Annotated in this window: 197 protein-coding genes, 3 tRNA genes, 8 pseudogenes and 1 riboswitch (1 of these 209 cut by a window edge); of the genes and pseudogenes, 137 read left to right on the plus strand and 71 right to left on the minus strand. The window is 70.1% G+C overall.

Going from position 1 to position 230,686, the window contains the following annotated elements; all coding sequences use genetic code 11:
• Positions 1-419 precede the first annotated feature (419 nt).
• The 10 genes from KVT44_RS16395 (at position 420) to KVT44_RS16440 (ending at position 9,174) form a co-directional block, all read left to right on the plus strand.
• Positions 420-2,468 (plus strand): ATP-binding protein, encoded by a 2,049-nt coding sequence (locus tag KVT44_RS16395; RefSeq protein WP_217567592.1) that lies wholly within the window; start codon positions 420-422, stop codon positions 2,466-2,468.
• 92 nt (positions 2,469-2,560) lie between these two features.
• Positions 2,561-3,001 carry a roadblock/LC7 domain-containing protein gene (locus KVT44_RS16400; protein WP_060894670.1) on the plus strand — a complete coding sequence of 147 codons (441 nt, stop codon included), beginning with the start codon at positions 2,561-2,563 and terminating at the stop codon, positions 2,999-3,001.
• A gap of 2 nt (positions 3,002-3,003) precedes the next feature.
• Entirely contained in the window at positions 3,004-3,375 is a 372-nt protein-coding gene (locus KVT44_RS16405) for a DUF742 domain-containing protein (protein ID WP_054232708.1), read from the plus strand.
• Complete coding sequence (locus KVT44_RS16410) at positions 3,353-3,940, plus strand: ATP/GTP-binding protein (protein WP_067361216.1); 588 nt, start codon at positions 3,353-3,355, stop codon at positions 3,938-3,940. The genes KVT44_RS16405 and KVT44_RS16410 overlap by 23 nt, the downstream gene beginning before the upstream one ends.
• A 105-nt stretch (positions 3,941-4,045) precedes the next feature.
• The gene (locus KVT44_RS16415; protein WP_190168324.1) at positions 4,046-4,636 is read left to right on the plus strand and encodes a GAF domain-containing protein; all 591 of its coding nucleotides are present in this window, start codon (positions 4,046-4,048) and stop codon (positions 4,634-4,636) included.
• A 165-nt stretch (positions 4,637-4,801) separates the two neighbouring features.
• Entirely contained in the window at positions 4,802-5,830 is a 1,029-nt protein-coding gene (gene tdh / locus KVT44_RS16420; RefSeq protein ID WP_099919480.1) for an L-threonine 3-dehydrogenase, read from the plus strand.
• A 49-nt stretch (positions 5,831-5,879) separates the two neighbouring features.
• Positions 5,880-7,073 (plus strand): glycine C-acetyltransferase, encoded by a 1,194-nt coding sequence (locus KVT44_RS16425; protein WP_217567593.1) that lies wholly within the window; start codon positions 5,880-5,882, stop codon positions 7,071-7,073.
• Between the two features lie 31 nt (positions 7,074-7,104).
• On the plus strand, positions 7,105-8,010 hold the full coding sequence (locus tag KVT44_RS16430; RefSeq protein WP_217567594.1) for a LysR family transcriptional regulator: 906 nt from the start codon (positions 7,105-7,107) through the stop codon (positions 8,008-8,010).
• A gap of 55 nt (positions 8,011-8,065) precedes the next feature.
• Complete coding sequence (locus tag KVT44_RS16435; RefSeq protein WP_217567595.1) at positions 8,066-8,641, plus strand: helix-turn-helix domain-containing protein; 576 nt, start codon at positions 8,066-8,068, stop codon at positions 8,639-8,641.
• A complete protein-coding gene (locus tag KVT44_RS16440) occupies positions 8,638-9,174 on the plus strand; it encodes a GNAT family N-acetyltransferase (protein ID WP_217567596.1) in 537 nt (178 codons plus the stop codon). The genes KVT44_RS16435 and KVT44_RS16440 overlap by 4 nt, the downstream gene beginning before the upstream one ends.
• A gap of 23 nt (positions 9,175-9,197) precedes the next feature.
• Here the strand turns inward: KVT44_RS16440 and KVT44_RS16445 are convergent, their stop codons facing one another.
• Genes KVT44_RS16445 through KVT44_RS16455 form a run of 3 tightly spaced genes read right to left on the minus strand, consistent with a single transcriptional unit; the run spans position 9,198 to position 10,650 of the window.
• Positions 9,198-9,869 (minus strand): hypothetical protein, encoded by a 672-nt coding sequence (locus KVT44_RS16445; RefSeq protein WP_217567597.1) that lies wholly within the window; start codon positions 9,867-9,869, stop codon positions 9,198-9,200.
• Positions 9,869-10,474, minus strand: coding sequence for an RNA polymerase sigma factor (locus KVT44_RS16450; RefSeq protein WP_054232699.1), 606 nt, complete (start codon positions 10,472-10,474; stop codon positions 9,869-9,871). The genes KVT44_RS16445 and KVT44_RS16450 overlap by 1 nt, the downstream gene beginning before the upstream one ends.
• Positions 10,471-10,650 (minus strand): hypothetical protein, encoded by a 180-nt coding sequence (locus KVT44_RS16455; RefSeq protein WP_217567598.1) that lies wholly within the window; start codon positions 10,648-10,650, stop codon positions 10,471-10,473. The genes KVT44_RS16450 and KVT44_RS16455 overlap by 4 nt, the downstream gene beginning before the upstream one ends.
• Before the next feature lie 249 nt (positions 10,651-10,899).
• Here KVT44_RS16455 and KVT44_RS16460 point away from each other — a divergent pair, with 249 nt between their 5' ends.
• Entirely contained in the window at positions 10,900-11,259 is a 360-nt protein-coding gene (locus KVT44_RS16460) for an MmcQ/YjbR family DNA-binding protein (protein WP_099919474.1), read from the plus strand.
• Between the two features lie 44 nt (positions 11,260-11,303).
• On the opposite strand, the gene KVT44_RS16465 is transcribed toward KVT44_RS16460, so the two are convergent.
• On the minus strand, positions 11,304-12,221 hold the full coding sequence (locus KVT44_RS16465) for a transketolase family protein (protein ID WP_217567599.1): 918 nt from the start codon (positions 12,219-12,221) through the stop codon (positions 11,304-11,306).
• Positions 12,222-12,339: 118 nt separating this feature from the next.
• The gene (locus KVT44_RS16470) at positions 12,340-13,044 is read right to left on the minus strand and encodes a transketolase (protein WP_217567600.1); all 705 of its coding nucleotides are present in this window, start codon (positions 13,042-13,044) and stop codon (positions 12,340-12,342) included.
• 183 nt (positions 13,045-13,227) lie between these two features.
• Between KVT44_RS16470 and KVT44_RS16475 the strand changes: the two genes are divergently transcribed.
• A tRNA-Pro gene (locus KVT44_RS16475) sits at positions 13,228-13,304 on the plus strand.
• A gap of 82 nt (positions 13,305-13,386) precedes the next feature.
• On the opposite strand, the pseudogene KVT44_RS16480 reads toward KVT44_RS16475, so the two are convergent.
• Both KVT44_RS16480 and KVT44_RS16485 read right to left on the minus strand, forming a co-directional pair.
• Positions 13,387-14,627 (minus strand): annotated as a pseudogene (locus tag KVT44_RS16480) (cytochrome P450).
• A 6-nt stretch (positions 14,628-14,633) separates the two neighbouring features.
• Complete coding sequence (locus tag KVT44_RS16485; protein ID WP_254649495.1) at positions 14,634-15,041, minus strand: hypothetical protein; 408 nt, start codon at positions 15,039-15,041, stop codon at positions 14,634-14,636.
• 480 nt (positions 15,042-15,521) lie between these two features.
• Between KVT44_RS16485 and KVT44_RS16490 the strand changes: the two genes are divergently transcribed.
• The 7 genes from KVT44_RS16490 to KVT44_RS16520 all read left to right on the plus strand — a co-directional run bounded on the left by KVT44_RS16490 (position 15,522) and on the right by KVT44_RS16520 (position 24,474).
• The gene (locus tag KVT44_RS16490) at positions 15,522-17,336 is read left to right on the plus strand and encodes an ABC transporter ATP-binding protein (protein ID WP_217567601.1); all 1,815 of its coding nucleotides are present in this window, start codon (positions 15,522-15,524) and stop codon (positions 17,334-17,336) included.
• Positions 17,337-17,697: 361 nt separating this feature from the next.
• Positions 17,698-18,885 carry a sensor histidine kinase KdpD gene (locus KVT44_RS16495; RefSeq protein ID WP_075030323.1) on the plus strand — a complete coding sequence of 396 codons (1,188 nt, stop codon included), beginning with the start codon at positions 17,698-17,700 and terminating at the stop codon, positions 18,883-18,885.
• Positions 18,882-19,283, plus strand: coding sequence for a roadblock/LC7 domain-containing protein (locus KVT44_RS16500; protein WP_054232692.1), 402 nt, complete (start codon positions 18,882-18,884; stop codon positions 19,281-19,283). Before KVT44_RS16495 ends, KVT44_RS16500 begins: the two co-directional genes overlap by 4 nt.
• A complete protein-coding gene (locus tag KVT44_RS16505) occupies positions 19,280-19,657 on the plus strand; it encodes a DUF742 domain-containing protein (RefSeq protein ID WP_054232691.1) in 378 nt (125 codons plus the stop codon). The genes KVT44_RS16500 and KVT44_RS16505 overlap by 4 nt, the downstream gene beginning before the upstream one ends.
• The gene (locus KVT44_RS16510; protein ID WP_054232690.1) at positions 19,632-20,225 is read left to right on the plus strand and encodes an ATP/GTP-binding protein; all 594 of its coding nucleotides are present in this window, start codon (positions 19,632-19,634) and stop codon (positions 20,223-20,225) included. Before KVT44_RS16505 ends, KVT44_RS16510 begins: the two co-directional genes overlap by 26 nt.
• An 8-nt stretch (positions 20,226-20,233) precedes the next feature.
• Positions 20,234-21,580, plus strand: coding sequence for a cytochrome P450 (locus KVT44_RS16515; protein ID WP_217567602.1), 1,347 nt, complete (start codon positions 20,234-20,236; stop codon positions 21,578-21,580).
• Positions 21,581-21,972: 392 nt separating this feature from the next.
• Positions 21,973-24,474 carry a tryptophanase gene (locus KVT44_RS16520; RefSeq protein ID WP_217567603.1) on the plus strand — a complete coding sequence of 834 codons (2,502 nt, stop codon included), beginning with the start codon at positions 21,973-21,975 and terminating at the stop codon, positions 24,472-24,474.
• An 89-nt stretch (positions 24,475-24,563) separates the two neighbouring features.
• Here KVT44_RS16520 and KVT44_RS16525 read toward each other — a convergent pair whose 3' ends face one another.
• Entirely contained in the window at positions 24,564-26,111 is a 1,548-nt protein-coding gene (locus KVT44_RS16525; RefSeq protein ID WP_254649496.1) for a serine/threonine-protein kinase, read from the minus strand.
• Between the two features lie 84 nt (positions 26,112-26,195).
• Positions 26,196-26,723: an NUDIX hydrolase family protein gene (locus tag KVT44_RS16530; RefSeq protein ID WP_060899080.1), complete on the minus strand. Its 528-nt coding sequence runs from the start codon at positions 26,721-26,723 to the stop codon at positions 26,196-26,198.
• Positions 26,724-27,557: 834 nt separating this feature from the next.
• On the opposite strand from KVT44_RS16530, the gene KVT44_RS16535 reads away from it, so the two are divergent.
• Positions 27,558-29,954 (plus strand): M4 family metallopeptidase, encoded by a 2,397-nt coding sequence (locus KVT44_RS16535; RefSeq protein WP_217567604.1) that lies wholly within the window; start codon positions 27,558-27,560, stop codon positions 29,952-29,954.
• Between the two features lie 122 nt (positions 29,955-30,076).
• Here the strand turns inward: KVT44_RS16535 and KVT44_RS16540 are convergent, their stop codons facing one another.
• Positions 30,077-30,343: a metal-sensitive transcriptional regulator gene (locus KVT44_RS16540; protein ID WP_095857593.1), complete on the minus strand. Its 267-nt coding sequence runs from the start codon at positions 30,341-30,343 to the stop codon at positions 30,077-30,079.
• A gap of 735 nt (positions 30,344-31,078) precedes the next feature.
• Here KVT44_RS16540 and KVT44_RS16545 point away from each other — a divergent pair.
• The 9 genes from KVT44_RS16545 (at position 31,079) to KVT44_RS16585 (ending at position 39,195) form a co-directional block, all read left to right on the plus strand.
• The gene (locus KVT44_RS16545) at positions 31,079-31,555 is read left to right on the plus strand and encodes a sigma-70 family RNA polymerase sigma factor (protein ID WP_308314035.1); all 477 of its coding nucleotides are present in this window, start codon (positions 31,079-31,081) and stop codon (positions 31,553-31,555) included.
• Between the two features lie 101 nt (positions 31,556-31,656).
• Entirely contained in the window at positions 31,657-32,271 is a 615-nt protein-coding gene (locus KVT44_RS16550; RefSeq protein WP_254649498.1) for a hypothetical protein, read from the plus strand.
• Positions 32,272-32,404: 133 nt separating this feature from the next.
• The gene (locus KVT44_RS16555; RefSeq protein ID WP_217567607.1) at positions 32,405-33,976 is read left to right on the plus strand and encodes an AarF/ABC1/UbiB kinase family protein; all 1,572 of its coding nucleotides are present in this window, start codon (positions 32,405-32,407) and stop codon (positions 33,974-33,976) included.
• A gap of 78 nt (positions 33,977-34,054) precedes the next feature.
• Complete coding sequence (locus KVT44_RS16560) at positions 34,055-34,969, plus strand: SAM-dependent methyltransferase (RefSeq protein WP_254649499.1); 915 nt, start codon at positions 34,055-34,057, stop codon at positions 34,967-34,969.
• Positions 34,970-34,971: 2 nt separating this feature from the next.
• Positions 34,972-35,439, plus strand: a complete 468-nt coding sequence (locus KVT44_RS16565; protein ID WP_217567608.1) for a hypothetical protein — start codon at positions 34,972-34,974, stop codon at positions 35,437-35,439.
• Positions 35,436-36,452, plus strand: coding sequence for a DUF2156 domain-containing protein (locus KVT44_RS16570; protein ID WP_308314027.1), 1,017 nt, complete (start codon positions 35,436-35,438; stop codon positions 36,450-36,452). The genes KVT44_RS16565 and KVT44_RS16570 overlap by 4 nt, the downstream gene beginning before the upstream one ends.
• A gap of 45 nt (positions 36,453-36,497) precedes the next feature.
• Entirely contained in the window at positions 36,498-37,457 is a 960-nt protein-coding gene (locus KVT44_RS16575) for a VlmB-like protein (RefSeq protein WP_190168338.1), read from the plus strand.
• Between the two features lie 63 nt (positions 37,458-37,520).
• Complete coding sequence (locus KVT44_RS16580; RefSeq protein ID WP_099919466.1) at positions 37,521-38,573, plus strand: acyl-CoA desaturase; 1,053 nt, start codon at positions 37,521-37,523, stop codon at positions 38,571-38,573.
• A gap of 19 nt (positions 38,574-38,592) precedes the next feature.
• Positions 38,593-39,195, plus strand: coding sequence for a hypothetical protein (locus KVT44_RS16585; protein WP_099919465.1), 603 nt, complete (start codon positions 38,593-38,595; stop codon positions 39,193-39,195).
• A 104-nt stretch (positions 39,196-39,299) separates the two neighbouring features.
• Here KVT44_RS16585 and KVT44_RS16590 read toward each other — a convergent pair whose 3' ends face one another.
• From KVT44_RS16590 to KVT44_RS16625, 8 genes are all read right to left on the minus strand, one after another.
• Positions 39,300-40,169 (minus strand): triacylglycerol lipase, encoded by an 870-nt coding sequence (locus KVT44_RS16590; protein ID WP_099919464.1) that lies wholly within the window; start codon positions 40,167-40,169, stop codon positions 39,300-39,302.
• A gap of 104 nt (positions 40,170-40,273) precedes the next feature.
• Positions 40,274-40,846 (minus strand): flavin reductase family protein, encoded by a 573-nt coding sequence (locus KVT44_RS16595; RefSeq protein ID WP_190168341.1) that lies wholly within the window; start codon positions 40,844-40,846, stop codon positions 40,274-40,276.
• The gene (locus KVT44_RS16600) at positions 40,839-41,321 is read right to left on the minus strand and encodes a type II toxin-antitoxin system RatA family toxin (protein ID WP_099919462.1); all 483 of its coding nucleotides are present in this window, start codon (positions 41,319-41,321) and stop codon (positions 40,839-40,841) included. Before KVT44_RS16600 ends, KVT44_RS16595 begins: the two co-directional genes overlap by 8 nt.
• 50 nt (positions 41,322-41,371) lie before the next feature.
• A complete protein-coding gene (locus KVT44_RS16605; RefSeq protein WP_217567609.1) occupies positions 41,372-42,739 on the minus strand; it encodes an aspartate aminotransferase family protein in 1,368 nt (455 codons plus the stop codon).
• Complete coding sequence (locus tag KVT44_RS16610) at positions 42,736-43,890, minus strand: SDR family oxidoreductase (RefSeq protein ID WP_217567610.1); 1,155 nt, start codon at positions 43,888-43,890, stop codon at positions 42,736-42,738. Before KVT44_RS16610 ends, KVT44_RS16605 begins: the two co-directional genes overlap by 4 nt.
• A 206-nt stretch (positions 43,891-44,096) precedes the next feature.
• Complete coding sequence (locus KVT44_RS16615) at positions 44,097-45,230, minus strand: acyl-CoA dehydrogenase family protein (RefSeq protein ID WP_217567611.1); 1,134 nt, start codon at positions 45,228-45,230, stop codon at positions 44,097-44,099.
• Positions 45,231-45,338: 108 nt separating this feature from the next.
• Positions 45,339-46,070 (minus strand): hypothetical protein, encoded by a 732-nt coding sequence (locus KVT44_RS16620; RefSeq protein ID WP_218968874.1) that lies wholly within the window; start codon positions 46,068-46,070, stop codon positions 45,339-45,341.
• 206 nt (positions 46,071-46,276) lie between these two features.
• Positions 46,277-47,098, minus strand: coding sequence for an SAM-dependent methyltransferase (locus KVT44_RS16625; RefSeq protein ID WP_217567612.1), 822 nt, complete (start codon positions 47,096-47,098; stop codon positions 46,277-46,279).
• Between the two features lie 173 nt (positions 47,099-47,271).
• Between KVT44_RS16625 and KVT44_RS16630 the strand changes: the two genes are divergently transcribed.
• Both KVT44_RS16630 and KVT44_RS16635 read left to right on the plus strand, forming a co-directional pair.
• Positions 47,272-48,045 carry a sulfite exporter TauE/SafE family protein gene (locus KVT44_RS16630; RefSeq protein ID WP_099919456.1) on the plus strand — a complete coding sequence of 258 codons (774 nt, stop codon included), beginning with the start codon at positions 47,272-47,274 and terminating at the stop codon, positions 48,043-48,045.
• A gap of 21 nt (positions 48,046-48,066) precedes the next feature.
• Positions 48,067-48,813, plus strand: coding sequence for a cobalt-precorrin-6A reductase (locus KVT44_RS16635; RefSeq protein ID WP_217567613.1), 747 nt, complete (start codon positions 48,067-48,069; stop codon positions 48,811-48,813).
• Positions 48,814-48,892: 79 nt separating this feature from the next.
• Here the strand turns inward: KVT44_RS16635 and cobF are convergent, their stop codons facing one another.
• Both cobF and KVT44_RS16645 read right to left on the minus strand, forming a co-directional pair.
• Complete coding sequence (gene cobF, locus KVT44_RS16640; RefSeq protein ID WP_190168347.1) at positions 48,893-49,663, minus strand: precorrin-6A synthase (deacetylating); 771 nt, start codon at positions 49,661-49,663, stop codon at positions 48,893-48,895.
• Between the two features lie 139 nt (positions 49,664-49,802).
• Positions 49,803-50,330 (minus strand): DUF309 domain-containing protein, encoded by a 528-nt coding sequence (locus KVT44_RS16645; RefSeq protein WP_217567614.1) that lies wholly within the window; start codon positions 50,328-50,330, stop codon positions 49,803-49,805.
• A 100-nt stretch (positions 50,331-50,430) separates the two neighbouring features.
• Here KVT44_RS16645 and KVT44_RS16650 point away from each other — a divergent pair.
• The 3 genes from KVT44_RS16650 (at position 50,431) to KVT44_RS58080 (ending at position 52,731) form a co-directional block, all read left to right on the plus strand.
• Positions 50,431-50,504 (plus strand) — tRNA-Pro (locus KVT44_RS16650).
• 351 nt (positions 50,505-50,855) lie between these two features.
• Positions 50,856-51,554, plus strand: coding sequence for a hypothetical protein (locus KVT44_RS58075; RefSeq protein ID WP_254649500.1), 699 nt, complete (start codon positions 50,856-50,858; stop codon positions 51,552-51,554).
• 874 nt (positions 51,555-52,428) lie between these two features.
• Positions 52,429-52,731, plus strand: coding sequence for a hypothetical protein (locus KVT44_RS58080; RefSeq protein ID WP_302832063.1), 303 nt, complete (start codon positions 52,429-52,431; stop codon positions 52,729-52,731).
• A gap of 299 nt (positions 52,732-53,030) precedes the next feature.
• Here KVT44_RS58080 and KVT44_RS16665 read toward each other — a convergent pair whose 3' ends face one another.
• Positions 53,031-54,080, minus strand: a complete 1,050-nt coding sequence (locus tag KVT44_RS16665) for a nuclear transport factor 2 family protein (RefSeq protein ID WP_217567615.1) — start codon at positions 54,078-54,080, stop codon at positions 53,031-53,033.
• A gap of 157 nt (positions 54,081-54,237) precedes the next feature.
• On the minus strand, positions 54,238-55,038 hold the full coding sequence (locus KVT44_RS16670) for an alpha/beta fold hydrolase (RefSeq protein WP_217567616.1): 801 nt from the start codon (positions 55,036-55,038) through the stop codon (positions 54,238-54,240).
• Positions 55,039-55,325: 287 nt separating this feature from the next.
• Between KVT44_RS16670 and KVT44_RS16675 the strand changes: the two genes are divergently transcribed.
• On the plus strand, positions 55,326-56,273 hold the full coding sequence (locus KVT44_RS16675; protein ID WP_217567617.1) for a GlxA family transcriptional regulator: 948 nt from the start codon (positions 55,326-55,328) through the stop codon (positions 56,271-56,273).
• Positions 56,274-56,432: 159 nt separating this feature from the next.
• Positions 56,433-56,673, plus strand: a pseudogene (locus KVT44_RS58085) (IS110 family transposase); the annotation flags it as partial.
• A 22-nt stretch (positions 56,674-56,695) separates the two neighbouring features.
• On the opposite strand, the gene KVT44_RS16680 reads toward KVT44_RS58085, so the two are convergent.
• Complete coding sequence (locus tag KVT44_RS16680) at positions 56,696-57,661, minus strand: GlxA family transcriptional regulator (protein ID WP_217567618.1); 966 nt, start codon at positions 57,659-57,661, stop codon at positions 56,696-56,698.
• Positions 57,662-57,739: 78 nt separating this feature from the next.
• Between KVT44_RS16680 and KVT44_RS16685 the strand changes: the two genes are divergently transcribed.
• From KVT44_RS16685 to KVT44_RS16730, 10 genes are all read left to right on the plus strand, one after another.
• Entirely contained in the window at positions 57,740-58,087 is a 348-nt protein-coding gene (locus KVT44_RS16685) for a DUF6616 family protein (protein WP_217567619.1), read from the plus strand.
• Complete coding sequence (locus tag KVT44_RS16690; RefSeq protein WP_217567620.1) at positions 58,084-58,746, plus strand: HD domain-containing protein; 663 nt, start codon at positions 58,084-58,086, stop codon at positions 58,744-58,746. The genes KVT44_RS16685 and KVT44_RS16690 overlap by 4 nt, the downstream gene beginning before the upstream one ends.
• A gap of 577 nt (positions 58,747-59,323) precedes the next feature.
• Entirely contained in the window at positions 59,324-59,821 is a 498-nt protein-coding gene (locus KVT44_RS16695; protein ID WP_217567621.1) for a hypothetical protein, read from the plus strand.
• Positions 59,822-59,823: 2 nt separating this feature from the next.
• Positions 59,824-60,627, plus strand: a complete 804-nt coding sequence (locus tag KVT44_RS16700; RefSeq protein ID WP_217567622.1) for an MIP/aquaporin family protein — start codon at positions 59,824-59,826, stop codon at positions 60,625-60,627.
• Positions 60,628-61,510: 883 nt separating this feature from the next.
• A complete protein-coding gene (locus tag KVT44_RS16705; protein ID WP_308314028.1) occupies positions 61,511-62,437 on the plus strand; it encodes an AraC family transcriptional regulator in 927 nt (308 codons plus the stop codon).
• 247 nt (positions 62,438-62,684) lie between these two features.
• Positions 62,685-63,467 (plus strand): alpha/beta fold hydrolase, encoded by a 783-nt coding sequence (locus KVT44_RS16710; protein WP_217567623.1) that lies wholly within the window; start codon positions 62,685-62,687, stop codon positions 63,465-63,467.
• 146 nt (positions 63,468-63,613) lie between these two features.
• Entirely contained in the window at positions 63,614-63,994 is a 381-nt protein-coding gene (locus tag KVT44_RS16715) for a nuclear transport factor 2 family protein (protein ID WP_217567624.1), read from the plus strand.
• A 174-nt stretch (positions 63,995-64,168) separates the two neighbouring features.
• Positions 64,169-64,483: a response regulator transcription factor gene (locus tag KVT44_RS16720; RefSeq protein WP_217567625.1), complete on the plus strand. Its 315-nt coding sequence runs from the start codon at positions 64,169-64,171 to the stop codon at positions 64,481-64,483.
• Between the two features lie 218 nt (positions 64,484-64,701).
• The gene (locus KVT44_RS16725) at positions 64,702-65,379 is read left to right on the plus strand and encodes a response regulator transcription factor (protein ID WP_217567745.1); all 678 of its coding nucleotides are present in this window, start codon (positions 64,702-64,704) and stop codon (positions 65,377-65,379) included.
• Positions 65,380-65,419: 40 nt separating this feature from the next.
• Positions 65,420-66,709: a cell wall metabolism sensor histidine kinase WalK gene (locus tag KVT44_RS16730; protein WP_217567626.1), complete on the plus strand. Its 1,290-nt coding sequence runs from the start codon at positions 65,420-65,422 to the stop codon at positions 66,707-66,709.
• Positions 66,710-67,074: 365 nt separating this feature from the next.
• Here the strand turns inward: KVT44_RS16730 and KVT44_RS16735 are convergent, their stop codons facing one another.
• Positions 67,075-67,497 carry a helix-turn-helix domain-containing protein gene (locus tag KVT44_RS16735; protein WP_217567627.1) on the minus strand — a complete coding sequence of 141 codons (423 nt, stop codon included), beginning with the start codon at positions 67,495-67,497 and terminating at the stop codon, positions 67,075-67,077.
• 172 nt (positions 67,498-67,669) lie between these two features.
• Here KVT44_RS16735 and KVT44_RS16740 point away from each other — a divergent pair, with 172 nt between their 5' ends.
• From KVT44_RS16740 to KVT44_RS16750, 3 genes and pseudogenes are all read left to right on the plus strand, one after another.
• Positions 67,670-68,287, plus strand: a complete 618-nt coding sequence (locus KVT44_RS16740) for a nuclear transport factor 2 family protein (protein WP_217567628.1) — start codon at positions 67,670-67,672, stop codon at positions 68,285-68,287.
• 74 nt (positions 68,288-68,361) lie between these two features.
• The gene (locus tag KVT44_RS16745) at positions 68,362-69,228 is read left to right on the plus strand and encodes an MBL fold metallo-hydrolase (protein ID WP_217567746.1); all 867 of its coding nucleotides are present in this window, start codon (positions 68,362-68,364) and stop codon (positions 69,226-69,228) included.
• Positions 69,229-69,294: 66 nt separating this feature from the next.
• Positions 69,295-69,474: pseudogene (locus KVT44_RS16750) on the plus strand (ATP-binding protein); the annotation flags it as partial.
• 15 nt (positions 69,475-69,489) lie between these two features.
• Here the strand turns inward: KVT44_RS16750 and KVT44_RS16755 are convergent.
• The gene (locus KVT44_RS16755) at positions 69,490-69,807 is read right to left on the minus strand and encodes a hypothetical protein (protein ID WP_217567630.1); all 318 of its coding nucleotides are present in this window, start codon (positions 69,805-69,807) and stop codon (positions 69,490-69,492) included.
• Positions 69,808-70,160: 353 nt separating this feature from the next.
• Between KVT44_RS16755 and KVT44_RS16760 the strand changes: the two genes are divergently transcribed.
• The 3 genes from KVT44_RS16760 to KVT44_RS16770 all read left to right on the plus strand — a co-directional run bounded on the left by KVT44_RS16760 (position 70,161) and on the right by KVT44_RS16770 (position 72,301).
• Complete coding sequence (locus KVT44_RS16760) at positions 70,161-70,523, plus strand: hypothetical protein (RefSeq protein WP_217567631.1); 363 nt, start codon at positions 70,161-70,163, stop codon at positions 70,521-70,523.
• Between the two features lie 280 nt (positions 70,524-70,803).
• Positions 70,804-71,454, plus strand: coding sequence for a DsbA family protein (locus KVT44_RS16765; RefSeq protein ID WP_254649502.1), 651 nt, complete (start codon positions 70,804-70,806; stop codon positions 71,452-71,454).
• Positions 71,455-71,491: 37 nt separating this feature from the next.
• Positions 71,492-72,301, plus strand: a complete 810-nt coding sequence (locus KVT44_RS16770; protein WP_217567632.1) for an MBL fold metallo-hydrolase — start codon at positions 71,492-71,494, stop codon at positions 72,299-72,301.
• 571 nt (positions 72,302-72,872) lie between these two features.
• Here KVT44_RS16770 and KVT44_RS16775 read toward each other — a convergent pair.
• Positions 72,873-73,826, minus strand: coding sequence for an AraC family transcriptional regulator (locus KVT44_RS16775; protein WP_217567633.1), 954 nt, complete (start codon positions 73,824-73,826; stop codon positions 72,873-72,875).
• Between the two features lie 171 nt (positions 73,827-73,997).
• On the opposite strand from KVT44_RS16775, the gene KVT44_RS16780 reads away from it, so the two are divergent.
• Positions 73,998-74,588: a flavodoxin family protein gene (locus KVT44_RS16780; protein ID WP_217567634.1), complete on the plus strand. Its 591-nt coding sequence runs from the start codon at positions 73,998-74,000 to the stop codon at positions 74,586-74,588.
• 569 nt (positions 74,589-75,157) lie between these two features.
• Here the strand turns inward: KVT44_RS16780 and KVT44_RS16785 are convergent.
• On the minus strand, positions 75,158-75,850 hold the full coding sequence (locus KVT44_RS16785) for a trans-aconitate 2-methyltransferase (protein ID WP_217567635.1): 693 nt from the start codon (positions 75,848-75,850) through the stop codon (positions 75,158-75,160).
• Positions 75,851-76,090: 240 nt separating this feature from the next.
• On the opposite strand from KVT44_RS16785, the gene KVT44_RS16790 reads away from it, so the two are divergent.
• The 6 genes from KVT44_RS16790 (at position 76,091) to thiD (ending at position 82,501) form a co-directional block, all read left to right on the plus strand.
• Positions 76,091-76,438 (plus strand): SH3 domain-containing protein, encoded by a 348-nt coding sequence (locus KVT44_RS16790; RefSeq protein ID WP_225900601.1) that lies wholly within the window; start codon positions 76,091-76,093, stop codon positions 76,436-76,438.
• A gap of 394 nt (positions 76,439-76,832) precedes the next feature.
• Positions 76,833-78,065: an alanine racemase gene (locus KVT44_RS16795; RefSeq protein ID WP_217567636.1), complete on the plus strand. Its 1,233-nt coding sequence runs from the start codon at positions 76,833-76,835 to the stop codon at positions 78,063-78,065.
• Positions 78,066-78,120: 55 nt separating this feature from the next.
• Entirely contained in the window at positions 78,121-78,993 is an 873-nt protein-coding gene (locus KVT44_RS16800) for an intradiol ring-cleavage dioxygenase (RefSeq protein WP_217567748.1), read from the plus strand.
• 5 nt (positions 78,994-78,998) lie between these two features.
• On the plus strand, positions 78,999-80,090 hold the full coding sequence (locus tag KVT44_RS16805; protein WP_217567637.1) for a maleylacetate reductase: 1,092 nt from the start codon (positions 78,999-79,001) through the stop codon (positions 80,088-80,090).
• Between the two features lie 73 nt (positions 80,091-80,163).
• Positions 80,164-80,258, plus strand: a riboswitch (TPP riboswitch).
• Positions 80,248-81,651 carry a cytosine permease gene (locus tag KVT44_RS16810; RefSeq protein WP_217567638.1) on the plus strand — a complete coding sequence of 468 codons (1,404 nt, stop codon included), beginning with the start codon at positions 80,248-80,250 and terminating at the stop codon, positions 81,649-81,651. (Overlaps the previous riboswitch by 11 nt.)
• Positions 81,652-81,694: 43 nt before the next feature.
• Positions 81,695-82,501, plus strand: a complete 807-nt coding sequence (gene thiD / locus KVT44_RS16815) for a bifunctional hydroxymethylpyrimidine kinase/phosphomethylpyrimidine kinase (RefSeq protein ID WP_067361108.1) — start codon at positions 81,695-81,697, stop codon at positions 82,499-82,501.
• A 99-nt stretch (positions 82,502-82,600) separates the two neighbouring features.
• Here thiD and KVT44_RS16820 read toward each other — a convergent pair whose 3' ends face one another.
• Complete coding sequence (locus KVT44_RS16820) at positions 82,601-83,464, minus strand: NAD(P)H-binding protein (RefSeq protein WP_217567639.1); 864 nt, start codon at positions 83,462-83,464, stop codon at positions 82,601-82,603.
• An 89-nt stretch (positions 83,465-83,553) separates the two neighbouring features.
• Here KVT44_RS16820 and KVT44_RS16825 point away from each other — a divergent pair, with 89 nt between their 5' ends.
• From KVT44_RS16825 to KVT44_RS16865, 9 genes are all read left to right on the plus strand, one after another.
• Complete coding sequence (locus tag KVT44_RS16825; RefSeq protein WP_217567640.1) at positions 83,554-84,261, plus strand: TetR/AcrR family transcriptional regulator; 708 nt, start codon at positions 83,554-83,556, stop codon at positions 84,259-84,261.
• 214 nt (positions 84,262-84,475) lie between these two features.
• The gene (locus KVT44_RS16830; protein WP_254649503.1) at positions 84,476-84,808 is read left to right on the plus strand and encodes an SCO0607 family lipoprotein; all 333 of its coding nucleotides are present in this window, start codon (positions 84,476-84,478) and stop codon (positions 84,806-84,808) included.
• 197 nt (positions 84,809-85,005) lie between these two features.
• On the plus strand, positions 85,006-85,230 hold the full coding sequence (locus KVT44_RS16835) for a hypothetical protein (protein WP_054232660.1): 225 nt from the start codon (positions 85,006-85,008) through the stop codon (positions 85,228-85,230).
• A 141-nt stretch (positions 85,231-85,371) separates the two neighbouring features.
• Positions 85,372-85,641, plus strand: coding sequence for a hypothetical protein (locus KVT44_RS16840; RefSeq protein ID WP_217567641.1), 270 nt, complete (start codon positions 85,372-85,374; stop codon positions 85,639-85,641).
• Positions 85,642-86,064: 423 nt separating this feature from the next.
• Complete coding sequence (locus KVT44_RS16845; RefSeq protein ID WP_217567642.1) at positions 86,065-86,832, plus strand: NPP1 family protein; 768 nt, start codon at positions 86,065-86,067, stop codon at positions 86,830-86,832.
• A 195-nt stretch (positions 86,833-87,027) separates the two neighbouring features.
• On the plus strand, positions 87,028-88,488 hold the full coding sequence (locus tag KVT44_RS16850) for a hypothetical protein (protein ID WP_308314036.1): 1,461 nt from the start codon (positions 87,028-87,030) through the stop codon (positions 88,486-88,488).
• A 136-nt stretch (positions 88,489-88,624) separates the two neighbouring features.
• A tRNA-Pro gene (locus KVT44_RS16855) sits at positions 88,625-88,698 on the plus strand.
• A 240-nt stretch (positions 88,699-88,938) separates the two neighbouring features.
• Positions 88,939-90,294: an NAD(P)/FAD-dependent oxidoreductase gene (locus tag KVT44_RS16860; protein ID WP_217567644.1), complete on the plus strand. Its 1,356-nt coding sequence runs from the start codon at positions 88,939-88,941 to the stop codon at positions 90,292-90,294.
• 178 nt (positions 90,295-90,472) lie between these two features.
• On the plus strand, positions 90,473-90,817 hold the full coding sequence (locus KVT44_RS16865; RefSeq protein WP_217567645.1) for a hypothetical protein: 345 nt from the start codon (positions 90,473-90,475) through the stop codon (positions 90,815-90,817).
• 83 nt (positions 90,818-90,900) lie between these two features.
• On the opposite strand, the gene KVT44_RS16870 is transcribed toward KVT44_RS16865, so the two are convergent.
• Complete coding sequence (locus KVT44_RS16870) at positions 90,901-91,524, minus strand: hypothetical protein (RefSeq protein ID WP_308314029.1); 624 nt, start codon at positions 91,522-91,524, stop codon at positions 90,901-90,903.
• A 191-nt stretch (positions 91,525-91,715) separates the two neighbouring features.
• Between KVT44_RS16870 and KVT44_RS16875 the strand changes: the two genes are divergently transcribed.
• The gene (locus tag KVT44_RS16875) at positions 91,716-92,651 is read left to right on the plus strand and encodes an RNA polymerase sigma-70 factor (RefSeq protein WP_217567646.1); all 936 of its coding nucleotides are present in this window, start codon (positions 91,716-91,718) and stop codon (positions 92,649-92,651) included.
• 18 nt (positions 92,652-92,669) lie between these two features.
• Here the strand turns inward: KVT44_RS16875 and KVT44_RS16880 are convergent, their stop codons facing one another.
• Positions 92,670-93,422 (minus strand): RNA polymerase subunit sigma, encoded by a 753-nt coding sequence (locus tag KVT44_RS16880; RefSeq protein ID WP_217567647.1) that lies wholly within the window; start codon positions 93,420-93,422, stop codon positions 92,670-92,672.
• A 389-nt stretch (positions 93,423-93,811) separates the two neighbouring features.
• Here KVT44_RS16880 and KVT44_RS16885 point away from each other — a divergent pair, with 389 nt between their 5' ends.
• The 3 genes and pseudogenes from KVT44_RS16885 to KVT44_RS58090 form a co-directional block, all read left to right on the plus strand.
• Positions 93,812-95,296, plus strand: a complete 1,485-nt coding sequence (locus KVT44_RS16885) for a cytochrome b N-terminal domain-containing protein (protein ID WP_308314030.1) — start codon at positions 93,812-93,814, stop codon at positions 95,294-95,296.
• An 87-nt stretch (positions 95,297-95,383) separates the two neighbouring features.
• Complete coding sequence (locus KVT44_RS16890) at positions 95,384-96,334, plus strand: alpha/beta hydrolase (protein WP_217567648.1); 951 nt, start codon at positions 95,384-95,386, stop codon at positions 96,332-96,334.
• Positions 96,335-96,435: 101 nt separating this feature from the next.
• Positions 96,436-96,608: pseudogene (locus tag KVT44_RS58090) on the plus strand (alpha/beta hydrolase); the annotation flags it as partial.
• 605 nt (positions 96,609-97,213) lie between these two features.
• Here KVT44_RS58090 and KVT44_RS16895 read toward each other — a convergent pair.
• The 5 genes from KVT44_RS16895 to KVT44_RS16915 form a co-directional block, all read right to left on the minus strand.
• Positions 97,214-97,792, minus strand: a complete 579-nt coding sequence (locus KVT44_RS16895) for a YceI family protein (RefSeq protein WP_308314037.1) — start codon at positions 97,790-97,792, stop codon at positions 97,214-97,216.
• Positions 97,793-97,977: 185 nt separating this feature from the next.
• Complete coding sequence (locus tag KVT44_RS16900; protein ID WP_217567650.1) at positions 97,978-98,724, minus strand: SDR family oxidoreductase; 747 nt, start codon at positions 98,722-98,724, stop codon at positions 97,978-97,980.
• Positions 98,725-98,821: 97 nt separating this feature from the next.
• Positions 98,822-100,522, minus strand: a complete 1,701-nt coding sequence (locus tag KVT44_RS16905) for an FAD-binding protein (protein WP_217567752.1) — start codon at positions 100,520-100,522, stop codon at positions 98,822-98,824.
• A 207-nt stretch (positions 100,523-100,729) separates the two neighbouring features.
• Positions 100,730-101,227, minus strand: coding sequence for an Ohr family peroxiredoxin (locus tag KVT44_RS16910; RefSeq protein WP_217567651.1), 498 nt, complete (start codon positions 101,225-101,227; stop codon positions 100,730-100,732).
• A 202-nt stretch (positions 101,228-101,429) separates the two neighbouring features.
• Positions 101,430-102,326: an RNA polymerase sigma-70 factor gene (locus tag KVT44_RS16915; RefSeq protein ID WP_217567652.1), complete on the minus strand. Its 897-nt coding sequence runs from the start codon at positions 102,324-102,326 to the stop codon at positions 101,430-101,432.
• Between the two features lie 76 nt (positions 102,327-102,402).
• Here KVT44_RS16915 and KVT44_RS16920 point away from each other — a divergent pair, with 76 nt between their 5' ends.
• Together KVT44_RS16920 and KVT44_RS16925 are read left to right on the plus strand one after the other, a co-directional pair.
• Entirely contained in the window at positions 102,403-102,681 is a 279-nt protein-coding gene (locus tag KVT44_RS16920; protein WP_217567653.1) for a hypothetical protein, read from the plus strand.
• A gap of 453 nt (positions 102,682-103,134) precedes the next feature.
• Positions 103,135-103,506, plus strand: coding sequence for a cupin domain-containing protein (locus KVT44_RS16925; protein ID WP_079064811.1), 372 nt, complete (start codon positions 103,135-103,137; stop codon positions 103,504-103,506).
• A gap of 432 nt (positions 103,507-103,938) precedes the next feature.
• On the opposite strand, the gene KVT44_RS16930 is transcribed toward KVT44_RS16925, so the two are convergent.
• From KVT44_RS16930 to KVT44_RS16955, 6 genes and pseudogenes are all read right to left on the minus strand, one after another.
• Positions 103,939-104,682 carry a PIG-L deacetylase family protein gene (locus KVT44_RS16930; RefSeq protein WP_217567654.1) on the minus strand — a complete coding sequence of 248 codons (744 nt, stop codon included), beginning with the start codon at positions 104,680-104,682 and terminating at the stop codon, positions 103,939-103,941.
• Between the two features lie 156 nt (positions 104,683-104,838).
• Positions 104,839-105,603: an SDR family NAD(P)-dependent oxidoreductase gene (locus KVT44_RS16935; protein ID WP_217567655.1), complete on the minus strand. Its 765-nt coding sequence runs from the start codon at positions 105,601-105,603 to the stop codon at positions 104,839-104,841.
• Positions 105,604-105,778: 175 nt separating this feature from the next.
• Positions 105,779-106,252, minus strand: a complete 474-nt coding sequence (locus tag KVT44_RS16940) for a carboxymuconolactone decarboxylase family protein (protein ID WP_075030278.1) — start codon at positions 106,250-106,252, stop codon at positions 105,779-105,781.
• 136 nt (positions 106,253-106,388) lie between these two features.
• A pseudogene (locus tag KVT44_RS16945) lies at positions 106,389-107,230 on the minus strand (helix-turn-helix transcriptional regulator).
• A gap of 188 nt (positions 107,231-107,418) precedes the next feature.
• A complete protein-coding gene (locus KVT44_RS16950) occupies positions 107,419-108,009 on the minus strand; it encodes an SDR family oxidoreductase (protein ID WP_308314031.1) in 591 nt (196 codons plus the stop codon).
• 770 nt (positions 108,010-108,779) lie between these two features.
• Complete coding sequence (locus tag KVT44_RS16955; RefSeq protein ID WP_190168368.1) at positions 108,780-110,429, minus strand: FAD-dependent monooxygenase; 1,650 nt, start codon at positions 110,427-110,429, stop codon at positions 108,780-108,782.
• Between the two features lie 254 nt (positions 110,430-110,683).
• Here KVT44_RS16955 and KVT44_RS16960 point away from each other — a divergent pair, with 254 nt between their 5' ends.
• The 7 genes from KVT44_RS16960 (at position 110,684) to KVT44_RS16990 (ending at position 116,000) form a co-directional block, all read left to right on the plus strand.
• Positions 110,684-111,805 carry a SchA/CurD-like domain-containing protein gene (locus KVT44_RS16960; RefSeq protein WP_099919424.1) on the plus strand — a complete coding sequence of 374 codons (1,122 nt, stop codon included), beginning with the start codon at positions 110,684-110,686 and terminating at the stop codon, positions 111,803-111,805.
• 69 nt (positions 111,806-111,874) lie between these two features.
• Positions 111,875-112,357, plus strand: a complete 483-nt coding sequence (locus KVT44_RS16965) for a cupin domain-containing protein (protein WP_075030275.1) — start codon at positions 111,875-111,877, stop codon at positions 112,355-112,357.
• Positions 112,354-113,622 (plus strand): beta-ketoacyl synthase, encoded by a 1,269-nt coding sequence (locus KVT44_RS16970; RefSeq protein ID WP_075030274.1) that lies wholly within the window; start codon positions 112,354-112,356, stop codon positions 113,620-113,622. The genes KVT44_RS16965 and KVT44_RS16970 overlap by 4 nt, the downstream gene beginning before the upstream one ends.
• The gene (locus tag KVT44_RS16975; RefSeq protein ID WP_190168369.1) at positions 113,619-114,875 is read left to right on the plus strand and encodes a ketosynthase chain-length factor; all 1,257 of its coding nucleotides are present in this window, start codon (positions 113,619-113,621) and stop codon (positions 114,873-114,875) included. The genes KVT44_RS16970 and KVT44_RS16975 overlap by 4 nt, the downstream gene beginning before the upstream one ends.
• Positions 114,876-114,901: 26 nt before the next feature.
• Positions 114,902-115,162: a phosphopantetheine-binding protein gene (locus tag KVT44_RS16980; protein ID WP_054232640.1), complete on the plus strand. Its 261-nt coding sequence runs from the start codon at positions 114,902-114,904 to the stop codon at positions 115,160-115,162.
• 2 nt (positions 115,163-115,164) lie between these two features.
• Positions 115,165-115,641 carry an SRPBCC family protein gene (locus KVT44_RS16985; protein ID WP_054232639.1) on the plus strand — a complete coding sequence of 159 codons (477 nt, stop codon included), beginning with the start codon at positions 115,165-115,167 and terminating at the stop codon, positions 115,639-115,641.
• Positions 115,642-115,667: 26 nt separating this feature from the next.
• Positions 115,668-116,000, plus strand: a complete 333-nt coding sequence (locus KVT44_RS16990; protein ID WP_054232638.1) for a TcmI family type II polyketide cyclase — start codon at positions 115,668-115,670, stop codon at positions 115,998-116,000.
• An 85-nt stretch (positions 116,001-116,085) separates the two neighbouring features.
• Here KVT44_RS16990 and KVT44_RS16995 read toward each other — a convergent pair whose 3' ends face one another.
• From KVT44_RS16995 to KVT44_RS17020, 6 genes are all read right to left on the minus strand, one after another.
• Positions 116,086-117,141 carry a methyltransferase gene (locus KVT44_RS16995; protein ID WP_217567657.1) on the minus strand — a complete coding sequence of 352 codons (1,056 nt, stop codon included), beginning with the start codon at positions 117,139-117,141 and terminating at the stop codon, positions 116,086-116,088.
• Positions 117,142-117,189: 48 nt separating this feature from the next.
• On the minus strand, positions 117,190-118,254 hold the full coding sequence (locus KVT44_RS17000) for a nitrous oxide reductase family maturation protein NosD (protein ID WP_190168370.1): 1,065 nt from the start codon (positions 118,252-118,254) through the stop codon (positions 117,190-117,192).
• A gap of 187 nt (positions 118,255-118,441) precedes the next feature.
• Positions 118,442-120,661: an NADP-dependent isocitrate dehydrogenase gene (locus KVT44_RS17005; RefSeq protein ID WP_190168371.1), complete on the minus strand. Its 2,220-nt coding sequence runs from the start codon at positions 120,659-120,661 to the stop codon at positions 118,442-118,444.
• Positions 120,662-121,093: 432 nt separating this feature from the next.
• Positions 121,094-122,179 (minus strand): mechanosensitive ion channel family protein, encoded by a 1,086-nt coding sequence (locus tag KVT44_RS17010; protein WP_097287365.1) that lies wholly within the window; start codon positions 122,177-122,179, stop codon positions 121,094-121,096.
• 320 nt (positions 122,180-122,499) lie between these two features.
• Positions 122,500-123,264 carry a crotonase/enoyl-CoA hydratase family protein gene (locus tag KVT44_RS17015; RefSeq protein ID WP_075030268.1) on the minus strand — a complete coding sequence of 255 codons (765 nt, stop codon included), beginning with the start codon at positions 123,262-123,264 and terminating at the stop codon, positions 122,500-122,502.
• Positions 123,265-123,358: 94 nt separating this feature from the next.
• Entirely contained in the window at positions 123,359-124,258 is a 900-nt protein-coding gene (locus KVT44_RS17020) for a lysylphosphatidylglycerol synthase transmembrane domain-containing protein (RefSeq protein WP_054232633.1), read from the minus strand.
• A 360-nt stretch (positions 124,259-124,618) separates the two neighbouring features.
• Here KVT44_RS17020 and KVT44_RS17025 point away from each other — a divergent pair, with 360 nt between their 5' ends.
• The gene (locus tag KVT44_RS17025) at positions 124,619-126,556 is read left to right on the plus strand and encodes an ABC transporter ATP-binding protein (protein WP_217567753.1); all 1,938 of its coding nucleotides are present in this window, start codon (positions 124,619-124,621) and stop codon (positions 126,554-126,556) included.
• Positions 126,557-126,636: 80 nt separating this feature from the next.
• Here KVT44_RS17025 and KVT44_RS17030 read toward each other — a convergent pair whose 3' ends face one another.
• On the minus strand, positions 126,637-129,036 hold the full coding sequence (locus tag KVT44_RS17030) for an MMPL family transporter (protein WP_217567659.1): 2,400 nt from the start codon (positions 129,034-129,036) through the stop codon (positions 126,637-126,639).
• A 101-nt stretch (positions 129,037-129,137) separates the two neighbouring features.
• Between KVT44_RS17030 and KVT44_RS17035 the strand changes: the two genes are divergently transcribed.
• Positions 129,138-129,773, plus strand: a complete 636-nt coding sequence (locus KVT44_RS17035; protein WP_217567660.1) for a TetR/AcrR family transcriptional regulator — start codon at positions 129,138-129,140, stop codon at positions 129,771-129,773.
• A gap of 85 nt (positions 129,774-129,858) precedes the next feature.
• On the opposite strand, the gene KVT44_RS17040 is transcribed toward KVT44_RS17035, so the two are convergent.
• Together KVT44_RS17040 and KVT44_RS58095 are read right to left on the minus strand one after the other, a co-directional pair.
• Positions 129,859-130,077, minus strand: a complete 219-nt coding sequence (locus tag KVT44_RS17040) for a M12 family metallo-peptidase (RefSeq protein ID WP_217567661.1) — start codon at positions 130,075-130,077, stop codon at positions 129,859-129,861.
• A gap of 1,075 nt (positions 130,078-131,152) precedes the next feature.
• Positions 131,153-131,374, minus strand: a pseudogene (locus KVT44_RS58095) (integrase); the annotation flags it as partial.
• A gap of 244 nt (positions 131,375-131,618) precedes the next feature.
• Here KVT44_RS58095 and KVT44_RS17045 point away from each other — a divergent pair.
• The 4 genes and pseudogenes from KVT44_RS17045 to KVT44_RS17060 all read left to right on the plus strand — a co-directional run.
• Positions 131,619-134,801, plus strand: coding sequence for a carbohydrate-binding protein (locus tag KVT44_RS17045; protein ID WP_217567662.1), 3,183 nt, complete (start codon positions 131,619-131,621; stop codon positions 134,799-134,801).
• Positions 134,802-135,103: 302 nt separating this feature from the next.
• Entirely contained in the window at positions 135,104-138,664 is a 3,561-nt protein-coding gene (locus tag KVT44_RS17050; protein ID WP_217567663.1) for a choice-of-anchor D domain-containing protein, read from the plus strand.
• 85 nt (positions 138,665-138,749) lie between these two features.
• Positions 138,750-140,723 carry a discoidin domain-containing protein gene (locus KVT44_RS17055; protein WP_217567664.1) on the plus strand — a complete coding sequence of 658 codons (1,974 nt, stop codon included), beginning with the start codon at positions 138,750-138,752 and terminating at the stop codon, positions 140,721-140,723.
• Between the two features lie 262 nt (positions 140,724-140,985).
• Positions 140,986-141,334 (plus strand): annotated as a pseudogene (locus KVT44_RS17060) (transposase); the annotation flags it as partial.
• 135 nt (positions 141,335-141,469) lie between these two features.
• On the opposite strand, the gene KVT44_RS17065 reads toward KVT44_RS17060, so the two are convergent.
• The gene (locus KVT44_RS17065) at positions 141,470-142,144 is read right to left on the minus strand and encodes a DUF6585 family protein (RefSeq protein ID WP_217567758.1); all 675 of its coding nucleotides are present in this window, start codon (positions 142,142-142,144) and stop codon (positions 141,470-141,472) included.
• A 384-nt stretch (positions 142,145-142,528) separates the two neighbouring features.
• On the opposite strand from KVT44_RS17065, the gene KVT44_RS17070 reads away from it, so the two are divergent.
• Positions 142,529-144,517 carry a WD40 repeat domain-containing protein gene (locus KVT44_RS17070; protein ID WP_217567665.1) on the plus strand — a complete coding sequence of 663 codons (1,989 nt, stop codon included), beginning with the start codon at positions 142,529-142,531 and terminating at the stop codon, positions 144,515-144,517.
• Between the two features lie 989 nt (positions 144,518-145,506).
• Here KVT44_RS17070 and KVT44_RS17075 read toward each other — a convergent pair.
• A complete protein-coding gene (locus KVT44_RS17075; protein ID WP_217567666.1) occupies positions 145,507-146,463 on the minus strand; it encodes a LysR family transcriptional regulator in 957 nt (318 codons plus the stop codon).
• A 116-nt stretch (positions 146,464-146,579) separates the two neighbouring features.
• Between KVT44_RS17075 and KVT44_RS17080 the strand changes: the two genes are divergently transcribed.
• The 9 genes from KVT44_RS17080 (at position 146,580) to KVT44_RS17120 (ending at position 155,045) form a co-directional block, all read left to right on the plus strand.
• On the plus strand, positions 146,580-147,452 hold the full coding sequence (locus tag KVT44_RS17080; protein WP_060897855.1) for a xanthine dehydrogenase family protein subunit M: 873 nt from the start codon (positions 146,580-146,582) through the stop codon (positions 147,450-147,452).
• Position 147,453: 1 nt separating this feature from the next.
• Positions 147,454-147,981 (plus strand): (2Fe-2S)-binding protein, encoded by a 528-nt coding sequence (locus KVT44_RS17085; protein ID WP_217567667.1) that lies wholly within the window; start codon positions 147,454-147,456, stop codon positions 147,979-147,981.
• On the plus strand, positions 147,978-150,350 hold the full coding sequence (locus KVT44_RS17090; RefSeq protein WP_217567668.1) for an aerobic carbon-monoxide dehydrogenase large subunit: 2,373 nt from the start codon (positions 147,978-147,980) through the stop codon (positions 150,348-150,350). The genes KVT44_RS17085 and KVT44_RS17090 overlap by 4 nt, the downstream gene beginning before the upstream one ends.
• Positions 150,351-150,360: 10 nt before the next feature.
• The gene (locus tag KVT44_RS17095) at positions 150,361-151,287 is read left to right on the plus strand and encodes an XdhC family protein (RefSeq protein ID WP_217567669.1); all 927 of its coding nucleotides are present in this window, start codon (positions 150,361-150,363) and stop codon (positions 151,285-151,287) included.
• Entirely contained in the window at positions 151,280-152,188 is a 909-nt protein-coding gene (locus tag KVT44_RS17100) for a MoxR family ATPase (RefSeq protein WP_217567670.1), read from the plus strand. The genes KVT44_RS17095 and KVT44_RS17100 overlap by 8 nt, the downstream gene beginning before the upstream one ends.
• Positions 152,181-153,329, plus strand: coding sequence for a VWA domain-containing protein (locus tag KVT44_RS17105; protein WP_217567671.1), 1,149 nt, complete (start codon positions 152,181-152,183; stop codon positions 153,327-153,329). The genes KVT44_RS17100 and KVT44_RS17105 overlap by 8 nt, the downstream gene beginning before the upstream one ends.
• 244 nt (positions 153,330-153,573) lie before the next feature.
• Positions 153,574-153,993 carry an aspartate 1-decarboxylase gene (gene panD / locus KVT44_RS17110; RefSeq protein ID WP_067360967.1) on the plus strand — a complete coding sequence of 140 codons (420 nt, stop codon included), beginning with the start codon at positions 153,574-153,576 and terminating at the stop codon, positions 153,991-153,993.
• Positions 153,994-154,053: 60 nt separating this feature from the next.
• Positions 154,054-154,398 (plus strand): GNAT family N-acetyltransferase, encoded by a 345-nt coding sequence (locus KVT44_RS17115; protein ID WP_190168386.1) that lies wholly within the window; start codon positions 154,054-154,056, stop codon positions 154,396-154,398.
• Positions 154,398-155,045, plus strand: a complete 648-nt coding sequence (locus tag KVT44_RS17120) for an aspartate/glutamate racemase family protein (protein ID WP_217567672.1) — start codon at positions 154,398-154,400, stop codon at positions 155,043-155,045. The genes KVT44_RS17115 and KVT44_RS17120 overlap by 1 nt, the downstream gene beginning before the upstream one ends.
• A gap of 605 nt (positions 155,046-155,650) precedes the next feature.
• Here the strand turns inward: KVT44_RS17120 and gndA are convergent.
• Positions 155,651-157,090, minus strand: coding sequence for an NADP-dependent phosphogluconate dehydrogenase (gene gndA / locus KVT44_RS17125; RefSeq protein ID WP_217567673.1), 1,440 nt, complete (start codon positions 157,088-157,090; stop codon positions 155,651-155,653).
• Positions 157,091-157,362: 272 nt separating this feature from the next.
• Between gndA and KVT44_RS17130 the strand changes: the two genes are divergently transcribed.
• A complete protein-coding gene (locus KVT44_RS17130; protein ID WP_217567674.1) occupies positions 157,363-158,619 on the plus strand; it encodes a transglycosylase family protein in 1,257 nt (418 codons plus the stop codon).
• On the opposite strand, the gene KVT44_RS17135 is transcribed toward KVT44_RS17130, so the two are convergent.
• Entirely contained in the window at positions 158,609-160,099 is a 1,491-nt protein-coding gene (locus KVT44_RS17135; RefSeq protein WP_217567675.1) for a DMT family transporter, read from the minus strand. The genes KVT44_RS17130 and KVT44_RS17135 overlap by 11 nt on opposite strands.
• 210 nt (positions 160,100-160,309) lie before the next feature.
• On the opposite strand from KVT44_RS17135, the gene KVT44_RS17140 reads away from it, so the two are divergent.
• The 6 genes from KVT44_RS17140 to KVT44_RS17165 all read left to right on the plus strand — a co-directional run bounded on the left by KVT44_RS17140 (position 160,310) and on the right by KVT44_RS17165 (position 169,634).
• On the plus strand, positions 160,310-161,071 hold the full coding sequence (locus KVT44_RS17140; RefSeq protein ID WP_217567676.1) for a (2Fe-2S)-binding protein: 762 nt from the start codon (positions 160,310-160,312) through the stop codon (positions 161,069-161,071).
• Positions 161,072-161,152: 81 nt separating this feature from the next.
• Positions 161,153-162,304 (plus strand): glycogen synthase, encoded by a 1,152-nt coding sequence (gene glgA, locus KVT44_RS17145; protein WP_217567677.1) that lies wholly within the window; start codon positions 161,153-161,155, stop codon positions 162,302-162,304.
• An 81-nt stretch (positions 162,305-162,385) separates the two neighbouring features.
• Positions 162,386-163,606, plus strand: a complete 1,221-nt coding sequence (glgC, locus tag KVT44_RS17150; protein ID WP_075030245.1) for a glucose-1-phosphate adenylyltransferase — start codon at positions 162,386-162,388, stop codon at positions 163,604-163,606.
• Positions 163,607-163,785: 179 nt separating this feature from the next.
• Positions 163,786-166,392, plus strand: a complete 2,607-nt coding sequence (locus KVT44_RS17155; RefSeq protein WP_217567678.1) for a PA14 domain-containing protein — start codon at positions 163,786-163,788, stop codon at positions 166,390-166,392.
• A gap of 262 nt (positions 166,393-166,654) precedes the next feature.
• Entirely contained in the window at positions 166,655-167,986 is a 1,332-nt protein-coding gene (locus KVT44_RS17160) for a wax ester/triacylglycerol synthase family O-acyltransferase (RefSeq protein ID WP_217567679.1), read from the plus strand.
• A 124-nt stretch (positions 167,987-168,110) separates the two neighbouring features.
• Entirely contained in the window at positions 168,111-169,634 is a 1,524-nt protein-coding gene (locus KVT44_RS17165; protein ID WP_254649508.1) for an SDR family NAD(P)-dependent oxidoreductase, read from the plus strand.
• 32 nt (positions 169,635-169,666) lie between these two features.
• Here KVT44_RS17165 and KVT44_RS17170 read toward each other — a convergent pair whose 3' ends face one another.
• The 4 genes from KVT44_RS17170 to KVT44_RS17185 form a co-directional block, all read right to left on the minus strand.
• Complete coding sequence (locus KVT44_RS17170) at positions 169,667-171,283, minus strand: serine hydrolase (protein ID WP_217567680.1); 1,617 nt, start codon at positions 171,281-171,283, stop codon at positions 169,667-169,669.
• Between the two features lie 109 nt (positions 171,284-171,392).
• Complete coding sequence (locus KVT44_RS17175) at positions 171,393-172,193, minus strand: SDR family oxidoreductase (protein WP_217567681.1); 801 nt, start codon at positions 172,191-172,193, stop codon at positions 171,393-171,395.
• Between the two features lie 25 nt (positions 172,194-172,218).
• Positions 172,219-172,674, minus strand: coding sequence for a hypothetical protein (locus tag KVT44_RS17180; RefSeq protein ID WP_099919366.1), 456 nt, complete (start codon positions 172,672-172,674; stop codon positions 172,219-172,221).
• A gap of 106 nt (positions 172,675-172,780) precedes the next feature.
• A complete protein-coding gene (locus KVT44_RS17185) occupies positions 172,781-174,025 on the minus strand; it encodes a permease (RefSeq protein ID WP_217567682.1) in 1,245 nt (414 codons plus the stop codon).
• Between the two features lie 570 nt (positions 174,026-174,595).
• On the opposite strand from KVT44_RS17185, the gene KVT44_RS17190 reads away from it, so the two are divergent.
• Positions 174,596-174,769, plus strand: a complete 174-nt coding sequence (locus tag KVT44_RS17190) for a hypothetical protein (protein WP_180292769.1) — start codon at positions 174,596-174,598, stop codon at positions 174,767-174,769.
• A 60-nt stretch (positions 174,770-174,829) separates the two neighbouring features.
• Entirely contained in the window at positions 174,830-175,312 is a 483-nt protein-coding gene (locus KVT44_RS17195) for a GNAT family N-acetyltransferase (protein ID WP_190168397.1), read from the plus strand.
• A 35-nt stretch (positions 175,313-175,347) separates the two neighbouring features.
• On the opposite strand, the gene KVT44_RS17200 is transcribed toward KVT44_RS17195, so the two are convergent.
• Positions 175,348-176,691, minus strand: coding sequence for an amidase (locus KVT44_RS17200; protein ID WP_217567683.1), 1,344 nt, complete (start codon positions 176,689-176,691; stop codon positions 175,348-175,350).
• A gap of 252 nt (positions 176,692-176,943) precedes the next feature.
• Between KVT44_RS17200 and KVT44_RS17205 the strand changes: the two genes are divergently transcribed.
• The 3 genes from KVT44_RS17205 to KVT44_RS17215 are packed head-to-tail and all read left to right on the plus strand — an operon-like array spanning position 176,944 to position 182,724.
• Positions 176,944-179,283, plus strand: coding sequence for an alpha-L-fucosidase (locus KVT44_RS17205; protein WP_217567684.1), 2,340 nt, complete (start codon positions 176,944-176,946; stop codon positions 179,281-179,283).
• Positions 179,276-181,135: a family 20 glycosylhydrolase gene (locus KVT44_RS17210; RefSeq protein WP_217567685.1), complete on the plus strand. Its 1,860-nt coding sequence runs from the start codon at positions 179,276-179,278 to the stop codon at positions 181,133-181,135. Before KVT44_RS17205 ends, KVT44_RS17210 begins: the two co-directional genes overlap by 8 nt.
• A 56-nt stretch (positions 181,136-181,191) precedes the next feature.
• Positions 181,192-182,724 (plus strand): alpha-L-fucosidase, encoded by a 1,533-nt coding sequence (locus tag KVT44_RS17215; protein WP_217567686.1) that lies wholly within the window; start codon positions 181,192-181,194, stop codon positions 182,722-182,724.
• Positions 182,725-182,799: 75 nt separating this feature from the next.
• Here the strand turns inward: KVT44_RS17215 and KVT44_RS17220 are convergent, their stop codons facing one another.
• A complete protein-coding gene (locus tag KVT44_RS17220) occupies positions 182,800-183,843 on the minus strand; it encodes a LacI family DNA-binding transcriptional regulator (protein WP_217567687.1) in 1,044 nt (347 codons plus the stop codon).
• 220 nt (positions 183,844-184,063) lie between these two features.
• Between KVT44_RS17220 and KVT44_RS17225 the strand changes: the two genes are divergently transcribed.
• From KVT44_RS17225 to KVT44_RS17250, 6 genes are read left to right on the plus strand one after another with little or no spacing between them, the layout of a single operon-like run.
• A complete protein-coding gene (locus KVT44_RS17225; RefSeq protein WP_217567688.1) occupies positions 184,064-185,356 on the plus strand; it encodes a sugar ABC transporter substrate-binding protein in 1,293 nt (430 codons plus the stop codon).
• An 8-nt stretch (positions 185,357-185,364) separates the two neighbouring features.
• Positions 185,365-186,261, plus strand: a complete 897-nt coding sequence (locus tag KVT44_RS17230) for a carbohydrate ABC transporter permease (protein WP_099919357.1) — start codon at positions 185,365-185,367, stop codon at positions 186,259-186,261.
• Positions 186,262-186,314: 53 nt separating this feature from the next.
• On the plus strand, positions 186,315-187,223 hold the full coding sequence (locus KVT44_RS17235; protein WP_217567754.1) for a carbohydrate ABC transporter permease: 909 nt from the start codon (positions 186,315-186,317) through the stop codon (positions 187,221-187,223).
• A gap of 37 nt (positions 187,224-187,260) precedes the next feature.
• The gene (locus KVT44_RS17240; RefSeq protein WP_217567689.1) at positions 187,261-188,520 is read left to right on the plus strand and encodes a glycosyl hydrolase; all 1,260 of its coding nucleotides are present in this window, start codon (positions 187,261-187,263) and stop codon (positions 188,518-188,520) included.
• Complete coding sequence (locus KVT44_RS17245; RefSeq protein ID WP_217567690.1) at positions 188,517-190,529, plus strand: endo-beta-N-acetylglucosaminidase; 2,013 nt, start codon at positions 188,517-188,519, stop codon at positions 190,527-190,529. The genes KVT44_RS17240 and KVT44_RS17245 overlap by 4 nt, the downstream gene beginning before the upstream one ends.
• A 43-nt stretch (positions 190,530-190,572) precedes the next feature.
• Entirely contained in the window at positions 190,573-193,590 is a 3,018-nt protein-coding gene (locus KVT44_RS17250) for a glycoside hydrolase family 38 C-terminal domain-containing protein (protein WP_217567691.1), read from the plus strand.
• A 40-nt stretch (positions 193,591-193,630) separates the two neighbouring features.
• Here the strand turns inward: KVT44_RS17250 and KVT44_RS17255 are convergent, their stop codons facing one another.
• A complete protein-coding gene (locus tag KVT44_RS17255) occupies positions 193,631-194,332 on the minus strand; it encodes a FadR/GntR family transcriptional regulator (RefSeq protein ID WP_054234945.1) in 702 nt (233 codons plus the stop codon).
• A 199-nt stretch (positions 194,333-194,531) separates the two neighbouring features.
• Here KVT44_RS17255 and KVT44_RS17260 point away from each other — a divergent pair, with 199 nt between their 5' ends.
• The 8 genes from KVT44_RS17260 to KVT44_RS17295 all read left to right on the plus strand — a co-directional run bounded on the left by KVT44_RS17260 (position 194,532) and on the right by KVT44_RS17295 (position 202,485).
• A complete protein-coding gene (locus KVT44_RS17260; RefSeq protein ID WP_217567692.1) occupies positions 194,532-195,599 on the plus strand; it encodes a sugar ABC transporter substrate-binding protein in 1,068 nt (355 codons plus the stop codon).
• On the plus strand, positions 195,596-197,089 hold the full coding sequence (locus tag KVT44_RS17265) for a sugar ABC transporter ATP-binding protein (RefSeq protein ID WP_217567693.1): 1,494 nt from the start codon (positions 195,596-195,598) through the stop codon (positions 197,087-197,089). The genes KVT44_RS17260 and KVT44_RS17265 overlap by 4 nt, the downstream gene beginning before the upstream one ends.
• Positions 197,082-198,116, plus strand: coding sequence for an ABC transporter permease (locus tag KVT44_RS17270; RefSeq protein ID WP_060899761.1), 1,035 nt, complete (start codon positions 197,082-197,084; stop codon positions 198,114-198,116). The genes KVT44_RS17265 and KVT44_RS17270 overlap by 8 nt, the downstream gene beginning before the upstream one ends.
• Before the next feature lie 86 nt (positions 198,117-198,202).
• Positions 198,203-199,573 (plus strand): L-fuconate dehydratase, encoded by a 1,371-nt coding sequence (locus KVT44_RS17275; protein ID WP_099919351.1) that lies wholly within the window; start codon positions 198,203-198,205, stop codon positions 199,571-199,573.
• A complete protein-coding gene (locus KVT44_RS17280) occupies positions 199,570-200,328 on the plus strand; it encodes an SDR family NAD(P)-dependent oxidoreductase (RefSeq protein ID WP_217567694.1) in 759 nt (252 codons plus the stop codon). Before KVT44_RS17275 ends, KVT44_RS17280 begins: the two co-directional genes overlap by 4 nt.
• Complete coding sequence (locus KVT44_RS17285; protein WP_217567695.1) at positions 200,325-201,338, plus strand: aldo/keto reductase; 1,014 nt, start codon at positions 200,325-200,327, stop codon at positions 201,336-201,338. Before KVT44_RS17280 ends, KVT44_RS17285 begins: the two co-directional genes overlap by 4 nt.
• A complete protein-coding gene (locus KVT44_RS17290) occupies positions 201,335-201,649 on the plus strand; it encodes an L-rhamnose mutarotase (protein ID WP_217567696.1) in 315 nt (104 codons plus the stop codon). Before KVT44_RS17285 ends, KVT44_RS17290 begins: the two co-directional genes overlap by 4 nt.
• Positions 201,646-202,485, plus strand: a complete 840-nt coding sequence (locus KVT44_RS17295) for an amidohydrolase (protein ID WP_217567697.1) — start codon at positions 201,646-201,648, stop codon at positions 202,483-202,485. The genes KVT44_RS17290 and KVT44_RS17295 overlap by 4 nt, the downstream gene beginning before the upstream one ends.
• Before the next feature lie 28 nt (positions 202,486-202,513).
• Here KVT44_RS17295 and KVT44_RS17300 read toward each other — a convergent pair whose 3' ends face one another.
• On the minus strand, positions 202,514-203,935 hold the full coding sequence (locus tag KVT44_RS17300) for a lipase maturation factor family protein (protein ID WP_217567698.1): 1,422 nt from the start codon (positions 203,933-203,935) through the stop codon (positions 202,514-202,516).
• Positions 203,936-204,111: 176 nt separating this feature from the next.
• On the opposite strand from KVT44_RS17300, the gene KVT44_RS17305 reads away from it, so the two are divergent.
• The 3 genes from KVT44_RS17305 (at position 204,112) to KVT44_RS17315 (ending at position 208,547) form a co-directional block, all read left to right on the plus strand.
• Positions 204,112-205,422 (plus strand): DUF6777 domain-containing protein, encoded by a 1,311-nt coding sequence (locus KVT44_RS17305; RefSeq protein WP_308314032.1) that lies wholly within the window; start codon positions 204,112-204,114, stop codon positions 205,420-205,422.
• Positions 205,423-205,523: 101 nt separating this feature from the next.
• Positions 205,524-207,599 (plus strand): SpoIIE family protein phosphatase, encoded by a 2,076-nt coding sequence (locus KVT44_RS17310; protein WP_217567699.1) that lies wholly within the window; start codon positions 205,524-205,526, stop codon positions 207,597-207,599.
• 87 nt (positions 207,600-207,686) lie between these two features.
• The gene (locus KVT44_RS17315) at positions 207,687-208,547 is read left to right on the plus strand and encodes an Fpg/Nei family DNA glycosylase (RefSeq protein WP_097223842.1); all 861 of its coding nucleotides are present in this window, start codon (positions 207,687-207,689) and stop codon (positions 208,545-208,547) included.
• A gap of 28 nt (positions 208,548-208,575) precedes the next feature.
• On the opposite strand, the gene KVT44_RS17320 is transcribed toward KVT44_RS17315, so the two are convergent.
• The 3 genes from KVT44_RS17320 to KVT44_RS17330 all read right to left on the minus strand — a co-directional run bounded on the left by KVT44_RS17320 (position 208,576) and on the right by KVT44_RS17330 (position 210,676).
• Entirely contained in the window at positions 208,576-209,232 is a 657-nt protein-coding gene (locus KVT44_RS17320) for an anti-sigma factor (RefSeq protein WP_099919344.1), read from the minus strand.
• A gap of 236 nt (positions 209,233-209,468) precedes the next feature.
• Complete coding sequence (locus tag KVT44_RS17325) at positions 209,469-209,984, minus strand: hypothetical protein (protein ID WP_054234932.1); 516 nt, start codon at positions 209,982-209,984, stop codon at positions 209,469-209,471.
• Positions 209,985-210,136: 152 nt separating this feature from the next.
• Complete coding sequence (locus KVT44_RS17330) at positions 210,137-210,676, minus strand: sigma-70 family RNA polymerase sigma factor (RefSeq protein WP_060899753.1); 540 nt, start codon at positions 210,674-210,676, stop codon at positions 210,137-210,139.
• A gap of 240 nt (positions 210,677-210,916) precedes the next feature.
• On the opposite strand from KVT44_RS17330, the gene KVT44_RS17335 reads away from it, so the two are divergent.
• The gene (locus tag KVT44_RS17335) at positions 210,917-212,071 is read left to right on the plus strand and encodes a CapA family protein (RefSeq protein ID WP_217567700.1); all 1,155 of its coding nucleotides are present in this window, start codon (positions 210,917-210,919) and stop codon (positions 212,069-212,071) included.
• Between the two features lie 84 nt (positions 212,072-212,155).
• Here the strand turns inward: KVT44_RS17335 and KVT44_RS17340 are convergent, their stop codons facing one another.
• Complete coding sequence (locus tag KVT44_RS17340) at positions 212,156-212,620, minus strand: universal stress protein (protein WP_229888736.1); 465 nt, start codon at positions 212,618-212,620, stop codon at positions 212,156-212,158.
• A gap of 188 nt (positions 212,621-212,808) precedes the next feature.
• Between KVT44_RS17340 and lysX the strand changes: the two genes are divergently transcribed.
• A complete protein-coding gene (lysX, locus tag KVT44_RS17345; RefSeq protein ID WP_217567701.1) occupies positions 212,809-216,096 on the plus strand; it encodes a bifunctional lysylphosphatidylglycerol synthetase/lysine--tRNA ligase LysX in 3,288 nt (1,095 codons plus the stop codon).
• Between the two features lie 81 nt (positions 216,097-216,177).
• Positions 216,178-217,014, plus strand: coding sequence for a polysaccharide deacetylase family protein (locus KVT44_RS17350; protein WP_190168416.1), 837 nt, complete (start codon positions 216,178-216,180; stop codon positions 217,012-217,014).
• Between the two features lie 76 nt (positions 217,015-217,090).
• On the opposite strand, the gene KVT44_RS17355 is transcribed toward KVT44_RS17350, so the two are convergent.
• Positions 217,091-217,753, minus strand: a complete 663-nt coding sequence (locus tag KVT44_RS17355; RefSeq protein WP_099919340.1) for a class F sortase — start codon at positions 217,751-217,753, stop codon at positions 217,091-217,093.
• Between the two features lie 828 nt (positions 217,754-218,581).
• Here KVT44_RS17355 and KVT44_RS58100 point away from each other — a divergent pair.
• A pseudogene (locus tag KVT44_RS58100) lies at positions 218,582-219,018 on the plus strand (hypothetical protein).
• Between the two features lie 109 nt (positions 219,019-219,127).
• Here KVT44_RS58100 and KVT44_RS17365 read toward each other — a convergent pair.
• From KVT44_RS17365 to KVT44_RS17375, 3 genes are all read right to left on the minus strand, one after another.
• Positions 219,128-219,712 (minus strand): hypothetical protein, encoded by a 585-nt coding sequence (locus KVT44_RS17365; protein ID WP_217567702.1) that lies wholly within the window; start codon positions 219,710-219,712, stop codon positions 219,128-219,130.
• A 223-nt stretch (positions 219,713-219,935) separates the two neighbouring features.
• Positions 219,936-220,700, minus strand: coding sequence for a DUF4239 domain-containing protein (locus KVT44_RS17370; protein ID WP_190168418.1), 765 nt, complete (start codon positions 220,698-220,700; stop codon positions 219,936-219,938).
• 14 nt (positions 220,701-220,714) lie between these two features.
• Positions 220,715-221,290, minus strand: coding sequence for a hypothetical protein (locus KVT44_RS17375; RefSeq protein WP_217567759.1), 576 nt, complete (start codon positions 221,288-221,290; stop codon positions 220,715-220,717).
• A 282-nt stretch (positions 221,291-221,572) separates the two neighbouring features.
• Between KVT44_RS17375 and KVT44_RS17380 the strand changes: the two genes are divergently transcribed.
• The 4 genes from KVT44_RS17380 to KVT44_RS17395 all read left to right on the plus strand — a co-directional run bounded on the left by KVT44_RS17380 (position 221,573) and on the right by KVT44_RS17395 (position 226,910).
• Positions 221,573-222,520, plus strand: coding sequence for an SCO0930 family lipoprotein (locus KVT44_RS17380; RefSeq protein WP_060897635.1), 948 nt, complete (start codon positions 221,573-221,575; stop codon positions 222,518-222,520).
• 457 nt (positions 222,521-222,977) lie between these two features.
• Entirely contained in the window at positions 222,978-223,790 is an 813-nt protein-coding gene (locus KVT44_RS17385) for an SAM-dependent methyltransferase (protein WP_095851197.1), read from the plus strand.
• Positions 223,787-225,922, plus strand: coding sequence for a bifunctional diguanylate cyclase/phosphodiesterase (locus tag KVT44_RS17390; protein ID WP_190168420.1), 2,136 nt, complete (start codon positions 223,787-223,789; stop codon positions 225,920-225,922). The genes KVT44_RS17385 and KVT44_RS17390 overlap by 4 nt, the downstream gene beginning before the upstream one ends.
• A gap of 208 nt (positions 225,923-226,130) precedes the next feature.
• Complete coding sequence (locus KVT44_RS17395; protein WP_217567703.1) at positions 226,131-226,910, plus strand: SDR family NAD(P)-dependent oxidoreductase; 780 nt, start codon at positions 226,131-226,133, stop codon at positions 226,908-226,910.
• 34 nt (positions 226,911-226,944) lie between these two features.
• On the opposite strand, the gene KVT44_RS17400 is transcribed toward KVT44_RS17395, so the two are convergent.
• Positions 226,945-227,826 (minus strand): LysR family transcriptional regulator, encoded by an 882-nt coding sequence (locus tag KVT44_RS17400; RefSeq protein WP_075027892.1) that lies wholly within the window; start codon positions 227,824-227,826, stop codon positions 226,945-226,947.
• A gap of 119 nt (positions 227,827-227,945) precedes the next feature.
• Here KVT44_RS17400 and KVT44_RS17405 point away from each other — a divergent pair, with 119 nt between their 5' ends.
• The 3 genes in view from KVT44_RS17405 to KVT44_RS17415 are tightly spaced (at most 1 nt apart) and all read left to right on the plus strand, a layout consistent with a single transcriptional unit that may run on beyond the window.
• The gene (locus tag KVT44_RS17405; protein WP_099919335.1) at positions 227,946-228,617 is read left to right on the plus strand and encodes a succinate dehydrogenase; all 672 of its coding nucleotides are present in this window, start codon (positions 227,946-227,948) and stop codon (positions 228,615-228,617) included.
• 1 nt (position 228,618) lies between these two features.
• Positions 228,619-230,577: a fumarate reductase/succinate dehydrogenase flavoprotein subunit gene (locus KVT44_RS17410; protein WP_217567704.1), complete on the plus strand. Its 1,959-nt coding sequence runs from the start codon at positions 228,619-228,621 to the stop codon at positions 230,575-230,577.
• A protein-coding gene (locus KVT44_RS17415; RefSeq protein ID WP_217567705.1) for a succinate dehydrogenase/fumarate reductase iron-sulfur subunit crosses the window boundary here: on the plus strand, positions 230,574-230,686 show its beginning. It continues 637 nt past the right edge of the window; the window shows 113 of its 750 coding nt (coding positions 1-113); the start codon lies at positions 230,574-230,576; its stop codon lies beyond the right edge, outside the window. The genes KVT44_RS17410 and KVT44_RS17415 overlap by 4 nt, the downstream gene beginning before the upstream one ends.

Here is a 230,686-nt window from a genome sequence, read left to right on the forward strand (position 1 = left end):
GTGTGGCGGGGGGCCAACCTCCGGAGGGCCCGGGAGGCCGGGGGCGGGTCCCGGCGGGCTGATTACCCTGATTGCCCGACCGCGGGGGGGGGCGGGGGAGCGACCTGCCCCCCCCCCCTCGCCGTTTGTTCGCGACCGGTTCTGACCAGCTCCGATCGGATCGGTGACGCAAGGGAACGTGTGTCCGAAGGGGATATCGGTCTGCCGTGCGAGGCCTCATACCAGAGCGGGACGCCTTCCGGGGGAGTTTGTCAACTGCCCACCGCACATGATGGCTTGGCGACTACTGTCAGTTGCCGCCGGGCGACGCGGGGCCGAATTCTTCGGCTCTCTCGACCGGCATCGCGATGGCGCACGCCCGAGTCGCGCAGACCCGCGGGAGCCCCCGTGGCCCCCGACGCACCAGTACGAGGACGCAGATGTCTCACCTCCGCGCACCGGCCGCACGCGCAGACCGCCGTGAGGGCGGGCGGCACGGGCGGCCGGTTGCCCGCACGGTCCACCCGCAGCCCGAGACCCGCCTACGGCCCCAGTTGCTGCGCCTGGCGCTCCTGCCGCCGATCGCGGTGGCGCTCAGCGGCTGTGCGGCCGTGCTGTTCACCGTCCGCTCCACCGGCGCACGCCCCGGCGTCGTCCTGTGGGCGGTGCTCGCCGGCGCCGGGAGCGTGGCCCTCGCGGGCATCCTGATCGCCGCCGTGGGCGCCGACCGGGCCGCCACGTCCGTGCGGGAACGCATCGGCGCCCTGCGCCGCGGCAGCGCCCGTACCGAGGCCGACCTGCGCGCCGTCGTCGAGGGCCTGCGCCGGGGCGAGAGCCCTCCCACGCCCAAGCCGCGCCAACGGCCCAAGCCCGACGCCGACGAGTTCGAGCTGCTCGCCGCCGACCTCTCCCGCGCGCACGACGGCGCCGTCACCGCCGTCGTGCAGGCGGCCCAACTCTCCAGCCAGGCGGGCAGCGAGCAGAAGGTCGAGGTCTTCGTCAATCTCGCGCGGCGGCTTCAGTCCCTCGTGCACCGCGAGATCTCGATCCTCGACGAGCTGGAGAACGAGATCGAGGACCCGGACCTGCTCAAGGGCCTCTTCCACGTCGACCACCTCGCCACCCGCATCCGCCGGCACGCCGAGAACCTCGCTGTGCTCGGAGGCGCCGTCTCGCGCCGCCAGTGGAGCAACCCCGTCTCCATGACCGAGGTGCTGCGGTCCGCGATCGCCGAGGTCGAGCAGTACTCGCGGGTCAAGCTGGTGCCCCCGATCGACGGCACCCTGCGCGGGCACGCCGTCGCCGACGTCATCCACCTGCTGGCCGAACTCGTCGAGAACGCCACGGTGTTCTCCGCCCCGCACACCCAAGTCCTGCTGCGCGTCAACCTCGTCACCTCCGGCCTCGCGGTCGAGGTCGAGGACCGGGGCCTGGGCATGCCCCTGGGTGAACAGAACAAGATGAACACGCTGCTCACCGACCCCGATCAGGTGAATGTCGCCAGCCTCCTCCAGGACGGCCGGATCGGTCTGTTCGTGGTGTCCCAGCTCGCCCGGCGGCACGGCATCCACGTACGGCTCCAGACCAACATCTACGGCGGTGTCCAGGCCGTACTCGTCGTACCGCAGGCGCTGTTGGGCGTGGCGCCGGGCGCCCCCGGCGACGTATCGCAGGCACAGTCCCAGCAGTCCCAGCAGACGCAGCAGCTCAAGGCCGGCGGCCCGCGTCCGCCCGCCGGACCACAGGCAGGGCCGACCGCGCCCGTGTCGTCCGCCGGCGCGACGGTGGCCTCCGTGCCGCGGCAGGCGCAGCGGGACCAGCTGCCGCGCGCCGCGCCCGGCACGGGCGGCAGCGGCCCGGCGCCGCTCCCCGTGCGCGGCGCCCGCGCGCAGCGGCCCAACCCGGCCGAGGCCCTGCCCGGCATCCGGCCCGACGACCGGCCCGTGGTCGCGGAGAACGCGGCCATGCCGCCCACCCCTCGCAACGGCGCGGTGCGCGGCACCATGGGCAAGCCCCAGCTGCCCAAGCGGCGCGCCCAGGAGCACATCGCACCCCAACTGCGCGACGGGCCCGTGCCCCGCCAGGACCCGGAGCAGGTCGTCGGCCACGACCCCGGTCTGATGGCGGCGTTCCAGCGGGGGATCGGGCTCGCGGAGGCCCAGCACGCCGAGGAACGGCGCACGGAGGCAGCGCACAGCGGAGCAGCGCACTTGGAGCGGCCGCACCCCGATCTGCCGCACTCCGACCCGCTGCGTCCGGACCTGCTGCACCGGGACCCGCCGCACCCGGATCTGCGCCACCTGGACCCGTTGCCGCCGCTGGATGTGATCCGTGTCGACCAGACGTCCACGGGCGGCGCGCCCCGCATAGCCGACACCCACACGGCGCACGCGCCCGCCCCGCGCGAGGCGCACGGGACCCGCGACAACGCACCCACGCCCGGACACGACCACACGGCCCGGCACGACGGGAGCACAACGGCCGGATGACCACCCCCCTGACGACCCCCACCCGCACGCCCTCCCACACCCCCACACCCTCCGCTCCGGCAGACCTTCGTACTTCAAGGAGTCGATCCACCATGGCGAGCGACGCGCCGACCGCCCACGCCCATGTATCCGATCTCGACTGGCTGATGAGCGGCCTCGTACAGCGCGTACCGCACACGACGAGCGCGGTACTCCTCTCCTGCGACGGACTCGTGAAGTCGGTCCACGGACTCGACCCGGACAGCGCCGACCACATGGCGGCGCTCGCCTCCGGCCTCTACTCGCTCGGCCGCAGCGCGGGCGTGCGCTTCGGCGACGGCGGTGACGTACGCCAGGTCGTCGTCGAACTCGACTCGACCCTGCTGTTCGTCTCCACCGCGGGCTCCGGCACCTGTCTCGCCGTGCTCGCCGGCCGCGAGGCCGACGCGGCGGTGCTCGGCTACGAGATGGCGATGCTGGTCAAGAGCGTCCGTCCGTATCTGATGACCGCGCCCCGGCAGGCCGCCGTGGAACCGCCGGCGATGAGGCCTTGAGCGTGGCCGCGGCCGGCGACGGGCCCTGGCTCGACGACGCGGCCGGACGGCTGGTGCGCCCCTACACGGTCAGCAACGGCCGGACCCGGCCGACCACCGCCCTCGACCTGCTGTCGCAGGTGATGGCCACCGGGGCAACACCTCTGGGCTACCTGGGCCCCGAGCACACCCAGGCACTCGAACTGTGCCGGGCGCCCGTCTCGGTCGCGGAGATCGCCGCACACCTGAAGCTGCCCGCGGCGGTCACCAAGGTGCTGCTGTCCGACCTCGTCGACTGCGGGGCACTGACCACCAAGCCGCCCGAGTTCCACCACAACCCCACTGACCGGTCTCTTCTGGAGGCAGTGCTCGATGGACTACGACGACAGCTCTGATCCCTTCCCCACCGCGTTGAAGATCCTGGTGGCCGGAGGGTTCGGGGTCGGCAAGACGACCTTCGTGGGCGCGGTGAGCGAGATCGCGCCGCTCAGCACGGAGGAGCTGCTCACCACGGTCAGCGCCGCGACCGACAATCTCGACGGCATCGAGAACAAGGTCGAGACCACCGTGGCGATGGACTTCGGCCGCATCACCCTCGATCCGGAACACGTCCTGTACCTGTTCGGCACACCCGGGCAGCAGCGGTTCTGGTTCATGTGGGACGAGCTGTCCGAGGGCGCGCTCGGCGCGGTGATCCTCGCCGACACCCGTCGCCTGGAGGACTGTTTCGCGGCCGTCGACTTCTTCGAGCAGCGCGGTCTCGGCTTCATCGTCGCCGTCAACGAGTTCGACGGTGCCTACCGCTACGACCCCGAGGAGGTGCGCGCGGCCATCGACCTCGACCCCGAGATCCCCATCGTGCGCTGTGACGCCCGGATCTCCAGTTCGGGCGTGCAGACCCTGCTCACCCTGGTCCGCCACCTGCTCGCCCACGCACCGACGCACGCACCCATCCGCTGAGCCCGCACCCGGCGTACGCCTTCGACCGCTGAGCCCGCACCCGACCCACGTCCCCCGCCACGGAGCCCACACCATGACGCCCGCCCCACACCAGGGAGCCCGTAGATGAGTTACGACCCGCCGCGCCCGGCCGGTCGTCTGCTGCTGACCCCGGAGGACAAGGACGCCCCCGCCCGGGTCAGCCGGCTGCGCCGACTGGGCCTGGGAGAGCACACGGAACCCGCCTTCGACGCCTTCGCGGACCGGCTCGCCGAGGTCGCCGCGGTGCCGTACTCGATGGTCAACTTCATCGACGAGAACCGGCAGTTCTTCGCGGGCCTGCACACCCCGGACGGAAACGTCTCGGTCACCCGGCCGCTCCCGGCCGCCCCGGACGGCACCGTGAAGGCCGTCGGGCGCTACATGACCCGCGACTACGGGTTCTGCCCCCATGTGGTGGTCCGCCGCAGGGCGCTGGTCCTGGAAGACGTCTGCGACTACCCGCGTTTCGCCGGCAACCCGGTCGTCGACGAGATCGGCGTCCGTTCCTACCTGGGGGCCCCGCTCATCGACCACACCGGCATCGCCCTCGGCACGATCTGCGTCGTCGACCTCGAACCGCGCCCGTGGGGGAAGGCGGGCCTGGAGACCATCAAGTCGATGGCGGCGGAACTGGTCGAGCAGATCGAGCGCAGGGCGGACACCGGGGGGATCTGACGCGCGCGGCCGAAGGCGTGAAGGAAAGCTGCGGCCGCGCTTAAGAAATCCTCGATGGACCAACGGCGCACCCGTGCGGCAGATTTCTCCGGGAAATCACCCCTCTCCCCGGTACGGGCCGCTTCGGCGTGCCCTGCTCCGGGACCTCACCACGGGAGCCGCAGCTTGAAGGCGCTGGTCAAGGAGAAGGCGGAGCCTGGGCTCTGGCTGACGGACGTCCCGGAACCGGAGATCGGCCCCGGCGACGTACTGATCAAGGTCCTCAGGACCGGGATCTGCGGCACCGACCTGCACATCCGCAACTGGGACGGCTGGGCGCAGCAGGCCATCCGCACGCCGCTCGTCCTCGGCCACGAGTTCGTCGGAGAGGTCGTCGAGACCGGCCGCCACGTCGCCGACATCAAGGCGGGCGACCGCGTGAGCGGCGAGGGACACCTCGTGTGCGGCAAGTGTCGCAACTGCCTGGCCGGGCGCCGTCACCTGTGCCGCGCCACGGTCGGCCTGGGCGTCGGCCGCGACGGCGCGTTCGCCGAGTACGTGGCCCTGCCCGCCGCCAACGTGTGGGTGCACCGCGTCCCGGTCGACCTCGACGTCGCCGCGATCTTCGACCCGTTCGGCAACGCCGTGCACACGGCGCTGTCCTTCCCCCTGGTCGGCGAGGACGTCCTCATCACGGGCGCGGGCCCGATCGGTCTGATGGCCGCGGCCGTGGCCCGGCACGCGGGTGCCCGCAACGTCGTCATCACCGACGTCAGCGAGGAGCGCCTCGACCTCGCCCGCAAGATCGGCGTCAGCCTCGCGCTGAACGTCGCGGAGTCGACCATCGCCGACGGGCAGCGCGTCCTCGGCCTGCGCGAGGGCTTCGACATCGGCCTGGAGATGTCCGGCCGCCCCGAGGCGATGCGCGACATGATCGCCAACATGACGCACGGCGGCCGGATCGCGATGCTCGGCCTGCCCGCCGAGGAGTTCCCGGTCGACTGGTCCCGGATCGTCACCTCCATGATCACGATCAAGGGCATCTACGGCCGTGAGATGTTCGAGACCTGGTACGCGATGTCCGTCCTCCTCGAAGGCGGCCTCGACCTCGCGCCGGTCATCACCGGCCGCTACGGCTACCGCGACTACGAGGCGGCCTTCGCGGACGCCGCGAGCGGCCGCGGTGGCAAGGTCATCCTCGACTGGAGCGCGTGAGCGTCCGCAAGAGCCACTCCGAACCGCGTAACCCCCTAGGAGCCCCTCCATGTTCGACTCCGTGCGCGACGACCTCCGCACCACCCTCGACGAGATCCGCGCCGCCGGTCTGCACAAGCCCGAGCGCGTCATCGGCACCCCGCAGTCCGCGACCGTGAGCGTCACCGCGGGCGGCCGCCCCGGCGAGGTCCTCAACTTCTGCGCGAACAACTACCTCGGCCTCGCCGACCACCCCGAGGTCGTCGCCGCCGCCCACGCGGCCCTCGACCGCTGGGGCTACGGCATGGCGTCCGTCCGCTTCATCTGCGGTACACAGGAGGTGCACAAGGAGCTGGAAGCGCGCCTGTCCGCGTTCCTCGGCCAGGAGGACACGATCCTCTACTCCTCCTGCTTCGACGCCAACGGCGGCGTCTTCGAGACCCTCCTCGGCGCCGAGGACGCGGTCATCTCCCACGCCCTCAACCACGCCTCGATCATCGACGGCATCCGCCTCTCCAAGGCGCGCCGCTTCCGATACGCCAACCGTGACATGGCCGACCTGGAGGCCCAGCTCAAGGAGGCGTCCGACGCGCGCCGCCGGCTGATCGTCACCGACGGCGTCTTCTCGATGGACGGCTATGTCGCGCCCCTCAAGGAGATCTGCGACCTCGCCGACCGCTACGACGCCATGGTCATGGTCGACGACTCGCACGCCGTCGGCTTCGTCGGCCCCGGCGGCCGTGGCACCCCCGAGCTGCACGGTGTCATGGACCGCGTCGACATCATCACCGGCACCCTCGGCAAGGCGCTCGGCGGCGCCTCCGGCGGCTATGTCGCCGCCCGCGCCGAGATCGTCGCGCTGCTGCGCCAGCGCTCGCGCCCGTACCTCTTCTCGAACACGCTCGCCCCGGTGATCGCGGCGGCCTCCCTGAAGGTGCTCGACCTGCTGGAGTCGGCCGACGACCTGCGCATCCGCCTCGCCGAGAACACCGCGCTGTTCCGTTCCCGGATGACCGCGGAGGGCTTCGACATCCTCCCCGGTGACCACGCGATCGCCCCCGTCATGATCGGCGACGCGTCCGTCGCCGGACGCATGGCCGAACTCCTCCTGGAGCGCGGCGTCTACGTGATCGGCTTCTCCTACCCGGTCGTCCCGCAGGGCCAGGCCCGGATCCGGGTCCAGCTCTCGGCCGCGCACTCGACGCAGGACGTGAACCGGGCGGTCGACGCGTTCGTGTCCGCCCGCGCGGAGCTCGAGGGCTGAAAGACGCCCGTGACCTGAGAGAATCGGTCACATGATCGAAGCGCGGCGGCTCCACATCCTCCGTGCGGTGGCCGACCACCGCACGGTCACGGCGGCGGCCGCCGCGCTCTATCTCACCCCGTCGGCCGTCTCCCAGCAGCTGACCGCGCTGGAGCAGGAGACCGGCCACCGGCTCGTCGAGCGCGGCGCCAAGGGCGTACGGCTGACTCCGGCCGGCGAGATCCTGCTCAGCCACACCAATGAGGTGCTGGCCCAACTGGAGCGCGCCGAGGCGGAGTTGGCCGCGTACAGCGCGGGCTCGGCGGGCACGGTCACCGTCGCCTCCTTCGCGACCGGCATCGGCCTGGTAGTGGCCCCCGCGCTGGCCCGGCTCGCCTGCACGGCACCCGGCATTCACGTCCGCGTCCAGGACGCCGAGGGCGACGCCAGTCTGCCGATGGTGCTCGACCGGCAGGTCGACATCGCGGTCGCCGTCGAGTACCGGGGCGCCCCGGACGCGGACGACCCGCGCCTGACCCCCGTAGCCCTGTACGCCGAGCCCTTCGACGCGGTCGTCCCGCTCGGCCACCGGCTCGCCGACGCCACCGAGGTCCCGCTCGCCGAGCTGGCCAAGGACCCGTGGATCGGCCCGTACCCCGGCAACCCCTGCCATGACGTGGTCGTCCTGGCCTGCGAGAACGCCGGATTCCAACCCCGTCTCGAACACTCCTCCGACGACTTCCGGGCCGTCGTCGCCCTCGCCTCGGCCGACGCGGGTGTGGCCCTGGTGCCCCGCTCCGCCCTGCGCGGCATGGACCTCACGGGCGTGCAGGTCCGACCGGTCGACGGCGTCGCGCCCACGCGCCGGGTCTTCGCGGCCGTACGCCGGGGCGCGGAGGAGCATCCGCTGATCCGCCCGGTGCTGGATGCGCTGGCGGAGGCCGCGACGGTGGACTGAGGGGAGTGGTCGGCGGGGCGCCCTGCTGTTTCATATCTGGGATAGCATCCCGAATATGGGAAATGGTGGGGAGCTCGATGTCGTCGATGTCCGGCTCGGGGCCCGGCTGGCCGAGCTGCGTTCCGAACGTGGCTGGTCCCTGGGGGAGTTGGCGGAGCGCAGCGGGGTCAGCCGCTCCACCCTGTCCCGTGCCGAGCGTGCCGAGATCAGCCCCACGGCCTCGCTCCTGAACCGGCTGTGCGCCGTGTACGGACGCACCATGTCGCAGCTGCTCAGCGAGGTCGAGGCGGAGCCCGCTCCGGTGGTGCGGGCGGCCGACCAGACGGTCTGGGCCGACGAAGCCTCCGGATTCGTACGACGATCGGTGTCCCCGCCGCACGCCGGGCTGCGCGGCGAACTGGTCGAGGGGCGGCTCAGGGCCGGCGCCGACCTCGCCTACGACCGGCCTCCCGTGCCCGGCCTGGAGCAGCACATCTGGGTCCTCGACGGAACGCTGGAGGTGACCGCGCAGGACGTCGAACACCGGCTCGACGCCGGGGACTGTCTGCGGCTGCGGGTGTGGGGGCCCACCCGCTTCCGGTGTCCCGGTCCCGAGGACGTACGGTACGCGCTGGTGGTGGTGCTGCCGTGACCACCGTCTCCCGGCTGGACGCCCAGCGCCTCCGCGCCTCGGTGGGCGAGCTGGCCGAGCTGCTGATCGACACCGTGGAGGGCGGGGCCTCGATCGGCTTCCTCGCCCCGTTGGAGCGGGCGACAGCCGTCGCCTGGTGGGAGGAGCGCGTGGCCGCGGTGTCGGCCGGACGCCTCGCCGTGTGGGTGGCGCACACCGCGGACCGGATCCTGGGCACCGTCAGCCTCGTCTTCCCCGACAAACCCAACAGCCGCCACCGCGCCGAGCTGGTGAAGCTGATGGTGCACCGCGACGGCCGCGGACAGGGCCTTGGCCGGGGCCTTTTGACCACCGCCGAGCACGCGGCCGCCACCGCCGGAATCACCCTGCTGCACCTGGACACCGAGACCGACAGCCCCGCCGAGTCCCTCTACCGCTCCGCGGGCTGGACCCGGCTCGGGGCGATACCCGACTACGCGGCGACGCCTTCGGGCGAGCTGCGCCCGACGACGATCTTCTACAAGCGGGTGGGAGCGACGGTCCCCGGCGAGTGAAGAGCCGCCGCTCCCGGCCGCGGCTACAGCAGGGAGGTCAGATGGCGCAGCTCCTTCACGAGAGGCGGCCGGGGGAGCGGGACGATGCCGATCTCCGGGTGGTGCGGGCGGGCGATGTGCGGGTGGACGTGGTCGATGAACGCCGGATTGACCAACGGCGCGGTGACGCGGTCGCCGCACATGTAGGTGGGTTCGAAGTGCTCGCGCACCAGTTGGGTGCGCCAGTGGTCGGCGTCGTGGTACTCACCGCTGTGGGCGTGTTCGAGGAACAGGCAGTACTCGGCGACCTGGTGGCCGACCCCGGCCGCGAAACGCCACCAGAAGCGCGCCCCGCTGCTGTCGCCCGCCACGTGCAGCAGACATGCGAAGACCAGGGCGCCGGTCTTGTCCGCGTACTGGCTGTCGATGAACTCGCTCAGATGACGGTCGGCGTCCGGCCCGAACAGCACCAGCAGGCTCACGGCGTTCAGGTCCCACCAGGCGCGGTCCGCGTCCGGGGTGCGGTCGTCCTCGGGGGTGGTCCACACGGCTCGCACGAGCGCGGCATCGGGGTTGCGCGGGCGGTGCCGGGCCGCCTGACGGCTGCGCAGACGGGCTTCGGCGGCCGCGAGGTCGTAGTCGGCGTAACGATCCTGCGTACGCGCTTTGGCCAACAGGTCGTCGATGGTGCGGCGGTCGGAGGGCAGGGTGCTCATCAGGGGTTCTTCCCGTCGGAGTGCTCCGGGCAGCGGAGTTTGAGCAGGGTGGCGAGGCGCCGCCGGCCGGTACGGAGCTGGGAGCGGACGGTGGCCTCCTCGTTGCCCATGAGTACGGCGGCTTCGGCGGCCGTGAAACCTATGCCGTAGTAGAGGAGGATCGCGTCCCGCTGCCGCTCGCTCAGGGAGCCGACCGCGACGTACAGGGCGATGGCGTCGGTGAGCGTGTCGTACGGATCCTCGGCCGGATCGGCGAGCGCCGCCTCGAAGGCGGCGATCTCCATCAGCTCCGGGCGGCGCCGGCGCTTGCGGTGCATGTCGATGATGCGGCGCTTGAGGATCGTCCAGGCGTAGCCCTCCAGGTTCTCCATCCGCAGCATCCGCGGCCAGCGGTCCATGACCTGGTCGAAGGTCAGGTCCACGGCCTCCTCCGCGTCGGCGTCGGAGCCGAGCTGGAGATAGGCGTAGCGCATGTAGTCCTGGCGGCGCTGATGGTGGAAACCCCAGTACGCCATCTGCACGGTGGGGTCCCACTGGTCGATGGGTACCGCCCGCGGTGCGCCGACGGCCCCGCCGGTCTCCTCCGGCCCGCCGTCGCCGTTCACGGGACGTCCCGGGTCGACTCGGCGGAGCGGGACGGGGCGCGGGTGCCGGTCAGTCCGGTGATGCCGATCCGTACGCCGGCTGTCAGGAGCCGACGGCAGGCACGGACGACGTCCGGGCCGAACACCCTCATACCAAGCGCGATCTCGAACAACCACGCGGCAGCGCTCTGCTGCACGGGGTCCTCCCCTGTACCTGTGCTGATCGAAGGTGCCGTGTCCCCACCCCGGCACCAGAGGCACCATCCGCCTCCACCCATGAAGCGTCCGGGGCGACCCGAACGTGCAGCCGGTGCTCGAAAAATATTACGTTCAGTATCGATCCGATTGCAGCTGGTTCAATCATCGACCATCTCGGGCGGGGAGCCGGGGGTGACCGAACCCGCCGACCCCTGTCGATGTCAGTGCCTTTGGCTACCGTGCCTCCCATGCCGGATGCCGACGACGTACGCCGTACCGCCCTCTCCCTGCCGGACACCACGGAGAAGATCGCCTGGAGCATGCCCACCTTCCGGGTCGCGGGGAAGATGTTCGCCACGCTGCCCGAGGAGGAGACGTCCATCGCGGTGCGGTGCCCGAAGGAGGAGCGCGACGAACTCGTCCTGGCGGAGCCCGGCAAGTTCTGGATCGCCGACCACGAGGCGGGTTTCGCCTGGGTCAGGGTCCGGCTCGCCGCCCTGGAGGACGGCGACGAACTCCGCGACATCCTGGCCGACTCCTGGCGCCAGGCGGCTCCGCCCCGGCTGCTCGACGCCTACCCGGAGCTGGGACTTCCGAAGGCCGACTGACAGCGTGTCCGCGCGGGGCCGCACGGGTCCGCGCGAGGACGGACTCAGGGGCGCGGTCGGTCCGAGGCGCTCAGGAAGCCGCCGATCCGCTCCCGCAGGGATCCCGTGTCGAGGCCGTGCGCGGTCAGGTGCTCGTCGACGGTTCCGTACCGGCGCAGCTCACGTCGGCGGACGCCGAGGCCGAGGACACGGTGGGGTACGTCGGCGAGCGCGTCGCCCGCGGCGGCCGTGGACGTACCGGCCAGATACGGCTCGACGAGGACGACGTCGGTGCCCGCCGCCTCCGTGGCGCGGCGCAGGGTCTGCCCGTCGAAGGGCCTCACGGTGGCCGCGTACAGGACGGTGACGTCGAGTCCCTCCGTCGCGGCGAGTACGGCGTCGAGCATCGGCCCGACGGCGACGACGACCCCTGCGCGACCTTCCCGGACGGTACGGAAACGGGCCCCGTCGACCGGCAGGCCCTGTCCGTTGGACTGCACGGACAACCGCACGTACACCTTGTCGTCCCCGGCGGCGACCGCCTGCCGCAGCAACTGCTCGGCCTCGTCCGGATGGCCGGGAACGTGCACGGTCCAGCCGTCCAGCGTGTCGAGCAGGGCCACGTCGCCGGGTGCCATGTGAGTGAAGCCTCCGGCGGGCCAGTCGAAGGACGCTGCCGCGCTCACCAGCACCGCGCCCACGTCCTGGTGTCCGAGGTCCAGCTTGACCTGCTCGAACGGCCGCTCGATGAGGAAGCTGGCGAAGGTGTGCACGACGGGTCGCAGACCGGTCAGCGCCAGGCCCGCGCCCGCCCCGACCAGGAGCTGTTCGCGGATCCCGACGTTGATCACCCGATCGGGATGCCTGCGTCGGGCTTCCGTGAAACCGTCCTTGCCGATCTCGGCGAGGACGACCGCGACCCGAGGGTCCTCGTCGAGCAGCCGCGTCATGACAGGGGCGAAACGATCACGCATGGTGTCCACCGAAGGGGGTCCTTCCAGGGGTGTACGGGATGAGGAGAGGGGAGCGTCCGGAGCCGCAGATGCCTTACATGCCTCAGGTGTCTTAATTGCCTCAGAAGCCTCAGAAGCCTCAGAAGCCTCAGGCGGACTTGGGCTCGACCCGGGCGACCACCACGTGCGGGCGACCCGGGTGGGGCGCGGTGAAGGCGGCGTACAGCGCCTCGTGGTCACGGCCGTCGACGGTCAGGGCGGACCAGCCCGCGGCCTCGAACCGGGCGGCGATACCGCCGGGCCGGGCATGGCCGGCGGAGGAGTTGTCGATCACCACGGTGTGCAGCCGGTCGAGACCAGCCGGCCCGGCGTACGCGATCGCCTCGTGGTTGCTGCCCTCGTCCAGCTCCGCGTCGCCGATCAGCACCCACACACGGGGCTCGCCCAGCCCCTGCGCGCGCAGGCCCAGCGCGGTGCCGACAGCGATCGGCAGCCCGTGCCCCAGCGACCCGCTGCCGATCTCGGCGCCGGGTACCAGCACCCGGTCCGGGTGGTGTCCGAGCGGTGAGTCGTACGCGCCGAAGTCCGGCAGCCACTCGACCGGCACGAAGCCCTTGGCCGCGAGCACCGCGTAGTACGCCATGGGCCCATGCCCCTTGGAGAGCAGGAACCGGTCCCGCTCCGGATCGTCCATCCGCTCGGGCCCGACCCGCAGCACCCGGTCGTAGAGCACCCACAGCGCGTCCAGCGTGGACGTCGCCGCGGGGCCGTGCTTCTCGTCGCCGGTCATCAGCCCCATCAGGCGGGGCAGGTCCTGGTACTGATGGTGGCGTTCCGCCTCGATGATCGTCATGCCGACGATCGTGCAACCTCAATCAAACTTCAGGTCAAGCGCCGACTCGAAGTCTTCCCCCGCGTGGCCCTGTCGCCCCGCGCCCCGGTCGGCCCCGAATAAACGGATGCGCGACCATCGCCCCGAGTGCGGTATTGTTTCCGTGCGCGTTCGGCCAGGGGAAACCCCAGGTCAGGCGGGCAACGGGACGTGGCGCAGCTTGGTAGCGCACTTGACTGGGGGTCAAGGGGTCGCAGGTTCAAATCCTGTCGTCCCGACCAGCTTCACAGCAGGTCGGAGGCCGTCTTCTCGGCGATGAGAAGACGGCCTTGTCGTGTCCGCTCCTTCACGGACCTCCAGGAGCTACCAGGTGACGGGCAGCTCGTAGATGCCGTACGCCTGTGAGTCCTCCTTGAACTTCAGCTCCGAGACGTCGACCGCGAGCCGCAGGGTCGACACCCGACGGAACAGCGTGCTGAACACGATGTGGAGTTCTATACGGGCCGGCTGTTGCCCGATGCACTGGTGCGGCCCCAGCTGAACGCGACATGGTGCGCCGCCCGGCGGGCGAGGTCGAGCTTCTCGGGATCGGGGAACGCCAGCGGATCCCAGTTGGCGGCCGGCAGGGCCGCGATGACGCCCTCGCCGGCGCGGATGGTCTCGCCGTCGATCTCGATGTCCTCGACAACGGCTCGTCGTGCGAGCAGGTGCGGGATGGTGAGGTAGCGCAAGAGTTCCTCGACGGCGTTCGCCACGAACTTGGGGTCGTCGCAGTTCTCGCGCAGGGCCGCGAGCTGGTCGGGGTTCTGGAGCAGCAGCGCGGTGCCCAGAGTGATCATGTTGGCGCTGGCGTCGTGGCCGGCGACGAGCAGGATGTGCCCCAGGGGAACGGCCTCCGCCAGGCTGAGATCGCCCTCCTTGACGCGCGCGCCGAGGTCGGACAGGACGTCCTCGGCGGGGTCGTCCATCTTGGCGTCGATGAGCCCGGAGATGTAGCGGCGCAGCTCCCTCGTCGTCTCGGCGGCCTCTTGCGGTGTCTTGAACCGCGCGGTGGTGACGCCGGCGTGCTCCTGGAAGAACTCGTGGTCCTCGTAGGGCACTCCGAGCAGCTCACAGATCATCAGTGACGGCAGGGGCAGGGACAGGGCCGTGTTGAGGTCGGTGGGGTTGGGGCCCGCCAGCATCTTGTCGATGAGGTCGTCGGTGATCTGGTGGATCGCCGGGCGGAGCTTCTCCATGCGGTGGCGGGTGAACGACCTCGTCAGCATCCGGCGCCACCGGGAGTGTTCGGCGCCGTCGGTGTTGTTGATCGACGGCTGCATCTCGGCGGCGTGCGCCTTCATGGCCTCCGTGGTGTGCGGGTATCCCGGTCCACCGATGTTGGCGCTCACCCTCGGGTCGGCGAGGATCTCGCGCAGGGCGGCATGGCGCGTGACGACCCATGGGGTGCTGCCGTCCCATGTCCTGGCACGAACGACGGGCTTGCCCGAGTCGTGCAGGTCGAGCAGTCCCGGTGGCGGCGCGAAGGGGCACTGGGCCGATCGGGGCGACAGGTACTCCGGGGTTGCCTCGGCCGTCTCGGTGCCGGCCACGTTCTCGGTCACGGTGCCTCAATCGCGGGTGATCGCGTAGGCGATCGGGGCGGTGGCCGCGTAGACGCCCGCGATGCCGCGCCCGATCGGCAGCGTGCGGTAGTCGGTGGCGAAGGCGGCGACCAGGTCGCCGACGAAGCCGAGACCGGTGGCGACGAGCAGGACGCGCTTCTTGCCGAAGAGGGCCGCGGCCTTGACCGCGAAAGGCAGGAAGAAGGTACCGGTCAGCAGGGTCATCAGGGTGAACCAGGCGATGTCCGTGGTCCGGAAGTGGATCGCGACGTCGGCCTGTGCGATGCCGGACAACGCGGCGACGAGCGCGACCAGTTGGACGGTCCACACGAGCGCGACGACGACGAGCACGTTGCGCGTGGTGGAGCGGGATCTCTCGTGGGCCTGTGGGGGAGAGGTTCGGGTCTGGGACATCGACGGCCTGCCATGGGTGAGCGGAGATCCAGAGAGTGGCTCTGGTCCGGGCGGCGTGGGGGACGTCCAGTGCGAGAGCGGCCGACCGGTAAAATAGACCTAACGGTCGGTACAATCAATGAGCTGCGCAGAAAAAGAACGCGTAGAAAGTGACACCCGGGCGCATCGAGGCAGGTGCGATCGAGCCGCCTCGGCTCACGGGCACACGTCTGTTCGGCCGGGTCGCGCAGGCGTGCGACGTGCGCCGTTGGCCGATAAAAACGCTTGGACTGCGCGGGAGCCCCCGCGGGACACTGCGATTCCTGGCCCGCCGTACTCGCACGTGGGTGTCGCCGCGGGCCCGTCGTCGTACCCCGCCCATCGGAGGACGACCCGAGCCAACGCGCTCACTCGAAACCGAAGCTCCACACGGCCACTGAGGCAACGGAATCTCCCCGGAGAAGCACGCGGCAGGCTGCCGCACGACCACACAGGGTTGGGATGGGATCGCCTGAATCGCGCGAGGGTTCACCGGGCAAAGGCTCGGTGCTCCTCGCCCTTCGCTATTACGGACGGGAGTTGGCCCGGCTCCGACGGCTGACCGCCCCCGCGATGCTGCTGCCGGCGCTCGGCAACATCGGCATCAACTACATCGCGCCTCTGATCGTCGCGAAGCTCGTCGGCCGGATCGCCGGCGACGCCGGCATCTCCATCGGCTCGACACTGCCGTACGTCCTCGGCTTCGCCGGCGTCCTGCTGCTCGCGGAGATGCTGTGGCGCCTCGGCCTGCACTGCCTGAACCGTCTCGACGCCCTCGGCATCGAGCAGTTGTACGTCATCGGCATGGACGAGCTGTTCGCCAAGGACGCCGCGTTCTTCCACGACAACTTCGCCGGGTCACTGACCAAGCGGGTGCTGAGCTTCGCCTCCCGCTTCGAGGAGTTCGTCGACACGATGACGTTCCAGGTCGTGGGCAGCTTCGTGCCGCTGGTGTTCGGGGCGGTGGTGCTGTGGCGCTACGAACCGCTGCTCGTCGTGGGGCTGCTGGCGATGATCGCGCTGACGGCGCTGTGCGTGTTGCCCCTCATCCGCCGCCGTCAGGCGCTCGTCGATCAGCGGGAGGAGGCGATCGCCCGGGTGTCGGGCCATGTCGCCGACAGTCTGATGAACATGGACACGGTCCGGGCGTTCGCCGCCGAGGAGCGTGAGGCCGCCGAGCACCGGTCGCGTGTCGCGGCCTCGCGGCGGCTCATGCTGAGGTCGTGGGACTACGGCAACCTGCGTATCGACACACTGGTCGCGCCGATGTCCGTGCTGACCAACGCGCTGGGCCTGCTGCTCGCGGTCGCGCTCGGCGGAGGCAGTCAAGGCGTGGAGGCGGTCGTGGTCGCCTTCACGTACTACAGCAACGCGACGCGGATCATGTTCGAGTTCAACCAGATCTACCGCCGCCTGGAGAGCTCGATGACGGAGGCCGCGCAGTTCACCGAACTGCTGCTGAAGCCGCCGACGGTGCTCGACCCGAAGACGCCGGAAGCGCTGCTGTCCCGGGCCGCCGACGTCCGCTTCGAGCAGGTGACCTTCGCCCACGCGGGCGCGCAGCCGCTCTTCGAGGGACTCGACCTGGCGGTGCCCAGCGGGGCGAAGATCGGTCTCGTCGGCCGGTCCGGCGGGGGCAAGACCACGCTGGCCCGGCTGTTGCTGAGGATGACGGACATCGACTCCGGCCGCATCCTGATCGGAGGGCAGGACATCAGCAGGCTGCGCCAGGCAGACCTGCGCGGACTGATGGCCTACGTGCCGCAGGACCCGGCGATGTTCCACCGCACACTGCGGGACAACATCGCCTTCGCCCGGCCGGACGCCACCGAGGCCGAGATCCGTCGCGCGGCCGAGGCGGCGCATGTCACGGAGTTCGCCGACGCGCTGCCGGACGGCTTCGACACCATGGTGGGCGAGCGCGGGGTCAAGCTGTCCGGCGGACAGCGTCAGCGGGTCGCACTCGCCAGGGCGATCCTGCGCGACGCACCGATCCTGCTGCTCGACGAGGCGACCAGCGCGCTGGACTCCGAGAGCGAGATCCTCGTACAAGAAGCGCTGTGGCGACTCATGGAGGGCCGGACGGCGCTCGTCGTGGCGCACCGACTGAGCACGGTCGCCACCATGGACCGGCTCGTCGTCCTCGACCGCGGACGAATCATCGAGCAGGGCACGCATCAGGAACTGCTCGCGTCGGAAGGCGCCTACGCGAAGCTGTGGCAGCACCAGTCGGGCGGTTTCCTCGACGACAGCCAGGAGCCGGCCGACCTGCACTGAACGCGAGCCCGGCGGGCGTGGGGTCCCCCCCCCGCGCCCGCTCGGCGGGACCCGCTCCCCGATGTCCACTCCGGGCACTGATTGACGAAAGCCGCAGAGCCCCCTTTTCGGATGTCGTTGAGGATCTGACTACTCATCAATGTTCGCAAGTACTCCCCATATTGACGGTCCGTCATGAGTTGGGGCGATGATACGATCGCCGCACTTGCCGAGCGGGCTATGGGCACAAAACGACTCTTCCGGCCAAACGACTCTTCTGGCCAACTGTGCGGCCCGGACGGTAAACCCTGCGCAGTGGGCTGCCGGCCCGCCGCGCTGACGGAATTCAGTAGCTGGCTGTCAGTCGCTTGAAGAGAGTCTTATGACGCAATACATGCAGGACCCGGCTCTCTGGGCTCTTATCGCTGGTACTCCGCTTGCAGCTACCGCCATTATTCGTGGAAAGCGGTCTGCGCGGAGTTTAAGGCAGGGAAATCAAGAACTCAGGGATCACTACGCTGAGCTTGAGAATCAATATTCGGCGTCGGTGAAGAAGGCTCAGGAGCAAGCCGAAGAAGCAACGAGAACCGCGCTCAAATCGGCGATGCGGACGCTTCAGGGTCTCGCCGCCGAACAGCAGTTGGCTATTTCCAAACTGCAGAGCAAGTATGGCGAGTCGGTGATCCTCCAGGACCTCCTGGAAATCGACCACATGAACTCGCAGTTCGGGCGGCGCGCCCAGTCCATCGCGGTGCTCTGCGAAGGCTGGCTGGGACGGCAGCGTGACGTCGCGTCGGTGTACGACGTGGTCCGCAGCGCGCAGGGCAGGATCCGGCACTTCCAGCGGGTCGAAATTCTTTCGCAGGTCGATTTCGCGGTCACCAACCGGGCTGTCGAACCGGTGGCGCTGGCCCTTGCCGAACTGCTCGACAACGCCACGAGCTACTCGGCACCGGAAACCAGTGTCGAGATCAATGTCCGTGCCGTACCCAAGGGCATCTGCATCGTCGTCGACGACGCCGGTGTCGGCATGAACGAGGAGGAGAAGGCCCGAGCGGCGAAACTCCTTTCGAGTGAGCGGGCCTCGGGTGTCTCCGGGCTCGGCAATCCTCCGCAGTTCGGCTTCGCCGTGATCGGTGTGCTCTGTGAGCGCTACGGCTTCACGGTGTCCGTCGACTCGACCTCTCCCTACGGGGGTGTGCGAGCGGTGGTCCTGCTGCCGGACGAGCTGCTCACCAGCATGCCGCAACCAAAGGAGCGAGCACAGACTGTGAGCACTGTTCCCTCGCTGAACCCGAGCGGCCCGGAACCCGCCGCGGCCGTGTCCACGACCGCCGACGGTCTTCCCAAGCGCCGCCGCAGGCGGGCCATGGCCATCGTGCCGCCGAGTTCCGAAACCACGGGCGCCCCCATGACCACGGGCACCCCGATCCGCTCCGAAGAGGAGACCGCCTCGATCATGGGTGCCTTCCAGCGCGGCACGCAGTCCGGTCGAGCCGCGCTCCCGGAGCCTGCGGGCCGCACGAGCAACGCACATGACGCAAGCAGCGAAGGGCATGAGGTTTCGTGAACAACGATCTGTCATGGATGCTTGACGGCGTCCTGGAGATTCCCGGGGCTCTGCACGCGGTCCTGGTCTCCGCCGACGGGCTCTTGATGGCGTCCTCGAAGGGGGTCGGAAGGGACCACGCGGACACCGTCGCCGCCGCGATGAGCGGTGTGCAGTCGCTGAGCCGCTCGATCGGGTTCTTCTGCGACGGGTCCGATCTGAAGTGGCGGCAGACGCTCGTCGAGTTCGACGGTGGCTGGGTCTTCCTGATCTCCGCCGGTGACGGCGCGTACCTCGCGGTCTCGGCCTCTCCCGACGTCGAGATGGGGGAGATCACCTTCCGCATGCAGCAGCTCGTCGGCCAGCTGGGCAAGGCGCTGACGACTCCGCCGCGCGAGAACATCGGCGCACGCCAGTGACCGATTCCGAGCGGCAGGAGCCCGAGGCCGCGGAGTTAGTGCGGCCGTACGTCATCACCAATGGCCGGGACCTTCCCGACGGCGACCAGTTCTCCCTGATCACGCTGGTCACGGCGGCCGCCGACCATCAGCAGCGGCCGGCCCGGCTCTCCCCGGAGGAACAGAGCCTGCTGGAGATGTGCTCCGGCGGCTACCTCTCGGTCGCCGAGATCGCGGGACACCTGCGCCTGCCCATGGGCGTGGTGAAGATCCTTCTCAATGCCCTCGCCGAAGGCGGTTACCTCATCACGCGCGCGCCGGTGGCGCGCGCCCGCCTGGTCGACGAGCAGATTCTTCAGGAGGTGCTGGATGGTCTCCGGGCCCGTTTTGGATGAGAAGGCGTACGTCCGTGGTGGAGCGGCGCAGACCGCCGTGAAGATCCTGATCGTCGGGCACTTCGCGGTGGGCAAGACCACCTTCGTCGGGACGATGTCGGAGATTCCTCCGCTGTCCACGGAGGAGACGATGACGCAGGCCGGCGAGGAGATCGACGACCTCAAGGGCGTCCGTGGCAAGACCACCACCACGGTGGCCATGGACTTCGGACGCCTCACGATCAGTGATCACGTCGTGCTGTACCTGTTCGGTACGCCGGGCCAGCAGCGGTTCGTGCAGATGTGGGAGGACATGGCGCGCGGCGCTCTCGGGGCGCTCGTGCTGGTCGACCCCGAGCGGCTGGCGGATTCCTTCGCCGTCATCGACCTGATCGAGCAGTACGGACTCGCCTACGCCATAGCCGTGAACCACTTCGACGGCACGCCGATTCGTGGCGAAGAGGCGCTGCGTGAGGCGTTGGACCTGCTCCCCGACACCCCGGTCGTCACCTGCGACGCTCGCGACGAGAACTCATCAGCAAGCGCCCTGATCACCCTCGTTCACTATTTGCAGGACCGTGCCCGCTAGGAGCAAGCATGAACACTGAATCCACCGCCCCCGTGCCACCACCCGGCTGCCCGGCTCATGCCACGGGTGAGCCGGTGCCGTTGCACGGGGCGGAGTTCGCGGCCGATCCGCAAGCCTATTACGAGTACATGCGTCACTACGGGCCGACCGCTCCGGTCGAACTCGCCCCCGGTGTCGAGGCGACCCTGGTCACGGAATACTCGGCGGCGCTCCAGCTGCTCCAGAACGCGGGCGCCTTCCGGAAGGACTCGCGCCGCTGGCGGGATTTCAACGAAGGCGAGATCAGTCCGGACAGTCCGGTGCTTCCGCTTCTGGTGTACCGGCCCAACGCCATGTTCAGTGACGGGGCCGACCACATGCGGCTGCGGCAGGCCATCACGGACAGCTTCGCGCGTGTCGATTCGCATTGGCTGAGCCAGAGCGCCGAGCGGGTCTCGAATTACCTCATCGCCCAGTTCCACACCCGTGGCTCGGCCGATCTGCTCAACGACTACGCCAAGCTGCTGCCGCTTTTCGTGTTCAACGAACTCTTCGGCTGCCCCGCGGAGATCGGCGACCGGGTCCTCTTCGGTATATCCGGCATTTTCGACGGTGTGAATGCCGAGAAGGCGAACGAGGTACTGGGTCAGGCCGTGGGCGAGCTGGTGGCCCTCAAGCGGTCCCGGCCCGGCGACGACGTCACCTCCTGGCTGATGCAGCATCAGGCGCGCCTGACCAACGAGGAGATGGCCCACCAGCTCGTCCTGCTGCTGGGCGCCGGTGCGGAGCCGCTGCGCAACCTCATCTCCAACACCCTGCACCTGCTGCTGACCAACGACCGTTACGCGGCAGGCGGGTTGATCGAAGAGGCCATCGACACCACGCTGTGGAAGAACCCGCCCATGGCGAACTACGCGCCGCACTACCCGGCGGCCGACATGGAGTTCGGGGGACAGAAGCTGGCGGCGGGCGACCTCGTGCTGGTCAGCTTCGCGGCCGCCAACACCGACCCGGCGCTCGCGGCGTCCCGTCACGCATCGAGCAACCGCTCCCACCTGGCGTGGAGCGCGGGACCGCACGCCTGCCCGGCCAAGGACCCCGCCCGGCTCATCACCGTGACGGCCATCGAGAACCTCTTCAACCGGCTGCCCGACGTCGAACTGGCCGTACCCGAGGACAGTCTGACCTGGCGTCCGGGTCCCTTCAACCGGGCGCTGGCCGCGCTTCCGGCCCGATTCACCCCCGTACAGGCCGCCCGGCAGCCCGACCCGCAGCACCGCCCGGAGACCACGGCGCGCAGCGACCAAGGAGGTGCGCAGGGCCGGCAGGAGCGTGGCGGGCTGTGGAGTTCGTTCCTGTCCTGGTGGAAGGCGTGAGATACGCAACAGCTGCCAACATCCTCGCACTGCATCAATATTCAACCGGAGGGGTAGGGAAGAGCGCGGCATACGTGTTGATCACAAGTTAAAGGAGGTGTCGTGGAGCCCTCGACCACTGACGCCACTTCAGCACAGCACTCCGCAGCTACGCTCCGCCCCCGACGACAGACCTCCCAAGGGAGCTTCGACCCCCGCGCCATACGCGTCGCACCACACACGCCGGATGGCGAGATACCCGCCCGCACGGGCGGGTATCTTTTTGCCCTCCTTCCCGGGCCCACCCACCGGGAGGGCCGATGATCACCTCCCGTACAGGGGGTGGACCGGTCACGGAAACGCAACCGCTCGGCGGTTACGTGGCCGACCAGTTACTCCGACTGTGCCAAGCCATGGGTCTCGACCCGTCCGACGGCGAGATCTACGCGCGTGTCCTGACCGACTGTCTCGGTCCCGTCGCGGAGCGTCCGTTGGACGAACCGCCGTCCTACCCGAGTTTCCTGTCCGACGACCACACGCCGGTGGAGTACTCCCTCGCCTTCGTGCCGGACGCGCCCCCGACCCTGCGCGTGCTGCTGGAACCGGGGTACGGCGCCGAAGGCCTGGCGGAGAACGGGCGCGTCGGACTGCGTGTGGTCCGGGCCATGGCGGACCGCTGGGGCTTCGCCACCGACCAACTCGACCGGCTGGAGGACCTGTTCTTCCCGCCGGCCCCCGAGGGCCCGCTGGCGCTGTGGCTGGCCCTGGAGTTGCGGCCCGGCGGAGTCCCCAAGGTCAAGGTCTATCTGAACCCGGCGGCGTCCGGGGTGGACCGGGCCGCCGAGACGGTGCGTGAGGCACTGGACAGGCTCGGCCACCGGCAGGCGTTCGCCGCGCTGCCCCGGGCAGACGGCTATCCGTTCTTCGCCCTCGACCTCGGGGACTGGGAGACACCCCGGGTGAAGGTCTACGTCACCCATCGGAACCTGGCCGCCGCCGACGCGGGTGAACTGCCCCGCACGGACCCCGGGCCACGGCCCGAGACCGTACGGGAGTTCCTGCGGGTCGCGGCGGGTCTAGACAGCTCGCCGCGGCACTCCGGCGCCGGGAAAGGCGTACGGCTGGAGGGGCGCCCCGTGCTCTCCTGCCACTCCTTCACGGAGTCCGGGACCGGCCTGCCGAGCGGCTTCACCCTCCACGTGCCGGTCAGGGACTACGTCCGGCACGACGGGGAGGCCTATGCGCGAGCGGTGGCCGTGCTGCGCCGACACGGCATGGACACCGCGGCGCTCGACCGGTCGTTGGCCACCGTCACCTCACGGTTGCTGCACGACGGCGTGGGGCTCATCGCCTATCTGGCGCTGGTGTACGAGCGTGGCCGACCGCCCCGTGTGACCGCGTACATCTCCTCGGAGGCGTACGCGGTACGGCCGCCGTTGCCCGCCCGGCCGCCCCATCAGACGTTCTCCCCCCATCGCACGGCGGGTACCGAGCCGCGCGAGACCCTCCACTCAGTAGGAAACGGAAAGGCAGGAGCAGAAATCAGGATGGAGCCGTACCGGATCAAGGTCGTCGAACCTATCCCGCTCACGACCCCCCAGCAGCGCAAGGCGGCACTCGAACGAGTGCACTACAACCTGTTCGATCTGCGCGCGGAAGAGGTGACCATCGATCTGCTGAGCGACTCGGGGACCGGTGCGCTGTCCTCGGCGCAGCTCGCCGTGGGCATGGCCGGTGACGAGTCCTACGCGGGCTCGCGATCCTTCTACCGCTTCCGGGACACGGTGGCGGAACTGACCGGCTTCAGCCACATCCTGCCGGCCCACCAGGGGCGTGCGGCGGAACGACTCCTGTTCTCCAACCTCCTCAAGCCCGGCGACACCGTCCTGTCCAACACGCACTTCGACACCACCCGCGCCAATGTGGAGCTGGCGGGCTGTGTGGCCCGCGACCTGCCCTGCGCCGAGGCGCGGAACCTGGACAGCTCGGAGCCCTTCAAGGGGAACATCGACCTCGAGGCCCTGGAGCGGGGGCTGACCGAGACGACCGGCTCGCGTGTCGCCGCGGTGGTCATGACCATCACCAACAACGGCGGTGGCGGTCAGCCCGTCTCCATGGAGAACCTGCGGCGGACCTCCGAACTCTGCCGCCGGCACGGTGTCCCCCTGATCCTGGACGCCGCCCGGTTCGCCGAGAACGCCTGGCTGGTCACCCGGCACGAGGCGGCCTACAAGGACCGCACCCCGCGCCAGGTCGCCGAAGAAGCGTTCCGTCTGGCCGATGGCTGTGTGATGAGCGCCAAGAAGGACGGCATCGTCCACATCGGCGGCTTCATCGGACTGAACGATCCGGAACTCGCCCAGAAGTGCGAACTCCTCCTCATCGCCACCGAGGGGTTCCCCACCTACGGGGGTCTGGCCGGACGCGACCTCGACATGATCGCCCAGGGTCTCCAGGAGGTGACGGAACCTTCCTACCTCGCGGAGCGGGCGGAGAGTGCCGACCACCTGGCCCAGCGGGCCCGCGCCGCCGGCGTGGACATCCTGGAGCCGCCCGGGCTGCACGCCATCTACCTCAACGCGGGTCGGCTGCTGCCCCACATACCGCCCCACCAATACCCCGGGCACGCTCTCGCCTGCCGGCTCTACCTGGAGGGCGGCATCCGGTCGGCCGAACTGGGGTCGCTGTACCTCGGCGAGGAGGACGAGGACGGAAACCCGGTCAAGAGCCCGCCGTACGAGCTGGTGAGGCTGGCGTTGCCGCGGCGCGTCTACACGCGCAGCCACTACGACCATGTCGGCAGAACCCTGGAGACCATCGCCAAGAACGCGGAGTCCGTGCACGGCTACCGGATCGTGGAACAGTCCCCGATCCTGCGGCACTTCCGCGCCAAGCTCCAGCCGGTGACCGTCTAGCGGGCGGGGACGACGCCGTCCTGAGGCCGCTGCCTGGTCACGTCGTGAGCGACGTGACCAGGCAGCGGCTCGTCGGCGCTCGGCCGCTCCTACCCGAAGTGGCTGTCGGTGATCTCCCCGTCCTCCGTGTCCGCGTGGGCGACACAGCGGAAGGCGCGGAGTCCGTCGGACCACTGCTGGGCGGTCGGCGGCAGGATGTCCGTGCTCCACCGGCCGGTGACGGCCCGTCCGGTGGCCGTCCTGGACTTCAGCATGACCTCCTGCGAGCACAGCGCCTTGACGGTGGGGTGCTTGATCAGGTCCCGGGCGTTGTTCGTCATCCCGTCCTCGGGCAGCGGGGCGATGGCGAAGGTCTCCCACACGTGCTTCACCCGGCAGTCCGCGAGGCTGACGGTGATCGTCCCCGAGATGTCGGTGATGCCGCTCCAGCACTCGGGGGTCGTGACGCACCGGCCGCCCGCGCCGTCGACCGCGGCGGCGGGACAGTCCCGGGTGGTGGTCGACACCCCACCGAACGCCGTGTTCACGGCGGGCGTGGTGACGGACGGCCGGGACGCGGTCGAGGGGGACTTGGGGGCGTCGGACCCCCCACCCCGGTAGGTGATCACGGTGACCGAGACGCTCACCGAGACCGCCACCGCCGCCACCGCGGCGATCAGTCGGGGGCGCCGCCTCTTCGTCTGCCGGTCCCGCGGCGCCGGGGCGGTGGTCGTGCCCGGCGGACCGGGTTCGGGCGGCGGCGTGGTGTCCCGCCGCGCGGGGACGGTGGTGGTCCGGCCGCCGGGTACGGGACCGAAGCCGGCCTGGTCGGCGCTGTCCACGTCGACGGCGGCGAGCGCGTCACGCAGTGCCCCGGCGTCGGACAGCCGGCGCGCCGGGTCCGCCACCAGGGCCAGCCCGAGCACCTCGTTGAGCGCCGTCGGCACTCCCGGCAGGTCGGGGTAGGGCCAGGTGTGCCGCACGATGAGTTCCGCGAGACTGAGCTGGGTGCCGTCCTCGGGGAAGTGCGGCGGGCGGCCCCGCAGCAGGGCGTAGACCGTGGCGGCGAGCGAGTACACATCGCCGGCCGGGGTCGGTTCGGCCAGGTGGAACGCCTCGGGCGGAGCGTACGCGGGGGTCAACGCCTCCCGGGTGACCGACAGTTCCCGGTCCGGCCGGGGCATGGCCGCGAGGCCGAAGTCGGCGAGCGCGACACCGCCGTACCGGTTGATCAGGATGTTGCCGGGTTTGATGTCCCGGTGCAGCACCCCGGCGGTGTGCGCCGCGGCCACCGCGTCGGCTATGCCCACGCCGATGTCGCGGGCCTCCTTCACGGACAGGGGGCCCTGGTGGTGCAGACGATCACCCAGGGAGCCGCCGGGGCACAGTTCGAGCACCATGTACGGGCGGTTGTCGCCGAACACCCCGGCGTCGTACACCGGGACCACGTGCGGATGCCCGGACAGCTGCCCGGCGGCGGTGACCTCCCGCATGAACCGCTGCCGGTCGCGGGGCGAGTCGAGCACCCTGCTGTCCACCTTGAGTGCCACCTCGCGGCCCACGGCCAGCTGCCGCGCCCGGTACACCGTGGCGAACCCGCCCTGGCCCAGGACCTCCTGGATCTCGTATCCGGCCAGTTGCATTCGTTCGAACCGCATCGTGCCCGTCATCCCCCAGCGCAGGACCACCCCCGCGGCAGCACGTCTGACCGGGGACCGCGCCGACTCTAGCGGAGGCCTACGTCAGGACAGCCGGCCCACATGGGCCAGGGCCTGCTTGAGGAGGGCTCCGTGGCCGCCCGGCATCTCCCCCAGGACCGCGGGCGACGAGGCCTCCTCGGGGCTGAACCAGACCAGGTCCAGGGCGTCCTGCCGGGGGCGGCAGTCGCCGGTCACCGGGACGATGTAGGCGAGCGACACCGCGTGCTGGCGGGGGTCGTGGAACGGCGTGACGCCCACCGTGGGGAAGTACTCGGCGACGGTGAAGGGCTGGAGCGAGGTCGGGATGCGGGGGAGCGCCACCGGGCCGAGGTCCTTCTCCAGGTGGCGCAGGAGGGCGTCCCTGACCCGCTCGTGGTGCAGCACCCGGCCCGAGACGACGGTGCGGCTGACCGTCCCGTCCGGCCCTATGCGCAGCAGCAGTCCGATGCTGGTGACTTCGCCGTTGTCGTCGACGCGGACCGGCACGGCCTCGACGTACAGGATCGGCATGCGTGCGCGCGCGCTTTCGAGTTCGTCGGGCGTCAGCCAGCCCGGCGTGGTCTCGGTCATGTCAGACATTGGGTGATCATACTTTCAACCCTTCCGGATCCGCGCGCAGTGCTCGCCGTGGTGTCTGGTGGCCATTGTCATCACCCACAACGTGCGCGCGGTGGAACGGATACGCCGACTGGCCGGATCGTTGGAGAAGGCCGCCGGACGAGCAGGGCAGCCGTCGGGCCAGGAGGGCAGCCGTCGCGTCAGTAAGGCAGCAGGCGACCCGACGGTGTCCTGCGGTCGATCGTCACCTCGCGCTCGGTGGCGGGGCGACGGCTGGGGCGAATGCGGATCTGGCGGTTCATGGCGGCCTCCTCGGACTCGTACGACCAGCTTCCACGCCGCCGCGCTCACGCGCGTCGTGCTCACGGGTCACCCGCACCTCTCCCTGAGGAGCAGACGCGCGACCCGGTCGTACTACCAAGGAGGGATGCCGACCCTGGGGCACGGTCCGGCGCGATGCCGTGCTCTTCGGGCTTATCCCCATTCCGCCTTCGCGTACTCCGTCGCCATGCCACCGGCGAAGTCGCGGCCGCTGAGGTGGACGCCCCCGAGGCGGCCGCGAGGTCCGCCGGGCGCCGCCATCCGAGTGAAGGCGGTCCTCCGTGCGCCCCGGGTGAACCTCGTCCGCGCGCCCCACGTGAACGTCGTCGAGGGATAACCCTCGATTGCCTCGGGTCTGCATGACATGTCTAGGTCAAGCTGCCATTCTTCTTCCTCACCTGCCGGACAGGCCTCACACGGTCCGCGCAGGGGCCCCGCACTGCTCAGCTCGTCCCGGTCAGCACATCCCGTCTGCCCGGGTCTGTCACCGGCCGTCGACGCGCGGCCGCAGCAGTAGGAGTACGAGTGAGACGAATCCCCCGTCAGGCGGTCGCGGCCGGAGCGCTGGCGGCCACCGCCGCGTTCCTGGCCGTCGGCATACAGACGGTCCCCGCGGCCGCCAAGCCTGCCGCCCCCCACCCCAGTCCGCTGCGCGCCGGAGGCCTGGAGGCCAAGCTCACCCCTGCCCAGCACTCGGCACTGCTGAAGAGCGCGGCACAGAAGACCACGGCGACCGCCGGCACCCTGGGCCTCGGGGCCAAGGAGAAGCTGGTCGTCAAGGACGTCGTCAAGGACCAGGACGGCACACTCCACACCCGCTACGAGCGCACCTACGCCGGCCTGCCGGTGCTGGGCGGCGACGTGATCGTCCACACCCCGCCGGCCTCCCTCGCCGCCGGCACGGTGAGCAGCACCTTCAACAACAAGCGGACCATCAAGGTCGCCTCCACCACCGCGACGTTCACCAAGTCCGCCGCCGCGAGCAAGGCGCTGAAGGCCGCCAAGTCCCTGGCCGCCGAGAAGCCCACCACCGACAGTGCCCGCAAGGTGATCTGGGCCGGCAGCGGCACCCCGAAACTTGCCTGGGAGACCGTGATCGGCGGCCTCCAGGACGACGGCACCCCGAGCCAGCTGCACGTCATCACCGACGCCACCACCGGCCAGGAGCTCTACCGCTACCAGGGCATCAAGACCGGCACGGGCAACACGCAGTACAGCGGCACGGTCACGCTGAACACCACGCTGTCCGGATCGACGTACCAGCTGTACGACACCACACGCGGCGGCCACAAGACGTACAGCCTCAACAACGGCACGTCGGGCACGGGCACGTTGATGACCGACTCCGACGACACGTGGGGCACCGGAGCCGGCTCGAACACCCAGACCGCCGGCGCGGACGCCGCCTACGGCGCCCAGGAGACCTGGGACTTCTACAAGAACACCTTCGGCCGCAGCGGCATCAAGAACGACGGGGTCGCGGCCTACTCGCGCGTCCACTACAGCTCGGCGTACGTCAACGCCTTCTGGGACGACAGCTGCTTCTGCATGACCTACGGCGACGGCTCGGGCGGCACCCACGCTCTCACCTCGCTCGACGTGGCCGGGCACGAGATGAGCCACGGCGTCACCTCCAACACGGCGGGCCTGGACTACAGCGGTGAGTCCGGCGGCCTCAACGAGGCGACCTCCGACATCTTCGGCACCGGCGTGGAGTTCTACGCCAACAACTCCAGCGACGTCGGCGACTACCTCATCGGCGAGAAGATCGACATCAACGGCGACGGCACGCCGCTGCGTTACATGGACAAGCCGAGCAAGGACGGCGGCTCCGCGGACAGTTGGTACTCCGGCGTCGGCAACCTGGACGTCCACTACTCCTCGGGCCCGGCGAACCACATGTTCTACCTGCTCTCCGAGGGCAGCGGCACCAAGGTCATCAACGGCGTCACGTACAACAGCACGACCTCCGACGGAGTCGCCGTCGCGGGCATCGGCCGGGCCGCGGCCCTGCAGATCTGGTACAAGGCGCTGACGTCGTACATGACGTCCAGCACCAACTACGCGGGCGCCCGCACAGCCGCCCTGAACGCGGCCACCGCCCTGTACGGCGCCAGCTCCACCCAGTACGCGGGGGTGGCGAACGCCTTCGCGGGCATCAACGTCGGCAGCCATGTCACGCCGCCGTCGAGCGGGGTGACCGTCACCAACCCGGGCAGCCAGTCCTCCACCGTCGGCACCGCGGTGAGCCTGCAGATCTCGGCCAGCAGCACCAACACCGGCTCGCTGAGCTACGCCGCGACCGGGCTGCCCACCGGCCTGTCGATCAGCAGCTCCACCGGAGCGATCACCGGGACGCCGACCACCGCCGGGACGTACAGCACCACGGTCACCGTCACCGACAGCACCGGAGCCACCGGAACGGCGTCCTTCACCTGGACCGTCAGCTCCTCCGGGGGTGGCGGCACGTGCACCTCGACCCAGCTGCTCGGCAACCCGGGCTTCGAGTCGGGCAACACCACCTGGACCGCCACCAGTGGCGTGATCACCAACTCCAGCAGCCAGGCGGCGCACGCCGGTTCGTACAAGGCGTGGCTGGACGGCTACGGCTCGACGCACACCGACACGCTCTCCCAGTCGGTGACGATCCCGTCCGGCTGCAAGGCCAGCTTCACCTTCTACCTGCACATCGACACCGCGGAGACCACCACCAGCACCGCGTACGACAAGCTGACGGTCACCGCGGGCACCACCACGCTGGCGACGTACTCCAACCTCAACAAGGCCACGGGGTACACCCAGAAGACCTTCGACCTGTCCTCGTTCGCCGGTACCACCGTCGCCCTGAAGTTCAGCGGGGTCGAGGACTCCTCGCTCCAGACCAGCTTCGTCGTCGACGACACCGCCGTCACGACCAGCTGATCGATCCGATCGCCACCGTCTGACGCCTCCCCGGCAACAGCCGCGACGTGGGTCACCCGCCTGGGTGGCCCACGTCGCGTCGGTGTGTCCTCGTCCCCGTGCTGTCGTCGTCCCGTGCCGGCTCAGGCGAGGGCGAGGAAGAGCTTCTCGAGTTCGGCCTCGGACATCGGGGGCGTCTCGTCGTCGGCCGCGGCCATGCACTGGCGCATCCCGCTGGCGACGATCTTGAATCCGGCGCGGTCGAGGGCGCGGGATACGGCGGCGAGTTGGGTGACCACGTCCTTGCAGTCGCGGCCGGCCTCGATCATGGCGATGACGCCGGCGAGCTGCCCCTGGGCGCGGCGCAGGCGGTTGAGGATCGCGGTACTGGCTTCCTCGTCGACGGACATGGCCATGGGGTGGGTCCTCCTCGGGGTGGTGCTGTTCAGTTTACCCCCTGGGGTATCAATGGAGCGGCCGTCCGATCGCCTCCACCGGTCCGCCCGTCCGGTCCGATGACCTTCTTTATCGCGGGATCGTCAGCCGGCCGGTTCGCCCGGGCGACCGCTGGGGGAGGACGCCGAGGGGGGCGAGGGAGCCGAGCCCGGCGGCGAGAACGAGCCAGGCGGCCGCGACGACTTTCGGGGTGGCGGTGGCCCTTCGCGGCGGCCCGGCCCGTTCCCTGGCCCTCGCCGTGGTCCGAGGTCGGTCCCCGGATACCCGTCCGCCGTCGAGGAATTTGGCGCGATCGACCCACGCGCCGCTGAGGCGGATGTGATTTCGGCCCCCTTTTGGTGCGGCCCCGCTCATGGCGTGACGTTTCCGCAGACGTGAGGTGCCGCAAGTGCATGCATGAAATGTGTAGCACGGTATGGGGTGCGCCGGAACGCAGTGCTCCGTTTTCCATGCGGATGAGTGGTCCGTATTCCCTCTGGTTTGTTGGTGCGTTGACTCGGAAAAGAACCTTCGCGACGGGTGGGGATAGGCCGTGCGAATATTCTGATTCGCACCAGGGAATCAAGCTCGGGGCCATGAATCACAGGGAATTGCTAGACCACTTAGATGAGTGCGGAATCGTCGATCGAGGGATTGATCGAGCGAGCCGCGAATCCCAGGAAGAGGTGCGGCGCGAGTTCTCCTGGGATGTGATCGCCAGTCACCGGGAGCGACTGATGAGGCTGGTCCGCCGCCGGCTGCCGAATGCCCAGGACGCGGAGGACTGCGTTCAGGAAGCGATGCTCAGAGCGGCGGCCCACGGCAATCTCGACCAGGACCGGATCGGTCCCTTTCTGACCTCGGTCGCCCTGCGTCTTTGTGTGGACCACTACCGCGAACTGGAGCGGAGACGGCGGCTGTTGCGCCGCGCGGCGGACGTGGGCGGGCCCGAGCTGCCGGACGAAGGCGTGTGCGACCAGGACTTCGGACGCTGGCTGCTCCGCCAGGTGCACCTGCTGCGGGGCCGGGAGCGACAGGTGGTCCTCGCCCGTGCCCATGGGATCTCCACGCTGGAATTCGCCCGCATGCACCAGATCTCGGTCAAGGCGGCCGAAGGCGCGTTCACCCGGGGGCGGGCTCGGCTGCGGCTGCTCTGCGCCAGGGCCCTCGACGGCGCCGCGGCATAACGGATTTCCGCCTCCCTCCCGCGTCCGGCGCAGGTCGGGGGTGGGGACGAAAACGGCTCCCGAATTCCGGGAGTGCGGATGAGATGGAAAGGGTAGTGACCGTGAGCAAGAATAACACCCAGGACACCATCAAGGATTTCATCGGCGATATCGCCGACAGCACCAAGAAGGCATTCGATGAAATCCTCGACCGGAAAGGCGATGATTCGCATTCCACGGACTGGCTCACCCCGGGGAATCCTTATCAGGCGCTGAACGGGCTTCCCGGCGATGTGCTGCGGACGGTCAGCGCGCTGTCCGCCCTCGGCGGCGTGGCCAACCCCGTGGCCGCACTCGCCAACGCGGCCAACGCCGCGGCCGGCCTCGGCGCCGCCAACCCGCTGGCCGCTCTCGCCAGCGCGGCCCCCAACCCGCTGGCCGCACTGGGCGGTGGGGCGCCCAATCCACTCGCGGCCCTCACGGGCGGCGGCGCGAACCCGCTCGGCGCCCTCGGCGGTGCCAATCCGCTGGGCGCGCTCGGACAGGTCGCCGGCGGGGCGGCCTCGGCCGTCTCGGGCGCGGCCGACATGGCGGAGGGCCTGGCCGCGCTGCCCCGGCAGATCGCCCAGCTCTCCGAGCTCGTCGCCTCCCTGGTGAACGTGCTGGAGGGCGTCCAGGGGGTGGCTGGCGCCATGGCGGGCGCCGGCCGGGCACCGGCGGCGAGGAAGAGCGGCTGATCCGCCGCTGATCCGGGGCTCACCGGGCGCGTACCGCCTCACCTCGGGTGAGTGATCGCGCCGCATGACCCACGTGCGTGGGCGATCGCACGGATGACCGACGGAACTCGTCAGGCACAGGAGGTTGTGACACATGGGTGCCATGCTCGGCAATCGGCTCCGGCTGGTTGTGAAGGTGCTGGGAAGCCTCGTCGCCGACGAGGTCGGCCAGGTGACGCGGGAGCGCCGGCGGTCCCGGCAGGACCCGAACTCCCCGGCGGAAGGCGAGGCCTCCGCCGGGGACGGGACCAACTCCGTGGACGGGGCACGCCGTGCGAAGGCGGTGCGGCACGCCCTGGAGAGCCTCGGCCCGTTCTATGTGAAGCTCGGCCAGATCCTCTCCACCCGGCCCGACATGGTGCCCGCCTCCATGATCGGCGAACTGCAGAACCTCCACGACCAGGTCGACGTCCAGCCCTTCGCCCTCTTCGAGCCCGTGCTCCAGGAGGAGCTGGGACTGGACTGGAAGCGCCGCTTCGACGACATCGAGACGGTCCGCCCGCTCGGGGCGGCCTCACTGGCCCAGGTCTACCGAGTGACCCTGCCCGGCGGCCGGCCCGCCGTGGTGAAGATCCAGCGGCCCGGGATCCGGGACACCGTCCGCGCGGACATGGCCCTGATGCGCAAGGCGTCCCGGATCGTCGCGCGTACCGCACCCCGCTTCAACGAGGTCATCGACGTCGAGGCGATGCTCGGCTCCATCTTCGACGCGATGGAACCCGAGCTGGACTTCACCGGCGAGGCCCGCAACATGGACGAGGCCCGCGAGAACATCCGCCGCTACCCGTCGCTGTCCGTGCCCCGGGTCGTCCACGCCACCCCCAAGGTGCTGATCCAGTCACTGGCACCCGGCACCTCCGTACGCCATCTCGACCGCCGCTCGTTCAGCGACCGGGAGCGCACGGACATCGGCAAGGACCTGCTGCGCTTCATGTACCGCGGGTACTTCGTCGACCGGATGTTCCACGCCGACCCGCACGCGGGCAACGTCTTCGCACTGCCCGGCGGCCCGGCCACCCTCATCGACTGGGGCATGGTCGGCCGCCTCGACCGGCGCACCAGCCTCCAGCTGCTGCCCCTGCTCATGGCCATCGCGCAGAACGACGGCCACGGACTCGCCCACGCGTGGGCCGACATGGGCCGGGTCACCGCCTGGTCGAACCTGCCCGCGTTCGCCGCCGACATGGCCGCGCTGGTCCCCAAGGTCGCCACCGCCTCCCTAGAGGACATCAACTTCGGGGTATCCCTGACCACCGTCCTGGAGAAGGCGACCCGGCGGGGCATCGGCTCGGCGCCCGCCATCTCCCTGCTCGGCAAGTCCTTCGCGAACCTGGAGGGTTCGGTGCGCTGTCTCGCGCCGGACATCGCCCTCGCGGAGGTCTTCAAGGCGGAGGCGCGCGGGATCATCCTGGCCCTGATCCGCGAGTACTTCTCCGTGGACCAGGTCGCCCGCAACACGATGGACCTCCTCTCGGCCGCCGCGTCCGCCCCCGAACAGTGGCGCGGGCTGCTCTCCGACGCGGCCAACCGCCAGTTCGCGCTCCAGCTCCACGAGCCGCACACGCCCTCATCCATGGGCGGACAGCGGCCCTGGTCACCCTCGCGCGGGCTCATGGCGCTGGGCGCCGCGGCTCTGTTCCTCGACCGCCGCCGCACGCCCCGCTGACCCACCCCGCCCTCCGATCCGCCCTCGACAACCGCCCCATCCACCGCCATGTCAACCGCACGCACAAAGGAATCACCCATGCCCATGCAGCAACACGACGCTCAGCGCGAAGCGGCTCCCGGCGCCCTGGACCGGGTCTCGGAGACGGCCCTGTGGACCGTCCGTATGCGGGCCCAGGAATCCGCGCGGGCGGACGCCCTCTTCGACGACCGGCTCGCGGGCGAGTTCCTGGACGCCGCCGGGGCGGCCGGCGCCCCGCCGGGAGCCGGCGTCCTGCAGAAGGTGCTGCCCGACTGGCTGGCCGTCCGCACCCGCTTCTTCGACGACCATCTGCTCGCCACGACGCGGGAGGGACGCGCGCAGGTCGTCCTGCTGGGAGCGGGGCTCGACACCCGTGCCTTCCGGCTCGACTGGCCCGCCGGAACCCATGTCTTCGAGGTCGACCTGCCGGCCGTACACACCTTCAAGGCACGGGTCGTCGACGGACGTACGCCGGACACCGCCCGGCGCACCACGGTCGCCGCCGACCTGCTGGGCGACTGGCGCGGCGCGCTGCTCGCCGCCGGGTTCGACCCCGGCCGGCCCACCGCCTGGCTGTGCGAGGGGCTGCTCTTCTACCTGGCACCGGAGGCGGTGGAGCGTCTGATCGGCACGGTGAGCGCGCTCTCCGCACCGGGCAGCAGCCTCGGCGCCGAGTGCCTCAACGCCGACACCGCCGACTCGCCCTTCGTGAAGCCCTGGCTGGAGGCCCTGTCCGGCTCGGGGACACCGTGGGTGTGGCACCTCGCGGACGCGGAGCGCTGGTGGGGCGGCTACGGCTGGCAGGCGCGCGTCGCGGACCTGCTGGCCCTGCCGTACGCCGTCGAGCGGTTCGCCCCGCATCTGGCCGCGTTCTCGGGGGTCGAGAAGGACAGCATGATCCTGGTCACCGCGACGATTCCGGACGGCGGGGCGACCCCGGACGACGGGACGAGCCCGGTCGGCGGGCGGTGACCGTGGACGGCCACAATCTCTGCCAGACCCCCACCACCTACCGGCTGCTGCGCCTCGAATACCTGCTCGGGCTCCTGGTGGCCGCGGGGTTCTTCCTCGCGCACCTGGCCGAGGTGCGCTGGTGGGTCGCCGTCGTCCTGTTCGTCTATGTCGACGTCATCGGCTATCTGCCGGGCGCGCTCGCCTACCACCGCAGTCCCGACCAGCAGGTCTCCCGCGTCTACTACGTGCTCTACAACACCATGCACAGCCTGAGTGTGCAGGGCGCGGTCCTCGGCGCCTGGGTCCTGGCGTACGGCTGGGAGTGGGCGCTGTTGGTCCTGCCCATCCATCTCTTCGGGGACCGGGCGCTGTTCGGCAACTTCGCCAAGTCGTTCACCGTGTCCTTCGAGCCGGTTCCGCACCCCGCCGTGCAGGGACCGCTGCGGGACTTCGCCACCGTCCCCTGGCACGAGGCGGCGGTGCGGTGAGCGCCGCACAGGCGCCGGCCGACACGGAGGCGTACGAGATGCTGCGCCGGTACGGCAGCCACAGCAGCGCCTTCCTGGCGATGAACAGCGGGAACCGCCGCTTCCAGACGGACGGTGTCGACGGCTTCGTCCCGTACCGGGAGGCCGGCCGACGACACCTGTTCCAACTGGGCGGACCCGTATGCGCGGTGGAGGACCGGCCGAGCCTGCTGACCGCGCTGCTCGCACGGGCCGACGGTGAGCGACGCCGGGTCGCCGCCGTCCAGCTCTCCCGCCCGCAGGCCGAACTGCACGCCGGACACGGCTTCGTCGTCAACCAGTTCGGCGCCTCCTTCAGCATCGCGCTCGACGGGTACAGCCTCGGCGGACAGCGCATGGTCAAGGTGCGCAACATGGTCAACCGGGCCCGCAGAGAAGGGGTTTCGGCCGCCGAGGTGCCCGCCGAGGAGCGGGACGGCGTGAAGGTCACCGCGGCCCTCGACGCCGTGGACGCCGCCTGGCTGCGCGCCAAGGGCCGACACGTCAAGGAACTCGAGTTCCTGATCGGCGAACGCGGCGGCCCCGGCGCACCGCACCGGCGCCTGTTCACCGCCGTCCACGAGGGACGTACGGTCGGCTACGTGTCGTACTCACCGGTCTTCGGTGAACACGCCGGCTGGTTGTACGACCTCACACGGCGGCTCCCGGACGCACCGCCCGGCACGGTGGAGCTGCTGTTCGCCACCGCCCTGCGCCAGTTCCAGGACGAGGGCTGCGGCTGGCTGCACCTCGGCTTCACCCCGTTCGTCCAGCTCGGCCCGGACACGGCCGCGCCCGGCCCGACCAGCACCTTCCTGCACCGCTGCGTGGAGGTGCTGGCGGCCAAGGGGCGCGCCATCTATCCGGCGGCCGCCCAGGAGTCCTTCAAGCTCAAATGGCGCCCACAGCTGATCGAACCGGAGTACCTGGCCTTCCAGGGCCGGGTGAGCCCCGGCGCCGTCTGGCAGCTGATGCGCCTCACCAAGTCGGTCTGACCCGCTCCAGGGTCCCGGCCGTCCCCATGACTCAGAAAGGCTGAAATGACCACATCCATCGAGAAGTTCCCTGTGGAGGCCGACCGGCACCGCGCCCCGGGTCTCCTGGAAGGCGCGCTGCGCACCGAACTGACGCCGGAGGGCTGCGACCTCGGCTACTGGTTCCGGGCCGTACCGGAAGGCACCCTCGGCGGCGATCCCCTGGGCCGCTCCCCGGACGTGCCGGTGCCGGACCACATGATGGTGGACGGGCCGCTGCGCCAGGCCGTCATGCAGGAGCTCGCCTTCCGGTCGATGGCGGAGGAGAAGGCGGCCCGCGCCATCTCCTTCCTCGTCGCGTACGCCCCCGACCTCGCCGGGATGGACTTCTACACCTCCCAGCTGATGGACGAGGCCCGCCACGCCTACGCCTTCCGCGGCCACCTGCTCGAACTGGGCGTACCTCAGGGCGAGTTGGCAGCCACCATGGAGTCGCTCGCCGGGGTCGACCGGGACGCCGTCCTGAACCCCCTGGAGGAGTTCGGGCTCGCCGTCATGGAGAAGGAACGCGACTACATCGGTGGCGTGATCACCCTCACCGTCCTGGTGGAGGGGGTCCTCGCGCCCACCGCCGAGCTGAGCGAGCGCAAATGGCGGCCCTTCGACGCGCCCGCCGCCGAGATCGAACGCGCCGCGGGCATCGACGAGATCCGGCATCTGTCCGTGGGTACCACGATCGTCCGCCGCCATGTCCGGCAACACCCGGAGGATCTGGAGCGGATCGGCGAACTCGTCGCGCGCGGGATGCGGTTGTGGTCCGAACTCCCGGTGCAGGAGATGACCTTCCGCCGCGAACAGCTCTATCAGCAGGGACTGGACCAGCACCGCGACCTCGCCGGCGACTACGAGCTGTGGCCGGGCCGCCGCCTGGTCGACACCACCGCCGAGGAACGGATGCTCGCCGCCGCGGAATGGTCGCGCGTCACCCAGGAAGCGCGCCTCACCGACATGGGCCTGACCCCGTGAACAGGCCGCGCACACCCGCCCGCATCGCGGGCGTCCAACAACGGAAGGGTCGGTGGCACACCGATGACCGACAGCTCGGCAGTCAACTCCTCACCGTATGAACCGGCCGCGCAGGACGAGGACTTCCGCGAACTGACCCGGCGCGTCCAGGCCGCCGGGCTCATGCGGCCCCGCACGGGCCAGTACGTGACCGGGATCGCGGTGGTCTGGTTGATGAACGCCCTCGGCTGGGCCGCGCTGGCCTTCTCCGGCGGAGCCTGGTGGAAGGTGGTCCTGGCCGCGGTCTGGCTCGCCGTCTGGCACGAGCAGCTCGCCTTCCTCGTGCACGACGCGGGACACCGTCAGATCACCCGGTCCCGCAGGTTCATCCAGGCCCTCGGCCTGGTCCACGGGAACCTGATGCTCGGAGTCTGCTTCGGCTGGTGGGTGCAGCACCACAACCGGCACCACAACCACCCCAACCACCTGGAGCTCGACCCCGACATCCTGCGGCGCGTGGCCATCTTCGCGCCCGAACAGGCCCAGGACCGCAAGGGATTCGCCCGCTTCCTCGCCGCCAACCAGCGCTATCTGTTCTTCCCACTGCTGGGCCTCGAAGCCCTCGTGCTGCGAATCGCCGGCGTCATCGCCCTGCGCCGCCGGGCGCTGCGCAAGCCCCTCCTGGAGGGCGGCCTGATGGTGCTGCACGCGGTGCTGTTCTTCGGCGCGCTGTTCGTGCTCCTGCCCTGGCCGTCCGTCCTGCTCTTCCTCGCCGTCCACCAGGTCCTCCTCGGCTATCTGCTCGGCCTCGCCTTCGCCGTCAACCACAAGGGCCTGCCGACCCGCGTGGGCAAGGAGTGGAGCTGGCTGGAGCGCCAGGTCCTCACCTCGCGCACCCTGCCCACCGGATACATCGGCGACTTCTTCTACGGCGGCCTCAACTACCAGATCGAGCACCACCTCTTCCCCGGCATGCCCAGGGCGGCGCTGCGCCGCGCCTATCCGCTCGTCAAGCAGTTCTGCGTCGAGCGGGAGATCCCGTACGTCGAGACGGGCGTCCTGGAGTCGTACCGCGACCTCGCCGAGCATCTCGGCTCCGCGAGCGAAGTTCTCCGTGGCACCACGGCCACGGCCTGAAGGAAGGAAACCGGACGCAATGACGTTCTCAGTCAAGGCGAAATCGAAGGTGTCCCCGCTGTTCCGCCTCGGCAGGAGGTCGGTGCTGGCCGCCGCCCTCCTCGCGGGCACGGCCCTGGCCGCCCCCGCGGCCCAGGCCGAACCGGCCGCGGAACGGGCCGCACCGGTCCCCGACCTCGTGTGCCGCCTCGACGCCGCGTTGGACTTCAGTCCGCCGCTGGGCGTGCGGGTCAAGGAAGCCAAGGTCTCCGGGCACGTCGGGTACCTGGACTGCCACTCGCCCACCGGGCGGGCGCCACAGCTGACCGACGTCGTCTGGGACATCGAAGGCATCGGGAGATTCGGTGCGCTGCCGCCGACCTTCTCGGTGGAGGGCAACGACACGGGAACCTGGAACACCGGCGAGGTCGGCAGCCTCTACTACAAGGGCGACCTCAAGAACGGCAGCCCCGTGCCCGACCGCACCGTGACGAGCGGCCCGCTCGCCGGCGACCAGATCAACGGTCTGCAGATCCCCAAGCCCCGTTTCGACAAGATCGACCCGGACGGTGTCGCGGGCTTCGACGTCTTCGGCCAGGTGTGCCTGTGGCCCGGCGAGAAGGGCCGCTGCACGGCGTTCTGAGCCGACCACGCGAAGGAGGGGGTGGTGCGGGCCGACGGGCCCGCACCACCCCCTCCCTTTCGTCCTCTGCGCCGGCGTACGGGCGCTTCGTCGCCGTACGGGACTCAGTCGGCCAGCGCCTTGAGCGTCTCCCGCACCACGATCGGGTCGTACGGCATGGCCAGGTGGGTGGTCCGGTTCTTCGGGGCGAGGAGCTGAAGGCAGGTGTTGGTGACCGGGTGTTCCGGCCGGGCGGCCTTCAGTTGCTGGGCCTCCGGAGGCTGGACCAGCTCGTCCCGGGTCGACCAGATGACGGTGTAGTCGACCCCGTCCACCGTGTCGCCCGGAGCCACCAGCTCACCCACGAACTCCGAGTCGTGCAGCAGCTGGGTGAAGGCCGGGCTGATCCGGAAGAGCACCTTGTCCTCCACGACCGCCTGAACGCCCGGGATCTGGCGGACCAGCTTCGTCAGGCCCGCCACCTCGACCCCGTGGTTGCTGGGCGCGATCCCGACGACACGGCGCACCTTCCCGGTCCCGCCGAGGTACTTGAGGTAGTAGTGCGGGAGCATCCCGCCCTGCGAGTGGCCCACGAGGTCCACCTTCGACGCCTTGGTGTCCACCAGCACCCGGTCCACGAAGTCCGCGAGCTCCTGGGAGGACTTCCGCATGTCACCGAGACCGTACAGGCGGGGGAGCGCGGGCAGTTCCCCGTAGTTGAGGCGGAAGATGCGGTGCCCGGCCGTTCTGAGCGCGGGCGCCAGCTTCCGCCAGACGGACTCCCGGTCGCCTAGCGTGCCGTGCACGAGGACGACCGGGTGAGGACGCTCCGGCGTCGGGGGCAGGCCCCAGTCGTCCGTCTCGGGGTCGCCGTCGAGCCCGGCGACCAGCCGGTGCGCGGCGGACTGGGTGTTGCCGGCCAGCCGCTCGGGCGTTCTGAGCAGTTCGGTCGCGGCGCTCTCGGAGTTCACGCCGGGAATGCGGGGCAGGGACATGGGGCCTCCTTGGCCTCGGTTGTGTGTACAGAGTGGTCGTGGATACGAGGGAGGCCCGGCCGGGGCGAACCCCGGCCGGGCCTCCGTCCTGACTTCGGGTGGGCTCAGTCGGTGGTCGCCGCGGGCAGCGCGTGGAACGCCCGGTCGTGCCAGAGCAGCGGCCGTCCGCCGTTCACCTCCACCGCCATCACCCGTCCGACGACGGCGTGGTGATCCCCGTACGGTCGTACGTCCTCGACCAGGCACACCGACCACGCGAGCGCGTCGGCGAGCACCGGCAGGCCGAGCACCCGACGCACCGGGCTGCCCTCGAACCGCCTGGCGGGCGGCACGGAGGAGTCGGCGAAGAGTTCCGCGACCGATCTCTGATGGTCCGTCAACAGGCTCACGGCGAAGGCGCCTTGCTCACGCAGGGCAGTAAGCGTGCGGGAACTGCCGCGCAGACACGCAAGGATCAGCGGCGGCCGCGCCGACAGGGAGGTCAGCGCGGAGACCGTCATCCCGGTCGGGCCCGCCCCGTCCAGCGCCGTGACGACCGTGACGCCGGCCGTCAGCTTGGAGTAGAGACCGAGACAGCGGACCGTGTCGGGGCCGGGCTCGTCCCGCAGGGTGTCCCAGCCGGCGGCGGACGGGCCGTCGGGACGGGGCTGGCGGGGCACGAGGGTGAGATCAGCCATGCGCGGGGGCGACGCTGTCGGCGAGTTGGGCCGGGGTGGGCGTGACCCTGCCGAGCAGCCCGCGCAGGATGCGCTCGATATTGCTGCGCAGCGTCGAGTCGGCGACCGGGTCGAGGAGCTCCGCCAGCGTGGGGATCCCCAGGTCGAAGACGGCGTCGAAGGTCACCGCCGTGCCGTCCTCGCCGGACGCGCACCGCCAGGTGCCCTCGAACAGCTCGAAGTCGCCCGTGAGCTGGGTGAAACCGATGGTCCGCGTCTTCGGGAAGAACGCGTCCCGTTCCGACCAGCGCATCAGACCGTTCCTGAAGCGCACGGTCCAGTCCGACACCACCGTGCCGTCGTCATGGGGTGGATGGACCACGACCTCGCGGACGGTCTCGGTGACTTCGGGATACCGGCGGAAATCACGGATCCGCTGGTAGGCGGTCTCGGGGTCGACGTCGTGGGCGGTCAGCCGTACGGTCACGTGACGCATGGGAGGTGTTGCCTTTCCACGGTAGGGACGGGTCGGCGGTGGCGGACGGGTCAGCCGATGTGGGTCGCGACGACGCGCAGCGCCTCGGTCAGGGCGGTGAGGAACAGCCGTACCTCCTCCTCGCCGACGATCGCGGGCGGTGTCAGCCGCAGCACCCGGGTGGCGTTGAGGGAGTGGTTCACGAGGACGCTGCGCCCGACCAGCTCGAGGATCAGTTCACCGACGGCCTGCTCCTCGGTGAACTCCAGGCCGATCAGCAGCCCCCGCCCGCGGACCTCGCGCACCAGGCCGCCGGTGTACGGGGCGCAGGCGGCCCGGACGCCCGCGAGCAGCCGCTCGCCCAGTGTCTTGGCACGCGGGACGACGCCCTCCCGGTCCAGGGCCTCGACCGCGGCGAGCGCGGCGGCGCAGGCGATCGGGGAGGCCGCGAAGGTGGAGGTGTGCAGATAGGGGTCGCGGGAGAACGGTCCGTAGGCCGCCGCGGTCGCGACCATCGCCGCGACGGGCACGACACCGCCGCTGAGTCCCTTGCCGACGAGCAGTACGTCGGGCTGTGGGGGCAGGCCGCTCTCGGTGTCGGCGTCCATGCCCCACCACGAACCCAGCCGGCCCAGACCCGTCTGGATCTCGTCGACGATCAGGAAGGCCCCGTACGTCCGGCACAGCCGGCTCACCTCCGCCAGATGGCCGGGCGGTGGAATGCGTACGCCGCCCTCGCCCTGCACCGGCTCGACGATCACGCAGGCCCGGCGGCCGAGTTCGGCGAGCGTGGCTTCCAGCGCGGCCGTGTCCCCGTACGGGATCGCCGTGCTGTCCGGCAGCAGCGGCTGGAAGGGCTGCTGGTACTTCGGGTTGGCGGTGGCGGTCAGCGCGCCCAGGGTCTTGCCGTGGTAGCCGCCGATGGTGGAGACGAGGGCCGTGTGGCCGTGCGCCCGGGCCAGTTTCAGACCGGCTTCGGTGGCCTCGGCGCCGGAGTTCACGAAGTGGACGTGGTCGAGGCCCGGTGGGGTCCGTGCGGCCAGTGCCTCGGCGGCGAGGGCCGCGACAGGCTCCAGGAAGACCCGCCCGGCCAGCGGATGGGTGTCCACCTGGCGGTGCACGGCCGCGGTCACGTGGGGGTGCCGGTGGCCGAGGATGAAGACCCCGTAACCGCCGAAGTCGAGGTAGCGGCGGCCGTCCTCGGTGAACACCCACGCGCCGTCGGACGCCGTCTCCAGCATGCCGCCGAGCACCGTGCCGAGGACGGAGCGGCCGGAGGAGAGGTGCTCGCGGTAGAGCCGGGCGATGTGCGCACGGTCCGTGGCGGGGGCGGCGACCGGTGTCACGGATCCGGTGGCGGGCGCCGAGGATCCCTCGGCCGGTGTCACGGTTCCGGTGTCCGGCGTCTCGACGGGGGCGGGGGCGGGGGCCGCGGTCATGACGCCAGTTCCTGGGTGTGGGTGGCCTGCGAGGGCTGGGACCTTGCCGCCGTGTCCTGCGCGGGCCCCGTACGCAGGCGGGTGCGCATGCCGCCGCGCCCGGTGGACCAGGCGGCCAGGTTACGGACGAGCGCCCGCCGGAGGTCGTCCTTCGAAAGGGCCGTGCCGCAGTGCGGCGACCCGAGGGACGATTCGAAGGGGAGGGCCCGTTGGAAGACCAGCAGCAGTTCCGCGTACGTCTGGAAGCGGCGGCGCAGCGACTCCGGGAACGTGGGGCCCTCGATCAGCGGCAGCAGCAGCCGGTGCACCGACTCCAGCGGGATGAGCCGGGGCGGATGCGGCCGCGGTCCCCACTGGTCGGCGAACTCCAGGCAGGTGTCCACCACTTCACGCTGGAGCAGCGCCCCGGTGCCGGCCGTCAGCCAGTACTCGCCGCCCGTGACACCGGCCCTCAGCAGGTCACCCACCGCGCGCGCGACGATGTCCTGGGGCACCATGTCGATCCGTGCGTCCGGTGCTCCCGGCAGCACCGGCACCTGCCCCTTCACGATGGCGCCCAGGGCCCGCGTCAGCCCCTGCATCCCGGCGATCCGGCCGGTGACGGAGTCACCCATCACCACCGACGGGCGCATGATCACGCCCGGCACCGGGGCTTCGCGTACGACCTGTTCGGCCGCCGTCTTGGAGGCGAGGTACGCGGCAGCACCCGGGAAGCGCTCCTGCTCCTCCGGCGCCAGCGGGTTGGCGACGAAGGCGGTGCTCATGTGGAAGAACGGAGCCTCGGCACGGGCGGCGAGGTCGAGCATCGCGATCGTGCCGTCGAGGTTGGCCCGCCGGATCCGGTCCGGCTCCGCCTTCCAGTTGGTGGCGGCGGCGGAGTGCACCACCAGGTCCACTTCGGCGACGAGCTGGGTGAAGTCCGCCTCGGCCAGGCCGAGTCCGGGTTCCAGCAGATCGGCGCGGACCTCACGGACCCGGTGGTCGTTCACCGGCGTGCGATGGCGCAGGCAGACGATTTTGAAATCCGGCGACAGTTCCTCGATCAGGGCTCTGCCGAGTACCCCGGCGCCGCCGGTGAGCAGAATCGTGGGGCGTTTCGCGGGCGGTTGCGGGCTGGTCGGAGCGCTGGGCCGGGGCCGGGACGGAGGCATGGCGGTGATCCCCTCGGTCGAGTGAGCGTAGGTCCTGCCGGACGGGCGGGCGGGTGTCCGGGCGGGTGGGTGTTTGGGTGCTGGGGTTTTGCGCGCGCCGGGCGCCTATGAACTCGGTTCTTGTCGTTCGGCGGCGACTGCGGGTTGTTCGTGGCTGGTCGCGCCGTTCCTCGCGCCCCTGTGGGGCGCTCCTGGCGGGGCCTGGGTCAGGCGATGGTCAGCGGCTCGTCGGCGAGGTACGCGGACAGCGGGCCGGTCATCCGTGAGCGCGACGGCGGGTGCAGGGCCAGGCCGTTGGCGCAGGCGGCGAGGTATCCGACCTCGTCCGAGGTCATGAAGTTGAGCCCGCCGAGCAGTTCGACGGACCGGGGCACGATCCGGGCGAGGGCGTCCTGCACGGTGTAGCGCGCGTAGAGCGAGTCGGCGAGCGCGGACTCGTCGGGCGCGCCCTCGTCCACCCGGCGGGCGAGGCCCTCGACCGCCGCCGTCGCGCCCTCGATCTCCACCAGCAGCCGGACCCGTTCGGCGTCGGGCACCCGGTCGTTGAGCAGCACCCGTTCGACGAGGGCGCTCGCGGCGCCGAGGTAGCTGCCGGTCATCAGCAGCTCGAACCAGACCAGGCCGGCGGTCTGCACCTCGTCGAGGCGGGCCCCGGCCGGCGAGGCCGTGCGCACCAGGAGTTCCTTCGGGACCAGTACGTTGTCCAACGTCACCTGGTCGCTCTCGGCGCCCGCCAGGAAGGTGCTCGACCAGAAGCCGCTGACGCTCAGCCCCTCGCTCTCGGCGGGCACCAGCGCCACGGCCAGTTCCTCCCCTTCGCCCTCCTCGCACGGCACCATCACGCTGGCGGTGAGCAGATCCATGGAACGGGCGAGGCTGCACGGCCGTTTCACGCCGGTGATCCGCACCCCTTCGGGCGTCACCGTGGCGGACATGGAGGGCGACAGGATGCCGGTGCCGCTGCGTCCCTCGGCGAAGCCGGACGCCATCAGCCGGTTCTCGGACGCGACGCCCTGCACGAGCATCCACTCCAGCCCCTCGCCGGAGTCGCTCAGCCCGACCAGCGTGGCCATCGAGAAGTGGTGCATCGTCGTCGCCACCGCGAGCGAGGGCGAACGGCTGCCCAGCGCACGCTGCACCCGCAGGGTCTCCAACGCGGTGGCACCCCGGCCCTGGAAGGCGGTCGGGGCCAGCAGACCCGGCCCGCCCGCCTCCCGGAACAACCCGATGCCGGGGCTCTTCGGCCCCTCCAGTGTCATCAGCGGTACGGCCCTCAGACTCTCGTCGAGGCCGGGCAGCAGTGTGGCGAGGGCCGCGCGCTCACGCTCCAGGAATCTCATGTCGTCCCCTGCTCCTTGATCCTCAGGTGTCGCCGGCAGCGTCGTTTCTGTTTACGCGCGAACCGGCGGAACCCCTCGGGGCAAAAAGGATGTTGGAACGATCGACGGTCAGCGGTTCGGCTGCCGGGCCGAGTCCCGTACGACGACGAGGCGGGTGGGTCTGGCCTGGGTCAGTTCCACCCAGCGGGCGAGCTCCTGCTCGTGCGAACCGCTGCGCGTCGCCCGCGCCACGACGGTCGCCGCCGCGTCGTCGGGGTGGCCGTCGCGGGTCAGGAGACTGAGCGGCCAGGCGGGTTCGGAGGGCTCCTGGCCGTCGAACGGATGCCAGTCCCACGGCGCGTCGAACCGCCAGGCGCGCCCCGCGGCGTCCGCGACCTCGTCACCCGCCACGAGGCAGGCGTACGGGCGGAACAGCAGGTCGAGGGCGATCGGGATCCCGTCGTCGGGGGCGATCCCGTAGCCCTGCCACTCCAGGTCGGGATCGTGCGACTGTCCCGTGCGCAGCACCATCACCTGCGTCCCCAGACGGGGGAGACGTCCTGTCTCCAGCGGTGGATCCATCCGTTCGACGCTCATCACATGCACCACCGTGGGAGGGATGCCGACCTTGCACACCGCGCCGACCTCGAGGTGCCGGGGCGGCGGCTCGGTGCGGAACAGCTCCAGGTCCCAGTCGTACGAGGCCGGATCGCCGGCCAGGGCCACCTGGCCGTTCCACTCGATCCAGTCGCACTCCGGGTCCACCTCCCACCACGGCCACTCGACGACCACTTCGCGTCGGGTGAGACGAGTGACCCGTGCGTCGGTGTACGGGCACGAGACCAACAGGACATCCCCCACACGGTGATCCGCTCCCACAGCCCGCCTCCCGCTTCCCCGGTCGCCACCGCCCGCACGGTACAAGCTCAAGGTCATCGGCGGTCTACCGGGATGGGCGGAGCCGGCGGTGACGTCACTGCCGGGCACAACTGGCGAAGGGGGGTCGCGTCACCGTCGTCGATCACGGTTTCGGCCAGGCCGGGACCTGGGCGCGAGGGCGGAGTGCCTCAGGAACGGGGGGACTTGAAACCGACCGCGCCGTACAGCGGGACGGGCGCGTCACCGATCTCGTCCTCGTCCAGCGCGAGTTCGGGATGCCACTTCGACACCGACACCACCCCGGGGTCGACGAGGCCGAGTCCCCGGAAGAAGCGGCTGACCTCGGTGTGCGAGCGGGCCACGAGGGTCACGCCGCCCGCCGCGTACGCCGCGATCCCGGTCGCGACCGTCACGGGGTCGTATTCGCCGGTCAACGCGGACAGGACCAGACAGCTGCCCGGCGCCAGCGCGTCGACCAGGGTGTCCACCAGGTCGTACGCACCGTCCTCCTCGGCGATGAAGTGCATCAGCGCGATCAGCGACAGCGCGACGGGCCGGTCGAAGTCGAGGACCTGGGCGGCCTGTTCGAGTATCTTCCCCGGTTCCCGCGCGTCGGCCTGGAAGTACTCCGTCACACCCTCGGGGGTGCCGCGCAGCAGGGCCTCGGCGTGGGCGAGGACGATCGGGTCGTTGTCCACGTAGACGACCCGCGCGTCCGGGACGGCGGCCTGGGCGATCTGGTGGAGGTTCGGCTCCGTGGGGATGCCGGTGCCGATGTCGAGAAACTGGCGGATGCCGGTCTCCCGGACCAGCCAGCGGGTGGCGCGCTGCATGAACCAGCGGTTGCTGCGGGCCGAGCGGGGGGCGCTCGGGTCCACGGACATGATCCGTCGCCCGAGCTCCTCGTCGACCGGGTAGTTGTCCTTGCCGCCGAGGAACCAGTCGTACATCCGTGCCGGGTGCGGCCTGCTGGTGTCGATCCGCTGGGCGGAAGGCCCGGTCGCGGTCATGCGGCACTCCTCTGCTCACGCTCGTGTTGATGTTCGAGCAGTCTGCCACGGGAGTTGGACCGGGCGAGGGCGTTCTCCGGGGCCCCGACCCACGGGTCACCCGCCGCCGCAGGGGTCACCTGGCGAGACGGTCCTTACGCCGGGACATGCGTGCGCCTAGCATCGGTTCCCGCATGAACACGATGACGCTCTGGCACATATCCATCTGGGAGTTCGCCGCGCTCGCCGCCGCGGCCCTGCTCGTCGGCTTCTCGAAGACCGCCGTGAGCGGTGCCAACACGGTCAGCCTGGCGATCTTCGCCGCCGTGCTGCCCGCCCGCGCCTCGACCGGCGTGCTCCTGCCCCTCCTCATCGTCGGGGACGTGCTCGCCGTGCTCACCTACCGGCGGCACGCCCACTGGCCCACGCTGTGGCGGCTGTTCCCGGCGGTCGCCGCGGGCGTCGTGTTCGGCACGCTGTTCCTGGTGTGGGCCGACGACGGGATCGTACGGACCTCCATCGGCGCGATCCTGCTGCTGATGGCGGCGGTGACGATGTGGCGCCGCCGGGCCGCCGCCCAGGACGAGGAACCCGACTCGGTGTCGACCCGGGCCGGCCGGGTCAAGGCCCGCTCGTACGGCGTCCTCGGCGGCTTCACCACGATGGTCGCCAACGCGGGCGGCCCGGTGATGTCGATGTACCTCCTGTCGGCCGGCTTCCGCAAACTCGGCTTCCTGGGCACCTCGGCCTTCTTCTTCCTGATCGTGAACGTCTCCAAGGTGCCCTTCAGCGTGGGCCTCGGTCTCATCGACTGGCATTCGCTGCTCCTGGACGCGGCACTCGCGATCTTCGTCGTACCGGGGGCGTTCCTCGGGAAGTGGGCCGTGCACCGCATCAACCAGATCCTGTTCGAGCGGCTGGTCATCGCGGCGACGGTGGTGGGCGGGGTACAGCTCCTGCTGCGCTGACCACCTCGTAGGCTCGACGCCATGTCCCCCCACGTCCTGGTCCTCGGCGGCACCACCGAGGCACGCCGACTCGCCGCCGAACTGGCGGCGCGCCCCGGTGTCCGCGTGACGACCTCCCTGGCGGGACGCGTCTCCCGGCCGGGGGCGCTCGACGGGGACGTCCGCGTCGGGGGCTTCGGCGGGGCGGACGGGCTGGCGCGGTGGCTGCGCGAGCACCGGGTGGACGCCGTGGTCGACGCCACCCACCCCTTCGCCGCCGTCATCACGGCGAACGCGGCGCGCGCGGCGGCGGCCACGGGAATCCCGGCCGTGGTACTGCGCCGCCCCGGCTGGACCCCCGGCCCCGACGACCGCTGGCACTGGGCCGGCTCCCTCCCCGAGGCCGCCGCGCTCCTCCCGTCCCTGGGCCGCCGTGTCTTCCTCACCACGGGCCGCCTGGGCCTTGCGGCCTTCGCCCACCTCTCCGAGCTCCACTTCCTCGTCCGTACGGTGGAGCCCCCCGAGCCGCCGATGCCCCAGGACATGGAAGTGCTGCTCACCCGGGGCCCCTTCACACCGGACGACGAGCAGGCCCTGCTGCGCGCACACCGGGTCGACGTGCTGATGACCAAGGACAGCGGAGGAGAGGCGACAGCCGCCAAACTGACCGCCGCACGCGACCTCGCCCTCCCCGTGGTCGTCGTACGCCGCCCCCCGCTCCCGGCGGACGTGACCACCGCGCCGGACGTGCCGTCGGTCCTGGCCCTGCTGGATCTCGGCCCTCGATGACGGAGGGGCCGGTCAGCTCGCCTCGCCGGACTCCGGGTCCCGGGTCCGGTCGGTGGGGCGACCCGCCTGGCCGGTCCCGCTACCCGCGCGGATGTCTGCGCAGCAGATACGTGTCCATGATCCAGCCCTTGCGATCCCGTGCCTCGGCCCGCAGCCGCTCGATGCGCGGGGCCGTCTCGGCGATCGGACCGGAGGCGAGGATCTCGTCGGGCGTACCGATGTAGGCGCCCCAGTAGATGTCGATGTCCTCGTCGGCGTACTGCCGGAAGGTCTGATGGGCGTCGAGCATCACGACCACGTCGTCGACACCCTCGGGGAAGCCCTCCGCGAGCCGCCGCCCCGTGGTGATCTGGACGGGACGGGCCACCCGGTTCAGCCCGGTCCGATGGCGGGCGACCAGCGCGGAGACGCTGCTGATGCCGGGCACGACCTCGTACGTGAACGCCACCGCGCCCCGCTCCAGGATCTCCTCCAGGATCCCGAGCGTGCTGTCGTACAGCGCGGGATCCCCCCAGACCAGGAACGCGCCGCTCTCGTCCTCGCCCAGCTCCTGCGCGATCAGCCGCTGGTAGATGTCGGCGCGGGCACTGCGCCAGTCCCCGACGGCGGGGGAGTAGGCGGCGCCCCCGGCGGCCCGGTCGCGGTCCGGGTCGCGCGCCTCGACCAGGCGGTAGGACCCCTCCGGTATGTGCGCGTCGAGGATGTCACGGCGCAGCTGGACGAGGTCCGACTTCACCTCGCCCTTGTCCAGGATGAAGAACACGTCCGTGCTCCTCAGCGCCTTGACCGCCTGCAAGGTGAGCTGGTCGGGGTCGCCCGCGCCGATGCCGATGACATGAATCTTTCGCACACCCCGAGTCTGCCGCACGCCACTGACAGCGGACGCACCGCACCCGGGTGACGCCGCACGCACCGCGCGCCCATCGGCGCCGCCGCACCCGTCAGCCCCGGCGCTCCCGCACTCACCAGTCCCGGCGCCCCCGCACCCGTCAGCCCCGGCGCCCCCGCAGCCGGGGCGCCCACGCCACCGCGCTGATCGCGGCGCCCTCACGCTCCACGACCGTCGCCAGCTCGCGTGCCCAGGAGGCGAGTTCGGCGAGGTCCAGCTCATGTGGACGGGCCCGGCCGGCCGCCCCCGCCGCCCACTCCTCGACCGCCCCGGCCCCGCGCCGCAGCAGCCGGGCACCGCCCGTCGTGTTCCCACGGGCCGCGTGGGTGAGCCCCACCGCGAGCTGCGCCAGCCCCCGCCAGAGCGTGCGCTCACCCTCGGGGCCCGACTTCCAGGCGTCCTCGAAGACCTCGTGCGCGTGGAACGGCTTCCCCGCGTCCAAAAGCGCCTGCGCCTCGGTGACCGTCTCCTCGGGGCTGCGGACCACGCCCTCCGGCTGCCGCTCCACGCCGTCGGCGCCGTACGGCAGCGGCCGTCCCAGTCCGTCCCGCGGCCGGGCGTTCCGCGCCCGCCCCGTCATGTCCCGATCCCGCCCGTTGCCCCGCCGACCTCCGGATGTTGCGTTCATGCCCCGATTGTCGCGCGCCCCGCGCCCCCTGCGGAGCAGCCCCCGACGTGGGGTAAAGTTCTGTTCGCACGATCACGCGGAACACCGCGGGTGAACGCACCGGGACGTGGCGCAGCTTGGTAGCGCACTTGACTGGGGGTCAAGGGGTCGCAGGTTCAAATCCTGTCGTCCCGACTTTACGAAGTCGCAGGTCAGGGGCCGTTTCAGACAAGTTCTGAAGCGGCCTTTTGATCATTTTCGGGGACCGGGTGGGGACCAGTCCGCTTGAACGCGGCTGAAGCGCACCTTGACTCAGTCAGGGTGCGCTACACAACCCGTGTGCCAAGCTGCTTTGTGATTTCTGTATCGATTCGGGCTATGGGAGTTGCCCTCACCTGTTCGACGACGCGGCGAGGCGCTTTCATTTACAGGGCTCTTTCAGCGTGGCTACTGATCGGGTGACGGGATCGGTGCCCGCAACGCATGAGGCTCCCCTGCCCTTGGGGGAGGTGTTCGAAGTCTCAACCCACAGGCACAGGAGCCGAGGTGGTTCCGTATTCTGCTGCACTCGACCTGCCGCACGCCCTCGTCGAGTGGGTCATCTCCCACCACCGTGCCCTGCAGCGCGGCCTGGTCGAACCCCAATCGCCTGAACCGGAACCCGAGCCCGAGCCGCCCGAACCTGCGCCCGCATCCGCCGAGACGGCCACGGCGGATGCGCCCGAGCTCTACCCGACGGGGAAGTTCCTCGACCGGCTCCGCGACACCCACGCCGCGGTCCGTGCCCAGGTTGAGCAGGGCCTGAGTCTGCACGAGATCGCCCGCCGCCTCGGCCTGGGACGCAACACCGTGCGCGAGTACGCCCGCGCGGTCAGCCCGGAGACGATGCTGCACGGGCAGTGGCAGAACCGGACCAGCAAGCTCGACCCGTTCAGGCCCTACATCGAGCAGCGGATCACCGAGGGTTGCACCAACTTGTCCAGGCTCCACGGCGAGTTGCGCGAACGCGGCGCACGTTGCAGCATCCTGCGCGACTACGTCCATCCCCTGCGCCCCGGCCGTCGGCCCGGGGCGACCACACCGCCGATGGCCCGCCCTGCTTCGCCCCGCCAGGCCACCCGATGGATCATGGCCACGCCGACCATCTGCGCGAGGATGACCAGCAGCAGCTCAAGGCACTGCTCTCGCGCTCACCCGAGCTCACGGCAGCCGCAGGCCACGTCCGCGCCTTCGCGACCATCATGACCAACCGCGAAGGAGACAAGCTGCGACATCGGATCGCCGATGCCTGCACGGACGAAGTGGCTGGCCTGGCTGGCTTCGCCGCCGGGCTGCTTCCCGACCTCGACGCCGTCGTCTACGGCATGAGCACCGACTGGTCGTCCGGCCGGGTTGAGGGCCGCGTCAACGACCTCAAGGCGCTCAAACGCAGCATGTTCGACCGAGCAAAGTCACCGCTGCTGCGCAAACGGCTCCTCCTGATCGCCGCCAGCCGCCAGCCGCCGGCCACGGACCGGGTTGAAGAGCCCTTGATCGACTTTCAGGAGCGCCTGCCCGGTCAAGGCTGCCCTCCCCGCCTCGGAGCTGGCGGTCAAAGAACTCGATCAGTCCCGTCTCCGAACGTACCAACCGCTCGCGTTGCTCAGGAGGAAGGGATGCGAGGGCATCGACCAGAACTCGCTTCCGCGGGATGTGAACCATGTTTCCGGAGTAGAACCTGCAAGTTGAGCACCAGGCGAACCCGATGCAGCGCTCGAACATGGAGGACTCGGGCGGATAGAAGCGGTACTGGTACGAGCGGACGGGCGTCCCGCATGCGGCGCAGATCCGGCGTTCACCGTCCAGAACGGACCAGCCGCTCCCGACCTTGCGCCAGTGCTGCCGCCCGGCCGGTGCTCTTCAAGTCGTCATGTCCAGCATTTTGCCCGACCGAGGCTGCACCGCACAGCCGTCCGTACAAATCTTGGCCATCGAACACCGTGCCGACCGCGCCGAAGGCCGGCTGATCGGGGGGTGATCAATCGCATCGTGCTGGCGCAAGCGACGCCGTACGCGCCGCCGCTCGAACGGTTCGACCGCGCGGTGCTGTTCTGGGAGAAGACGGGCAGCCAGGCAGCGCATGTGTGGAGCTATCTACAGGTACTGCGGCATCCTCGATCGGATCTCCGGCATGGTCGTGGGCGTTCCGTACGCGATCGACGGACTCGACTTGCCCGACACCTCCCCGACCCTGCCCGAGATCGTCCTCGACGTCCTCGGCGACCGTGACATCCCGGTCCTGGGCGACGCCGAGTTCGGACACGTCGGCGCCAATCTGCCGATGCCGGTCGGTATCCGCGTCGCCCTCGACGCGCAACAGCGGAGCTTGTCGCTGCTCGAACCGGCAGTACGCCCACTCACGGTGACCGGACCGGGCGGATGAGCAACGTGGATCAGTGAGCTTCTTCATGGGGCCTGCCCAATCGGCTGGTCAGGCGGATGCCGATTGACCATTGGGTGACCATCACCCGATCGGTGGCCACTCTGAAGGAGCTCATTGAGTGCCCGGCATTGAGGAACTCCTCAGCAGGCATGGGGGGCTGGGTCGCCGGGCGATGAGGCGGGGACGCGGTTGGCCTGCAACGGACATCCCTCACAGCATCCTGAACATTGATCAGGTGCCCGCCAAGTCCTGGGAGGGGCGGGCGGCCTGTGCATCCGTGCCCAGGCCGCCCGACGCGATCAGCTGAAGAACGGATCGTCCACGACGTGAACCCAGCCGCCGCCCGGCTGGCGTCGGAGGATCTCGGTGGTGGTGGAGACCACCGGCTCCGGTCCGACCCCGGTGAGGGTGGCGATGTTCGACACCAGGGCGACGTCGTCGACCTGTCGGATCTCGCGCGGTTCGAGCTTGAGGTGGGCACCGCTGTCGACCAACTGCTGCATGGCCGTGCGGATGGCGTCCGTGCCCACCAGGTGGGTTCCGGGGGTGGGGACGAAGTGGGCGTTCGGTTCGTAGAGCGACATCAGACCCTCGACGTCACCGGCCTCCAGGTACTCCATGTACAAGGTCCCCACCTGCTGGGGCGTCTCGGCACGGCGCCGGGCGGTGACGCCGACCGGCTTGTCGCCCCAGCCGGCCGCGTCGATCAGGTCATACCAGTTGGGATAGGCGCCGTAGGGCAGGTGGCGACGCAGCAGGTCGCCGATGAAGGTCGTCGGGGACGCCTTGTGGGGCTTGGCCACAGCCTGGGTGATGATGAGGTCGCTGAACCCGTGGGCCAGGTCCTGACGCGGCAGCAGGGCGTGCACTTCGTCGGCGAGGCCGGCCGGAAGGCTCTCACGCTGGACTCCGAGGATGTCGGTGGCGATACCAGCCTGGGCCAGCGCCACCTCCGTGCCCTTCCGCGACGCGATGCCGTCCGAGGTGTGCAGAGCGATGGCGTCCCAGGCGACGGCGATACGCGCTTCCTCGACACCACGCTCGCGGAGGAATGCCGCGGCGAGGTCGGCGCCGTCGACCTCGAAACGCTGGTCGCCGTTGCTGCCCTCATCGCTCAGTCCCAAGTCGTGCAGGACGCAAGCGACGAACAGCAGCTCGTCGTCGTAGTCGGTACCGGCGCGCAGACCCTGGTTCTGGGCATGGGCGCGGGCGAAGACGTAGCTGCGGACGCAGTGATCGTGAATGAAGGCAGGCGTGGCCTGTGCCGCAAAGGCGAATGTGTCCCGGGTGAGGGTCGTGTCGGGGAGGTCGAGCTGCTCGAAGACGGACAGGTCTGCTTCGGTGGTCATGATGTGTCTCCTTCTTTTGGGCCCCGGTCGGGGGCGGATCGGCACGGTGGCCGGGCGGCATGTTCACGCGTGCCGGGTAAATGGGGGGTGCGGCTGCACGGCAGGTGGCGTGACAGCCGATCGCCCCACGGGGGGATGTGCGGCTGGGGTGCTGTGCTTACAGCTGGGCGACGAACGCGCCGATGTGCGCGGCCACTTGGTCGGGCACTTCAAGGGGCGAGAGGTGGCCGGTGTCCTTCAGGACGGTCAGCGTGGCGGTCGGGATCAGCGGCAGCAGGTGGTCGGCGAGCACGGTCGGCGGGTCGACCCTGTCGTGGCTGCCCGCGAGAACCAGCACCGGCACCTCGATGGCTGAGAGGTCGGCCGACACGTCCTGGATCAGGCCCTGGCGCGGCCACTCGAGACGGGCCTCGTCGCCGCCGCGCAGACTGTCCTCGACCACCTGCCGGCGCAGCTCGGGAGTCAGCCCGCCGCGGGTCAGCATCAGGTCGATGCTCTGGAGAACCGCCTCCTCGTTGTCGTAGGCGTGGGACACCGTCTCCTGCACCTGCTCGGTTACCCCGACCGGCGCGGGCGGCGCGGGTGCCACGAGGACGACTCCGCTCAGACCGGCGGGCTTGCGTGCGGCCAGCAGCTGAGCCACCTTGCCGCCCATGGAATGCCCGACCAGCACATAGCGGGAGTATCCGAGCGCGTCGACGACCCGCTGCGCGTCGTCCGCGAGCTGCTCCAGGTCATAAGGCCCCGGCACGCCCGTGGAGTCGCCCCAGCCACGCTGGTCGTAGGCCACGAAGCCCTGCCCGGGATCCAGACGCCGCAGCACCGGGATCCAGGTGCGCCGTGAGCCTCCCCAGTAGTGCAGGAAGATCAGCGCCGGGCCGTCACCCTCGCGGACGTGGGCATAGACCTGGCCGCCCTGCACGTCGAAGAAGCGGCCCACCACATGCTGCAAAGTCATTGCCGGCTCCTCGTCCGCGGCCGGGACTCTCGGACCGCTCCACGGGTGTGTGGAGTCGGCTGCCCCGCGCTCGCTCTTCGATCCTGCTCCGGAACCTCCCTTCCAGGCCACGGCTCATCTGCCAGCATCCGTATCTTTTGGGCCAGGTCATGTAGGTGGGCCCTTGCTTTGCGGCCACACGATCAGCTGCTTGATCTGGGGATTTATCCGGGGAACAGCTCTGGGTCAGGACACAGAGGCTCCCTGGCCCTCTCCGCGACGTTGGTGTCGGACGTAATATTGCGGCCATGAACAAGCATCGGGTCATGGTCCTGGCGGTCGACGGCGTGCTGCCCATGGATCTGGGGATCCCCACGCAGATCTTCAACGCCCGTCCGACCACTCCCTACGAGCTCACCGTGTGCGGCGACACCGAGGAGGCCGTGACCACGAGCGCCGGTTTCACCCTCGGGCTGGCCGCGGGTCTCGAGGCGCTCGCCGAAGCGGACACGATCATCGTCCCGGGCTTCGAGGACTTCCGGCGTCCTCCGCGTCCACGGGTGCGGGCCGCTCTCAAGCTCGCCGGCCGCGCCGGGATACGCATCGCTTCCATCTGCACCGGCGCCTTCGCCGTCGCCTCGGCCGGACTGCTCGACGGCCGTACCGTCACCACCCACTGGGCCAAGGCGGATGACCTCGAAGAGCTCTACCCCCGGCTGCGCGTCGACCGCAACGTCCTCTACATCGACAACGACACCATCCTGACCTCCGCGGGCTTCACAGCCGGCATCGACCTGTGTCTGCACCTGGTCCGCAAAGACCTCGGCGCGGCCGTCGCGAACGACATCGCCAGGGACATCGTCGCCGCCCCACACCGCGACGGCGGACAGGCCCAGTACATCAACAGGACCCTCCCCACCCCCCAGGCCACCACCCTCGCCGACACCCGTGAATGGGCCCTGCTCCACCTCGAAGAAGAGCTCATCATCCCCCACCTCGCCGACCATGCCGGCGTCTCCCCACGCACCCTGACCCGCCTGTGGCGCCACGAGACCGGTGTCAGCCCCCATCAATGGCTCCTGACCGCCCGCATCAACCGCGCGCGAGAACTCCTGGAGACCACCGACCTCCAGGTGGAGCAGATCGCCGTCCGGTGCGGCCTCGGCAGCGGCGCCAACATGCGCGCCCGCTTCCGTGACACCGTCGGGAACACCCCCACGGCCTATCGCCGCACCTTCCAGCACCAGGCCGCCTGACGGCGAAGGCCGGACCGCGCGGTCACAGAGTCGGTCGACCCAGGCGCGCGTCCGCCCCGGCCGTGTCCAGGGCGAGAAGATCGCCTCGCGGTAGGGCGCCGAGAAGGCTTGTGGCCCGTACGGGCATGATCGCGCACCTCGGCCCTGTACGGCAGTCCGGGCAAGGCTGGCGGCAACCCACACCGGCCGCTGGTCCACCACCGAAGGTCTAGCGCGCCTTCTACACCACCGCGCTGGTCAGCGTCCGCTACGACCCAAGGTCGCGGAAGTTCTACGACCGCAAACGCGCCGGAGGGAAGAAACACCTCCAAGGCTCGCCCTCGCCCTCGCCCGTCGGCGCGTCAACGTCCCGTGGGCCCTGATCGGTGACCGAAGGTGCTACGAAACGGCGCCCCCGTAGCTGGGACCGCTTGGCAACAGCATCAGGAGGCGAAGGTGCGGCGGTAGCTCGATGGGCTGGTCCTGGTCATCGCGGTGAAGTGGATGCGCAATGACTCCGCGGAGCCGAAGCCGCATCGGTGGGCGATGTCGTCGATGCCGAGGCGAGTGGTCTCGAGGAGTTCGCGCGCGCAGGCTACGCGTTGCATGGCCACCCAGTTCATGACGCTCGTTCCGGTCACGGCCCGGAATCTGCGGCGCAGGGTTCGTGTGCTCATGTGGCTGTGCCGGCTGACCGACTCCAAGGAGAGCGGCTCGCCGAGGTGTTCCAGGATCCAGGCGATCACGTCGGTGATCTCGGAGTCGCCGTCGGGCGGGATGTGCTCGATGAACTGGGCCTGTCCTCCTTCGCGGTGGGGCGGACTGACCAGGAAGCGGGCCATCGTGTTCGCGGCGGCCTGACCATGGTCGAGCCGCAGGAGATGCAGGCACAGGTCGGTTCCGGCGAGGACACCCGCGGAGGTGAAGACGCTGGCGTCCTCGACGTAGAGCTCCGCTTCGCGGACCTTGACCGACGGGTGGCGGTCTCGCAGCAGGCCGGCCCAGCGCCAGTGGGTGGTGGCGCTGCGGCCGTCCAGGATCCCGGCCGCCGCCAGGGCGAAGGCGCCCGTACAGATCGACACCATCCGGCTGCCCCGGTTGTACGCGTCACGCAGCCGCTCGACCAGCTCGGCGTCCGGAGCCCCGGTGGGGTCCTGCACCCCGGCGACGATCACGGTGTCCGCCGTGTCCAGCCGGTCGAGCGGCTCGACCTCCCGGGGCACCAGCGGGTTCTCCGCGGGAACCGCACTCACCAAGGTCAGCTCGTAGGGGGCGCCGCCGGGCCAGCAGGCGGTCACCCAGTCCGGCCAGCGGCCGAACACCTGCTGGGGAACGGCAACGTCCAACAGCACGTAGCCCGGCTGCACCACCACTGCGACCTTGGCCGGATCTTTGGGATTAATGTCCATCTGGCCATCGTACGGACGCCTCGGTCTTCCTAGGCTGGCCGCATCACGCTGATCGCGATTAGTGAGGAGATGCGCAATATGTACGTAGTCGTCGAGACGTGGACACCGAAGCCCGCGTTCTTCGCCGCCGACGAGAAGGCGCGGAACGACCTGTTCACAGGGATTCAGGAAGCCATGAAGCAGCTCGCGGACATCGGATTCGTGACGCTCGGCTGGGGCAGGGTGGAACCGGCCGCGCAATCCGCGTCCTATGACTGGTTCGCGGTCTGGCAGGCCCCTTCGAGGGAAGTGGCCGACGTGTTCCTGGCCGGTGTCGAGAGCTCCGGCTGGTACACCTACTTCGAGCAGTCCAACGTCGTGGGTGAGCTGCGGCTGGCCGATGCGGTCATCGCCGAGCACCTGGTACTGGGGGCTGAGGTCGAGTGAGCGTGCTCGAGAATCTGCCGGAGGAGATCGGAGGGTGGCCGCGTACGGCCGCCACGGAGGCCGCTGTTGCCTTCACTGCCGAGCACTCTCCGGAATGGCTGCTCAACCACACTGTCCGCAGCTATTTCTATGCTCGTAGTATCGCCGCCGCCAGGAACCTCGTTGCCGGGGTGGACTACGACGACGAGACGCTCTTTCTCGCCACGGTGCTGCACGACATCGGTCTGACCGACGCGGGGCAGGGTCCGAACAGGTTCGAGGTGGACGGTGCGTTCGGGGCCGCTCGATTCGCCCGGGAGCACGGGCTGTCCGATGTCGCCGCCGACCAGATCTGGGATGCGGTGGCGCTGCACACCTCACCGGGGATCGCGCCCCACAAGCATCTGGTCGGTGCTCTCGCGCATTTCGGTATCGGTGCCGACATGTTCGCTTTCGGTGTCGAGGAGGTGGACCGGGCGGTACTGGACGCGGCGCACGAGGCGTTTCCGTATCTGGATCTGAGGAACAAGATCCATGCGCAGGTGGTCCATCAGATCGACGAGCAGCCGTCGAAGTGGGCGCCGGTGTCGTTCGTCGACATCGTGTACCGCAAGCACCGGCCGGACAATCCGTTCCCCGGGCTGGACGAGCTGGTCGCCGCCCCGGTGCGTCCGGCCTGACGACGTCGCGCGGCGGCTGCGGCCGGGTTCCGTGGCCGTTTGTCGGCGGGCAGCTGTGACCAAGGAGACGCGGAGCCGGGCACCCCGTGTGCTTGGCTCCGCGCCTGTGTTGACCCGGCATCGCGTCCCGGGCCTTTGAGAGTTGGCATCCCGGCTGCAAGGAAAGCCAGGGCGGTCGCGATGCGGGGACCGATGCCGTCGGGAGCGGCGCCGAGTTCTTCGGCGAGGGCTTTCACGGCTGCGTCGAGGGTGGCGGTCATGGGGGAGGCACGCAGTTCCCGGTTGGCCGCGAACATGCGGTGTTCGAGCCCGTTGGTCTCGTCGTCCTGCCCTTCGGCCCGTAGCCATCGGCCCAGGATTTGCATGGCTGCGTCGTGCGGCCCGCGATCGCGCAGCTGGGCGGTCAGCCGGTCTATCGATTCGGTGAACCGACTGAGCGCGATGTCTTGTTCGGAGCGGAAGTCCAGGGGAACCGTGCCGGAGGGGGGACCTCGGCCGCTCCCGCGATGCCGGCGATCGTGGTGGCGCGGCGGCCCTGTTCGCTTCGCCCGCCGCCCGTGCCGACCTTGAGGCCGACTTGCTCGAGGTGCGCCGTCTGGGCGGCGATGCCTACCCGACGCTGCTGCATATCGCCCACGGCGCCGACCGCCTGGGCGGCGGCCCGGTCGCCTCGGCTGACGCGCTCACCCATGCCCTGGAACCAGCACGTGGCCGCCACCACGGTCGCCAGAAGCCACCCCCTCAGCACTCTGTGAACGAAAGCGCGCCCATGCCCGCCCTGACCCAGAACGTCCACACCGCCGGGGACACCGGCCTGAACAATGCGTCCGTCCCGAACACGGGCGAGCGAGACGCGCCGCTCCCGGTCGACGGCCGGTTCACGCTCGCCGAACAGCACCAGATCCTTGTACTCGTCATCGGCACCGGCGGGAAGCCAATCACCGTGGTGGGCACGACCGCCGACCCGGATTACCGTCTGAAAGAAGCGATGCTCGAGCGGTGTCCCGAACTGGGCCCGCTGGTGTTTCTGGACCTGGGCACCGGGGTCGCCATCGGCGTGACGGCCAGGGGCTGACCGTGTCCACGATTGCCTCTGTACCTGCGCGGCGGACTGCTGATGCCACCCCCTGGGGGGCGACGGTCGCGGAGTTCGTCCTTACTGGCGGTGTCCTGTTCGTCGTGGTGACCGCCGTCCGCTGGGTGTCGGCATCCCCACTCAGCCGGACCCTGCCACAACGGCATCTTCAGCTTGCGGTCGTGGCGGTGATGGTCGGCGCGGCGCTCGCGGGGGCACTGTCCTCTCCATGGGGCCGTAATTCCGGCGGACATCTCAACCCGGCGGTGACCCTCGGCCTGTGGCTGACCGGTGCTTTCCCCGGCCGCCGGGTTCCGGCGTACTTCGCTGCCCAGCTCACCGGTTCCGTGGCGGGTACCGGCCTGGCCCGCCTCGTGTGGGGCCCGGTCCTCGGGGACCGGATGGCCTACGCCGCGGTCGAACCCGCTCCTTCCTGCTCGCCGACCTTGCTGTTCGCCGTCGAAGCCGTGTCTACCGCCGCTGTCCTCACCGTCACGCTGCTGCTGATGTCCCGTCACGCGTGGACGCGCTGGATCCCGCTGGCACGCCCCGCCGCTTCCGCTGTGGTCATGATTGCCCTTGGCACCCTCACGGGCGGATCAGCCAATCCCGCCCGCCAGTTCGGCCCCGTTCTGTGGGCCCACCGGCCAGGTGACTGGTCACATCTGTGGCTCTATCTGGTGGCACCCCTTGCAGGCGCGGCCCTCACCGGTGGGGTCGCCCGGTACCAGGCATTTCGCCCCGTCCATCCTCCGAAGAGCCACGGCGGACGGTCGCGCGAGAGGCGATCGGAGAGTGGCCGATGAGCTGATGGAAGAACTCGCTGAAGTTCGGTGGCGCTGGTGAAGCCAAGCTGCGCAGCGATTTGGGAGGCCGGCGGGTCGCCGTGTGCCAGGAGACGTTCGGCTTCCAGAACGCCCCGCCGGTCGATGACTTTTTCGCCCCCGTCCTGGCTCCGGTCAGCTCGGCCCTGGAGAGGGCGCGGGGTGCGTAGCCCATGGCCGGGGTGTAGTTCTCCAGGCGGCGGGTGCGGGTGAAGCCGCGTTTGGCCGTGTCACGCGAAAGCTCGTGGGACATGAGGTCCGGGCGACACTGCCTCGATCACAAACGCCTGCCCCCGGTCAGCGAACCGCTGATCACGTGGGCGGCCATCGCGCTCATGCCCCGCAGGCTCACCCGCCGCAAGGCCCGGCCTGTCGAACGGTGGGACGTCAGCCCGTACTACCTGGCAAACGCGGCACGACCCGTCACGGCTATGCGCGAGGTCGGGTGTAGCCGGTGGTGGTGCGAGTGTGTCCGTCGGGTAGGGCGTGCCAGTGAGCGAGGCCCATGATGCGGGGGCGGTGCCGACCGCTGCGTGACGCGTGCCGCGGAAACTGATACCGGTCAGGTGGCCGGCCTGGCTGCGGGCACGGTCATCTGTGTCAACAGCCTGGGCGGCGCCGCCCTCACACAGATCACCGAGGTGCCGTGCTCGGCCCTGGCGGTTTCCATGGTGGTCATCGGCGGCATCGCTACCCACGCAGAGCGGCGTCTGGGACGGGTGGGCCGTGTCCCCGGTGCGGCACGAGTGGTGTCGAGTGCGCCGTGCCGACGTGGCCACCGACCGGCAGGCGGAAGGCGGCCGCGCAAAGGCTTGCGCCGGGCCCGTGGTCAGTGGGTCCGGGGCGAAGGAAGCTCGTCGCCGGTGTGGTCAGCCGCAACTGCGATCATTGGTGGATGGCTGGTATGGGAAGCCCGGATGTTGTCGACGTCAGCTATTACAACCCGGATCAGCCTCGGTTGGGGCTGGAGGTTTTGTCCTTCGCGACGCTGCGTGAGCGGCTGCTGCCGTCTGTCGCGGGGGCTCCCAGTCGTCCGGACTTCCATCAGCTGACCCTGGTCACCCGCGGTGAGGGTACCGCGTTGATCGACTTTGTGGATTACCCGTGCGCTCCGGGGACTCTGCTGCATTTGCGTCCTGGTCAGGTGCAGCGATTCCCCGCGGATCCTCAGGGGGGCATTGCGGATCTCGATGCGACCTTGGTGGTGTTCACGCCTGCCTTTCCACCGCCGGTGCCTGCCAGTTCAGCCGTCATCGACGAGGGGCTCAGTCCTGCCGCTTTCTCACTGTCCGCGGTGGACTACCGGGCCATGTCGGTGGCGGTGGCCGAGATAGCGGCGGAATACGCCACGCTGGCCGAGCGGGACGCTTCACAGGCGGAACTCACTGTGGAACTGCTGCGGCAGCTTCTTGCTGCGCTGCTGGTGCGCATGGCCCGGCTGCCGCATTCTGGTGAATGGAATCCTGCGGCGGGGGGCGAGGTGTTCAGGGTCTTCCGTGGCGAGCTGGAACGCGCGTTCACCACGAGGCGCCGTGCTGCCGAGTATGCCGCGCACCTCGGTTACTCGCCGCGGACGCTTACGCGAGCCTGTCTGGCCGCTACGGGCCGTACCGCGAAGGATCTCATCGACGACCGTGTCGCCCTGGAGGCCAAGCGGCTGCTGGTACATACCGGCCTTCCTGTCGCGTCCGTCGGGCGCATGCTGGGCTTCACGGAACCCACCAACTTCGGGAAGTTCTTCGAGCGGACGGTGGGTGCCACTCCCGGGGCATTCCGCGCCACGCAGCGCTGACAGCCCCGACCGCTCGGACAGCCAGAGACATCTGGGCCGTGGGGCGGAGACTGCGCCGAGCCCGGGCTCTCCGAGGCGCATGCCATGAGCGGATCGGCGAGTCCATTTTCGACCATGGCGCGTCTCTTGCACACCTCGCCTGCGCAGCACGCATCGCGCATTGTTTAAGCACGCAGTCAGCGCGTTATCCGCTTCCGGTCAAGCCCCTGACTGCCTGGTGAGGCCGGAAGGAAAGGAGAAAACAACCATGCCGTACGCAGACGTCAACGGTGCCCGCCTCTACTTCGAGGACAGCGGTGGTGAGGGCCCGGTCGTGGTCTTCAGCCACGGCAACCTCATGGACCATGACATGTGGGTGCATCAGATCCAGGTCCTGGCCGGGGACTTTCGGGTCGTCGTGTGGGACGAGCGGCTGCACGGCCGGACCGAGGACGACAGTAAGTCCTACACCTACTGGGACTCGGCCGCCGACTTGATCGGGCTGCTGGATCACCTGGGCGTGCGGCAGGCGGCACTGGTGGGGCATTCGCAGGGCGGCTTTCTGTCGATGCGGGCCGCTTTGCTGGCACCTGAGCGGGTCAAGGCCCTGGTGCTGATCGACACGACGTCGGTCTCCTGGCCGCTTGAGGCGCTGGAGCAGATGCGTGGTGTGTCGGAGGGATTCCGCGGCGCGGGTCCGGAGGCAGTGGCCCCGGTATTGCTGGGGATGCTGCTGGGACAGCCCGCGATCCACGATCAGTGGCTGGCGAAGTGGCGGGCGCAGCCGCGTGAACGGCTCGCCGACGCGGTGCAGGTACTGATGGGGGTGGACGACATCACCGACCGGCTCGCGGAGATCACGGCGCCGGCCTTGGTCGTCCACGGCGACGCGGACCAGCCGATCCCGTACCCGTTGGGCCAGGCACTGGCAGGGAAGATCCCCGGTGCCCAGGAACTGGTCACCGTGACCGGGGCCGGACACACGCCGAACCTCACTCATCCCGACCAGGTCAACCCGGCGTTGGCCGGCTTCCTTCGCCGGTATGCCTGACGGTCCCACACCCCCATGCGTGGAACCTGCGGCGGCGGTCAGCACGACCTGCTGCCCGCAGAGCATCCTGGCGGACATTCACACGCGGGTCGCAGCACCCGCCATTTCAACGATCTGCACAACATCCAAATCTGAAAGGAACGACCATGCCGACTCCCATTACCGACCCGGCGCAGCTCCCCCCGGCCTTCGAGAAGGCCATGAACTCCGGGAATCTTGACGAGGTCCTGAGCCTGCTCGCGCCCGGTGCCGTCATGCGTACCGTCACCGGTGAGACCGTCACCGGTCAGGCGCTGCGTGACTACACGGCCGGGTCGATCGCCGGCAACGCCCAGCTGTCCAACGGCCCGTCGCGCGTCGTGGCCGGCGACGACATCGCGTTTATCAGCGAGGACTGGACCCTCGAGATCACCGGTCCCGACGGCAACCGGAAGAGGGCCATCGGCACCACTGCCAACGTCGCCCGCCGTGGTCAGGACGGCACCTGGCGCATGGCCATCCTCAACCCCCTCGGCACCGCCGCCTGAGCGTCCGCGGGCTGCCGGGCTCCCTGGTGCCCGGCCGCCCGCTCAGCAACCGGCGCCCGTCCCTGGTTTTCGTTCACCACTGGGGTGGCTCGCAGCACACCCGGCGACCGGTCATCGAACAGCGCGCCGACGGCGCGCTCGGCTACGGCGAATTCGTCGTGGTGGGCTGCTTCGATGCTGTCCGTCCAACAGGTCCTTCGCGGGGCGGGAGTCCGACGGGCACAGTGGGCGACGGGAGCGGAAGGCCCCGGGTCGGGGTGGCAGGCACCGACCAGGACCGAGCCGGCGGTCACCCGTCTGATCGGCTCCGGGCTCACCAACGGAGCCGCCGCCGACCTGGGTCTGTCGCCGAACACGATCGGCACCCACGGCCGGTCGATCTTCGCCAAGCTGGGCTTTTACTCGCGCGTACAACTGGCGGACGCACTCCACAGACGGGGAGCCGAGTTGTCAGGTCGGAGTCCCGCGCCCCCGGTAACTCCGGATTGAACCGACCGCACTTGGCACAGACGGAGCGGTCGAAAATTTCGTCGACGTACGTGCGCGCATCCACCTCGGGCAGTGTCCAGGACAGGAGGACGACCCGGTAGATGATGGGTGTCACCACCCGGTCGCGCGGGCAGTCCGATCCGTCGGCTGAAGGGTCGCTGTACATCCTGAAGATCCTCTTCAGCGACTGGCGCGACCGGTCGGGCAAGGTAGAGGGCATGCGTGTGCTGGTGATGGACGACGACACCCGTCTCGTGGAGCTGCTGGAACAGGGCCTTCGCGCAGAGGGTTTCGCGGTGGACGCCGCGAGCGACGGCCTTGACGGACTCGCCAAGGCGGCGGCGGACACCTACGACGTGATCATTCTCGACGTCATGATGCCGGGCCTGAACGGCTACAAGGTGTGCGCCCACCTGCGGTCGATCGGCGACAACACCCCGATCCTCATGCTGACGGCGAAAGATGGCGAGTACGACGAAGCGGAAGGGCTGGAGACCGGGGCCGACGACTATCTGACGAAGCCCTTCTCTTTCGTCGTCCTCACCGCCCGGCTGCACGCCCTGATACGTCGCGCGCGCCCGGAGCGGCAGATCGTCCAGCACTTCGGGGACCTGGAGATCGACACAGGAGCCCGCCGCTGCCGCCGCGCAGGCACGGACATCGCCCTTACCCCGCGCGAGTTCGATGTCCTCGCGCTGCTCGCGGCAACGCCGGACATCGCCATCAGCAAGGCCGCCATCCTGGACCGGGTCTGGGACAGCGCCTACGAGGGCGGCCCGAACATCGTGGAGGTCAACGTCAGTGCTCTTCGCCGGAAAATCGACCGTCCCTTCGGCCGGGCCAGTATCCAAACCGTGCCCGGCGGGGCTTACCTGCTCCGCTCCGACGGAGCGTGACCGCGGACACCGCCGGCGCCTGTGGCTGCGGCCGCAGACCGTGCGCGTCCGTGCCACCGTCGCCGTCGCACTGGTCGCCAGCCTTGCCCTCGCCGCCTGCTCGGTGGTCCTGCTCTACGCCGTCCACACCAACCTGGTCACCTCCGCCCAGAACGCGGCTCGTGACCACGTCGACAAGGCAGCCCACCAACTCGGCTCAGGAACACCTCCGGCCGACGTACAGGCCGCCCTGCCGGACATCATCCTGGACACCGCGACCCCTGCCGACACGTCGTCCACCGCGTCGGCAGACCAGGGTGCCAGTGCGAGTGTGGGCACGCCCACGGGGCCGATCCTGGTGCAGGCGTTTCCGAACCGTGCTCCCGCGCATACCGCCGTCATCACTCTGACCTGGGCCCTGGTCCCCTGTACCACCCTGCTGGTCCTGCTGGTGGCCTACCTGGCGTGGTACGCCATGGGCCGGGCACTGCGACCGGTGGAGAACATCCGTGCCGAGTTCGCCGACATCACCGCCCACAGTCTCCAGCGGCGCGTCCCCGTCCCCGACTCCGACGACGAGGTCGCATCGCTGGCGGAGACGATGAACGGCACTCTCGATCAACTCCAGCGCGCCGTCGGCCGCCTGCGGACCTTCACCTCGGATGCCTCGCACGAACTGCGTGGCCCCCTGACCACTCTGAAGGCCCGTCTCGAGCTGGCCCTGGCCCGTCCCGACCGGGCTGAATGGACCGCGGTCGGCAGCGAGGCGCTGCGCGACACCACACGTCTTGAGGACATCGTCGCCGATCTGCTGCTCCTTGCCCGCCTGGACGCCCGCCAGCCCCTGAAACTCCAACCCTTGTGCGTGACTGACCTCTTGCGACGGGTCCTCGCCGAGCGCTACCCCGGTCAACCTGTCGTCCTCGTGGCGGACTCCGACCCCGATGAGGCGGTTCTGGGCAGTCGTACGGCACTCGCCCGCCTCTTCACGAACCTCCTCGACAACGCTCTGCGCCACGCACACAGCACGGTGACGGTGGAGGTGCGTCACACGGAGCACGAAGTGGTCGTCGAGGTGAGCGACGACGGTCGGGGCATCCCCGAACCCGACCGGGAGAGGGTCTTCGACCGCTTCACGCGTCTGGACAACGCCCGTACCCGCAGCGAGGGAGGCACCGGTCTTGGCCTCGCCATCGCCCGCGACATCGCGACTGCCCACGGGGGGACGCTCACTGCGGAATCGCCTCGGACCACCGACGGGGGTGCCCGTTTGCTCCTGATCATCGCCAGGCAAGAGGGTGACCGCGTGCCTCCGGTACCCCGGACCGGAGACCCGGGCACGCTCCGGTGAGAGGCGGATCCGGTGGAAGGGACAGCTCCGATGGCGCTGAACCACTCCAGGGCGCCGACCGGAACGCGCGGTGGGCCGCGGGATCGGCGCTGCTTTTGACGGGCCCGGCGGTGTGCGCCCTGGCACCCGGTCGGGTGACACGGGTGCGATCCGTGCCCACTGGGCGTCAGCCGACGGCGCACCGAGATCAACGATCCGATGATCCGTAAGAAAGTCCCAGGGTCCGGCTCCGAGGCTTCCTTGGAGTGCGCGACGGCCCCACGGCTAGCAAGTCCCGCCCTTCGCACGTGCGGGCCCGGCTTGTGGCGGACGGAGGCGGCCGACGCGAGGTTCCGGGCCGGAGGGCGTGCGAGACGCGGGGCGGCTCAGGGTCGTATCTGCGGCGGGTGGGTGCCTCCCACCACGGCCAGGTCCTCGAAGCGGATCTCCTCGCCGCAGGCTGCGCAGTCCGCTCGGGTGTGCAGGACGGCACCGCATCGGTGCTGGAACTCCGCTGTGGCGTTGCCGTCCCGGCAGTACGTGTCGCCCCACTCCTTGAGGGCGGCGAGCACGGGGAGCAGGGCCCGGCCCGCCTCCGTGAGGACGTATTCGTCGCGCGGCGGATGCTCGCTGTAGCGCCGCCGTTCCACGACGCCGGCCGTCTCCAGCCGACGCAGCCGTGTGGACAGCAGCGTCCGGGAGAGCCCGACGGCGTCGGCGATCTCGGAGAAACGCCGGTTGCCGTACAGCAGCTCGCGCACGATCGGCAGCGAATGGCGTTCACCGACGACGGCTACCGCGTCGGTCACAGAACAGACACGGGGTGTCGGTGCAGATTCAGTACTCACTGTGCTAGGTTAACGTCACTAGTGAGTACATTTTTTGTACTCACTTCTCCGGTGTGGCCGCCGCCCTCAACGGGGGTCCGGTGCGGCCGTTCGGCAGTCAGACCCCGCTTACGAACGACAAGAGGCGAACGCCATGAGCAACGAAGCCAACAAGCAGGTCGTCCTCGCGGCCATCGACGACACCACTGGGCGCAAGAACCAGGTGCACCGAGTGCTGGCACAGGGGGACTTCGTCGTGACTCACGCCACGACCACGTTCCCCGACGGCGGCCAGGCCGCAGCCTTCGATCTCTGGCAGGTCGCGGATAGGCAGATCACCGGCCACTGGGGTGACCAGGAGCCGATCGTGGAACGGACGGCCAACGGTCACACCCAGGTCGACGGCGTCGCCGTCATCGACACGGCGGCCGGCACGGACGCCACACGCAGGGCGGCGGAACAGACGGTGCGCACGATTCTGGTCGACAACGACTTCTCCGACCTGGACCGCTACCTGGCGGGCGAGTCCTACATCCAGCACAATCCCCGCTTCGCCGACGGCATCAGCGGACTGGCGGCCGCACTGGGGGAGTTGGCGAAGTCCGGCCAGTCCCTCAAGTACTCCGACGTACTGGACGTCGTCGCCGAGGGGAACTTCGCCTACGTCCGTTCGGTGGGCGTCTTCGCGGGCGCCGACTTCGTGTTCCACGACCTGTTCCGGGTGGCGGACGGGCGAGCCGTCGAGCACTGGGACGTCATGGTCCCGAGGTGAGAGGGGCGGCCGGGCTGTCCGGCCCCATCAAGGTGCCACCAGGCAACCACCACACGGAAAAGGGCGTGGCAGAGATGGTCTCCCGGACCGATTTGGCGTACGAAGTCTTCATCTCCGATCCGATCCCCACCAGCGTCACGGATCCCATTCCCAGCGGAGACCTGTTCTCCTGGTCGCCGATGTCGACCACGCTGATCCATGGGGAGAGGAACGCGGTGCTGGTCGATCCACCGCTGACGATCGAGCAGGCCCGGAGGGTGGGGGACTGGGTCGAACAGTCGGGCAAGCACCTCGAACACATTTTCATCACGCACGGTCACGGTGATCATTGGTTCGGCTCCGGTCCTCTGGTCGAGCGCTTCCCCGGCGCCGTGGTCCTCGCCGGCGAGGACAGCATCCGTCTCATGCGGCAGCAGAGTTCGGCGGAATTCAGAAAGGCACAGTGGGACAACCTGTTCCCCGGTCAGATCCCGCCGACTCCCGTGCTCGCACAGCCCGTACCACCGCAAGGGTTTCTTCTGGAGGGCAACGTTCTGCGCTCCGTCGAAGTCGGGCACAGCGATACCGACGGCACCACCGTGCTGCACGTTCCCTCGATCGGACTCGTCGTCGCCGGCGATGTCGTTTACAACGGCGTGCACGCGTACCTCTCCGAATCTGCGGATGGCGGGCGTGCAAAGTGGCTTCAGGCGCTCGACGCGGTCGAGCGCCTCGCGCCGCGCCACGTCGTCTGCGGGCACAAGAACAAGGCGCTTCCGGACAGTCCGGCCACCATCGAGGAAACTCGGCAGTACATCCGTGACGCGGACCGGCTCCTGAAGGAGACAACGAGCCAGATCGAATTCTTCGATGCCATGTGCTCCCTGCATCCCGAACGCCTCAACCGGGCGGTCGTGTGGCTCACGGCCACCGCGCTCATGGACGCGCAGAGCCGAACCTGAGACCAGCTCCGGCCGCAGCGCGATGCGAGGTGCCCCGTAGCCGTGTTGCGCCATGGCCTTGTGCCGGACCGTCGGTCGATCATCCTGACCTCGAACAAGAGCTTCAGCGAATTCGGTCAGGTCTTCGGCGACGAGGTCCTCGCCACCGCCATCCTGGACCGGCTCCTCCACCACTGCGAGGTCGTCCCGATCAACGGCCCTGGCTACCGCCTCACCGCCATCGACGGCGAAGCGGGCATCGCCTGACGGACCCGGCAGGCACTACTTGCTTCGAGCAGTGTCGAGCTTTGCCGCCAGCGCGGCCATCCCATGCAAGTGTGTGAAGTACTTGGTTGCGTACTCGTCATCACCAATAGACGGAAGGATCTCTTGAAGGACCGCGGTGCGTCCCTGAAGTATGTCTCGGCGCCGGTCATCCAGGGGGCCGTTCATGGCTGAGGAGACACAGCCGGCAAGCATCGTGTCCATCATCACCATGCATTCACCCGCGGGCTCTCGCTGGTAGAAGCCCGGAGGGAAGCGCAAGGTCCTGAACTCGTCCCACAATCGCACCAACTGATCCAGTCCTGCTTCCGCCATGCCCGTGATCATGCCTTGCGGCCAGGCGCCGAGGGAACGCGTTCCCCAACCTACGTAGTGCTCTGCTTCTGGTTCTCGGCGAAGTCCTCTGCAGACAACTCTGCGCGTTCACTCCTCAGCGAGGACGAGACCCGCACGCTGATCGACCTACTGGGCAAGCTGACCGCCCACTCCGTCGACTTCGACGCCAGGCATCGGGCCTGAGACATCAGGTGTTGAAGGAGATCTTCAGAACGTTCAGCGGATCTTCAGCAGGCCCGGGCGAGAGTTGCCTCGTTCTCGATCCCGAGGGAACGGGGGCCGGACGTGTGCCGGTACCCCTGTCTCCCTCCACCTGCGAAGGAGTTGATCACATGAAGGTGCGCAGGAACGGCATCTCGCGTCGTCAGGGTGCCGTGATGGCCGGCGTACTGGCCGCACTGCTCGCCTCGGGTGGGGTTGCTGCTGCGGCCTCGACCGGCGGCAGTACCACCAAGCACGACGGCAGCACGGTCTCCGAGGCGCCCGGCAACCCGCACCCGCACCACATCAAGCCGGGCACCGCCAAGAAGCTGCGAGACCTCCCGGTCGTCGAGGGCGGCCCCGTCACGGGCGAGGAGCCGTCCGTCGTCGAGGTGCCCGGCGCGAAGCCGAAGGGCTGGGATCTCGGCGAGGCCACGCCGGTGAAGGGTGCCCCGGTCGTCGTCGGCGGCGAAGGCAACACCACGCTGCGCTAGCCGCACGGTGACACGGCAGGCGTGGGGCTGCCGAGTCGTCACCGCGGAACGCCCGGCCGGAGAAGTCCGGTCGGGCGTTTTGCATGGCATCTGCATGACAGGCAGGACTTCGCGCGAAATCTTGCTCTTCTCCCCTGAGGGGATCGCCGGGCTGTCGGATTTTGACCATGGGGAGTCGTCTGCGCATCCGGTGACGACAAGCTTCTGAGCATAGTTTTGACGGTGTCGGCCCGGCCGGTGCAGAGAGCCGGGTGACGGATTCCGGAAAGGACGAAGCACGATGAGTTCTGTGGAGCGCATGCGGCTGACCTACGCTTTCGACGCCTACTGCGGCTGGTGCTACGGCTTCGGACCCGTCTTGCGCGAGTTCGCCACCGCCAACGCGGACCGGATCGAGCTGCGAGTGCTGTCTGGCGGTCTGTTCACCGGCTCGCGCGCCTTGCCGGTGTCGGCCTACCCGCACATCCCGGGCGCCAACGAGCGCATCACCGAGCTGACCGGCGTCACTTTCGGCGACGGCTACCGTGCTGCGCTGGCCGACGGCATGGTCGTGATGGACTCCGCCGATGCCGCCACGGGACTGGTCGCGCTGCGCAGCCAGCCGGGCGTGAACGCCCTGGATGCGGCGGCCGCGATGCAGCGTGCCTGGTACGTCGACGGCCGCAGCCTGTCCGGCGCCGCGGTCTACCGGGACCTCGCCGCCGAGCTGGGGCTGGACGCCGAGGCGGTAGCAGCCGTGTGCGCCTCGCCCGCCGCCCGTGCCGAGGCGGAGGCCGACTTCCTCGAGGTGCGTCGCCTGGGCGTCGACGGCTACCCGACGCTGCTGCTGCACACCGCCCACGGTGCCGACCGTCTGGGCGGCCCGGCCTCCTCGGCCGACGCGCTCACCCAGGCCCTGAACCAGCACCTGGCCGCCACCACGGCCGCCTGAAGCCACCTTCCACAACCCCTCGAAGGGCAGTACACCCATGTCCAGCCTGACGTATTCCGTTCACACGGCCGGCGACACCGGCCTGAGCAAGTCGTCCGTCCTCGTCACGGGCGAGCGCGAAGCACTCCTGGTCGACGGCCAGTTCACGCTCGCCGAGCAGCACCGGGTCCTGGGGGACGTCATCGACAGCGGCAAGGAGCTGACCACCGTCGTGGTCACCACCGCCGACCCTGACTACTACTTCGGCCTGGAAGTGATCCGGCAGGCGTTCCCCGACGTCGGGATCGTTGCCACCGCCACCACCGTGGAGCGGATCAAGAGCAGTTGGCAGGGCAAGCTCAAGACCTGGGCACACCTGGGCAAGAACCTGCCCACCGAGGTGATCGTCCCGGAGGTGCTGCAAGGAGACCACGTCAGCATCGAGGGCCACGACTTCGAGCTGCGCGGCGGCCACCCCGACCTGGTCTGGCGCACCGAGTACCTGTGGCAGCCCGAGGACCGCGCGGTGGTGGGCGGGGTCCTGCTCTTCGCCGGTCTGCACGCGTGGACCGCCGACACCCCTACGCTGCGTGAGCGGCACGCCTGGGCCGAGACGCTCGCCGAGATGGAGCGGCTCGCCCCGCGGTTCGTGGTCGCCGGCCACCGTTCCGCCGACTCCGCCACCGATGCTTCGGTGATCGGATCCACTCGCACCTACCTCGCCGAGTTCGAGGAGGAGCTGGCCAAGCACGGCAACGACTCCGAGGCTCTGAAGTCCGCGATGCTCCAGCGTTACCCAGACCTGGGCCTGGCGGTGGCTCTGGACCTGGGCACCAAGGTCGCCACCGGCGAGATGAACTGGGGCTGACCCGTACTCACGACGGGCCCGCGCGCCGGGTGGTGGGCCATCGCGACCACCACCCGGGGCACGACCGCCGCGGAGTTCGTCCTGACCGGCGGTGTCTTCTTCGCCGCGGCCACCACCGTCCGCTGCCTGATGGTGGTCTCCCCACTCGGCCGGGACCGGCCGTAGCCGCATCTTCGGCGCGCGGCCGTGGCGGTGATCGTCGGCGCGGTGCTCGCATGGGCGCCGCCGTCTCCATCGAGTCGTCACTCCGGCGGACACCTCAATCCTGCTGCCACCCTCGGCCTGTGGTTGACCGGCGTGTTCCCCGGCCGCCGACGGTGTGCGTCGCCCCTACTCGCTGGTTTCGTAGTCGGCAATGGCCCGCCTGGCCCGCCTCGTGCGGGGACCGGCGGCCGATCGACCACGCCGCGGTTGAGTCCGCCCCCGCCTGGCCGGACGCTGCGTTGTTCATCGCCGAAGCCGTGTTCTGAGCGGCGATCCTCGACGTCACCCTGGTGCCGATGCGCACCGGCCTGTCGGTGGGCGGGCTCTGTGGGTCTTTGTCTCTTGGTCCCGCTCCCGGGAGCGACGCTCACCGCCCAGGTCGCCTGGCGTCGGGCGCTTCGTTTCCGCCATCCTCCGAGGAGCGGCCGCGGACGGTCGCGCGGAAGGCGATCGGAGACTGGCCGGTGCGCTGGTGGAAGAACTTGCTGAAGTTGGTGGCGCTGGTGAAGCCCAGTTGCGCCGCGACACGGGCGGCTGATTGATTGCCGTGCGCCAGGAGGCGCTTGGCTTCCAGGACGACCCGCTGGTCGATGAACTCCTTCGCGCCCACCCCGGCTCCGGTCAGCGCGGCCCTGGAGAGGGTACGGGGTGAGTAGCCCAGAGCTCGGGCGTAGTCCTCCAGGCGGCGGGTGCGGGTGAAGTCGCGTTCGACCGCGTCACGGAAGCGGAGGAATGTCTCTCCTGGGTCCGGTGCCGGGCTGCCGACGGGCGCGGTGCGCTGCGAAAGGCGCAGCACGAGGACTGCCAGCAGGTGGCGCAACACCGCCACGTGCGCTTCCAGGGAGATGCCACGCAACGTCTGGAACTCCAGTGCCAGATGGTCCACGGCCATCTCCAGCGCGTGACGTTCCTCGGGACCGGGAACCTGGAGCGTGGGGGCGTAGAGATCGTCGATCCGCGCTGCGGCCACGGTGGCCGGATCCAGGAAGTCGCCCTCGAAGAGGACCATGGTGCCCTCGGCGTCGTCCAGATCACCCCACTGCTGCACCTGACCAGGCCGGATCCTGAGCCAGGAGCCCGGTTCGAGGGCGTAGCCGGTGAAGTCCACCGTGTGCCACAACGAGCCGCTGGAGAGGGTGATCAGGTGGTGGAACGTGGGTCGCTGCGGTGCCTGCAGCCGTCCTTCGCCCATGTGGACGGCGGCCCGCTCCCGCAGGTCGGCCAGAGAGATGATTTCGATGCCGGCAGGTGTGCCGACGGCGGGAGCGAAGCCGATGTCCGCGATCTCGCGTGATGTGCCCTGTCGTTTTCTCACCGTCACCAGTAGCCACCATCACGCAGGGAACCTGGCCGATGCCAGCCTAACCGCAGTAGCCGTCACCCCCAAGTGTCGGATTCTAACCATGATCTGTCAGCCTCCTACCTGGTTCACCTGCGAGGGCGCCAATAAGTTGAATCTCGAAGCTTTCGTTTTCAAGCGTAGGAGGTACTTGTGACTTCGCCCATCGTGTCCATCGCCTATCACTCCGGCTACGGCCACACCGCCGTCATTGCCGAGGCTGTCCAGCGTGGCGCCAAGGAGGCCGGCGCCGTCGTGAACCTGATCGCCGTCGGTGAGATCACCGACGCCCAGTGGAGGCAGCTGGACGCCTCGGATGCGATCATCTTCGGTTCCCCCACCTACATGGGAACCGCTGCCACCGCTTTCCACGGCTTCGCGGAGGCCAGCTCCGAGCGTTGGTTCGGACAGGCTTGGAAGGACAAGCTGGCGGCCGGATTCACCAACTCGGCTTCCAGGGCGGGCGACAAACAGTCGACCCTCCAGTACTTCGCGACGCTGGCGTCGCAGCACGGTATGCACTGGATCGCGCTCGGCCTGCCGGGGGGCTGGAACTCGTCCAAGGGGAGCGAGAACGATCTCAACAGGCTGGGCTTCTTCCTGGGTGCCGCCGCTCAGTCCAACGCGGATCAGGGGACCGAGGGGGTGACGGCCAGCGACATCGCCACCGCCGAGGCGCTGGGGCGTCGCGTCGCGGATGCCGCCGCCACGTGGGTGGCCGGCCGCGCCGTACGCGCCGCCTGATCGCGGGCCCTTCGCCCCGGCTGCCGGGTTTCCGTACGGCGCCGGGGCGGGCGGCGGATCCTTGGTCTCAATCGACCACCCGGCGGCGAACTCGCCCCGCCCCACCGCACCGTCAACCGGACATAGAGGGCCTTCGCCAAAAGCTTGCGCAGCTTGTCGGGGAGGCTGTCCAGGGCGGGCATTTCTGACATGACGCGGTGGGCGACCATGTGGGGCGTTCCCGTCCCGAAGGGCGGGCCGCTTGCGGAGTCGTAGCCGACGAGTGTGCCCCAGAGCGAAGATGTCGCCCTCGGGGGCAACGGTACCTGTGCGGCAGTGTCCGCGGCTGTCCAGCCGGTGGATCCTGGTCATGGTGTCGGCACGTCTCACGGAGCGTCTGGCGGCAGAGCTATGACCGCCAGCGGGGGACCAGTTGGGGACCACGCGGTGTGCGCGATAGTGCACGAGGGAGCCCTCTGCGCACATCCTGCGTCCTGGTTAAGTCTGCTATATCCAGAAAATACCTCCGACGCTCACTCCTGGGGGTCAAGGTACGGCCTCTTCCTCGTTTCCGGGGGTCGGCCCGGGGCTCAGCGGTAGTACGAGGCGACGGCCGGCTGGCCGGTGTAGTTGGGGCCGGCGTGCGGGTCGGCGCCGAGGTAGGCGAAGGGCAGCGTGACGGGGCGGCCGCCCCGCAGGCTGAGACGGTGGTGGCGGGCCGAGTACTGGAAGCCGGCGGCCCGCAGTGCCGCCAGGACCGGGCGGGACGCGTCGCTGCCGTCCGGGCGCCGCAGCGTCGAGGGATCGAGATGGGCGACCAGCAGACCGGTGCCGGTGAGCCAGGAGGCGGCCCGCTCCAGCAGGGCGAGCCGGTCGCCGATGTAGTGCAGTCCGTGGACGCAGGTGATGAGGTCGTAGCGGCGGCCCGGCGACCACCGGCCGAGGTCCGCGGTGACGAGTTCGAGGCCGTCGGGCAGTGCCGTCCGCAGCAGCGGGCCGACCAGGTCCACACCTGTGATGACGGCCTGGGGGAGTCGCCGCGCCGCCTCACGGAGGGCGAGTCCCTCTCCGCTGCACAGGTCCAGCCAGGACGGGGCGGGTCCGATGTCGTTCAGGAACTCGGCGGGGGAGAAGCCGAGTTCGCGGGCGTAGCTGTTGACGCCTGCCAGGACGCGTGCGCGGTTCATGGTGCTGTTGGCCACCACGGCATGGCCGGTCAGCTCGTCGTCCTTGACCAACTCGGGTGGCGGTGGGGCTGTTGTCGGCGAAGTACCGTCGATCATCGCCCCATTGTGCGCCAGGTTCGGACGCGCCGTGGGGCCGCGCGGACGGATGCGACGGCTTCGAACTCCGGGCCACCGACGCGTTCCAGCCCGTCGCGACCGGACGTTTCGAGCGTCGTCGAAAGAAGTTCCGCCCCCGGGCGTCGACCCGGCAGGGTGGGCTCGGGCGTGACCGGGTGGGCCGCACGGCCCGGCCCGGGAACACGCCCGGACTCCACCACGGGGAAGGACCGTATGACCATGAGGATGAGGACCAAGGCGTTCGCCACGGCGGGGGTCGGCGCGCTGGCCACCGGACTGCTGCTGACCGGCGCGGCCGGGGCGCAGGCCGCGGCGGCGGGACTGCCGTACGCTGTCACGCCGTATGTGAACGTCAACGTCCGCTCCGGGCCCTCGACCACCACCGACATCACCGGGCACGTCGCCGCCGGGCAGCCGCGCGGCGCCTCCTGCTGGACCCACGGCGAGACCATTCGCGACAACGGCTACGTCAACGACGTCTGGGTGCGACTGGCCGAAGGCTATGTGAGCGCCGTCTACCTCAAGGGCGACCAGTACGGCGGCCTTCCGGCCTCCGCCACCTGCTGACCGGCCCACACGCGGTGCCCGACCCCGACCCGGGGTCGGGCACCGCGCCGCGTTCAGGTACACCGCCGACTGCTCGAGGTGCCGAAGGATCTCCCACCGGGTAGAGATCGTGTGGGGCCTCGGGTATGGAGTCGCGGATCAGCATGATGGTGGGATGCCACAGGGCGCGGGCCCTGCGAGCAAAGGCGTCGGCGTGCGGGAGCACGGCGCCGCCGGTCTCCCGGTTCCCGGCCACCGCGCCGAACCGGACGCTCGGCCCCGTCGATCTCGGCGGCTGCCGTGGCACGTGTCATGTCCCCGACCGCCTGCGTCCGCCGGGCCGTCACTCCGGTCCCCGTCCGCCGCCTTCGTCGCGTGCCGACGGTATCCTGCGCCACACGACCCGGAGTGCCCCATGAACACACCCTCACTCGCGGTGCGCGACCGCATCCTGACCCTGCCGCCCACGGAACTTCCCGCTTATGTGTACGACTTGGCGGCACTGCGCGCACACGCCGCGTCGGTGCGGGCCGCGCTGCCCGAGCGTGTCGAGCTGTACTACGCGACCCAGGCCAACGGGGAGTCGGAGATCCTGACCGCGCTCGCCCCGTACGTCGACGGCTACAAGGTCTCCACCGACAGCGAACTGGACCACGTCACCCGGGCGGCGCCGGACCACCCTCTGGCCTTCGGCGGCCAGGACAAGACCCCGACGGAGCTCCTGGACGCGTTGGAGCGGGGCGTGACACGCTTCCTCGTGGAGAGCGAGTACGAGCTGTACATGCTGGCCGGGCTGGCCCAGCGGCACGCTCCGGACGGCCGGGTGTCGGTCCTGCCGCGCTTCGACCTCCCGGTGGCCGACCACCTGCTCGCCGACGGCGGCCGTGGCCGCAGGACCTCCGGCCTCGATCCGGCGCAGGCGGACACGATCGTCGGCCTGCTCACCGACGGCAGCTACCCGAACCTCGAACTGCGCGGTGTCTACGCCCACTTGGCCAACGGCCTGCACGCCCCCGAACACCTCGCGGTGGCCGAGAGCGTCGTCGCCTGGACTGCGGAGCTCGCCGCGCGGCACGGCCTGCGCCTCACCGAGGTGAACGTCGGGGGCGGTATGGCGGTGGACTACGAGCACCCCGAACGCCGTTTCGACTGGCAGGCGTACGGCGAGGGACTCGCCCGACTCGTCGCAGCGCACCCGGAACTGACGCTGAGTATCGAGCCCGGTCGCGCGCTGACCGCGTACTGCGGCTGGTACGCGAGCGAGGTGCTGGACGTCGAGCACGGCGCGAGCGAGGACTTCGCCGTCGTCCGCGGTGGCGGGGTGAACCTGCGCACGTCGGCGTCCAGGAGGCCCGACCAGCCGTGGCCCGACCAGCCCTGGTCCGTACTCGAGGTGGACGCGTGGCCCTACTCCTGGCCGCGGCCCGTGGTACGCCGCGAACGGGTCACGCTCACCGGCCAGTTGAGCACCTCCAGGGACATCCTGGTCCGGGACGTCCGGGCGCCGGGGCTGCGGGCCGGCGACCGTGTGGTGTTCTCCCTCGCGGGTGCCTACACCTCGTCCGTGCCCCACCGGGCGTTCGCCAGGTTTCCCGAGCCCGGCTTCCACTTCGTGGACCCGGGCACCGACGGCGATCAGTCCCGATAGCACCACGAGGAGCGGCATGACAGACGAACCGAACCGTTCGACGACGGCCGATGCCATGACCGATGCCACGACCGACTTCGCGCACGGCATCACCGACGCCGTCCTCGACAGCCTGCGGGACACGACCGATCCGCGGCTGCGCGAACTGCTCGGCGCGCTCACCCGTCATCTGCACGACTTCGTGCGCGAGACGGAGCCGACGATGGCGGAATGGGAACGCGCGATCGGCTTCCTGACCGCGACCGGGCAACAGTGCACCGACACCCGCCAGGAGTTCATACTGCTGTCGGACGTGCTCGGCGTCTCCATGCTCGTGGAGTCGCTGAGCGGCCACCGCGACCCGGGTGCCACCGAGTCGACGGTCCTCGGCCCGTTCCACCTGACCAGATCGCCGATCCGCGCACTCGGCGCGGACATCGACCTGGTGGGCAGGGGCGAGCCGTGCGTGGTCAGCGGCCGGGTACTGGGCAAGGGCGGCACCCCGCTGCCGGGCGCGGTCCTCGACGTGTGGCAGGCCGACTCCGAGGGCTACTACGACGTACAGCAGCCGGACGTCCAGCCGCCCGGCAACGGGCGGGGCCTGTTCACCGCCGACGCCGAGGGCCGCTTCTGGTTCCGCACCTGCGTACCGAGCCCGTACCCGATCCCCACCGACGGCCCGGTCGGCGAACTGCTGCGCGCCACGGCCCGGCACCCCTACCGCCCCGCCCACATCCACTTCATCGCCTCGGCCGAGGGCCACGCCCCGGTCACCACCCACATCTTCGTCGCGGGCGGCGACTACCTGGACTCCGACGCGGTCTTCGCGGTCAAGAAAAGCCTGGTCCAGGACTTCACGGAGACCGACGACCCGTCCCTGGCGCGGGAGTTCGGCGTCCCGAACCCCTTCCGCCACGCCCGCTTCGACCTCGTACTGGAACCGGAATGAGCACCATGACCGACAGGAACACCCCGCTCGACTTCTCGTACGAGACCCAGCCCGCGCGGATCGTCTTCCGGCCCGGCGCCGCCGTCTCCGCGACCCCCGACGAGGCCGCCAGGCTCGGGCTGCGCAGGGTGCTGGTGGTCTGCGGCAGCAGGGGCGAGGGCACGGCACGCGCGGTCGCGGACGCCCTGGGCGAGGCCTGCGCGGGGCTGCACGCCGAGGCCCGGATGCACGTACCCGTCGAGGTCGCCGACCGGGCCGTCGAGGCGGCGCGCGCGGCCGGCGCCGACGGGTGTGTCGCGGTCGGCGGCGGCTCGGCGATCGGCCTGGGCAAGGCGATCGCGCTGCGCACCGGCCTGCCCCTGATCGCCGTGCCCTCCACCTACTCCGGCTCCGAGATGACCCCGGTCTGGGGACTCACCGAGCACGGTGCCAAGCGCACCGGCCGCGACCCCGCCGTCCAGCCCCGCAGCGTCGTCTACGACCCCGAACTCACCCTCTCGCTCCCCGTCCCCCTCACCGTCACCAGCGGCGTCAACGCGCTCGCCCACGCCGTCGAGGCCCTCTACGCGCCCGACGCCTCGCCCCTCGTCTCGCTCATGGCCGAGGAGGGCGTACGGGCGATGACGCAGGCCCTGCCGCTGGTGGCCGCCGCCCCCGGCGACCTCGACGCGCGCGGCCGGGCCCTGTACGGCGCCTGGCTCTGCGGCGCCTGTCTCGGCGCCACCACCATGGGCCTGCACCACAAGCTGTGCCACGTCCTCGGCGGGACCTTCGGCCTGCCGCACGCCGAGACGCACACGGTCGTCCTCCCGTACGCCCTCGCCTACAACGCGCCCGCCGCACCCCGGGCTGTCACGGCGCTCTCGCGCGCCCTGGGCGGCGCCGACGACGTCCCCCATGCCCTGTGGGCCCTGGCCGGAAGCCTCGGCGCCCCCCGGGGCCTCGCCGAACTCGGCCTCAAGGAGACCGACCTGGCGGTGGCCGCCGAGCAGGCCGCCGGGCAGCCGTATCCGAATCCGCGCGAGGTCACCTTGGACGGTGTACTGGCGCTGCTGACCGCGGCGTACGAGGGCAGGGAGCCGAGCGTCGACGCGTAGCCGCGGGGCCGTACGGACCGCGCGGACCCCTCCCCCTGGGGCAGACCGCGCCCGCCGGGCTATCCTGACCGCCGAACCGGACACGGGGTGCCCCGCACGAGGGCTGAGATCACACCCGTCGAACCTGAACCAGTTAGGACTGGCGGAGGGATGTCTCATGTCGTTGCCGTATGCCCGTAACGCTCGCGCTGAGGTGGCCGTCGGAGGCCCGCAGGGCGTGTTCGACGGGCGGATGCCCACCGCCCCGGGGGACCTGCACGTCGAGGCGCGCGGAATCGCCCCGGTCCCGGAGGACCACCGCTACGGCGGCCCCGGCCGCCTGTTCACCGTGTGGTTCGCCCCCAACCTGACCATGACCGGCGTGTTCACCGGCACCGTCGGCATCGCGCTCGGCCTGGACTTCTCCACCGCGCTCGCCGCCGTCGTGCTGGGCACCCTCCTGGGGGCGGTGCCGACCGCGTACCTCGGCACCTGGGGGAGCCAGACCGGCGCCGGACAGCTGCCGCTCGCCCGCCTCGCGTTCGGCCGGGCGGTGGTCGTCCCCGGCGCCCTGCAGTGGCTGTCGTCCATCGCCTGGGACGCACTGATCGGCCTCTTCGGCGGGGACGCGCTGGCCCAGCTGTGCGGCTGGCCGTTCTGGCTGGGCGTGCTCGTCATGATGGCGGTGCAGGGGGCGCTCGGCGTCCTCGGCTACGAGGTGATCCACCGGCTCCAGACCGTGATGACCTTCGCTCTCGCCGCCGCGTTCGTGGCCCTGACCGTGAAGCTCCTGAGCGGCGCCCACACCACCCCCGCCGCCACCGCGCACGGCGCCGACCGGGCCGGGGCCTTCGTCCTGACCTGCACGATCGCGCTCAGCCTCGCGCTGTCATGGGCCCCGTACGCGAGCGACTTCAGCCGCTATCTGCCGCGTACGGCGTCCCGCCCGCGCATGTTCTGGTACACCCTGACCGGCATCGGCGTGTCCTTCGTGGCCGTCCAGGCCCTCGGACTGTGGGGCGCGGCCGTCTTCACCGACCAGACCGCCCGCGGCGTCGACACCCTGCTCGGCGGCGGCGCCCTCGGAGCGTTCGGCCTGCTGGCCGTGGCGCTCGCCGCGCTGAGCAGCAACGCCATGAACGACTACAGCGGCTCGCTCGCCCTGCAGACCATGGGCGTACGGCTGCCGCGCCCGGCCGCCGCCGCGATGGCCGCCGTCCTCGGCTTCCCGCTCGTGCTGTGGATGCACGCCGCCGACACCACGGCCCGCTTCCAGAACGTCCTGCTGTTCGTCGGCTACTGGATTCCCGGGTTCGTCGCGATCGTCGCCGTCGACTGGCTCGCCCGGGCCAGGGCCCGCGGCGGCGCACCCGTCGACCTGGCCACCGAGAGCGCCCGCCCGCGCCCGTGGTGGCCCGCGCTCGTGGCGTTCGCCGCCGCCTTCGCCGCCGCGGTGCCGTTCATGAGCACCAGCCTGTACGTCGGCCCGGTCGCGCACGCCCTGCACGGCGCCGACACCGCCTACGGCGTGGCGTTCCTCGCGGCCCTGCTGGTCTACGCCCCGCTGCGCCTGCGCCGCTGACCCCGCCCCCCTCTCACCCCCTTCGTACGGAGTGACAACCACGATGCCCGCGAACACGCCGACCACCCCGCCCCGTGTCCTGACCATCGCCGGATCGGACTCCGGGGGCGGTGCCGGCATCCAGGCCGACCTGAAGACCATGCTCGCGCTGGGCGCGCACGGGATGAGCGTGCTCACCGCCGTCACCGCGCAGAACTCCCTCGGCGTGCAGGGAGCCTGGGAGCTTCCCGCCGAGGCCGTGCGCGCGCAGTACCGCAGTGTCGTGGACGACATCGGTGTGCAGGCCGTGAAGACCGGCATGCTCGCCTCGCCCCTGCTCGTCGAGACCGTCGCCGAACTGCTCTCGGACGTCGGCGCGCCCGTGGTGGTGGACCCGGTGAGCGTCTCCAAGCACGGCGACCGGCTGCTGGCGGACGACGCGCTGGACGCCGTACGGACCGCCCTGCTGCCGCTCGCGACGGTCGCCACCCCGAATCTCGACGAGACCGCCGAGCTGACCGGGATCAAGGCCACCGGCGAGCGTGACATGTGCCGGGCCGCGGAACAGTTGCTGTCGTACGGGCCCCGCTGGGTCCTGGTGAAGGGCGGCCACCTGCCCGGCGAGGCCGTCGACCTGCTGACCGACGGCACCGAACAGCACTGGTTCCGGGCCCCGCGCCACGACAACCGCCATACGCACGGCACCGGTTGCACTCTGGCCTCGGCCATCGCGGTGGGGCTGGCGCAGGGGCGGGCGGTGCCGGAGGCGGTGCGGCTGGCGAAGGAGTACGTCACCGGCGCGATCGCCGCGGGATTCGCCCTGGGCGCGGGCCTCGGACCGGTCGACCACGGCTGGCGGACGCGCGCCTGAACCCCGCGCATCCGTCCGCACGTCGGACGAGGCCGCCGTCCGCCGGGTGCCGCGCACGACGCGCGGCACGCACGGTGGGACCGGCAAGGCCGTCCGACGTCAGCCGGTCGGCGTAATCGTTGTCTTCAGGAAGTCCGCCAAGGCCGTGGCGGGTCGGCCGAGCAGGCGGCCCAGCGTGGGGTCGACCGGCGTGAACTGTCCCTGCCGGCTCGCGGCGAACAGGCCGAGGAGCAGGTCGGCGCCGGCCTCGGGCAGACCGCGGGCGAGCAGGCTCGCGCGGTAGTCGGCGTCGGAGACGACCACCCGGCGGACTTCGCGGCCCGTGAGCCGCGTGGCGATCGCCGCGATGTCGGCCAGGTCGAGCGCCTCGGGGCCGGTGAGCGCCGGTGTCGTCCCGTCGAGGCCCTCACCGGTGAGCGCGAGCGCAGCCGCCTCGGCGAGGTCGGCGTGGGCCGTCCAGGCGACCGGTCCGTCCTCCGGCGCGGCCAGTTCGCCCGTCTCGAGCGCGTGGCCCAGCAGCATCGCGACTGAGGATGCGTAGAAGCCGTTGCGCAGTGAGGTGAACGGGACCCCGGACTCCCGGAGCGCCGCCTCGGTTGCGGCGTGGTCGCGCATCGGAGCGAAGGGAGAGGACGGGTTCGAGCCCATGTGGCTGGTGTAGAGGATGCGCTCGGCTCCGGCTGCCACCGCGGCCTCGACGGCGGTGCGGTGATGGTGCACGGCGTCAGCGCCGGTGCTGTCCGTCGACACGACGAGGACCTGCCCTGCGCCCTCGAAGGCGGCCGCGAGGCCCGCGGGGTCGCCGAAGTCGCCCTGGCGGACGCGCACGCCCCGGTCTTCGAGCTCTCGTGCCTTCTCCGGGTCGCGCACGCTGACGCCGATCCGCTCGGCGGGGACGCGCTCCAGCAGCCGCTCGGTGATCAGCCGGCCGAGTCCGCCGTTGGCTCCGGTGATGATGATCATGACGACCTCTTCCCTGTTTCCGTCGATAACGCAATGACGGTATCACTGGAAATTCTCATCGGTAACAGGATTCTGTTATCGTCGGAATCATGGAGAGCGAGGACGTCACCGCGGCGGACGGGCACCGTGAACGCATCGTCGCGGCCGCCGCCCGGCTACTGGCCGAAGGCGGGCCGGACGCGGTCTCGACCCGGGCGGTGAGCGCCGCGGCGGGCGTGCAGCCGCCGACCATCTACCGGCTCTTCGGCGACAAAGAAGGCCTGCTCGACGCGGTCGTCGCCGACGGCTTCACCGCGTACCTGACCAGCAAGACCGCCCGGAAGCCCACCGATGATCCGGTCGAGGACCTTCGCGCCGGCTGGGATCTGCACGTAGGTCTCGGCCTGGCCAACCCGGCGCTGTACACCCTGATGTACGGCCGGTACCGCCCCGGTGCGCCCTCGCCCGCGGCGATCGCCGCCTTCGAGGTCCTCGCCGAGCACATACGACGCATCGCCGAGGCGGGCCGGCTGCGCGTCCCCGAGGACCGCGCAGCGGACCTCGTCCACGCGGCCGGCTGCGGTACGACGCTCACGCTCATCGCCACCCCTGAGGACCGTCGGGACCCGGAGCTGTCCCACACCGCCCGCGAGGCGGTCGTCGCGGCGATCGCCACGGACGCCCCTGTCGCGCCCGCATCCGGGCCTGTCGCGGCCGCCGTCACCCTCCGGGCCCTACTCCCGCAGACCGACGCCCTGACGGCGCCGGAACGCGGCCTCATGGAGGAGTGGCTCAACCGAATCGCCGATCCGGGCTGAGGGCGGCTCGGGGTGAGAGCGGTTCGACCCGAGGCCGGTTCGGCCTGAGGGTGGCTCGGCCTGAGGGTGGCTCGGTTGGGTGGGGCGGCCGCCCCCGTGCCTACGCGGAATCGGGTACGACGGCCCACCGCATCCGAGTACGCGTACTCATGATCGATTTCCTTGTCTCGCGCAGGCTGGTCCCACAAGCCGTCCAGAGGGAGCCATCGTGCGTATGACAAGCCGAGTTCACCGACCGTCGTCCGTGATCAGCAGGGGCCCGGCGCGGTCCGCCCTGGGCCTCGCGCTGGCCTGCGTGACCCTCGCGATGCTGACCGGCTGCTCCACCGAGGACGCGAGTTGCGGCGGTGGTGAGTACCCGGTCATGACGGTGGGCAGCACCGGCAGCGCCTGCGTGTCCAACGGCGACGAGCCGCCGAAGGGGTACGTCCGCTATCCCGAAGGGAAAGCCCCCCAGCACGTCGGCGACAAGTGGGACACCTACTGGAGCACCCACACCATCGACGAGAACGGCGAGATCATCAAGGCTCCCGACGCCGGTGTGTGACCGCCGGCCGCTCAGCGATGCCTGGCCATAGTCGCAGCGGCCAACCGGTGCCGAGTACGGCCGTCTGTCCCTGAACGTCACACGAGTGACGAGTGGCCGTGCACTGGAAATCGAACACGTGCTTGAATTCGGGTATGACGTACCCACACTTCCAGGGCCGGGATGCAGGCCGGGACCGGAGAGGCGAGGCTGGATCCATGTCCGAACCGTTGCCTGTCATCGTGGCTCCGCCGAGTGACACCGGTGGCCGCCGAGTCCGAGTGCACGGCGAGAACCTCGGGTTGGCCTACAACCTGGAGGACCTGTCCGAATTCCTGCGACGCGCGGGTCTCGACGTGGACCCCGTGAACGCGGCGGTGTCCCCCCTCATCGACTGGCGCGGTGTGGGCCCGGAGTACTGGGGGCCCGAGACCCGCGGATGAGGGCGCGCCTGTGGCCGTCCCGTGTGGCCGCGCCGCGCGGACGGCCGCTCGTGCAGCCGTCGTACGTCCGTCCGGCGGCGCTCAGTGGTGCCGTTGATCGTGCGTCCTGTCGTGCCGATCGGTGACCGGTACACCGGCAGCGTGACCGATCCGTTCGCGCCACCCCCGGAGACGGGGTGCACCACCGTCACGTCGGAGCGGCGGTGCGCCAAGGAGTCGGCCGGGGGTTTCTTCGCGGCCACCGCCGCCTTCGAGGTCGTGCAGGCCCTGGTCTTCGAACCCGTCAGCCGGTTGCTTCCCGGACACGCGCACCGTGTCACCGCCCTGGCGGGAATCCTGGCCGCGACGCTCGCCCACCCACTCGCCACCCGGTGGCTCAAACGCCTGCCCTCGTCGGCTCCGCCGCAGTGACGTCCGGGGCGTAGCCGTCTCCTCGCGGCGCCATCGAGGACCACGTGCTGGGTGGGGCCGATGTGGCGCGGGTCGGTCGGAACGGCGCTCGACCGCGGGTAGTTACCGGACCCAGGTCCCGCGCCGCAGTCGCCGTGCGACTGCCGCGCTGCCGTCGGGTGGCCTCGCCGTACGCGTCGTACGCGCCCTGTGCGGCGCACTCGCAACACCGCTTCCTCGCGCGTGCCCCACGTCCCGGCGGCCGGGCGGGGAGCCGTCGCCCAACTCCGCCTCCGTATCCGTTGGTTGGCCCTTCACCATTCATCACTCAGACACCCCCTGACGCTTGCGTTGTCGACGAAAGGGGGAATGGTGATCTGGGCATGCCAACTCGACCGGGTGTGCCCGGCCCACCCCCACATCGCGGTCGATCAGGAGGACGCAGTGAAGAGAAGCTCGCGCATCCGCAAGGTCTCGCTCATCCTCGGCAGTGCGGTCGCCCTGGTCGTGGCCTTCCCCGGCAGCGCCCTCGCCGCCCCGCCCCAGGCCCTGCCGGCCAACGCGGACGGACTGGAGCAGACGTTCCAGCCGGCCTTCGACTATGACACGGACGGCTGCTACCCCACCCCCGCCATCGGCCCCGACGGGACGATCAACCCCGGCCTCAACCCGTCCGGCGCCCTCAACGGCCAGTGCCACGACGCCTCGGACCTCGACAACACCAACGGCTACTCGCGCGAGAAGTGCAACAACGGCTGGTGCGCCATCATGTACGGCCTCTACTTCGAGAAGGACCAGGCCGTGCTCGGCAGCGGCCTCGGCGGGCACCGCAACGACTGGGAACACGTCGTGGTGTGGGTGCAGAACAACGAGGCCCAGTACGTCTCCACCTCCGCCCACGGCAACTTCAACATCTACGGCCGTGACCAGATCCGTTGGGACGGGACCCACCCCAAGGTCGTCTATCACAAGGACGGGCTGAGCACCCACTGCTTCCGCCCCGCGAACTCGAACGACGAGCCGCCGGAGAACCACTACCACGCCTGGCAGTTCCCCGACCTGGTCGGCTGGAACGGCTACCCCGCCGGTCTGCGCGACAAGCTGAGCGCCTACGACTTCGGCAGTGCCGTCTTCGGCCTCAAGGACGGCAACTTCAACTACCACCTGGAGAAGGCGAAGCCGACCGGCATCCCGTTCGACCCCAATGCGTGATGCTCCGTCAAATGATGCGAAATGCGGGTGAGTTGGTGGGGTTATTGGCGGCTCTCGACGCGTGATCGTGGTGTACATCACCCTGGAGGGGGTGGAAACGTGAAGCAGGGCTTCACGTCTTCATGGCATGCTCACATCTAGTTACTCGCTGGTAATCGCATGCCACCCCCACCCCCCTCAGGACTGATCTTGCGCATCCGCAAGCGGCCCTCGCGCGCCCTCGTGCCCGCGCTCGCCGCCTCCGCCCTCTTCCTCGCCGTCGGCTGCTCCGCGGACCCCGGCCAGAGCTCCGCCGCCGCACGGACCCCGGACGCCGGCGCATCCGCGACCACGACCGCGAACAGCGACCAACCGCTCGCCGTCGCCGCCGCCCCCGCGGCGGCGGCCACCTCGACCGCCGTCGCGCGCCCCGGTACGGCCGGCGGGAAGGCTCGCAAGACCTCGCTCAAGGTGAAGTCGTACGACAGCCACACCCGACGAGCCGTCATATCCACGGTCGCCAAGGGGACTTCATCGCCGTCCCCGACCGGGACCCCGACCCCCGCAGGCACCGCGACGCCGGGCCGCACCGCCGTCGGCGACGTCATCGCCAGTGCCCCCGCGCCCGGCGCCCCGGACGGACTCCTGGCCAAGGTGACCAAGGTGATCGGTGAGACGACCGACGGCACCGAGGTCCAGACCGCGCCGACGACCCTGGACACGCTGCTGGGCGACGGCGACGCGAAGGGCACCGTCCCGGTCGACCCGGCCTCCTTCGACGTCGAGCGGCTGCTGCCCGACGTGAAGGTCTCCTGGGCGAAGACGGGAGACATCCACTCCGGTCCCGAGGGGACGAAGGTCCCGCTCGGCAGCCTGCGGGTCGATGTCGCGACGAAGGTCGCCACGGCCGAGGGGGCACCGGCCTCGGCGGACGCATCCGTGTCCGGCTTCGTCCAGGTCAAGCCCGAGGTGGACTTCTCCTACGGAGGCGGCGCCTCCACCGCCTCCACCGCCTCCGACGGTTCCACCGCCTCCGGTCCGGGGGCGGCCTACCTCGGCGTCTCCGGCGACTGGACCTCGCAGTGGGCGCTCAAGGGGCGCGCCGGCGCCACCGCCAAGCCGGTCCGGCTGCCGTTCGCGAAGCTGCACGCCGACCCGGTCCTCCAGGTCGGCCCCATCCCCGTCGTCGTGAACCTCGACCTGACCTGCTACTTCGAGATCAGCGGCGACGGCCGGGTCACCGTCGACGTCGAACAGGACCTCAAGGGCGACTTCAAGGCGGGCGGCACCTTCGGCACGGCGGCCGGCTGGACCCCGGTCAACGAGTCCCACATGGACAGCTCTCCGGTCCGTACGTCCGTCACGACCGCCGGGAGCGTGAAGGCGGCCCTCGGCGCACAGGCCACCGTCGGCCTGTACGGCGCCGTGGGCGTCACCGCCGACCTGGCCCCCTACCTGCGCGGTGAGGCCGCGGGCACGGTCGCCGCGACCACCCCGGTCGGCTCCGGAGCCAAGTCCGACGTCGCGGCGAGTGGTTCCTGGGCCCTCTACGGCGGCCTCGACCTGAGCGGCACCCTCCAGATCCAGCTGGCCATCTTCGGCACCCCCGTCATCCAGCACGCCATTCCCCTGGGCACACTGCACCGGGAGTGGAAGCTCGCCGACGGCAAGATGTAGGTCCTGCGGACGCGGCTCGCGCCGCGCCGTGACCAGCGCCCCCGCACCCGCCGTACCTCCGCGTGTGCGGGCCCGCCCCCTCACGTGCGGTAGGGTTTACCTGCAGGATCACGCGGAACACCGCGGGTGAACGCACCGGGACGTGGCGCAGCTTGGTAGCGCACTTGACTGGGGGTCAAGGGGTCGCAGGTTCAAATCCTGTCGTCCCGACGGTGCGAAGGGTCTTCGCAGGCGAGAGCCTGCGGGGGCCCTTTTCGCGTGGAACCTTCCGGCTTCGGGATTGAGCGTGCCGCTCATCGGCACCTTTCTCGGGGGTCGGCGAAGATGCCGTTGCTGGACCTGGAGAAGATGACCGCGGGTCTGTCGAAGACCGCTTTTCGCCACCGTCGTCTGTCACACGAGCCCGCCCCGCCCTGTCTATGTGGTGTCGACCAACAGGCAGAGGGAATCATGCGTGAGATTGTGATCATCGGTGGCGGCTACGCAGGCTTCTACACGGCATGGGGCCTCGAGAAGAGGTTGCGTGCGGGTGAGGCGCGGGTGACGGTTGTCGATCCCCGTCCCTACATGACCTATCAGCCCTTTCTGCCGGAGGTGACGGCCGGATCGGTCGAAGCGCGTCATGCCGCGGTGTCCTTGCGGCGGCATCTGCGCCACACCCGGCTGATAGCGGGGAGCGCGGTCGAGATCCGTGACGCAGACCGGAGGGTCGTCGTCCGACCTGTGAACGGAGCGGACTACGAACTGAGTTACGACATCCTCGTGGTCACCGCCGGCGCCGTGACCCGCACCTTCCCCATCCCCGGGCTTGCACAGCAGGCGATCGGCCTGAAGCACGTGGAAGAGGCGGTGGCCATCCGCGATCGCCTCATGACGGCATTCGATCAAGCAGCGTCACTGCCGCCCGACGCCGAGCGGCGGAGGCTGCTCACCGTCACGTTCGTGGGCGGCGGGTTCTCCGGCGTCGAAGGCTTCGGCGAATTGTTGTCCCTGGCGACCGCGATGCTCAGGTCATATCCGGAGCTGAGCATCGACGACCTGTCCTTCCACTTGGTCGAGGCTCGCGGCCGCATCCTCCCCGAGGTGGGCGACAAGCCCGGTGCTTGGGTGGTGCGCTCCCTGGAACGCCGTGGCGCGCACGTCCACCTGAACACACAACTCCTCTCCGCCACGGGCGGGCACGTCGTGCTGTCCAACGGAGAGGAGTTCGACTCGGCGCTGATCGTCTGGGCTGCCGGCAACGCCTCGAACCCCATCGTGCACAACCACACCGATCTCCCGGTCGACGAGCGGGGCCTGCTCGTGGTCCGGCCCGACCTTCGCGTCGGCACCGACAGCGAGCCTGTGCCGGATGTGTGGGCGGCCGGTGACGACGCGGCCGTTCCCGATCTGGCTTCCCCTGTGCCGGAGGCTCGCACGGTACCGAACGCCCAGCATGCCGTGCGGCAGGGCAGGCTCCTTGCCAGGAACATCGCGGCCGACCTGCGCGGGGGAAGAATCCGAAACTACCGCCACAGCAGTCTCGGAGTGGTGGCGACACTGGGGCTGGGGCAGGGCGTCTTCCAGTACAAGAGCCTTGTCATCAAGGGACTTCCCGCCTGGCTGATGCACCGGGCCTATCACGTCCTGGCCGTGCCTTCCTGGGAGCGCAAGATCCGGGTTCTCACGGTCTGGCTCACCGCTGCCGTGTTCGGCCGTGATCTTGTCTCCCTCGCCTCCGTGCAGCACCCCCGGGACGCGTTCGTCACGAGCGCGAATCCGGAGCGTTCCGGCGAGAGCCGGGCGAGTGACAACGCGGCTGCATGAGCGACGACAGGCCGGCGGCTCCACCGAACGCCGTCGGCTCCCCACGGCGGATGTCACAGACGGACGAGCTGTCCCGTCCATGGAGAGGCCGCCGCCACAGAGGACCAGATCATCTGGGCTACCTGCCCGACTCGGTATCGCGGTGACTGGTCCTCTCCACGCTCTCTGGAGGTACGCCATGGACGCGAGCAAGGAGGCCGCACGCGGCCTGCACGACATCGAAGACTTCCTGTACCGGGAGGCGCATCTCGAAGCGGCACATCGGCGCGTGGCGGATTTCACCGCGCGGACGGCGGGGCTGACCGATGGGCAGAAGAGGGATATCGAGCGGTGGTATCTCGAAGAGCAGAACTACGTCGCCGGCATGGTGACTGATCACATCGCCGCTCGCATCAGCCTGGTGGAAGGGCAACATCACCTCCGCTTCGGCCGATGGCTGCGGGGAACGCTGATAGCGATGGTTCTGATCACCGCGGCGATGATCACGGTGTGCGTCGCCGTGATCTTGGGGACGCCGGGCTGACCCACCGTGTGCTCAACTTGCTCGGCATGCGACGTGACTCGACCAGCCACCGCCACCCTGCGCTCTGACCCGCGGGATACCGCTCAGGAACGCGGAGCGCGGTAGAGGCCTCGGCCGGTTCTCTGGACGCGGTGCGTGCCGACAAGGCGATCGAGTGTGCTGCGGACCGCGTTGATGCTCCCGCTGTCGGTGTCACGGCCGAGAGCCGCGGCGACATCTCGGGCCCGCACGTCGCGGTCGCCGACTTCGGCGAAGTACTCCATGATCTGTTCGGTGAGCTTGCCGTACTGCTTCGGCCCCTCCGCGTCCGTGCCGGTATCGGCGGAAACGGGACGTTCCGTGGTCTTGCCGCTCCTGGACTTCCGAGCTGTGGGTGCCGCGGAGGGGGTTGCGGCGTCCTTGGATTCGGGGGAGGTGACGGCTGCCCGCGGGGCGGCCGGGGGCGCGGCCCGACCGTGCTCCGCAACCGCGGATCCGGTCGACCCCGTCGACGCCGCGGCAGCCGGGGCACGCAACAGCGACTCAAAGGCACTGAGGGTCCGCCGCACCGAGCCGAGATGCGCCACGACCGCGGCCAGTTCCCTTTCCAGCGCCTCCTTCTGAAGCTCCAGGCGGGCCAGTTCCTCTTGAAGGCCCTCAGCGGTGATCTCGATGTTGTGCGCCGCGTGGGTTACGGAGATGCTCTGGACGGTCCCACGGTTTCCCACGGCGAAGACACTGTGTGTCCAGCCGAGGTCGGCTCCTCCGACATCGGTCGGCCGGTATTTCTCCGCCCAGTCCTGTCACAGGGACGGGCCCACCCCGGTCTATGAAGGGGATGTGATCGGAGCAGTCGTGACCTTCAGTGACCACATGACCCGCGGCGCCCGACCCGGCGGAGGAACGGAGACCGAGGATCATGCATGACGAGCCGTCCCCCACGGCAAGCGACCTTGACGAGGCTGTTTCGGTCTTTGTGCAGCACAGGGCACGTCTCTTCGGTATCGCCTACCGCGTGCTCGGCAGCGCGGCCGAGGCCGAGGACGTGGTCCAGGAAGTGTGGCTGCGTTGGCAGAGGACCGAGCGCTCCGTGGTGGTCAGCCCGGTGGCCTTCCTGTCGAGCACCGCGACCCGACTGGCCATCAACGTCGCGCAGTCGGCGCGCGTGCGGCGGGAGACCTACATCGGACCGTGGCTGCCGGAGCCCATCGACACGAGCTCGGACCCGGAGGTGGGCGCGCAGCGCGCCGAGGCCCTGGAACTGGCTCTGCTGCTGGTGTTGGAGAAGCTGAGCCCCACCGAGCGTGCCGCATACGTACTGCGCGAGGCATTCGACTACAGCTATCCCGAGATCGCTCACATGCTTCGGCTCAGTCTCGTCAATGCACGGAAGATCGTGAGCCGTGCTCGCAAGCATCTGTCGGACGAGCAGCGGGAGAGCGTGGACACGGTCGAGCACCGACGCCTTCTGAACGCCTTCGTCTCAGCGGCTCGAACGGGGGACGTGGCGTCACTGGAAGCCCTGCTCACCCCCGATGCCGTCAGTCTGTCGGACGGCAACGGTGTCCGGGGCGCCGCTCGTGTTCCCGTGTTGGGCCGTGCCCGCGTGGCCAATCTGGCGACCGCGTATCCGCGGTTCTGGGGGAGCGTGGGCGTCGAGTTCGTCGCTGCCAACGGCCGTATGGGCGTGATGATCCACCGAGAGGGCGAGCCCTCCACGTTCATGACCATAGCGGCCGAGAGTGAGGGCATCTACAGGGTGATGTGGGTGTTCAACCCGAAAAAGATCGCCGCGTTCCTCAATTCACGGTCCCGCTCCACGACCGCCCTCAGGCCTGCGCCGAGTGGCGCGTGAGTGCGGCAACCGCATGGCTCAAGGTTGGTTCCAGGAGCGTAGTTTGTCGGGGTTGAGGATGACCCACACCTGTATGACGCGGCGGTCGGCGACGTCGAGGCTGATGACCGCGGCGACCTGACGGCCGTAACGGGCGACCAGGCCGGTACGACCGTTGACGGACTGAGCCGTCAGATCGGTGCGCGGTCGGCGGGCCAGCAACGTCAGCAGACTCTGCGCCACCTGCCGGCCCCCGTGCACCGGCCTGCTCAACGCCCGCACCTTGCCCCCGCCGTCGAAGAACGCCGTGACGTCCGGAGACAACAGCGACACCAAATGCCCGGCATCCTCGTCCAGGCAGGCCCGACCCACCGCGCGAACCAGGGCATCGTGCTCCCACGGCGCTACGGGATCCGAACGCCGCACCCGAAGACTGGCACGGGCCCGCTCGTCCGGCGACAGGCAACCCAGCGCGTCCAGCAGAACCCGACTCACCTCCACCTCCAGCCCCGCCTCAACCCCCTCGGCCCCCGCCTCAAAAACGGTGTCACCAGACCGCTCGACCAGGGCAAGCCGGCTCAGGCAACTCCTGCCCGCACTCCTCGCAAGCCAGGACCGGGGCCGTGCGATCTCGCGGCGCGCCGCACCCGACAACCCGTACCACCGGCGGTAGACCTCATCGACCACACACTCCGCCTCACCGGCACTGCCCAACATCCAGCAAGCCACATCCAGGAGATATCGACGCTCGTCCAGCAACTCGGCGATCGACACCACGTCAGCCTCGTCCATACGTCATCCCTCCTCCCACGCAACCCCAGCCGAGCGAGCCTTTCGTCGTCTCGACTCATTCCGAATGACCAGGCACACACGGGTCTTGTGACATGGCGCCCCTGTGGATCACGGCCTGCGGTGACGCGCTGAACTCGGCGGCGTGTCACACACGCGCCGGTTGTCCGGTCTTATGTGACAGCGTCCGGAACCTCATCGACGAGGCCAAGGCCATCTGTGCGGACAGTTCAAGGAATGGTGGTGGGGGTGTGGGTGGGGCGAGTCGGGAAAACGAAGTGCGACCACGGCACAAAGGCGAGCGGACAGCGGAATGGGCTGATGGGCGCCTGGGTCTCTACAGTCTGGTGAGGGCAAGGGCGCGAAGAGCGTTTCCGGACCACTGGTCGTTCATGCTGGGAGAGATCAGCCTCTACAGCTTCGTCATCATCATCGTCACGGATGTATATCTGACGCTGTTCTTCCACCCGTCCATGAACGCGGTGGAGTACAACGGCAGCTACTCACCGTTGCGCGGTCAAATGGTGTCGGAGGCGTTCAATTCGACGATGCGCATCTCCTTCGATGTCCGTGGCGGCCTCCTGATGCGGCAGGCCCACCACTGGGCCGCGCTGGTCTTTGTCGCCGCCATGCTCGTCCACATGATGCGCGTGTTCTTTACAGGTGCCTTCCGTAAGCCTCGCGAACTCAACTGGCTCTTCGGATTCCTGCTGCTGATCCTCGGGATGTTCGGTGGTCTGACGGGTTACGACCTTCCGGATGACCTGTTGTCCGGGACCGGACTCGCGGTAGTGAACGGAACGATCCTTTCCATCCCGATCGTCGGAACCTACCTCTCCATGTTCCTCTTCGGAGGCGAGTTCCCGGGGGAGGATCTGGTGGCGCGCTTCAACACGATCCACGTTCTGCTCATCCCCGCCCTCATGGTGGGACTGCTTGCTGCTCACCTGATGCTGGCCCTCCGCCACAGGCACACGCAGTATCCAGGTGCGGGGCGGAGCAACCAGAACGTCGTGGGTCTGCCGCTCAAGGTGCGTGCCGTGAAGTCCGCAGGCTTCTTCTTCCTGGTCGCCGGCGTCATCTTCGCCATCGCGGCGGTCGCCCAGATCAACCCCGTCTGGCAGTACGGCCCCTACCGGGCCGACCAGGTTTCGGCCGGATCGCAGCCCGACTGGTACATGGGCGTTGCGGACGGACTACTGCGGGTCATGCCCGGCTGGGAAATCACCTTCTGGGGCCACACCCTGGCTCTGGACAACCTGATCCCGCTGTTGGCGGGTGTTGGTCTCTTCCTCGCCATGGGCGTGTACCCGTTCGTCGAGGCCTGGGTGACCGGTGACGGCCGCGCGCGGCACCTTCTCGACAGACCGCGCAACCGCCCGGTGCGAACGGCACTTGGTGTCTCGTGGATCAGTTTCTATCTGGTGGCTCTGATCGGCGCCGCGAACGACATCATCGCCATCCGCTTCCATGTCTCGGTCGAATCAGTGACGTGGGCCGTGCGCGTCAGCCTTTTCATCGTGCCTCCCACGGCCTATGTCATCACGAAGCGGTGGGCACTCGGCCTGCAGCGGCAAGACCGGGACAAGGTGCTGCACGGCCGCGAGACCGGCATCATCAAGCGCTTGCCGAACGGCGCGTTCATCGAGGTGCACGAGCCGCTCGGCCAAGACCGACTCCACGTTCTCACACAGCACGAGCAGTACCGGGCGATCGGTCCCGATCCCGCGGCCGACGGAGAAGACCCGGACGGCGGATTCCGCTTTGCGCGCCGCCTGCGTGCCGTGCTCAGCCGGAACTTCTACGGCGAGGGCACGCAGATCACCAAGCCGACCGCGCGTGAGTACCAGGAGATCACCAGCAGGCATCGGCGCTGATTACCACTGTGTGTGTCACACCTACAAAAGGTGCCTTGTCATATAGATGAAAGCAGGCAACGGTCTGCCAATCCAAGGAGTGCAGTGATGACTGAGCCCGTGCTTGAGCCGGCGGCGCAGAAGCTCGCGGACGCGACGAGCAACCCGCCGTTCCTCTACGAACTCGGCCCGGAGGGTGCCCGGAAGGTGCTGGACGACCTGCAGGCGGCGCCCGTGGGAAAGCCCGACGTGGACGAGAAGTGGATCACGGTGACCGCCGAGGTCGGCGATGTGCGGGTACGCATCGTCAAACCCGTCGGCAGCCAGGGCACGCTGCCGGTCGTCCTCTACGTGCACGGCGGCGGTTGGGTCATCGGCAACGCCGGTACTCACGACCGCCTGGTGCGCGAGCTGGCCGTCGGGGCGGACGCCGCTGTGGTGTTCGTCGAGTACGACCGTTCGCCCGAGGCCCGGTACCCCGTCGCCATCGAGCAGGCGTACGCGACCGCTCGCTGGATCACCGCGAAGGGCGCGGAGGAGGGTCTGGACGCCTCCCGTCTGGCCGTCGCGGGTGATTCCGTCGGCGGCAACATGACCGCGGCGCTGACCCTCATGGCCAAGCAGCGCGGTGACGTGACCTTCGTGCACCAGTCGCTGTACTACCCCGTCACGGACGCGGCCCAGGACACCGAGAGCTACCGGGAGTTCGCGAACGGGCCCTACCTCACGGCCACGGCGATGGCCTGGTTCTGGGACTGCTACACCACCGATCCCGCCCAGCGGGCGGAGGTCACCGCCTCTCCGCTGCGGGCGAGCCTGGAGGAGCTGCGGGGGCTGCCGCCCGCGCTGGTCATCGTCGACGAGAACGACGTGCTGCGGGACGAGGGTGAGGCGTATGCCCGCAAGCTGACCCAGGCCGGCGTTCCCACCACGAGTATCCGCATCAACGGCACCCTGCACGACTTCATGATGCTCAACCCCCTCCGGCCCGCCCAGTCCACGACTGCCGCGGTCCGGCAGGCCATTCACACCCTGCGTACCGCCCTCCGCGGCGACTGAGAGTTCTCCGCGGCTCAACCGAGGCATCCGCGGGACCCAGCGCACCGAAGCGCCTTCCGAATCCCGGTGCGCGGGCTGAGCAGCGACGCCGCTCATGCGCCGACAACGTCAAGGCGCTCTTGTACATCGCCGCGTTCCTCTCGGAAAGGGCGAGAGCGCGGCCAAGTTCCCGGGCAGCACCCTCGGCGAGGCCTTGCACCCCGTTCCGGTCTCCCTGCCGGACGGCTCCGAGGGTACGGACCTCTACATCGAACAGAGCAGGTTCCACGACCAGAGAAAGCGGCACGGACGGTCCGCTGACCGGCGTACCCACGGGTGGGGCGACACCGAGCCGACGCCCGCGCAGACGTTGTGTCTCCTTCGGCAGCGATCGGACGCGCTGGAGGAAGCCCTGCTCGATCCGGCTCGGCACAGGCCGTGCGTCCAGAGGCCCGAACCCGCAGCCCAATTCCTCAGCCGACGACCCGCGTGACATCTCGAGCAGGGCCAGTGGGGGCCGGCAAGAACCTCGCCGGAAGTGGGCTCACAGACGGCGAAGATCGGTCTTCCCGATCCCCGCCTCACCGCGCAGGACCAGGACCCCGCAGACACCGACGCAACGCGCCGCCTACCTCCTACGGGAGGGTATCGGCTGTCCGTACGCCCGGATCTCCGAGTTGCTGCACATGAGCGTCGCCCATACGAGGCAGCAGGTGGCACGCGCCCATCAGCGTCTCGTCTCGCCGGCAGCCGCCGCAGGCAGCCGGTGGACTCGGTCGCGTACCGGCGGCTCGTTCAGGCGTTCTTCGCGGCGGCCCGGTCCGGCGACCTCGGGCACCTGGAAAGGGTCCTGGCCGCGGGACGGCGGTCAGCCGTTGCCGTGCAACGCGGCTCGGCAGCTCACGTAGGGGGAATCTGACCCAGAGCGGTGGAGACGGCCTTCATCCTCTCCTTGAGATGCGCGAGTTCTTGGCGCAGCTCGTCGACACGAGTCTCCAGCTCTGTGGCTTCCGCGGCCAGCGACACGACGGCGGCCGCGATGTCGGTTCGGTTCTCGGCGGTGTGAGTCATCGGGTGTCCCTCCGCGGTTCTAGGCGGCGTCTGTCTGCCTCCGGCCAGTGCCGTGTTCCAGTCCAGTCCCCAGTCGGAACGTCGCAACGTGGCCGTGCCCTCGAAGTCGACACGGTCGAGTCCGTCGGGGTCCCGGCTCGCTCCAGCGAGCTCGAGGTCGATGTGAACGGGGAGTTCGAGGTCCTTGATCCGAAGGTGTCCGGCCATACGGAACCGGTCGTCGCCGGCGTCACGGACTTCGGTGGAGCGGAAGCGCTCCGGAGATCCCGTCTCCAGGCTGCCGGTCCGGACGCTGAGGTAGGCCTCGGAGCGGGTGGGACGGCGCCCGTCGAGCTTGAGGAGCCCCTCGAAGGCAGTGAATTCGGCCCGCACGTTGGTGACCATGGCGTGCCGGACGGAAAGACCGATCGTGCTCCTTCATGTACAAGTCTCGGACAGGGGTGAATTCCGGCACGCTGTGGCCCTGCAACTGAATCCGAGAATTCCGGTCGAGCGAAATGTTGCCCGTCGTGAACGCAGAAGCCGGGCTCGTGGCCCGTGGCCGGAGAAAAGAGGTGGCCCCCGCCTGCTGACAGGGGCCACCCGCGGGGAAACTACTTCTGCTGCGCGAGCCAGTCGGCGAACCCGGTCTCGGCGATGTGCGCGTCCGGACCCGGCAGGAGCGTGGTCTCCTGCAGCTCGGCACCCCAGTACGTGGCCTTCGGGTCAGTGACGATCTTGCGGGCGTCGTTCTTGGCGGCGAGTCCCATGCGGATGAAGTCCTCGAGCTCGAACGTCTCCGGGCCCGCGACCTCCACCACGCCGTTGACCGGGGAGCCGACCGCGGTGCGGCCGACGGCCGCGGCCACGTCGCCGGAGACGATGGGCTGGATCTTCCCGGCGGGCAGACGCACGGTGTCGCCGTCGGTGACCCCGTCGGCGAGCCCCTTCGCGAACTCGAAGAACTGCGTGGCGTGGACGATGGAGTACGGCATGCCGGACGCCTTGATCAGTTCTTCCTGGGCCTGCTTGGCACGGAAGTAGCCGCTCCCCTGGAGACGCTCGGTGCCGACCACGGACAGCGCCACGTGGTGCTGCACGCCGGCGTCGGCCTCCGCCTCCAGGAGGTTGGCCGTGGAGGTGCGGAAGAAGTCCATGACGGCCTCGTCCTCGAAGGAGGGGGAGTTGGACACGTCGACGACGACCGAGGCGCCCTCCAGGACCTCGGCCAGACCCTCGCCCGTCAGGGTGTTGACACCGGTGCTGGGCGCGGCAGCGACCGCGTCGTGCCCGTGCTCGTCGAGCTTGCCGACCAGCTTCGAGCCGATGAGCCCGGTGCCACCGATCACTACGACCTTCATAACGGATTCCTCTCGAGGTTTTCCTGGGAAACTTCGGTCTGCACCAGAAGAGACCGGGCGGCCGCCCTGCCTGTGACACGTCGTTCGCGGAATCTGCCTATTCGGCAAGTTTTCCGTCGGTCGAGACCTCTTCCATCAGCGCGGAAATCTCGTCCGGGACGGCCGGAATGGTCTCGTGGGTGATGCCCGTCGTCGGGGACCACACGAGATTGACCTGCAGGGCGGGATCCGGCTCGGGATAGTCGCTGCGGTTGTGACAGCCACGCGTCTCACGACGTTCCAGCGCCGCTTCGAGAGTGGCCCGGGCCGCCAGGGCGGCGGATTTGAGATCAAAGGTGTGCGCGAGGTCCTGATAGCCGGCGATGTCCGGGTGGACGCCGATGTCCGCCATCCTCTTCTCGATCACCGAGAGCTCCGCCAGCCCGGCGCGCAGGCCCTCTTCGTCGCGTACGACTCCCGCATGCTCGGTCATGGTGTTGCGGATGGCGCGCTGCAGGGCACGGACGTTCTCCGGCCCGTCGGCGGCGAGGAGGTCGTCGATCTCCGCGCGGGCCTCCGCGATGGCCGACGCCGACCGCAGCTGCGCGGTCAGCGACTGCGAGTAGGCGGCCGCCGCCCGGCCCGTGATGCGGCCGAAGACCAGCAGCTCGATGAGACTGTTCCCGCCGAGCCGATTGGCGCCGTGCAGCCCGCTCGACGCCTCACCGATGGCGTACAGGCCACGCACATCGGTGCTGTGGTCCTCGGGACGCACCCACACCCCGCCCATCGAGTAGTGCGCGGTGGGTGCGATCTCGATCGGTTCGCGGGTGATGTCCAGCATCTGCAGGTCCAGAAGTGTCTGGTAGACCCGGGGCAGCCGCGTCATGATCGTGTGCCGTGGCAGGTGCGAGACGTCGAGCCACACGCCTCCGTTGGGCGTGCCGCGCCCTTCCTTGATCTCCGTGTAGGAGGCCAGCGCCACGCGGTCGCGGGTGGACAGTTCCATCCGGACGGGGTCGTAACGGCTCATGAACCGTTCCCCGAGCGCGTTGCGCAGGATCCCGCCCTCACCCCGGGCGGCCTCGCTGACCAGCGTTCCGGCCGCGTTCTCCGGCTCGATGATCCCTGAAGGATGGAACTGCACCAGCTCGGCGTCGCGCAGACGGGCTCCGGCCTCCACCGCCAGGCGGAAGGAATCGCCCGTGTTCTCGTCGCGCCGCGAGGAGGTACGCCGCCAGATACGCGTATGGCCGCCCGCGGCAAGAATGACCGCGTCCGCGTGGATCAGGTAGCGCCTGCCGCTGGTGAGGTCGAACCCGTAGGCGCCGAAGACAGCGCCGTCGTGTACCAGGAGCCGGGTGATGTAGACGCCGTCGAGCACCGGAATGTCGAGCTGGTCCGCCCGCCTGATCAGCGTGCGCTGGATCTCCAGACCGGTGTAGTCACCGGCGAAGGCGGTCCGCCGGAACTTGTGCGCGCCGAAGAAGCGCTGGGAGATCCGGCCGTCCTCTTCCCGGGCGAAGGCCATGCCGTAGCGGTCCAGGTCGTCGATGCCTCGGGCGGCGCCCTGGGTGACGATCTCGACGGTGCGAGGGTCGGCCAGCAGATAACTCTCCTTGAGAGTGTCGGCGGCGTGCTGCTGCCAGCTGTCCTCGGGATCCATGGTGGCCAGGGCCGCATTGATTCCCCCGGCGGCGAGCGCGGTATGGGCGTCCTCCTTGGGACGCTTACCGACCGCCAGGACGTCGACGCCGGCCTCAGCCAGCTCGATCGCCGCTCGCAGCCCGGCTCCTCCGGTGCCGATCACCAGCACCATGGTGGCAAGACGTTGTTCGGTGATAGCCACGGTTTACTCCGATCGCCAAGGTTGTCACTCACTACGACCGGGCCGCCGAGGTATCTGTGACACGCTCGGCGCCATCGGGGTGAGGCCGCCGACGTCGACCTGTGGTTTCCCTCCTGACAAGCCGCCCGTCCCGCTCCGGCGACCGCCTGTAGTCGCTCCATGCGGGCCGGCTCCAGGCTAGGAGGCCAGCGTGATGGTGGTCGGTGTTCCCTGCCGTGCCATCCTCGCGTAGGGGCACAGCGAATCCGCCTTCTCGAGAACTGGAGCGGCGACCTCGGGATCGATGTCCGGCCATGTGACCACCAGGTCGACATGCAGCACGTAGCCGCCGTCTTCCGGATCCCGCCCGAACGCCACGGTCGCCTCGACGGAGATCGGGGTGGGGTCGAGCGCGGCCTGTCGTGCCACGAGAGTGACGGCGCCATGGAAGCAGGCCGCGAAACCGGCGGCGAACAACTGCTCGGGATTCGTTCCTCGGCCGTCTCCGCCCAGCTCGGCAGGCATGCGCAGGTCGAGATCCAGGACTCCGTCGTCCGAGCGGGCCCTCCCGGAGGCTCGGCCATGAGCCGCTGTCCCACCGCTCACCGTCACCGTCGTGGTGTAGATGGGCGCAAAGGAATCGCCGTCGAAGTCCTTGTCGGTGGACAGACCGGGCAACCGGAACTGGTCGTTCACCGCGCGACTCCGGCAGTGCTCCAGGACACGGGCGGGCGGGTAGAAGCAACTGCGGAAAGCGTCATGTCTGTGATCTACCTTCGCGTCTCAGAGAATCCGAGATTCCGGACAACGAGTTGACCGAACAACGAGTTGACCGACAAGTCACTCCTCTTGTGACGCCGGCGGGTAGCTCCCGCGCAGCACCGATCGCCGAGTTGCCTCAGCTGTCCAGCGAGGCCACGTAGGGTGCCAGTTTCGCCGGATTCAGGACCCACATGATGCGTTCGATGCCTCGCTCCGACACATCGACGGACAGCAGAGCCACGCTGTTTCCATCGGCCGAGACAAGGACGGCCGGCCTGCCGTTGGCCTCCACCCAGCGAACGTCCGTCTGGGGCCAGAAACGTGGGGCGAAGGCGGCGAGGTACCTGGAGACATGAGAACGTCCGACGACCGGAATCCTGGATGCTCCGCGCATCCCTCCGCCGTCGCTGTAGCTGACCACGTCCGCAGTGAGCACGTCCTCGAGGACCGACAGGTTGCCGGTCTGCGCCGCGGAGAGGAACACCTCCAGCAGCCGCCGGTGAGCGGCAGGACTCACGGGCTCCCTGCGTTCCGCCGACAGACGTTTCCGGGCACGGCTCACCAACTGGCGCGTATTGGCTTCGCTCGTCTCCAACATGTCCGCGATCCGCTTGTACGGGTAGTCGAAGGCCTCCCGCAGAACGTAGGCGGCCCGTTCCACAGGGTTCAATCTCTCCATGAGGTGAAGAACCGCCAGGTCGAGCGCCTCCGCTCGTTCCGCACCCAGCTGCGGATCCACACGTGTGTCGACCGGCTCCGGCAGCCACGGCCCGATGTACGACTCACGTCGCTTCGGTGCCGACTGGGCCAGGTTGATCGCCAGACGGGAAGTGACCGTGGCCAGAAACGCGGTCGGCTCCACGATGTCGGCACGGTTGGTGTTCTGCCAGCGCAGCCACGCATCCTGGACGATGTCCTCGGCTTCCACGACACTCCCCAGCACGCGGTAGGCGATGCCGAAGAGGTGGGGACGCGCCGCCATGAATTCCCTCGTTGCCTGGTCGAGAGAGTCTGCGTCATCCCGGGCGCGCATAGGTGTCCTCCAGAAGTGCAGCACCATGCTACAAGCTGCCGCAGCGGTGCGCGCCTCCTCTGGAGGATCTTGAGCGATGCGAGAGTGGCTGCCGACCTCGGGCGACGGTCACCGCTGGCACGCGCATCGGCGCCCGAGCCGCACTGCCAGGACGGCGGGAACCAGAGCGCACGGCGCGTCGCGCCGCCAGCAGCTTCGCGGTCAGCTCGTCGAGGTGGTACTCCTCCGGGCCGGCGACCTCGAGCACGCCGAACAGCGGCACTCCCACGGCGACATGAGCGAGCGCGGCGGTGATGTCGTCCGGCGACACAGGTCGCATCAGCACGGGCGCAACATGCACGCCCTCGCCGCGTGATACCGGTACGACCTCGACACTGTGGTCCCGGAGCCTGGCGACAGTCCTGGAACCGATCAGGCCGGTGGCTCCTGCGACAACGACTCTCATCCGGGTCTCTTCCTGTCGCGGGGTGCAACCCCACTGGCGTCTGCGTGAGGTGACGGTGCCGTCAGCGATTCACTACACCTGGACGGCGTTGGCCCCGATGTTGTGACACCGCTCGACAACCTCCGCCGCCGAGCGGTCCTCCCGAGGGTCGGATACGGTCTCTCATGTCACAGATCCGCCGTGCGTCTGGTCATCAGTGGGAAACGGCCATGGGACCTGGGTGCGCGAACACGCGTCGGGCCGACGGTATGCCGATCCCATGGCGTGATGGATGCATGGAGGTGCAACACGGTGTCGAACCAGGACTCAGCGCACGGGACCGGCCGGCAGACACGGTCGGAGGGGTGGAAGACGGCGGTGACGATGCTGCAGGACGCCGCACCGATCTCCGTCCCGGAGGGTGCCTCGGCGATGACCATTTACGTCGAGTGGGAGCCTGGAGACCCGGGAACTCCGCCGCACCGCCACTCGGGACCGGCGTTCGGGTACGTCATCGAGGGCGCTGTCCGTTTCGAGCTCGAGGGCGAGCCCGAGCGCGTGGTCGAGGCCGGCGGGACGTTCTGGGAACCGGGTGGTGACCCGATCCACTACCAGGACGGCAACGCGCTGGCCGATGCGCGGACCCGGTTCGTCGTGACCATGATGTGCGCGCCGGGCAAGCCCATGCTCGAACTGGTCGATGAGGAGGAACTGGAGAAGCGGGCCCACCTGCGGGCCCCGCGACCCACCGACTGACCTGCCGGCTGCTCGCACAGGCCGGTTCGGAACCGAGTCCGAGCGCTCCGTGGGAGGGCGCGATCCGGCATGAGCGCCACTGATGTCGTGTGCTGCATGCTGACAGCGCTTTGGCCCTGGCCATGGCGGTGATGCCCTGGAACGGGGCGGCATGCTGCCGGAGGTGCAGATAACTTTCTTCGCAGCCGCCGCACTGTGGTTCCCGCTGACCCCGTCAGCCGTCAACGGCAGTTCGAACTGACCGATGTCGCACGGAGGTTGGGGATCGATGGCCCTGGGCACGGTCATCATGCTGCTCATGCACCACTGACGGCCGTGCGACCATCTGACAGCAACGTGTGCCACGACGGGCGGAACAGTGTCAATGCCGTCAAGATCATCGATCTCGCCTCGGTCAGCCACTCAACCCGGACGACGGCCGTAGCGCCACGCTCATCGGCTGAACAATTCGAAGACGACGGCCGGCTTCCCGCCGAAGCGCGCACTGTGCTCGCCGGTGCTGTCCATCAGGAAGCGGCGCGTGTACGCCTCGGGATCCTCGTCGCTCAATGCCTCGATGTACGTACGATGCTGAAGCAGCGACTGCACTGCCTGTTCGAGGCCCCGGTCCGCACGTACCGCGTGGGTGGGGTTCGGGGAGTTGGCGACGGCGACCCATCGCACGCCGTTCCAGGGTCGCAGCTCCTGCTCGGCGAGTTCCGGGAAGATCCAGCGGTTGCCCGCGTCCGCCGCCGCGTCGAGGACGGCGCGCCCGACGGCCACGTGATCCGGGGTGTTCCAGACACCCGAACCCCAGGTCGCATGATGGTTCAGAGTGATCAGCAACTCGGGCCGGTGACGGCGGACGGCAGCGGCGATGTCGCGGCGCAGGGAGATGCCGTACTCGATCGTGCCGTCCCGGTGGTCGAGGAACTCCACTGCGGAGACCCCGACGGCGGCGGCACTGGCACGCTGCTCCCTTTCCCTCAGCGGTCCGGCCTCGGCCGGTGCCAGCGTGTCGATGCCCGCTTCGCCGCGGGTGGCGAGGACGTAGGCGATCTCACGGCCGTCCTGGATCCAGAACGCGACAGCGGCCGAGCACCCGTACTCGAGATCATCAGGATGGGCCACCACGGCCAGCGCACGTTGCCAGTCGGTCGGCATCGGCCGCAGTTGCGCGAGAGGCGAATCGGTCACGGCGCCTGCTTTCATGGATTGTTCCCGTGGACGTGCGAAAACCGCGGCGCAAGAGGTGGTTCATGCAGCATTCCCGCCGCGCATAAGAGGGGCCCACCGTGAGTGGGGTGCGGGGACCGAGACGTTCCCGGCATCACCTGTTGGACTGCGTTGAGATCAGACGAGCTCGAGACCTCCGTCGAGCGTCAGCACTTGACCGGTGATGAACGGGCCCGAGGGATCAGCGATACGCAGGATCCAGTCCGCGACGTCTTTGGGGTCGCCGATTCGGCCTGTGGGAATGCGGTCACGGTCGTGGCTGAGCAGCTCGGCGATGGCGTCCTGCGGCAGGCCGGCCGCGGCCAGGACATCCGTCCTGGTGGGGCCGGGGGCGATCGCGTTCACCCGCACTCCTTCCGGCGCCAGTTCGAGTGCCCAGCTCCGCGTCAGCTGCTCCAGGGCGCTCTTGGTGGCGGCGTAGTGGGCTCCACCGGCCAGAGGACGGTGACCGTAGGTGCTCGAGACGTTGACGATGGAACCCGAGGAGTCGCGCAGGTGCGGCAGCGCCGCATGGGCGAGCATGCTCGGTGCCGTCACGTTGAGGTCGAACAGGCGGGTGATCACCGACCGGTCGGTGTCCGCCAGAGGCATCACGGCAGTGACACCGGCGTTGTTCACGAGGACGTCGATGCGGCCCCACCATTCCACGGCGGTGGCCACGACCGTGTCCGCGGCGCCCTCCTCGCAGATGTCGAGCGGCAGGACCGCGATGTTGGAGTGGGCGTGAGCCGTCTGTTCCAGGGCTTCCTTCCGGCGGCCCACGCCGAGGACGCGTGCCCCCGACTCGGCCAGGGCGATCGAGGTGGCTCGGCCGATGCCCGATCCCGCCCCTGAGACGATTGCGACACGGTCCACGAAGCGCTGGGCGGTAGTGCGGGGCATGATCCCTCTCGGCTTGTGAAGTTCGGGTCCGCCGATGGCGTCCCGGGCTGCGGGGTGGCGAAGTCCTCCGCGCGGCCCGCCATCGTGGGTGGTGGCGGTCCGTCTCCGCGCCATGGGTCGGGGCGCGCGGAGGCGGACTGTGCGGGCCGGGCGGGGCGGGCGGGGCGGGGGTCGGTCAGCCGAACTGGCCGGGCTGGTAGTCGCCGGCCGGCTGCTGAACGATGACGTTCACACGGTTGTATGCGTTGATGACGGCGATGAGGGAGACCAGCGCGGCGAGCTGGTCCTCGTCGAAGTGCTTGGCGGCGTTCTCCCAGGCCTCGTCCGTGACCCCGCCGGCCGCGTCGGCGATGCGGGTGCCCTGCTCCGTCAGCTCCAGGGCGGCGCGCTCGGCGTCGGTGAACACCTTGGCCTCGCGCCAGGCCGCGACCAGGTTGAGGCGCTGCGGGGTCTCCCCGGCGTGCGTGGCGTCCTTGGTGTGCATGTCGGTGCAGAAACCGCAGCCGTTGATCTGGCTGGCGCGGATCTTCACCAGCTCCTGGGTCGCGGCCGGCAGCGTCGAGTCCGCGATCACCTTGTTGGCAGAGTTGATGTGCTTCAGCACCTTCCCCGCGAGCGGGTGGCCGAAGAAGTTGAGACGCGATTCCACGGTGATCTCCTTGCAGTGTTGTGGATACACAACTATTGACCGGGGTGACCGAAGACGTGTGACAGCGCCCCTGCGTGACCTGAGTCTCATCCGTTCGGTTGTGGATACCGGCGCCGTGTGCGGGGGCGACGCAACCTCAGTAGCTCCGGTCGGGCCAACTCCCCACGACGGACAGCAGCTGCAGGCGTGCATGGCTCTCCGAGCCCGGTGCCGCGGTGAACACGAGAAGCCGCTGTGACTGGTCGGGGTCGACGAGCGTCTGGCAGTGCAGCTCCAAGGTGCCCAGCTGCGGATGCTGGAGGCGTTTGGGTGCGCAGGAGGGCCCGAGAACCGGGTGCTCACGCCAGAGCGCCGCGAATTCTGGGCCGGCTGCCTGCAACGTGTCGACGAGGTCGGCGGTACGGGAGTCATGGCCGTCCGTGCGTACGCGCCATGGAGATCTGCCACCAGCAGGCGGCTCTGCGCGGCGTGGTCGCTCTCGGGACGGAGCAGCCGGGAGGCGGGGTCGGTGAACCACCGGTAGTGCAGACTGCGGGCCCGTCCGGTGAAAGCACTCTCGTCGCCCAACAGTGCGACGGCCATGCTCGTCTGCCTCAAGGTCTCGCCCAGATGGTTGACCACCTGCGCGGGAGTGTCCTCGAGCCGGGCGAGGATGCGCATCATTCCCGGGTTGATGTGATCGCCGCGCAGCACCCTTCGGGGAACGGCGTGGCCGGCCAGTCGGAAGAGATGATCCCGTTCCTCCAGGGACAGACGCAGGCCGCGGGCGAGGGCGGCCAGCATCTGCTCCGAAGGGTTGGGCCCTCGTGGTTGCTCGAGTCCGCTGTAGTAGTCGACCGACATGTCGCACAGCGCGGCGACTTCCTCTCGACGCAGCCCGCCGGTCCGACGGCGCCGCCCGCGTGCCAGCCCGGCGTCCTCCGGCTGCAGGGCCTCGCGCCGTGTTCGGAGGAAGGACGCCAACTCGGCTCTGTCCACTGTTGCTTGTGCCCGAGGCCGTCAGGGCCGTGGAGGAGGCCGCCCCCGGCCTGGGGGCTCGTGGCCGCGTACAGCGGCGGAAGCACCCCGGCGTCGGCGGAATGTACGAAGACGCCCCAGCGGGCGAGACGCTTCATGATCCCTTCATGGGGAGCAGGACGGCTGCGGCCGAGGTTGGGCCCGGATGCCTAGAGGTTGGTCAATGTCGTGCCGGGATGAGCGGCGTTGCTGACGATGCCCCACCCGTTGGCCGTGCTGAGGCGGTCGAGTTCGAGCGCGAACAGCAGATTGGCCAGCTTGGAGAGGTTGTAGGCACGCACCGGTGAGTAGTGTCGCTCGCTCTGCAGGTCGTCCCAGTTGATCCGGCCGCTGCGTGCGGCACTGCTGGTGATGGTGGTGACGCGGGCCTGGCCGGCTCGCAGCAACGGCATCAGACGCCCGGTGAGAGCCGCAGGGCCGAGATGGTTGGTTCCGAACTGCAGCTCGTATCCGTCCGCTGTGGTGTGCCGGGTGGCCGGTGCCATCACTCCCGCGTTGTCGATCAGCAGGTCGACCGGCCTGCCTTCTGTCAGCAGCGTGTCAGCGAGGTCTGCCACCGATGCCGGCGAAGCCAGGTCGAGGACACGAGTGGAGACACTCGCCCGAGACGTGGCGGCCCGGATCTGCTCCACAGCCGCGGCACCTTTGGCCTCGTTGCGGACCGGCAGCACGAGTTCGGCGCCTGCCTGGGCGAGCCGTCTGGCCAGCCCGAGCCCGATTCCATCGCTCGCGCCGGTCACCACCGCGAGCTTTCCGTGCAGATCGGGCTCGGGCCATGCCCACCGTCGGCGCCAAGGCTCGTAGCACCCAACTGAGGGCTTACCTCGTCTCCGGGGAGCGGCGCCGGGTGACGGGTTGCGCTTCCGCGCGCCGAGTGACGTGGGTCTCCGCGCCCTGACACCACCGCCGCGGGCGCCCGCACCCTGCTGTTCATGGAACTGCATCGTTATCGGTTCAGAAGCGTGTGGGACTTCACTCGACCGCCGGACGAGGTGTTCGCGGTGCTGCGCGTGGTCGACGACTGGCCCCTGTGGTGGCCCGGAGTGCGGCGGGCGCGCCGTGTCGATGAGCAGTCGAGGGCGTTCCCGTTGCGCTCGCTGCTGCCGTTCGACCTCGACCTCACCATCACCGGCGCGTTCGAGGACACGGAGTCGAGGGTGTTGCGCGGGGTGGTCGGCGGGGACCTGGAGGGTGTGTCGGGGCGGAGCGTGCGCCCGCACGGGACCGGCAGTCGGGCGGTCCTCGAGCAGGACATGGTGGCGCGCAAGGCACTCATCCGCCGGCTCGAGGTGCCGTTTCGCCCGCTGTTCCGCGCCAACCACTATCTCCTGACGTACCGGGGACACCGTGATCTGAAGGCATGGCTGGACGGCGGTCAGGAGGCTCGCCGCGCACGCGAGGAGGAGCGGCGGTCGGATACCCGCTCCGAGCGAGACCCTCGGCTCACCCGGAACGGGTACCGGCGCGCTGCGCCGACGCGGACGTCGGGATCACGGTGTGAACGGAGCCGTCATCCCCGGTCCAGGATCGCCGTGAGGGCCTCCCGCAGTGCCGTCTCGGGGCTCGCCGACGGGCCCTCGGAGCGCCAGGCGACGAATCCGTCGGGGCGGACCAGCACCGCTCCGTCCTCGGTGACGCCGTGCACCTCCGCCCAGTCCGTGTCGCTCGCGGGGGAGAGCTCCGCGTCGGCGCCGCTGCCGATCCGGTAGGCGTCGAGCGGGACGGACAGCCGCTGGGCGACGTCCTTCGCCGCGCTGTGCCACTTGTCCGACGAGGTCAGGAGCACCATGGACCGCTCGTACAGGTCGAGGGTGGAGACCCGGTCGCCGGCGCGGTTCAGCCACATGTGCGGTGCCCGGCTGCCGGGTTCGCCGGTCAGGCGCAGGCCGTCGGGGACGATCGGCGCCGACTGGTCGGCGCCCAGGACCGCGCCGCGCGGATAGCGGTAGGCCAGCGCCACGTTGAGGATGCCGCCCTTCTTGCCGCCGGGGCCGGCGGCTCCCGGGCCGGGGATGTACCCGGGGTGGCTGTGCTCGACCGAACGCGACGAGGCGCGGGCGCTGGTCGCCTCCGCGACCGGGCGGCGCTCGGCGTCGTAGGACTTCAGCAGTCCGGGGCCCGCCCAGCCGCCCAGCACCGCGGCCAGTTTCCAGGCGAGGTTGTGCCCGTCCTGGATTCCGGTGTTGGAGCCGAACGCACCGGTGGGGGACATCTCGTGGGCCGAGTCGCCGGCCAGGAACACCCTGCCGTCCGAGTAGCGCTCGGCGACCCGCTCGGCGGCGTGCCAGGCGGCCCTGCCGGTGATCCGCACATCGAGATCGGGTACGCCCACGGCGCGTCGGATGTGGTCCGCGCACCGCTCGTCGGTGAACTCCTCCAGGGTCTCGCCGTGTTCGGGGTGCCAGGGCGCGTGGAAGACCCAGTGCTCCTCGTTGTCGACCGGCAGGAGCGCCCCGTCGGCCTCCGGGTTGGTCAGGTAGCAGACGATGAAGCGCCGGTCGCCGACGACGTCCGCGAGGCCCCGGGAGGTGAACGTGACGCTCACGTTGTGGAACAGGTCGCCCGGTCCGCTCTGCCCGATGGCGAGCCGCTCGCGGATCGGGCTGCGCGGGCCGTCCGCCGCGACCAGGTAGTCCGCGCGGACGGTGCTGTGCTCGCCCGTCTCCCGGCTCTTGAGCTGCGCGGTGATCCCGTGCGCGTCCTGCTCGAACGACAGCATCTCGGTGGAGAAGCGCAGGTCCCCGCCCAGTTCCCGGGCGCTCTTCAGCAGCACCGGCTCCAGGTCGTTCTGGCTGCACAGGCACCACGCGCCGGGGCTGAAGCGGGCGAGCCCGCCGCCCGGGTCGATCTCCTTGAACAGCCACTCACCGGCGTCGCCCACCAGCGTCGGCGTCTGCATGATGCCGTGGTTCTCCGCCAGGACCGAAGCGGCCTCCTCGATGCGCCGCTGCACCCCGGCCACCCGGAACAGCTCCATCGTGCGCACGTTGTTGCCGCGTCCGCGCGGATGGATCGAGGTGCCCGAATGGCGTTCGACCAGCAGGTGCGGCACACCGAGCCGGCCCAGGAACAGCGAGGTGGACAGGCCCACCAGGGAGCCGCCGACGATGAGGACCGGCGTGTGCTGACCGACCTCGCCGGCCTCTTCCAATCGGTTCATTGATTGCCTCCAGCGTCACCCGCGAGGTGAGTCAGGGATGGGATGCCGGCCGCTATGAACGGCCATCAGTTTCCATGCCCTGTGCGGAGAGGATCGCGCGCTCCGGGCACCCGGATGGCACACAGTTCACTCGTCCGCACCGGCGGGCTCGCGCGCCTCGGGGGTCGCGTCAACGATCGGCACATGGCGACCCCGGTCTTTGGGACACGGCGGTCGTTCCTGACCTTCCGTGAAGAAGAGAAGAGGTGTGCCGGATGACTACTTCGGGACGTATATCGCAATCGGCGTTCGACGGCTCCAGGCTTCGGGTGATCCTGCTGCTCGACCTGTACGAAGGAGCCCAGGAGCAGTTCCTCGACGCGTACGAGCACATGCGCAATCAGGTCGCGTCCGTCCCCGGACACATCAGCGACCAGCTCTGCCAGTCGATCGAGAACCCCTCGCAGTGGCTCATCACCAGTGAATGGGAGAGCGCCCCGCCCTTCCTCGCCTGGGTGAACAGCGAGGAGCACGTCGAGACGGTCCGGCCGATGCACAACTGCGTCCGGGACACCCGCTCGATGCGCTACAGCATCCTTCGGGAGACCAGCCCCGCCCAGCCGCACGGCCAGAAGTCGGCCAAGGCGGGTATGCAGGTCGAGGCCCGGGTGGGCGAAGGTGTGGCACGCCATGCCCTCACCTTCACCGTCAAGCCGGGTACCGAGTCGAAGGTCGCGGAGATCCTCGCCGGGTACGAGTCCCCCCAGGCCCAGGTCGACGACACGACGCGGCTGCGGCGCACCTCCCTCTTCATGCACGGCAACCGTGTCGTGCGTGCGGTGGAGGTGGAGGGCGACCTCATGGCGGCACTGCGTCACGTCGCCCGTCAGCCCGAGGTACGGGCGGTCGAGGAGGCCATCAACCCGTACCTGGAGCAGGACCGGGACCTGAGGGACCCCGACTCGGCGCGGGTCTTCTTCACCCGGGCCGCGCTGCCGTCCGTGCACCATGTGACGTCCGGCCGCAAAGCACCCGAGGACGTGCGCCGCCACGCGCTCTACTACCCGGCCAAGCCAGGCTGCGGGATGGAGCTGGCCAGGTTGCTCGCCCACCAGGACGAGGCCGCGGCGGAGGACCCGAAGAGCCCGGTGTACCGGAGCACGGTCTTCCAGCGTGACGACATCGTGGTGCGTCTCATCGACGTGACGGGCGAGCTGGACGCGGACCCCGTCGCCGCGCTCGGAGTCAAGGGCGCGAAGAAGGCCGCGGAGCTGGAGCGTCTCCTCGACGGTGCCGCGATCGGCGTCGAGGGCTCCCTGGAGACGGAACGCAACATCAACCGCCTCCTGTCGCACGTCGACATGATGCCCGTCACCGACCGCTCGGCGGATTCCTGACAGAGGGCCGCGGCTCCGTCCGCGGCCCTCCCTCCCCGGACGTCACTGCCCCACCCGGAGGTATCAAGCATGTTCAAGAAGCATCCACGCATCGTGGACCTGAGCGAGACGGAACCCAACCGCAGGCGCGGAGGCGACATCCGGGCCATGCTCACGCCCGCCACGGCGGGGTCCACCAGCGGCTTCATGGGCCTGGCCCTCATCCAGCCCGGCGAGCGCATCGGTGAGCACTACCACCCGTACTCCGAGGAGTTCGTGTACGTCGTCAACGGCGCCCTCGAAGTGGACCTGGACGGCGACACCTTCGCCCTGCGGCCCGATCAGGGTCTGCTGATCCCGATCAACATGCGGCACCGCTTCCGCAATGTCGGCGACACGGAAGCCCGCATGGTCTTCCACCTGGGCCCGCTCGCTCCGCGTCCGAGCCTCGGCCACGTCGACACGGAGGTGACCGACGACACCGCGCCCGGCCCCGAGTTCGCCACCGCCGGGGCGGACCTGTCCGCGCCGGACCACGGACAGCCGTCCGAGCGAAGTGGGGCCATAAAGTGACCCGGCGGGTGGCCGTCACCGGTATCGGTGTGGTCGCTCCGGGCGGCACCGGGGCGACGGCGTTCTGGGACCTCCTGTCCAACGGCCGCACCGCGACCCGCGGCATCTCGCTGTTCGACCCGGCGGGCCTGCGTTCCCGCATAGCCGCCGAATGCGACTTCGACCCGCTCGCGCACGGCCTCGACCCGGAGCTGAGCGAACACGCCGACCGCTACATCCAGTTCGCCGTGGTCGCGGCCGGGGAAGCCGTCCGCGACTCCGGACTCGACACCGGCAAGGAGGACCCCTGGCGGGTCGCGGTCTCCCTGGGCAGCGCCGTCGGCGGCACCACCCGCCTGGAACACGACTACGTCCAGGTCAGCGAACGGGGCCGGCGGTGGGACGTGGACCACCGCGCGGCCGACCCGCAGCTGCACCTGGCGTTCTCGCCCAGCACGCTGGCCTCGGTCGTCGCCGAGGAGTTCGGTGCCCAGGGACCGGTGCAGACCGTCTCCACCGGCTGCACCTCCGGACTCGACGCGGTCGGCTACGCCTTCCACACCATCGAGGAGGGCCGGGCGGACGTCTGCATAGCCGGGGCGTCGGACTCTCCGATATCCCCGATCACCATGGCCTGCTTCGACGCCATCAAGGCCACCTCACCCGACAACGACGACCCCGAGCACGCCTCCCGGCCCTTCGACGCCCACCGCAACGGCTTCGTCATGGGCGAGGGCGGCGCGGTACTGGTTCTGGAGGAGTACGAGCACGCCCGAGCCCGCGGCGCGCACATCTACTGCGAGATAAGCGGCTACGCCACCTACGGCAACGCCTACCACATGACCGGTCTGACCAGCGAGGGGCTGGAGATGGCCCGGGCGATCGACACCACGCTCGACCAGGCCCGCCTCGACCCCACCCTGATCGACTACGTCAACGCGCACGGCTCGGGCACCCGACAGAACGACCGGCACGAGACCGCCGCGGTCAAGCGGTCCCTGGGCGAGCACGCCTACAAGACGCCCATGAGCTCCATCAAGTCCATGGTGGGGCACTCGCTGGGCGCGATCGGCGCGATAGAGGTCGTCGCCTGCGTCCTCGCCCTGAAGCACCAAGTGGTGCCGCCCACGGCGAACTACGAAACTCCCGACCCCGAGTGCGACCTGGACTACGTGCCGCGCACCGCACGCCCGCGGAAGCTGAACAACGTGCTCTCCGTGGGCAGCGGATTCGGCGGATTCCAGTCCGCGGTGCTCCTGACCGGGCCGGGTGGGAGGAACCGATGACCACTCAGCGCACTCAGCGCCCCCGGCGCGCGGCCATCACCGGCATCGGTGTGATCGCGCCCAACGGACTGCGCGCCGACGCGTACTGGAAGTCCGTCAGAGAAGGCCTCGTCGTCCTGGACCGGATCTCCCGCGAGGGATGCCAGCATCTGCCGCTCCGTATCGCGGGCGAGGTCCGGGCCTTCGACGCCGCGGCCCTCATCGAGGAGCGGTTCCTCGTCCAGACGGACCGCTTCAGCCACTTCGCGATGGCAGCGACCGTGCTCGCCCTCGACGACGCCGGCCTCGGCCACGGTGACCCCGCGGACCCGTACGACATCGGCGTGATCACCGCCGCCGGATCAGGTGGCGGCGAGTTCGGACAGCGCGAGCTCCAGAAGCTGTGGGGCCAGGGATCCCGGTACGTGGGCCCGTACCAGTCCATCGCCTGGTTCTACGCCGCCAGCACCGGCCAGATCTCCATCCGGGGCGGCTTCAAGGGACCGTGTGGAGTGGTCGCGAGCGACGAGGCGGGTGGCCTGGACTCCATCGCGCTCGCCGCCCGGGGTGTACGGCGCGGCACCGGCGCGGTGGTCGTCGGATCCGCGGAGGCCCCCCTCGCCCCGTACTCGATGGTGTGCCAGCTCGGATACCCCGAGATCAGCACCGCCGAGGATCCCGGTCAGGCCTATCGGCCCTTCACCGCGGGAGCGTGCGGCTTCGCTCCCGCGGAGGGGGGAGCCATGCTCGTCGTGGAGGACGAGACCCGCGCCCGTGAGCGCGGGGCGGCCGTCCGGGCCGTCGTGGCCGGCCATGGGGCCACGTTCACCGGAGCCTCCCGTTGGGAGCGGTCCAGAGAGGGTCTCGCCCACGCGATCCGTGGCGCCCTCGACGAGGCCGGCTGCGCCCCGGAGGAGATCGACGTCGTGTTCGCCGACGCCCTGGGCGTTCCGGAGGCGGACCGCGCCGAAGCCCTGGCCATTGCCGACGCCCTCGGTAAGCACGGCACCCGGGTCCCCGTCACGGCGCCCAAGACGGGCATCGGGCGGGCCTACTGCGGGGCACCCGTGCTGGACACCGCGGCCGCGGTGCTCGCCATGGAGAACGGTCAGGTACCCCCCACCCCCAACGTGTTCGACATCTGCCACGACCTCGACCTGGTGATGTCGAGCGCTCGTCCCACCGAGCTGCACACGGCCCTGGTCCTCAGCAGGGGACTGATGGGCTCCAACGCGGCGCTGGTAGTGCGCCGTGGCGGCGACTCCGCCCGATAGGACCGGGCGGGAAGGAGAACAGACTCATGATCACCACTGAAGTGACCCTCATCGAACTGGCCTCGCTGATGAAGAAGGCGGCCGGTGTCTCCGTCGACCCCGAGGACCTCGAGAAGTCGTCCGACTCCCCGTTCGGCACCCTCGGCCTCGACTCCCTCGGCCTGCTCGGCATCGTCGGTGAGCTGGAGAACCGGTACAGCCAGCCGCTGCCCCCCGACGCCGAGCGCTGCAAGACCCCCCGTGAGTTCCTCGACCTCGTCAACAACACCCTCAAGGCTGGAGCCTGAAAGTGGCAGGACACACCGAGAACAGCATCACCATCGACGCCCCTCTCGACCTCGTCTGGGACATCACCAACGACATCGAGAACTGGCCGCAGCTCTTCAGCGAGTACGCGTCCCTGGAGGTGCTCTCCCGCGACGGCGACACGACGAAGTTCCGCCTGACCATGCACCCGGACGAGAACGGCAAGGTCTGGAGCTGGGTCTCGGAGCGGACCGTGGACCGCGCCAGGCGGACGGTCCGCGCCCGCCGCGTCGAGACGGGCCCCTTCGACCACATGAACATCCGGTGGGAGTACGAGGAGACCCCCGAGGGCACGCACATGCACTGGGTGCAGGACTTCGCGATGAAGCCCGAGGCCCCGGTCGACGACGCCTGGATGACGGACAACATCAACCGCAACTCCCGCGTCCAGATGGAGCTCATCCGGGACCGGATCGAGAAGGTCGCCCGCGACCGTCAGAACGCGCCGATGCCCGGCTGACAGCCGGAGCTCAGGAAGGACATCCGATGCACCACGCCCTCATCGTCGCGCGCATGGCGCCCGACTCGGCCCCGGCGATCGCCGATGTGTTCGCCGCCTCCGACCGCGGTGAACTGCCGCACCTGATCGGCGTCAAGCGGCGCAGCCTCTTCCAGTTCGGTGATGTGTACATGCACCTCATCGAAGCCGACAAGGACCCGGCGCCCGCCATCGCGAAGGTGGTCGGGCACCCCGAGTTCCGGAGCGTCAGCGAGCAGCTGTCGGCGTACGTCAGCGCGTACGACCCGCAGACGTGGCGCAGTCCCAAGGACGCCATGGCCCAGTGCTTCTACCGCTGGGAGCGGGACGCCGTCTCCTGAGGCGAACGCCCGGACACAACCCGAGGCCGCCGACCCCGCGATGGACGCGGAGCCGGCGGCCTCGGGTTTTTCCCGGTGCGCCGGGTCAGCTGGGGATGGTGCACTCGAAGGCGTGCAGATACGCGTTGACCGGACGGAACTCGTCGATGACGAGCCCCGCGTCCGTCAGCCGGTCGACCATGCTCTGCCGGGTGTGCTTCGCACCGCCGACATTGAGGAGCAGCAGCAGGTCCATGGCCGTGGTGAACCGCATCGACGGGGTGTCGTCCACGAGGTTCTCGATGACGACGACGCGGGCACCGGGCCGCGCCGCCTTGCGGATGTTGGCCAGCGCCCTGCGGGTGCTGTCGTCGTCCCACTCCAGGATGTTCTTGATGATGTACAGGTCCGCCTGGACCGGGATGTCCTCACGGCAGTCCCCGGCCACGACGCGCACCCGCTCGGCCAGCGAACCGCCGCCGCGCAGCCGGGGATCGGCGTTCTCCACCACTCCCGGCAGGTCGAGCAGCGTGCCGTGCATCCCGGGGTGCTTCTGCAGCAGGCTGACCAGGACCTGGCCCTGACCGCCGCCGATGTCCGCGACCGAGGACACGCCTCGCAGATCGAGAAGGTTCGCCACGTCCCGCGCCGACTGCTCGCTGGACGTCGTCATGGCCCGGTTGAACACGTACGCAGACTCCGGGGCCTCTTCGTTGAGGTAGTCGAAGAACTCCCGCTCGTACACGTCCTCGAAGACGTTCCGGCCGGAGCGCACCGCCTCGTCGAGCTTCGGCCAGACGTTCCACGTCCACGGCTCGGTGCACCACAGGGCGATGTAGCGGAGGCTGTGCGGGTCGTCCTCGCGCAGCAGCCGGGACATCTCCGTGTGCGCGAAGGTGCCGTCCGGGAGCTCGGTGAAGACCCCTTGGCAGGACAGCGCGCGCAGCAGTCGCCGCAGGGTCTTCGGCTGGGCCTTCACCGTCGCAGCCAGGTCCTCCACGCGCGTGGGCGTGTCGCCCAGGGCGTCCGCCACGCCGAGGCGGGCGGCCGCGCGTACGGCGGCGGCGCACGCCGCTCCGAAGGCGAGCTCCCGCAGCCGCATGGACGGCGGTGGGGGAGCCGGATCGACCGTGCTCGGGGGAGCCGGATCAACAGTGGTCATGGTGGTGCCTCGCTTCTGGGGTCGTGCTGGTGGGGGGTGGGGGAGGGGTCAGCACAGTCCGGCGGGCTCGGAGTGCGCGCAGGTGTTGCCGTGGAAGGTGTTGCCCTTGCCCTTGACGCGGTCGCGGTTGGCGAGGTCGGCCTTGCCGTTGCGCTGCGCCACGTTGTCGCGGATCTCGTTGCGCTCGTTGACGGCGCCCACGAAGCTCTTGTACAGAACGATGCCGCCGGACAGCGGGGAGGTGCCCACGTTGTCCTCGACCCTGTTCTCCGCCACCAGTGTCTTCTCGGCGCCGGTGAGGACGATCCCGGAGCCCTGCAGGAAGGGCAGACGGGGGGTCTTGGGGCAGTACTTGTTGTTGGCGTGGACGTAGTTGCGGACCACGTTCAGCGCCCCGACGTGCGGCTTGTTCTCGTCGCCCACGACGAACACCGCGGCGCAGTTGCCGGTCGCCTCGTTGTGATCGACGGTCAGGTTCCGCAGCCGTCGGACCGTGACGCCGATCCGGTTGCCGGCCAGAAGGTTGTGACTGACGACCGTCCCCAGGGTGTCCCGGGCGCCCTCCTCGGTGCTGACCGTGTTGGACAGGAACAGTCCGGCGTCGCCGTTGTTCTGGGCGAGGTTGTGGCGGAACACCCCGCGGACGGAGCGCTCCTGGGCGATGCCCCACTGGCCGTTCTTCTCGGCGACCACGTCCTGGACCGTCAGCCGGTCGGTGCCCGACGCCCACAGGCCCTGCTTGGCGAAGCCTCTGAGGGTCAGTGAGCTGACGGTGACGCCCGTGACGCGCTTTTTGTCCGTTCCGGTGACACAGATGCCGTTGCCGGCCTTGGCGCAGCTGCTGTCGGAGGCCTTGCCCGGCACGATGACGGTGGAACGGGCACCGGAGCCGCGCAGCGTCAGGTTCGCCACCGTGACGCGGACGCTCTCGTGGTAGGTGCCGGGGAAGAGGAAGACGGTGTCCCCCGGTTGTGCGGAATTCACGGCCTTCTGGATCGACTCGCCGGGGTGGACCCAGTGCAGCGTCCGGTGGTCGGCAGACGGGGCGGCACCCAGCACCGACGCCGTGACGGCCGCGGTGCAGGCGAGGTAGGCCATTTGTCGTTTTGTCATAGGCCGAAGCTAAGAGCGGGTGTTCCGGCCCGCCACCGCTGATCACCCAGGTGGACCGTCGGCGTCACCTGCCTGCGCGCGTATGGGTGAGCCATCGGAGGCAGCGGCGTCGGCCGACACGCGACCGCCCCGGCCGGAGAGCCCGGCCGGGGCGGTGCGGTGGTGACGCGTGGGCGCCGACGGTGTGTCAGGCGAGGGTCGCGAGCGTCGCGTTCCAGGTGGCCGAGGGGCGCATGACGGTCGCGGCCTTGGCCGGGTCGGGCTGGTAGTAGCCGCCGATGTCGGCGGGCTTGCCCTGCACTGCGAGCAGCTCGTCGACGATCGTCCGCTCCTGCGCGGTCAGCGTCTCGGCGAGCGGGGCGAACGCCTTGGCGAGGTCCGCGTCGTCGGTCTGCTTGGCCAACTCCTGCGCCCAGTACAGGCCCAGGTAGAAGTGGCTGCCGCGGTTGTCGATGCCGCCGACGCGCCGGGTCGGCGACTTGTCCTCGTTGAGGAAGGTCGCCGTCGCGCGGTCGAGGGTGTCGGCGAGCACCTGGGCGCGCGCGTTGCCCGTGGTCTGCGCGAGGTGCTCGAAGCTGGCCGCGAGGGCGAAGAACTCGCCCAGGCTGTCCCAGCGCAGGTAGTTCTCCTTGACCAGCTGCTGGACGTGCTTCGGGGCGGAGCCGCCGGCACCCGTCTCGAAGAGACCGCCACCCGCCATCAGGGGAACGACGGAGAGCATCTTCGCGCTGGTGCCCAGCTCCAGGATCGGGAACAGGTCGGTCAGGTAGTCACGCAGGACGTTGCCGGTGACCGAGATGGTGTTCAGGCCCTTGCGGATGCGCTCCAGGGAGAACTTCGTCGCCTCGACCGGGGACAGGATCTTGATCTCCAGGCCCTCGGTGTCGTGCTCCGGCAGGTACGCGTTGACCTTCTCGATCAGCTGCGTGTCGTGGGCGCGGGTCTCGTCCAGCCAGAACACCGCCGGGTCGCCGGTGGCGCGGGCGCGGGTGACGGCCAGCTTCACCCAGTCCTTGATCGGGTCGTCCTTGGTCTGGCAGGCGCGGAAGATGTCGCCCGCGCCGACGGCCTGCTCCAGGACCACGTTGCCGGCCTGGTCGACGAGGCGGACCGTGCCGGTGGTGGGGATCTCGAAGGTCTTGTCGTGGCTGCCGTACTCCTCGGCCTTCTGGGCCATCAGACCGACGTTCGGCACCGAGCCCATGGTGGACGGGTCGAAGGCGCCGTGGGCGCGGCAGTCGTCGATGACGACCTGGTAGACGCCGGAGTAGCTGCTGTCCGGGAGGACGGCGAGGGTGTCGGCCTCCTGGCCGTCCGGGCCCCACATGTGGCCGGAGGTGCGGATCATCGCCGGCATGGAGGCGTCGACGATCACGTCGGAGGGGACGTGCAGGTTGGTGATGCCCTTGTCCGAGTCGACCATCGCGAGGGCAGGGCCCTCGGCGAGCTCGGCGTCGAAGGACGCCTTGATCTCGGCGCCCTCGGGCAGCGCCTCCAGGCCCTTGAAGATGCCGCCCAGACCGTCGTTCGGGGTCAGACCGGCGGCGGCGAACGTCTCGCCGTACTTCGCGAACGTCTTGGGGAAGAAGGCGCGTACGACGTGGCCGAAGACGATCGGGTCGGAGACCTTCATCATCGTGGCCTTGAGGTGCACGGAGAACAGCACGTCCTCGGCCTTGGCACGGGCGATCTGCGCCGTGAGGAACTCGCGCAGCGGCGCGACGTGCATGACGGACGCGTCGACGACCTCGCCCGCGAGGACGGGTACGGACTCGCGCAGCACGGTGGTGGAGCCGTCGTCGCCCGCCAGCTCGATGCGGAGCGAGCCCGCCTCGGAGATCACCGTGGACTTCTCGGTGGAGCGGAAGTCGTCGGCGCCCATGGTGGCGACGTTGGTCTTGGACTCGGGGGTCCAGGCGCCCATGCGGTGCGGGTGGGTCTTGGCGTAGTTCTTGACCGATGCGGGGGCGCGGCGGTCGGAGTTGCCCTCGCGCAGGACCGGGTTCACGGCGGAGCCCTTGACCTTGTCGTAACGGGCGCGGATGTCGCGCTCCTCGTCCGACTTCGGGTCGTCCGGGTAGGCCGGGAGCGCGTAGCCCTGCTCCTGGAGCTCGGCGACCGCGGCCTTCAGCTGCGGGATCGAGGCCGAGACGTTCGGCAGCTTGATGATGTTGGCCTCGGGCGTCTTGGCCAGGTCACCGAGCTCGGCGAGGGCGTCGGGAACGCGCTGACCCTCCTCGAGGAACTCGGGGAAGAGCGCGAGGATGCGCCCGGCCAGCGAGATGTCACGGGTCTCCACAGTGACACCCGCCTGCGAGGCGTACGCCTGGACCACCGGCAGGAACGAATACGTCGCCAGGGCCGGGGCCTCGTCAGTGTGCGTGTAAATGATGGTCGAGTCAGTCACCGGGTGCTCCGCTCCACGTCTGCAACATTGCTCGACATCAAGATATCTCGTGAGCGACCCCGACTCGACAGGGGTCCGCCCGCCATCGCCGTGAACTGGACGTGGCGCGCCGCGGGCACTCGCCCTCGACGACCTCACACTCCTGCTGGACTGACGCCCACCTGTACCGGCTCGTCCTTCCGAACGACAGCGAACCATGAGATATCGCACGAGAGCGACGGCCCCCACGGCCGCGCCGGTCGACGCCACCGCGATCCGCACATGGGCGAAAAGTCGCGGGTCACCCCGGCGCGCCCGCTGCCGGAGCACGCCCGGGTGACCGTCCGTGTCGAGTACTCCGCCGAGTGTCACCGGGCTCCTCCGCGAGCACCGAGGACTACATCGCCATCGCCTCCGAGGTCTCGGGGGCAGGACCGGTCCGGCTTCCCGGCGCTACCTCCCCGACGTGGCCTCGCGCTGGTGCGGTATGCCCGCCTCCAGCAGCTCCGCCCCGCCCGGCTGAAGCGCCACCGTCCGCGTGGGCGCCGGAATCCGGATGCCCTCCTCCCGGTAGCGCTTGTGCAGGCGCTTGATGAACTCGTGCTTGATCCGGTACTGGTCGCTGAACTCCCCGACGCCGAGGATGACGCTGAAGCTGATGCGGGAGTCGCCGAAGGTGTGGAAGCGGACGGCGGGCTCGTGGTCCGGGACGGCGCCGGTGATCTCGGTCATCGTCTCGGTGACGACCTCGGTGGTCACGCGCTCGACGTGCTCCAGGTCGCTGTCGTAGCCGACGCCGACCTGGACGATGAGGGTCATCTGCTGCTCGGGGCGGTTGAAGTTGGTCATGTTGGTGCCCGCGAGCTGGGCGTTGGGGATGATGACCAGGTTGTTGGAGAGCTGACGGACCGTCGTGTTGCGCCAGTTGATGTCGACGACGTAGCCCTCCTCGCCGCTGCTGAGCCGTATGTAGTCGCCGGGCTGGACCGTCTTCGAGGCGAGGATGTGGACGCCCGCGAAGAGGTTGGCGAGGGTGTCCTGAAGGGCGAGCGCCACCGCGAGACCGCCCACACCCAGGGCCGTGAGCAGCGGGGCTATGGAGATGCCCAGCGTCTGCAGCATGACGAGGAAGCCCATCGCCAGCACCACGACCCGGGTGATGTTGACGAAGATGGTGGCCGAACCCGCGACACCCGAGCGGGACTGGGCCAGCGACCGCACGAGACCGGTGATGACCCGGGCCGCGGTCAGGGTCGCGACGAAGATGAGGACGACGGTCAGGACCTTGTTGACGTTGCGTCCGACCGGAGCCGTCAGCGGAAGCACCGCGCCCGCCGCCGAGACACCCGCGGCGATCGCTCCCCAGGGGACGAGCGTACGCAGCGCGTCGACGATGAAGTCGTCACCGCTCCACCGGGTGCGCGAGGCGTGCTTGCCGAGCCAGCGCAGCAGTATGCGCAGCAGGAACGCGGCCAGCAGTCCCGCCACCACGGGTATCCCGGCCATCATCAGGTCGTCCAGCGTGAGGGAGTGTTTCACCGGCCGCCTCCCGTGTGACGGAGGGGAAGGCCCGTGGGCCGGATGTGCTGTGTCGTCACTTGCCACCTGCTCGAATCCGGGAATGCACGATCACGCCCGGACGCGTGTTCGTCGTCCGGGGCGACCTCTCATCCTGCCGTACTCGCGGGTACGTCCGTTACCGGGCCCACACGCTTCCGGCACACCTGCCGACCACGCCTGCCGACCGTCCCTGCCGACCACACCTGTCGGTCCGTCACCAGGGCCTCGGCCGTGGCCGATCCGGTCGAGAGCGACCCGATCGAGCCGAGGAGCCGCGACACGGCTCAGGCCCCGGCCCGCTACTTCGCCGTGAACGAGCCGTGCCGCCCGGCTCCCGACGCGAAGCGGGCTGCGCCCTCCATGCCCTCGGCCAACACGTCCATGCCGTAACGGAGTTCGACGCGCATGGCCGCCTCCTCGACCAGACCCTCCTGGTCGAGGACCGACGCGCGGTCGCTGCGCAGGCAGGACTGGGGGAAGTCGGCGATGGCCGCGGCGAGTTCCTCGGCCTCGGCCCGGGCGCGGCCGGTCGGGACGAGCCGGTTGGCGAGGCCCATCTCGTACGCCTCGGCGGCCGGGACCGCGCGGCCGGTGAGGATCATGTCCATCGCACGGCTTGCGCCGATGAGACGGGGGAGCCGTACGGTGCCGCCGTCGATGAGCGGGACGCCCCAGCGGCGGCAGAAGACGCCGAAGACGGCGTCCTGCTCGGCGACCCGCAGATCGCACCAGAGCGCCAGTTCCAGGCCGCCCGCCACGGCATGCCCCGCGACCGCCGCGATGACCGGCTTGGACAGCCGCAGCCGGGTGGGACCCATCGGCCCGTCCCCGTCCTCCGCGACCCTGTTGCCGTACTCGGTGCCGATCGCCTTGAGGTCCGCGCCGGCGCAGAACGTGCCGCCCTCGCCCCAGAGCACCGCCACCCGGGCCGTCTCGTCCGCCTCGAACTCCCGGAAGGCGTCGGCGAGTTCGGCGGCGGTCGGCCCGTCCACGGCGTTGCGGGCGGCGGGGCGGGAGAGGACGACCGTGGTGACGTACCCCTGGCGTTCGATCCGGACCGACATCGTGCTGTCTCCTTCTCCCGGCCATGTACGCCTTCTCCTGAGCGGCGTACGGGGAGGTTACTCCGGAGCTTCCTGTGGCGCGGATCCGTGCCGCTCAGATCACCTTCAGACGGACCAGCGCCCCCAGCGTCAGCGCCCCGGGCAGCAGCGGCACCCACACCGTGATGATCCGGTACGCCAGCACGACCGCCGTCGCCACGGCCACCGGGCCGCCCGCCGCCACCAGTGCGACGATCAGCGCCGCCTCCACCGAACCGATGCCGCCCGGCGTGGGCACCATCGCGACGGCCGCCGTCGCCGCCAGATACGCGAGAGCCATGTGCAGGGGCGGCACCGCCAGGTTCATCGCCTGACCGACCGCGGTCAGCCCGGCGGCCTGCAGCAGCGGGAAGGCGAGCGATCCGCCCCACAGGGCGAGCGCGCGCGCCGGACGGGTGTGCACGGAGCGGGCCTCGCCGAGCGCGGTGCGCAGGAACGACAACACGGCCCCGCGCAGCCGTCGTACGAGAAGAAGCGTGGCCACCGCGGCCAGGAGGACCACTCCCGCGGCGAGCAGCAAGGGGCCGATCGCGCCGGAGGGGAGGAGGGATCCGATGTGCAGGGCTCCCGGGAACGCGATGAGCAGGCCCACCAGGAGGGTCAGCCGGGCGATCGACTCCGCGAGCATGTAGAGCGCGAGCGCGGCGGAGGAGCGGGCGAGCGGGACGCCGCACACGGTCATGAAGCGCAGATTGACCGCGCCGGCGCCGAGGCCGGTCGGCAGCAGGTGGTTGGCCGCGCCCGCGGCGAACTGGGTGGCGAGCAGCCGACGCGCGGGCAGCCGCTGCATGACCGCGCCCTGTCGGGCGGAGGCCGCGGCGACCCAGGTCAGGCAGGTCGCGACGGCGGCCGCCAGCAGCCACGGCCACTCGGCCGAGCGCAGATGGCCGAAGCCCTCCATGAGGACGGACCGATGCCGCACCGCGACCACCAGGACGAGGGCGAGCGGGATCACGCACAGGACCGACCTGAGCGGGAAGCGTCGGGGTCCTTGGGAGAACCCCCGGGGAAGCTTCTGGGAAAGTCGAACCGCTGTCACATCGGGAGAGGTTCTCCACGCCGCGCCAACGGGGGGTTGCGGGCGCGCGTCCGGCGGCTGACGTGCCGGGCAAGGTGCGGGAGGGGTGGTCGCCGTCGTGGATGCCGTCATGGATTCCTTACTGTGTTCCGCACTGTGCTCTTGGCAGTGCTCTTCGACGCGTTCCTGGGCGTGTTCCTCGCTGTGTTCCCGCGCGCCTTCCTTCGTGCGCGTGGACTTCGTCCGGGAATCATTGACCTCAACGATGCTTGAGGTCCTACGGTCACTCCCATGAGCATGGAGAGCACAGCCTGGACCCAGCTGTACAGCGTCATGAACGCGCAGCAGGAGCGCCGTCCCTTCGCCCGCGCGACCCTGCGTCGCATCGCCGCCTTCGCCCGTCCGCATCGCCGCCGCATCGGCCAGTTCGTGGTCCTCAGCGTGCTGACCGCGCTGCTGGCCGTCGCGACGCCGGTGCTCGCGGGGCGCGTCGTGGACGCCATCGTGTCCGGCGGCGAGGAAAGCACCGTCATCCGTCTTGCCGTGCTCATCGCACTCATCGCGCTCGCCGAGGCGGCGCTCGGGCTCCTCGGCCGCTGGCTGTCGGCGACGCTCGGTGAGGGGCTCATCCTCGATCTGCGGACGGCTGTGTTCGATCATGTGCAGCGCATGCCGGTCGCGTTCTTCACACGTACTCGTACGGGCGCGCTGGTCAGTCGACTCAACAACGACGTGATCGGCGCCCAGCGCGCCTTCAGCAACACGCTGTCCGGAGTCGTCAGCAATCTCGTCACGCTGCTGCTCACCCTGGCCGTCATGCTCACCCTGTCCTGGCAGATCACCCTGCTCGCGCTGGTGCTGCTGCCGGTGTTCGTGGTGCCCGCGCGGCGGACGGGCAGCCGGATGGCACGCCTGCAACGGGAGGCGGCGAACCTGAACGCGTCGATGGGCACCCGGATGACCGAGCGGTTCTCCGCGCCCGGCGCCACGCTCATCAAGCTCTTCGGGCGGCCCGAGGACGAGTCCGCGGAGTTCGCGGCGCGGGCCCGGCGGGTGCGGGACATCGGGGTGCGTACGGCGATGGCGCAGTCGGCGTTCATCACGTCCCTGACGTTGGTCTCCGCCCTGGCACTGGCGCTCGTGTACGGCCTCGGCGGCTGGTTCGCGCTGCGCGGCAGCCTGGAGCCGGGCGCCGTCGTCTCACTGGCGCTGCTGCTGACCCGCCTGTACGCGCCGCTCACCTCGCTCGCCGGGGCGCGCGTCGAGGTCATGAGCGCCCTGGTGAGCTTCGAGCGCGTCTTCGAGGTGCTCGACCTCAAGCCGCTCATCGAGGAGAAGCCGGACGCCCGTACGGTCCCGGAAGGCCCGGCGGCCGTGGAGTTCCAGGACGTCCGCTTCGCCTACCCCTCCGCCGACAAGGTCTCCCTCGCCTCCCTCGAGGAGGTCGCCGCGCTCGACACCCGGGGCGGCGCCGAGGTCCTGCACGGCGTGTCCTTCCGCGCCGAGCCCGGCCAGACCGTCGCCCTCGTCGGTTCCTCCGGCGCCGGCAAGTCCACCATCGCCCAACTGCTGCCGCGCCTGTACGACACCGACGAGGGAACCGTCCGCATCGGCGGCGTCGACGTCCGCGACCTGAGCGCCGAGTCGATGCGCGAGACCCTCGGCATGGTCACCCAGGACGGTCACCTCTTCCACGACTCGGTACGCGCCAACCTGCTCCTGGCCCGCCCCTCCGCGACGGAGGACGACCTGTGGGACGTACTGCGCAGGTCCCGCCTCGAAGACCTCGTACGCTCCCTGCCCGACGGCCTCGACACCGTGGTCGGCGAGCGCGGCTACCGTCTCTCCGGCGGCGAGCGCCAGCGCATGACCATCGCCCGGCTGCTGCTCGCCCGCCAGCGTGTCGTCATCCTCGACGAGGCCACCGCCCATCTGGACAACACCTCGGAGGCGGCTGTCCAGGAGGCGCTCACCGAGGCGCTGGAAGGGCGCACGGCCGTGGTGATCGCGCACCGGCTGTCCACCGTGCGGACCGCCGACGTGATCCTCGTCGTGGAGGCCGGACGGATCGTGGAGCGGGGCACGCACGAGGAGTTGCTCACGGCGGAGGGCCGGTACGCCGAGCTGTACCGGACCCAGTTCAAGAGGGACCGGGAAGTCGGCAAGGTCTGGGAAGTCGGCACGGACCGGGACGGCGTGGCGGAGGTCGCTGTCGCGGCGGAGGCAACCCCGTAGGACCGTCGGCCGACGCCCCGCCCCGCCCCGCCCCGCCGGATCACCGGATCCGGGTGGGGCGGGGCGGCAGTGAGGTGTCGTCAGTCGGCCGTCGACGGGGTGAGGGGTACGGATTCTGGTACGGCGTGGGCGGGGCCGAGCCGGTCGCCCTCGATGTCGAGGTCGGGCAGGCGCCGCTCCAGCCACTTCGGCAGCCACCAGGCGGCGTGCCGGGTCAGTGCCAGGACGGCCGGGACGAAGGTCATCCGGATGACGAACGCGTCGAGCAGGACACCGGCGGCGAGTGCGAAGGCGATCTGTTTGAGCATCGTGCTGTCGGAGGTGAGGAAGGCGGCGAAGACCGAGGTCATGATGAGGGCCGCGGCCGTCACGACCCGCCCGCTGTGCCGCGCGCCGCTGTGCACGGCGCCCAGCGGAGTCCCGGTGCGGAGGTAGGCCTCCCGCATCCTCGAGACGAGGAAGACCTCGTAGTCCATCGCGAGGCCGAACAGCACGGCCAGCAGGATGATCGGCAGGAAGCTGCTGACCGGTCCGGTGGTGTCCACACCGATCAGGCTGCCGAGGTGGCCCAGCTGGAAGACGCCGATCACCGCGCCGAGGGTCGCGGCGATCGAGAGGAGAAAGCCCGCTGCGGCCTTGAGGGGCACCACCAGCGAGCGGAAGACCAGGAGCAGCAGGAGCAGCGAAAGCCCGATCACGACGGCGGCGAAGGGGATCAGCGCCGAATTGAGCTTCGCGGCGACGTCGACGCTCACGGCGGTGCTGCCGGTGACCTGGACGGTGGCGCCGGTGTCCCGCAGGATCGCGGCCCGGTCGTCGCGGATGGAGTTGACCAGCGTCTTGGTCGCCGGGTCGCTGGGCGCGCTGTCCGGTATCACCTGGATGAGCGCGGTGTGGGTGGCCGGGTTGGCCACGGGTTTGCCGACGGTGGCCACGTCGGGCAGCGCGCCGATGGTGGCGGCGACCCGCTGGGCGGCTGTGGTGGGGTCGGAGCTGTGGCTGGTGTCGGCCAGCACGAGGAGCGGGCCGTTGAAACCGGGCCCGAGCTTCTCGCCGACCCTGTCGAAGGCGATGCGCTGAGAGGAGGAGCTCGGCGCGGTGCCGTTGTCGGGCAGGGCGAGGCGCATGTCGTGGGCGGGCCAGGCCAGCGCGCCGAGGGAGGCCACCACCGCGACCAGGGTCAGCAGGGGGCGGCGGGTGACCAGCCGGAACCAGCGCTCGGCGGCGTTGGCGGCCGTCCCCGCGACGTGCTCGCCGGTACGGCTCATGACGTTCTCGCTGGTACGGCTCGCGACGTTTTCGCCGGTACGACTCGCGACGATCTCCCCGGTACCGCCGGCGACGTTGTCGCTGGTACCGCTCAGGACGTTCTCCCCGGTAGCGCTCGCGAAGCTGGCGCCGGTGGCGCCGGCGGCGTCCTCGCCCGCACCGCCGACGGCCTGCTCGCGGCGCATCGCGCGGGAGCCCGGCCCGGGCGTCAGGCGGGTGCCGGCGAAGCCGAGGACCGCGGGCAGCAGGGTGGTCGCGACCAGTACGGCGATCAGCACCGCACCGGCGGCGGCCAGTCCCATGGCCGTCAGATAGGGGATGCCGACCACGGTGAGGCCGGTCATCGCGATGACCACGGTCAGTCCGGCGAACACCACGGCGCTGCCCGCCGTGCCCACCGCCAGCGCGGCCGACTCCTCCGGCTCCATGCCGTGGGCGAGGTGGAACCGGTGACAGCTGACGATGAACAGGGCGTAGTCGATGCCGACCGCGAGCCCGATCATCAGGGCCAGGCTCTGCGCGGTCGAGGAGATCGAGACGGTCCCGGTGAGCGACAGCGCACCGAAGATGGCCGTGGCGACACCGAAGAGCGCCGTGACGACGGGGATTCCGGCGGTCGGCAGGGAGCCGAAAGTCAGAGTGAGGATGACCAGGGCGACGCCGACACCGATGATGTCGCTTCGGTGGGACTGCGACGGGGCGTTGCCGAACGCGGAGCCGCCGACGTCGACCCGCATGCCCTGCTGGTTCGCTCCGGCCACGGCGGACTTGAGTTCGTCCAGCGCGTTCGGCTCCAACGCGCTCTGCGGGACCTCGTAGCGCACCTGCGCGACGGCGGTGGTGCCGTCGGCGGAGATGGTGTGAGCGTCGAACGGGCTCACCACCTTGGCGACTTGGGGCGCGGACCCGGCCGCGTCCAGGGCGGCCCGGATACGGGCGCTGTCGGCCGGGTCGGTCACCTTCTGGCCGTCCGTCGCGGTGAACACGATCTGCGCGCTCGTGCCGGAGAAGGTGGGGAAGTCGGTCTTCATCCGGTCCAGGGCCCGCTGGGACTCGGAGCCGGGGATCGAGAAGGTGTTGTCGAGCTTGCCGGTGCCGCCGAAGGCCGTCATGCAGACCACGGCGGCCGCGACCAGCGCCGACCACAGGGCCAGCATGCGTCGTCGGCGGCGGAAGGCGAGGCGCCCGAGGCGGTGAAGGAAGGCGGGCATGGCGCTCCATGGTGAGAAAGCGGTCCCAAAAACTGGCAGTCCTGCCACAATAACAAAGTGGCAGGACTGCCAAGTTTTCGCGGGACTGGGATACTCGGGGTGTGGAGAGCGCGACAGAACCGGGACGCAGGGAACAGAACAAGCGGCGCACGCATGAGGCGCTGATCCACGCGGCGGCGGGGCTGTTCCAGGAAAACGGCTACGAGGCGACGACCGTGCGGGACATCGCCGCCGCCGCGGGCGTCGGGGAGCGGACCTTCTTCCGCTACTTCCCCTCCAAGGAGAGCCTGATCCTGCAGCACGTCCGGGACTTCATCCCGCTGCTGGAGGAGGCGATCCGGGCCCGCCCGCAGGGTGAAACTCCCCTTGCGGCCCTGCGCAACGCCGTCCTGGAGCTCGCCGGTCGCGACGACTGGGCCGCCGGGATCCTCCTCGCCGGACCGCAGCCCCTGTCGACCGCTCCGTCAGGGCGCGGCGAACGCTTCCTCCTGTTCGACCTGGAGGAAGCCGTCGCATCGGCGTTCCTGGACCGCATGACGGTGGACGGTGCCGACCCGGCCGCGCCGGAAAGCGTGCTGCGGGCGTCCGTCCTGGCCCGCGCGGGAGTGGGCGTGCTGCGTGCCCTGCGACTCACCTACGCCCGCCTGCCGGAGGCGACGCGTGACGAGATCGGCGTCCTCGACTTCGCCCAGGCGGCCTTCGCGACGCTGACGGATGCGGAGGGGCACACCTCGTAGGGCGCGCAAGCCATCGACGAGCGAAGAGTCGGAGTGAGCGGTCACGCGGCCTGGCTGAAGTGCGCGACGATCGTGTGGTTGGCGTTCACGTCTCCGTGTTGGAGTACTGGTTGAAGACCTTGCCGGGCTGGGTGCAGGCCGAGCTGTAGGCCATCAGCGTGTGATGACGCTGGTCGGCGGTGACCCAGCCGTAGTTGCTGGTCCCCGGGGCGGGCGTGCCCCCGTTCGCGATCAGCGTCTTGCGGTCGTGCTGGAGGCCGAGGTTGTGGTCGATCTCGTGTGCGAGGTTGTCCCAGTCCTGCACCGACAGAACGCTGGTGACGGAGAAGGCGGGATTCCTGCTGAACCGGGACGGGGGCGGCAGGGGAGATCGGCCTGGCCGGAGCTGAACCGGCCGGGGATGGAGGCGAGGAGCGCCACCAGGTCGGCGCCGAACTGCTCCCGCTTCGCGTGAGCCGTGGCGCCGAGCGACACGTCGAGACGGTCGGCGAGCTTCTACCTCATGATGCCGGCGTCCTCGTTGGGCACGCCGGACGGCAGCGTCTGGTAGGAGTGGACGACGTGCGCGCCGGCCGGCACATGGCTGGCGGGCGAGGGCCTTGTCGATCTGGCCCTCGCCGTAGCGGATGCGGTCCTGCACCTCCTTGACCCCGCTGCCGGAGCGTGTCGGCACGGTCGTCGCGACGGTGTCGTCCCCGTGCCCGCTGGGGGGCTTCAGGGTGTCGATCTCCTCCAGGCAGTACCCGCCCGGGCGCTTGGGCAGCGGTTTGAACACCTAGTCCTTGAAGCCGCTCTCGATGACGCCGTCGAGGAGGACCGGCCCGCCCGTGCACGCTCCGCTGATGGCCAGGGAGACCTCGGGTTTCTTCGGTCGTGGCCGTCCCAGTACAGGGGCCGTCCTTCTGCGTGCGGCACAGCGCGGCGAACTTCTTGGCATCGGCGCAGCAAATGGTCAGCATCAGGCCGGACGGTGTCCGGCCTGCTGACCCGTACCCGTACCCGTACCCGTACCCGTACCCGTGGCAGGGGCCTGCTGTGCCGCCCGGCGCGCTGCTCGGAAGGCTTGATACGTGGCTCGACAGCTCGCCTGTGGGACGGGGTCCTTCTTCAAGGAACGCGGTTGTTCCAGGCCGACCCGCTGCTCGCACCCGTGCACGATTCGATTCCGGGATGCTCTCGGCAAGCAGCGTGAAGAGGCTGGCTACGGCACGCAGGACGACGCGATGGAGCGCCTGACGCAGATCTACGGGGAGAAAATGAAGACGCCGCGCGGCGCTGGCAGCGCACGATGGCGGAGTACTCCACGGGCGAGCACGTCGACAGCTCCATCAACGTGCACATCATCCCCCGCCTCGGATCGCGAAAGCTGAACTCGGTTGGTTGCGCCCGAGCTGCACGAGCCATTCCGCGGTCGGGTGTGCGGTGGCGCCGAGGATCCGGATACGCCTAGTTGAATGCTTGATGACCGCGAAGGCGTACAGGTGAGTCCCGGTCGGGGTGCGGGTCTCGAAGAGCTCGCATGCGGCGGGCTCGCCGTGGATGCGGCGATCTCCCCACGCGCTGTCCTCGCTGGTCAGGCGCCGGACCAGGGCGCGGATCGAGCACGCCCACCCCGCGAGCACCGGCCGTTCGCGACCGTCAGCAGGTGCAGACCTTGGATGGGAATCTCTGCACCGGCAAGGCGCCGAGGGTCATGTCGCGCTCCATCCGATATTTGCGGAGTTCAGTAAGAAACTTGCAACGGCTTGCATGGCTCATTCTTTACATCGTCGGAATCTAGCGGGGTGGAAGGGGGCTCTGTACGGTCGGGGCGCCGGTTTTCCGCACTCCTTGAAGGAGCATCAGATGCTGACGATCCCCAGACCCCGGCGACTGGCGGTGGCCGCCGTCGCCGCCGTCGGCGCGATGTGTGTGTCCGTCTTACCGGCCGCCGCCACACAGGGGGCGCCGCCGTCCAAGGCGCTCCGGGCCGGCCCGAAGGCCCACGCTCCCCGGCAGGCGCAGGCGCAGGCGCAGGCGCAGGCGCAGGCGCAGGCGCAGGCGACAGCGAGCGCGGCGGTGGGTGCGACGACGCCGTTCTCGGTCTACGAGGCCGAGGCGGGAACGCCGGGCGGGGGTGCGGCCGTCCGGTCGCTGACCTCGGCGCCGACGACGCAGTACTCAAGCGCCGCCTTGGAGGCGTCGGGCCATTCCTATGTCCACCTGGGCGGCACGGGCCAGTCGGTGCAGTGGACGAACACCACCGGGCAGGCAATCTCCTTCCTCAACGTCCGCGCCGGCATCCCGGATTCGGCATCCGACGGTGGTGTCACCGGAACGCTGAACCTGTACGTCAACGGTGTGTTCCGGCAGGCGCTGAACCTCAACTCGCGGCAGAGCTGGGTGTACGAGGGCAATGGCAACTACAACACGAGCGACAACCAGAACCCGGCCGACGGCGACCCGAGGGTCTTCTGGGACGAGTCGCACACCTTCGTCACCGGGTCCCCGATCCCGGCGGGCGCCACGTTCTCGCTGCGGAAGGACTCCGACAACAGCGCGTCCTTCTACGACGTGGACTCCGTCGACGTGGAGAACCCGCCCGCGCCGCTGACACAGCCGACGAACTCGATCTCGATCACGAGTTGCGGTGCGGTGGCGGACAACAATCCGACCAACGGCGCGGCCGACAGCCAGTCGGTGGACAGCCGCGCCGCCATCCAGAACTGCATCGACCAGGCCCAGCAGCAGGGAAAGACCCTATGGATCCCCCAGGGCACCTTCTACGTGAAGGGCACCGCGGGACTGAACGCACAGGGGATCACCATCGCGGGCGCGGGCCTGTGGTACAGCACGGTCTACCGTGACGTCCCGGTCCCCAACAGCACGCCGCTGGCGGCCCTGTTCGACCTGACCTCCTGCACCGTGCGGAACTTCCACATCGACGCCAACGCCGTCAGCCGGAGCACCATCGGCGGGGACGGTGGCGCGATGGACACCACCGGCACCAACTGGCTGGCCGACGGCATCTGGACCCAGCACACCATGTCGGGCTTCTGGGCCTCCGGCACCGGCGGGAAGGTGCAGAACAGCCGGCTGACGTCGATCTGGGCGGACGGGATCAACGTCAACAACGTGTCGTTGGGCGCCGACACCGGGAACAACCTGACGGTCACGAACAACTTCGTCCGCGGCACCGGGGACGACGCGATCGCCATCAACTCGGTGAACTACAACACCAACAGCGACGGTTCCAAGACCTACTACAACCCGATGAGCAATGTCACCGTCAGCGACAACACCTCGATCGCACCATGGGGCGGCAAGGGTGTCGGGATCTACGGGGGCAGCGGCCACCAGGTCAAGGACAACTACATCAGCGACACAGCCCGCTACATCGGTCTGGGAGCCGGGCGCTTCGGTGTCAACGGCAGCGACCTGCTGTCCGCGACCGTGACGGGCAACACCGTGGTCCGCTCCGGCGGCAACGCCTACAGTCAGGGCCAGCCCGCCCTGCACATCGGCAACGGCGGCGACGGGCAGAACACCGGGACCGTCGACAAGGTCACGGTGACCGGCAACACCGTCACCGACTCCCTCTACGACGGGATCGGCTTCTCCACCTCGACCAACACCCTGCTGCAGGACAACACGGTCAGCGACCCCGGCCGCAACGGCATCGCGATCTCGCCGCCGTTCTACCCCGCGCCCACCGGTTCCGCGACGATCACCGGCAACACGGTCACCGGGCTCGGCTCCGGCGCCTCGGCCTTCGTCAACAACTCCAGCGGGTTCGTCGCGACGGTGAGCGACAACCACTGGCCGCCGGCCGATCCCGAGGGCCCCTACGGCGGCACCCCTGCCGCCGTGCCCGGCACGGTGCAGACGGAGGACTACGACACCGGCGGCCAGGGGGTGGCCTACAACGTCACCTCCGTCAACGGCAACGCCAACTCCTACCGCGCCGACGGCGTGGACCTGGACAACACCTCGGACACCGGCGGCGGTTACAACCTGGGCTGGACCAGCGGCGGACAGTGGTTCCGCTACACCGTGGACGTCGCCACGGCCGGTACCTACACCCTCAACCTCCGCGTCGCGGCCCCGGTCGCGGTGACAGGCGCGCTGCACCTTTCGGACGCCTCCGGCACGAACCTCACCGGAGCCGTCGACCTGCCCGCCACCGGCGACTGGCAGACCTGGGCCACCGTGACCACCCACGTGACCCTGCCCGCCGGCCGACAGATTCTGACTCTCGACCAGGACAGCGGCGGCTGGAACATCAACCACCTCGGCTTCGCCGCGGGGAGCGGCTCACCGTCGGCCACCCTGACCACGTCTCCCGGATCACTGACCTTCGCCGGCCAGGCCGTGAACACGACCAGCGCCGCGCAGACCGTCACCGTCACCAACTCCGGCACCGCCACCGCCTCGATCACCGGGATCACCGTCGGCGGTGACTTCACCCAGACCGACACCTGCGGCATCGCCCTGGCCGCCGGCGCGAACTGTACGGTCTCCGTCACCTTCAATCCCACCGCCGCCGGCTCCCGCACCGGCACTCTCACCCTGACCGGCAACCAGTCCAACAACCCCACCACGGTGGCTCTTTCGGGCACCGGCACCGACCCTACCGGGACCAATCTCGCCGCCGGCAAGCCCACCAGCGAGTCCAGCCACACCGACGTGTACCCGTCGTCGAACGTGACGGACGGCAACCAGGGCTCCTACTGGGAAAGCGCCAACAACACGTTTCCACAGTGGGTCCAGGTCGACCTGGGCTCGGCCCGGAGCGCCTCCCGCGTGGTCCTGCAACTGCCCCCCACCTGGGGCGCCCGCACCCAGACCCTGACCCTCGGCGGCAGCACCGACGGCACCACCTTCACCACCCTGAAGTCCTCGGCCGCCTACACCTTCGACCCGAACACCAAGAACACCGTCACGCTCACCTTCCCCGCCGCCACCCAGCGCTACTACCGCGTCACCATCACCGCCAACAGCGGCTGGCCCGCGGGCCAGGTGTCCGAGTTCCAGATCTGGGCCTCCTGACCCCACCCTCCCCACAGTGCCGCCGGACACTCCGTCTGGCGGCACCGTCATGTGCGCGGCCCGTGCGGCCTGCGCGGCCCGGTGCTGGGCGCATCCTCAAGACGATGCATTAGATCTTGCAGGCTGAATTTTTATTGTTGCAATGTTCTGTCTGCTTCTTGCGTGTCCATGTCGACGATATTACGGTCCCCCACGCGTCGTTACCGCCCCATGCCTTCCCCCCACTCCCTTTGAGCCCGTCCCTCCCTCTCTGGTGGCGTCAGCGGCATAGTTCCGGCATTTCGTGATGAAAGGAGTGGCACGTGTTCCATTCCATCCGAGATCTGAGACGCGCCCTCGTCTGGGCGGTCAGCACCGCGATGCTGGCCGCCGTCGGCGTCGTCGCGCTGGCCGTCCAACCCGCCTGGGCAGCGTCCACCGCCACCGGCGGCAGCGGCGCGAGCCTGCCGTACGTCGAGGTGCAGGCGGAGAGCTCCGCCACCAACGGCACACCCATCGGCCCGAGTTACACCCAGGGCCAGTTGGCCGACGAGGCGTCGTACCGCAAGGCGACGACGCTCCAGGGCACCGGCAAGTACGTCACGTTCACCACGCCGGTGGCCACCAACTCGATCAACTTCCGCTACAGCATCCCCGACACCTCGAACGGCTCGGTCTACACCGCCGCACTGTCCCTGTACGTCGACGGCGTCAAGCAGCCCGACTTCACCCTGACCAACGCCTACAGCTGGTACTACGGCAGCTACCCCTTCACCAACTCGCCGGGCAGCAACCCGCACCACTTCTACGACGAGGCCCACCGCCTGTTCTCCACCACCTATCCGGCGGGAACGACCTTCAAGCTGCAGGTCGATTCGGGGGACACCGCCTCCTCGTACACGATCGACTTCGCCGACTTCGAGCAGGTCGGCGCCGCCCTGAGCGCGCCCTCGGGGTCGGTGTCGGTGACCAGCAAGGGCGCCGACTCCACCGGTGTGAGCGACGCGACCAGCGCGTTCAACGCCGCGATCAGCGCGGCCGGCCCCGGCGGCACCGTGTGGATCCCGCCGGGCACCTACAACATCCCCGGCCACATCAGCGTCAACAACGTCACGATCGCCGGCGCCGGCATGTGGTACTCGACCGTCACCGGCACGGCCCCCGGCTTCTACGGCAACTCCGCACCCTCGGCCAGCACCAACGTGCGCCTGCAGAACTTCGCGATCTTCGGCAATGTGCAGGAACGCGATGACAGCGCCCAGGTCAACGGCATCGGCGGCGCGATGAGCGACTCGACCGTCTCCAACCTGTGGATCGACCACATGAAGGTCGGCGCCTGGATGGACGGGCCGATGGACGGGCTGACGTTCACCGGCATGCGCATCCGCGACACCACCGCGGACGGCATCAACTTCCACGGCGCCGTCACCAACTCGAAGGTGACCAACAGCGACATCCGCAACACCGGCGACGACGGCATCGCCACCTGGGCGGACTCCGGCATCGGTGCCGACGCCAACGACACGATCTCCAACAACACCGTGTCACTGCAGATCCTCGCCAACGCCATCGCGATCTACGGCGGCCACGACAACACCGTCAGCGGCAACCGCGTGGTGGACACCGGCCTCGCCCAGGGCGGCGGCATCCACGTGGGGCAACGCTTCACGTCGACGCCGGTCGGCACCACCACGATCTCCGACAACACCATGATCCGGGCCGGCAGCCTCGACCCGAACTGGCAGTTCGGGGTCGGCGCCCTGTGGTTCGACGGCAGCCAGGGCGCGATCACCGGCCCCATCAACGTGACCAACGCGCTGATCCAGCAGAGTCCGTACGAGGCCGTCCAGTGGGTCGAGGGCACCATCAGCGGGGTCAACCTCACCAACGTCACCATCGCCGGCACCGGAACCTTCGCCCTGCAGGAACAGACCGGCGGCGCCGCCAAGTTCACCAACGTCACGGCGACCGGCGTCGGTTACTCGTCCCCGGTGTACAACTGCTCGGGCGGCAACTTCGTCGTCACCGACGGCGGCGGCAACTCCGGCATCAGCGGCACGCCGTACTGCGGCGGCTGGCCGGCTCCGGTCTACCCGCCCTACCCGTCCGAAGGCGTGACGGCCACCCCGGGCGCGCTGAACTTCGGTTCGGTCCCGACCGGTTCGACGAGCGACGCACAGACCGTGACGGTCTCCAACCCGACCAACACCGCCGCGTTCGTCTCGTCGATCTCCACCAGCGGCGACTACTCCCAGACCAACACCTGCGGCTCGTCGATCGCGGCGAACGGCTCGTGCACCGTCAGTGTGAAGTTCGCGCCGACGGCGACCGGCAGTCGTAGCGGATCTCTGACCGTCAACGCGGGCGGGATCACCAACACGGTGAGCCTCTCCGGTACCGGCACCGCGCCGGGCCCGGTGCTGAACACCGACCCGGCGAGCCTGTCCTTCGCCGCCACGGTGGTCGGCTCGTCGGCCACCGCGCAAGCGGTGAAGGTGACGAACTCGGGCACCGCATCGGCGACCGTCTCGGCCGTCGCGGCGACCGGTGACTTCAGCCAGACCAACAACTGCTCCACCCTCGCGGTCGGCGCGTCCTGCACGGTGAACGTCGGGTTCAGGCCCACCACGGGCGGATCCCGTGCCGGCAACCTGACCGTCACCAGCAACGCCAACAACAGCCCGACCGTCGTCTCCCTGGCCGGCAGCGGCATCGACAGCACCACCAATGTCGCCGCCGGGCGGCCGGCGACGGCGAGTTCGAGCAACAGCCCGTACGTCGCCTCGAACCTCACCGACCCGGACGCGTCGACGTACTGGGAGGGCACGAACGGTTCGTTCCCGCAATGGGCCCAGGTCGACCTCGGCCAGAACTACAGCGTCGGCAAGGTCGTGCTCAAGCTCCCGCCGGCGACGGCGTGGTCGGCTCGCACGCAGACCCTGTCGGTGCAGGGATCCACGGACGGTTCGAGCTTCTCCACGATCAAGGCATCGGCCGGGTACACCTTCGACCCGAACGCCAACAGCAACACGGTGACCATCACGTTCACCGCCGCCACGGCGAGATACGTGCGGGTGAACATCACCGCCAACACAGGCTGGAACGCAGCCCAGTTGTCGGACTTCGAGGTGTTCCCCAGCGACGGCGGCTCCTCGAACGCGACCTTGTCGACCAGCCCGACGTCGCTGTCGTATCCCACCCAGGCGCTCAACACCGCCAGCAGTGCGCAGGCCGTCACGGTGACCAACACCGGTACCGCGGCCGCGACCGTCTCCGGCATCACCGTCACGGGCGACTTCTCGCAGACCAACAACTGCGGAACGTCGATCGCGGCGAACGCCTCCTGCACGGTGAACGTCACCTTCAGGCCCACCGCGTCCGGCACCCGCACCGGTGATCTCAGCATCGCCAGCAACGCGTCGAACGGCACGACCACGGTCGCGCTGACCGGCACCGGCGCCGGCACGGTGAGCAGGAACCTGGCAGCCGGCGCGGCCACCACCGAGTCCAGCCACACCGACGTATACGCGTCGTCGAACGTGACGGACGGCAACCAGGGCTCCTACTGGGAGAGCGCCAACAACGCCTTTCCCCAGTGGGTCCAGGTCGACCTCGGCTCCGCGCAGAGTGCCGGCCGCGTCGTCCTCCAGCTCCCCGCGGCCTGGGGCGCCCGCAACCAGACGCTGTCCCTGTCGGGCAGCATCGACGGCTCCGCCTTCACCACCGTCAAGTCGTCGGCCACGTACACCTTCGACCCCACCACCAACAACACGGTCACCATCACGTTCACCGCGACCACCCAGCGATACGTCCGGGTGAACATCACGGCGAACAACGGCTGGCCGGCCGGTCAGCTCTCGGAGTTCCAGGTCTGGAACACCTGACCTGACTTGACCTGACCTGACCTGACTTGATGGTGCCGCCGAGCGCAGGCGCGCTCGGTGGCACCGACCACCGAAAGGAGTCCAGATGGGTGTCACACGCAGAGTCTTCTTACGAGCCGCGATCACGGCCACCGCGGTGGGAACGGTGGGAGCCGCCGAGACCGTACTCGCCCCAACCGCGTCGGCGGCCAGCCCGCCGGGCGACGTGGTCGGCAAGATCAGCGTCGGCTACCAGGGCTGGTTCGCCTGCGTCGGTGACGGCGCGCCCATCAACGGCTGGTGGCACTGGACCCAGAACTGGGGTCAGCCGCCGTCCCCGTCCAACACCGGCATCAAATGCTGGCCCGATATGCGCGACTACACCAGGACGTACCAGACGTCGTACGCCGCCCTCGGCAACGGCCAACCAGCCACGCTGTTCTCCTCGTACGACCAGCAGACGGTGGACACCCACTTCCTGTGGATGCAGCAGAACAACATCGACACCGCGGCACTCCAGCGCTTCAACCCCACCGGCGGAGAGGGCCCCACCCGCGACGCCATGGCGACCAAGGTGCGCAGCGCCGCCGAGTCGTACGGGCGGAAGTTCTACATCATGTACGACGTGACGGACTGGACGAACATGCAGTCCGAGATCAAGACGGACTGGACGGCCAAGATGTCCGCGCACACCGCGTCCTCGGCCTACGCGAAGCAGAACGGCAAGCCGGTCGTCTGCATCTGGGGCTTCGGCTTCAACGACAACGACCACCCCTTCACCGCCGACGCCTGCCTCGATGTCATCAACTGGTTCAAGGGCCAGGGCTGTTACGTCATCGGCGGCGTCCCGCGCGAATGGCGGACGGACACCGGGGGCTCACGGAGCGGCTATCTGGGCGTCTACCACGCCTTCAACATGATCTCGCCGTGGATGGTCGGCGCCATCGGCAATGTGTCCGAGGCCGACAACGCTTACAACACCTACACCGTCGGCGACCAGGCCGACTGCAACGCCAACGGCATCGACTACCAGCCCTGCGTCCTGCCCGGCGACGTCTCCGGCCGGCAGCGCGCGCACGGCGACTTCATGTGGCGGCAGTTCTACAACATGGTGCGGGCCGGGGTGCAGGGCATCTACATCTCGATGTTCGACGAGTACAACGAGGGCAACCAGATCGCCAAGACCGCCGAGACACAGGCATGGGTGCCCACCAACTCCGGATTCCTCGCCCTCGACGAAGACGGCACCGCCTGCTCCTCCGACTACTACCTGCGCCTGACCGGCGACGGCGGTCGCATGCACAAGGGCCAGATTGCGCTGACCGCCACTCGCCCCACCCAGCCGGTCGTTCCCACCGGCGGTGACACCACACCGCCCGCCGCGCCGGGTGCCCTGACCGCCACCGGGCACACCAGCGACTCCGTCTCGCTGGCCTGGAACACGTCGACCGACAACGTCGGCGTGACCGGCTATCGCGTCCTACGGGTGTCCGGCTCGACCAGCACACAGGTGGGCACCACCAGCTCAACTTCCTTCACTGTCACCGGACTCGGCGCGTCCACCGCGTACACCTTCGACGTCGTCGCGTTCGACGCGGCGGGAAACGTGTCGCAGCCCTCCAACCAGGTCACCGTCACCACCGACCCCCCGTCCAGCACCACCAACCTCGCCCTCCACCGCCCCACTTCGGAGAGCAGCCACACTCAGACATATGTCTCGGGCAACGCGACCGACGGCGACACCAACACCTACTGGGAGTCCGCCAACAACGCCTTCCCGCAGTGGGTTCAGGTCGATCTGGGCGTCACGACCGGCGTCAAACGGATCGTCCTCCACCTTCCCCCGGCGACCGCCTGGGCCACCCGTACCCAGACCATCTCCGTCCAGGGCAGCACGGACGGCGGCACCTTCGCCCAGCTTCTCGCCTCGGCGGGCTACACCTTCGACCCGGCGACGGGCAACACCGCGACCCTCACGCTCCCCTCCACCGTGACCACCCGCTACGTACGCCTCACCTTCACCGCCAACAACGGCTGGCCGGCCGGGCAGGTCTCGGAGTTCCAGGTCTTCGGCGTCTGATGAACAGAGGGCCTCGACCTTGGGGTCACGTGTCGGTTCGGCGGCCGGGGAGTAGCGAGGCGCGACGCAGACGGCTGCGCGCGTCGTGACGGCGCCGGCACTACTACTGGTGGCGATGCCAGTAGGACGGCTTTGGGCCGATTACAGTCCGCGGTTGCCCTTGATCAGCATGTCGTTGACGGCGTGGGTCGTCGCTCCGCGCCCGTTTCGGTTCTGGGTCCGCGATCGTGGGCAGGCGGTGCGCTTCCCGCGTGTGGCTGGATTGGCTGACGGTCGTGGAACGCGTGCTCTAGAACAGCGGAAGTTCATCGAGTCCTACCCGCCGATCGGCGGGTTCGGCCCGCGCCCCGGGCGGTTGCGGGAGCAGTTCGAGGGGGTGATCTGGCGGTTCCGCAACAGAAGCCGGTGGCGGGAGATGCCCGGCGAGTTCGGCCCGTGGCCGACGGTCTACGGCCGCTTCCGGGTGTGGAGGGACGCCGCTGTCTTCACCGCACTGCTGGTAGGCGTGATCGCCGAGGCGCCCGCCAGGTGAAGACGGGCTTGTCCCTGGTCAGCGTAGGCTCCACCACCACCCGCGCCACCACGACGCCGCCGGGATGCGTATCGGCAAGGCTCCGGTAGGTGCACCGCGCCCGGGTGGTTCGGTGCCACGCCGACGCAAGACCGTCCCACCCATGCCAGACCTTCGCTGTACTCCCACCGCCAGGCCGTTGACCAGCAAAAAATACAGAAGTTCGGCTGGAGCGTCAGGCGGCGGACTGCTCGTGCAGGCTGTGGGCGACCGCCAGGAGCAGGTGCAGGTTCGTGATCTGCTTGGCCAGGTGGTTGGACCAGAGGACGGGGTCGCCCGAGGAATCGGTGGTCATGACGCGGACCAGGCCGCCCGCGGCACGGACCTCCCGGACCTTCGGCCAGGGCAGGCCGCCCTTCCCGGGGGCGCACACGGCCGTGCGGGAGAGCGAGAGCGCTCCGAACGGGACCGTGCCGCCCACGCGAAGCGTCTCCAGCGCAGCCGCTCTCTGCGCGCGCACCACCGCGTCTTGCATCCAGGGGCCCCAGACGTCGGGATCCTTGTAGAACTCCGTGATCCGCGCCGATCCCTGGCCGGGGGCGCTTGCCGAGTGCACGTATCTGGTCTGCGCGGGGCGGCCGTTGATGATCAGCTGGACGATCTCCTGCTGGAGACGCAGGGAGTCCCAGCGCAGGGCGACCGGCTCGCCGCCGGACGGCGGGTGTACGACCAGCCCCTCCTCGAACAGGTGCAGCCGCTGGGCAGCCCGCTTCCGGCTGAGGTCGGGGAAGCGGCGCATGGCGAACCAGTAGTACAGCAGCCCGGGGACCAGGAACAACGACATGAGCATGAGGCAGTTGAAGACATGGGCGGCGTACGCCGCCCGACGGAGGCGCTTCGGCGCGAACACGCCCTGGAGCGCCCCAGCCGATGGCGGGCGGCCAGGTCTACGACCTAGGGCGACGCGGAGATGAGTAGAGTCATGAGGACGAGCCTCCGAGCCACGTCCACACGTGACAACCGTGGATCTACGTACATCGGTTACCTATCTTCCGCGCCGGTTGCCGGCCGACCTGGCGGCCGACACCAATGGCCGCCCGGCCGTGCGGGACGTCAGCGGGTGGACCGTTTCGCTGAGATCATCGCCTCGTTGGTCGGGGTGTGCCGTTGACTAAGGCGCAGTGAGCGCGGATTGAGCCGTTACTCATGGACTGTGCCGAAGCGTGGTGGCCGCCGGCGTGACCACCGGTAGTTGATCGGGTCGGTGTTGGTGGGGCTGGTTACCGTACCGGTCATGTCTGATGCTCTTCGGGATCACGGCCCACGAGAACTGACCCTGGTGTGGGAACGGCCGGCGGGCCGGGTGCGGCCTTCGGCGACGTTGCGTGGATTCAGGGGCGGTTTGGGTGTGGCGGTCGTCGTGCCCGTCGGGGAGGATCGCGTCCTGCTGGCCACGTCAGGCGATGACGAAGAAGACGACGTGGTGCGGCTGTGGGACCCGGTGGCCGGCGAGCAGGTGGGTGGCCCCCTGCGCGAGCACTCGAAGCAGGGTGGGCTTGTCATGGCGATGGCGGCCCTGCCGTTCGCCGGCGGGCACACCCGGCTTGCCACGGCGCACTACGACGAGGACGACGACGGGCATGCGGTGTACCTGTGGGACACGGTCACCGGCGAGCAGGTCGGTGGGCCGCTGCCAGGCCCGGAATTCGCGTCGAATCTGGTCGGCGTACCCACGCCGGACGGGCGGAGCCTGCTCGCCATCACCGCCCACGACGAGGAGGAGGTGTGGCTGTGGGACGCGGCCACAGGCGAGCGGGCCGTCGGTCCGCTGAGGGCCCCAGCGGGTGTGGACGGCCCGAGCGCGATGACGGCGGTGACGCTCGCTGACGGTCGCACGCTGCTGGCCACCGCCCATGGTCACGGGGAAAGCGCCGTGGTGTGCCTGTGGGACCCGGTGACGGGCGAGCTGGTTCAGACACTGCTGTGCCCGCACGAGAACGAGGGCTGGCCGAGCGGACTGGCGGCGGTGCCGCTGCCCGACGGAGGCAGACTGCTGGCCCTGTCCTTCAATGACGACGATCACGAGACGGTGCGGCTGTGGGACGTGGCAACCGGTGCTCCGGTCGGCGGGCCCATCACCGGTTTCGGGCTGCGTCCCGTCCCCATGGCCGACGGGACGACACTGCTGTCGATCGGGTCGGGACTGTGGGACCCGGCATCCGGGCGCCGATTCGGTGACCTGGGGACGAACCGTGTCCCCGCCGCAGTGGCAGCGGTTCCGTTGCCGGACGGCCCCACACTGCTCGCGGGAGAAGTGCCCAGTGGTGGGGTCTGGTTGTGGGATCCCACCACAGTGGAGCCACCGGCCGAGCCGGGGGAGGTCGGCTGGGACGGCCTTGTGGCACCTGTGACGGTCCCCGACGGGCGAACGTTGCTCGCCACCCGCAGCGACACCACTGTCTGGCTGTGGGACCTGCGCACCGGCGAAGCCGCCGGGCAGCTTCACACCGGCGATACGGATGTCCTCACGACGATGGCGGCCGCGCCCCTGCCGGACGGGCGCACCGTTCTCGTCACCGGCCACAGGAGCGGCGCCCTCCAGTCATGGGATCTGGCGACGGGCGAGCCGGTCGGTTCGCTGCCGCCCGGCCGCACCAGCGCGATCCGCACCATGGTGCCGATCGCGTCGCCCGACGGACGGATACTCATGGCCACCGGTAGTCACTCGGGCATCATCCGTCTTCGCGACCCCGAGACCTGCGAAACCGCGAGTGAAATTTTCAACCGGCCCGACCGACCACCGCTGACACTGGCCTGCGTTCCGATGCCGGACGGACGCACTCTCCTGGCAAGCAGCGAAGCCACCCCCGCCCGGGGCGGCAAGAAGGCGGTCCGGCTGTGGGACCCGGCCACGGGTCTACCGGTCGGCGCCCCCTTCGAAAACCACAGGCACGTGAAGAACCTCGCGGCGCTGCCCTTGGCGGACGACCGGACTCTCCTGGCAGTTCGAGACTTCGACGACTCGGTCCGCATCTGGGACACCGACAGCCGTCAACTCGTGGGCGAACTCACCGGCGGGCCGATGGCCGCGATCGCCCCCTGCGGCGGGCACCCCCTGCTGGCCGTCGCCAGGCGGGGCGCGATCGAGCTATGGGATCCCCTGACCTGCCGATGGGTGGGCTCCCGTCTTGTGGAGCGACCGATCACGGCCCTGGCCGGCGTCGGGTCGAACCTGATCGTCGGATGTACCGACGGTCTTGGCGTCGTCGCCCTCGCCGGCTGAAACGTGCAAAGCCGCGCTCCGGGGTCAGTACGTACACCCTGCGCGACGGTCCCGGCCACCGGCTCCGCAGGCCCGGACCGGCGGACGGGCCGTGGCCCGACACGCACCAATCCGCAGCCGCGCCCCTGGACTGCGGCTGCGCCGGACCGACCCGTTGCCCACACCCGTACGCGATTCGGTTCGCGGGATACGCGGAGAAATGGCGGCCCCGCCAACGCCGGTTGACGACTGGCGGTAGCGCCGGACGGGCGGCTGATGGTCGGTTTCGGCTCGGACATTGCGGTCCTGACCCACCGCTGATCCCTCGGTTCGTGTGTCGGTTGTTCCACCCAGAGGCTACTCAGAGGCTATTGGACAGAAATGCCTATTCATGTGACGAGAATCTGCCTGAAGGGGTGATGTGGTCGGGTATGCGCCCAGGTGTACAAGCGGATCCACTTTCGAGGTCGACTGGAAAGGGAAGCGCGCCGAGATCCCGTGACGCGCGTGTTCGTGCGGCTGGCACGGCGTCAGAATGGTCTGCAACAGGTCAGTGTGAGTCCTCAAACACCCGGCGACAGCTGACCGGACGTGCGAGTCCATGTAGTCCCCGGACAACGCCCTTGACCTGCGCAGGCAGGCAGGGAGCAGGCGAATCGGGAGTTTCTACGTGTTTCGTACAGCATTCAAGTCCAAGATCTAGTATTTGGACGTTTGCGCAGGTCAGGGGCATGGCGGTGCCCGTTCGGGCCAGCAAGAGGTCAGCATGCGTCGCAGCGGTGTCCCCGCTTGCTTTCGACAGACAGCCCGCCCGCGGCATGGCGTCCTTCTTCAAGGACTGCGGCTGTGCCAAGCCGACCCGTAGCCCATACCCGTACACGATGCGGTTCAGGGACGCACTTGTCCGAACAGCACACCCAGGCCGTCGGGCTTCCGTCATCGCTCTCACGCTCACGCTCACCGAACACAAGCCGTGCACGCCGCTACGGGGATGGGGGGAGCCTGCTCTCTCACGCGCCCCAGAGCGTGACGTACACCGGGGGCCGGAACCGGGCGGGCGGGACGCCCGTGCCGGGCGCGCGCATGATGCGGGTCGCCGCGGGCGTGTGCAGGAAGTGCAGGAACGCGTCGGTGGCCGGGGAGCGATGTTCGGGTTGCAGGACGGTGGCGTGCCACGTGGCGTCCGACGGCGTGGCCGGGGTTTCCAGTATGCGAAGCTCGTCACGCCGGATGCGGGGCGACACCAGATGGGCCGACGCCGGTGCCACCCCCGCGCCCTCGGTGGCGGCCGCCCAGGTCGCGGCCTGGTTGGGGAACACCCACACGTGTCCTTCGGCCACTCCGAGCCGACGTAGCAGCCGCCCGGAGTCGGCGTCCGGATCGGTCCCGGAGGAATCGACCAGCCACGACCACTGCGACGGCGGACCGGGCGGCCGCGGCGACCTGGCGCCGATCACCACGACCAACTGGGTGCGGAACAGCGGCTCGCTGACCAGTTCGCCCCTGCGGGCGGCGCCAAGGCACGGCCCGAGCGCGACGTCGGCCAGCCGATTCTCCACCAGTACGCGTATCTCGTTGCCGGAGGCCACCCCGAACGAGGTCTCGGTCCTGTGTCCCGAGCGAGAGGCGAAGGCCTCCACGAGCGACGGGAGTACGAACTCGGCCAGCGTGCTCGTGGCGACGACCCGCAGTTCGTCGGGCGCACCTCGTGCCGCCCGCACCGCAGCCTCGGCATCCGCGCTCAGCGCGACCATCCGCGACGCGACCGGCAGCAGCCGCGCCCCGGCGGGCGTCAGACGCATCCCGCCACCGCCGGTGCGCCGGATGAGCGGATCGCCGAAGTGGATGCGCAGCGCGGTGAGCGCCTGCGACACCGCGGACTCGCTCACGTCCAGAGTCCGCGCCGCGGCGCTCACCGAACCGAGCCGGGCAACCAGCACGAAGGTGCTGAGCTGCGTAACGGTCACTATCCGATTTTCTCCCATTTAGGGCGATAAGTGAATGCTTATACACCCATTGCGCGACCAGCGTGGAGGAGCGCAGCATCAATGCAGCAACGGGCACGGCGTGTGAGGAGGGCCCGATGCAGGTTCCGGCTGCATTCCAGTACGAGAGGGCCACCAGCCTCGAGCAGGCGATCGAGCTGCTCACACGGTACGGCCCCGAGGCCCGGGTGGTGGCGGGCGGACACAGCCTGCTGCCGATGATGAAGCTGCGGCTGGCCCAGCCCGAAGCCCTGATCGACATCAACGGCCTCGGCGAGCTGGCGTTGATCCGGGTGGACGGGCACGACCTGGCCGTCGGAGCGATGGTCCGCCACGCGGAGCTGCTCGCCTCGCCGGTTGTCGGCGAACACTTCCCCATCCTGAGGGACGCGGAACGGGTCATCGCCGATCCGCTCGTCCGCAACCGGGGCACCGTGGGCGGCTCGCTGTGCCAGGCCGATCCCTCGGAGGACCTGTCCGCGGCGTTCTCGGCACTGCGGGCGACCCTGGTCGCCCAGGGCCCGGGAGGCAGGCGCACCATCGGGATCAGGGAGTTCTTCCTCGGGCCGTACGAGACCGCGCTGAACGAAGCGGAGCTCTTGGTGGAGATCCGAGTGCCCATCCGTTCGCACGCCAGCGCCTACCGCAAGGTCGAGCGCAGGGTGGGCGACTGGGCGGTCGTCGCCGCTGGAGCGGTGCTGGAGATCTCCGACGGGGTCATCACCGAGGCAGGGATCGGACTGACCGCGGTGGGTGCCCGACGGTTCGTGGCCGAGCAGGCGGAGGACTTCCTGCGCGGCGGACGGCCGGACGACGAGGGCTTCGCCGAGGCGGGCCGGATCGCCGCGCAGGAGTGCAGGCCGACGGCCGACCAGCGCGGCCCGGTCGACTACAAGCGGCATCTGGCCGGGGAGCTCACCACGCGGGCGCTGCGCGCCGCCGCCGCGCGTGCCCAGGGGCAGGAGGCGTGACATGCGGATCACGGTGACCGTGAACGGCGAGCAGTACACGAGGGACGTGGAACCCAGGCTGCTGCTTGTGCACTTCCTGCGTGACGAACTCGGACTCACCGGCACCCACTGGGGCTGCGACACCTCCAACTGCGGGGTGTGCGCCGTATGGCTGGACGGAATGCCGGTCAAGTCGTGCACCGTGCTCGCGGTGATGGCCGACGGCCACGAGGTGAGGACTGTCGAGGGCCTGGCGCACGGGGCCGAACTCGACCCGGTGCAACAGGGATTCATCGCCTGCCACGGGCTGCAGTGCGGCTTCTGCACGCCGGGGATGATGATGACGGCACGCTGGCTGCTCGACCACAACGCGGATCCGTCAGAGGAAGACATCCGCGAGGCGATCTCCGGACAGATGTGCCGCTGCACCGGTTACGAGAACATCGTGCGCTCCATCCGCTGGGCCGCCGAGCACGGCGGTGGGGCGCAGACTGCGGACGCAGCCGCGGACACCGAGCCGGCGCCCGGCCGCGAGGAGGTGCGGGCATGACGACCACCGAGGAACGGCCGGTCGGCTTCGGACGGATGCCCCGCAAGGAGGACGCGCGGTTCGTCCGCGGCCACGGGACCTACGTCGACGACGTACGGCTGCCCGGGATGCTGTACGGCGCGATCCTGCGCAGCCCACTGGCACACGCCCGGATCGTGTCCGTCGACACCAGCGCCGCCGAGGCGCACCCGAAGGTCAAGGCCGTGATCACCGGGGAGACCCTGGCCGGTCTCGGGCTGGCCTGGATGCCCACGCTCTCGTACGACACGCAGGCGGTGCTCGCCACCGACAAGGTGCGCTTCCAGGGCCAGGAGGTCGCCTTCGTCGTCGCCGAGGACCGGTACGCCGCCCGGGACGCCCTCGAGCTGATCGACGTGGAGTACGAACCACTGCCGCCGGTCGTCGACGCCCGCCGGGCGCTCGACCCGGATGCTCCGGTGATCCGCGACGACAAGGAGCATCAGAGCGACAACCACATCTTCGACTGGTCGGCGGGCGACAAGGAGCGAACCGACGAGGTCTTCGCGGCCGCCGACGTCGTGGTGGAGCAGGACATGCTCTACCCGCGGGTGCACCCGGCGCCGCTGGAGACCTGTGGCACCGTGGCCGACATGGACGCCATCACCGGGAAGCTGACGGTGTGGTCCACCACCCAGGCCCCGCACGCCCACCGTACGATCTACGCGATGGTGGCCGGCATCCCGGAGCACAAGATCCGGATCATCTCCCCGGACATCGGGGGCGGCTTCGGCAACAAGGTCGGCATCTACCCCGGCTACGTGTGCGCGGTCGTCGGCTCGATCGTCACCGGCAAGCCGGTGAAGTGGGTGGAGGACCGCTCGGAGAACCTGATGAGCACCTCCTTCGCCCGCGACTACCACATGCACGGCGAGATCGCGGCGACGAAGGACGGGAAGATCCTGGGCCTGCGCGTCCACGTCATCGCCGATCACGGCGCGTTCAACGCCACCGCACAGCCGACCCAGTTCCCGGCCGGCTTCTTCGGCGTCTTCACCGGCTCGTACGACCTTGCTGCCGCCCACTGCACCGTGACCGGCGTCTACACCGACAAGGCCCCCGGCGGCGTCGCCTACGCCTGCTCGTTCCGTGTCACCGAAGCCGTGTACCTGGTCGAGCGGATGGTCGACGTGCTCGCGGACAGGCTCGGCACGGACCCGGCCGAGCTGCGGATGCGCAACCTGCTGCGGCCGGGGCAGTTCCCGTACAAGACACAGACGGGATGGGAGTACGACTCCGGCGACTACCCGCGCGCCCTGCGGCTGGCCATGGACATCGCGCACTACGAGGACCTGCGCCGGGAGCAGGCCGAAAAACGCGAGCGCGGCGAGCTGATGGGCATCGGGGTCAGCTTCTTCACCGAGGCCGTCGGCGCCGGCCCGCGCAAGCACATGGACATCCTCGGTCTCGGCATGGCCGACGGCGCCGAACTGCGCGTTCACCCGACCGGCAAGGCTGTCCTGCGGATCTCCGTACAGACCCAGGGGCAGGGCCACGAGACGACCTTCGCGCAGATCGTCGCCGAGGAACTGGGCATCCCGCCCGACGACGTCGAGGTGGTGCACGGCGACACCGACCAGACCCCGTTCGGGCTCGGCACCTACGGATCCCGCTCGACACCGGTGTCCGGAGCAGCAGCCGCGATGGTCGCCCGCAAGGTGCGCGAACGCGCGAAGATCGTCGCCTCCGCGATGCTCGAAGTGAGCCCGGACGACCTGGAATGGGAGAAGGGCCGCTGGTTCGTCACGGGCGACCCCGACCAGGGCAGGACCATGACCGAGATCGCGCTCGCCGCGCACTCCAACCTGGAACTCCCGGAGGGCGTCGAGGGCCACTTGGACGCGACCTGCGTCTACAACCCGCCGAACCTCACCTTCCCCTTCGGCGCATACATTTGTGTCACCGATGTGGACGCGGACACCGGCCAGGTGAAGGTCCGCCGGTTCATCGCCGTGGACGACTGCGGCAACCGGATCAACCCCATGATCGTCGAGGGGCAGGTACACGGCGGACTCGCCGACGGCGTCGGCATGGCGCTGATGCAGGTGATCGCCTTCGACGAGGACGGCAACTGCCTCGGCGGGTCGTTCATGGACTATCTCCTGCCCACCTCGGTCGAGTGCCCGTCCTGGGAGCTCGGCGAGACCGTCACCCCCTCCCCGCACCACCCCATCGGAGCCAAGGGCGTCGGCGAGTCCGCCACGGTGGGCTCGCCCGCCGCGGTGGTCAACGCCGTGGTCGACGCGCTGAAGCCGCTCGGCGTGCGCCATGTCGACATGCCGCTGACGCCCGCCGCGGTGTGGCGGGCCGCCCAGGGCCGGCCGCTGCGCACCGACCTGGCGATCACCTGAGGCCCCCGCGATGACGAACACCGAACTGCTGACCCGCGCGGACGTGCTCCGGCACGGCCGGACCCCGTTCGTCCTGGCCACCGTCGTCCACGCGGAACGGCCCACGAGTGCCAAGCCCGGGGACAGCGCGTTGGTGCTGCCCGACGGCACCGTCGAGGGCTTCGTGGGCGGCACATGCGCCGAGACGACGGTGCAACTGCAGGGCCTGCGGGTGCTGGAGACCGGCGAATCGCTGCTGCTGAGGATCACGCCCGCAGCGGACAGCGGAGCCGAAGGCGCGCAGGAGCCGGGCGAAGGCCTGGTCACGGTGGCCAATCCCTGCCTGTCGGGAGGGACGCTCGACATCTTCCTGGAGGCCAACCTCCCTCCGGCGCTGACGTACGTCTACGGACACGCCCCCATCGCCCGCGCTCTGCTCGACGTCGGTCGTGTGCTCGGCCTCGACGCCCGGCCGGCCTCGCCCGGGGAGCCGCTGCCGCCCGATCTGCACGTCGTCGTCATCGCCACGCACGGCCGCGACGAGGAGACCGTACTGATCGAGGCCGCCCGCGCGGGGGTCCCGTACATCGGGCTCGTGGCCAGCCCGAAGCGCGGCGCGGCGGTGCTCACCGCACTGGATCTCACCGAGGAACAACGCGCGCGCATCCACACCCCGGCCGGCCTGGACATCGGCGCACGGACCCCGGCGGAGATCGCGCTGTCGGTGTACGCCGAGATCATCGCCTTGCGGCCGCAGGCGGCCCGGGCCGCGCGCCCCGGAGCCGACTCCGCCGCGCCGCAGGCCGTGGCCGAGGGCGTGGATCCCGTGTGCGGCATGACCGTGGTGATCACGCCCGCCACCCTCTCACTGGACCGGGCCGGCAGCACGGTGTACTTCTGCGGGCCGGGGTGCCAGCACGCCTTCGCCGACGACCCCTCCCGGTACGCACATGCCTGACCTCGACCCCCTCGTACCCGATGTCCCCGCCCTGCGGTCGCGTCTGGACACGGTCGGCTACCTGGCCGACGACGCCCTGGCCACAGCGCTGCTGCTGGCCGTGCGGATGCGGCAGCCGATCCTGCTGGAGGGCGAACCCGGCGTCGGCAAGACCGAGGCGGCCCGTGCCCTCGCCGCCGTGCTCGACACGCCGCTGATCCGGCTGCAGTGCTACGAGGGACTGTCCTCGGCCGAGGCCCTCTACGAGTGGAACTATCCACGGCAACTGCTGGCCATCCGGCTGGCCGAGTCCCGCGGGGAGCCCCTGCGGGACGCCGACCTGTTCGCCGAGGACTACCTGCTGCCACGGCCCCTGCTCGCCGCGATCTGCCACCCGGGACCGCGGCCGGCGGTGCTGCTCATCGACGAAGTGGACCGCGCCGACGACGAGTTCGAGGCGTTCCTGCTGGAACTGCTCGCAGACGCCGCGGTCACCATTCCCGAACTCGGCACCCGGACGGCCGCGGTACCGCCGGTGGCCGTACTGACGTCCAACCGCACCCGGGATCTGCACGACGCGCTCAAACGCCGCTGTCTCTATCACTGGATCGACTACCCGGACACCGCACGGGTCGCCGCGATCATCCGCAGGCGGGTGCCGGAGTCGGCCGAGTGGCTGGCCGCGCGCGTGGCGATCGGGGTGGCGCGCCTGCGCGCTCGGCAGGGACTCACCAAGCCGCCCGGCATCGCCGAAGCGATCGACTGGGCGGGCGCGCTGCACACGTTGGGGCTCTCCGTGTTCGACGCCGACGCCGCCGACCGGACCCTGGGGGCGGTACTCAAGTACGCCGAGGACCTGGAGGCCGTGCGCCGGGCCGGCCTGGCGGAGCTGATCGACGCGGAGGCCGGCACCGATGCCTGACCTGCCGGAACTGACAGCCTCGTTCACCGCCGCCCTGCACGACGCGGGGATCGCGGTGGGCCCCGACCGCACCCGGAGCTTCGCCCGGGCGCTCACCCTGCTGGCACCGTCGACGACGCGCGAGCTGCGGCACTGCGCGCTCGCCACCCTGGTGTCCGACCCGGAGCAGATCGAGCCGTTCGACGCGGTCTTCCGCGAGGTCTTCGGCGGCCCGGCCTACCGCGGAGCACAGCGCGGGCAACCCGGCGACCCGCCCCGAACGCTCCCGAACACCGTTCCCGGCCGCGTCCCCGGCACCCGGAAGGACACCGCCGAAGGACAAGACCGGGATGCCGACGCACAGCCGCGGAAGGCTCCCGTACCTCTCGCCGCCAGCCCGCTCGACCGTCTCGCGGGCCGCGACTTCGCGGACCTGTCCGCCGAGGAACTGGCGCGGCTCTCCGAGGTGATGCGCACCCTCGTGCTTCGCACCCCGACCCGGCCGTCCCGCCGGCGCCGCACCGCGCACCACGGTGCGCGCATCGACGTGCGCCGCACCCTCTCCGTCAGCCGGCGCACCGGCGGATACCCGCTGCGGCTACGCCGCTTCGTGCCCCGCGCCCGCCCCCGCGACCTCATCGTGCTCTGCGACATCTCCGGATCGATGGAGCCCTATGCCCGCGCGATGCTCCAACTGCTCTACTGTGCCGCCCGCGCCACTCACGCCGAGGTCTTCACCTTCGCCACCCGGCTCACACGCCTCACGCCCGTCCTCCGGCGGGCCGGGCCGGACGACGCCCTGGCACGGGCCGGACGGGTGGCCCCGGACTGGTCCGGGGGTACCCGGATAGCGGACTGCCTGGCGGAGTTCAACGAGCGGTTCGGCCGGCGCGGCATGGCGCACGGCGCCGTGGTCGCCATCATCTCCGACGGCTGGGACACCGGAGCGCCCGCCGACCTCGCCACCCACATGGCGCGGCTGTCCCGGGTCGCCTACCGCGTCGTATGGGTCAACCCGCGCACGGCGAGCCCGCGCTACCGTCCGCTCGTGGGCGGCATGGCCGCGGCACTGCCCTACTGCGACGCCGTCGTCAGCGCCCACAACCTCGCGGCCCTGGGCGACTTCACCGCTGTGCTGTCCGCCCCGCGCCGCCGCCGATGACCCAGGCGCCACCCTCTGAACCTTCGTCAGTTCATGCTCAGTGACGGGGCTCTCAGTGCGCTCCGGTGTGCCGTTCCGTACCCTGGTTCCGCCTGTCGACCCCGAGGGCGGAGCGGAGCAGTATTCGGTCGGTGTCGATACCTGAACAGCAGGCGGGAAATCAGTGGGCAGCCAGCCGTTGTAGAGTGAAAACCGCCCTTGACCTGCACAAGCAGGCAGGGAGCCGAACAGCAGGAGCACCCAAATGCTGCGTACTCTATTCAAGTCCAAGATCCACCGTGCCACCGTCACCCAGGCCGACCTGCACTACGTCGGATCCGTCACGATCGACGCCGACCTGCTCGACGCCGCGGATCTGCTGCCGGGTGAGCTCGTGCACATCGTCGACATCACCAACGGCGCCCGCCTGGAGACGTACGTCATCGAGGGCGAGCGCGGTTCCGGGGTCGTCGGGATCAACGGAGCGGCGGCCCATCTCGTGCATCCCGGAGATCTGGTGATCATCATCAGTTACGCTCAGGTCTCCGACGCCGAGGCGCGGGCACTGCGGCCGAGGGTCGTGCACGTGGACCACGACAACCGGATCGTGGCCCTCGGTGCCGATCCGTCCGAACCGGTGCCGGGCTCGGACCAGGAGCGCAGCCCGCAGGCGGTCACCGTCTGAACCCCGGGCCCGGGGCAGCGGCTGAGCGAGCAGATGACCTCAGGACGCGAGGAGTTGCCCATGAGCGACATAGAGATCCGCGACGACCGTGCGGGTGGCCGCCTCGAGGCGATCGCCGGGGACGAAGTGGTCGGCCACATCGAGTACTTCGTCCTCGAGGCCCCCGCGCGCGCCCTCGTCCCCGTGCACACCATCGTGGAACCCGAGCACGAGGGGAAGGGCATCGCGGGTTCCCTCGCCCGTGAGCTGTACGGCATCGCCGCGCGCGAGGGCATCGTGGTCGCGCCCCTGTGCCCGTACGTCGTGAAGTGGGCGGCGCGCCACCCCGAGGAGGCTCCGGCGGCCGACCCGGAGCTGCTCGCGGCGGCGATGGAGTGGCTCGAGACACACCCCGGGCGCTTCTGATGAACCGATCGGGTCCGCTCGCCCTGCTGCACACCTCGCCCCTGCACATCCCCGTCTTCGACGCGTTGCGCGACGAGGACCACCAAGGGCTGGAACTGCGGCACACGGTGGACGAGGAACTGTTGGCCCGGGCCCGGCGCGAGGGCCCGGCCGCGGTGGCCGGCGAGGTGCGGGCGGCCCTCGACCGGGCCGTCGCCGACGGGGCGCGTGCCGTGCTGTGCACCTGCTCGACCATCGGCGCCGTCGCCGAGGAGGCGGGCGCCGGGGTACCCGTGCTCCGGGTGGACCGTCCGATGGCCGCCGCCGCGGTCGCCACGGGCCCCCGTGTGGTGGTCGTCGCGACGTCGGAGAGCACCTTGGAGCCGACGGTCGCCCTCGTCGAGGAGGAGGCCCGCGCCGCCGGGCGCTCCGTACAGGTCCGTACGCTGCTGGTCGACGGGGCCTGGGCCCGTTTCGAGGCGGGCGACACCGACGGGTACGTCCGCAGCGTGGCGACGGCCGCCGACTCGGTCACCGACGCCGACGCGATCGTCCTCGCCCAGGCGTCCATGACCCCGGCCCAGCGGCTGACCACGACCGCGGTCCCGGTACTGTCCAGCCCCCGCCCGGGGCTCGCGGCCGGCGCGGACGCGGTGCGCCATGGGTAGACGCTCCACGGGTAGATGCGCCATGGGTGGGCGCGCCACCGGTGGACCGGCCGGGTCCGTCTGGTCCAACTGGTCCGCACGCCCTGCGCGACGGGGTGACTGGGGGAGCGGTGGCCGGGTACGCGTGGGACAAGTCCAGGGTCGACGTATCGACTGGCTGGAGGACGCCATGACGCATCCGAACCCCGATCCGGTGCAACCGGGTCCCACGCCCGGGCCGGGCCCCGACCGCCCGCAGCCCTTCCCGGACCCCCACCCCTTCCCGGACCCGACCCCGGAGCCGGGCCCTCACCCCCCACCGAAGCCCACCCCTCCGCCGACCCCGGTGCCGAAGCCGCCGGGGCCCGAGCCGACCCCGCCGAGCCCCGGCCCGGTGCCGCCCAGCCCGGGCCCGGTGCCGCCGGGCCCCGAGCCGGTACCGAACCCCGAACCGGGACCCCCGCTCACGTGAACAGCCGGGCGAACGGGTGAACGGGTGAACGGGTGAACGACAGAGGCCGTCACGCCCCGGGTTCCAGGGATGTGACGGCCTCGGTGGCGCGGAATACCCGCACGCCGTGTACCCGTACATCAGGTACCCGTACGCCTGGTACCCCTACGTCTGCCTACGCCTCGACCTCCGACCGGTCGCCGCCCCACAGCGTGTGGAACGAGCCCTCCCGGTCGACGCGCCGGTAGGTGTGCGCCCCGAAGAAGTCCCGCTGCCCCTGCGTCAGGGCGGCGGGCAGCCGGTCGGCGCGCAGCGCGTCGTAGTAGGCGAGGGCCGCGGAGAATCCGGGTGCGGGCACGCCCTGGCGGGTGGCGGCCACCAGGACCTCACGCCAGTCGTCCTGCGCCGCCGCGATCTCCTGCGCGAACGTCTCGTCGGACAGCAGGCTCGGCAGATCGGGCCGGGCGTCGTATGCGGCGCGGATCCGGTCCAGGAACGCCGCCCGGATGATGCAGCCGCCGCGCCAGATCGCGGAGACGGCGCCGAGGTCGATGTCCCAGTCGTACTGGTCGCTGCCCGCGCTGATCTCGTGGAAGCCCTGCGTGTAGGACACGATCTTCGACGCGTACAGCGCCTGCTCCACCCGGTCCGCGAAGGCCCCCGCCTCGGAGTCCCCGAGCGGCTTCGCCTTGGGGCCCGCGAGCTCCCGGGAGGCGGCGCGCAGATCGGCGTGCCCGGACAGCGAGCGGGCGAAGACCGCCTCCGCGATGCCGGACACCGGAACGCCCAGGTCCAGCGCGATCTGCACGGTCCAGCGGCCCGTGCCCTTCTGCTCCGCGCGGTCCTGGACCACGTCCACGAACGGCTTGCCCGTCGCCGCGTCCACGTGCGACAGGACCTCCGCCGTGATCTCGATCAGGTAGGAGTCGAGCCGGCCGGTGTTCCAGGTGCGGAAGATGTCGGCGATCTGCGCGGGGGAGTACCCGGCGACATCGCGCAGCAGTTGGTAGGCCTCGCCGATCAGCTGCATGTCGGCGTACTCGATGCCGTTGTGCACCATCTTCACGAAGTGCCCGGCGCCGTCGGGACCGCAGTGGGTCACGCAGGGAGAGCCGTCCGGCGCCTTCGCGGAGATCTTCTCCAGCATCGGACCGAGCGACGCGTACGACTCCTTCGAGCCGCCCGGCATGATGCTCGGCCCGTTCAGCGCGCCCTCCTCGCCACCGGACACGCCCGTGCCGACGAAGTGGATGCCCTGGCCCCGCAGGTCGCGCTCCCGGCGGCGGGTGTCCTCGAAGTGCGCGTTGCCACCGTCGATGATCATGTCGCCGGGCTCAAGGAGCGGGGCGAACTCCTGGATCACCGCGTCGGTCGGCTCACCGGCCTTCACCATGATCATCAGGCGTCGCGGCCGCTCCAGCGCCTCGACGAACTCCTTCGCGGTCTCCGTCGACACGAAGTCGCCCTCGTGGCCGAATTCCTCCACCAGCGCGTGCGTCCGGGCCGCGGTCCTGTTGTGCAAGGCGACCGTGTAGCCGTTGCGGGCGAAGTTACGGGCGAGATTGCGCCCCATGACCGCGAGACCCGTGACGCCGATCTGGGCTGAGTTGCTCATACGGTTGGCTCCTAAGAGATCCGGTAAGAGGTCCTGGTATTGGTCGGTATCGGTCGGTATCGCCGCTGCCGGTGATCCTGGCGTTCCCGTTCATCAGTACTCCTCCGGCCATCCTGACGTGTCGGAGACGTGTACGCAGAAGAACGACCCGCTGCCTTCCTGAGCGAGGGAGCGGCGCCCGGGGCGCACAGCACGGCCGATTGCGCTCTTGTCATGGCCTGTTCGCAGCACTTACTTTTGCCGCTCCTGACGCATGTCGAGGGGGCTCCCACATGGCCGTACGCGGCCGGCACCGCCGGTATCAGCCGAACAGGATCAACCGCGCCTCACTCACCGTCACGGCGGGCGGCGCCGGAATGGCACTCCCGCTGATCGGCACCGGCGTCGCGCACGCGGCCGACGTGGACACCTGGAACAAGGTCGCCGCCTGCGAGTCCACCGACAACTGGAGCATCAACACCGGCAACGGTTACTACGGCGGGCTGCAGTTCACCCAGTCCACCTGGGAGGCGTACGGGGGGCAGGTCTACGCCCCGCGCGCGGATCAGGCCACCAAGGACCAGCAGATCGCCATCGCCGAGAAGGTGCTCAAGGGCCAGGGACCCGGTGCCTGGCCGGTCTGCTCGGTGCGCGCCGGTCTCACGCGGGGCGGGGACACCCCCGACATCACCCCGGCCGCCGAGCGGACCGGCACCAGGTCCGGTACCTCGCCCCAGACCACCAAGCGCTCCGTGCGCGACGTCCAGCCGCAGACCACACCCCAGTCGCGGGCCGGCACCGCCGAGATGTACACCGTCGTCCACGGCGACACGCTCTCCGGCATCGCGGGATCCCGCCACGTCCAGGGCGGTTGGCAGCGGTTGTACGACGCGAACCGCAGCACCGTCGGCTCCGACCCGGACCTGATCCTCCCGGGCCAGCGGCTGAACCTGCGGGGCAAGGGCCATACCCCGGCGCACACCGAGAGCCCCTCGTCCGCGTCGAAGAAGCAGAAGACCCCCGACAAGCCGTCCACGCACAAGCCGTCCACGCACAAGACGTCCCCGCACCAGACGTCCCCGCACCAGACGTCCCCGCACCAGACCTCCTCGCACAAGACGTCCTCGGACACCGCCAAGAAGACCGACACGCTCGTCGCCCCCGTGCACGCCGCGACCGGCACGCCCTACCGCGCCGCCGGTGCTTCCTGGTCGAAGGGCTACCACACGGGCGTCGACTTCCCGGTGCCCACCGGCACCTCCGTGAAGGCGGTCGCCGCGGGGCAGGTCGTCAGCGCGGGCTGGGGCGGCTCGTTCGGCTACCAGGTGGTGATCCGGCACGCCGACGGCCGCTACACCCAGTACGCCCATCTCTCGGCGATCTCGGTGAAGGACGGGCAGAGCGTGGTGGGCGGCCAGCGCATCGGCCGCTCCGGTTCCACCGGCAACAGCACGGGCCCGCATCTGCACTTCGAGGTGCGGACGGGGCCCGGTTTCGGCACGGACATCGACCCGGTCGCCTACCTGAGGGCGGGCGGCGTCAGGATTTGACGCGCGTGCGGTGGTGGTGGTCCAGCAGAGGCGTCGCCACTACGTAGGGCCCGCACAGGGGGCCGAAATAGGCCAGCGCGGGCGGCGCGTCCTCCTCGGCCGACTCGGGTGAGTCGGCCGGGTCGGGCGCGCTCTCCGCGGCCCCCACCATCGCCGGAGCCGGTACGAAGACGTCCTCGCCGCGGTCTACGCCGAACCCGTCTCCGAGCCCCGCGCCGAGTCCGTTCCCGAGCCCGGCATCGAACGCCTCCCCGAGCCCCGCGCCGAGTCCGTTCCCGAGCCCGACGTCGAACGCCTCCCCGAGCCCCGCGCCGAGTCCGCTTCCGAGCCCGGCGTCGAATCCGTTTGCGAGCCCGGCTCCGAGTCCGTTCCCGAGCCCGACGTCGAACGCCTCTCCGAGCCCCGCGTCGAACTTGTCTCCGAGCTTGGCGTCGAACGCCTCCCCGAGCCCTGCGTCGAACGCCTCCCCGAACCCCGCGTTGAACGCCTCCCCGTGGCCCGTGGTCGGCGCGTCCTCGTGGCCCGGTCCCGTGGACTGCGCGGGCAGCGCGGCGAGCAGCAGTGCCTCCAACGCGGAGTCCGACGTGGCCGCTTCCGGCGCGGGCTCGGTCTCCGCGGCGGCGGGTGCGGCGACCTCCGCGGTGTTCCGGGCACTGCCGATCTGCTCGGTCGTGAGCAGGATCAGACCGCCCGCCGCCACGACTCCGCAGGCCAGCGCGAGCACGGTGCCCGTCTCGCCGTAGCGGAAGGTCTCGCCGAACATCGTGATGCCGACGGCGGCCGCCACGACGGGGTTGACGACCGTCAGCGTGGCCAGCGGCGCCGCGAGACCGCCGCCCCGGTAGGAGGCCTGCGACAGCAGCATCCCGGCTGTCGCGAAGACGCCTATGAGGGCGAGGCTCGGCAGGTCGGAGAGCGAGACCTGGTGCGACCAGTCCACCGCGACGGTCTTGGTGAACACCGAGGACATGCTGAAGGCAATGCCGGACCCCACCGCGAGCATCACGCTGCGCACGGCCGGGTGCCGGTGCGCGGCGCGACCCGCCACCATGAAGGCCGCCACCGCGCCGCCCGACACCACGGCCAGCACCGTGATCTGGGTGTCACTCAGGGACTGCGAGTCGGCCGAGCCGACCAGGGCGAGCAGGACCGCGAGGCCCACCGTGGCCATGATCGCGCCACGCCAGGCGGTCGCCCCGGCCTTGCGGCCGACGAAGACGGCCGCCATGGGGAGCGCGAACACGATGGTCAGCGCGCCCAGCGGCTGCACCAGGCTCAGCGGGCCGTAGGCGAGCGCCACCACGTGCAGCACCCCGCCGACGCCGCTCAGGGCGACCGCCGCCCACCAGCCGGGGCGGCGCAACGGCGCGTACGTCCGGTCGGGAGAGGTCAGCGCGACCTGCTCCTGGACGATCGCGCCGCCCGCGTACGCAACGGCGGAGACGAACGAGAGCAGGACGGACAGCGCGAGCGCGCTCATGAGTCCCTCCTCTGCGTGCGGCGGGGGCGCTGTGCCCGGCGCGGCGAACGATCGGCCTTCATACCCACTACGATGCCTCGCGCATCCGTTCACGTCGTCGTACCTGAGCAGGCAATGAGTAGTACTGCCGATGGAGTACGACTCGCCCCATGTCCTCCCCTGGGTGGGCGACATGAGAGGGAGACCCTCCGGTGAGAACCCCTAGGGGGCTTGGTACTACTGCTGTTCGTGGACCTCGACCCGGAACTCGCGGCGCTCGGCTCGCTCGGCGGCTTCTTCGTACTACGCACCGGCGTATCGCCGCGTGCCCCGCTGCCGACGCTCGCACAGGCGTACGCGTCTCCCCGAGATGATGATCCCAGAGATGTCTGGTCGGATCCTCTGAATTTTCGGGTCCGGAAAGTCGCGGCGAGTCTGCGGGCACCCGAGCCCCGGATCGCGGTCTCCGTGGCGCAGCAGGGCCTCGCGGCCCGTCTGTGGTCGGTCTCGCTCGGCGCCGCCGCGCTGTACGGGCAGCTGCCGGACCTCGACCCGGGGCTGCTGCGCTGGGATCCGGACGGCAGCGCTCCGGACGACCTGTGGCTGTCCGAGGTACGCGCCCTGCCGGTGGCGGCGATCGGAGAGGTCGTACGGAACGGCCACCTCGCCCCGCTGGCGGCGGCTCTGCGCACCCGACACCGCATGTCGGAGGGCCTGTTGTGGGGGAACGCGGGCTCGGCGCTCGCGGGTGCCTCGCGCCAACTGCACCGCTGGGCCGAGGCCAACGGCCGTACGGACGTGGCCGATCGGGCCCGCGCCCTCGCCGCCGACCTGTTCACGCATCCCGACCTGTCCGCGACCGTCGACCCCCGTACCCTGCGCCGCCGCAGCTGCTGCCTCTACTACCGGCTCCCCGGCGGCGGCCTCTGCGGCGACTGCTGCTTCGACCGCCCGCCGGGCCAGACGCGGGGCGGGACTCCGGGCCGCCGCTGAGCATCGCGGTCTTCCCCAAGCGCCCCTTCTGGGTGACCATGAAAGGCACCAGCCGGTATCCGGTACGACGGGGGGCTCTGCGTGCGAGTGGGACTGCTGACCCGGGAGTACCCGCCGGACGTGTACGGCGGCGCGGGCGTCCATGTCGAGTTCCTCGCCAGGGAGTTGCGGACCCTCACGGACCTCGACGTGCACTGCTGGGGCGAGGGCGCCGCGGGCGGCGTCGTGCGCCACCGGTCCTGGTCCTCGCTCGACGGCGCCAACGACGCGCTGCGCACCTTCTCCGTGGACCTCGCCATGGCCGCCGCCCTCGAAGGCCGCGAACTCGTCCACTCGCACACCTGGTACGCCAACCTCGCCGGCCACTTCGGCAAGCTCCTGTACGGCATCCCGCACGTCATGACCGCCCACTCCCTGGAGCCGCTGCGCCCCTGGAAGGCCGAGCAGCTCGGCGGCGGCTACGCCCTGTCCAGCTGGGCCGAGCGCACCGCCGTCGAGGCCGCCGACGCCGTCATCGCCGTCTCCGGCGCCATGCGCGAGGACATCCTCACCTGCTACCCCGCCCTGGACCCGGCCAAGGTGCGTGTCGTGCACAACGGCATCGACACCGCCCTCTACCGGCCGGACCATGGCACGGACGTCCTGGAGCGCATCGGCATCGACACCGCCCGCCCCTATGTCCTGTTCGTCGGCCGCATCACCCGCCAGAAGGGCGTGCCCCACCTGCTGCGCGCGGTACGGGACATCGACCCGGCCGTGCAGGTGGTGCTGTGCGCGGGCGCCCCCGACACCCCCGAGATCGACCGGGAGTTCCGTGATCTCTTCCAGGAGCTGAGTGCCGTACGCCAGGGCCTGCACTGGATCCCGCAGATGCTGCCCCGCCCGGACGTCGTCCAACTCCTCACGCACGCCGCCGTCTTCGTCTGCCCCTCGGTGTACGAGCCGCTCGGCATCGTCAACCTGGAGGCGATGGCCTGTGGAACGGCCGTGGTGGCGTCGCGGGTCGGAGGGATACCCGAGGTGGTCGAGGACGGCGTGACGGGTGTCCTGGTGCCGGTCGAGGAGAACTTCGAGGCGGGGCTGGCGCTCGCCCTCGACTCCGTGCTCGCCGACCCCCGGGCCGCCCGGCGGATGGGTGAGGCCGGACGGGAGCGCGCGGTGCGGGAGTTCGGATGGGACGCGGTGGCCCGGCGGACCGTCCAGCTTTACGAGGAAGTCCTCAAACCGGGGTAACCATCGGACAGGTGCAGTTCAAGCAACGGGGCCGGCCCGGCACAGCGGGCGCGGCTCGACCGGGCTCAGAGGGGCGGCGGCATGCGGCGCGGTGGACCTTCGGTACTGGGAATCGTACTTGCGGGTGGAGAGGGCAAACGGCTCATGCCCCTCACCGCGGACCGCGCGAAACCCGCGGTCACCTTCGGCGGGACGTACCGCCTGGTGGACTTCGTACTCTCCAATCTCGTCAACGCCGACATCCTGCGCATCTGCGTCCTGACGCAGTACAAGTCGCACTCCCTGGACCGCCATGTGACGACGACCTGGCGGATGTCGAGCCTGCTCGGCAACTACGTCACACCGGTCCCGGCCCAGCAGCGGCTCGGACCGCGCTGGTATCTGGGCAGCGCGGACGCGATCCTGCAGTCCCTCAACCTCGTGCACGACGAACGGCCCGACTACATCGCGGTGTTCGGCGCCGACCACGTCTACCGCATGGACCCCCGGCAGATGCTCGCCCAGCACATCGAGGGCGGCGCGGGTGTGACCGTCGCCGGGATACGGGTGCCGCGCGCCGAGTCGTCCTCCTTCGGGGTCATCAGCCCCGGCTCCGACGGGCAGACCGTGGAGGGCTTCCTGGAGAAGCCCGCCGACCCGCCGGGCCTGCCCGACGACCCCGAGTGCGTCTTCGCCTCGATGGGCAACTACATCTTCACCACCAAGGCTCTGGTGGAGGCGCTCCAGCGGGACGCCGAGGACGTGCACTCGGTGCACGACATGGGCGGATCGATTCTGCCCATGCTCACCGACCGCGGCGAGGCGCAGCTCTACGACTTCAGCGACAACCACGTGCCCGGCGAGACCACCCGCGACCAGGGCTACTGGCGTGACGTGGGCACCCTCGACGCCTACTACGACGCCCACATGGACCTGATCGCCGAACGCCCCGCCTTCAACCTCTACAACCGCAGCTGGCCCATCTACACCAGTTCCGGACAGCTCTCCCCGGCGAGATTCAACGCCGGGGGCATCGCGAGCGAGTCGATCGTCAGCGCGGGCTGTCTGATCCGGGGCCAGGTCACGCGGTCCGTGCTCTCGCCGGGTGTCGTGGTCGACCCGGGAGCCGTCGTCCAGGGCTCGATCCTGCACGACAACGTCCACATAGGGCGGGGCGCGGTGGTGCGCGGCGCGGTTCTCGACAAGAACGTCGAGGTGCCGCCGGGCGCGACGATCGGCGTCAACCCCGAGCGGGACGCGGATCTCTACACGGTCTCCAAGGGCGGGGTGATCGCGCTGGGCAAGGGCCGGATCGTGCCGTAGCGGCCACCCGTGACCGACGACGGCCCCGGTGCGGCCGTGCCCACCGGGGCCGTTGTCATGTCCCTGGACAGGAAGTGGAACCCCGTGTTGTCATGCCAACTGCCGTTGGTGACAACGTTGTTCCATGTGAGCAAGAGCCGCGCCACCCGCCCCACGTCCATCCTCAAAGAGGAGGATCCGTGCGTTTCGGACGACTCAGAGACCGACTCGCGTTACTGCTCGCCGCGGCCCTCGGCGCCGCGGGACTCGCCTCCGTTCCCGCCGCGGCCGACGATCCCGTCGCGGTCCACGGACTGAAGGGCGACTACTACACCCAGTCCGCCCCCGGCGCCTTCGACTTCCATGAGCTCAAGGCCACCGGCTTCGACCGGCAACTCGACTTCGACGACCTGGAACCCCGGCTGCGCTTCGCGACAGGCCAGGACAACGATGTCAGTGTCCGCTGGACCGGCAAACTCGTCCCGGAGAAAAGCGGAGCCACCACCTTCTCGATCATCGGCGACAACGGTTTCCGCCTCTGGATCGACGGCAGACCCGTCATCGACCACTGGGTGGACGACTGGGATCACGAACAGACCTCCGAGCCCGTCGACCTGACGGCGGGTCACGCCTATGACTTCAAGCTCGAGTACTTCGAGCACTACGGCGGCTCCAACCTCCATCTGCGGTGGACCGAACCCGGCGGCGCCAAGGTGACGATCCCGCAGTCGGCGTTCCGGCTGCCCGACGGCTACGACTACGACGGCGCCCTCGCGACCACCGTCCAGCCGGACGGCCGCACCCTCAGGCTCGACTTCGCACGGGAACTGTCCGCGCCCCCGGCCGCCGTCGTCGACCACCTCCAAGCCGTGATCGGCGGCGCCAAGTGGCCCCTGGGAGCGGCCGAGTTGGATCCCGCCGACCCCAGATCCCTCCTCGTCACGCTCAAAGAACCCGTCGTCGGCAACAAGACCGGCACCGCACGCGGCAATGCCGACCTGCGCTACGACGGCACGGGCGGCCTCGCCGCCGCCGGGGACGGCAAGGCGATCGGCGCCTTCTGGAGCAGCGGCCCCAACCACTCCACGTACGAGCTGCGCACGAAGTGGGCCGACGAGGTCGGGCCGGACAACGCCCTGCCGGATTACCCCCGCCCCCAGCTCACGCGTGACGCCTGGCGCAACCTCAACGGGCGCTGGCAGTTCGCCGCCGCCACCGCGGGGGAGCAGCCCCCGGTCGGGAAGACGCTCGGCGAGCACATCCTCGTCCCGTACCCCGTGGAGTCCCAGCTGTCCGGCGTCGAACGCCACGAGGACCGCATGTGGTACCGCCGCACCTTCACCGTCCCGGCGGACTGGCACATCGGCTCGGGCCAACGGCTCCTGCTCAACTTCGGTGCCGTCGACTGGCAGTCCGAGGTGTACGTCAACGGGGTCAGGGTCGCCGAACACCGGGGCGGCTACGACAAGTTCGGCGTCGACGTCACCGACGCGCTGAAGCCCGGCCGCACCCAGGAACTGATCGTCGGCGTGTACGACCCGACCGATGCCACGTCCGGCGAGAACCCGCCGCTCGGCAAGCAGCGCCTCGACCCCAGCGGGATCTGGTACACCCCGACCTCCGGCATCTGGCAGACGGTGTGGATGGAGCCGGTCGCCCCGGACCACGTCGACTCGCTCAAGCTCACTCCGGACGTCGACGGGGGCCGGCTCACCGTGGAACCGAAGGGCGTGCGCGACGGACTGCCGGTCACGGCGACGGCGTACGAGGGAGGGCGGAAGGTCGCCACCGTCACCGGCCGCACCGGACAGCCGCTGACCCTGAAGATCGCCCACCCGCACCTCTGGTCACCGGACGACCCCTTCCTCTACGACCTCAGGGTGAGCGTCGGGCGCGACCGCGTCGGCAGCTACTTCGGGATGCGCTCGATCTCCGTCGAGAAGGTCGACGGCACCCCGCGCACCGTCCTCAACGGCAAGCCCGTCTTCATGATGGCCACGCTCGACCAGGGGTTCTGGCCCGACGGCCTGTACACGGCGCCGACGGACGAGGCCCTCGCGTACGACCTGCGCATGCACAAGGAGATGGGCTTCAACGCGGTGCGCAAGCACATCAAGGTGGAGCCCGACCGCTGGTTCTACTGGGCGGACCGGCTCGGCCTGCTGGTGTGGCAGGACATGCCCGCCATGACCGCCGGGGTGAACCCGAGCGTCGCGGCCCGTGCCGAGTACGAGCGCGAGATGAAACTGATGATCGACCAGCACATCAGCAGTCCGTCGGTCGTGATGTGGGTGATCTTCAACGAGGGCTGGGGCCAGTACGACGAGGGTCGCATCGCCGACCAGGCCAAGGCCTGGGATCCGACCCGGCTCGTCAACGGCATGTCGGGGCTGAACCTGGGGGCCGACGGCGGCACCGGCGACATCATGGACGAACACGGCTATCCGAGCCCCGCGCTGCCACCGGCTCCCGACGGCAGACGCGCGCTCGTCAGCGGCGAGTACGGGGGCCTGGGGCTCGCCGTGCCCGGGCACGCCTGGTCGGTCCAGCAGTCGTACGTGGACGTGGACCCGTCGACGTACACCGAGGACTATCTCGCCCGCCTCGCCGAGGTACGAGCACTCGCGTGCGGGGGGAGCAACGGCGCCGTCTACACCCAGATCTCGGACGTGGAGGGCGAGCTGAACGGGCTCCTCACCTACGACCGCAAGGTCGTGAAGCCGGACGTGGGGAGGTTGAGGGCGGCGCACGAGGCGCTGATCGCCGACGCGTCCCGGGCGACCCCCACGGGCTGCCCGGCAACCTGATGCCTCCGGTCCTTCGGGGGCCTTCGCGGTCCTTCGAGCGACCCGGCGCTTCCGGTCCTTCGCGTGGCCGCGCGTCGGCGCGCGTGCCGCGTTCGGGACGCCTATCCTGATCCGACCTCACGTGCCCCTTGTGTCCCGCCCCTTTCGCGGGGGGCGGGACTTAATCTGCTGTTAACTGAGCGTAGCTTGATCGTACTTGACCGTAATCGCCTGTCGGGGTTTGACTGCTTGCTCACCCTGTCGTCGAAGCGAGAGCAAGCCTTTGACTCCTGATCTCCTCGCACCACTCGACCTGGCGTTCTGGAACATCGAGTCCGCCCAGCACCCGATGCACCTCGGCGCCCTCGGTGTCTTCTCCGCGCACTCGCCGACCGCGGGTGCGCATGCCGCCGAACTGCTCGCGGTCCGCGCGGCCGGGGTGCCCGGGCTGCGCATGCGGATCCGCGACGTCTGGCAGCCCCTCGCCTTCCCGCCCAACTTCGGGAGCGCGGCCCGCGAACCCGCGCCCGACTTCGAACCCCTCGACCACGTCCGGCTGCACGCGCCGACCGCGGACTTCCCCGCCGCCGCGGGCCGGCTCATGGAACGCCCGCTCCAGCGCGGCCGGCCCCCGTGGGAGGCGCACGTCCTGCCCGGCGAGGACGGTACCTCGTTCGCCGTGTTCTTCAAGTTCCACCACGCGCTGGCCGACGGCCTGCGGGCACTGATGCTCGCCGCCGCCCTCATGGACCCGCTGGACCTGCCCGAGCCCCGCCCGCGCCCCGCCGAGCCGCCCCGCGGACTCCTCCCGGACGTCCGCAAACTGCCCGACCTGGTGCGCGGAACCCTCTCCGACCTGGGCCGCGCCCTCGACATCGGCAGCTCCGTCGCCCGCGCCACCCTCAGCGCCCGCTCCTCGCCCGCCCTCACCTCGCAGCCCACCGGCACCCGCCGGATCGCGGGCGTCGCCCTCGACCTGGACGATGTGCACCGCGTCCGCAAGAGCGTCGGCGGCACCGTCAACGACGTCCTGATCGCCGTCGTCGCCGGCGCCCTGCGCAACTGGCTCGACGAACGCGGCGACAGCAGCGAGGGAGTCGCGCCCCGCGCCCTGATCCCCGTCTCCAGGCGCCGCCCGCGCACCGCGCACCCGCAGGGCAACCGGCTCTCCGGTTACCTGATACGGCTTCCCGTCGACGACCCGGACCCGCTCGGCCGACTCCGTTCGGTGCGTACGGCGATGGACGCCAACAAGGACGCGGGTCCCAACCGGGGAGCGGGCGCCGTCGCGCTGCTCGCCGACCATGTGCCGCCGCTCGGTCACCGCCTCGGCGGTCCCGTCGTCGGCCAGGCGGCCCGGCTGCTCTTCGACATCCTGGTCACCAGCGTGCCGCTGCCCAGCCTCGGCCTGAAGCTCGGCGGCTGCCCGCTCACCGAGGTCTATCCGCTCGCCCCGCTGGCCCGCGGCCAGGCGCTGGCGGTGGCCGTGTCGACGTACCGCGGACGGGTCCACTACGGGCTCGTCGCCGACGCACAGGCCGTGCCGGACCTGAACCGGCTGGCCCGCGCGCTGACCGAGGAGGTGGAGACGCTGATCATCGCCTGCGGCCCCTGAAACGGCCCGCGGGGACCGTTGATCATCTCGGGTTTGGCGCCTTGCCCTCTTGCTCCGTAAAATTCCGCCTTCGAAAGCGAGCGCGGTTCGAGCGCGGCGCGAGACCCGAGGAACGGCACACGCGATGACGGTGACAGAGGACGGCCAGGCGGCTCTCGCCGTGGACACGGCTGAGGACGACCGGGCGGCTTTCGCCGTGGACGGGGAGGCGGTCTCCTACGGGCCGGGCATCGACCCGGAGCGGCTGGCCGTCTGCCTCAGCGTGCTCGACGAGCTCGACAAGATCGAGGTCGACCACCCGGACGCCATCGCCGTGCGCCGCGCCACCGCGGGCGTCTACCGCACGGTCAAGCAGCGCCGCCGCCAGGAGCGCAGGGCCGCCAAGACCGCCCACGACAAGGCCGTCACCGAGTCCACCGCGACCGGTTCCGCCCAGCGCATCGACGACGAGACCGAGGGCATCCTGCCCTCGTCCGTCACCGACGCCGGCGAGATCGCGGGGATACTCCAGCGCCCGCGCTCCTGCTACATCTGCAAGAAGCGGTACGTCGAGGTCGACTACTTCTACCACCAGCTCTGCCAGGACTGCGCCGCCGAGAACCGCGCCCGGCGCGACGCCCGCGCCGACCTCACCGGCAAGCGCGCGCTGCTCACCGGCGGCCGCGCCAAGATCGGCATGTACATCGCGCTGCGGCTGCTGCGCGACGGCGCGCACACCACCATCACCACGCGCTTCCCGAACGACGCGATCCGGCGCTTCAAGGCCATGCCCGACAGCGACGAGTGGATCGGCCGCCTGAAGATCGTCGGCATCGACCTGCGCGACCCGGCGCAGGTCGTGGCCCTGGCCGACTCGGTCGCCGCCGAGGGCCCGCTGGACATCCTGATCAACAACGCGGCCCAGACCGTTCGCCGTTCCCCGGGTGCCTACAGCGAGCTGCTCGCCGCCGAGTCCGGCCCGCTGCCCGCCGGTGAGCTGCCGCCCGCCGAGGTCATCGGCACCTTCGGCTCCGGCGCGGTCGCCGCGCTCCCGGTCGCCGGGGGCGGCGCGCTGACCGCGCAGGACGTCACCGACCTGGCCCTGGTGTCCGGCTCGGCCTCCCTGGAGCGGATCGCGGCCGGTACGGCCATCGACGCGGGCGGTCTCGTGCCCGACCTGCACGACACCAACAGCTGGATCCAGTCGGTCGAGGAGGTCACGCCGGTCGAGCTCCTCGAGGTCCAGCTCTGCAACTCGACGGCCCCCTTCATCCTGATCAGCCGGCTGCGCGCGGCGATGGCGGCCTCCGGGGCCGACCGCACGTACATCGTGAACGTCTCCGCCATGGAGGGCGTCTTCAACCGCGGCTACAAGGGCGCGGGCCACCCGCACACCAACATGGCCAAGGCCGCCCTGAACATGCTCACGCGCACCAGCGCCCAGGAGATGTTCGAGAAGGACCGCATCCTGATGACCGCCGTCGACACCGGCTGGATCACCGACGAGCGCCCGCACCCCGACAAGATGCGTCTCGCCGACGCGGGCTTCCACGCCCCGCTCGACCTGATCGACGGCGCGGCCCGGGTGTACGACCCGATCGTGCGCGGCGAGCAGGGCGAGGACCTGTACGGCGTCTTCATGAAGGACTACGCGCCCGGCAAGTGGTGACCGCGCCCTCAGTCACGGGTGAAACCGCGCCCTCAGCCACGGGTGAAGGTGCCCAGGCCGTCGTGGTCCCAGGCCTCGACGGTCACCCGCGACGCCTTCGGGCCGCCGGACCCCGGTGAACCCGAACCGACCTTGAACGTCACCCCCGAGAGCCCGGTCGCGTTTTCGCCGACGGTCCGGAAGCTGAATCTGTCGCCGTCGTAGTGGGTGAGCCGGAACTTCGTGTGCTTCGGGCCCAGGCTCATGCCGAGTTCGCCGTTCGCGGCCGTGACGGTGAGCGGACCGTAATAGGCGTTGTCGTACGTGCCCGTGTACGTGTCGAGGGCGCGGGCCGGGGACGCGTTCCGCGGGGGTCTGGCGTAGTCGGTGGGGGAGCGGCCCTGCTGCTCCTGCTGCCGGTAGACCTGGTCGACCAGGGGCAGCCAGTCCGTCGTGGGCCTCCCGTGCTGGGCGGTGTCGAAGAAGTTCAGCGCGACCGAGTCGGCGAGGCCCACCGGCGCCCCGTTGGTCAGGACGGTGATGCCGAGCTGCTCGCCGGGCAGCATCGTCACATTGGTGTTGGCGCCGAGTTCGAAGGCGCCGGAGTGGCTGAGGCGCAGCCGGCCCTGGTCGTCGTAGCCGACGTTCCAGCCGAGGCCGTAGAAACCCGCGCGGCCCGCCGGGGCCTGCGGGGGCTGGGAGACGATCTCGGGCAGGTGGGTGCGCTCCAGCGGGGCGGCGGGGATGACCTGCCTGCCGTCCAGCTTTCCGTTCGCCAGTTGCAGTCGCATCCAGGTGGCCATGTCACGGGCCGTGGAGCTCGCGCCGCCCGCGGGCGACTGGGCGTCGGCGTCCCGGACGTACTTCGGCTGCCAGGTGCCGTCCGCGTTCTTCACATGGGTGACGGCCTTGTCCTTGGCCCGGTCGTAGTCGGCGAAGCGGGAGCTGGTGTTCTTCATGCCTGCGGGGCCGTACAGCGTGTCCTGGGAGAGCTTGTCCCAGGACGTGTCCTTCGCGTTCGCGACCGCCTGGGCCGCGGCGGTGACGCCGTAGTTGGTGTAGGCGTAACTGGCGCGGAACGGGCCGAGCGGCTCGTACTTCAGGTGGTCCAGGATGTACGTCCGGTCGTAGCCGAGGTCTTCGAGGAGGTCACCGGAGTGGTCGGGCAGTCCGCTGCGGTGGGAGAAGAGGTCGGCGTACGTGACGTGCGCCGTGACCCAGGGGTCCTTGAGGGCGAAGCCAGGCAGATGCGCCGCGACGGGGTCGTCCCAGGCGAGCGTCCTGCCGCCGACGACCCCCGCGACGACGGTCGAGGCCAGCGGCTTGGACAAGGACGCGAGCTGGAAGACGGTGTCCGGGTCGACGGCCCCGGACCATCCCGCCCGACGCTCGCCGAAGCCCTTGAGATAGACCACGCGGTCCTTGTGGACGACGGCCACGGCGACGCCGGGAACGCCAGTTCTCTTCATGGCGTCCCGCACGATGCCGTCGAGCTTGCCGACGGCATCGTCCACCTTGGCCTGGGTGAGCTGTGGGGGCGGCTGGGGAGGCGGGGCCGCCGCGACGGCGGAGGGGGTGTGGCCCGCGCCGAGCAGGGAGGTCGCGGCTGCTGCGATCAGCGCCGCGCATCGGTGGTGTCCCGCCCGTCGCCGCACACCCATGGTCACCATTGAACGCGCGCTGTCAGGCTTTGTCCTGCGGAGACCTACGGCGTCCTGCGGGGATCGGGCGGGAGCCGGGCCCGAACTGGGTGGGAGCCGGTGGGAGCCGGCATGGCCGCTATGCCTCGGGCGCGCGCGTCCGCAGACGTTCGTGGACGGTGTCGGCGGGGGAGTGCGCGGACCGGACCCGGGTCCCACCGTCGACCAGCAGATCGGCGCCCGTGATCCACCCGGCCGCGTCCGAGGCCAGCCAGACCACCGCCCGCGCGATGTCCTCGGGCCGGCCGATCCGGCCCAGCGGGAGCCCCGCGCCGAGCTCGTCCTCGGCGTTCTCCCAGACGAACCGGGCCATCTCGGTGCGGACGAGCCCCGGTGAGACGGAGTTCACCCGCACCTTCGGGGCGAGTTCGCCGGCGAGCTGCTGGGTGAGGTGGAGGAGGGCCGCCTTGCTGGTGCCGTACGCCCCCACGTTCGGCCCCACGTGCCCGGCGCCCTCCGTGCACACGTTCACGACCGCGCCGCCGTGCTCGCCCATCCAGGCCCGCCAGGCACACTGCACCAACCGCAGCGGGGCCTCCACGTTGACCGTGAACGCCTCGCGCCAGCGGTCCGGATCGGCGTCCACGAGCGGGCCGTACGGCTGGTTGGTCGCGGCGTTGTTCACCACGACGTCGATGCGCCCGAACTCCCGCAGCGCCAGCTCGGTCAGCTCCCGCAGATGCGCCGGATCGGCCACCGAGCCCGCGAGTCCGACGCCGCCGAGCCGTTCGGCGGCCCGGCTCACCGCGTCCGGGTCCCGGGCCGTCACACACACCCGCGCCCCCGCCCGGGAGAGCTCCTCGGCGACGGCGAGACCGATTCCGCGCGAGGCCCCGGTGACGATGGCGCTCCTGCCCTCAAGCCCGTACGGCGTCGTCATCCGCGTACCGTCTCATGACGGACCGTCAGTCAACAGCCCCGAGCCGCGAGTGCTGCGCCGCCACCAGCTCAAGCACCGTGCGCCAGTCCTCCAGGACCCCGGCGTCGAGACCGGGGACCCTGCCCGACTCGTCCGCGTGGCGCAGGCTCAGCACGTCGTCGGCGTCCGCGTCGTCGGCCCATCCGCCGGCGTGCAGACCGACGAGCCGGGAGACCCGCTCGCCGAGCAGCGGCCGGACCAGGTCCGCCGCGAGGTCTGCGTGTCCGGCCGTGTCGCCGGGTCGCAGCAGTTGCCCTACGGCGTGGATCAGGCCCGCCACCTGGAGTTCCTTGTCCGCGGGACGACTTCGGCGCAGGAGCGCGGCGGTCTGTAGGGCGTGGTCGTGAAGATCCACTCGGCCGCCACAGCGGCCCGGGGTGTCCCGGGTGCCCCGGCAGGCGTGCAGCAGATCCATCAGCTCCTCGACGCTGCGCAGCTCCATGCGTCAGTCCTCCCGAGTCCTCCCGCGGGAAAAAGCCGTTTCCGGGCGCCAGCAGATCATGGCTGCCTTGCGAATCGGCCAACGGGACCTGAACTGCGCGCCGTGTTCAGTGGTGCCCGTGGCCTTCGGCCCCCGGAGCCCCGTGCCCGTGGCCTTCCGGCGCAGGTGCGCCGTGGTGGTGGCCTTCGGCCCCGGCAGTCCCGTGCCCGTGGCCCTCCGGCTCCGGTGCCCCGCCCATCATCCGCAGCATCGCCGGGCCGCCCGTGCGCAGGAACCGCCAGACCAGGGCCGCCGCCAGCAGCAGGAAGACGATGTTGAGCCAGGTCGTGTAGTTCCAGGAGACGCCCTCCATGGGGATCGTCGCGTCGGCCTGGTCGGGGATGAGCCCGAGGCCGCCGAAGAGGAACTCCACGGCGTATCCGGCGAGCACCATGGCGGCGTAGAAGGTGATCAGGAGGAAGCCGGTCATCCGGAGTCCGTAGTACTTCCGGTAGATGTTCAGGATCGGCAGGATCAGCAGGTCGGCGAAGATGAACGCGACCACACCGCCGAAGCTGATCCCGCCCTTCCACAGCACGACGGCCAGCGGCACGTTGCCGATGGAGCAGACGAACGAGGCGATCGCCACGAGCGGGCCGACCAGGGGGCCGATCAGCTTCGCGGCGAGCGGATGGCCGTCCAGGAAGAGGGACTGCCAGAACGCGTCGGGCACCCAGGCCGCGATCGCGCCCGCGATCAGCAGACCGATCACCAGGTCGCGCAGGATCGCCGCCCACTCCATGACGAACACGTGTGCGACGGAGGTGTAGCCGTCGCGCGAGAGCAGCCGCCGCACGAACGAGCCCTCCGTCTGGATCGACATGTCCATCGCGGCATGCCCTTCCATCGACCCGGCAAGCCCGCGCTCCGCCTGCTCTCGGGCCTCGCGCAGCAGTCGTTCGCGCAGGAAGATCCGGAAGAGCACGGCCAGCACTACGATCATGATCGGGCCGCCGACGAATTCGGCGACCGTGAACTGCCAGCCCATCAACAGGGCGAGGATCACGCCGAGTTCGACGACCAGATTGGTGGAGGCGATCTCGAACGCCATCGCCGCGGTGAAGTTCGCGCCCTTGCGGAACAGTGAGCGCGCCAGCGCGACGGCCGCGTACGAACAGGACGAGGACGCCGCACCGAGCCCCGCGGCCAGCGTGAGGGTCCGCGGCCGGTCGTCACCGAGCAGCCGCACGATCGTCGCGCGGCGCACCACGGCCTGGACGACGGCGGAGAGGCCGAATCCCAGGATCAGCGCCCAGGTGATCTCCCAGGTCATCGACCCGGTGATGGACAGTGCGTGCAGGATCGCGTGCATCGGCCTCACTCTTTCCCATCCGGCTTCCCCGATTCATGCGGGACTATACCCCCTAGGGGTATCAGATGCCGTGTGGCGGCCGGGCGGGTCACACCCCGGTTCAAGGTTCCGCAAAGACTTCGGGGGGCCGCGCCAAGGGGAGGCCAGGGCTCCGCGGGCCGGCCCATTGCCCCTGTCCGGGCGCCGGGTTGAGCCTTCCCGCCCTGGTCACGGGAGGTGTGGCGCTACGCCGGACGGGTGGTGCGCGAGGAGGGACACATCACCAAATAGACCCAGATCGAGGGCCGATGGACGCTGATCGACCCAAGACGGTTACCTCGTGTTTTCAGCCCCATCGAGCGGGCACCCGCTCATTTGGTTACCCTGTACCGGACGGACAGCCTGCAGGGGTTCCACCCACACCCAAGGTCCGTCCCGGGACAGCCGGTCACCACGGACTGCTCTCACACGAGTTACCGGCGCCACCGCGTCCTTAACTGCCTTCGACTCAGACCCGAGGGGATGTCAGGCGACCGGAAGCAGACTGGCCCTGTACGTCCCGAGGGTGACCCGACACATAAGGAGTGCGCGGTGACACCGGAGAAGACGAATCGCGATCAGCGCCCCAAGGAACGCACGGAGCGCGGAGGCCGGGCCGAGAAGAAGCTCGGCAGCCTCGACGTGTGGGCCAGGTCCGCCCCGATCCGCCTGGCGGGGTACGAGGACGACCTCGCCGAGCCCCACATCCTGCCCAGCGTGGACTGACCCGCTCGCGGCGGGACTCATCGCGATCGCTGACGGCATGGGCGTGCCAGACTCACGTCCATGCTGATCAGAGAAGCCGCGGCCGACGACTGGCCGCGGATCTGGCCTTTCTGGCACCGGATCGTCGCCGCGGGTGAGACCTACACCTGGGACCCGGGCACCTCCGAGGAGGCGGCCCGGGCCCTGTGGATGGCACCGGGCAAGCGTGTGTACGTCGCCGAGGACGCCACCGGAGCGGTCGTCGGCTCGGCCTACGTCACCCCCAACTACGGCGGCCCCGCCGCCCGCGTCGCGGGCGCCGGATTCATGGTCGACCCCGACCACGCCGGGCTCGGCATCGGGCGCGCGCTCGCCGAGCACATCCTCGCCGCGGCGAAGGCCGACGGCTACCGGGGCATGGTCTTCAACGCCGTCGTGGAGACCAATCCGGCCGTCAAGCTGTGGACCGCGCTCGGCTTCACGATCCTCGGCACCGTGCCGGACGCCTACGAGCACCCCCGGCACGGGCGGGTGGGACTGCACATCATGTACAAGGCGCTGTGAAGCCCCCGCGCTCCTAGCGGGTGTCGCCGCGCTCCTCAGCTCAGTGGCGCCGTCCGCCGCCACGGCCGCAGTTCCTCCAACTGACCCGCCAGCTCCAGGAGTTCGAGCTCGGATCCGGGGCGTCCGACCAGCTGTACGGCTGCCGGGGCCCCGCTCGGCAGGGTCGCGAACGGCACCGCCATCGCGGGCCACCCGGTGAGGTTCCACGGCGGTGTCAGTGGCGAGTAGTTGGTGTTGACCAGCACATTGCGCAGCCAGCCCCGCTCGTGCCACGGTGCGGCGGCCGGCCCCCGCCGGGCCAGGGCCGGGGTGAGCAGCACGTCGTGCTCCGCGAAGAACGGCTCCAGACGCGCGCGCAGCTGCTCGCGGCGCTCACCCGTGCGTACCCCGGCCACGAAGCGGCGTCCCACGGTGGCGTGCACCCGAGTCCGCCGGGCCAGCCGGCGCGGGTCGAGGTCCTCGGCGTCGACCGCCGTGCCCGCTGTCCAGTGCATCAGTGCGGCGGTGCCCAGCCAGTAGGGGTACGGCGGGTCGGCGGGCCGCACCTCGTGGCCCGCCCCGGCCAGCAACTCCGCGGCCTCCCGGGCCGCGTTCGCGTACGGGCGGCCGACACCCACACCGACCAGCGGACTGCGCACGGAGACGGCCACCTTGCGGACGAGGTTCCCCGAGGGGCGTATCGCCTCGGTGTCCGACAGGACCGCGAACATAAGGCGGGCGTCCTCGGCCGTGGTGGCGAGCGGCCCGTTCTCCGACATGCCGAACCAGTCGCCGTGACCGATGCCCGCCGGGATCGTGCCATGGCCCGGCTTGAGGCCGACGATGCCACAGTTGGCGGCCGGGATGCGCAGCGAACCCATCCCGTCGTTGCCCAGCGCGATCGGCACCATCCCGGCGGCGACCGCGGCCGCGCTGCCGCCCGAGGAGCCGCCCGCCGTGCGCGAGGTGTCCCAGGGGTTGCGGGCCGTGCCGTGCACACCCTCGGAGGTGCCGAAGACACAGAGCTCGGGCACGTTGGTGAGACCCACGACCACGGCGCCCGCCGCGCGCAGCCGCGCCACCGTCGGATGGTCGTGATCGGCGGGGGTGTCCGCGGTCGCGGCGGAGCCGTTGCGGTTCGCCTCGCCGCGCACCGCGAGGTTGTCCTTGACGGCCACGGGCACCCCCGCGAGGGGGAGTTCGGCCAGGTCCGCGCGGCCGGCCAACTCGTCGGCCTCCGCGAGGGCCGCCTCGGACCGTACGACACGGAAGGCACCCACGCGCGCGTCGAGCCGGTCGATCCGCGCGAGGTGGTCGGCCACCACCTCGCGGGGCGTGGCCCGCTTCTCGCGTACGGCTGCGGCGATCTCGGTGGCGGTCCGGCCGACCCAGCTGGTCACGGGTGCTCCTCGGGGACAGGGGATTACTAGCGAGTACGAGGAGCACTGTGCCCGGCGGCGGGGTGCCGCGTCGGGAGCCATCGCCCTTGGACATTCGGATCGGTCTTCTTGGACTTTCGCGCTCACGCTTGTCCGATATCTCCGCAGAGTCGCAGATCATCCGATCACTTGCTCAACTTTCGCACCTACCCGCCCCATTGACAGGATCTGGTGGCGCCTCAATCATCAAACATCCGATGAATTGGAGCCGCTATGAGCACGTATCCAAGACGTCAGGTTCTGGGCGCCGCGGCCGGAGTGGCCGTCGCGGCCACTCTTCCCCTCGCGGCCACGGCCGAAGCGCAACGGGCGGTCGAGCAGCACGGACAGTGGGTTCCCGTCCCCGACCCGATCCCCGTGCCGCTTGACGCGTACACCGACAACGACGGCATCGACACGGCGGCCGCCCCCGGCGGCAGCTTCGACGGCTCGGGGTACACGTTCCCCGGCGAGGAGCTCCCGGCGGGCCCCGTCGAGGTGGACGGCATCGCGTTCGTCTTCCCCTCCGCCGCCGCGGGCGCCCGGAACAACGTGGTGGCCCTCGGCCAGCGCATCGACCTCCCGAGCGGACGCTATCTCTCGGCCCACTTCCTCACCGCGGGCAGCTACGGCGACGCCTCGGGCCGGGCCACCGTGCACTACGCCGACGGCTCGACGACCACCGCCGGGCTCGGCGGCGCGGACTGGTACGCGACCGGCGGGTCGCTGTCGGCCCCGTACCGCTACCGGCCGGACGGCACGAAGGACGAGCACGGCGTGGGGATCGGCACGGCCGAGGTCTGGATCGACCCCCAGCGCGAGGCGGTCGCCCTCACCCTGCCGACCACCAACCCCGCCGAGGCCGGCAAGGCCTCCCTCCACCTCTTCGCCCTCTCCCTCCAACCGGCCGCGCAGGGCCGGGCGTTGGCCCTGCGGGACGCGCACTCCACCTTCTCCCTGCTGGAATCGAGCGGCGCGCAGAGCGTGGAGGCCACGGTCGTCAACGCGGGCACGGTCGCCGTCCTCGCCGGTGACCGGGTGTCGGTCGGCGTCGACGTGCCGGGCGCCCGCACCGTCGAGCCCGCGCACGTCATCCGCCTCGACCCCGGCGAGCAGGCGCGCGTCCGGGTCGGCATCCGCAACCGCGTGGGCACGGCACCGGGCACCGCGCGCCCCGGAAAGGTGACCGTCACCGGACGCGGCCAGCAAGTAACCTCCGCCGGGCGCGAGTTGACCCTCGGCGTGCCCGACTACCAGCCCACCGAGAGCTCTCTCGCCGGGCACCAGGCCCCGTACTGGTTCCACCGCGCCAAGTTCGGCATCTTCATCCACTGGGGTGTCTACTCGGTGCCCGCCTGGTCACCGGTCGGCAAGCAGTACGCCGAGTGGTACTGGAACCACCTGCAGAGCCCGGACAACGCGGTGTACGCCTACCACCGGGACACATACGGCGAGAACTTCGCCTACGACGACTTCATCCCGATGTTCACGGCGGAGAGGTTCGACCCCCGGGCCTGGGTGGAACTCTTCCGTGACGCGGGAGCCCAGTACCACGTGCTCACCTCCAAGCACCACGAGGGCTTCGCCCTGTGGGACACCAAGGTCTCCGACCGCAACGCCGTGAAGATGGGCCCGAAGCGCGATCTGATCCGTGAACTCTTCGACGCCTCGAAGAAGTTCACGCCCGAGCTGCACCGCGGCCTGTACTTCTCCATGCCCGAGTGGTTCAACCCCGACAACCCGTGGATGGGCCACGCCCCGCGCAACCCGTACACCCTGGAGCCGCTCCCGTACACCGGATACACCGCGGGCAAGGACTTTGTGAAGGACTATCAGGCCCCGCAGATGCTGGAACTGATCCACGGCTACGACCCGTCCCTCATCTGGTGCGACATCGGCGGCGCGAACGACAGCCTCCATGTCCTCGCCGAGTACTTCAACCACGGCAAGAGCAGACCCAAGCCGTACGAGGTGACCGTCAACAACCGTTCGGGCATCGGCTTCCACGACTTCACCACCCCCGAGTACACGACGTACGAGAACACGGTCGTCGCGAAGTGGGAGTCGAGTCGGGGACTCGACCCCTTCAGCTACGGCTACAACAAGGCGACGCCCGACGCCGCCTACATGACCGCCGAGGAGGTCGTCCACAGCCTGGTCGACATCGTGTCGAAGAACGGCAACTTCCTGCTGGACATCGGCCCCCGCGCGGACGGCACCATCCCGGAGATCATGCAGACCCGGCTGCGCGAGACCGGCCGCTGGCTCAGGACCAACGGCGAGGCGATCTACGACACCACGTACTGGTCGCGGATGGCGCAGCTCGGCGAGGACCTGCGGTTCACGGTCCGCCAGAACGAGTCGTTCTACATCCACTCGCTGACCGAGCCCGGCGCCACACTGACCGTCGAGGCGCCGGTGCCCATCCGCGGCGGGGACAAGGTGACGATGCTGGGTCACGACCGGCCGCTGACCTGGACGGTGAGCGGCGGGTCGCTGGTCGTCGACGTGCCGGAAGCGGCCCGCAAGGCGGGGCAGTACGTGTGGGTGTTCAAGGTGGAATGGCATGGCTGACCCACGCGCCCCACGGTCCGTTCGGAGCAGGTGGACGCGGAGGGTCGTCGGCTGCGTGGTGGCGCTGCTGCTGACGCTCGCGACACCGGTCCCGGCGCTGGCGCGAACGGCGCAGGTGGGGACGGCTGAGGTGCCTCCCGTCACGGTCCCCGCCCTCTCCAACTGGACACCGGAACAAGGCAGTTACTCCTTCGGCCCCGGCTCGCGCATCGTCGCGCGCGACCCCGCGGCACGCCGGGTCGCGGACACTCTCGCCGACGATCTGCGCGCGGCGGGCCACGGCACCGTTCCCGTCGTACGGCAGGGCGCGCACGCGGGTGACATCGTGATCGGCGTCGACGCCTCGTCGTCGCGGCTCGGCGCGGAGGGCTACGAACTGCGCGCGGGCAAGAGCCTGCTGGTGACCGCCGCCGCCGAGACCGGTGCCTTCTACGGCACCCGGACCCTCCTCCAACTCCTCGCCCAGAGCGACCGCGTGCCCGCCGGGAGCACGGTCGACGTGCCCCAGTACAAGGAACGCGGCGTCGGCGTCTGCGCCTGCTACGTCCACATCTCGACGGCCTGGCTGGAGAACCTCGTACGCGACATGGCGTACCACAAGCTCAACCAGCTGCTGCTCGAACTGAAGGTGAAGAGCGACGCTCACCCCGAGGCCAACGCCTGGGGCTACTACACCAAGGACGAGATACGCCGGCTCGTGGCCCTCGGCGAGAAGTACCACGTCGAGATCGTCCCGGAGATCAACTCGCCCGGGCACATGGACCCCTGGATCCAGAACCGCCCGGACCTCCAGCTCACCGACACCGACGGCGTGAAGCAGCCCGCCCGGCTCGACATCACACAGGACGCGGCCTTCACGTACTACACGAGCCTGATCGACGAGTACGCACAGGTGTTCACGTCCGGGTCCTGGCACATGGGCGCCGACGAGTACATGCTCGGCTCCGACTTCGCCAAGTACCCGCAGATCCTCGCCTACGCACGGGCCAGGTACGGCGCGAACGCCACCCCGCAGGACGCGTTCATCGACTTCGTCAACCGCGTCCAGGCCTACGCGGCGGCCAAGGGCAAGAAGCTGCGCATCTGGAACGACGGTCTCACCGGGGCCAACACCGTGCCCGTCACGGCCGGCACGACGGTCGAGCACTGGCTGAACGTGGCGACGAAACCCAGCCAACTCATCTCCCAGGGCTATCCGTTGATGAACGCCGCCTACTCCCTCTATCTCGTCCGCGGCGGCTTCCACACCGACACGAAGGCGCTGTACGACCAGAGCTGGGACCCGCGCAGTTTCGAGGGCGAGAAGCTCGCCTCGCGCGAGGGCGTCACCGGGGCGAAGATCAGCCTCTGGCCGGACAACGGGCGTGGGGAGACCGAGAACGAGGTCGCGACGGCCATGGACCCGGCCCTGCGGCACATCGCCCAGGTCACCTGGGGCTCGGCGCACCCCGACCCGACGTACGCCGAGTTCACCGCGCGCGGTGCGGCCGTGGGGCACGCGCCCGGGTGGCGGGACCTGACCAGCGTGCCGGTGGCCGAGGGGACGTACACCTTCCGCGGTGGGGCCGCGACCGCCGATCTCAAGGTCCGGCGGACCGCGGACGGCTATGTGACCCTGCGGTCCACGACGAGCGGCGGCTGTCTGGAGGTGAGCGGCGGAAAGCTCACGCTGAACGTGCCTCTGGACCCCGGTGTCGAGGTGACCGAAGCGCCGTGTGTCGCCGCGGACACCTTGCAGCGCTGGGAGCTGGAGCCGGTGCGCGGCGGCGGATACCGGCTCGTCAACGCGATCACACGGATGGCGGTGCACGTGACGGACGAAGGGCGGCTCCTCCAGTACCCACCGGACTAAGAGCCGCCGTCCGTCTGGCAGTTGACCATCCACTGATGTGAGGAGACCCCCGCCCCATGGCCATCTCCAGACGCCTCTTCGTCCTGGCATCCACCGCCCTCGTCGCGTCCACCGGCACATCCGTCGCCCTCGCGGCCCCCGGCGAAGCTCCCTCCCGCATCCCCGTCAGCTCCTCCGACACCGAGGACGACCTGGTCCGCAAGGCCTCCCAAGTCCGGCCCACCGCACGGCAGATCGCCTGGCAGAACCTCGGACGCACCGCCTTCCTGCACTTCGGCGTGAACACCTTCACCGGCCTGGAATGGGGCACCGGAGACGAGGACCCGGACGTCTTCCAGCCCGTCGGGCTCGACACCGACCAGTGGGCCCGCGCCCTGCGCGACGGCGGCTTCGAGCTCGCCATCCTCACCGTCAAGCACCACGACGGGTTCGTCCTCCACCCGTCGCGCTACACCGACCACTCGGTGGCGTCGAGCAGTTGGCGCGGCGGGCGGGGCGACGTGCTGCGCTCCTTCGCCGACTCGATGCGCCGCCACGGGATCAAGGTCGGCGTCTACATCTCACCGGCCGACGAGAACCAGTACCTGCACGGTGTGTACGCCAACGGCAGCGCGCGCACGGAACGCACCATCCCGACGCTCGTCGACGGCGACGACCGTACGAACCCGAGGACGTTCACGCTGGACGCCACCGACTACGGCGCCCATATGCTCAACCAGCTCTACGAAGTGCTCACCGAGTACGGACCCGTCGACGAGGTGTGGTTCGACGGAGCGCAGGGCCGCATTCCGCCCGACAAGGTGGAGAAGTACGACTGGGACAGCTGGTACGCGCTGGTCCGGGCCCTCGCCCCCGACGCCTCGATCGCCGTGTCCGGGCCCGATGTGCGCTGGGTCGGCAACGAGGGCGGGCTCGCCCGCGAGGACGAGTGGAGCGTCGTACCGGTCACGGAGAAGGACAACGGCCGCACGGACTACGCGCTCGCCTACGACGCACCCGACGAAGGCAGCCGAGCCGCCCTCGTGGCGGCCCGGCCGGTGGCCGACTATCTCCAGTGGTGGCCGGCCGAGTGCGATGTGTCCATCCGCGACGGCTGGTTCTACCACGCCGACCAACAGCCCAAGAGCGTGGACGAGTTGACCGACATCTACTTCCGCTCGGTCGGCCGCAACTCGGTGCTGCTGCTCAACGTCCCACCCGACACGCAGGGCTTGCTGCCGGCCGCCGACGTGGTGCGGCTGCGCGAGTTCCGCGAACGCGTGGACCGGGAGCTGCCGGAGGACCTGGGGCGCGGGGCCGTGGTCCGCTCCTCCCCGGGGGTCTTCACCGTCGACCTCGGTACGGAGCACGAGGTGGACCGGATCCGGCTCGCCGAGGACATCCGGCACGGCCAGCAGGTGGAGAGCTTCGTGGTCGAGGCGTACGGAGCGGGCGCCTGGAGCCGGGTGGCCGGGGCGGGCACGATCGGAGCGAGCCGGATCCTGTTGCTCCCCGCGCCCGTGCGGGCCCGGCACTGGCGCCTTCGGGTGACGCGGTCGCGGCAGACCGCGCGGATCGCGGAGTTCGCCCTGCATCGCTCACGGACCTGACGCGTACGGGGGGTGGACGCCCCACACGGCGTCCACCTCTCAGCGTCTCCGGCTCCGCGTCCGCCCCTCACCCTCTCAAGCCCCGCAGGGCCCCGTACTCTCCCGTTCGATCAGCCGCGGCACCGGTACCTGCACCGTCCGGGCCGGACCGCCGTCCAGTAGTGCGGTGAGTTCCTGGGCGGCCGTGCGGCCGAACTGGACGGTGTCGCGGGAGAGGGCGGACAGCCAGGGTTTGACCATGCGGCACAGGGGCGAGTCCTCCCAGGCGACGACCGAGACGTCGCCCGGCACCAGGAAGCCCAGTTCCGTGGCGGCGGCGACGCCGGCGACGGCCATCACGTCGTTGTCGTAGACCAGCGCTGTCGGCGGGGTGCCGCTCTCCAGGACGCGGCGGGTGACGGCGGCGCTCTCCGCGTCCGAGTAGTCCGTGGGGACCGAGCGCACCTCCGTCAGACCCCGCCGCTCGGCCTCCGCGCGCAGGGTGCGGATCCGGCGCTCGGTGTGGGCGAGCCCCGGCAGGCCCGCGATGTGCACGATCCGGCGGTGGCCGAGCGCGTACAGCTCGTCCACCACCGCGGCCATCGCGCCCGCGTCGTCCGCCCAGACGGTGGAGATCCCCGGGTGCCCCGCGTCCGGTACGCCGCCGATCACCACGGCGGGCAGACCCAGCTCCTCGAGGAGGTCCGGACGCGGATCGTCGGTCCGCGGGTCGACGACCATCACTCCGTCCACGCGGTGCTCGGCCCACCAGCGCCGATAGACCCCGCACTCGTCGGCCACGTCCTCCACCACCTGGAAGAGCAGGCCGAGATGACGCTCGGCCAGCACCTCCTGGATGCCGGAGATCAGCTGCAGGAAGAACGAGTCCACGCCCAGGGTGTCGGCGGGACGGGCCACCACGAGACCGACCGTCGCCGCGCCCTCGCCGGACAGCTGGCGCGCCGCCGTACTCGGCCGCCAGCCCAGCTGTTCGGCCACGCGACGGACCCGGTCGCGGGTGATCTCGGAGACCCCGGGCCGGTCGTTGAGCGCGAAGGAGACCGCGCTCTCGGAGACCCCGGCGCGCTGTGCGATGTCCTTCATCGTCGGTCGGCGCGCGGGTGACCGCTTGGCTGGCAACCCTGTTCCCCGTTCTGCTGAGCTGGTGTACTAATGCGCTTGAGCTGAGGCAATCTAAAGCGCATTAGTGATCGATTGCAAGAGGCTGGGGGAACGTCTGTGACCAGCCATGTTGTGGCACTAATGAATTTAGCTGAGCCAAATCCATTGACTTGCCCGGCGAGTTGGCTGCAAGGTCTGCCCCGGCACCGTTACCCCTGCTGCAAGAGGAGCCCCATCCGTGCGCATCTCCCGCAGAGCTCTCGCCGCCGCTGCCACCGTCGCCGTTCTCCTGCCGCTGAGCGCCTGCGGCTCCGGGAGTGACGGCAGTGGCTCGACGGACGCCTCCGGCAAGGTCGAGGGCGACATCACCTTCCAGACCTGGAACCTGAGGGCCAACTTCAAGCCGTACTTCGAGGGCGTGATCGCCGACTTCGAGAAGAAGTACCCCGGCACCCATGTGAAGTGGGTCGACCAGCCCGCCGAGGGCTACGCCGACAAGATCAGCGCGGACGCGGCCGGCGGCACCCTGCCCGACGTCGTCAATGTCTCGCCGGACCTCGTCGCCCCGCTCGCCAAGGCGGGCCTCGCCCTCGACCTCGACAAGTCCGCCGCGCAGTACAAGAAGGAGTACCTGGACGGCGCCTGGGCCAGCCACCAGATACCGGGTATGACCGGCACGTACGCCTTCCCCTGGTACCTCAACACCGGCCCGCTCTTCTACAACAAGTCCCTCTTCAAGGAGGCCGGCCTCGACGCCTCCAAGCCGCCGACGACGTACGACGAACTCTTCGCCGACGCCCTGCAGCTGGCGAAGAAGAGCGACGGCAAGGTCGCCACGCTCGCCAACGTGCCCACCATCGAGGACTTCGGCCGCTACGGCGTCGAGCTGATGAACACGGAAGGCACCGCCTTCGCCTTCAACGACGCCAAGGGAGTCGAACTCCTCACCAAGTACAAGGAGTTGTACGACGCGAAGGCGCTCGACCCGCAGGCGCTGACCGCGACCCCGGAGTCCTCGGGCAAGAAGTTCCTCACCGAGGCCGTCGCGATGAACCCCGGCAGCGCCCTGGACCTCGGAAACTTCAAGAAGCAGGCCCCGAACCTCTACAAGAACATCGGCATCACGGACCAGATCACCAGCACCGGCAAGGTGAACATGTACGTGATGGGCGTGATGGTCAACTCGCGCACCAAGCACACTCCCGCCTCGGTCGCCTTCGCGCACTTCGTCACCGACGCGCAGAACCAGATGTCCTTCGCCAAGAAGGTCGCGATCTTCCCGAGTACCGCGGGCTCGCTCGACGACCCGTACTTCACCAAGGAGGACGGCACCGACGAGACCCGCGTGCGGATCGCCGCCGCCAAGTCCCTGAAGAACGCGGTCAACTACACGCCGGTCCTCTTCAGCGAGCAGATGAAGACCGCGCTGCGCAACGAGGTCGCGAAGGCCCTGCAGGGCAAGGAGAGCCCCAAGACGGCTCTTGACAACGCTGTCAAAGCCTGCGACACGCTGCTCAAGCAGCAGGGCTGAGCGGGGCCATGGCGAGTTCCTCCAGCACCGCCCGGGTACGGCGCCAACTGCCGACCAGCCCCTGGCTGTTCGCGGCTCCCGGCCTCCTGGTCGTGGGCGTGTTCATCCTCTATCCGTTCGTCTCGACCGTGGTCAACGCCTTCACCGACCGCCGCACCCTGATCCCGGGCACATTCGTGGGCCTCGCCAACTTCCGCGAGCTGCTGCACGACGACATGTTCTGGATCGGGCTGCGCAACAGCACGCTGTACGTCCTCGGGGTCGTCCCCGCGCTCGTCCTGCTGCCGTTGCTGCTCGCGCTGCTGGTCCAGAAGAACATCCCCGGGATCACCTTCTTCCGGTCGGCCTTCTACACCCCGGTGGTCGCGTCCATCGTCGTGGTCGGCTTGATCTGGGTGTGGCTCCTGGACGAACGCGGCCTGGTGAACTCGCTGTTGGAGTCGATCGGCGTCGGCAGGGTCGGCTTCCTCAGCGATCAGTGGCTGCTCCTGCTGAGCGCCATGGCCGTCACGGTCTGGAAGGGCCTCGGCTACTACATGATCATCTATCTGGCGGCGCTCGCCAATGTGCCACGCGAGCTGCACGAGGCCGCTTCGGTCGACGGCGCGGGCGCGGTCCGGCGCTTCCTCACGGTCACCGTGCCCGCCGTCCGCTCCACCATGGTGCTGGTCGCCGCGCTCTCCTCGGTCGCCGCGTTCAAGGTGTTCTCCGAGGTGTACCTGATGGCGGGTCCGGACGGCGGCCCGGCGGGCGAGGACACCACCCTCGTCATGCTCGTCCAGCGCACCGGCACCGGACTGACCGGCCGGGTCGGCTACGCCTCAGCCATCTCGGTCGTCGTCTTCGTCGTCACCGTCGCGCTGATGCTGCTCGTGCTGCGCGCCGACCGCAAGGAGGACGTGTGAGCGCGCCGGAAGGAGGACGTGTGAGCGTGCGGGAAGAAGGACGCGTGAGCGTGCTGGAGAAGGAGCGCGACGTCGAGCGGCGTCCGCCGGCCGAGCGCGGGCCCCGTCGCCGCCGTATCACCGACGAGCACGGCCGCCGTGTCCGCGGCTGGGAACTCGCCCTGCGCTACCTGCTGCTGCTCGCCGTCCTCGCCCTGACCGTCGGCCCGTTCCTGTGGCAGCTGTCCACCTCGCTCAAGGGCCCGACCGAGGACATCTTCAGCTCACCGCCGAAGTTCCTGCCGGGCGATCCCACGCTGCACAACTACAAGCGGGTGGCCGACACCATCCCCGTCTGGGACTACGCCTTCAACTCCCTGAAGGTCGCGGGCGCCAACGTCGTCACCAACTGCGTCGGCTCGGCCCTCGCGGGCTACGCCCTGGCCCGCCTGCGCTACCGGGGCAGGCGCGTGGCGACCCTCGTGTTCATCCTCGCGATGCTGGTCCCCGTCGAGGGCATCATCATCGCCCAGTTCACCACCATGCGAGAGCTCGGCCTGAACAACACACTCATCGGGGTCGTCCTGCCCGGCAGCATCGGCGCGATGAACGTCCTGCTGATGCGCAACGCCTTCCTCAATCTGCCCTACGAGATCGAGGAGGCGGCCTTCGTGGACGGTGCGAACACCTGGCAGCGGTTCCTGCGGATCGCGCTGCCCTCGGTGAAGGGCACGCTCGCCGTCGCCGCGATCTTCGCCTTCATGGGCGCCTGGGACGACTTCCTGTGGCCGCTCATCGTGCTCAGCGACCCCTCGAAGTTCACCCTCACCATCGGCCTCAACTATCTGCACGGCACCTTCGCCAACGACGAACGGCTCGTCGCCGCGGGCACGGTCATCGCCGTGGCGCCGCTCATCGCCCTCTTCGCCTGCCTGCAGCGGTACTTCTTCCGCGGGGTGGGGGAGGGCGCCGTCAAGGGCTGACCTCCCCCTGTCCCGATTCGCTTCGCAAGGATCCTGCATGCCTTCTGCCGTGCGCTTCGGCGTCAACTACACGCCCAGCGAAGGGTGGTTCCACCACTGGCTCGACTTCGACCTCGACTCCGTACGCGCCGACCTCGACTCCATCGCCGCGCTGGGCCTCGACCACATCCGGGTCTTCCCGCTGTGGCCCTACTTCCAGCCCAACCGCGCGCTGATCCGCCCGCGCGCCGTCGAGCAGCTGCTCCAGCTCGTCGACGCGGCCGGAGAGCGGGGGCTCGACGTCAACGTGGACGGTCTGCAGGGGCACCTGTCGAGCTTCGACTTCCTGCCCGCGTGGACGCGGACCTGGCACCGGCGCAACCTGTTCACCGACCCGGAGGTCCTCGACGGCCAGGCGGCCTATCTGCGTACGCTCGCCGCGGCCCTCGCCGACCGCCCGCACTTCATCGGCATGACGCTCGGCAACGAGGTCAACCAGTTCTCGGCGGGCCCGCCCCATCCGGACCCCGACCGGGCGAGCAGCGCCCAGATCGACCACTGGCTGGAGCGGATGCTCGCCGCCTGCGAGGAGGGCGCCCCCGGCAGGCTGCATCTGCACGCCGAGTACGACGCCACCTGGTACCAGGACGACATGCCGTTCACCCCGGGCCAGGCCGCCCGCCGCGGCGCCGTCACGGCCGTACACTCCTGGGTCTTCAACGGCACCGCCCAGCGGCACGGCCGTACCTCCGTGCCGACCGAACACCACGCCGCGTATCTGATCGAGCTGAGCAAGGCATGGGCCGACGACCCGCACCGGCCCGTCTGGCTCCAGGAGGTCGGCGCACCCGCCCCCCTGATCCCGCCCGAGCATGCCGCGGCCTTCACCGAGGCCACCGTCGCGGCGGCGCTGGACTGCCCCGACCTGTGGGGCATCACCTGGTGGTGCTCCCACGACGTCTCCCGCGACCTCGCCGACTTCCCCGAACTCGAATACGGGCTCGGCCTGTTGACCAACGACCGGCGTCCCAAGGACAGCGCGCGGACGCTGGCCCGGGCCGCCCGCGAGCACCACCACAGGCCCGCCCCCCGCACCACGGCGCTGATCGTCCCCGCCGACCCCGCCGTCCGCTCGCTCTGCGCCCCGGGCGGCCCCGTCTTCGAGGCGTTCTTCCGGCTCACCGCCGACGGCGCCCGCCCCACCACCGTCCTCGACGCGCGCGCGGACGACAAGGAACACCTCGCCGCGCGCGGCATCACCGAAGTCGTCAGTCCCGATCAGGTACTCCCCATCCCACAAGGAGAAGCCCGCTCGTGAACCCCACCAGACGCACCGTCCTGCTCGCCGGCGCGACCGCCGCGCTGCTGCCCGCCCTGCCCGGCCTGCCCGCCGCCGCGGCGACGAAGGCCGCCGCGACCGCGGCACCCCCGTACGCCTCCTACTGGTACCCCGACTCGCTGCCCTCGGGCACTCCCGGCACCGGCATCACCTGGCGCAGTCTCAAGGCATGGAGCGCCGCCACCGACGCCGACCTGGCGTTCAACGCGTCGACCGTGCCGCTCGCCGCCCGCTTCACTCCGACCCCGGCCAACACGACCGCCCGCAGCGGCCAGGCCCGTATCCAGTCCCTCGTCTCCTTCGGCCCCACGTCGAGCAACCCCGCGCAGGGCGCCGCCACCGCCGACTACTACGCCCTCACCCACTGGGCGTACCTCGACGAACTCGTCTTCTGGGGCGGCTCGGCGGGCGAGGGCCTGATCCTCGCGCCGAACGCCCCGATCGTCGACGCGGCCCACCGGCACGGCGTGCCCGTCCTCGGCAACGTCTTCCTGCCGCCCGTCGCCTACGGCGGACAGCTCCAGTGGACCCGCGACCTGGTGCAGAAGGACTCCACCGGGCACTACCCGCTCGCCGCGCAATTCGTCGCGGTGGCGGCGGCGTACGGCTTCGACGGCTGGTTCATCAACGCGGAGACCAGCGGCGGGAACACCGCGCTCGCCACCGCCATGCTCGGCTTCATGAACGAACTGAAGTCGCTCGGAACGGCTCAGGGCCAGCGCGTCACCTGGTACGACGCGATGACCGTGAGCGGCTCGGTGAGCTGGCAGGGCGCCCTGAACAACCAGAACAAGACCTTCTTCCAGGCCGCCGACTCCATGTTCGTCGACTTCCGCTGGTCGCAGAGCAGCCTGGCCTCCTCCGCGACGACGGCTCAGCAACTCGGGCGCAGTCCCTACGAGTTGTGGGCGGGCGTCGACGTCGAGGCCAACGGCACCGGCGCGTCCGTCAATTGGGACGCCATCGTGCCGAGCGCCAAGGCCCACGTCACCTCGCTCGGCTTCTACCGGCCCGAGTGGACCCGCAACCACCTGCCCGCTAGCCGCACCCCCGGCGACTTCCACGCCGCCGACGACCTGTTCTGGACCGGCTCCTCCCTCGACCCCTCCAAGCCCAACACGAGCGCGAGCTGGCGCGCCCCGGCCGTCTCCGTCGCCGACCGCTCGACGGTCGCCTCGCTTCCGTTCGCGACCGTCTTCAACACCGGCCACGGGCTGAAGTGGTACGAGGACGGCGAGGTCACCTCGGACAAGGCCTGGAACCACCTCGGCCTCCAGGACCGGCTGCCCTCCCGCCGCTGGGTCGTGCGGACGAGCGGACAGCGCCCCAGCGTCACCTTCGACTTCGCGGACGCCTGGCGGGGCGGAAGCAGCCTGCTCGTCGACGGCGCCCTCGACGCGCCCACCACGCTGGACCTGTACGCGACGAGGCTGCCGCTCACCGGGGACACGGTGGTCGAGCTCACCTACCGCACGGACGCGGGCGCCGCCGCCGTGGAGCTGGCCGTCGCCACCGCCGAGCCGAGCGCGGCGGGCGGGGCGCCCCCGTACACGTACTTCCCGCTCACGTCCTCGGGCGACGGCTGGGAGACCGCCACGGTGCCGCTGACCGGTCTGAGCGGGACCGTGCACGCGCTGGGCGTACGGCTGACGGCGAGCAGTGGTCCGGTGCGCTGGCGTCTCGGCGGGCTCGCGGTCCGCGATGCCGTGCTCACCCCCGCCGCACCCACCGACCTGCGCGTCACCGGCGCCGACGGCGGCAACCTGCGCTTCGCCTGGCAGGGCGCCCCCGGCGAAGTACGCCATTACGAGCTGTACCGGACGCTCCCCGACGGCACGCGCCGCTTCCTCGGCGGCACCTGCCAGAGCGCGTTCTACGTCGGCGGTCTCACCGCCGAGCAGGGCGAGTCGTCCGGGGGGTTCGAAGTGCGCGCGGTGGGGGAGCTGTTCACCGTCTCGACCGCCGCCACGACCACCCACACCTGGTAGCAGAACCACCTTCCCGCACCATCTTCACCCCACGGAGCACCCCATGCATGACGACCGCACCCTGGTCGAAGCCCGCCTCAAGCGCGTCCTCGACGAGCGCATCCGACCCGCCGTGTACCCCGAGTCCGTGCCGCTGGACGTCGCGGTGTGGCACGCTCCCGGTGAGCCGGTGCCCGTCGCGGAGGGGCTCGCGGCCACACCCGAGCCGATCGAGGTGGGTGCGCGCTGGGGCGCTCCGTGGGGCACCAGCTGGTTCCGGGTCACCGGGACCGTCCCGGAGGCGTGGGCAGGGAAGACCGTCGAGGCCCTGTTGGACCTCGGCTTCGACGAGAACATGCCCGGCTTCCAGTGCGAGGGGCTCGTCTACCGGCCCGACGGCACTCCGGTGAAGGGCCTCAACCCGCGCAACCAGTGGGTGCGCATCGGTGCCCCGGTCGAGGGCGGCGAGGAGGTCCGGCTGCACGTCGAGGCCGCGTCCAACCCGGTGATCCTCGACTACCACCCCTTCCTGCCCACCCAGTTGGGCGACAAGGAGACCGCGGGCAGCGAGCCGCAGTACACCCTCACCCGGATGGACCTCGCCGTCCTCGACGAGACCGTGTGGGAGCTGGTGCTCGACCTGGAGGTCCTCGGCGAGCTGATGGCCGAGCTGCCGGTGGAGTCGGCGCGGCGCTGGGACATCCTGCGCGCGGTGGAGAAGGCGCTCGACGCGGTCGATCTGCAGGACGTGGGCGCGACCGCCGCCGCTGCCCGCGAACGGCTGGCCGGGGTGCTCGCCGAGCCCGCCGTCCCGTCCGCGCACCGCATCAGCGCCGTCGGGCACGCGCACATCGACTCGGCGTGGCTGTGGCCGCTGCGCGAGACCGTCCGCAAGGTGGCGCGGACCACCTCCAACATGACCGCGCTCATCGAGGACGAGCCCGAGTTCGTCTTCGCGATGTCCCAGGCACAGCAGTGGGCCTGGGTGAAGGAGCACCGGCCCGAGGTGTGGGCGCGGGTGAAGAAGGCGGTCGCGGAGGGTCGGTTCGTGCCCGCGGGCGGTATGTGGGTCGAGTCGGACACCAACATGCCGGGCTCGGAGGCGATGGCCCGTCAGTTCGTGCACGGCAAGCGGTTCTTCCTCGACGAGTTCGGCATCGAGAACGACGAGGCCTGGCTGCCGGACACCTTCGGCTTCGCCGCCGGACTCCCGCAGATCATCAAGGCGGCGGGCTCCAAGTGGCTGCTCACCCAGAAGATCTCGTGGTCGCAGACCAACAAGTTCCCGCACCACACCTTCCGGTGGGAGGGCATCGACGGCACCCGCATCTTCACCCACTTCCCGCCCGTCGACACCTACAACTGCTCCATGCGCGGCAGCGAACTCGCCCACGCGGCCAGGAACTTCAAGGACAAGGGCGTCGCCCGGCACTCCCTCGCCCCCACCGGCTGGGGTGACGGAGGCGGCGGCACCACCCGCGAGATGGTCGCCAAGGCGGCCAGGGTCCGTGACCTCGAAGGGTCCGCCACCGTGGTGTGGGAGACCCCGACGGAGTTCTTCAAGAAGGCCGTGGCCGAGTACCCGAACGCCCCTGTATGGGTCGGCGAGTTGTACCTCGAACTGCACCGCGCCACGCTGACCAGCCAGGCGAAGACCAAGCAGGGCAACCGACGCAGCGAACACCTCCTGCGCGAGGCCGAACTCTGGGCCGCGACCGCGTCCGTACGGACCGGATTCTCGTACCCGTACGAGGAGTTGGACCGCATCTGGAAGACGGTCCTGCTCCACCAGTTCCACGACATCCTGCCCGGCTCGTCCATCGCCTGGGTGCACCGGGAGGCGCGCAGGACGTACGAGCGGGTCGCCGAGGAGCTGACCGGCATCATCGACGCGGCGCAGCGGGCGCTGGCGGGTGAAGGCGGCACGGAGCTCGTGTTCAACTCCGCCCCGCACCGCAGGGACGGGGTCCCGGCGGGCGGGGCCCTGCCCGCCGCCGCGGCGAGCGAGGTGGCGCTCGCGCCGCGCGTAGGCGGCGGCCACGTCCTCGACAACGGCCTGCTGAGGGTCGAGATCGACGCCCGCGGCCTGGTCGTCTCCGCGTACGACATCGACGCCGGCCGCGAGACGATCGCCCCGGGACGTGCCGCGAACCTGCTCCAGATCCACCCCGACTTCCCGAACATGTGGGACGCCTGGGACGTCGACGAGTTCTACCGCAACACGGTCACCGACCTGGTCGACGCGGACGAGGTCGTGCCGGGTGAGGACGGCGTGTCGGTGCGGATCGTACGGTCCTTCGGCGCGTCGCGGGTCACCCAGGTGCTGTCGCTCGCGCCGGGGGAGCGGCGGCTCGGCATCGACACCGAGGTCGACTGGCACGAGACGGAGAAGTTCCTGAAGCTCGCCTTCCCGCTCGACGTGCACGCGGAGCGGTACGCCTCCGAGACGCAGTTCGGGCACTTCTACCGGCCGACGCACACCAACACGTCCTGGGAGGCCGCCAAGTTCGAGGCGTGCAACCACCGGTTCGTGCACATGGAGGAGCCGGGCTGGGGTGTCGCGCTCGTCAACGACTCGACGTACGGCCATGACGTGACCCGTACCGTCCGCGACAGCGACTCCGGTACGACCACCACCGTGCGCGTCTCGCTGCTGCGCGCCCCGCGCTTCCCCGACCCCGAGACCGACCAGGGCGTCCACCGCTTCCGGCACGCGCTGGTGCCGGGAGCCGGCATCGGGGACGCGGTGCGCGAGGGGTGGCGGATCAACCTGCCGGAGCGGCGGGTGAGCGGCGAACGTGAGGTCGCGCCCCTGGTGGAGGTGGCGCAGGACGCGGTCGTGGTGACCGCGGTCAAGCTCGCCGACGACGGCAGCGGGGATGTGGTCGTACGCTTCCACGAGTCCCGGGGCGGGCGCACCGGGGCCACGCTGACGGCCGGGTTCGAGGTCGGGGACGTCACCGTGACCGACCTGCTGGAGCGGCCCCTGACCGATGCGGTCACCCCCCGGCGTGACGGCGACCTGGTCACCCTGTCGCTGCGCCCCTTCGAGCTGGTCACCCTGCGGCTGACACGCGCCTGAGCGGTCGCGTGCCTGACCCCTTCCCGGTCTGCGGATCCGGCTACTGCGTGAGCTGGGTCCGCAGCCACTGCTCCACTTCGCCCACGTGCGCGGCGGCGGCAGCCCTGGCCGCCTCCGGGTCGTGGGCCACCAGCGCGCGGTGGATCGCCGCGTGCTCGCGGCGCGTGCGCTCGAAGGCGCCCTCCTCCTCGTAGCCCCGCCAGACCCGGGCACGGAACGTGCGCGAGGACAGGCCCTCCAGGATGGCGGCCATGGTCTCGTTGCCCGCGGCGGCCGCGATCTCGCGGTGGAAGGCCAGATCGTGGGCGAGGATCTCCTCCGGGTCGTCCGTCGCGTTCATCGCCAGCAGGTGTTTCTCGACCTCGGCCAGCTGGTCGGCCGTGATCCGCGCGGCGGCCAGCGCGGTCGCGGTCGACTCCAGGATCCGCCGTACCTCCAGCAGTTCGACCAGCCGCGGCCCGCGCGAGAGGTCGGCCACCACGCCGAAGGTCTCCAGCAGGTCCCCGGCCTCCAGCTGGGTGACGTAGATGCCCGAGCCGTGTCGGGCCTCCAGCACACCGAGGACCGTGAGCGCGCGGATCGCCTCACGCATCGAGCTGCGGGACATGCCCAGCTGGGCGGCGAGATCACGCTCGGTCGGCAGCCGCTGCCCGGGCTCCAGCCGGCCCTCGCCGATCATCGCCTTGATCCGCTCGATGGCGCGCTGCGTCACGGTGCCTTTCTGCGGGGCCGACTCGTCCACGCCGTCTCCTCCTGTTGCCGGGTGCGCCGCAGTCTAACCACCGGAGTGGTCGGACCACTACGGCTGATAACGCGGAAATTTTGGCGCACGGGGGTGTTGCGGAGGCGAAGTGGTCTGATAAATATTCGTCCCGGTTGAGCGGGACGCTCGGCCACGCACCGTCACCCCCGATCGATCTCGCTCAACGAGGAGCCGTCAGATGGCCGGCAGAAACGTGCGGAACACGCGAATTGCGTCGCGGGCAGTGCGTGCGGCGGCTGCGGCCGCCTGCGCGACCCTCGTGCTCGCGGCATGCGGCAGCACCAAGGACTCCGTGTCGTCGGGCGGCGGAGGCACCGGCAAGGTCGGGGTGATCCTGCCCCTGCTGACCTCGCCGTTCTGGCAGTCCTACAACGACTACGTGCCGAAGATGGCGAAGTCCGAAGGGGTCGACGCCCTCAAGACCGTCAACTCCAACAGCGACCCGTCCCAGCAGATCACCGACATCAACAACCAGCTCAACCAGGGCGTGAAGGGCCTCGTCGTGGCCCCCCTGGACAGCGCCGCGATCGCCGCCGGGCTCGACCAGGCCGAACGCAAGGGCGTGCCCGTGGTCGCCGTCGACGTGGCGCCCGAGAAGGGCAAGGTCGCCATGGTCGTACGCGCCAACAACGTCGCGTACGGCGAGAAGGCCTGCGAGTACCTCGGCAAGCAGATCCCCTCCGGCAAGGTCGTGCAGATCATGGGCGACCTGGCCTCGGTCAACGGCCGGGACCGCTCCGAGGCCTTCCGCACCTGCGTGCAGAAGAACTACCCGAAGCTGAAGGTCCTGGAGATCCCCGCCAAGTGGGAGTCCGACACCGCGGCCTCCAAGCTCGACACCCTGCTGAACGCCAACCCCGACATCAAGGGCATCTACATGCAGGCGGGCGGCGTCTACCTCGCGCCGACCCTCCAGACCCTCAAGTCCAAGGGCATGCTGAAGAAATCCGGCCAGGCGGGCCACATCACGATCGTCTCGAACGACGGCATCCCGCAGGAGTTCGACGCCATCCGCAAGGGCGAGATCGACGCCACCGTCTCCCAGCCTGCCGACGCGTACGCCAAGTACGGCATGTACTACATCAAGGCCGCGATGCAGGGGAAGACGTTCAAGACCGGCCCGACCGACCACGACTCCGAGATCGTCAAGCTGCCCAGCGGCATCCTGGAGGACCAGCTGCCCGCGCCGCTGGTGACCAAGGACAACGTCGACGACCCCAAGCTCTGGGGCAACACGGTCAAATGAGCACCCCACTGGTGGAGGCGCGGGGGGTGGCCAAGCGGTACGGCCCCACCGTCGCCCTCCAAGACGGCCGGCTCACCGTTCTCCCCGGTGAGTCCCACGCCCTCGTCGGGCGCAACGGCGCGGGCAAGTCCACCCTCGTCACCATCCTCACCGGCCTTCAGGCCCCCGACGAGGGCGAGGTCCGCTTCGACGGTGAGCCCGCGCCCGCGCTCACCGACCGCGACGCCTGGCGCCGCAAGGTGGCCTGCGTCTACCAGAAGCCCACCGTCGTACCGGAACTCACGGTCGCCGAGAACCTCTTCATCAACCGGCAGCCCGTCGGGCGCGGCGGCTTCATCAGCTGGCGCAGGCTGCGGGCCGAGGCGGCGCAGGTCCTGGACACCTGGGACGTGCACGTCGACCCGGAGGCCCGCACCGCCGACCTCAAGGTCGAGGACCGCCAAATGGTCGAGATCGCCCGGGCACTCAGCTTCGGCGCCCGGTTCATCGTCCTCGACGAGCCGACCGCACAGCTCGACAACCGGGAGATCGAACGGCTCTTCACCCGGATGCGCGCGCTCCAGGAGTCCGGTGTCACCTTCCTGTTCATCTCGCACCACCTCCAGGAGGTGTACGAGGTGTGCCAGACGGTCACCGTGCTGCGCGACGCCCGCTGGATCACCACCGCGCCGGTCGCCGAACTCCCCCGCACGGCCCTGGTGGAGGCCATGGCGGGGGAGTCGATCGCCGAGCGGACCGGCACGCACCAGTCCGTCGCCGCGGACGCCCCGGTGCTGCTCGACGCCCGGGGGCTCACCTCGGACGCGTACGAGGACATCGACCTCACCGTCCGCCGCGGCGAGGTCCTCGGCCTCGCCGGCTCCAGCGGCAGCGGCAAGATCGAGCTTGCCGAGTCCTTCGCCGGACTGCACACCCCGACCGGCGGCACGGCTCAACTCGACGGTGAGCGGCTGCCGTTCGGTGACGTGCAGGCCGCGCTCAAGGCGGGCGTCGCCTGTGTCCCGCGCGACCGGCACGAGCAGGGTCTCGTCTCCGGCATGACCATCGGCGACAACACCACCATGACAGTCCTGAACCGGCTCGGCCGCTACGGCTTCATCTCCGCCGCCCGCAAGCGGGGCTTCGCCACCGAGCTGATCGAACGGCTCGACATCCACACCGAGGGCCCCGAACAGCCCGTCTCCGACCTCTCCGGCGGCAACGCGCAGAAGGTCGTCATGGCCCGCGCCCTCGCCTCCGACCCCCGCCTCCTCGTCCTCATCAACCCCACCGCGGGCGTCGACGTGAAGTCCAAGGAGTCACTGCTGTCCCGGATGGACAGCGCCAGCGAGGACGGCACCGCCGTGCTCGTCGTCTCCGACGAACTCGACGACCTGCGCCGCTGCGACCGCGTCCTCGTCCTCTTCCACGGCCGTGTCGTCGCCGAGCACCCGGCGGGCTGGCACGACCACGAGCTGATCGCCTCCATCGAAGGAGTGGACCATGGCTGACACGAAGGCCCCGTCGGCCTCGTCGCCCACCTCCGCGCGCGTCCCCGACGCACGGGCCGCCAAGACCGTACTGCTCCGCAGGGCCCGCGAACTCGCCCTCGTGCCTGCCTTGTTGGTGCTCCTGGTGCTCGGCGCGATCGTCAACGACTCGTTCCTCACCGAACGGAACCTGATCTCCATCCTGGGCGCCTCGGCGGCACTCGCGATGGTGGTCCTCGCCGAGTCGCTGGTGCTGATCACCGGCAAGATCGATCTGTCACTGGAGTCGGTGGTCGGCATCGCGCCCGCCGTCGGCGCCCTGCTGGTGCTGCCGTCCGCGCAGTCCGGCTGGGGCACGGAATGGTCGGCCGCGCTCGCCCTCGTCGCGATCCTCGTCGTGGGCGGAGTCATCGGCGCCTTCAACGGCATCCTCGTGGTGAAGTTCAAGCTCAACGCCTTCATCGTCACCCTCGCGATGCTGATCGTCCTGCGTGGCCTGTTGGTCGGCGCCACCAAGGGCAAGACACTGTTCGGCATGCCCGACGCGTTCTTCCAGCTGGCCACCTCCACCTTCCTGCGGGTCCCGCTGTCGGTGTGGCTGGCCGCGGTCGCCTTCGGGGTCGCCGGACTGATCCTCAAATACCACCGCGTCGGGCGCGCCCTGTACGCCATCGGCGGCAACACGGAGGCGGCCCGCGCCGCCGGTATCCGCGTCGACCGGATGCTGCTCGGCGTCTCCGTCGTCGCCGGCGTCCTCGCCTCGGTCGGCGGGATCATGCAGACCGGGTACGTCGGCGCGATCAGCGCCAACCAGGGCAACAACATGATCTTCACGGTGATGGCGGCGGCGGTCATCGGCGGCATCAGCCTGGACGGCGGCAAGGGCACCATGTTCGGCGCCCTGACCGGCGTACTCCTCCTCGGCGTGGTGCAGAACCTGCTCACGCTCGCCCAGGTGCCGTCCTTCTGGATCCAGGCCATCTACGGCGGAATCATCCTGGTCGCCCTGATGATCGCCCGCGTGACCACCGGCCGTGCCCAGGACTGACCTCCCTTCGTCTTCGTACGGATCCAAGGACCCACGGATCCACGGAACCCCTCCGTACGCCCCTGTCCCGGACCGAAAGGCCTCCCGTGTCCCCAACTGCCGCCCGTATCACCGCGGTCGACACCTACGACATCCGTTTCCCCACCTCGCGCGAGCTCGACGGCTCCGACGCGATGAACCCGGACCCCGACTACTCGGCGGCGTACGTCGTGCTGCGCGGCGACGCGGCCGACTGTCCCGAGGGGCACGGCTTCACCTTCACCATCGGGCGGGGCAACGACGTCCAGGTCGCCGCGATCGAGGCGCTGCGGGGGCATGTGGTCGGACGCTCGGTCGACGAGCTGTGCGCGGACCCGGGCTCCCTCGCCCGGGACCTGATCGGGGACAGTCAGCTGCGCTGGCTCGGGCCCGAGAAGGGCGTGATGCACATGGCGATCGGCGCCGTCGTCAACGCCGTGTGGGACCTGGCCGCCAAGCGCGCCGGGAAGCCCCTGTGGCAGCTGCTCGCCGACGCCGAACCGGAGTGGCTGGTCCGCCAGGTCGACTTCCGCTACCTCACGGACGCCCTCACCCCCGAGGAGGCGCTCGAACTGCTCCGTCGCGGCCGGGAGGGCGCCGCCGAGCGCGCCGCGACCCTCCGGGAGAGGGGCTTCCCCGCCTACACCACCTCGCCCGGCTGGCTCGGCTACAGCGACGAGAAGCTCACCCGCCTCGCCGCCGAGGCCGTCGCCGACGGGTTCCGGCAGATCAAGCTGAAGGTGGGTGCCGATCTCGCGGACGACGTACGCCGCTGCCGGGTCGCCCGCTCGGTGGTCGGCCCCGACATCCGGATCGCCATCGATGCCAACCAGCGCTGGAACGTGGACGAGGCGATCACCTGGACCAAGGCCCTCGCCGAGTTCGAGCCCTACTGGATCGAGGAGCCCACCAGCCCCGACGACGTCCTCGGCCACGCCGCCGTCCGGGAGGCCGTCGCCCCCGTCAAGGTCGCCACCGGCGAACACGTCCAGAACCGTGTCGTCTTCAAACAGCTCCTCCAGGCCGGCGCCATCGACGTCCTGCAGATCGACGCCGCCCGCGTCGCCGGCGTCAACGAGAACCTCGCCATCCTGCTCCTCGCGGCCAAGTTCGGCGTGCCGGTCTGCCCGCACGCCGGCGGGGTCGGCCTGTGCGAACTCGTCCAGCACCTGTCGATGTTCGACTTCGTGGCGCTCTCCGGCACCACCGACGACCGGGTCATCGAATACGTCGACCATCTGCACGACCACTTCCTCGACCCGGTGGTGATCAGGCAGGGTCACTACACGGCACCCACCGCGCCGGGATTCTCCGCGACCATGCGGCCGCAGTCCATCGCGGAGTTCACCTACCCCGGCGGCACCTTCTGGGCCGCCGACCTCGCCCACCAGAAGTCCGACAGCAAGCCGAGCGACAAGCAGAAGGGGGAAGCCGCGTGAGTGCCGACTTCGAAGGACTCAAGGCGCTGGTGACCGGTGGCGCGTCCGGCATCGGCCGTGCCACCGCCGAGCTGCTCGCCGCCCGTGGGGCGCGGGTCGCCGTCCTCGACCTGGACCCCTCGACGGTCGAGAAGCCCCTGCTCGGTTTCCGCGCCGACGTCACCGACGACGCCTCCGTACGCGAGGCCGTGGCCGCGGCCGTCGCGGACCTCGGCGGACTCGACGTGCTGATCAACAACGCCGGGATCGGCGCCCGGGGCACCGTCGAGGACAACGCCGACGACGAGTGGCACCGGGTCCTGGACGTCAATGTCGTCGGCATGGTCCGTACCGCCCGCGCCGCCCTGCCCCACCTGCGGGAATCCGCACACGCGGCGATCGTGAACACCTGCTCCATCGCCGCCACCGCCGGGCTCCCGCAGCGCGCCCTCTACTCCGCCACCAAGGGCGCCGTCCTCTCCCTCACCCTGGCGATGGCCGCCGACCACCTCCGCGAGGGCGTCCGCGTCAACTGTGTGAACCCCGGCACCGCCGACACCCCCTGGGTCGGCCGCCTCCTCGACGCCGCCGCCGACCCGGCCGCCGAACGGGCCGCGCTGGAGGCCCGCCAACCCTCCGGCCGCCTCGTCTCGGCGGACGAGGTCGCGGGCGCGATCGCCTACTTGGCGAGCCCGCTGTCCGGCGCCACCACCGGTACCGCCCTCGCCGTGGACGGCGGCATGCAGGGACTGCGACTGCGGCAGGTGGGCCAGTGAGCACGCTCGGCAGGGGCACGCTCGGGAACAGCGGTGTCGAGGTCAGTGCCCTGTCCTTCGGTGCCGCCGGCATCGGCAACCTGTTCACCGCCGTCAGTGACGAACAGGCGTACGAGACCGTGGACGCCGCCTGGTCCGGGGGCATCCGCTACTTCGACACCGCCCCGCACTACGGCATCGGCCTCTCCGAACGCCGTCTCGGCGCGGCCCTGCGCGATCGCCCCCGCGCCGAGTACACCCTCTCCACGAAGGTGGGCCGCCTCCTGGAACCCACGGGCGCGGACGCGGGCGGCGACGACCTGGCCGACGGCTTCGCGGTGCCCGCGACGCACCGCCGCGTCTGGGACTTCAGCGCCGAGGGCGTACGACGCGGCATCGAGGCCAGCCTCGCACGCCTGGGCCTGGACCGCGTGGACATCGTCTACCTCCACGACCCGGACGACCACGCCGAGCAGGCCTTCCACGAGGGCTATCCGGCCCTGGAGCGGCTGCGCTCGGAAGTCGTGGTCGGCGCGATCGGCGCGGGCATGAACCAGGCCGAGATGCTCACCCGCTTCGTCCGCGACACGGACGTGGACGTGGTGCTGTGCGCGGGCCGCTACACCCTGCTCGACCACGCCGCGCTGACCGAGCTGCTGCCCGCCGCCCAGGAGCGCGGCACCTCGGTGGTCATCGGCGGCGCCTTCAACTCAGGCCTGCTGGCCGACCCGAGGCCCGGAGCGACGTACAACTACGCGACCGCTCCGGCGCAGTTGCTGGACCGCGCCCTGCGACTGAAGGAGATCGCGGAGCGGCACGGCACCACCCTGCGCGCCGCCGCGCTGGCGTTTCCCGCCGCCCACCCGGCCGTCGCGAGCGTCCTGGTCGGCGCCCGCTCGGCGCACGAAGTCCGCGACTGCGTCGAGCAGTTCACGACCCCGGTGCCGGAGGACTTCTGGCGGGAACTGCGCGAGGCGAAGCTGCTGCCCGAGGACGCCCCCGTACCCGTACCCCCACAGGACCCGTCATGAGAGTCGCCCTGCACACCAAGGTCCGCGCGGACCGCGTCGCCGCGTACGAGGCCGCCCACCGCGAGGTCCCCGAAGAGCTCACCACGGCCATCCGCGCCGCCGGAGCCACCTCCTGGACGATCTGGCGCAGCGGCACCGACCTCTTTCACGTCCTGGAGTGCGAGGACTACGGGCACCTGCTCGCCGAACTGGACAAACTGCCGGTCAACATCGCCTGGCAGGCGCGCATGGCCGAACTCCTCGACGTCGTCCACGACTACTCGAGCGAGGGCGCGGAGGCGGGGCTGCCCGTCGTGTGGGAGCTGCCGTGAGGGTGGACGCGCACCACCACGTGTGGGACCTCTCGGTCCGCGACCAGGACTGGATCACCGGGCCCGAACTCCAGCCACTGCGACGTGATTTCGGCGTCGCGGACCTCGCACCGCAGGCACGGGCCGCCGGCGTCGACCGCACGGTCCTCGTGCAGACGATCACCGTGCCCGAGGAGACCCCGGAGTTCCTCGCCCTCGCGGCGCGGAGCGAGCTGATCGCGGGTGTGGTCGGCTGGACCGACCTGACCCGGCCGGACGTCGCCGACGAGCTGGCCCGGCTGCGGGAGCTGCCGGGCGGCCGCCACCTCAAGGGCGTCCGCCACCAGGTACAGGGCGAGCCCGACCCGGAGTGGCTGCTGCGTCCGGACGTACGGGACGGGCTCGCCGCCGTCGCCGAGGCAGGCCTCGTCTACGACCTGGTCGTGCTGCCGCACCAACTGCCGGCCTGTGTCCGGGCCGCCGCCGGCCACCCCGGACTCACCTTCGTCCTCGACCACTTGGGCAAGCCACCGATCGCCACCGGCGTGCTGCGACCGTGGGCGACGGCCGTCCGGGCGCTGGCCGCGCTCCCCAACACCGTGTGCAAACTCTCCGGCATGGTCACCGAGGCGGACCACGCGAAGTGGACGGTCGACGGGCTGCGCCCCTACGCGGACACGGTCCTGGACGCCTTCGGACCCGGCCGGCTGATGTTCGGCTCCGACTGGCCGGTGTGCACGCTGGCGGCGTCGTACGGCCAAGTGGTCGATGCGGCCGAGGAGTTGACCGGGGGACTTGGAGCGGAGGAACGCGCCGAGGTCTTCGGTGGCACCGCCACCCGGGTCTACCGGCTCTGATCCACCGGTCCGATCCGCCGAGTCCGATCTACCGGCTCTGATCCACCCACTCCAGCCGCATCGGCGGCAGGAACTCCCGCACATACGTCCGGTGCCAGCACGCGCCCGTCTCCCGCAGCTCATGCCACGTCGTGTAGCGGTAGCGGTAGAGGCGGGCGCGGACGTACCGGGGCGGGGCGTCCGCCGGGAACGGGCAGCGGCGCAACAGCCGTAGTGTGTCCCGGTCGTTCTCCAGGAGCCGTTCGACCAGGCCCGTGAACCAGGAGGCGGCGTACGCGGGGGAGAGCGCCGCGAACCACATCAGCCAGTCGAGCCGCAGATGGTACGGCGCGTACTGGCGCGGCCAGTGGCGGGGATCGCCCGGTTTGCCCTTGAACTCGTACTCCTTCCAGTCCGAGTCCTCCCGCGGCATGGGGTCCGCCGTGCCCTCGACGACCACCTCGTGGCGCACCCGGCTGACGCTGCCGAACGCGCCGTAGGTGTTGACCAGGTGCAGCGGGTCGAAGGAGCGGTTCATGACCTGGCGCCGGGAGATCAGGTTGCGGGCGGGGCGGTAGCTGAGGGCCACCAGGCCCGTGGCGACCGCGAGGACCACGATCTCGTACCAGAGGGGCGGGCCGGCCACGTGCGGGGGAGTGGTGGGGAACTCGATCGCGGAGAGGGCCAGCACGATGGTGGTCCAGTTAAGCCAGGCGAAGTTGCCGGACAGGACCAGCCAGAGCTGGGTGAGGACCATCAGCGACGCCGCTGCCGTCGCGATCGGCTGCGGGGTGAAGAGGAGGACGGGCACGACGAGCTGGGTGAAGTGGTTCGCCGCCACCTCGGCCCGGTGGAAGGGCTTGGGGAGGTGGTGGAAGAACCAGCTCAGCGGTCCCGGCATCGGCTGGGTCTCGTGGTGGTAGTCGAGGCAGGTCAGCTCCCGCCAGCAGGAGTCCCCGCGCATCTTGATCAGCCCGGCGCCGAACTCCACGCGGAACAGCACCCAGCGCAGCAGGAAGAGGACGACGACCGGCGGGGCCACCTCGTCGTTGCCGAGGAACACGGCGAGGAAACCGACCTCCAGGAGCAGGGACTCCCAGCCGAACGAGTACCAGGTCTGGCCCACATTGACGATCGACAGGTACATCGCCCAGGGCGCCAGCCACAGCACCATGGCCCCCCAGAGCGGGAGCCGCTGGTCCAGGCCGGCGATCAGCGCCACCGACACCGCGCAGCCCGCCCAGGCCCAGGCCGCGAAGAAGCGGTCCGAGTAGCGCAGGTGGAACACGCTCGGCGCGTCGCGGAACGCGACCCGCGCCAGGAACCGCGGCACCGGAAGCATCCCCCGCTCCCCGATCAGCGCACGGAACTGGAGCGCCGCGTCCAGGAAGGCGACGAGGTACACCACGGCCAGGGCCCGCTGGAAGACCAGCCGGCTCAGCCAGTAGTCGGGGGCGACGAACCACTCCACGCGAGCCACTCCTCTTCCCTCGTCTTCCATTGTGACGCTGGGTGACCGTCTCCGCTTGCGTGAGCCAACTGGGCAGCGCAGACAATAGTGGACGAAATGCCCTGAGTGACCGGGGGATCGTGGTGCAACGGGAGGAAGCAGTGCGACGGGAGAACGTGGTGCGACAGGAGAACAGCGTGGTGCACATACCCACCCGAGCCTTCGTCATGGCCTGCGCGCTCTCGGCGGCGCTCCTCGTCGCCGGGTGTGGCGGCCGAGGCGGCGAGAGCGCGGCGTCCGGTGCCGACGGCGGTGAGGTCTTCCTGCAGCCGGTCGCCGGCGGCGGCCGCGACCCGTTCACCGCGTCCACGGCCGCCGACTCGCCGTTCATCACCCGAATGCCGTACCCGGCGACACCCGCGAACCGTGGCTCCGCCCCGCAGGGCGTGCGCTCCTTCCCCGGCTCCACACCCGGCCTCTACGGCGGCACCAGGGCCGTCGGCAGCTGTGACGTCGGGAAGCAGATCGGCTTCCTCTCCTCGGACCCCGGCAAGGCGCGCTCCTTCGCGCAGGCGGCGGGCGTCCCGCAGGCGGCCGTCCCGGACTTCCTGCGCGGTCTGACCTCGGTCGTACTGCGCGCCGACACACAGGTCACCGACCACGGCTTCCGTGACGGCCGGGCGACCAGCTTCCAGTCGGTGCTCCAGCGGGGCACCGCGGTCCTCGTCGACAACCGGGGCGTGCCGCGTGTGCGCTGCGCCGGCGGCAACCCGCTGAACCCGCCCGTCGTGTCCAGGACGATCCCGGGGACCCAGGGGCAGCGCTGGTCCGGCTTCCGTCCTGGCAACGTTGTCGTCGTGACCCCGGCGTCCGCCGCGATCAGGAACATCACGATCATCGACATCGTCGACAACAGGTGGATCGAACGGCGGATCGGGGACGACGGTCACCGGGACGTCGTCCTGCGGCCGCCGGTCTCGGCCGCGAGCCCAGGCCGTCGCACCGACACAAACACCGACACAAGCCCCAGTACGAGTCCCGGTACAAGCCCGAGCGCGGTCCCGGGGCAGAGCTCGCGGACGGGCCCCTTCGTGGACGAGCCGCCGTCCGGCTGCGTGACGCCCACCCTGACCGTCACCCCGGAGGGAACCCCGGGCATGCCGGGCGGCGGCGCGCCGACGGAGGCTCCGGTGGCCGCGGTGTCGGACTGTCTCCCGCCCACCACGACCGCCCCGCCGACCGCCCCGCCGACCGCCCCTCCGACGGTCCCGCCGACCCCACGGCCCGACATCTCCCTGGCGCCGCGGACCCCCGCCCCCAACTCCACGGAGAGCGACCGGAACGCCCCGCAGGACCCCCTCGCCCCGCTGGACCCCTCGGAGGACGAGATCGGCCCCGACACCGTTCCGGAGATCCCCGACCTGCCCGACGGCGGTGGTCTGATCCCCGACGAGTCGCCCGATGCGGACACCGTCTTCGACACCCCGACGGACGTCTTCGACGGCTGAGCGCCGAGTGGTCGGGGGAGCCCGAATCCGGACTCTCCCGAAGTCGAATTCCGGACGTCCCAGAAGTCGAATAATTGGCCGAATGCTGGCAAGGTGGGCGCATGGTTGATCGGGGAGCGAGCGCCCTGTCACTCCCGGACGACTGGCCCGCCCACCCGGATCCGATCCTGGCGCTCAACCGCATGGGCAGTTTCGAATGGGACCTGGACTCCGGTCTGATGCAGATGGACGCCCAGGCCCACGAAGTCTTCGACGTGCGTCCCGAGGAGTACGACGGCCGCCCCGAAACCCTGTCCCTGCGGGTGCCCGCGACCGAGGCGATCCGTCTCGACACGCTGGTCTCGCACGCCCTCAAGGACGGCAGCGAGAACTACGGCGCCTACTTCCGCATCCGCTGCCGCGACGGCTCACTGCGCTGGACCCACACCCAGGGCTACATCCGCCGCGACGGGACGGGCCGGCCGCGCCGGATCATCGGCATCGTCCGCGAGGCCACGCAGGAGCTCGGCGAGAGCGCGGCGCGCCGCGAACAGGCGGCCCAGAACGAGGCGCGGCGCCAGCAGACGAACGTCGTGCAGATCACCACGGCCGCCCTCGCCCACGCCCGCACCGTCCAGGACGTCATCGACGTCCTCAAGGACTCCCACGGCCTCACCCACCTCGGCGCGACGAGCCTGGTCATGGGCCTGGTCGAGGCCGGACGCATACGGCTGGTCGCCGAAGGCCCCGAGGGCAGCTTCGTCCCCGGCACCATGGTCACCCGCATCGACGAGCAGTACCCGATGAGCGAGGTCGTACGCACCCTCGCCCCGCGCTTCATCGAGTCGCCCGAGGACTTCGCCGAGTCGTATCCGCTGCTGTGGCCGCACATCACCGACCTCAAGATCACCTCGGCCGCCTACCTGCCGCTCATCGCGCAGGCCCGCCCCATCGGCGCGATGGGACTGCTCTACAACGACCGGCGCGGCTTCTCGTCGGAGGAGCGCAACGTCCTCGTCGCGCTCGGCAGCAGCATCGCCCAGAGCCTCCAGCGGGCCATGTTCTACGAGCAGGAGAAGGACCTCGCGCAGGGTCTCCAGCAGGCCATGCTGCCGCGCTCCATACCGAACGTGCCCGGCGCCGACATCGCCGTCCGCTACCGTTCCGCCTCCCTCGGCCGGGACATCGGCGGCGACTGGTACGACGTGATCCCGCTGCCCGGCGGTCGCGTCGGCGCCGTCATCGGGGACGTCCAGGGCCACGACACCCACGCCGCCGCCGTCATGGGCCAGTTGCGGATCGTGCTGCGGGCCTACGCCGCCGAGGGGCACACCCCCGCCACCGTGATGGCCCGCGCCTCGGTCTTCCTGCACGAACTCGACACCGACCGCTTCGCGACCTGCCTGTACGCGGAGGCCGACCTGTCCACCGGAGTCGTCCAGCTGGTGCGGGCCGGCCACATCGACCCGGTGATCCGGCAGAACGACGGCACCTGCCGCCGGCAGTCCGTCGCAGGGGGCCTGCCGCTCGGCCTGTCCGCCTTGTTCGGGCGCCTCGAATACCCCGTCGACACGGTCGAACTGGACCCCGGGCAGACCCTGGTGCTGTGCACCGACGGCCTGGTCGAGCAGCCCGGCGTCGACCTCGACGAGGGCATGCACACCCTCATGGAGCTGATCCGCTCGGGCCCGGACGACGTACGCGACCTCGCCGACCGGCTCATCGACGTGGCCGAGGAACGCGGCGGCGACGACGACGTGGCCCTGCTGGCGCTGCGCCGCCGGGGTCCCGGGCCCCAGCAGTCCGGCGGGCGGCTCCAGCAGCATGTCGCGCCCGGCGACCCCGAGGCGCTCACCGAGGCCCGGCACATGATCCGGGCCGCGGTCCGCGCCTGGGGCGGGGGAGAGCGCGCCGACGAGGTCGAACTGGTCGCCGACGAGCTGATCACCAACGCCCTCATGCACACCGAAGGCGCCGCGATCGTCACCCTGCGGGTCCTCAGCGGCCCGGGCCGTCGGCTGCGCGCGGAGGTCGAGGACTCCTCCAGCGCCCTGCCGCGCCGCCGTGAGGCGGGCGAGTCCGGTGTCTCCGGCCGCGGACTCCTTCTGGTCGACCGCCTCGCCGACGTCTGGGGCGTGGAGGCGCGCGGCGGCGGCAAGTGCGTGTGGTGCGAGTTCCTGGTCCCGGAACGGGACTGACCGGGTGTCGCGGGGGACCGGTCGCCGTTGCCTCAGGAGGGGGGCGGTTCGGCTGGTGTTGTCGGTGGGGGGTGGCACTCTGGAGCCATGCCGGAACTGCCAGAGGTCGAAGCGCTCAAGGACTTCCTGGCCGACCATCTCGTCGGCCGCGAGGTCGTGCGCGTGCTGCCCGTCGCCATCAGCGTCCTGAAGACCTACGACCCGCCCGTCACCGCCTTCGAGGGCCGCGAGGTGACCGCCGTGCGCCGGCACGGCAAGTTCCTCGACATCGAGGCCGACGGACTGCACTTCGTGACCCACCTGGCCCGCGCGGGCTGGCTGCACTGGAGGGACACGCTGCCCGACGGCCCGCCCCGCCCCGGCAAGGGCCCGCTCGCGCTGCGTGTCGCCCTGGAGACCGGCGAGGGCTTCGACCTCACCGAGGCCGGCACACAGAAGAGACTCGCGGTGTACGTCGTCCGGGACCCGGCGGAGATCCCCGGCGTGGCCCGCCTCGGCCCCGACCCGCTCGCCGCCGACTTCGACGAGGCACGGTTCGCCCGGCTGCTCGCGGGTGAGCGTCGCCAACTCAAGGGCGCACTCCGGGACCAGAGCCTGATCGCCGGCGTGGGAAACGCGTACAGCGACGAGATCCTGCACGCCGCCAGGATGTCCCCCTTCAAGCTGGCCGCCTCACTGACCCCCGAGGAGACGACCCGTCTCTACGAGGCGTTGCGCTCCACGCTCACCGAGGCCGTGGAGCGCTCCCACGGTCTGGCCGCGGGGCGCCTCAAGGCGGAGAAGAAGAGCGGGCTGCGGGTGCACGGCAGAACGGGCGAGCCCTGCCCGGTGTGCGGCGACACCATCCGCGAGGTCTCCTTCAGCGACTCCTCGCTGCAGTACTGCCCGACCTGCCAGACGGGAGGCAAGCCACTCGCGGACCGCCGGTTGTCCCGGCTGCTCAAATAGCCCGGGAGCAGCGGGGAACAGCCCGGGATCAGTCGGGCGTGACAGTCACCAGGTGCTTGCCGTCCGCCGTACGCACCTCGAACCGGCTGATCTCGTCGGACTTGAGCGCGGCGCCGCCCTGCAGGGTGGTCGCCTCGCCGTTGTGCGCGGGCACCATCCAACTCGTCACCGTCTGCTGCGAACCGTCCTTGCCGATGGCGACGAGCTGACAGGGGCGCGGGCCCCCGGCGTCCTTGACCTCGACCTCGACCTGGCTGCCCCAGATGCGGTCCGCGGTGGTGACCTTGGCCCATACGCCGGTCTGCGCGTCCGTCGACGCGACCGCGGCCGTCTGTGACCCGGAACCGTGCGACGTGACCATCGCGATCGACGGACCGCCCACCGCGAGCACCACGGCGGCGGCCACCGCGTACAACCAGCGCCTGCGACCGGCCCGATGCCGGGTCGCCACCTCACTGAGGAGTTTGTCCATCAGGCGCGGCCCGGGGGCGGCGAAGGGGTGCACGGAGCGCGGGGTGGCATGCCGGTACAGCATCAGCTGCCGCGTGGCGGGCCTGAACTCACTCACGTGCGCCGCGCACTGGGGGCACTCCATGAGGTGATCCTCGAAGCGGAACGCCTCCGCCTCGTCCAGCACGCCGAGCGCGTAGGCGCCGACGTCGCGATGCCGTTCCAGGGACCTCATACCGAATACCGAATCCTCGTGGCGATGGTGCGGGGGTGGGAGTGGTGTTGCTGTTGCCCACGGGTACGCACCAGACCGTCGAATCACTCAAGACTCGTTCGGAATCGCGGCCAAGACATTCGGAGCGGGTGGGCTCGCGGATTGGTGCGAGCCCGAAAAAAGTTGTGCGGAAAACTTGTTTGGCGGAGTGCGGAGCCCTGAACAGGGGTTACCGGCGGTCCGCCCGGTCGTGGCGATCAGAAGAGATGGATCGCCAGATGTCCCAGGGGCAGACCCAGTCGCCAGGCCGGTGTCCACACCTTCGGACCGTCGTCCTCGCCCGGGATCGGCCCGCCGCCGGGCACGGCGTCCAGGTCCGGGGCGAGCAGTTCGGTCTCCTCCAGCCAGCGCCAGGCCGCCGTCGCCAGTTCCAGGTCTGGGGCGGGGCCGCCGGACTCGACCGCCTCGGCCGCGCGCCGCGCCATGTGCTCGCGCACCCAGTCCTGCCACGGCTGGTCGTACGCCGTCAGCGAGAGCCAGGTCTCCAACTGCGAGACGACCCGGATGCCCGAGAGCTCGCCGTCGGTGTCGGAGAGGAAGATGGTCAGCGCCAGGGCGTCACGCCCGGCGCGGAACTCGAAGGACGTGGGCGGCATCAGGTCGCCGGTCCGCAGCAGCTCGTCAGCGATGTACTCGGCGTACAACCACGCCATGGGGACGGTGAGTTCCCCACCGCCGGTGCCGTCCGTGCTCTCTTGGCCTCTGTGCAGCATCCCTTCCTGCCTTCCTCCGGTTTGCGTGCGCGTCGCCCGATCCCGAGCCCTTGGGGGATTCCCCCCAATCCGGAACACGGATGAGGACAGCTGATTGCTCAACCATGGTCCTCAGCAAGGCGCTTTACGGAGGTTTGACTCGGCCTTCGGTTTCACCGCAGGTCGGCCGCGTATCCCGGAAGAACCCGGCGCAGGGCGCGCAGTGCGTAGTACGCACGAGACTTCACGGTACCGGGCGGAATCCCGAGCGCCGCGGCGGCCTCCGCCACACTCGCCCCCTGGAAGTACACCAGCACCAGGACTTCACGATGCTCGGGAGTGAGTGTCTTCACAGCCTCCCGCACATCGAGCGTCGCCGCCGACCTTTCGGCGTGATCCGCGCAGACCCGCGCGCTTTCCAGCACCGCGTCCCCGACCTCCGGCGGACGCGCCTGGCGGGCCCGCCGCGCATCGATCGCGAGCCGCCGTCCCACGGTGAGCAGCCAGGGACGTACGGAGTCGAAGTCGTCGGCGCGCAGCGCCTCGGGGTGCTGCCAGGCGCGGACGAGCGTCTCCTGCAGCAGATCCTCGGCGCGTTGGCGGTCGCCGTCGGAGAGCCGCAGGAGCAGGGCGAAGAGGGGTCGGCCGTGCTCGCGCTGCAGCGCGGCCAACTCGTGTTCGGCGGTCGTCTTGGTGGTGGTTCCGGCCGTCATGGCGTGTATGCCAGCGGGTGCCGCTCCGCTGGGACAGGCCCGGGGCACGGGTCTGCGGTGGGCGGTCGATGCCGTCGGTGAACGGCGCGGTGAACGGTTCAGCGGGGCCCGGTGGCGCCCGACGGACGGTTCCCCGAGGGCCGGACGGGCTACGGATGCGCGTCGCTCCTTGACTCCATCCTTTCGATTGGATGGATTTGACCCACTTCCTACTTAAATATGATTGCATCGAGGCTGGGCATGATCACACGTAGTCGACTGGCCGCCATCGCTCTCGCGGCCGTACTTGTCGTGGGCGCCGGCTGCCGGGCCGACCGGGAGCCGTCGGCCCGGAGCACCGGGCACCCCGGCGCGCCCCTCACCTCCCACGGCTTCACCCTCGTCGCCTCCGGCGACGTGCTGGCGCACACCTCGGTCACCGAGCGGGCGAACGCCGACGCGGGCGGCACCGGGTACGACTTCCTGCCGATGTTCGAAGGGGTGAAACCCCTGGTCTCCGGTGCCGACCTGGCGATCTGTCACATGGAGACCGTGTACGGATCCGACGGCGACCGCACCGGCAACCCGGCCTTCAAGATTCCACCGCAGGTGGCCGACGGGCTCGCGGCGACCGGGTACGACGCCTGCTCCACCGCCTCCAACCACTCCCTGGACGACGGCGCCGCGGGCGTACGGCGCACTCTGGACGCCCTCGACCTCGCCGGCGTACGGCACGCGGGATCGGCGCGCACGGAGCAGGAGGCGTATGTGCCCACCCTCCTGCGCGCGGGCAACGCGATGGTCGCCCACCTCGCCTACACCTACGGCACGGACGGCTTCCCGATGCCCCAGGGGCAGCCCTGGAGCGTCAACCTCATCGACCGCGACCGGATCCTCGCGGACGCCCGGGCAGCCAGGAAGGCGGGCGCCGACGTGGTCGTCGTGTCCCTGCACTGGGGCACCGAATGGCAGGAACAGCCCAACACCCAGCAGATGACGCTGAGCCGGGAGCTCACCGCCTCGCGCACGGACGGGCGGCCCGACATCGACCTGATCCTCGGCACGCACGCGCGTGTCCCGCAGGCCTACGAGAAGGTCAACGGCACGTGGGTCGTCTACGGGATGGGCGACCAGATCGCGGGCGAGATGTTCAATCGCCAAGGCTTCCAGGACTCCCGGGGCAACGAGAGCACCCTCGCCCGCTTCACCTTCGCCCCGCCCGCGCGCAAGGGGGACCGCTGGGAGGTCACGAAGGCGGAGTTCGTACCGCAGCTGTTCGACATCGACGCCGGGCGGGTCGTCGACATCAACGCGGCTCTGGCCCAGGGCGCCGACCTGGCCGGTGTACGCGACCGCATCCGTGACGTGGTGCTCAGCCGCGGCGCGGCCCACGACGGCCTGATGATGGGGCAATAGGACCCATGGAGTTCACGGAGCTCATGGAGGCTATGGGACCCACGGGCTCTATGGGACCCACGGGGTCTATGGGACCCACGGGGTCTATGGGACGACCGTGACCGGCCAGCGGCCCGCCTTCACCAGCCGGATCGCCACCGACCCGATGATCCGGTGCCCCGCCTGCTCGGAGGCACCGACCACCACGGCGTCCGCCTTGAGCTCGTCCGCCGCCGTCACCAGACCGTTGTAGGGATCGCCGCGGAACGTGTGGAACTCCCAGCGCACCGCGAATATGTCCTTGACCCGCTCGGCGGCGTCCCGGATCTGCGCGACGAGGTCCTCGGCGATCTGGTCGGTCGTCTCGGCGACCGGCGCCCCGAGCGCCGCTCCGGCGGCCATGACGGGCTGCACGTACACGAGGGCGAGCAGCGAGTGCTGCCGCCTGGCCAGCCCGCCGGCGTAGGACGCCGCGCGCAGCGACGAGTCGGAGCCGTCCACCCCGACGACGATGACCTTGGGACCGTCCGTGCCACGCTCGAACTGGTGCGAGGGTTGCTGTTCCGCCACACCACCGAGGCTATCGGAAGCCGCAGGTCGGGAGCAGGGCGGGCCCGCGGCGTCCCGCATGGGACGGAACGGGTGAAGTGTCCGCCGCCGCGGCCCGCCAGGACCCGTCGCGACCGCCGTCCGAGTCGGCGACGAGCGGCACGGCGCTCGACGGGCGCCTGCGGCCGGGGCTTCCTAGAGTCGACACCATGAGCGCCACCGTGGAGGCCCGCGGACCGAGGGACGCCACGGGTCCCGTACCGCCGTCCCGGGTCGGCTTCCTCAGCAAGGTGCCCGAAGGCTTCGCGGCCTTCTTCGGCGCCCTCTCGCTGCTGTGCGTCCTGCTGGCCTTCTTCGCCCCCGTGCGCCGTCTGCTGCACCCCGTCGTGGCCTTCCTCGACCTGTTGATCGTCCCGGTCAGCGCCAACCTCGCGTACGCCGTCTTCCTCTTCCTGCTCGCCGCCGCGACCGCCGCCCGCAAGAAGGTCGCCTGGTGGCTGGTCGTCGTCTACCTCGGCCTGCTGGTCTTCTTCGACATCGTCGGCCTGGCGATGGGCCTGTACGCCGAGTCGCTGCCGTCCTTCATCGCCTGCGGACTGCTGCTGGTGCTCCTGATCGTGGCGCGCCGCGAGTTCTACGCCGACTCCCGGCGCGGCGCCGTATGGCGCGCCCTGGCCGTACTGCTCGTCGGACTCGCCGTGGCGATCCTGATCGGCTGGGGCCTGGTCGAGTGGTTCCCCGGCACGCTGGCCTCGGAAGAACGGCTGCTGTGGGCGGCCAGCCGGGTGTGCGGCGGGCTGGTCCCCAGCAGCTCGTTCAGCGGGCGCCCGCCCCGCAAGCTCTTCTTCGTCCTCGGCCTCCTCGGCGCCCTCGCCCAGCTCAACGCCGTCGCCACCCTCTTCCGCTCCCAGCGCCTGGAGGCGGCCCTGCGCGGCGACGAGGAGGCCCGCATCCGCGCCCTCCTGCGGGCGTACGGCGCCGACGACTCCCTCGGCTACTTCGCCACCCGCCGCGACAAGGCCGTCGTCTTCTCACCCAGCGGCAAGGCCGCCGTCACCTACCGCGTCGAGGCCGGCGTCTGCCTGGCCAGCGGCGACCCCGTCGGCGACCGCGAGGCCTGGCCGCACGCCATCGAGGCCTGGCTCGACCTGGCCCGCCGCTACGCCTGGGCGCCCGCCGTCATGGGCACCTCGGAGGACGGCGCCAAGGCCTTCGCGCGCGCCGGGCTCGGCGCGCTCGAACTCGGCGACGAGGCGATCCTGCACGTCGCCGGCTTCGACCTGGACGGCCGCGACATGCGCGTCACCCGCCAGGCGGTGCACCGCGTGCGGCGCACCGGCGCCATCTGCCGGGTACGCCGCCACTCCAGCCTCACCGACGAGGAGATGGAGGAGCTCATCGACAAGGCGGACGCCTGGCGCGACACCGAGACCGAGCGCGGTTTCTCCATGGCGCTGGACCGGCTCGGCGACCCCGCGGACGGCGACTGCCTGCTCGTCGAGGCCCTGACGCCCGAGGGCAAGCTCCTCGCGCTGCTGTCCTTCGTGCCCTGGGGCAAGGACGGCATCTCGCTCGACCTCATGCGCCGCGACCGCAGCGCCCCGAACGGCGTCATGGAGTTCATGGTCGCCGAGGTGTGCGCGGCGGCCGGGACGTTCGGCGTACGGCGCATCTCCCTCAACTTCGCGGTGTTCCGGTCGGTCTTCGAGGAGGGCGCCCGGATCGGTGCGGGGCCGGTGCTCCGGCTCTGGCGCGGACTGCTGCTGTTCTTCTCCCGGTGGTGGCAGCTGGAGGCCCTCTACCGGTCCAACGCCAAGTTCCAGCCCGAGTGGTACCCCCGCTTCATCTGTTACGGCGACACCGGCTCCCTCGCCCGCATCGGCCTGGCGTCCGGCATCGCCGAGGGCTTCGTCTCCGTGCCCTCGCTGCGCAAGCTCTGGGGCAAGGGGCACCCGAGGACCGGACCCCAGCCCGCGAGCACCGCGGGCCTGCCCTCGCTGTCGGCCCTCGGCCTCGACGAGGGCGAGGAGGCGGCGGCCACCGATCCGACCGCGGGCCTGCCCGAACAGATCCGCCTCCGCCACCGCACACTCGACCGGCTGCGCGCCGACGGAGTCGACCCCTACCCGGTGGGCGTCCCGTCCCGCACCCACACCCTCGCCGAGGTCCGCGCGGGACCGGTGGGACACCACGTGACCGTCGCCGGGCGTGTCGTCCTCGTACGGGACTTCGGCGGGATCGTGTTCGCCGTCCTGCGCGACTGGTCCGGCGATCTCCAGCTCGCCCTCACCCGGCTGGAGTCCGGACCCGAGCTCGGGCGCTTCCGCCAGGACGTCGACATCGGCGACCACATCACCGCCGAGGGCCTCGTCGGCGTCAGCGACCTGGGCGAACCGACCGTCTTCGTCTCCTCCTGGCAGCTCACCGGCAAATGCCTGCGCCCGCTGCCCGACAAGCGCCGGGGCCTCGCTGACCCCGAGGCGAAGGTGCGCCGCCGCTATCTCGACCTGGTGTCCAGCCCCGACGCCCGCGAGGTCCTGCGGGCCCGCTCCACCGCTGTGCAGGCGCTGCGCCAGGGTCTGCTGGACCGGGGCTATCTCGAGGTCGAGACGCCGATGCTCCAGCAGATCCACGGCGGCGCCAACGCCCGCCCGTTCACCACCCACATCAACGCCTACGACCTGAACATGTACCTCCGCATCGCCCCCGAGCTCTACCTCAAGCGGCTGTGCGTGGGCGGCCTGGAGAAGGTCTTCGAGATGGGGCGCACCTTCCGCAACGAGGGCGTCTCCTACAAGCACAACCCCGAGTTCACCATGCTGGAGGCCTACCAGGCGTTCGCCGACTACGACGTGATGCTCGACCTCACCCGCGAACTGATCCAGGGCGCCGCGACCGCGGCCCTCGGCGCGCCCGTCGCCCGCAAGGACGGCACCGAGTACGACATCTCCGGCCCGTGGCCGGTCAAGACGGTGTACGGCGCGATCTCGGAGGCCCTGGGGGAGGAGGTGGATCCCGGCGCGTCCGTGCCGGACCTGCATCGGCTGTGCGACGGTGCGGGAGTGCCGTATCGGCCGGACGCCGGACAGGGTGACGTCGTACTGGAGATGTACGAACGACTGGTCGAGGAGAAGACCCTGCTGCCCACGTTCTACAAGGACTTCCCGACCGATGTCTCCCCGCTCGCCCGGCAGCACCGCACCGACCCGCGCCTCGCCGAGCGCTGGGACCTCGTCGCCTTCGGCACCGAACTGGGCACCGCTTACTCGGAGTTGACCGACCCCGTGGAGCAGCGGCGGCGGCTGACCGCGCAGTCGCTGAGGGCCGCCGGGGGAGATCCCGAGGCGATGGAGCTCGACGAGGACTTCCTCGACGCGCTGGAGTACGCGATGCCCCCGACCGGCGGGCTCGGCATCGGCGTGGACCGGCTGGTCATGTTCCTCACGGGGCTGACGATTCGGGAGACATTGCCGTTCCCCCTGGTGCGTCGGCGCTGAGCTGGTCCCAACGGGCGCTTTCCCGAGTCCGCACCGGTGTTGCTCAGCCGCGCCGCGCCTCCATTGGGCGTCTGATTAATCATGAAAAAGTATCAGCTGCTCACGCGGCGCCGGATGTTGATCGCCGGTACCGCCGTCCTGGGGGTGGCGGGCACGGCCCGCGTCCTCATCGCAGATCCGGCCGGGAGTCCGGTGCGGGGCGCACCCGCGGCCGGGGGCCCGCAGGCGCGTCCGGCGCTCAAGCCCTCCGCCTACCGCCTCGAGCCCATGACCGGATTCGCTCCGCCGCGCCGGACGCCCGGCAAGCCCCCCGTCCGTCGTGAGCCGATCCTGCGGGTGAGCGGGCGCGGCCGCACGATGGTGCTGACCTTCGACGACGGACCCGATCCGCGCTACACCCCGAGCATTCTGCGCACCCTGCGCAAGCACGACGTACGGGCGATGTTCTTCGTCTGTGGGGAGATGGCCGTCGACAACAAGGACCTGCTGGCGGAGATGGCCGACGACGGGCACGTCGTCGGCAACCACACCTGGACGCACCCGTTGCTGACCGAGCTCCGGCGCTCCGAGATCCGCTCCGAGATCGCGCGCACCAGCGACGTCATCGAGGACGCCTACGGCGAACGGCCCGTCTGGTTCCGCGCGCCCTATGGGGCCTGGAACCGGGCGACCTTCCAGATCGGCGCCGATCTCGGCATGGAACCGATGGCCTGGACGGTCGACAGCCTCGACTGGGCCACCCCGGGCACCGCCACCATCGTCGACCGGGTGGAGGAGGGCGCCGCGCCCGGCGTCGTCGTCCTCTCCCACGACGCGGGCGGCGACCGCTCCCAGACCGTCCGCGCCCTGCGCGACTACCTGCCCGTACTCCTCGACTCCGGCTACCACCTCACGGTGCCGCACCGCGAGGACTTCTGAGCGGGGAGCGGGCGCGGTCGCCCTCGACTCCGCCGACGGGCCCGGGAACACCGCCCGGGCCCGTCGGCGGGGAGTCTCAGCGGACCTCGACCAGGCGGGCGAACACGACGACGTTCCCGTCGTAGCCGTGCTGCTTGGAGAAACCGCCTCCGCAGGTGATGACCCGCAATTCCGGGGTGCCCTTGCTGCCGTACACCCGGTCACCGGGGAAGTTGTTCTTCGCGAATACGTCGACGCCGTAGATCTCGAATGTGGCGGTCTTCCCGTCCTTTCGCTGAACCTCGACCCGGTTTCCCTTCTTGAGGGAACCGAGCCCGTAGAAGACGGCCGGTCCCCGCATGTTGTCCACATGGCCCACGATCACGGCCGTGCCCTTCTCGCCGGGCGACACCGCACCGGTGAACCAGCCCGCGAGATTGGCATTGTCGGGCGGTGGCGCGCCGACCCAGCCGGCCGAGTCGAGACCCACCGGCACGACCGGGGCATCCACCTGGATCGCCGGGATCCTGACCCGGTCCACCACGGAGTACGGCAACGCGGCGGGCCCGTTGGAGAAGGTGGCGACGGGCGTCCTGCTGTCCGCTGCCGCCGCCGGCGCGGGCTGCGGAGGGCCCACGTCGAACTCACCGGAACCATTCCGAATGAGTGCGAGGCCGGTCAGCAGAACAAGCGCTATCACGCCCCACGGGGCGCGCTTCTTCTGCCGCTCCTCCTCTTCGGCCACCTCGGACGCAAACATTCGCAATCCCCTCTCGACGCGGCCGTCGCCGCGTCCGTCGCGCATACCAGAACGCTAAGTGCAGCATGCCCGGCAGGCGACGGGGCGCGGGCGAACGGGTGTCGGGGCATCCGCGTGGTGAGCCATCCGAGTTGCCGAGGGCAGGAAATTTCTGACGGTCCGTGACCTGCGGCAATATCCGATTGTGTGGAAATCCTTCGGCGTGTCTTCTCACCAGGACGGACCATTCTCGAAATGCGTCCCAGTGCACCGCATCTGAGGGTCTGTATGGGAGGCGCTTTCTCGCCGATCGACCGGGGACGGTTCCCGGGGCGTCTTCCGCGGAGGATCACATGCGTACAACTCGTGCCCTGGCGGTCTCTGCCGCCGTGGTCGCCGCGGTGGGGCTCGCCGCCCCGGTGGCGACGGCATCGAATGAACCGGGCAGCAATGAGTCGAGCAACAACGAGCCGAGCAACGACGAGCCGAGCGGAAACGAGCGACTGGGCAACCCCGGTGGACCAGGCAACGGCACAGGGCTGACCAACGGCGGTGGCGTGGTCGGCGGCGGTGGCGTGGTCGGTGGCGGCGGGGTGGTCGGCGGCGGTGGTGTGGTGGGCGGTGGCGTGGTCGGCGGCGGCGGGGTGATCGGCGGCGGGGGCGTTGTCGGCGGCGGTGGCGTGGTGATCGGCGGCGGTGGCGTGGTCGGTGGCGGCCGCCCGGGTGACAACGGTCGGTTCAATGACAATGGCCGGTTCAATGACAACGGTCGGTTCAATGACAATGGCCGCTTCAATGACAACGGTCGGTTCAATGACAATGGCCGCTTCAATGACAACGGTCGGTTCAATGACAACGGCCGCTTCGATGACTTCGGCCGTCGCGAGGTGCGGAACATCCTCGTCCGGCCCAGCGTCATCGCGCGGGGCGGCCAGCTGTCGATCACCGTGGACGGCGAAGCGTGCCTGAGGCCCGGCAGCACGGTCTCCTCGCGGGTCTTCCGCACCACGCTGCTGCGCCGGGTGGGCGGCGACACGTCCATCGCGACGGTCATCGTCGACCGTGACGCGCGCCCGGGGTCGTACGACGTCACGGTCCGCTGTGACGGCCGAAGGCTGACCCGACCCGCGGCCTTCACCGTCATCGGCGGTGTCAGCGGTGGTCTGGGTGGCAGCGTCGGCGGAGCGGCGCCCGCCGACGTCGCGATCGGCGGCGGACTGCTGACCGCCGGCGTCGTCGGCGGTGGGCTGTTCTGGCTGCGCCGCAGGTCCGAACGGCGGATCTGATCGGTGCCGGCACCCTTGGCAGTGCCCCGCGGAGCGCGTGTGTGACAGGCCTTCGCCCCGGACCTTCTCGCCGAGATCCGGGGCGAGAAGGGCCCCGAGCGGCGAGTGGTCAGGGCTCCTCGTCCGTGACGCGGCGGCGCGTCATGGACCACGCGGTGCCGACACAGCCGGCGATGAGCGCGGTTCCCAGACCGATCTCCTTGAGGTCGAAGCCACCGCCGGAGCTCCCGCCGACACCGGCCTTGACGCCTCGCTGCACGGAGGCCGGGACCTGGACCTGGGTCGGGTCGGAGTAGTTGGTGCCGGCGCGGCCGGGGGCGATCGTCAGCTCGGTGTGGCCGCTCTCGTTGCCGCACTGGAACGTCACCTGGTACACCGAGCCCGCTCTGGCGTCCGCGTCGATCAGGGCCGTCGCCGACGACTGGCCCTTGGGGATCGTGACCGTGTCGAAGACTTCCGAGGAGACCCTGGCGACGGAGTCGCAGCTCTCCGCGGTCAGCCGGAGCCGGCCGCCCGCCGCGATGCTCTGCGGCTGCACGTTGAAGCCGAACGAGGTGATGTTGTTGTTGCCCCGGCCACTGTCACGGCCGCCGTCACTGTTTCCGTCGCCGTTTCCGGCGAGAGCGGCGGTTGCCGAAAGGGTGAGGGCGGTCGCGCCCAGCAGTGCGGCCGAAGCGACGCGTATCGCGTGCATGGTGAGCCTCCGGGTCCCCGAGGAGCCTTGCTGCGGACCTTCCGCCTGCGTCTGAAATGCGCCTCGATGTTGGAAACGCTAGGAAGGCATGCATGTGGGCGCGATCGCAGTAGCGCGAATGGGGTAACCGTGTGGGCCCTACGGGGGAATGTGGGTGCGCGATCGGGGGACGGGCGCGGTGTGGCGTCCGTCCCCCGATACTCCGGCCGCTAAGGGAGGCCGGTCACTTCGGAAGGTGCGGGAACAGTGCCGTGAACGGTTCCGCCGAGGCTGTGATCCCCCGGCTGTAGGGCGCGTCGAAGTCCCAGATCAGGAAGAGCAGGAACGCGATCAGGGCGGAGAAGAGCCCGGCGAGGATCAGTTCCCGCCTGGTGCGCCGGATCTGGAGCGCGAACACCATCCCGATGGTGACCACGGCTCCGGTGATCAGCCCGAACCACACCACGCCCGGCATGGTTGCGTCCGTCGAGTCGGCGCGGGCGTTGCGTGCCGCGTCGGCCGCGGTCACCTGGTCGACCAGTGGCTGGTAGGTCTGGGCCTCGAAGTCCGACCTCGGCCGGTATTCGCTGACGTCCTGGCGGACGACCTCGAAGAGCCGGCCGCCCTTGGCGGTGACATGGCCGTGGTCGGCCATGGTCTTCCACTCGGTTTTGACGACGTATCCGACGTACGCGTCGACGTCGCCGCGAATACGGTCGCGCACGTCCGGCGGGTAGACGCGGACCCGCTCCGAGATCTCGTGCAAGGCCTGGGCCTCCGCCTGCACATGGTCCTGGGCGGCGCTGCGGGCCTCCCAGACTCCGGCGATGGCCAGTCCCAGGACGATGGCGTAGACCACGCCGATCATCATGGTCATGTATTCGATCACGTCCGGGGTCTCGGACGGATCCTCGTCGTCGGGGGCCCGGCGGGTGCGTACGAGGGACACGACGAGGACGACGACACACGCCGCCGCCATCGCGAGGACGAGAACAAGCCATTCCGACAAGGATGCCTCCAGGGTCAGCGCGGACGCAGCGCCGCGACGGCGAGCAACGCGGGCACGGTGACGAGCAGGGTGAGCGAGACCAGGGACGGTCCGCTGCGGGGCGAGTGCTTGCGCGTCGGGGCGCGGTAGGCCGGATAACTCACGTGGGTCGCCGACGGTTTGGGCCGCGCCTCGTGCGTGGGTGAGGGCGTCGGTGTCGGTGTGGGCTTCGGCTTCGGCGCCGGCGGGGGTGCCGGCCTCGGTGGTGGCGCCACGGCGGGGGGCCGCGGGGTCGGCGAGGCGGGTGGAGGCGGTGGCGGGGGAGCCGGCGGCGGGGGCTCCGGCCTGGGCTTGGGCGGAGGCGCCGGGGGTGGTGGGGGCGGCGGTTTCGGAGTGGGTGGGGGCGTGGGCGACGGGGGCGGCGGGCTGATGGTGCAGAGGTCGCCGCCGGCCACCGCCACCGCGTCCGTGCCGTCCGGGCCGATGGAGGCGTACGCGCAGGAGTCGGCGACCGCCGCCGAGGCCGGCGCGCCGCCGATGATCCAGGTCAGCGTCAGCAGCGCCAACAGCCGTATGACGAGGGCGGACCGGGTCCGCTGTGGTCCATGCACGACGGAGATCATGAGGCGTACCGCGCCCGCGCACGCCGGAGCCGACGGGTATTGCCCCCGAACGAAGGACGTCCGGCTCGGACCGGTTTGATGCCCCCTCGGGATACGGCCACCGGGGTGGGAACAGATGCGCGAGATACATGCCGGCGTGGGGTGTGTCACAGCGTTCCGAAAGTTTTTTGTGCGGCCGTTGAACACATCCGCCACTCCCGCCCGTACCTAGGGCCATGCGCGGCGCAGCAGGGCGCTGCAACCCTTAACGCGAACAGTGGGAGTTACCCAATGAAGACCTCCTGGCGGAGCGCCTCACTCGTAGCGACAGCTGCGGCCGTGCTGGCGCTCACGACGGCGTGCGGTCAGGAATCGGGCACCCAGTCGACGGGGAGCCAGAACGTGGGCGCCGCCGCGGCTGCCAACGGTTACGGTCAGGCCACCAGTAGCAGCACCACTTCTCCCAACGGCTACGGCGCCGACCAGCAGAGTGCCGCCCCTAAGGCGGAATCCGCAGGTCAGCTGGCCGTCGCGGAAAGCACGACGCTCGGCAAGGTGCTGACCGACAGCGCCGGGTTCACCCTGTACCGCTTCGAGAAGGACACCGCCGAGCCGCCGAAGTCGAACTGTGACGGCGACTGCGCGACCGCTTGGCCGCCCGTTCCCGCCGACGGCGCCGTGGCCGCCACCGGTGTGGACAAGGCCCTGCTCGGCGAGGTCACCCGCTCGGACGGCACCAAGCAGCTGACGATCGGCGGCTGGCCGATGTACCGGTACGCCAAGGACACCAAGGCCGGCGACACCAACGGCCAGGGCGTCGGCGGCACTTGGTACGCCTCCGCCCCCGATGGCAAGAAGGCCACCCTGGCCTCCCTGCCGGGCCTGTCGACCCGCAACGACCCCAAGCTCGGCGAGATCATCGTCGACAAGAACGGCCGGACGGTCTACCGCTTCCTGAAGGACCAGGCCTGGCCCGTCCCGAAGTCCGCCTGCACCGGTGCCTGCCTGGAGAAGTGGCCCGTCGTGGCCCCGGTCTCCGCCAGTGACACCAAGGGCGTGCAGAAGAAGGGCCTGATGGGCTTCACCCGTCCGGACGGCGCCAAGCAGATGACCGTCAACTGCTGGCCCATCTACACCTTCTCCGGTGACAAGGCGGCCGGGGACACCAACGGTCAGGGCGTGGGCGGCACTTGGTACGCCGTCGCCCCCGACGGAAAGCCGGTCGGCGCGCCGAAGTAGAGGATCACCTCCCCAGGGTTGATCGATCTCGCCCGGAACAACGCGTACGACCCGGGTCCGCCCCCTCCGCACCGCACGGAGGGGGCGGACCTCTTGGCATGCCCGGAACGCGCGGGGCGCGCGGATCGGACGACGTGAGGCGCGCGGATCACGGCGCGGTTCACTTGCCGAACGAACGCCCGGGAGTTTTCCACACCGGGGATACCCGACCCCCCGATACCGTCGCGACGCTTCGTAACTCCCACGAACTTTTTGGAATGCTTCGCATCGATTTCGCGGTGACAGGGATCGGCGTGTTCGACTGACCTGCACCGGGCGCCAATTCGGCACATGCCCGAGGCAGTGACGGTGAACGGACGGTCAATTTCCGTTTTGACTCGCTCCTTTGGCGGACGATCAGTAGCCTCAGCTCGAACACCGGATCGCCTACGTCGTCGACTACGCCTTGGAGAGATAGATGGAGCGTCCCGCCTGGGCCCCCCGCAGCATTGACATCTCGGTGCCGAGCGTGTCCCGTATCTATGACTACTACCTGGGCGGTTCGCACAACTTCGAGGTCGACCGGGAAGCCGCGCGCAAGGCGATGGAGTTCATGCCGGGACTGCCCAAGGTCATGCAGGCGAACAGGGCGTTCATGCGCCGTGCCGTGCGTTTCGCGGCCGACGAGGGCATCGACCAGTTCCTCGACATCGGCTCCGGCATCCCGACCTTCGGCAACGTCCACGAGATCGCCCAGACGGCCAGGCCCGGCGCGCACGTCGTGTACGTGGACCACGACCCGGTGGCCGTCGCGCACAGCCAGGCTGTCCTGCGGGACAACGAGGACGCGGACGTGGTCGCGGCCGATCTGCTCAAGCCCCAGGAGATCCTGGCGACTCCCCAGGTGCAGCGGTTGATCGACCTGAACCGTCCGGTGGCCCTCCTCCTCGTTGCCATACTGCACTTCGTGGAGGACGCGGACGACCCGTACGGTGCGGTGGCCGAGCTGCGCGACGCGCTGGCGCCGGGCAGTCTGCTCGTGCTCACGCATGCGTCGTACGAGGGAATCCCGCTCCCGCCGGAGCGGGCCGAGGGCGCGGTCGACGTGTACAAGGACATCCGCAACCCGCTGATCATGCGCTCGCGCGAGGAGATCGCGCGGTTCTTCGAGGGGTACGACATGGTGGAACCCGGTCTGGTGCCGATGCCGATCTGGCGGCCCGACACGGCACCCGAGGACGAGGATCCCTATTCCTTCTCGGGGTTCGCGGGTGTGGGGCGCACGGCGTGACGGGCGAACCGGACGGGCCGGAGGACAGACTGCGCAGGTTCGCGACGATCTGGAGCCGGGCGGTCTTCCCGGTCACCTCCACGTCGCTGACCCGGCCGGAGCTCGAGCAGCGACTCGTACCGCTCGCCCGGCGGTTGAGTGACGCGCTGAAGGCGAGGACCTTCGACGCGGCCGCGGGCCAGGCGGTCGGCGCCGCGCTGGTCGCCGCGCACTGCACCGACCCCGAGGCGCTCAGCCGCAGCCTCGACTGCGTCGACGCCTATCTGGTGCTCTACTGCGGCGAGGACGGCCCCCAGGAGGCCCTGCGGACGCGCTCGGCGCGTCTGCAGCACGCCATGGCGGCGGGTTTCGCGGGGGCACTGCGGGAGCGGACGCTCGCCGAGCAGGAGGCCATCTCCCAGGCGGCGTTGAACGCGCGCAGCACGGTGGCCGAGGCGCTGCACGCGAGCGAGGCCCGGTTCCGCGCGGTCTTCGAGGGCGCGGCCATAGGAATCGGCATCGCCGACCTCGAAGGCAACATACTGCAGGTCAATGGAGCCCTGCTGCGTATGTTCGGCGGTTCCGAGCAGGGCGTGCGCGGCCGCAAGGTCCCCGAGTGGACGCATCCCGAGGACGCGCCCCAAGTCTGGCGGCTTTACGAGGAGTTGGTACGCGGTGAGCGCGAGCACTACCACGTCGAAAAAGCCTTCTACCGGCCCGACGGCACCGCCCTGTGGACCAACCTGACGGTGTCCCTGCTGCGCGACGCGGACGGCCGGCCGCAGTACCAGCTCGCGCTGATGGAGGACACCACCGAGCGGCGGCTGCTCAATCTGCGGCTGCGCTACGAGGCCACCCACGACGCGCTCACCGGCCTGCCCAACCGGACCCTCTTCTTCGAACGCCTGGAGAAGGCGGTGTCCGCGGGCAACGACCAGCGCTTCGGCCTGTGCTACCTCGACCTCGACGGCTTCAAGACCATCAACGACAGCCTCGGGCACGCGGCGGGCGACCGGCTGCTCGTCGAGGTCGCCGACCGGTTGCAGTCCTGCGCGACCGCACCCGGCGAGATGGTCGCCCGGCTCGGCGGCGACGAGTTCGTGGCCCTCACCACCGGGCCCGACACCGAGCGCGAGGTGGACGCGCTCGCGGACCGCATCATGAACGCCCTCGTCACCCCGGTCCGCATCGACGGCCGGGAACTGACGGTCCGCGGCAGCATCGGCATCGTCGAGGGCCCGGCGGGTGAGCGCGGCCCGGCGGAGGTGCTGCGCAGCGCCGACATCACGATGTACCGCGCCAAGTCCGCGGGCGGCAACCGTTTCGAGCTCGCCGATCCCGAGGCCGACGCCCGTGCCATCACCCGGCACGGGCTCACCACGGCGCTGCCCGCGGCCCTGGACCGGGGCGAGTTCTTCATCGAGTACCAGCCGCTCGTGCACCTCGGCGACGGCAGCGTGCACGGCGCGGAGGCGCTGGTGCGCTGGCTGCATCCGCAGCACGGCGTCCTCGGTCCCGACCGGTTCATCCCGCTGGCCGAGCACACCGGGCTGATCGTGCCGCTGGGCCGGTGGGTCCTGGAGCAGTCGGTCCGCCAGGCCCGCCAGTGGCAGGAACGACACGCCGACTCGGGCCCGCTGCGGATCAACGTCAACCTGTCGCCCTGCCAGCTGACCCACCCGGGTCTGGTCCAGGACACGGTCGACATCCTGGAGCGTGAAGGTCTCGACGCCGAGGCGCTGTGTCTGGAGGTCACCGAGTCCGCGCTGATCGGCGCCGACGACGATCTGCTGAAGCCGCTGCGGCGCCTGGCCGAGATGGGCGTCGACATCGCCCTCGACGACTTCGGCACCGGCTACTCCAACCTCGCCAATCTCCGCCGCCTGCCCGTGAGCATCCTCAAGCTGGACCGCTCCTTCACCCAGGGCATGCAGCAGTTCCCGGCGGACCCCGTCGACCTCAAGATCGTCGAGGGGATCGTTTCGCTCGCCCACAGCCTCGACCTCGCGGTCACCGTGGAGGGCGTCGAAACGGGCGCACAGGCCGAGCAGTTGCGGATACTGGGCTGCGACACGGCCCAGGGCTGGTACTACGCCCGCCCGGGCCCACCGGAACGGCTGCACGAACTGGCCCTGGTGGACGCCACAGGCTGAGGCTTCGGGCGTGGCGTGGTCTCCTGGACGTGGCGTGGTCTCCTGGAAAGGAGGCCGTGCCGCTGTCCGTGCATCCGTGAGCGGCGGAGCAGCCGGTGCCGGCCCGTGAACGTCAGCTGTGTCTCGGCCTCCGCGCCGATCGTCGGACGACGCCCTCCGTATGGCCCCGGGTATCGCCGTAGTGCAGCCATTGAAGGAGCTGAGAAGGATGGGTACGGAACTCCAGGGCAGGACCGCCGTCGTCACCGGTGCGAGCAAGGGCATCGGACTGGCCGTCGCCGAGGCGCTGGCCGGGGCGGGGGCGACGGTGATCGCCGGGTCGCGCACCACGACGGCGGGTCTCGACGCGCTGGTCAAGCAGGGCGGTGTCTCCTGGGTACCGGTGGACCTGGCCGAACCCGGTGCCGCCGAGCGCCTCGTGGCGGCGGCGGACGGCCGGCTGGACATCCTGGTCAACAACGTCGGCGCGGCCCCCGCCCGCATGGGCGGATTCCTGTCGGTGACCGACGAGGACTGGCAGCGCACGATCGACCTGAACCTCCTCACGGCCGTACGGGTCACCCGCGCCGCCCTGCCCCTGATGCTGTCCGCCGGGCAGGGCTCGGTCGTGACGGTCGCCTCGGTCAACGCCACCCTTCCCGACCCGATGGTGATCGACTACAGCGCGGGCAAGGCCGCGCTGGTCGCCTTCTCCAAGGCGCTGTCCAAGGAGGTCGGCCCCCAGGGCATCCGGGTCAACACCGTCAGCCCGGGCCCGGTGGAGACCGAGCTGTGGCTCGGCGGCGACGGCGTGGCGGCCACGGTCTCGGCAGCCGCCGGGATCACTCCGGACGACGTGGTCGCCCAGGCGTCCAGTGCAACGGTCACCGGCCGCTTCTCCCAGCCGAACGAGGTCGCCGACCTGGTTCTCTTCCTCGCCGGCGACCACTCCCGCAACATCACCGGCAGCGACTTCGTCATCGACGGCGGCTTCATCCCGACCTGGTGACGTACCGACCGGCCTCCCGAGCCCCCTGCGCCGGTCAGCGTTCCAGCAGCATCCGCTGGAGTTCGCGGGCCGCGCGTGGCGGGGCCACATCGCTGCGGTGGGCCAGGGCGATGACGCGGTGGAGTCCGGGGCGTGCGAGCGGTGTCACCCGCAGGCCGCGTCCCGAGCGCGTCGCGACCATGCGCGGGACGACGGCCACGCCGAGCCCCGCCCTGACGAATCCCAGCACCGCGTCCATCTCGCCGCCCTCGACGGCGAAGTCCGGCTCGAAGCCCTCGGCCCGGCAGGCGGCGACGGTCAGTTCCCGCAGGTCGTAGCCGTGCCGGAACATCACAAGGCGTTCGCCCTCCAGGTCGGGGATACGCACCGTGCGACCGGTCCCCGGCGCGGGCGCATCCGGTGACGACACCACGACCAGGTCCTCGCGCAGCAGCTCCACCGTCGTCAGCGCGGGGGAGGGGGTGGGCAGCGGGAGGACGACCAGGGCGAGATCCAACGCGCCGCGCGCGAGTTCCCGTACGAGATCGTGGGAGCCGCCCTCCTCGATCAGCAGCCGGATACCGGGATAGCGGTCGTGGAAGGCGCGCAGGACGTCCGGAAGCAGGCCGGTGCACAGGCTCGGCGTCGCGCCCAGGCGGACCCGGCCGCTGCGCAGCTGGGCCAGTTCCTGCACCTCGTGCCGGGCCGTGTCCGCGTCGGCCAGGATGCGCCGGGCCAGTGGCAGCAGCGCCTCGCCCGCGTCCGTCAGCGTGATGTTGCCCCGCGCGCGGAGAAAGAGGTCCGCCCCCAACTCCCGTTCCAGCGCCTTGATCTGCTGGGACAGGGACGGCTGGGCGACATGGACCAGATCGGCGGCCCGGGTGAAGTGCCGGGTCTCGGCGACCGCCACGAAGTACTGGAGCTGCTGGAACTGCATCCACCTATCATAGGCTTCAGCTATTGAAACGAGCTGGACCATGTCTTGGACCGATCGGCACCGGTAGCCCTAGCTTCTGAGGCATGGCTCTGGCAACGCGGACGGACCGACGACCGTCGATGACGCGCACCGTGTGGGACAGCTCCGTCGGGAAGAAGACCGTGATGGCGGTCAGCGGCCTGATCATGCTGATGTACCTGGTCGTACACATGCTCGGCAACCTGAAGATCTTCTTCGGTTCGGGCGAGTTCAACCACTACGCCCACTGGCTGCGCACCCTCGGTGAGCCCTTCCTGCACTACGAGTGGGCCCTGTGGATCATCCGCGTGGTCCTGGTCGTCGCCGTCGTCGCCCACGCCACCGCCGCGTACCAGCTCAGCCGCCGCGACATCAGGGCGCGCCCGAACAAGTACGTCCACAAGAAGCCCAGGTCCAGCTACGCGACCCGCACGATGCGCTGGGGCGGGATCATCCTCGGCCTGTTCATCGTCTGGCACATCCTCGACCTGACGACCGGCACCGCGCACCCCGGCGGCTTCCAGCCCGGACACCCGTACCAGAACGTGATCGACACCTTCTCGACCTGGTACGGCGACGTGATCTACATCGTCGCGATGCTCGCGCTCGGCCTGCACATCCGGCACGGCTTCTGGAGCGCCGCACAGACCCTGGGCGCCGGCAACCGCACCCGCGACCGCGCCCTCAAGACCATCGCCGACGTCCTCGCGCTGGTGCTGACGGTGGGCTTCATCTCCGTACCCGTCGGTGTCATGACCGGATTGGTGAGCTGACATGACCGCAGCCTCTGAATACGCCGCGTACACGACCGGTGCGCCCGTCGTCGACAGCAAGTCCCCCGAGGGGCCGGTCAACGAACGCTGGGACACCCGTCGCTTCGAGGCCAAGCTCGTCAACCCCGCCAACCGCCGCAAGCACACGGTGATCGTGGTCGGCACCGGCCTCGCGGGCGGCTCGGCGGGGGCCACGCTCGCCGAGCAGGGCTACCACGTCGTCCAGTTCTGCTACCAGGACTCGCCCCGCCGCGCCCACTCGATCGCCGCCCAGGGCGGCATCAACGCGGCGAAGAACTACCGCAACGACGGCGACTCCGTCCACCGGCTCTTCTACGACACCGTCAAGGGCGGCGACTTCCGGGCCCGCGAGTCCAACGTCCACCGTCTCGCGCAGATCTCGGTCGAGATCATCGACCAGTGCGTCGCCCAGGGCGTGCCCTTCGCGCGGGAGTACGGGGGTCTGCTCGACACCCGTTCCTTCGGCGGCGTCCAGGTGTCCCGCACCTTCTACGCCCGCGGCCAGACCGGCCAGCAGCTCCTGCTCGGCGCCTACCAGGCCCTGTCGCGGCAGATCGCGGCCGGCAACATCGAGATGCATCCGCGCACCGAGATGCTCGACCTGATCGTGGTCGACGGACGGGCGCGCGGCATCGTGGCGCGGGATCTCATCACCGGCCGGATCGACACGTACTACGCGGACGCCGTCGTCCTGGCCAGCGGTGGCTACGGCAACGTCTTCTACCTCTCGACGAACGCCATGAACTCCAACGCCACCGCCGTCTGGCGGGCGCACCGGCGCGGCGCCTACTTCGCCAACCCCTGCTTCACCCAGATCCACCCCACCTGCATCCCGCGCACCGGCGACCACCAGTCCAAGCTCACCCTGATGAGCGAGTCGCTGCGCAACGACGGCCGTATCTGGGTCCCGAAGGCCCAGGGCGACACCCGCCCGCCGAACGAGATCCCCGAGGACGAGCGCGACTACTACCTGGAGCGCATCTACCCCTCGTTCGGCAACCTGGTCCCGCGCGACATCGCCTCCCGCGCCGCGAAGAACGTCTGCGACGAGGGCCGCGGGGTCGGCCCGGGCGGACAGGGCGTCTACCTGGACTTCGCCGACGCCATCCGGCGTATGGGCAGGGCGAAGGTCGAGGAGAAGTACGGCAACCTCTTCGACATGTACGCCCGGATCACCGCCGAGGACCCGTACACCGTGCCGATGCGGATCTACCCGGCCGTGCACTACACGATGGGCGGACTGTGGGTCGACTACGACCTCCAGACCACCATCCCCGGCCTGTTCGCGATCGGCGAGGCGAACTTCTCCGACCACGGCGCCAACCGCCTGGGTGCCTCGGCTCTCATGCAGGGACTCGCCGACGGCTACTTCGTGCTGCCGTCGACCATCAACGACTACCTCGCCCGCAACCCGCACCACGCCGAGGTCACGGACGAACACCCCGCCGTCCAGGAGGTGCTGGCCGAGACCGAGGACCGGCTGCGGCTGCTCCTCGCCGTCGACGGCGATCGCACCCCCGACTCCTTCCACCGCGAACTCGGCGAACTCATGTGGGAGTTCTGCGGCATGGCCCGCACCGAGACGGGTCTGCGCAAGGCCCTGGAGCGCATCCCGCAGATCCGCGAGGAGTTCTGGCGGCGCATCAAGGTCCCCGGCACCGGCGAGGAGTTCAACCAGTCCCTGGAGAAGGCCAACCGCGTCGTCGACTACCTGGAGCTCGCCGAGCTGATGTGTCTCGACGCGCTGCACCGGTCCGAGTCCTGCGGCGGCCACTTCCGTGAGGAGTCCCAGACCCCGGACGGCGAGGCCGCCCGCAGGGACGAGGAGTTCTCCTACGCCGCCGCCTGGGAGTTCACCGACACCGGCGCCGCGCCCGTCCTGCACAAGGAAGACCTGGTCTTCGAGTACGTCCACCCCACCCAGCGGAGCTACGCATGAAGCTCACCCTGCGCGTCTGGCGCCAGAAGAACGCCGACGCCGACGGAGCGATGTCCACGTACGAGGTGGACGACATCTCGGCCGACATGTCCTTCCTGGAGATGCTCGA

Origin of the sequence: Streptomyces sp. GbtcB7, from assembly GCF_019091445.1 — a bacterium.
Lineage (GTDB): Bacteria > Actinomycetota > Actinomycetes > Streptomycetales > Streptomycetaceae > Streptomyces > Streptomyces mirabilis.

Coding starts and splice junctions, on each gene's coding strand:
- KVT44_RS16395 (WP_217567592.1), top strand. CDS start 420: ATGTCTCACCTCCGCGCACCGGCCGCACGCGCAGACCGCCGTGAGGGC.
- KVT44_RS16400 (WP_060894670.1), top strand. CDS start 2,561: ATGGCGAGCGACGCGCCGACCGCCCACGCCCATGTATCCGATCTCGAC.
- KVT44_RS16410 (WP_067361216.1), top strand. CDS start 3,353: ATGGACTACGACGACAGCTCTGATCCCTTCCCCACCGCGTTGAAGATC.
- KVT44_RS16415 (WP_190168324.1), top strand. CDS start 4,046: ATGAGTTACGACCCGCCGCGCCCGGCCGGTCGTCTGCTGCTGACCCCG.
- KVT44_RS16425 (WP_217567593.1), top strand. CDS start 5,880: ATGTTCGACTCCGTGCGCGACGACCTCCGCACCACCCTCGACGAGATC.
- KVT44_RS16430 (WP_217567594.1), top strand. CDS start 7,105: ATGATCGAAGCGCGGCGGCTCCACATCCTCCGTGCGGTGGCCGACCAC.
- KVT44_RS16435 (WP_217567595.1), top strand. CDS start 8,066: ATGGGAAATGGTGGGGAGCTCGATGTCGTCGATGTCCGGCTCGGGGCC.
- KVT44_RS16445 (WP_217567597.1), bottom strand. CDS start 9,869: ATGAGCACCCTGCCCTCCGACCGCCGCACCATCGACGACCTGTTGGCC.
- KVT44_RS16460 (WP_099919474.1), top strand. CDS start 10,900: ATGCCGGATGCCGACGACGTACGCCGTACCGCCCTCTCCCTGCCGGAC.
- KVT44_RS16470 (WP_217567600.1), bottom strand. CDS start 13,044: ATGACGATCATCGAGGCGGAACGCCACCATCAGTACCAGGACCTGCCC.
- KVT44_RS16485 (WP_254649495.1), bottom strand. CDS start 15,041: ATGTCCCAGACCCGAACCTCTCCCCCACAGGCCCACGAGAGATCCCGC.
- KVT44_RS16490 (WP_217567601.1), top strand. CDS start 15,522: ATGGGATCGCCTGAATCGCGCGAGGGTTCACCGGGCAAAGGCTCGGTG.
- KVT44_RS16495 (WP_075030323.1), top strand. CDS start 17,698: ATGACGCAATACATGCAGGACCCGGCTCTCTGGGCTCTTATCGCTGGT.
- KVT44_RS16510 (WP_054232690.1), top strand. CDS start 19,632: ATGGTCTCCGGGCCCGTTTTGGATGAGAAGGCGTACGTCCGTGGTGGA.
- KVT44_RS16515 (WP_217567602.1), top strand. CDS start 20,234: ATGAACACTGAATCCACCGCCCCCGTGCCACCACCCGGCTGCCCGGCT.
- KVT44_RS16520 (WP_217567603.1), top strand. CDS start 21,973: ATGGGTCTCGACCCGTCCGACGGCGAGATCTACGCGCGTGTCCTGACC.
- KVT44_RS16525 (WP_254649496.1), bottom strand. CDS start 26,111: ATGCGGTTCGAACGAATGCAACTGGCCGGATACGAGATCCAGGAGGTC.
- KVT44_RS16530 (WP_060899080.1), bottom strand. CDS start 26,723: ATGACCGAGACCACGCCGGGCTGGCTGACGCCCGACGAACTCGAAAGC.
- KVT44_RS16540 (WP_095857593.1), bottom strand. CDS start 30,343: ATGTCCGTCGACGAGGAAGCCAGTACCGCGATCCTCAACCGCCTGCGC.
- KVT44_RS16555 (WP_217567607.1), top strand. CDS start 32,405: ATGGGTGCCATGCTCGGCAATCGGCTCCGGCTGGTTGTGAAGGTGCTG.
- KVT44_RS16560 (WP_254649499.1), top strand. CDS start 34,055: ATGCCCATGCAGCAACACGACGCTCAGCGCGAAGCGGCTCCCGGCGCC.
- KVT44_RS16575 (WP_190168338.1), top strand. CDS start 36,498: ATGACCACATCCATCGAGAAGTTCCCTGTGGAGGCCGACCGGCACCGC.
- KVT44_RS16580 (WP_099919466.1), top strand. CDS start 37,521: ATGACCGACAGCTCGGCAGTCAACTCCTCACCGTATGAACCGGCCGCG.
- KVT44_RS16585 (WP_099919465.1), top strand. CDS start 38,593: ATGACGTTCTCAGTCAAGGCGAAATCGAAGGTGTCCCCGCTGTTCCGC.
- KVT44_RS16590 (WP_099919464.1), bottom strand. CDS start 40,169: ATGTCCCTGCCCCGCATTCCCGGCGTGAACTCCGAGAGCGCCGCGACC.
- KVT44_RS16595 (WP_190168341.1), bottom strand. CDS start 40,846: ATGGCTGATCTCACCCTCGTGCCCCGCCAGCCCCGTCCCGACGGCCCG.
- KVT44_RS16600 (WP_099919462.1), bottom strand. CDS start 41,321: ATGCGTCACGTGACCGTACGGCTGACCGCCCACGACGTCGACCCCGAG.
- KVT44_RS16605 (WP_217567609.1), bottom strand. CDS start 42,739: ATGACCGCGGCCCCCGCCCCCGCCCCCGTCGAGACGCCGGACACCGGA.
- KVT44_RS16610 (WP_217567610.1), bottom strand. CDS start 43,890: ATGCCTCCGTCCCGGCCCCGGCCCAGCGCTCCGACCAGCCCGCAACCG.
- KVT44_RS16615 (WP_217567611.1), bottom strand. CDS start 45,230: ATGAGATTCCTGGAGCGTGAGCGCGCGGCCCTCGCCACACTGCTGCCC.
- KVT44_RS16625 (WP_217567612.1), bottom strand. CDS start 47,098: ATGACCGCGACCGGGCCTTCCGCCCAGCGGATCGACACCAGCAGGCCG.
- KVT44_RS16630 (WP_099919456.1), top strand. CDS start 47,272: ATGAACACGATGACGCTCTGGCACATATCCATCTGGGAGTTCGCCGCG.
- KVT44_RS16635 (WP_217567613.1), top strand. CDS start 48,067: ATGTCCCCCCACGTCCTGGTCCTCGGCGGCACCACCGAGGCACGCCGA.
- KVT44_RS16645 (WP_217567614.1), bottom strand. CDS start 50,330: ATGAACGCAACATCCGGAGGTCGGCGGGGCAACGGGCGGGATCGGGAC.
- KVT44_RS58080 (WP_302832063.1), top strand. CDS start 52,429: ATGTGTGGAGCTATCTACAGGTACTGCGGCATCCTCGATCGGATCTCC.
- KVT44_RS16665 (WP_217567615.1), bottom strand. CDS start 54,080: ATGACCACCGAAGCAGACCTGTCCGTCTTCGAGCAGCTCGACCTCCCC.
- KVT44_RS16670 (WP_217567616.1), bottom strand. CDS start 55,038: ATGACTTTGCAGCATGTGGTGGGCCGCTTCTTCGACGTGCAGGGCGGC.
- KVT44_RS16675 (WP_217567617.1), top strand. CDS start 55,326: ATGAACAAGCATCGGGTCATGGTCCTGGCGGTCGACGGCGTGCTGCCC.
- KVT44_RS16680 (WP_217567618.1), bottom strand. CDS start 57,661: ATGGACATTAATCCCAAAGATCCGGCCAAGGTCGCAGTGGTGGTGCAG.
- KVT44_RS16685 (WP_217567619.1), top strand. CDS start 57,740: ATGTACGTAGTCGTCGAGACGTGGACACCGAAGCCCGCGTTCTTCGCC.
- KVT44_RS16710 (WP_217567623.1), top strand. CDS start 62,685: ATGCCGTACGCAGACGTCAACGGTGCCCGCCTCTACTTCGAGGACAGC.
- KVT44_RS16715 (WP_217567624.1), top strand. CDS start 63,614: ATGCCGACTCCCATTACCGACCCGGCGCAGCTCCCCCCGGCCTTCGAG.
- KVT44_RS16720 (WP_217567625.1), top strand. CDS start 64,169: ATGCTGTCCGTCCAACAGGTCCTTCGCGGGGCGGGAGTCCGACGGGCA.
- KVT44_RS16725 (WP_217567745.1), top strand. CDS start 64,702: ATGCGTGTGCTGGTGATGGACGACGACACCCGTCTCGTGGAGCTGCTG.
- KVT44_RS16740 (WP_217567628.1), top strand. CDS start 67,670: ATGAGCAACGAAGCCAACAAGCAGGTCGTCCTCGCGGCCATCGACGAC.
- KVT44_RS16745 (WP_217567746.1), top strand. CDS start 68,362: ATGGTCTCCCGGACCGATTTGGCGTACGAAGTCTTCATCTCCGATCCG.
- KVT44_RS16755 (WP_217567630.1), bottom strand. CDS start 69,807: ATGGCGGAAGCAGGACTGGATCAGTTGGTGCGATTGTGGGACGAGTTC.
- KVT44_RS16760 (WP_217567631.1), top strand. CDS start 70,161: ATGAAGGTGCGCAGGAACGGCATCTCGCGTCGTCAGGGTGCCGTGATG.
- KVT44_RS16765 (WP_254649502.1), top strand. CDS start 70,804: ATGAGTTCTGTGGAGCGCATGCGGCTGACCTACGCTTTCGACGCCTAC.
- KVT44_RS16770 (WP_217567632.1), top strand. CDS start 71,492: ATGTCCAGCCTGACGTATTCCGTTCACACGGCCGGCGACACCGGCCTG.
- KVT44_RS16785 (WP_217567635.1), bottom strand. CDS start 75,850: ATGATCGACGGTACTTCGCCGACAACAGCCCCACCGCCACCCGAGTTG.
- KVT44_RS16790 (WP_225900601.1), top strand. CDS start 76,091: ATGAGGATGAGGACCAAGGCGTTCGCCACGGCGGGGGTCGGCGCGCTG.
- KVT44_RS16795 (WP_217567636.1), top strand. CDS start 76,833: ATGAACACACCCTCACTCGCGGTGCGCGACCGCATCCTGACCCTGCCG.
- KVT44_RS16800 (WP_217567748.1), top strand. CDS start 78,121: ATGACCGATGCCACGACCGACTTCGCGCACGGCATCACCGACGCCGTC.
- KVT44_RS16805 (WP_217567637.1), top strand. CDS start 78,999: ATGACCGACAGGAACACCCCGCTCGACTTCTCGTACGAGACCCAGCCC.
- KVT44_RS16810 (WP_217567638.1), top strand. CDS start 80,248: ATGTCGTTGCCGTATGCCCGTAACGCTCGCGCTGAGGTGGCCGTCGGA.
- thiD (WP_067361108.1), top strand. CDS start 81,695: ATGCCCGCGAACACGCCGACCACCCCGCCCCGTGTCCTGACCATCGCC.
- KVT44_RS16820 (WP_217567639.1), bottom strand. CDS start 83,464: ATGATCATCATCACCGGAGCCAACGGCGGACTCGGCCGGCTGATCACC.
- KVT44_RS16825 (WP_217567640.1), top strand. CDS start 83,554: ATGGAGAGCGAGGACGTCACCGCGGCGGACGGGCACCGTGAACGCATC.
- KVT44_RS16830 (WP_254649503.1), top strand. CDS start 84,476: ATGACAAGCCGAGTTCACCGACCGTCGTCCGTGATCAGCAGGGGCCCG.
- KVT44_RS16835 (WP_054232660.1), top strand. CDS start 85,006: ATGTCCGAACCGTTGCCTGTCATCGTGGCTCCGCCGAGTGACACCGGT.
- KVT44_RS16860 (WP_217567644.1), top strand. CDS start 88,939: ATGCGTGAGATTGTGATCATCGGTGGCGGCTACGCAGGCTTCTACACG.
- KVT44_RS16865 (WP_217567645.1), top strand. CDS start 90,473: ATGGACGCGAGCAAGGAGGCCGCACGCGGCCTGCACGACATCGAAGAC.
- KVT44_RS16875 (WP_217567646.1), top strand. CDS start 91,716: ATGCATGACGAGCCGTCCCCCACGGCAAGCGACCTTGACGAGGCTGTT.
- KVT44_RS16880 (WP_217567647.1), bottom strand. CDS start 93,422: ATGGACGAGGCTGACGTGGTGTCGATCGCCGAGTTGCTGGACGAGCGT.
- KVT44_RS16885 (WP_308314030.1), top strand. CDS start 93,812: ATGCTGGGAGAGATCAGCCTCTACAGCTTCGTCATCATCATCGTCACG.
- KVT44_RS16890 (WP_217567648.1), top strand. CDS start 95,384: ATGACTGAGCCCGTGCTTGAGCCGGCGGCGCAGAAGCTCGCGGACGCG.
- KVT44_RS16900 (WP_217567650.1), bottom strand. CDS start 98,724: ATGAAGGTCGTAGTGATCGGTGGCACCGGGCTCATCGGCTCGAAGCTG.
- KVT44_RS16905 (WP_217567752.1), bottom strand. CDS start 100,522: ATGGTGCTGGTGATCGGCACCGGAGGAGCCGGGCTGCGAGCGGCGATC.
- KVT44_RS16915 (WP_217567652.1), bottom strand. CDS start 102,326: ATGCGCGCCCGGGATGACGCAGACTCTCTCGACCAGGCAACGAGGGAA.
- KVT44_RS16920 (WP_217567653.1), top strand. CDS start 102,403: ATGCGAGAGTGGCTGCCGACCTCGGGCGACGGTCACCGCTGGCACGCG.
- KVT44_RS16925 (WP_079064811.1), top strand. CDS start 103,135: ATGCTGCAGGACGCCGCACCGATCTCCGTCCCGGAGGGTGCCTCGGCG.
- KVT44_RS16935 (WP_217567655.1), bottom strand. CDS start 105,603: ATGCCCCGCACTACCGCCCAGCGCTTCGTGGACCGTGTCGCAATCGTC.
- KVT44_RS16955 (WP_190168368.1), bottom strand. CDS start 110,429: ATGAACCGATTGGAAGAGGCCGGCGAGGTCGGTCAGCACACGCCGGTC.
- KVT44_RS16960 (WP_099919424.1), top strand. CDS start 110,684: ATGACTACTTCGGGACGTATATCGCAATCGGCGTTCGACGGCTCCAGG.
- KVT44_RS16965 (WP_075030275.1), top strand. CDS start 111,875: ATGTTCAAGAAGCATCCACGCATCGTGGACCTGAGCGAGACGGAACCC.
- KVT44_RS16975 (WP_190168369.1), top strand. CDS start 113,619: ATGACCACTCAGCGCACTCAGCGCCCCCGGCGCGCGGCCATCACCGGC.
- KVT44_RS16980 (WP_054232640.1), top strand. CDS start 114,902: ATGATCACCACTGAAGTGACCCTCATCGAACTGGCCTCGCTGATGAAG.
- KVT44_RS16990 (WP_054232638.1), top strand. CDS start 115,668: ATGCACCACGCCCTCATCGTCGCGCGCATGGCGCCCGACTCGGCCCCG.
- KVT44_RS16995 (WP_217567657.1), bottom strand. CDS start 117,141: ATGACCACTGTTGATCCGGCTCCCCCGAGCACGGTCGATCCGGCTCCC.
- KVT44_RS17000 (WP_190168370.1), bottom strand. CDS start 118,254: ATGACAAAACGACAAATGGCCTACCTCGCCTGCACCGCGGCCGTCACG.
- KVT44_RS17015 (WP_075030268.1), bottom strand. CDS start 123,264: ATGTCGGTCCGGATCGAACGCCAGGGGTACGTCACCACGGTCGTCCTC.
- KVT44_RS17025 (WP_217567753.1), top strand. CDS start 124,619: ATGGAGAGCACAGCCTGGACCCAGCTGTACAGCGTCATGAACGCGCAG.
- KVT44_RS17030 (WP_217567659.1), bottom strand. CDS start 129,036: ATGCCCGCCTTCCTTCACCGCCTCGGGCGCCTCGCCTTCCGCCGCCGA.
- KVT44_RS17045 (WP_217567662.1), top strand. CDS start 131,619: ATGCTGACGATCCCCAGACCCCGGCGACTGGCGGTGGCCGCCGTCGCC.
- KVT44_RS17055 (WP_217567664.1), top strand. CDS start 138,750: ATGGGTGTCACACGCAGAGTCTTCTTACGAGCCGCGATCACGGCCACC.
- KVT44_RS17070 (WP_217567665.1), top strand. CDS start 142,529: ATGTCTGATGCTCTTCGGGATCACGGCCCACGAGAACTGACCCTGGTG.
- KVT44_RS17080 (WP_060897855.1), top strand. CDS start 146,580: ATGCAGGTTCCGGCTGCATTCCAGTACGAGAGGGCCACCAGCCTCGAG.
- KVT44_RS17085 (WP_217567667.1), top strand. CDS start 147,454: ATGCGGATCACGGTGACCGTGAACGGCGAGCAGTACACGAGGGACGTG.
- KVT44_RS17090 (WP_217567668.1), top strand. CDS start 147,978: ATGACGACCACCGAGGAACGGCCGGTCGGCTTCGGACGGATGCCCCGC.
- KVT44_RS17095 (WP_217567669.1), top strand. CDS start 150,361: ATGACGAACACCGAACTGCTGACCCGCGCGGACGTGCTCCGGCACGGC.
- KVT44_RS17100 (WP_217567670.1), top strand. CDS start 151,280: ATGCCTGACCTCGACCCCCTCGTACCCGATGTCCCCGCCCTGCGGTCG.
- KVT44_RS17105 (WP_217567671.1), top strand. CDS start 152,181: ATGCCTGACCTGCCGGAACTGACAGCCTCGTTCACCGCCGCCCTGCAC.
- panD (WP_067360967.1), top strand. CDS start 153,574: ATGCTGCGTACTCTATTCAAGTCCAAGATCCACCGTGCCACCGTCACC.
- KVT44_RS17115 (WP_190168386.1), top strand. CDS start 154,054: ATGAGCGACATAGAGATCCGCGACGACCGTGCGGGTGGCCGCCTCGAG.
- KVT44_RS17120 (WP_217567672.1), top strand. CDS start 154,398: ATGAACCGATCGGGTCCGCTCGCCCTGCTGCACACCTCGCCCCTGCAC.
- gndA (WP_217567673.1), bottom strand. CDS start 157,090: ATGAGCAACTCAGCCCAGATCGGCGTCACGGGTCTCGCGGTCATGGGG.
- KVT44_RS17130 (WP_217567674.1), top strand. CDS start 157,363: ATGGCCGTACGCGGCCGGCACCGCCGGTATCAGCCGAACAGGATCAAC.
- KVT44_RS17135 (WP_217567675.1), bottom strand. CDS start 160,099: ATGAGCGCGCTCGCGCTGTCCGTCCTGCTCTCGTTCGTCTCCGCCGTT.
- glgC (WP_075030245.1), top strand. CDS start 162,386: ATGCGGCGCGGTGGACCTTCGGTACTGGGAATCGTACTTGCGGGTGGA.
- KVT44_RS17165 (WP_254649508.1), top strand. CDS start 168,111: ATGACGGTGACAGAGGACGGCCAGGCGGCTCTCGCCGTGGACACGGCT.
- KVT44_RS17170 (WP_217567680.1), bottom strand. CDS start 171,283: ATGGTGACCATGGGTGTGCGGCGACGGGCGGGACACCACCGATGCGCG.
- KVT44_RS17175 (WP_217567681.1), bottom strand. CDS start 172,193: ATGACGACGCCGTACGGGCTTGAGGGCAGGAGCGCCATCGTCACCGGG.
- KVT44_RS17180 (WP_099919366.1), bottom strand. CDS start 172,674: ATGGAGCTGCGCAGCGTCGAGGAGCTGATGGATCTGCTGCACGCCTGC.
- KVT44_RS17185 (WP_217567682.1), bottom strand. CDS start 174,025: ATGCACGCGATCCTGCACGCACTGTCCATCACCGGGTCGATGACCTGG.
- KVT44_RS17195 (WP_190168397.1), top strand. CDS start 174,830: ATGCTGATCAGAGAAGCCGCGGCCGACGACTGGCCGCGGATCTGGCCT.
- KVT44_RS17205 (WP_217567684.1), top strand. CDS start 176,944: ATGAGCACGTATCCAAGACGTCAGGTTCTGGGCGCCGCGGCCGGAGTG.
- KVT44_RS17210 (WP_217567685.1), top strand. CDS start 179,276: ATGGCTGACCCACGCGCCCCACGGTCCGTTCGGAGCAGGTGGACGCGG.
- KVT44_RS17215 (WP_217567686.1), top strand. CDS start 181,192: ATGGCCATCTCCAGACGCCTCTTCGTCCTGGCATCCACCGCCCTCGTC.
- KVT44_RS17230 (WP_099919357.1), top strand. CDS start 185,365: ATGGCGAGTTCCTCCAGCACCGCCCGGGTACGGCGCCAACTGCCGACC.
- KVT44_RS17240 (WP_217567689.1), top strand. CDS start 187,261: ATGCCTTCTGCCGTGCGCTTCGGCGTCAACTACACGCCCAGCGAAGGG.
- KVT44_RS17250 (WP_217567691.1), top strand. CDS start 190,573: ATGCATGACGACCGCACCCTGGTCGAAGCCCGCCTCAAGCGCGTCCTC.
- KVT44_RS17260 (WP_217567692.1), top strand. CDS start 194,532: ATGGCCGGCAGAAACGTGCGGAACACGCGAATTGCGTCGCGGGCAGTG.
- KVT44_RS17265 (WP_217567693.1), top strand. CDS start 195,596: ATGAGCACCCCACTGGTGGAGGCGCGGGGGGTGGCCAAGCGGTACGGC.
- KVT44_RS17270 (WP_060899761.1), top strand. CDS start 197,082: ATGGCTGACACGAAGGCCCCGTCGGCCTCGTCGCCCACCTCCGCGCGC.
- KVT44_RS17290 (WP_217567696.1), top strand. CDS start 201,335: ATGAGAGTCGCCCTGCACACCAAGGTCCGCGCGGACCGCGTCGCCGCG.
- KVT44_RS17310 (WP_217567699.1), top strand. CDS start 205,524: ATGGTTGATCGGGGAGCGAGCGCCCTGTCACTCCCGGACGACTGGCCC.
- KVT44_RS17315 (WP_097223842.1), top strand. CDS start 207,687: ATGCCGGAACTGCCAGAGGTCGAAGCGCTCAAGGACTTCCTGGCCGAC.
- KVT44_RS17320 (WP_099919344.1), bottom strand. CDS start 209,232: ATGAGGTCCCTGGAACGGCATCGCGACGTCGGCGCCTACGCGCTCGGC.
- KVT44_RS17325 (WP_054234932.1), bottom strand. CDS start 209,984: ATGCTGCACAGAGGCCAAGAGAGCACGGACGGCACCGGCGGTGGGGAA.
- KVT44_RS17330 (WP_060899753.1), bottom strand. CDS start 210,676: ATGACGGCCGGAACCACCACCAAGACGACCGCCGAACACGAGTTGGCC.
- KVT44_RS17335 (WP_217567700.1), top strand. CDS start 210,917: ATGATCACACGTAGTCGACTGGCCGCCATCGCTCTCGCGGCCGTACTT.
- lysX (WP_217567701.1), top strand. CDS start 212,809: ATGAGCGCCACCGTGGAGGCCCGCGGACCGAGGGACGCCACGGGTCCC.
- KVT44_RS17350 (WP_190168416.1), top strand. CDS start 216,178: ATGAAAAAGTATCAGCTGCTCACGCGGCGCCGGATGTTGATCGCCGGT.
- KVT44_RS17355 (WP_099919340.1), bottom strand. CDS start 217,753: ATGTTTGCGTCCGAGGTGGCCGAAGAGGAGGAGCGGCAGAAGAAGCGC.
- KVT44_RS17365 (WP_217567702.1), bottom strand. CDS start 219,712: ATGCACGCGATACGCGTCGCTTCGGCCGCACTGCTGGGCGCGACCGCC.
- KVT44_RS17380 (WP_060897635.1), top strand. CDS start 221,573: ATGAAGACCTCCTGGCGGAGCGCCTCACTCGTAGCGACAGCTGCGGCC.
- KVT44_RS17385 (WP_095851197.1), top strand. CDS start 222,978: ATGGAGCGTCCCGCCTGGGCCCCCCGCAGCATTGACATCTCGGTGCCG.
- KVT44_RS17395 (WP_217567703.1), top strand. CDS start 226,131: ATGGGTACGGAACTCCAGGGCAGGACCGCCGTCGTCACCGGTGCGAGC.
- KVT44_RS17400 (WP_075027892.1), bottom strand. CDS start 227,826: ATGCAGTTCCAGCAGCTCCAGTACTTCGTGGCGGTCGCCGAGACCCGG.
- KVT44_RS17405 (WP_099919335.1), top strand. CDS start 227,946: ATGACGCGCACCGTGTGGGACAGCTCCGTCGGGAAGAAGACCGTGATG.
- KVT44_RS17410 (WP_217567704.1), top strand. CDS start 228,619: ATGACCGCAGCCTCTGAATACGCCGCGTACACGACCGGTGCGCCCGTC.